This is a genomic window from Mucilaginibacter aurantiaciroseus, assembly GCF_024055595.1.
In the GTDB taxonomy this organism is placed as follows: Bacteria; Bacteroidota; Bacteroidia; order Sphingobacteriales; family Sphingobacteriaceae; genus Mucilaginibacter; species Mucilaginibacter aurantiaciroseus.
This window is the reverse complement of the sequence record NZ_JAMXOF010000001.1, coordinates 288,358-519,043: the sequence shown is the minus strand read 5'-3', so window position 1 is coordinate 519,043 and position 230,686 is coordinate 288,358. Positions and strand designations below refer to the sequence as shown.

General features: G+C 43.4%; 200 protein-coding genes, 2 tRNA genes, 1 pseudogene and 1 riboswitch (2 of these 204 running past the window's edge). Of the genes and pseudogenes, 92 read left to right on the top strand and 111 right to left on the bottom strand.

Going from position 1 to position 230,686, the window contains the following annotated elements; translation table 11 throughout:
• The 3 genes from NAF17_RS02335 to eat all read right to left on the bottom strand — a co-directional run.
• Nucleotides 1-407, bottom strand: partial view of an ethanolamine ammonia-lyase subunit EutB gene (locus NAF17_RS02335; RefSeq protein WP_252756370.1) — the start only. Its footprint begins 982 nt before the window's first position; the window shows 407 of its 1,389 coding nt (coding positions 1-407); the start codon lies at nucleotides 405-407; the stop codon falls past the left edge of the window.
• A gap of 183 nt (nucleotides 408-590) precedes the next feature.
• Nucleotides 591-971 carry a plastocyanin/azurin family copper-binding protein gene (locus tag NAF17_RS02330; RefSeq protein ID WP_252756369.1) on the bottom strand — a complete coding sequence of 127 codons (381 nt, stop codon included), beginning with the start codon at nucleotides 969-971 and terminating at the stop codon, nucleotides 591-593.
• 79 nt (nucleotides 972-1,050) lie between these two features.
• The gene (gene eat / locus NAF17_RS02325; RefSeq protein ID WP_252756368.1) at nucleotides 1,051-2,412 is read right to left on the bottom strand and encodes an ethanolamine permease; all 1,362 of its coding nucleotides are present in this window, start codon (nucleotides 2,410-2,412) and stop codon (nucleotides 1,051-1,053) included.
• A gap of 187 nt (nucleotides 2,413-2,599) precedes the next feature.
• On the opposite strand from eat, the gene NAF17_RS02320 reads away from it, so the two are divergent.
• A complete protein-coding gene (locus tag NAF17_RS02320; protein WP_252756367.1) occupies nucleotides 2,600-3,268 on the top strand; it encodes a phosphatase PAP2-related protein in 669 nt (222 codons plus the stop codon).
• An 86-nt stretch (nucleotides 3,269-3,354) separates the two neighbouring features.
• The gene (gene treA, locus NAF17_RS02315) at nucleotides 3,355-4,929 is read left to right on the top strand and encodes an alpha,alpha-trehalase TreA (RefSeq protein WP_252756366.1); all 1,575 of its coding nucleotides are present in this window, start codon (nucleotides 3,355-3,357) and stop codon (nucleotides 4,927-4,929) included.
• 155 nt (nucleotides 4,930-5,084) lie between these two features.
• On the opposite strand, the gene NAF17_RS02310 is transcribed toward treA, so the two are convergent.
• The 4 genes from NAF17_RS02310 to NAF17_RS02295 form a co-directional block, all read right to left on the bottom strand.
• Entirely contained in the window at nucleotides 5,085-6,428 is a 1,344-nt protein-coding gene (locus tag NAF17_RS02310) for a M28 family peptidase (RefSeq protein ID WP_252756365.1), read from the bottom strand.
• A gap of 56 nt (nucleotides 6,429-6,484) precedes the next feature.
• Nucleotides 6,485-6,778 (bottom strand): TIGR03643 family protein, encoded by a 294-nt coding sequence (locus NAF17_RS02305; RefSeq protein ID WP_252756364.1) that lies wholly within the window; start codon nucleotides 6,776-6,778, stop codon nucleotides 6,485-6,487.
• A gap of 93 nt (nucleotides 6,779-6,871) precedes the next feature.
• Nucleotides 6,872-8,911, bottom strand: coding sequence for a kojibiose hydrolase (locus NAF17_RS02300; RefSeq protein WP_252756363.1), 2,040 nt, complete (start codon nucleotides 8,909-8,911; stop codon nucleotides 6,872-6,874).
• An 11-nt stretch (nucleotides 8,912-8,922) separates the two neighbouring features.
• The gene (locus NAF17_RS02295) at nucleotides 8,923-10,251 is read right to left on the bottom strand and encodes a vanadium-dependent haloperoxidase (RefSeq protein WP_252756362.1); all 1,329 of its coding nucleotides are present in this window, start codon (nucleotides 10,249-10,251) and stop codon (nucleotides 8,923-8,925) included.
• A gap of 206 nt (nucleotides 10,252-10,457) precedes the next feature.
• On the opposite strand from NAF17_RS02295, the gene NAF17_RS02290 reads away from it, so the two are divergent.
• Nucleotides 10,458-11,396 (top strand): GyrI-like domain-containing protein, encoded by a 939-nt coding sequence (locus tag NAF17_RS02290; protein WP_252756361.1) that lies wholly within the window; start codon nucleotides 10,458-10,460, stop codon nucleotides 11,394-11,396.
• A 5-nt stretch (nucleotides 11,397-11,401) separates the two neighbouring features.
• On the opposite strand, the gene NAF17_RS02285 is transcribed toward NAF17_RS02290, so the two are convergent.
• From NAF17_RS02285 to NAF17_RS02250, 8 genes are all read right to left on the bottom strand, one after another.
• Nucleotides 11,402-14,752 (bottom strand): FG-GAP repeat domain-containing protein, encoded by a 3,351-nt coding sequence (locus tag NAF17_RS02285; RefSeq protein ID WP_252756360.1) that lies wholly within the window; start codon nucleotides 14,750-14,752, stop codon nucleotides 11,402-11,404.
• 4 nt (nucleotides 14,753-14,756) lie between these two features.
• On the bottom strand, nucleotides 14,757-18,053 hold the full coding sequence (locus NAF17_RS02280; RefSeq protein WP_252756359.1) for a VCBS repeat-containing protein: 3,297 nt from the start codon (nucleotides 18,051-18,053) through the stop codon (nucleotides 14,757-14,759).
• 88 nt (nucleotides 18,054-18,141) lie between these two features.
• The gene (locus NAF17_RS02275; protein WP_252756358.1) at nucleotides 18,142-19,686 is read right to left on the bottom strand and encodes a RagB/SusD family nutrient uptake outer membrane protein; all 1,545 of its coding nucleotides are present in this window, start codon (nucleotides 19,684-19,686) and stop codon (nucleotides 18,142-18,144) included.
• Between the two features lie 12 nt (nucleotides 19,687-19,698).
• A complete protein-coding gene (locus NAF17_RS02270; RefSeq protein WP_252756357.1) occupies nucleotides 19,699-22,662 on the bottom strand; it encodes a SusC/RagA family TonB-linked outer membrane protein in 2,964 nt (987 codons plus the stop codon).
• A gap of 522 nt (nucleotides 22,663-23,184) precedes the next feature.
• The gene (gene susR, locus NAF17_RS02265) at nucleotides 23,185-24,804 is read right to left on the bottom strand and encodes a SusR family glycan utilization regulator (protein ID WP_252756356.1); all 1,620 of its coding nucleotides are present in this window, start codon (nucleotides 24,802-24,804) and stop codon (nucleotides 23,185-23,187) included.
• A 271-nt stretch (nucleotides 24,805-25,075) separates the two neighbouring features.
• On the bottom strand, nucleotides 25,076-27,535 hold the full coding sequence (locus NAF17_RS02260) for a glycoside hydrolase family 31 protein (RefSeq protein ID WP_252756355.1): 2,460 nt from the start codon (nucleotides 27,533-27,535) through the stop codon (nucleotides 25,076-25,078).
• 249 nt (nucleotides 27,536-27,784) lie between these two features.
• Nucleotides 27,785-28,312 (bottom strand): adenine phosphoribosyltransferase, encoded by a 528-nt coding sequence (locus NAF17_RS02255; protein WP_252756354.1) that lies wholly within the window; start codon nucleotides 28,310-28,312, stop codon nucleotides 27,785-27,787.
• Complete coding sequence (locus tag NAF17_RS02250; RefSeq protein WP_252756353.1) at nucleotides 28,309-29,142, bottom strand: ComEA family DNA-binding protein; 834 nt, start codon at nucleotides 29,140-29,142, stop codon at nucleotides 28,309-28,311. Before NAF17_RS02250 ends, NAF17_RS02255 begins: the two co-directional genes overlap by 4 nt.
• Nucleotides 29,143-29,205: 63 nt before the next feature.
• Between NAF17_RS02250 and NAF17_RS02245 the strand changes: the two genes are divergently transcribed.
• Nucleotides 29,206-30,960 (top strand): bifunctional lysophospholipid acyltransferase family protein/GNAT family N-acetyltransferase, encoded by a 1,755-nt coding sequence (locus NAF17_RS02245; protein WP_252756352.1) that lies wholly within the window; start codon nucleotides 29,206-29,208, stop codon nucleotides 30,958-30,960.
• A gap of 322 nt (nucleotides 30,961-31,282) precedes the next feature.
• Here NAF17_RS02245 and NAF17_RS02240 read toward each other — a convergent pair whose 3' ends face one another.
• The 8 genes from NAF17_RS02240 to rpsT form a co-directional block, all read right to left on the bottom strand.
• Nucleotides 31,283-31,819 carry an Mpo1 family 2-hydroxy fatty acid dioxygenase gene (locus NAF17_RS02240; protein ID WP_252756351.1) on the bottom strand — a complete coding sequence of 179 codons (537 nt, stop codon included), beginning with the start codon at nucleotides 31,817-31,819 and terminating at the stop codon, nucleotides 31,283-31,285.
• 57 nt (nucleotides 31,820-31,876) lie between these two features.
• Nucleotides 31,877-33,442, bottom strand: coding sequence for a ribonuclease Y (gene rny, locus NAF17_RS02235; RefSeq protein WP_252756350.1), 1,566 nt, complete (start codon nucleotides 33,440-33,442; stop codon nucleotides 31,877-31,879).
• A gap of 224 nt (nucleotides 33,443-33,666) precedes the next feature.
• Nucleotides 33,667-33,960: a cell division protein ZapA gene (locus NAF17_RS02230; protein WP_121246295.1), complete on the bottom strand. Its 294-nt coding sequence runs from the start codon at nucleotides 33,958-33,960 to the stop codon at nucleotides 33,667-33,669.
• A gap of 21 nt (nucleotides 33,961-33,981) precedes the next feature.
• Nucleotides 33,982-34,272, bottom strand: a complete 291-nt coding sequence (locus NAF17_RS02225) for a hypothetical protein (RefSeq protein ID WP_252756349.1) — start codon at nucleotides 34,270-34,272, stop codon at nucleotides 33,982-33,984.
• A gap of 81 nt (nucleotides 34,273-34,353) precedes the next feature.
• Nucleotides 34,354-36,753 (bottom strand): phenylalanine--tRNA ligase subunit beta, encoded by a 2,400-nt coding sequence (gene pheT / locus NAF17_RS02220; RefSeq protein ID WP_252756348.1) that lies wholly within the window; start codon nucleotides 36,751-36,753, stop codon nucleotides 34,354-34,356.
• Between the two features lie 586 nt (nucleotides 36,754-37,339).
• Nucleotides 37,340-37,579: a hypothetical protein gene (locus NAF17_RS02215; RefSeq protein ID WP_252756347.1), complete on the bottom strand. Its 240-nt coding sequence runs from the start codon at nucleotides 37,577-37,579 to the stop codon at nucleotides 37,340-37,342.
• 109 nt (nucleotides 37,580-37,688) lie between these two features.
• On the bottom strand, nucleotides 37,689-38,387 hold the full coding sequence (radC, locus tag NAF17_RS02210) for a RadC family protein (RefSeq protein WP_252756346.1): 699 nt from the start codon (nucleotides 38,385-38,387) through the stop codon (nucleotides 37,689-37,691).
• Nucleotides 38,388-38,488: 101 nt separating this feature from the next.
• The gene (rpsT, locus tag NAF17_RS02205) at nucleotides 38,489-38,743 is read right to left on the bottom strand and encodes a 30S ribosomal protein S20 (RefSeq protein ID WP_252756345.1); all 255 of its coding nucleotides are present in this window, start codon (nucleotides 38,741-38,743) and stop codon (nucleotides 38,489-38,491) included.
• Between the two features lie 238 nt (nucleotides 38,744-38,981).
• Here rpsT and NAF17_RS02200 point away from each other — a divergent pair, with 238 nt between their 5' ends.
• The gene (locus tag NAF17_RS02200; protein WP_252756344.1) at nucleotides 38,982-39,749 is read left to right on the top strand and encodes a class I SAM-dependent methyltransferase; all 768 of its coding nucleotides are present in this window, start codon (nucleotides 38,982-38,984) and stop codon (nucleotides 39,747-39,749) included.
• Nucleotides 39,750-39,778: 29 nt separating this feature from the next.
• A complete protein-coding gene (locus NAF17_RS02195; protein WP_252756343.1) occupies nucleotides 39,779-40,738 on the top strand; it encodes a zinc dependent phospholipase C family protein in 960 nt (319 codons plus the stop codon).
• A 7-nt stretch (nucleotides 40,739-40,745) separates the two neighbouring features.
• On the opposite strand, the gene NAF17_RS02190 is transcribed toward NAF17_RS02195, so the two are convergent.
• The 8 genes from NAF17_RS02190 to NAF17_RS02155 all read right to left on the bottom strand — a co-directional run bounded on the left by NAF17_RS02190 (nucleotide 40,746) and on the right by NAF17_RS02155 (nucleotide 48,763).
• Nucleotides 40,746-41,399: a DedA family protein gene (locus NAF17_RS02190; protein WP_252756342.1), complete on the bottom strand. Its 654-nt coding sequence runs from the start codon at nucleotides 41,397-41,399 to the stop codon at nucleotides 40,746-40,748.
• A gap of 48 nt (nucleotides 41,400-41,447) precedes the next feature.
• Entirely contained in the window at nucleotides 41,448-42,197 is a 750-nt protein-coding gene (locus NAF17_RS02185; RefSeq protein ID WP_252756341.1) for a DUF4397 domain-containing protein, read from the bottom strand.
• Nucleotides 42,198-42,199: 2 nt separating this feature from the next.
• Nucleotides 42,200-42,883 carry a DUF4397 domain-containing protein gene (locus NAF17_RS02180; RefSeq protein ID WP_252756340.1) on the bottom strand — a complete coding sequence of 228 codons (684 nt, stop codon included), beginning with the start codon at nucleotides 42,881-42,883 and terminating at the stop codon, nucleotides 42,200-42,202.
• Nucleotides 42,884-43,054: 171 nt separating this feature from the next.
• A complete protein-coding gene (dnaN, locus tag NAF17_RS02175; RefSeq protein ID WP_252756339.1) occupies nucleotides 43,055-44,179 on the bottom strand; it encodes a DNA polymerase III subunit beta in 1,125 nt (374 codons plus the stop codon).
• A 37-nt stretch (nucleotides 44,180-44,216) separates the two neighbouring features.
• Nucleotides 44,217-46,628, bottom strand: coding sequence for a gliding motility-associated ABC transporter substrate-binding protein GldG (gene gldG, locus NAF17_RS02170; protein ID WP_252756338.1), 2,412 nt, complete (start codon nucleotides 46,626-46,628; stop codon nucleotides 44,217-44,219).
• A gap of 157 nt (nucleotides 46,629-46,785) precedes the next feature.
• A complete protein-coding gene (locus NAF17_RS02165) occupies nucleotides 46,786-47,271 on the bottom strand; it encodes a hypothetical protein (RefSeq protein ID WP_252756337.1) in 486 nt (161 codons plus the stop codon).
• Between the two features lie 180 nt (nucleotides 47,272-47,451).
• Nucleotides 47,452-47,946 carry a hypothetical protein gene (locus tag NAF17_RS02160; RefSeq protein WP_252756336.1) on the bottom strand — a complete coding sequence of 165 codons (495 nt, stop codon included), beginning with the start codon at nucleotides 47,944-47,946 and terminating at the stop codon, nucleotides 47,452-47,454.
• 109 nt (nucleotides 47,947-48,055) lie between these two features.
• Complete coding sequence (locus NAF17_RS02155; RefSeq protein ID WP_252756335.1) at nucleotides 48,056-48,763, bottom strand: ATP-binding cassette domain-containing protein; 708 nt, start codon at nucleotides 48,761-48,763, stop codon at nucleotides 48,056-48,058.
• Between the two features lie 127 nt (nucleotides 48,764-48,890).
• On the opposite strand from NAF17_RS02155, the gene NAF17_RS02150 reads away from it, so the two are divergent.
• Entirely contained in the window at nucleotides 48,891-50,369 is a 1,479-nt protein-coding gene (locus tag NAF17_RS02150) for a glycine--tRNA ligase (RefSeq protein ID WP_252756334.1), read from the top strand.
• 131 nt (nucleotides 50,370-50,500) lie between these two features.
• Nucleotides 50,501-51,610, top strand: coding sequence for an AI-2E family transporter (locus tag NAF17_RS02145; protein WP_252756333.1), 1,110 nt, complete (start codon nucleotides 50,501-50,503; stop codon nucleotides 51,608-51,610).
• 124 nt (nucleotides 51,611-51,734) lie between these two features.
• Here the strand turns inward: NAF17_RS02145 and NAF17_RS02140 are convergent, their stop codons facing one another.
• The 6 genes from NAF17_RS02140 to NAF17_RS02115 form a co-directional block, all read right to left on the bottom strand.
• On the bottom strand, nucleotides 51,735-53,072 hold the full coding sequence (locus tag NAF17_RS02140) for a M16 family metallopeptidase (protein WP_252756332.1): 1,338 nt from the start codon (nucleotides 53,070-53,072) through the stop codon (nucleotides 51,735-51,737).
• Between the two features lie 12 nt (nucleotides 53,073-53,084).
• Complete coding sequence (locus tag NAF17_RS02135; protein ID WP_252756331.1) at nucleotides 53,085-54,464, bottom strand: M16 family metallopeptidase; 1,380 nt, start codon at nucleotides 54,462-54,464, stop codon at nucleotides 53,085-53,087.
• Between the two features lie 75 nt (nucleotides 54,465-54,539).
• Nucleotides 54,540-55,130 carry a DUF4230 domain-containing protein gene (locus NAF17_RS02130; protein WP_252756330.1) on the bottom strand — a complete coding sequence of 197 codons (591 nt, stop codon included), beginning with the start codon at nucleotides 55,128-55,130 and terminating at the stop codon, nucleotides 54,540-54,542.
• 83 nt (nucleotides 55,131-55,213) lie between these two features.
• Nucleotides 55,214-55,633 (bottom strand): OsmC family protein, encoded by a 420-nt coding sequence (locus tag NAF17_RS02125; RefSeq protein ID WP_252756329.1) that lies wholly within the window; start codon nucleotides 55,631-55,633, stop codon nucleotides 55,214-55,216.
• A 202-nt stretch (nucleotides 55,634-55,835) separates the two neighbouring features.
• The gene (namA, locus tag NAF17_RS02120) at nucleotides 55,836-56,903 is read right to left on the bottom strand and encodes an NADPH dehydrogenase NamA (protein ID WP_252756328.1); all 1,068 of its coding nucleotides are present in this window, start codon (nucleotides 56,901-56,903) and stop codon (nucleotides 55,836-55,838) included.
• A gap of 125 nt (nucleotides 56,904-57,028) precedes the next feature.
• Nucleotides 57,029-57,415: a hypothetical protein gene (locus NAF17_RS02115; RefSeq protein WP_252756327.1), complete on the bottom strand. Its 387-nt coding sequence runs from the start codon at nucleotides 57,413-57,415 to the stop codon at nucleotides 57,029-57,031.
• Nucleotides 57,416-57,562: 147 nt separating this feature from the next.
• Between NAF17_RS02115 and NAF17_RS02110 the strand changes: the two genes are divergently transcribed.
• Entirely contained in the window at nucleotides 57,563-57,901 is a 339-nt protein-coding gene (locus NAF17_RS02110; RefSeq protein ID WP_252756326.1) for a single-stranded DNA-binding protein, read from the top strand.
• A 358-nt stretch (nucleotides 57,902-58,259) separates the two neighbouring features.
• On the opposite strand, the gene NAF17_RS02105 is transcribed toward NAF17_RS02110, so the two are convergent.
• The 3 genes from NAF17_RS02105 to NAF17_RS02095 form a co-directional block, all read right to left on the bottom strand.
• On the bottom strand, nucleotides 58,260-58,964 hold the full coding sequence (locus NAF17_RS02105; protein ID WP_252756325.1) for an SDR family NAD(P)-dependent oxidoreductase: 705 nt from the start codon (nucleotides 58,962-58,964) through the stop codon (nucleotides 58,260-58,262).
• Nucleotides 58,965-59,028: 64 nt separating this feature from the next.
• Nucleotides 59,029-60,807 carry an aromatic amino acid hydroxylase gene (locus NAF17_RS02100; RefSeq protein WP_252756324.1) on the bottom strand — a complete coding sequence of 593 codons (1,779 nt, stop codon included), beginning with the start codon at nucleotides 60,805-60,807 and terminating at the stop codon, nucleotides 59,029-59,031.
• A gap of 134 nt (nucleotides 60,808-60,941) precedes the next feature.
• Nucleotides 60,942-61,904, bottom strand: coding sequence for a lysylphosphatidylglycerol synthase transmembrane domain-containing protein (locus NAF17_RS02095; RefSeq protein WP_252756323.1), 963 nt, complete (start codon nucleotides 61,902-61,904; stop codon nucleotides 60,942-60,944).
• 203 nt (nucleotides 61,905-62,107) lie between these two features.
• Between NAF17_RS02095 and NAF17_RS02090 the strand changes: the two genes are divergently transcribed.
• The 6 genes from NAF17_RS02090 to NAF17_RS02065 all read left to right on the top strand — a co-directional run bounded on the left by NAF17_RS02090 (nucleotide 62,108) and on the right by NAF17_RS02065 (nucleotide 67,825).
• Nucleotides 62,108-62,977 (top strand): carbon-nitrogen hydrolase, encoded by an 870-nt coding sequence (locus NAF17_RS02090; protein WP_252756322.1) that lies wholly within the window; start codon nucleotides 62,108-62,110, stop codon nucleotides 62,975-62,977.
• Nucleotides 62,978-63,167: 190 nt separating this feature from the next.
• On the top strand, nucleotides 63,168-64,208 hold the full coding sequence (locus tag NAF17_RS02085; protein WP_370340392.1) for an agmatine deiminase family protein: 1,041 nt from the start codon (nucleotides 63,168-63,170) through the stop codon (nucleotides 64,206-64,208).
• Between the two features lie 121 nt (nucleotides 64,209-64,329).
• The gene (locus tag NAF17_RS02080; protein ID WP_252756320.1) at nucleotides 64,330-64,872 is read left to right on the top strand and encodes a transposase; all 543 of its coding nucleotides are present in this window, start codon (nucleotides 64,330-64,332) and stop codon (nucleotides 64,870-64,872) included.
• Between the two features lie 258 nt (nucleotides 64,873-65,130).
• A complete protein-coding gene (locus NAF17_RS02075; RefSeq protein WP_252756319.1) occupies nucleotides 65,131-65,970 on the top strand; it encodes a LiaF transmembrane domain-containing protein in 840 nt (279 codons plus the stop codon).
• A 77-nt stretch (nucleotides 65,971-66,047) separates the two neighbouring features.
• Entirely contained in the window at nucleotides 66,048-67,082 is a 1,035-nt protein-coding gene (locus NAF17_RS02070) for a sensor histidine kinase (RefSeq protein WP_252756318.1), read from the top strand.
• Complete coding sequence (locus NAF17_RS02065) at nucleotides 67,079-67,825, top strand: LytR/AlgR family response regulator transcription factor (protein WP_252756317.1); 747 nt, start codon at nucleotides 67,079-67,081, stop codon at nucleotides 67,823-67,825. The genes NAF17_RS02070 and NAF17_RS02065 overlap by 4 nt, the downstream gene beginning before the upstream one ends.
• A 7-nt stretch (nucleotides 67,826-67,832) precedes the next feature.
• Here NAF17_RS02065 and NAF17_RS02060 read toward each other — a convergent pair whose 3' ends face one another.
• The 4 genes from NAF17_RS02060 to NAF17_RS02045 form a co-directional block, all read right to left on the bottom strand.
• On the bottom strand, nucleotides 67,833-68,363 hold the full coding sequence (locus tag NAF17_RS02060; protein WP_252756316.1) for a peroxiredoxin: 531 nt from the start codon (nucleotides 68,361-68,363) through the stop codon (nucleotides 67,833-67,835).
• A 105-nt stretch (nucleotides 68,364-68,468) separates the two neighbouring features.
• Entirely contained in the window at nucleotides 68,469-69,488 is a 1,020-nt protein-coding gene (locus NAF17_RS02055) for a class I fructose-bisphosphate aldolase (RefSeq protein ID WP_252756315.1), read from the bottom strand.
• Nucleotides 69,489-69,595: 107 nt separating this feature from the next.
• Nucleotides 69,596-70,483, bottom strand: coding sequence for a flavin reductase family protein (locus NAF17_RS02050; RefSeq protein WP_252756314.1), 888 nt, complete (start codon nucleotides 70,481-70,483; stop codon nucleotides 69,596-69,598).
• Nucleotides 70,484-70,614: 131 nt separating this feature from the next.
• On the bottom strand, nucleotides 70,615-71,610 hold the full coding sequence (locus NAF17_RS02045; RefSeq protein ID WP_252756313.1) for a fumarylacetoacetate hydrolase family protein: 996 nt from the start codon (nucleotides 71,608-71,610) through the stop codon (nucleotides 70,615-70,617).
• 511 nt (nucleotides 71,611-72,121) lie between these two features.
• On the opposite strand from NAF17_RS02045, the gene NAF17_RS02040 reads away from it, so the two are divergent.
• From NAF17_RS02040 to NAF17_RS02025, 4 genes are all read left to right on the top strand, one after another.
• Nucleotides 72,122-73,279, top strand: a complete 1,158-nt coding sequence (locus NAF17_RS02040) for a homogentisate 1,2-dioxygenase (RefSeq protein WP_252756312.1) — start codon at nucleotides 72,122-72,124, stop codon at nucleotides 73,277-73,279.
• Between the two features lie 69 nt (nucleotides 73,280-73,348).
• Nucleotides 73,349-74,473: a 4-hydroxyphenylpyruvate dioxygenase gene (hppD, locus tag NAF17_RS02035; RefSeq protein WP_252756311.1), complete on the top strand. Its 1,125-nt coding sequence runs from the start codon at nucleotides 73,349-73,351 to the stop codon at nucleotides 74,471-74,473.
• Between the two features lie 155 nt (nucleotides 74,474-74,628).
• Nucleotides 74,629-75,126, top strand: a complete 498-nt coding sequence (locus tag NAF17_RS02030; protein WP_252756310.1) for a TspO/MBR family protein — start codon at nucleotides 74,629-74,631, stop codon at nucleotides 75,124-75,126.
• A 42-nt stretch (nucleotides 75,127-75,168) separates the two neighbouring features.
• On the top strand, nucleotides 75,169-75,702 hold the full coding sequence (locus NAF17_RS02025) for a hypothetical protein (RefSeq protein ID WP_252756309.1): 534 nt from the start codon (nucleotides 75,169-75,171) through the stop codon (nucleotides 75,700-75,702).
• A 92-nt stretch (nucleotides 75,703-75,794) separates the two neighbouring features.
• On the opposite strand, the gene tamL is transcribed toward NAF17_RS02025, so the two are convergent.
• Nucleotides 75,795-78,134, bottom strand: coding sequence for a translocation and assembly module lipoprotein TamL (gene tamL, locus NAF17_RS02020; RefSeq protein ID WP_252756308.1), 2,340 nt, complete (start codon nucleotides 78,132-78,134; stop codon nucleotides 75,795-75,797).
• Between the two features lie 44 nt (nucleotides 78,135-78,178).
• Here tamL and NAF17_RS02015 point away from each other — a divergent pair, with 44 nt between their 5' ends.
• From NAF17_RS02015 to NAF17_RS02005, 3 genes are all read left to right on the top strand, one after another.
• The gene (locus tag NAF17_RS02015; RefSeq protein ID WP_252756307.1) at nucleotides 78,179-78,928 is read left to right on the top strand and encodes a TrmH family RNA methyltransferase; all 750 of its coding nucleotides are present in this window, start codon (nucleotides 78,179-78,181) and stop codon (nucleotides 78,926-78,928) included.
• A gap of 47 nt (nucleotides 78,929-78,975) precedes the next feature.
• Nucleotides 78,976-79,046, top strand: a tRNA-Cys gene (locus tag NAF17_RS02010).
• 30 nt (nucleotides 79,047-79,076) lie between these two features.
• Nucleotides 79,077-79,253 (top strand): spore protein, encoded by a 177-nt coding sequence (locus NAF17_RS02005; protein ID WP_252756306.1) that lies wholly within the window; start codon nucleotides 79,077-79,079, stop codon nucleotides 79,251-79,253.
• A 73-nt stretch (nucleotides 79,254-79,326) separates the two neighbouring features.
• On the opposite strand, the gene NAF17_RS02000 is transcribed toward NAF17_RS02005, so the two are convergent.
• Nucleotides 79,327-79,677, bottom strand: coding sequence for a hypothetical protein (locus tag NAF17_RS02000; protein ID WP_252756305.1), 351 nt, complete (start codon nucleotides 79,675-79,677; stop codon nucleotides 79,327-79,329).
• Nucleotides 79,677-80,717 carry a quinone-dependent dihydroorotate dehydrogenase gene (locus tag NAF17_RS01995; protein WP_252756304.1) on the bottom strand — a complete coding sequence of 347 codons (1,041 nt, stop codon included), beginning with the start codon at nucleotides 80,715-80,717 and terminating at the stop codon, nucleotides 79,677-79,679. The genes NAF17_RS02000 and NAF17_RS01995 overlap by 1 nt, the downstream gene beginning before the upstream one ends.
• A gap of 105 nt (nucleotides 80,718-80,822) precedes the next feature.
• On the opposite strand from NAF17_RS01995, the gene NAF17_RS01990 reads away from it, so the two are divergent.
• From NAF17_RS01990 to NAF17_RS01975, 4 genes are all read left to right on the top strand, one after another.
• Nucleotides 80,823-81,590, top strand: coding sequence for an SGNH/GDSL hydrolase family protein (locus NAF17_RS01990; protein WP_252756303.1), 768 nt, complete (start codon nucleotides 80,823-80,825; stop codon nucleotides 81,588-81,590).
• A 122-nt stretch (nucleotides 81,591-81,712) separates the two neighbouring features.
• Nucleotides 81,713-83,635, top strand: a complete 1,923-nt coding sequence (gene abc-f / locus NAF17_RS01985; RefSeq protein WP_252756302.1) for a ribosomal protection-like ABC-F family protein — start codon at nucleotides 81,713-81,715, stop codon at nucleotides 83,633-83,635.
• 201 nt (nucleotides 83,636-83,836) lie between these two features.
• Nucleotides 83,837-85,099: a type IX secretion system plug protein gene (locus NAF17_RS01980; protein WP_252756301.1), complete on the top strand. Its 1,263-nt coding sequence runs from the start codon at nucleotides 83,837-83,839 to the stop codon at nucleotides 85,097-85,099.
• A gap of 255 nt (nucleotides 85,100-85,354) precedes the next feature.
• Complete coding sequence (locus NAF17_RS01975; protein WP_252756300.1) at nucleotides 85,355-85,876, top strand: acyl-CoA thioesterase; 522 nt, start codon at nucleotides 85,355-85,357, stop codon at nucleotides 85,874-85,876.
• Between the two features lie 118 nt (nucleotides 85,877-85,994).
• Here the strand turns inward: NAF17_RS01975 and NAF17_RS01970 are convergent, their stop codons facing one another.
• On the bottom strand, nucleotides 85,995-86,402 hold the full coding sequence (locus NAF17_RS01970; RefSeq protein ID WP_252756299.1) for an EVE domain-containing protein: 408 nt from the start codon (nucleotides 86,400-86,402) through the stop codon (nucleotides 85,995-85,997).
• 238 nt (nucleotides 86,403-86,640) lie between these two features.
• The gene (holA, locus tag NAF17_RS01965; RefSeq protein WP_252756298.1) at nucleotides 86,641-87,663 is read right to left on the bottom strand and encodes a DNA polymerase III subunit delta; all 1,023 of its coding nucleotides are present in this window, start codon (nucleotides 87,661-87,663) and stop codon (nucleotides 86,641-86,643) included.
• 116 nt (nucleotides 87,664-87,779) lie between these two features.
• Here holA and NAF17_RS01960 point away from each other — a divergent pair, with 116 nt between their 5' ends.
• Nucleotides 87,780-88,232, top strand: a complete 453-nt coding sequence (locus NAF17_RS01960) for a type I restriction enzyme HsdR N-terminal domain-containing protein (protein ID WP_252756297.1) — start codon at nucleotides 87,780-87,782, stop codon at nucleotides 88,230-88,232.
• Here NAF17_RS01960 and NAF17_RS01955 read toward each other — a convergent pair.
• The 3 genes from NAF17_RS01955 to NAF17_RS01945 all read right to left on the bottom strand — a co-directional run bounded on the left by NAF17_RS01955 (nucleotide 88,229) and on the right by NAF17_RS01945 (nucleotide 92,973).
• Nucleotides 88,229-89,995: a response regulator gene (locus NAF17_RS01955; protein WP_252756296.1), complete on the bottom strand. Its 1,767-nt coding sequence runs from the start codon at nucleotides 89,993-89,995 to the stop codon at nucleotides 88,229-88,231. The two genes, NAF17_RS01960 and NAF17_RS01955, sit on opposite strands and share 4 nt — an antisense overlap.
• 151 nt (nucleotides 89,996-90,146) lie before the next feature.
• Nucleotides 90,147-92,786 (bottom strand): valine--tRNA ligase, encoded by a 2,640-nt coding sequence (locus NAF17_RS01950; protein ID WP_252756295.1) that lies wholly within the window; start codon nucleotides 92,784-92,786, stop codon nucleotides 90,147-90,149.
• 25 nt (nucleotides 92,787-92,811) lie between these two features.
• Entirely contained in the window at nucleotides 92,812-92,973 is a 162-nt protein-coding gene (locus NAF17_RS01945; RefSeq protein ID WP_252756294.1) for a hypothetical protein, read from the bottom strand.
• 280 nt (nucleotides 92,974-93,253) lie between these two features.
• On the opposite strand from NAF17_RS01945, the gene NAF17_RS01940 reads away from it, so the two are divergent.
• The gene (locus NAF17_RS01940; protein WP_252756293.1) at nucleotides 93,254-95,323 is read left to right on the top strand and encodes a M13 family metallopeptidase; all 2,070 of its coding nucleotides are present in this window, start codon (nucleotides 93,254-93,256) and stop codon (nucleotides 95,321-95,323) included.
• A gap of 84 nt (nucleotides 95,324-95,407) precedes the next feature.
• Here NAF17_RS01940 and NAF17_RS01935 read toward each other — a convergent pair whose 3' ends face one another.
• Nucleotides 95,408-95,563, bottom strand: coding sequence for a hypothetical protein (locus NAF17_RS01935; protein ID WP_252756292.1), 156 nt, complete (start codon nucleotides 95,561-95,563; stop codon nucleotides 95,408-95,410).
• A 452-nt stretch (nucleotides 95,564-96,015) separates the two neighbouring features.
• Here NAF17_RS01935 and NAF17_RS01930 point away from each other — a divergent pair, with 452 nt between their 5' ends.
• Complete coding sequence (locus tag NAF17_RS01930; RefSeq protein WP_252756291.1) at nucleotides 96,016-97,350, top strand: rhodanese-like domain-containing protein; 1,335 nt, start codon at nucleotides 96,016-96,018, stop codon at nucleotides 97,348-97,350.
• Nucleotides 97,351-97,425: 75 nt separating this feature from the next.
• Here NAF17_RS01930 and NAF17_RS01925 read toward each other — a convergent pair whose 3' ends face one another.
• The 3 genes from NAF17_RS01925 to NAF17_RS01915 form a co-directional block, all read right to left on the bottom strand.
• Nucleotides 97,426-99,141 (bottom strand): GMC oxidoreductase, encoded by a 1,716-nt coding sequence (locus NAF17_RS01925; protein WP_252756290.1) that lies wholly within the window; start codon nucleotides 99,139-99,141, stop codon nucleotides 97,426-97,428.
• Nucleotides 99,142-99,225: 84 nt separating this feature from the next.
• Complete coding sequence (locus NAF17_RS01920) at nucleotides 99,226-99,783, bottom strand: arylesterase (RefSeq protein ID WP_252756289.1); 558 nt, start codon at nucleotides 99,781-99,783, stop codon at nucleotides 99,226-99,228.
• An 84-nt stretch (nucleotides 99,784-99,867) separates the two neighbouring features.
• Nucleotides 99,868-100,176 (bottom strand): hypothetical protein, encoded by a 309-nt coding sequence (locus NAF17_RS01915; protein ID WP_252756288.1) that lies wholly within the window; start codon nucleotides 100,174-100,176, stop codon nucleotides 99,868-99,870.
• A gap of 120 nt (nucleotides 100,177-100,296) precedes the next feature.
• Here NAF17_RS01915 and NAF17_RS01910 point away from each other — a divergent pair, with 120 nt between their 5' ends.
• Nucleotides 100,297-100,494 carry a hypothetical protein gene (locus tag NAF17_RS01910; protein ID WP_252756287.1) on the top strand — a complete coding sequence of 66 codons (198 nt, stop codon included), beginning with the start codon at nucleotides 100,297-100,299 and terminating at the stop codon, nucleotides 100,492-100,494.
• A gap of 154 nt (nucleotides 100,495-100,648) precedes the next feature.
• Here NAF17_RS01910 and NAF17_RS01905 read toward each other — a convergent pair whose 3' ends face one another.
• The 5 genes from NAF17_RS01905 to NAF17_RS01885 form a co-directional block, all read right to left on the bottom strand.
• Nucleotides 100,649-103,909, bottom strand: coding sequence for a TonB-dependent receptor (locus NAF17_RS01905; RefSeq protein ID WP_252756286.1), 3,261 nt, complete (start codon nucleotides 103,907-103,909; stop codon nucleotides 100,649-100,651).
• A 186-nt stretch (nucleotides 103,910-104,095) separates the two neighbouring features.
• On the bottom strand, nucleotides 104,096-105,547 hold the full coding sequence (locus NAF17_RS01900; protein ID WP_252756285.1) for a beta-helix domain-containing protein: 1,452 nt from the start codon (nucleotides 105,545-105,547) through the stop codon (nucleotides 104,096-104,098).
• A 113-nt stretch (nucleotides 105,548-105,660) separates the two neighbouring features.
• Nucleotides 105,661-108,459, bottom strand: coding sequence for a TonB-dependent receptor (locus NAF17_RS01895; protein WP_252756284.1), 2,799 nt, complete (start codon nucleotides 108,457-108,459; stop codon nucleotides 105,661-105,663).
• Nucleotides 108,460-108,576: 117 nt separating this feature from the next.
• Nucleotides 108,577-108,939 carry a helix-turn-helix domain-containing protein gene (locus NAF17_RS01890; RefSeq protein ID WP_252756283.1) on the bottom strand — a complete coding sequence of 121 codons (363 nt, stop codon included), beginning with the start codon at nucleotides 108,937-108,939 and terminating at the stop codon, nucleotides 108,577-108,579.
• 1,239 nt (nucleotides 108,940-110,178) lie between these two features.
• Nucleotides 110,179-110,424: a hypothetical protein gene (locus NAF17_RS01885; RefSeq protein WP_252756282.1), complete on the bottom strand. Its 246-nt coding sequence runs from the start codon at nucleotides 110,422-110,424 to the stop codon at nucleotides 110,179-110,181.
• Between the two features lie 67 nt (nucleotides 110,425-110,491).
• Between NAF17_RS01885 and pruA the strand changes: the two genes are divergently transcribed.
• Nucleotides 110,492-112,129, top strand: coding sequence for an L-glutamate gamma-semialdehyde dehydrogenase (pruA, locus tag NAF17_RS01880; protein WP_252756281.1), 1,638 nt, complete (start codon nucleotides 110,492-110,494; stop codon nucleotides 112,127-112,129).
• A gap of 214 nt (nucleotides 112,130-112,343) precedes the next feature.
• Here pruA and can (NAF17_RS01875) read toward each other — a convergent pair whose 3' ends face one another.
• The 5 genes from can (NAF17_RS01875) to NAF17_RS01855 all read right to left on the bottom strand — a co-directional run bounded on the left by can (NAF17_RS01875) (nucleotide 112,344) and on the right by NAF17_RS01855 (nucleotide 116,790).
• Nucleotides 112,344-113,009 carry a carbonate dehydratase gene (gene can / locus NAF17_RS01875; protein ID WP_252756280.1) on the bottom strand — a complete coding sequence of 222 codons (666 nt, stop codon included), beginning with the start codon at nucleotides 113,007-113,009 and terminating at the stop codon, nucleotides 112,344-112,346.
• 22 nt (nucleotides 113,010-113,031) lie between these two features.
• Complete coding sequence (locus tag NAF17_RS01870; protein ID WP_252756279.1) at nucleotides 113,032-113,784, bottom strand: YoaK family protein; 753 nt, start codon at nucleotides 113,782-113,784, stop codon at nucleotides 113,032-113,034.
• A 100-nt stretch (nucleotides 113,785-113,884) separates the two neighbouring features.
• Entirely contained in the window at nucleotides 113,885-114,607 is a 723-nt protein-coding gene (gene can / locus NAF17_RS01865) for a carbonate dehydratase (protein ID WP_252756278.1), read from the bottom strand.
• 76 nt (nucleotides 114,608-114,683) lie between these two features.
• On the bottom strand, nucleotides 114,684-116,306 hold the full coding sequence (locus tag NAF17_RS01860; RefSeq protein ID WP_252756277.1) for a SulP family inorganic anion transporter: 1,623 nt from the start codon (nucleotides 116,304-116,306) through the stop codon (nucleotides 114,684-114,686).
• Nucleotides 116,307-116,457: 151 nt separating this feature from the next.
• Entirely contained in the window at nucleotides 116,458-116,790 is a 333-nt protein-coding gene (locus tag NAF17_RS01855) for a hypothetical protein (protein ID WP_252756276.1), read from the bottom strand.
• Between the two features lie 241 nt (nucleotides 116,791-117,031).
• On the opposite strand from NAF17_RS01855, the gene NAF17_RS01850 reads away from it, so the two are divergent.
• Entirely contained in the window at nucleotides 117,032-118,573 is a 1,542-nt protein-coding gene (locus tag NAF17_RS01850) for an acyl-CoA carboxylase subunit beta (protein WP_252756275.1), read from the top strand.
• 20 nt (nucleotides 118,574-118,593) lie between these two features.
• Here the strand turns inward: NAF17_RS01850 and NAF17_RS01845 are convergent, their stop codons facing one another.
• On the bottom strand, nucleotides 118,594-119,172 hold the full coding sequence (locus NAF17_RS01845; RefSeq protein ID WP_252756274.1) for a Swt1 family HEPN domain-containing protein: 579 nt from the start codon (nucleotides 119,170-119,172) through the stop codon (nucleotides 118,594-118,596).
• A gap of 1 nt (nucleotide 119,173) precedes the next feature.
• On the bottom strand, nucleotides 119,174-119,788 hold the full coding sequence (locus tag NAF17_RS01840) for a DUF5343 domain-containing protein (protein WP_252756273.1): 615 nt from the start codon (nucleotides 119,786-119,788) through the stop codon (nucleotides 119,174-119,176).
• Nucleotides 119,789-119,854: 66 nt separating this feature from the next.
• Between NAF17_RS01840 and NAF17_RS01835 the strand changes: the two genes are divergently transcribed.
• From NAF17_RS01835 to NAF17_RS01765, 15 genes are all read left to right on the top strand, one after another.
• Nucleotides 119,855-120,265 (top strand): GNAT family N-acetyltransferase, encoded by a 411-nt coding sequence (locus NAF17_RS01835; RefSeq protein WP_252756272.1) that lies wholly within the window; start codon nucleotides 119,855-119,857, stop codon nucleotides 120,263-120,265.
• 220 nt (nucleotides 120,266-120,485) lie between these two features.
• The gene (locus NAF17_RS01830; RefSeq protein ID WP_252756271.1) at nucleotides 120,486-121,601 is read left to right on the top strand and encodes a M42 family metallopeptidase; all 1,116 of its coding nucleotides are present in this window, start codon (nucleotides 120,486-120,488) and stop codon (nucleotides 121,599-121,601) included.
• Between the two features lie 67 nt (nucleotides 121,602-121,668).
• Complete coding sequence (locus NAF17_RS01825; RefSeq protein ID WP_252756270.1) at nucleotides 121,669-122,571, top strand: nucleotidyltransferase family protein; 903 nt, start codon at nucleotides 121,669-121,671, stop codon at nucleotides 122,569-122,571.
• Nucleotides 122,572-122,783: 212 nt separating this feature from the next.
• Nucleotides 122,784-123,383 carry an insulinase family protein gene (locus NAF17_RS01820; RefSeq protein WP_252756269.1) on the top strand — a complete coding sequence of 200 codons (600 nt, stop codon included), beginning with the start codon at nucleotides 122,784-122,786 and terminating at the stop codon, nucleotides 123,381-123,383.
• Nucleotides 123,384-123,972: 589 nt separating this feature from the next.
• Complete coding sequence (locus NAF17_RS01815; RefSeq protein ID WP_252756268.1) at nucleotides 123,973-124,341, top strand: response regulator; 369 nt, start codon at nucleotides 123,973-123,975, stop codon at nucleotides 124,339-124,341.
• A 234-nt stretch (nucleotides 124,342-124,575) separates the two neighbouring features.
• On the top strand, nucleotides 124,576-127,740 hold the full coding sequence (locus tag NAF17_RS01810; protein WP_252756267.1) for a tetratricopeptide repeat protein: 3,165 nt from the start codon (nucleotides 124,576-124,578) through the stop codon (nucleotides 127,738-127,740).
• Nucleotides 127,741-127,753: 13 nt separating this feature from the next.
• Entirely contained in the window at nucleotides 127,754-129,598 is a 1,845-nt protein-coding gene (locus tag NAF17_RS01805) for a porin family protein (RefSeq protein WP_252756266.1), read from the top strand.
• A 38-nt stretch (nucleotides 129,599-129,636) separates the two neighbouring features.
• Nucleotides 129,637-130,740, top strand: coding sequence for an HU domain-containing protein (locus NAF17_RS01800; RefSeq protein ID WP_252756265.1), 1,104 nt, complete (start codon nucleotides 129,637-129,639; stop codon nucleotides 130,738-130,740).
• 50 nt (nucleotides 130,741-130,790) lie between these two features.
• Nucleotides 130,791-131,507: a MotA/TolQ/ExbB proton channel family protein gene (locus NAF17_RS01795; RefSeq protein WP_252756264.1), complete on the top strand. Its 717-nt coding sequence runs from the start codon at nucleotides 130,791-130,793 to the stop codon at nucleotides 131,505-131,507.
• Nucleotides 131,504-131,905, top strand: a complete 402-nt coding sequence (locus NAF17_RS01790; protein WP_252756263.1) for an ExbD/TolR family protein — start codon at nucleotides 131,504-131,506, stop codon at nucleotides 131,903-131,905. The genes NAF17_RS01795 and NAF17_RS01790 overlap by 4 nt, the downstream gene beginning before the upstream one ends.
• Before the next feature lie 82 nt (nucleotides 131,906-131,987).
• Nucleotides 131,988-132,797: an energy transducer TonB family protein gene (locus tag NAF17_RS01785; RefSeq protein ID WP_252756262.1), complete on the top strand. Its 810-nt coding sequence runs from the start codon at nucleotides 131,988-131,990 to the stop codon at nucleotides 132,795-132,797.
• Nucleotides 132,798-132,854: 57 nt separating this feature from the next.
• Nucleotides 132,855-134,198, top strand: a complete 1,344-nt coding sequence (locus NAF17_RS01780; protein WP_370340372.1) for a bifunctional folylpolyglutamate synthase/dihydrofolate synthase — start codon at nucleotides 132,855-132,857, stop codon at nucleotides 134,196-134,198.
• Nucleotides 134,199-134,321: 123 nt separating this feature from the next.
• Nucleotides 134,322-135,311: an L-glyceraldehyde 3-phosphate reductase gene (gene mgrA / locus NAF17_RS01775; RefSeq protein ID WP_252756261.1), complete on the top strand. Its 990-nt coding sequence runs from the start codon at nucleotides 134,322-134,324 to the stop codon at nucleotides 135,309-135,311.
• A gap of 123 nt (nucleotides 135,312-135,434) precedes the next feature.
• A complete protein-coding gene (locus NAF17_RS01770; RefSeq protein WP_252756260.1) occupies nucleotides 135,435-137,894 on the top strand; it encodes a DUF5686 and carboxypeptidase regulatory-like domain-containing protein in 2,460 nt (819 codons plus the stop codon).
• A 68-nt stretch (nucleotides 137,895-137,962) separates the two neighbouring features.
• Complete coding sequence (locus NAF17_RS01765; protein ID WP_252756259.1) at nucleotides 137,963-138,145, top strand: hypothetical protein; 183 nt, start codon at nucleotides 137,963-137,965, stop codon at nucleotides 138,143-138,145.
• Here NAF17_RS01765 and NAF17_RS01760 read toward each other — a convergent pair.
• Nucleotides 138,142-138,618, bottom strand: a complete 477-nt coding sequence (locus tag NAF17_RS01760) for a hypothetical protein (RefSeq protein ID WP_252756258.1) — start codon at nucleotides 138,616-138,618, stop codon at nucleotides 138,142-138,144. The genes NAF17_RS01765 and NAF17_RS01760 overlap by 4 nt on opposite strands.
• 87 nt (nucleotides 138,619-138,705) lie before the next feature.
• Between NAF17_RS01760 and guaA the strand changes: the two genes are divergently transcribed.
• The 4 genes from guaA (at nucleotide 138,706) to NAF17_RS01740 (ending at nucleotide 145,229) form a co-directional block, all read left to right on the top strand.
• Nucleotides 138,706-140,235 carry a glutamine-hydrolyzing GMP synthase gene (guaA, locus tag NAF17_RS01755; protein WP_252756257.1) on the top strand — a complete coding sequence of 510 codons (1,530 nt, stop codon included), beginning with the start codon at nucleotides 138,706-138,708 and terminating at the stop codon, nucleotides 140,233-140,235.
• 136 nt (nucleotides 140,236-140,371) lie between these two features.
• Nucleotides 140,372-141,454 carry an ABC transporter substrate-binding protein gene (locus tag NAF17_RS01750; RefSeq protein WP_252756256.1) on the top strand — a complete coding sequence of 361 codons (1,083 nt, stop codon included), beginning with the start codon at nucleotides 140,372-140,374 and terminating at the stop codon, nucleotides 141,452-141,454.
• On the top strand, nucleotides 141,451-142,653 hold the full coding sequence (locus NAF17_RS01745) for an RsmB/NOP family class I SAM-dependent RNA methyltransferase (RefSeq protein WP_252756255.1): 1,203 nt from the start codon (nucleotides 141,451-141,453) through the stop codon (nucleotides 142,651-142,653). The genes NAF17_RS01750 and NAF17_RS01745 overlap by 4 nt, the downstream gene beginning before the upstream one ends.
• A gap of 179 nt (nucleotides 142,654-142,832) precedes the next feature.
• A complete protein-coding gene (locus NAF17_RS01740; RefSeq protein WP_252756254.1) occupies nucleotides 142,833-145,229 on the top strand; it encodes an ABC transporter permease in 2,397 nt (798 codons plus the stop codon).
• Between the two features lie 219 nt (nucleotides 145,230-145,448).
• On the opposite strand, the gene NAF17_RS01735 is transcribed toward NAF17_RS01740, so the two are convergent.
• The 4 genes from NAF17_RS01735 to NAF17_RS01720 all read right to left on the bottom strand — a co-directional run bounded on the left by NAF17_RS01735 (nucleotide 145,449) and on the right by NAF17_RS01720 (nucleotide 149,451).
• Nucleotides 145,449-146,018, bottom strand: a complete 570-nt coding sequence (locus NAF17_RS01735; protein ID WP_252756253.1) for a MarC family protein — start codon at nucleotides 146,016-146,018, stop codon at nucleotides 145,449-145,451.
• 4 nt (nucleotides 146,019-146,022) lie between these two features.
• Nucleotides 146,023-147,195, bottom strand: coding sequence for an MFS transporter (locus tag NAF17_RS01730; protein WP_252756252.1), 1,173 nt, complete (start codon nucleotides 147,193-147,195; stop codon nucleotides 146,023-146,025).
• A 72-nt stretch (nucleotides 147,196-147,267) separates the two neighbouring features.
• Entirely contained in the window at nucleotides 147,268-148,788 is a 1,521-nt protein-coding gene (locus NAF17_RS01725; RefSeq protein WP_252756251.1) for an amino acid permease, read from the bottom strand.
• Nucleotides 148,789-149,181: 393 nt separating this feature from the next.
• Nucleotides 149,182-149,451: a hypothetical protein gene (locus NAF17_RS01720; protein WP_252756250.1), complete on the bottom strand. Its 270-nt coding sequence runs from the start codon at nucleotides 149,449-149,451 to the stop codon at nucleotides 149,182-149,184.
• A gap of 74 nt (nucleotides 149,452-149,525) precedes the next feature.
• Between NAF17_RS01720 and NAF17_RS01715 the strand changes: the two genes are divergently transcribed.
• Nucleotides 149,526-149,762: a putative signal transducing protein gene (locus NAF17_RS01715; RefSeq protein WP_252756249.1), complete on the top strand. Its 237-nt coding sequence runs from the start codon at nucleotides 149,526-149,528 to the stop codon at nucleotides 149,760-149,762.
• Nucleotides 149,763-149,952: 190 nt separating this feature from the next.
• Here the strand turns inward: NAF17_RS01715 and NAF17_RS01710 are convergent, their stop codons facing one another.
• Nucleotides 149,953-152,211 (bottom strand): sodium-translocating pyrophosphatase, encoded by a 2,259-nt coding sequence (locus NAF17_RS01710; RefSeq protein WP_252756248.1) that lies wholly within the window; start codon nucleotides 152,209-152,211, stop codon nucleotides 149,953-149,955.
• A 147-nt stretch (nucleotides 152,212-152,358) separates the two neighbouring features.
• Between NAF17_RS01710 and NAF17_RS01705 the strand changes: the two genes are divergently transcribed.
• From NAF17_RS01705 to NAF17_RS01680, 6 genes are all read left to right on the top strand, one after another.
• A complete protein-coding gene (locus NAF17_RS01705) occupies nucleotides 152,359-153,810 on the top strand; it encodes an APC family permease (protein ID WP_252756247.1) in 1,452 nt (483 codons plus the stop codon).
• The gene (gene dacB / locus NAF17_RS01700) at nucleotides 153,782-155,197 is read left to right on the top strand and encodes a D-alanyl-D-alanine carboxypeptidase/D-alanyl-D-alanine endopeptidase (protein WP_252756246.1); all 1,416 of its coding nucleotides are present in this window, start codon (nucleotides 153,782-153,784) and stop codon (nucleotides 155,195-155,197) included. Before NAF17_RS01705 ends, dacB begins: the two co-directional genes overlap by 29 nt.
• A gap of 169 nt (nucleotides 155,198-155,366) precedes the next feature.
• Entirely contained in the window at nucleotides 155,367-156,221 is an 855-nt protein-coding gene (locus NAF17_RS01695) for a bifunctional helix-turn-helix domain-containing protein/methylated-DNA--[protein]-cysteine S-methyltransferase (RefSeq protein WP_252756245.1), read from the top strand.
• Between the two features lie 2 nt (nucleotides 156,222-156,223).
• Nucleotides 156,224-156,931 carry a 2OG-Fe(II) oxygenase gene (locus tag NAF17_RS01690; RefSeq protein WP_252756244.1) on the top strand — a complete coding sequence of 236 codons (708 nt, stop codon included), beginning with the start codon at nucleotides 156,224-156,226 and terminating at the stop codon, nucleotides 156,929-156,931.
• Complete coding sequence (locus NAF17_RS01685; RefSeq protein WP_252756243.1) at nucleotides 156,928-157,188, top strand: Ada metal-binding domain-containing protein; 261 nt, start codon at nucleotides 156,928-156,930, stop codon at nucleotides 157,186-157,188. The genes NAF17_RS01690 and NAF17_RS01685 overlap by 4 nt, the downstream gene beginning before the upstream one ends.
• A gap of 128 nt (nucleotides 157,189-157,316) precedes the next feature.
• Nucleotides 157,317-157,910 (top strand): tetratricopeptide repeat protein, encoded by a 594-nt coding sequence (locus tag NAF17_RS01680; RefSeq protein ID WP_252756242.1) that lies wholly within the window; start codon nucleotides 157,317-157,319, stop codon nucleotides 157,908-157,910.
• Between the two features lie 3 nt (nucleotides 157,911-157,913).
• Here NAF17_RS01680 and NAF17_RS01675 read toward each other — a convergent pair whose 3' ends face one another.
• The gene (locus NAF17_RS01675; protein ID WP_252756241.1) at nucleotides 157,914-158,870 is read right to left on the bottom strand and encodes an MBL fold metallo-hydrolase; all 957 of its coding nucleotides are present in this window, start codon (nucleotides 158,868-158,870) and stop codon (nucleotides 157,914-157,916) included.
• A 28-nt stretch (nucleotides 158,871-158,898) separates the two neighbouring features.
• Between NAF17_RS01675 and NAF17_RS01670 the strand changes: the two genes are divergently transcribed.
• A complete protein-coding gene (locus tag NAF17_RS01670; protein WP_252756240.1) occupies nucleotides 158,899-159,204 on the top strand; it encodes a hypothetical protein in 306 nt (101 codons plus the stop codon).
• A gap of 1 nt (nucleotide 159,205) precedes the next feature.
• On the opposite strand, the gene NAF17_RS01665 is transcribed toward NAF17_RS01670, so the two are convergent.
• Nucleotides 159,206-160,300 carry an AI-2E family transporter gene (locus NAF17_RS01665; RefSeq protein WP_252756239.1) on the bottom strand — a complete coding sequence of 365 codons (1,095 nt, stop codon included), beginning with the start codon at nucleotides 160,298-160,300 and terminating at the stop codon, nucleotides 159,206-159,208.
• Between the two features lie 193 nt (nucleotides 160,301-160,493).
• Between NAF17_RS01665 and NAF17_RS01660 the strand changes: the two genes are divergently transcribed.
• The 8 genes from NAF17_RS01660 (at nucleotide 160,494) to NAF17_RS01625 (ending at nucleotide 168,615) form a co-directional block, all read left to right on the top strand.
• Nucleotides 160,494-161,228, top strand: a complete 735-nt coding sequence (locus tag NAF17_RS01660) for a hypothetical protein (protein ID WP_252756238.1) — start codon at nucleotides 160,494-160,496, stop codon at nucleotides 161,226-161,228.
• A gap of 82 nt (nucleotides 161,229-161,310) precedes the next feature.
• Nucleotides 161,311-162,054, top strand: coding sequence for a 3-oxoacyl-[acyl-carrier-protein] reductase (gene fabG, locus NAF17_RS01655; RefSeq protein ID WP_252756237.1), 744 nt, complete (start codon nucleotides 161,311-161,313; stop codon nucleotides 162,052-162,054).
• Nucleotides 162,055-162,292: 238 nt separating this feature from the next.
• Complete coding sequence (locus NAF17_RS01650) at nucleotides 162,293-162,499, top strand: DUF3253 domain-containing protein (RefSeq protein WP_252756236.1); 207 nt, start codon at nucleotides 162,293-162,295, stop codon at nucleotides 162,497-162,499.
• 85 nt (nucleotides 162,500-162,584) lie between these two features.
• On the top strand, nucleotides 162,585-164,657 hold the full coding sequence (locus tag NAF17_RS01645) for a vWA domain-containing protein (RefSeq protein ID WP_252756235.1): 2,073 nt from the start codon (nucleotides 162,585-162,587) through the stop codon (nucleotides 164,655-164,657).
• A 102-nt stretch (nucleotides 164,658-164,759) separates the two neighbouring features.
• Nucleotides 164,760-164,993, top strand: coding sequence for a hypothetical protein (locus NAF17_RS01640; RefSeq protein ID WP_252756234.1), 234 nt, complete (start codon nucleotides 164,760-164,762; stop codon nucleotides 164,991-164,993).
• Nucleotides 164,994-165,084: 91 nt separating this feature from the next.
• The gene (ligA, locus tag NAF17_RS01635; RefSeq protein ID WP_252756233.1) at nucleotides 165,085-167,091 is read left to right on the top strand and encodes an NAD-dependent DNA ligase LigA; all 2,007 of its coding nucleotides are present in this window, start codon (nucleotides 165,085-165,087) and stop codon (nucleotides 167,089-167,091) included.
• A 6-nt stretch (nucleotides 167,092-167,097) separates the two neighbouring features.
• Nucleotides 167,098-168,087 carry a Gfo/Idh/MocA family protein gene (locus tag NAF17_RS01630; protein WP_252756232.1) on the top strand — a complete coding sequence of 330 codons (990 nt, stop codon included), beginning with the start codon at nucleotides 167,098-167,100 and terminating at the stop codon, nucleotides 168,085-168,087.
• A gap of 15 nt (nucleotides 168,088-168,102) precedes the next feature.
• Nucleotides 168,103-168,615 carry a hypothetical protein gene (locus NAF17_RS01625; RefSeq protein ID WP_252756231.1) on the top strand — a complete coding sequence of 171 codons (513 nt, stop codon included), beginning with the start codon at nucleotides 168,103-168,105 and terminating at the stop codon, nucleotides 168,613-168,615.
• Nucleotides 168,616-168,650: 35 nt separating this feature from the next.
• On the opposite strand, the gene NAF17_RS01620 is transcribed toward NAF17_RS01625, so the two are convergent.
• The 5 genes from NAF17_RS01620 to NAF17_RS01600 all read right to left on the bottom strand — a co-directional run bounded on the left by NAF17_RS01620 (nucleotide 168,651) and on the right by NAF17_RS01600 (nucleotide 173,886).
• Nucleotides 168,651-168,827, bottom strand: a complete 177-nt coding sequence (locus tag NAF17_RS01620) for a DUF6496 domain-containing protein (protein ID WP_252756230.1) — start codon at nucleotides 168,825-168,827, stop codon at nucleotides 168,651-168,653.
• 110 nt (nucleotides 168,828-168,937) lie between these two features.
• On the bottom strand, nucleotides 168,938-169,144 hold the full coding sequence (locus NAF17_RS01615; protein ID WP_252756229.1) for a cysteine-rich CWC family protein: 207 nt from the start codon (nucleotides 169,142-169,144) through the stop codon (nucleotides 168,938-168,940).
• Between the two features lie 164 nt (nucleotides 169,145-169,308).
• A complete protein-coding gene (locus tag NAF17_RS01610) occupies nucleotides 169,309-171,687 on the bottom strand; it encodes a ribonucleoside-diphosphate reductase subunit alpha (protein WP_252756228.1) in 2,379 nt (792 codons plus the stop codon).
• Between the two features lie 160 nt (nucleotides 171,688-171,847).
• Complete coding sequence (locus tag NAF17_RS01605; RefSeq protein ID WP_252756227.1) at nucleotides 171,848-172,822, bottom strand: ribonucleoside-diphosphate reductase small subunit; 975 nt, start codon at nucleotides 172,820-172,822, stop codon at nucleotides 171,848-171,850.
• Nucleotides 172,823-173,511: 689 nt separating this feature from the next.
• Nucleotides 173,512-173,886, bottom strand: coding sequence for a methionine-R-sulfoxide reductase (locus tag NAF17_RS01600; protein WP_252756226.1), 375 nt, complete (start codon nucleotides 173,884-173,886; stop codon nucleotides 173,512-173,514).
• Between the two features lie 225 nt (nucleotides 173,887-174,111).
• Between NAF17_RS01600 and NAF17_RS01595 the strand changes: the two genes are divergently transcribed.
• Nucleotides 174,112-174,684 carry a hypothetical protein gene (locus NAF17_RS01595; protein ID WP_252756225.1) on the top strand — a complete coding sequence of 191 codons (573 nt, stop codon included), beginning with the start codon at nucleotides 174,112-174,114 and terminating at the stop codon, nucleotides 174,682-174,684.
• A gap of 31 nt (nucleotides 174,685-174,715) precedes the next feature.
• Here NAF17_RS01595 and NAF17_RS01590 read toward each other — a convergent pair whose 3' ends face one another.
• Together NAF17_RS01590 and sucD are read right to left on the bottom strand one after the other, a co-directional pair.
• Complete coding sequence (locus NAF17_RS01590; RefSeq protein ID WP_252756224.1) at nucleotides 174,716-176,236, bottom strand: serine hydrolase domain-containing protein; 1,521 nt, start codon at nucleotides 176,234-176,236, stop codon at nucleotides 174,716-174,718.
• A gap of 220 nt (nucleotides 176,237-176,456) precedes the next feature.
• Nucleotides 176,457-177,335: a succinate--CoA ligase subunit alpha gene (gene sucD / locus NAF17_RS01585; protein ID WP_252756223.1), complete on the bottom strand. Its 879-nt coding sequence runs from the start codon at nucleotides 177,333-177,335 to the stop codon at nucleotides 176,457-176,459.
• A gap of 406 nt (nucleotides 177,336-177,741) precedes the next feature.
• On the opposite strand from sucD, the gene NAF17_RS01580 reads away from it, so the two are divergent.
• The 3 genes from NAF17_RS01580 to NAF17_RS01570 all read left to right on the top strand — a co-directional run bounded on the left by NAF17_RS01580 (nucleotide 177,742) and on the right by NAF17_RS01570 (nucleotide 179,300).
• On the top strand, nucleotides 177,742-178,110 hold the full coding sequence (locus NAF17_RS01580; RefSeq protein WP_252756222.1) for a hypothetical protein: 369 nt from the start codon (nucleotides 177,742-177,744) through the stop codon (nucleotides 178,108-178,110).
• Nucleotides 178,111-178,246: 136 nt separating this feature from the next.
• Nucleotides 178,247-178,402, top strand: a complete 156-nt coding sequence (locus NAF17_RS01575) for a hypothetical protein (RefSeq protein ID WP_252756221.1) — start codon at nucleotides 178,247-178,249, stop codon at nucleotides 178,400-178,402.
• Nucleotides 178,403-178,529: 127 nt separating this feature from the next.
• A complete protein-coding gene (locus NAF17_RS01570) occupies nucleotides 178,530-179,300 on the top strand; it encodes a carboxypeptidase-like regulatory domain-containing protein (RefSeq protein ID WP_252756220.1) in 771 nt (256 codons plus the stop codon).
• A 199-nt stretch (nucleotides 179,301-179,499) separates the two neighbouring features.
• Here NAF17_RS01570 and dctA read toward each other — a convergent pair whose 3' ends face one another.
• The 4 genes from dctA to NAF17_RS01550 all read right to left on the bottom strand — a co-directional run bounded on the left by dctA (nucleotide 179,500) and on the right by NAF17_RS01550 (nucleotide 182,284).
• Nucleotides 179,500-180,735 carry a C4-dicarboxylate transporter DctA gene (dctA, locus tag NAF17_RS01565; RefSeq protein ID WP_252756219.1) on the bottom strand — a complete coding sequence of 412 codons (1,236 nt, stop codon included), beginning with the start codon at nucleotides 180,733-180,735 and terminating at the stop codon, nucleotides 179,500-179,502.
• 103 nt (nucleotides 180,736-180,838) lie between these two features.
• A complete protein-coding gene (locus tag NAF17_RS01560; protein ID WP_252756218.1) occupies nucleotides 180,839-181,678 on the bottom strand; it encodes a sulfite exporter TauE/SafE family protein in 840 nt (279 codons plus the stop codon).
• Nucleotides 181,679-181,790: 112 nt separating this feature from the next.
• Nucleotides 181,791-181,988, bottom strand: a complete 198-nt coding sequence (locus NAF17_RS01555) for a PhoPQ-activated protein PqaA family protein (RefSeq protein WP_252756217.1) — start codon at nucleotides 181,986-181,988, stop codon at nucleotides 181,791-181,793.
• A 98-nt stretch (nucleotides 181,989-182,086) separates the two neighbouring features.
• Nucleotides 182,087-182,284: a DoxX family protein gene (locus NAF17_RS01550; protein WP_252756216.1), complete on the bottom strand. Its 198-nt coding sequence runs from the start codon at nucleotides 182,282-182,284 to the stop codon at nucleotides 182,087-182,089.
• Between the two features lie 163 nt (nucleotides 182,285-182,447).
• Between NAF17_RS01550 and NAF17_RS01545 the strand changes: the two genes are divergently transcribed.
• A complete protein-coding gene (locus NAF17_RS01545; RefSeq protein WP_252756215.1) occupies nucleotides 182,448-184,286 on the top strand; it encodes a UbiD family decarboxylase in 1,839 nt (612 codons plus the stop codon).
• Nucleotides 184,287-184,923: 637 nt separating this feature from the next.
• On the opposite strand, the gene NAF17_RS01540 is transcribed toward NAF17_RS01545, so the two are convergent.
• On the bottom strand, nucleotides 184,924-185,220 hold the full coding sequence (locus NAF17_RS01540; RefSeq protein WP_370340862.1) for a transposase: 297 nt from the start codon (nucleotides 185,218-185,220) through the stop codon (nucleotides 184,924-184,926).
• Between the two features lie 272 nt (nucleotides 185,221-185,492).
• Here NAF17_RS01540 and NAF17_RS01535 point away from each other — a divergent pair, with 272 nt between their 5' ends.
• From NAF17_RS01535 to NAF17_RS01525, 3 genes are all read left to right on the top strand, one after another.
• Entirely contained in the window at nucleotides 185,493-186,680 is a 1,188-nt protein-coding gene (locus tag NAF17_RS01535; protein ID WP_252756213.1) for a PAS domain-containing sensor histidine kinase, read from the top strand.
• Nucleotides 186,677-187,726: a response regulator gene (locus NAF17_RS01530; RefSeq protein WP_252756212.1), complete on the top strand. Its 1,050-nt coding sequence runs from the start codon at nucleotides 186,677-186,679 to the stop codon at nucleotides 187,724-187,726. Before NAF17_RS01535 ends, NAF17_RS01530 begins: the two co-directional genes overlap by 4 nt.
• Nucleotides 187,727-187,806: 80 nt before the next feature.
• The gene (locus tag NAF17_RS01525; protein WP_252756211.1) at nucleotides 187,807-188,808 is read left to right on the top strand and encodes a 2-hydroxyacid dehydrogenase; all 1,002 of its coding nucleotides are present in this window, start codon (nucleotides 187,807-187,809) and stop codon (nucleotides 188,806-188,808) included.
• Between the two features lie 99 nt (nucleotides 188,809-188,907).
• Here the strand turns inward: NAF17_RS01525 and adhP are convergent, their stop codons facing one another.
• Both adhP and NAF17_RS01515 read right to left on the bottom strand, forming a co-directional pair.
• Complete coding sequence (gene adhP / locus NAF17_RS01520) at nucleotides 188,908-189,927, bottom strand: alcohol dehydrogenase AdhP (RefSeq protein WP_252756210.1); 1,020 nt, start codon at nucleotides 189,925-189,927, stop codon at nucleotides 188,908-188,910.
• A gap of 18 nt (nucleotides 189,928-189,945) precedes the next feature.
• Nucleotides 189,946-190,290 carry a hypothetical protein gene (locus NAF17_RS01515; protein ID WP_252756209.1) on the bottom strand — a complete coding sequence of 115 codons (345 nt, stop codon included), beginning with the start codon at nucleotides 190,288-190,290 and terminating at the stop codon, nucleotides 189,946-189,948.
• Nucleotides 190,291-190,505: 215 nt separating this feature from the next.
• Here NAF17_RS01515 and NAF17_RS01510 point away from each other — a divergent pair, with 215 nt between their 5' ends.
• Nucleotides 190,506-190,751 carry a hypothetical protein gene (locus tag NAF17_RS01510; protein ID WP_252756208.1) on the top strand — a complete coding sequence of 82 codons (246 nt, stop codon included), beginning with the start codon at nucleotides 190,506-190,508 and terminating at the stop codon, nucleotides 190,749-190,751.
• A gap of 149 nt (nucleotides 190,752-190,900) precedes the next feature.
• Nucleotides 190,901-191,989: an MBL fold metallo-hydrolase gene (locus tag NAF17_RS01505; protein ID WP_252756207.1), complete on the top strand. Its 1,089-nt coding sequence runs from the start codon at nucleotides 190,901-190,903 to the stop codon at nucleotides 191,987-191,989.
• Nucleotides 191,990-192,097: 108 nt separating this feature from the next.
• Here NAF17_RS01505 and NAF17_RS01500 read toward each other — a convergent pair whose 3' ends face one another.
• Together NAF17_RS01500 and NAF17_RS01495 are read right to left on the bottom strand one after the other, a co-directional pair.
• On the bottom strand, nucleotides 192,098-192,724 hold the full coding sequence (locus NAF17_RS01500) for a hypothetical protein (protein ID WP_252756206.1): 627 nt from the start codon (nucleotides 192,722-192,724) through the stop codon (nucleotides 192,098-192,100).
• A 358-nt stretch (nucleotides 192,725-193,082) separates the two neighbouring features.
• On the bottom strand, nucleotides 193,083-193,751 hold the full coding sequence (locus NAF17_RS01495; protein WP_252756205.1) for a hypothetical protein: 669 nt from the start codon (nucleotides 193,749-193,751) through the stop codon (nucleotides 193,083-193,085).
• Nucleotides 193,752-193,825: 74 nt separating this feature from the next.
• On the opposite strand from NAF17_RS01495, the pseudogene NAF17_RS01490 reads away from it, so the two are divergent.
• Nucleotides 193,826-194,110, top strand: a pseudogene (locus NAF17_RS01490) (DUF2238 domain-containing protein).
• Here NAF17_RS01490 and NAF17_RS01485 read toward each other — a convergent pair.
• The 3 genes from NAF17_RS01485 to NAF17_RS01475 form a co-directional block, all read right to left on the bottom strand.
• Nucleotides 194,107-194,376 carry a hypothetical protein gene (locus NAF17_RS01485; protein WP_252756204.1) on the bottom strand — a complete coding sequence of 90 codons (270 nt, stop codon included), beginning with the start codon at nucleotides 194,374-194,376 and terminating at the stop codon, nucleotides 194,107-194,109. The pseudogene NAF17_RS01490 and the gene NAF17_RS01485 overlap by 4 nt on opposite strands.
• A gap of 130 nt (nucleotides 194,377-194,506) precedes the next feature.
• Complete coding sequence (locus tag NAF17_RS01480; RefSeq protein WP_252756203.1) at nucleotides 194,507-195,682, bottom strand: hypothetical protein; 1,176 nt, start codon at nucleotides 195,680-195,682, stop codon at nucleotides 194,507-194,509.
• 40 nt (nucleotides 195,683-195,722) lie between these two features.
• Nucleotides 195,723-198,095, bottom strand: a complete 2,373-nt coding sequence (locus NAF17_RS01475) for a DUF2339 domain-containing protein (RefSeq protein WP_252756202.1) — start codon at nucleotides 198,093-198,095, stop codon at nucleotides 195,723-195,725.
• A gap of 253 nt (nucleotides 198,096-198,348) precedes the next feature.
• On the opposite strand from NAF17_RS01475, the gene NAF17_RS01470 reads away from it, so the two are divergent.
• The 3 genes from NAF17_RS01470 (at nucleotide 198,349) to NAF17_RS01460 (ending at nucleotide 201,146) form a co-directional block, all read left to right on the top strand.
• Nucleotides 198,349-198,873, top strand: a complete 525-nt coding sequence (locus NAF17_RS01470; protein ID WP_252756201.1) for an OmpA family protein — start codon at nucleotides 198,349-198,351, stop codon at nucleotides 198,871-198,873.
• A 112-nt stretch (nucleotides 198,874-198,985) separates the two neighbouring features.
• A complete protein-coding gene (locus tag NAF17_RS01465; protein ID WP_252756200.1) occupies nucleotides 198,986-199,978 on the top strand; it encodes a DUF2157 domain-containing protein in 993 nt (330 codons plus the stop codon).
• Nucleotides 199,965-201,146, top strand: coding sequence for a hypothetical protein (locus tag NAF17_RS01460; RefSeq protein WP_252756199.1), 1,182 nt, complete (start codon nucleotides 199,965-199,967; stop codon nucleotides 201,144-201,146). The genes NAF17_RS01465 and NAF17_RS01460 overlap by 14 nt, the downstream gene beginning before the upstream one ends.
• 6 nt (nucleotides 201,147-201,152) lie before the next feature.
• On the opposite strand, the gene NAF17_RS01455 is transcribed toward NAF17_RS01460, so the two are convergent.
• Nucleotides 201,153-202,463 carry a hypothetical protein gene (locus NAF17_RS01455; protein ID WP_252756198.1) on the bottom strand — a complete coding sequence of 437 codons (1,311 nt, stop codon included), beginning with the start codon at nucleotides 202,461-202,463 and terminating at the stop codon, nucleotides 201,153-201,155.
• Nucleotides 202,464-202,608: 145 nt separating this feature from the next.
• Between NAF17_RS01455 and NAF17_RS01450 the strand changes: the two genes are divergently transcribed.
• The 3 genes from NAF17_RS01450 (at nucleotide 202,609) to NAF17_RS01440 (ending at nucleotide 207,110) form a co-directional block, all read left to right on the top strand.
• Nucleotides 202,609-204,972 carry a TonB-dependent receptor gene (locus NAF17_RS01450; protein WP_252756197.1) on the top strand — a complete coding sequence of 788 codons (2,364 nt, stop codon included), beginning with the start codon at nucleotides 202,609-202,611 and terminating at the stop codon, nucleotides 204,970-204,972.
• A 177-nt stretch (nucleotides 204,973-205,149) separates the two neighbouring features.
• Entirely contained in the window at nucleotides 205,150-206,394 is a 1,245-nt protein-coding gene (locus tag NAF17_RS01445; protein ID WP_252756196.1) for a cystathionine gamma-synthase family protein, read from the top strand.
• A gap of 350 nt (nucleotides 206,395-206,744) precedes the next feature.
• The gene (locus NAF17_RS01440; RefSeq protein ID WP_252756195.1) at nucleotides 206,745-207,110 is read left to right on the top strand and encodes a cupin domain-containing protein; all 366 of its coding nucleotides are present in this window, start codon (nucleotides 206,745-206,747) and stop codon (nucleotides 207,108-207,110) included.
• A 226-nt stretch (nucleotides 207,111-207,336) separates the two neighbouring features.
• Here NAF17_RS01440 and NAF17_RS01435 read toward each other — a convergent pair whose 3' ends face one another.
• From NAF17_RS01435 to kduI, 10 genes are all read right to left on the bottom strand, one after another.
• Nucleotides 207,337-207,609: a chondroitinase-B domain-containing protein gene (locus NAF17_RS01435; protein ID WP_252756194.1), complete on the bottom strand. Its 273-nt coding sequence runs from the start codon at nucleotides 207,607-207,609 to the stop codon at nucleotides 207,337-207,339.
• A gap of 22 nt (nucleotides 207,610-207,631) precedes the next feature.
• Entirely contained in the window at nucleotides 207,632-209,503 is a 1,872-nt protein-coding gene (locus NAF17_RS01430; RefSeq protein ID WP_252756193.1) for a RagB/SusD family nutrient uptake outer membrane protein, read from the bottom strand.
• Between the two features lie 21 nt (nucleotides 209,504-209,524).
• On the bottom strand, nucleotides 209,525-212,761 hold the full coding sequence (locus NAF17_RS01425; protein WP_252756192.1) for a SusC/RagA family TonB-linked outer membrane protein: 3,237 nt from the start codon (nucleotides 212,759-212,761) through the stop codon (nucleotides 209,525-209,527).
• A gap of 200 nt (nucleotides 212,762-212,961) precedes the next feature.
• Nucleotides 212,962-213,753: a DUF4350 domain-containing protein gene (locus NAF17_RS01420; RefSeq protein ID WP_252756191.1), complete on the bottom strand. Its 792-nt coding sequence runs from the start codon at nucleotides 213,751-213,753 to the stop codon at nucleotides 212,962-212,964.
• Nucleotides 213,754-213,991: 238 nt separating this feature from the next.
• A complete protein-coding gene (locus NAF17_RS01415; RefSeq protein ID WP_252756190.1) occupies nucleotides 213,992-215,029 on the bottom strand; it encodes a LacI family DNA-binding transcriptional regulator in 1,038 nt (345 codons plus the stop codon).
• A 90-nt stretch (nucleotides 215,030-215,119) separates the two neighbouring features.
• Entirely contained in the window at nucleotides 215,120-216,412 is a 1,293-nt protein-coding gene (locus tag NAF17_RS01410) for an MFS transporter (protein WP_252756189.1), read from the bottom strand.
• A 14-nt stretch (nucleotides 216,413-216,426) separates the two neighbouring features.
• On the bottom strand, nucleotides 216,427-217,077 hold the full coding sequence (locus NAF17_RS01405; protein WP_252756188.1) for a bifunctional 4-hydroxy-2-oxoglutarate aldolase/2-dehydro-3-deoxy-phosphogluconate aldolase: 651 nt from the start codon (nucleotides 217,075-217,077) through the stop codon (nucleotides 216,427-216,429).
• Entirely contained in the window at nucleotides 217,067-218,104 is a 1,038-nt protein-coding gene (locus tag NAF17_RS01400) for a sugar kinase (RefSeq protein ID WP_252756187.1), read from the bottom strand. The genes NAF17_RS01405 and NAF17_RS01400 overlap by 11 nt, the downstream gene beginning before the upstream one ends.
• Nucleotides 218,104-218,919 carry an SDR family oxidoreductase gene (locus NAF17_RS01395; protein WP_252756186.1) on the bottom strand — a complete coding sequence of 272 codons (816 nt, stop codon included), beginning with the start codon at nucleotides 218,917-218,919 and terminating at the stop codon, nucleotides 218,104-218,106. The genes NAF17_RS01400 and NAF17_RS01395 overlap by 1 nt, the downstream gene beginning before the upstream one ends.
• Nucleotides 218,920-218,925: 6 nt before the next feature.
• Nucleotides 218,926-219,756, bottom strand: a complete 831-nt coding sequence (gene kduI, locus NAF17_RS01390) for a 5-dehydro-4-deoxy-D-glucuronate isomerase (protein ID WP_252756185.1) — start codon at nucleotides 219,754-219,756, stop codon at nucleotides 218,926-218,928.
• A 257-nt stretch (nucleotides 219,757-220,013) separates the two neighbouring features.
• Here kduI and NAF17_RS01385 point away from each other — a divergent pair, with 257 nt between their 5' ends.
• The 7 genes from NAF17_RS01385 (at nucleotide 220,014) to NAF17_RS01355 (ending at nucleotide 224,527) form a co-directional block, all read left to right on the top strand.
• Nucleotides 220,014-220,637 (top strand): NanQ anomerase/TabA/YiaL family protein, encoded by a 624-nt coding sequence (locus tag NAF17_RS01385; RefSeq protein WP_252756184.1) that lies wholly within the window; start codon nucleotides 220,014-220,016, stop codon nucleotides 220,635-220,637.
• Nucleotide 220,638: 1 nt separating this feature from the next.
• A complete protein-coding gene (locus tag NAF17_RS01380; protein ID WP_252756183.1) occupies nucleotides 220,639-221,862 on the top strand; it encodes a glycoside hydrolase family 88 protein in 1,224 nt (407 codons plus the stop codon).
• A 102-nt stretch (nucleotides 221,863-221,964) separates the two neighbouring features.
• Nucleotides 221,965-222,228, top strand: coding sequence for a cupin domain-containing protein (locus NAF17_RS01375; RefSeq protein ID WP_252756182.1), 264 nt, complete (start codon nucleotides 221,965-221,967; stop codon nucleotides 222,226-222,228).
• A 25-nt stretch (nucleotides 222,229-222,253) separates the two neighbouring features.
• Nucleotides 222,254-223,441 (top strand): mannonate dehydratase, encoded by a 1,188-nt coding sequence (gene uxuA / locus NAF17_RS01370; protein WP_252756181.1) that lies wholly within the window; start codon nucleotides 222,254-222,256, stop codon nucleotides 223,439-223,441.
• Nucleotides 223,442-223,448: 7 nt separating this feature from the next.
• Nucleotides 223,449-223,598 carry a hypothetical protein gene (locus NAF17_RS01365; protein WP_252756180.1) on the top strand — a complete coding sequence of 50 codons (150 nt, stop codon included), beginning with the start codon at nucleotides 223,449-223,451 and terminating at the stop codon, nucleotides 223,596-223,598.
• A 66-nt stretch (nucleotides 223,599-223,664) separates the two neighbouring features.
• The gene (locus tag NAF17_RS01360) at nucleotides 223,665-224,009 is read left to right on the top strand and encodes an alginate lyase family protein (RefSeq protein ID WP_252756179.1); all 345 of its coding nucleotides are present in this window, start codon (nucleotides 223,665-223,667) and stop codon (nucleotides 224,007-224,009) included.
• Nucleotides 223,922-224,527 carry an alginate lyase family protein gene (locus NAF17_RS01355; RefSeq protein ID WP_252756178.1) on the top strand — a complete coding sequence of 202 codons (606 nt, stop codon included), beginning with the start codon at nucleotides 223,922-223,924 and terminating at the stop codon, nucleotides 224,525-224,527. The genes NAF17_RS01360 and NAF17_RS01355 overlap by 88 nt, the downstream gene beginning before the upstream one ends.
• Before the next feature lie 361 nt (nucleotides 224,528-224,888).
• Here NAF17_RS01355 and NAF17_RS01350 read toward each other — a convergent pair whose 3' ends face one another.
• On the bottom strand, nucleotides 224,889-227,066 hold the full coding sequence (locus NAF17_RS01350; RefSeq protein WP_252756177.1) for a carbohydrate binding family 9 domain-containing protein: 2,178 nt from the start codon (nucleotides 227,064-227,066) through the stop codon (nucleotides 224,889-224,891).
• Nucleotides 227,067-227,350: 284 nt separating this feature from the next.
• On the opposite strand from NAF17_RS01350, the gene NAF17_RS01345 reads away from it, so the two are divergent.
• Entirely contained in the window at nucleotides 227,351-228,007 is a 657-nt protein-coding gene (locus NAF17_RS01345; RefSeq protein ID WP_252756176.1) for a class I SAM-dependent methyltransferase, read from the top strand.
• A gap of 188 nt (nucleotides 228,008-228,195) precedes the next feature.
• Here the strand turns inward: NAF17_RS01345 and NAF17_RS01340 are convergent, their stop codons facing one another.
• From NAF17_RS01340 to NAF17_RS01325, 4 genes are all read right to left on the bottom strand, one after another.
• The gene (locus tag NAF17_RS01340) at nucleotides 228,196-229,125 is read right to left on the bottom strand and encodes a DUF5996 family protein (RefSeq protein ID WP_252756175.1); all 930 of its coding nucleotides are present in this window, start codon (nucleotides 229,123-229,125) and stop codon (nucleotides 228,196-228,198) included.
• Between the two features lie 234 nt (nucleotides 229,126-229,359).
• Nucleotides 229,360-229,430: transfer RNA gene (locus NAF17_RS01335), tRNA-Cys, on the bottom strand.
• Nucleotides 229,431-229,446: 16 nt separating this feature from the next.
• Nucleotides 229,447-230,082, bottom strand: a complete 636-nt coding sequence (locus NAF17_RS01330; protein WP_252756174.1) for a peroxiredoxin — start codon at nucleotides 230,080-230,082, stop codon at nucleotides 229,447-229,449.
• Between the two features lie 146 nt (nucleotides 230,083-230,228).
• A riboswitch (SAM riboswitch) is annotated at nucleotides 230,229-230,345 on the bottom strand.
• Nucleotides 230,346-230,684: 339 nt separating this feature from the next.
• On the bottom strand, nucleotides 230,685-230,686 hold a 2-nt sliver of the coding sequence (locus NAF17_RS01325) for a SulP family inorganic anion transporter (RefSeq protein WP_252756173.1). It continues 1,537 nt past the right edge of the window; only 2 of the gene's 1,539 nt are visible here; the start codon falls outside the window, past its right edge; the stop codon is cut by the window's right edge — 2 of its three bases fall inside, at nucleotides 230,685-230,686.

Sequence of the window (230,686 nt, the reverse complement as noted above, 5' to 3'; positions counted from 1 at the left end):
GCGATAAGATCCTGGTTGCGCATTATTTTTGAAACCGCAGCGGCCATCTCGGGCGTTATGGCGTTTTCAATAGTCTTTAGAACAAGGGTATCCGTTTCATCCTTCAGCAACCAGTCGCGCAGTTCACCGATGGTTAAATGGCTTATTAGTACGAATGCATTTGCATCGTGGCTGTCTATTATTAGTCGTGTAACATCATCCTCTTCGTAAGGGATGACAGCTTCATTCAGGAAAGTTTTAATGGAAACATCAGCCAATGTTATCTGTGCGGCAACACGTTCTTCGTAGGTTTCGGCGCTTAATCCCGCAAGGGCATCCCCTGTACGGAACGGTGAGGCTTTTGCCAGTAATATCCGCAGGTTATCAAACCTGTAAACCTTACCCTGTACGGTATGCTGATACGGCATAATACTTTAGTTTTTACTAAGATAAATTCTTCGGCGTAAAAACCCGCAATAATGAGTTGTTTTAATAAAAGCTTAACATTGGCATGTCTTGGAGAAACTGCAAGAGAAGAAAAATAAAGTGAGCACCACCACTAATAATAAAATCCTCACCAACCTTAAACATGGCGAATGCTCACTTATTAATTATTGTACCACAACAGTAGCAGTAGCCATAGTTGAGTGGATAACGCATTTGTAAGTATAAGTACCGGCCGTTGCAAACGTATGCGAAAACGAACCGGATTGGTTTAACATGCCGCTGTCAAAGCTGCCGGCAACATCGGTCGCTGTGTGTGGTGCGGTATCGGCATTTGTCCATTTTACAGCCTCGCCTGCTTTAATAGTAACGCTTGCAGGAGAAAAGGCGAAACCCGAAATACTTACAGAAGCGCCGCCTGTGGTGGGGGCCGTGGGAGTAGTAGACTTGGTTGGTGCAGGATCGTTGCTGCCCGATTTTGAACAGGCTGCAATACCCATAACCACAACCGCTATCATAAATGATACCCCTAAGATGTACTTTTTCATATTAAATGATTTTAGTTTTTAATATGATTACGCCCACAATTTAAGGATGGTTGCTTTGCGCCGATAATGTTTTTTAAGATTATTTACTGATTGGTATAACCTGCTGTTCCAATGCTTTTTCCATTAACTCATCATCCATTATCCTTTGCTTATGCTTACCCATCAGCATAAAAATGGCAATGGCAAAAGCAAGCCCGGCAAAGAAGATCAGGCTCAGCATAAAATTATAATAGGTAATGGCGAACATGCAAATGGTAGAGATCACCAGCGCGATAGCCGGGAACAAAGGATAAAATACAGCAACGAAAGGCCGCTCCATACGGGGTTCTTTTTTGCGGAGGATGAACAGGCTGATCATACTCATCATGTACATCACCACCGCCCCCATTACCGATAGGATGATGATTTGCCCTGTGGTACCGGTAAACAAGGCGATAAAGCTAACTACCCCGCCCGCTATAATAGCCCGGTGCGGCGTTTTAAATTTTTGATTGACCGATGCTAGCCCGCGAGGTAAATAACCGCTCCTGGCCAAGGCAAACACCTGCCTTGATGATGCCAGGATCGTCCCGTGGATGGATGCGATCAACCCGAACAAGCCTATACTGGCGAATATTTTGGTAAATCCGTTTGCCTTGCCTAAAACGATGCCGATAGCCTCCGGCAGGGGGTAATCCAGGTTGCTTAGTTTGCGCCAGTCGGTAACACCGCCGGTTAATATCATTACACCTAAAGCTAAAAACACAAGCGTAATTAGTGCCGAGATATAACCCCGCGGAATATTACGCTTTGGGTCTTTCACTTCTTCGGCAACCATAGCTACGCCCTCTATCGCCAGATAAAACCATACCGCGAATGGCAGGGCCGCAAATACGCCGCTCCAGCCGAAAGGCATGGGGTTGGATAAATAGTTATCCATTTTAAAGGATGGCGCAACCACACCCATAAAAAGCAACAATTCGCCAACAGCTAAAATGGTTATAAATACCGAGAACGTCGCCGACTCTTTCACCCCAGAAATATTCAACAATATAAACACCACGTTAAAAATCAGTGCCGATGGTAAAACTTCTATCTGCGGATGCAAAAAATGTAGATACGCCCCCAAAGAAAAAGCTATGGCGGGGGTGGCAAACAAAAAGTCTATCAGCGTGGCATAACCGGCTATCAGCCCGCCAAAAGGCCCCATGGCACGGTAAGCATAAGCAAATGCACCGCCGGCATGCGGAATAGCGCTTGTTAACTCGGTATAGCTAAATATAAAAGTGACGTACATTAGCGTGACTACCAATGTGGCTATCAAAAAACCAATTGTGCCCGATACCGCCCAACCCAAATTCCAGCCAAAATATTCGCCGGATATTACAAGGCCTACCGCTATGGCCCAAAGGTGGATAGGCTTTAAAACACGTTTCAGTTGCTTGGCGTCGATGTTTTTCAAAGGTTTGTTATTTATGATTTTTACAAAGCCTTAAGATACTCATTAAAATTACCCAAACAAAAACAACCATACGCAACAATTTTAGTAACAATTGCTTACCATCTCAGTCTATTCTAACGAAAATGCAATATTCAACTAACCCTAAATTAATACTGGGGGTTTTTGTAAATTTGCACTTCCTTAATTAATGTATATAGTGTCGGAATTAGGTAAACCTTCTATAAAACAAGCCTGGACTGCTGCCCTGCAATCACCAAAAAAACGCGATAAATTATTAATAGGTTCTTTTATTGTTGCCATCCTGCTATCATCCTTACCCATATTTTTTAGCCATATACAAAAACGACAAGGCATTGTACTTGATGATTGGGTTTTGGCCCATGTGCCTGCATATGACGTTTCCATCATCATATTCACCATTATCTGGGGCATGGCTACGCTGATATTTGTGCGCTCATTGTATAACCCTGTTATCTATATTAACTACGTGTGTACGCTGATATTCATCAACCTTGCACGCATGATAACCATTTACCTCATAGCGTTGGATCCGCCTGTTGGCCTTATCCACCTGGCAGACCCTCTTACCGAGGTATTCTACGGCAATACAGTTATAACCCGCGACCTGTTCTTCTCCGGCCACACATCAACCATGGTGCTTATATTTTTATGTTTGGAGAAACGTAACGATAAGATCCTGGGTTTTATATGCATTGTTGCTGTTATGGTACTGTTGCTTGTTCAGCATATCCACTACACCATTGATGTGGTTGCAGCGCCCATCCTGGTATATCTGATATTCCTTGGCGTGCGCAAAATACTGAAGCTGGATACACTTAAAAACAACGAAAATTAAGTAAGCCCTTTCATAAACCGTTTGTGTTTACTGCATTAAAAGCTTAAATTTAAGGGCTTTATTATAAGCAATAATACCCCTTGTAAATGAAAAAGACCATTATTGTGGCAGCCTTATTGCTTTGCACTTTTGTAGTGAAAGCGCAGCAAAAAACACCCCGCCAGTTATTTCCAGGCCTGTTCGAATCGGTACAATCATCAACCATATTCCCGGATAATAAAACCTTTGTAGACTGTACGCCGAAATACGCGCCATCGCTTATCATGAAGGCCTATAACGAGCAACTGGGCAAAGCAGGATTCGACCTAAAGGAGTTTGTAACGGCTAACTTCACTGTACCATCGGGTGTTACCCATGCTTTTCAAACCAATATCGAGGACGGCATCCGCAAGCATATTGATACGCTATGGCAGGTGCTGCAACGCAAGCCCGATGCTACTTCAAAACTATCGTCATTAGCGGCGTTGCCTAACCCATATATTGTGCCGGGCGGTCGTTTCCGCGAGATCTACTACTGGGATAGCTATTTTACCATGCTTGGCCTGCAGGAAAGCAAACAAACCAAGGTGATCAGCAACATGATAGATAACTTTGCTTACCTGATAGATACTTATGGTTTTATCCCCAACGGGAACCGCGCTTACTATTTGACCCGTTCGCAGCCGCCATTTTTTTCGCTGATGATAAACCTGCTGGCAAAAAGCGAGGGTGATGCCGTTCTCAGCAAATATCAGCCACAACTTATTAAAGAATATAATTATTGGATGCTGGGCGGCGCAACGCTGGCAAATAACAAAGCTACCCACCGGGCAGTGCGCATGGCCGATGGCACCCTGCTTAACCGCTACTGGGATGAAAGCGATGAACCACGCGAGGAAAGTTATATTAAAGATGTAGACGCCGCTAAAACCACCAGGCAGCCTTTACCTGTATTTTACCACAACATACGCGCGGCTGCAGCAAGCGGCTGGGATTTTAGCAGCCGCTGGTTTAGCGATGCAGCTACGCTTGGCACTATCGAAACTACCAACCTTGTCCCGGTTGATTTGAACTGTTTACTTTACAACCTGGAACTAACCATCGCCCGTGCCTATCAAATAAAAGACAATATTAAACTTTACACTGCCTACACTGCCAAAGCAAATGCACGTAAAAAAGCCATCCTTAAATACTTTTGGGATGAAAAAACCGGCTGGTTTGGCGATTATAATTTCACCACGCAAAAGTTCTCGCCTATCCAAACCTTAGCGGCAGTTTTCCCACTTGAATTTAAGATAGCTACACCTGCGCAAGCGAATAAAATTGCCGAAGGTTTAAAAGCCAACTTCCTGAAACCGGGTGGATTGGTTACCACCCTAAATTTTAGCGGCCAGCAATGGGACGCCCCAAATGGCTGGGCGCCCCTACAATATATGGCTATTGATGGATTGGAGAACTACGGCCACAGCAAACTGGCTAAAGACATTGCCACCCGCTGGCTGCAACTAAACATCCGCGTGTTTAAAAAGACCGGAAAACTATTGGAGAAATATAACGTAGTTGATACCAGCCTAACCGCAGGCGGCGGCGAATACCCTTTACAAGATGGTTTCGGCTGGACAAACGGGGTATTGTTGAAACTGATGAACAGGTATCATTATGAAGAAAAGCAGGGGGAGTAATTTATTCCTTTGCTTTTCAAGCTTAAAGTTTGCTTTGTTTTGGGTCTAAGTTGAAAACTTAGACCATTCCCTTTTTATAATTACTGGCCTAAGTTTCCAACTTAGGCCCAAAATGTGTTAAGCTATCCGGTTAACTGCGCAGCTTATTTAAGCTCCTACCTTACAGGCTTAGGAAACACCGGCAAACTTTCATGTCCGTCCATATCCACGGCTTGTACAGCGAACAGGTAATTATCTTTTGAGTAACCAATATTTGCGGTGGTGCCGGTTACATAAAATTTCTTTTCCCAATACGGGTTGATGGTTTCGCGCATCAGCACGTAATAACCTGCGGGTGCTTTGCCTTTGGGCGCATCCCATTTCAGTTGTGTTTTATTGGTTAAGCCACTGGTGATGATACCTACGTTTTGTGGCGATGCCGGCGCAAGGGCAAGGTTTGCCAGCACAGACAAATTCATACGGGCTACCTTTTGGGTATAATCATAATCGGCAAAATCGGGCAGATCGCCGTAGTCTACGCCATTTTCCTTGCGGATGTCCTGGTGCTGGCGGTTAAAATCTTCATTCATTTCGGTGATGCGGATGGCGGTGTAGCCTTGTTGTGAAAACGGCGTGTGGTCGCCGCCACGCAGGTAGCGGTCGCGGCGGTAAATGAGCTTTACATCCAGTTGCTCCACATAGCGCTCGGCAACCTCTTTGGTATAACGGGCCAGTTCCCGTGCCGGGCTATCATTCTCTCCACCTACCGAATTACGGATAGCCGCTTGTTTCTCGGTTTCTGCAGCAGGTACGCCTTCACTAAATACACGCACGCTACGGTTATCTTTCAAGCCGGTTTCCATACCGTAGGTGTTTCCAACAATGTCATTGTTCAGCATAGCATCTATTTGCCATCCTTCAGCTTTGGCGCGTTTGGCAACATTTGTAGAGCCGTAAAGGCCCTGCTCCTCGCCCACCACGGCCATAAATATAATGGTTGCCGGGAACGACCGTTTAGCCATCACCCTTGCAAGTTCCATCGAAACCGCGGTGCCCGATGCATCATCGACCGCGCCAGGTGCGATTGATTTTATATTCATCACATCTGTCACCCTCGAATCGTAATGGCCGGATACAATGTAAATGCGCTTATCAGCAGTATCGGTACCCTTCAATATCGCCAGGACATTTTTCATGGGTGTTGGCTTATCAATACGGTTGCCTTGCGGCTGGATAAATTCGTCGAAAGATGCTTTCATCCGGCCATTTGAAGCGGCAGCATACTTTTCATATTCGGCCTTGATCCAGTTACGGGCGGCACCAACACCTTCGGTTTTGCTTACAGTATCACTTAATGTATGGCGGGTTTTAAAACTCACCAGTTTGCGCACTATCACCTCAATATTTTTGGAAGAAACCTCCTCTACCATTTGTTTGATGCCCGCATCCTGTTTCACAAAAGTTTGGGCCGATGCCGAAATAGTTATAAGAGAAGTGATAAGCAGGCCGATGTATTTCATGAAAGCAATTTAGGAAATTACAACTGCTGAGAGGAAATGAATTTGTATTATATGCGTTACCGTTTGCTCATCTTATTCAGCGTTATTTGGCGTTGCAGGGTGCATTTAAACCTGTCGGTACCATCAACCTGTAATTTGGCATGTTTAGTTTGGCGGCCCTGCACCCTTGCCCGCCACATTTTAAAACTACTCAGTTTCATTTGCCTGCGCATCAGGTCTATCACATTTTGCTCACTCAGCCCAAATTGCGCCTTAATGGCATCAAATGGTGTACGGTCTTCCCAGGCCATTTCGATTACCCGGTCAATATCAATAGTAGAAAGGTCTTTAATGATTGCAGCTGTGCTCATATCTGTTTAACCGTTAAAATTATAATTTGTTAGCTTGTAAAATTAAAAAGATACGCGAAGTATTGCGTATCTACATTATGCTTTGAGGTGATGTTATTTCACCGTATAGGTTGTCTTGTTAACACCCACTCCGGTAATTTTTAACGATTTCCAGTTAGCCGGCAGTTTGCTTTTTATCTGTATGATACCAGTCGGTGTAATGTCCAATCCACCGAAACCCATCAGCATGGCCTGGATAATGCCACCCGCGCCGGTTGCGAAGTATGGATTGGTACCACCCTTGGTTTCCGCAATTACACGGAACGGTGGGTTTAGGTTTGGCTCGTAAGCTTCCTTAAACCATTTGTAAGCTTTTTGCCCATCGCCCAAGCGGGCGTAAAGCAGGGCGAATACGCCTTGCGTCATGGCCGGGGTACCCTCGTTTGGAACACGAGTTTCATAATATTCCAGGTCTTTTCTGATTTGCGCCGGGTCGGTTATGGTTTTGAGCGGGTAGGCCAGCAGGTTTACGTCTGCCTGCTTAATACCCTCACCTTTATATTGTGCGTGTTCCTGCGTTACGCCGTTTGCCATTTTAAGGATAGGGATATTGTTAGCAACATTCACCCAATCGCTATCAGCTTGTATGCCCAGGATTTTCGCGGCGGCTGTGGCATTCATCAAATTGGCTTTTGCAGCGGCATTGGTGAACGCGTTATTATCGATATTCTCGGCCCACTCATCGGCAGCCACCACGTTCTTAATGTCGTAATGGCCGGCACCGTTACGCTCTACCCTGCTTGCCCAAAAATCGGCCGTAGCCTGTAGTAGCGGCCAGCCCCTGTCACGTAGCCATTGCTTATTCTGCGTTACGCAATAGTAGGCCCAGGCAGCATTAGCAACATCCGCGCTGATGTGGTGCTCAAACGGGCCGCTTAGTGCCCAAACGGGTGTTTCTTCTACCCCGCTGTCGGCGCTTTCCCATGGGAACATAGCGCCTTTAAAGCCGTGCGAAAACGCATTTTTACGAGCGTTCTCCAATCTTTCAAAACGATACTCCACCATTGATCTGGCAATCTCAGGGTGCATCACCAGCATAGCCGGGAACATCCACAGGTCGGTATCCCAAAACACGTGGCCGTTATATCCCAAACCCGAGAGCCCCATAGGCGAGGGCGACAAAGCTGTGCCTTCACGCGAGAATGAGTACAGGTGATACAACATGCTATGCACATCCTGCTGTGCCTGCGCGTCGCCTTCTATCTGGATATCGCTTTTCCAAAGTTCGTCCCAGGCCTTATTGTGGAACTGGATCAGCCTGTCGCGGCCTTCCAGCTTGGCAAAAATGGTCAGGCGCTCGGCCTCGTTCAATGGGTCGGCGTGGTGGGCCGAGGTAATGGACGAGCCTGTAACTCCATATTTATAGGTTTGCCCTGCAGTTATAGCACGACTAAACTTCATTAGGTGCATGTTATTGTCCCACATTTCGTGTATAACACGTGGCTCTTTGCCATGCTCCTCGTTAAACAAAAATGAGGTGGAAGCGCACAGCTGCAACTTACCGGTAGGCGATTTGGCTGTAGACGTTAACAGGCTAATGGTTACATGCGGCCTGTCAATCTCGTTATAATAATTCTGCACTTCCTTCAAGGCATCCGGTGCTTCCATTACGCTGGCGGCTGTAATGTTGATGGCCTTTTTAGCGGTAATAGCAACATCCATCAATACCGTAAACGGCAACTGGCGTAAGGAATAATATGTATATTTAATACTCGCTTTGTCACCATAATCAAAAGTGGTGGTCATGGCGGCGTGCTGCATATCCAGTTCCTGCTTCATGTTGCTTACCATTTTAGCATCGAGGCGTTTGCCATCAACCTCCAGATACATGTTAAGAAGGTTAAAGCTATTTAGAAAATTACTTACCCTGCCACGGCCATAAAGGTCATAAGCCCCGGCGAGTACTACATTTTTTACTCTGAATGGCTCGGGAGACGATACTACACCAATCATCCCATTAGCAACTGTAATACCATAATAGTTTTTAGGATCTATCTTGTAAGCCTTAATAACCCACGGACTAACGCTTTGCGCGTTTAAATTCGGGGCAGCAAACGCATTTAGAATTATAAAAAAGAAAACTGTTTTTTTCATAACAAGCATTGTTACCTAATTTTTAGATGTAACTTTTCTACCACCAGACGTCCAATTTTACGGCCCGACATATTACCTGCAACACATGCCATTTTATAGTGTATCCCACCATAAACGCGCGATAAACCTGCCTCTTGTGCTGCTGCCCTAAATGATGTAAAGGTTCGTGCAGGAATACCAAATTCAGATTCGGAAGCATCGGTATAAGCCTTATTATCGCCAAAAGCATGGGTAAGCACTTCGGCGGCCGCTGCTGATATTACGGCATGCCCGCTAATATATTCGGGAAATGGCGGAGTTTGAATGTACGGTCTCCAATCAGGTTCAATCATTTTGGTTATTACAGTTTCGGGGCGAACGCTATTAGATGTATATTTTACGTACCAACAGTTTATAAAAGCATCAAATAACGCTATTGATGCTTCAGTATAGGCTGCGGCGGTTGTGCCAAAATCGGCATTTTTCATTTTAGACCCAATGGCTGCAATATTCATCCAGTGGCCAGCAGGGCCAAATTTTTTGGTAGCGAATGATGCGTGGCCTATCACATTTAATTTGAAGGCGTTATCATCCCAAAAATCGGCCATGTTCTTTTGATCGGCGGTTAGGCTATCACCTAAAATTTTGACCTCCATTACATTCTTGTAAAACACACCGCTTTTATCAGTCATGTTATAAGCAGGAGGTTCGGGTGAGGATATCTGCGAGGCCGAGTCTAACACCATTGTACGAATTTCTCCCCAATGCGGTTCAAGGGCTTGGGCATACATTGGAGGCGTAGGAATCCAACGGCCATCTTTACGTGTTACAGTATACTTACTTGCAGATCGGGTTTGGGCGTAATTGTCTTTCTTACTCCATTGCATAATGTGTTTTGCGACACTATCTGAGTAGGCTACCGAATTTTCAAAAACATCTGACGGCATACCGGCGTCTTTAACCATTTGTTTTAACTCATCAACATATATTGACATACTACCTTCGGGAAAAGTAACCGCGTTACCCACAAAGCAAAATGATAAAAGCGATGCAAATTGAAAATCTATTACCTTTCCCTTTTCTGGTTGTGGTGCTTTAAGCAAGTGCTTAATCTGCCCGGCCAATGAGCGGTAATGTTGGGGGTCACCGGCGGCAATTACTTCATATGCGGCAATATTGGCATATACGTAATTACGAGATGCTATAACCGGCGGGAAATTATTTTCGAGCACGATATCATTTAGCTTTTTTACTGTAGCGCGATAAAGTTCGGGGTTGTGAGTAAGCTTTTGGTAGTAGGGCTTTTTGCAGGACGTAAACAAAAAGATCACACCTGCAAGTAAAAACAAGAAACGGTTCATATCATAATTTAGTTTAAGAAAAACGTAATGGCATGTACCATAAACTTACATTTGCTTTTCTTTGATTATAGGCTAATATAAGATTTTTTAAGTGATAGCCCAGTACATATATTGTTTGATATTAACCCGCTTAAATAATTACTTTTACAGTGCGAAAGGGCCTTGTTATAAGTTAAGTCCCCGCCATAAAATGTTTCCTGATTTCCATGAAAAAACCGGTTCTCATTCTCTTCGGCTTATTGCTTTTAGCTATTATCAGCATTTATTTTGTTATCCCTCAAAAAATAAAAACCACCAATGTTATTGACATTGATGCAACTGATATTAACGTTTCTAAATTTTTAGTTAATAAAAAAGCGTGGGTTAAATGGTGGCCGGGACAGCACAATGCTATTGATAGCAGTAATTACAACTTAAAGGGTGTAATATATATATTGAAAGAAAGCACTAACAGCGAAATGAAGGCAATTATTAAATTTGATGATATTAAACTAAATACACAATTAATTTATGCTACAACAGGCGAAGATATTTGCGAAGTAACCTGGTTCACCGAAATGCAAAGCAGCCTTAACCCTTATACGCGTGTGGCCGACTTTATAAAAATTAAACGCATTACCAAGGATATTGATGGTATATTAAAGAGCTTTAAAAAATTCATGCAAACTGATGTTAATGTTTACGGTATGCCTATTAAGATCTCACAGATTAAAAACCCAATTGTACTTGCATTAACCACAAATACACCAAACTACCCTACTCCCGAAGTAATCTACAACCTTGTAGGCGAGCTTAAAAAACAAATAAACGAACAAAATGCAAGGGGATTAGATTCGCCTATGCTAAACATACACGTTAACGAAACTAAAGGCTACCAGATAATGATTGCCATACCTATAAACAAAGTTATAATGCCAGGTAAAAATATGGCAATAAACAACCTGGTTAAAAATGGTAATCAATTAGAAACCAATGTTAAAGGTGGCAAAAATGTTATTTTAAATGCTTATGCTCAATTAAAAAATTACCAAACAGCACATCGATTAATATCCCCTGCTATGCCATATGAATCGCTTATAACTAACAGGTTTACAGAAAAAGATACGGCCAAATGGGTAACAAAAATATTTTGGCCCATTTTTTAAAATTCTTACTTAGTTAGCAACATAACTTTGCCATCGTAGGTAGTGATAATAAAACTATTTCCATTTACTGTTTTGTAATGATACAAATGAGTTAGTTCCTGCGAATTTATCATCCCGTTAATCCAATATTCAGGCGTCGAAAACTGTTTAGTGCGCTTATCATAATGGGCAGTTACTAATCCTAAGGCATCATATTTACCTTCGTACGGTACAATGCCCCAAAAATTACCATTAATCAATACATCACCTTGTTTATTATTTAATGGTGTTATAAAACGTATTGGCGCCTGCTGGTATAGGTACGGCAATTCGTTTACATTTTTGGCATTTAAAATATCGCTTATATAAATACTGCTAAATTGGTTTGCTTCTAAACGTCCGCTATCTGTAAGCTTATCTTTAAATATCTCGGCAGTAGTTTTATCAGCCATCTTTTGATAGCTTAAATACTCTTTTTTTAGATACGGCAATTCTTGTTCCAAGTCGTTCTTGGGGCGGAAAGGGTAATAGTTTTCTTTATAAAAGTAAGAAAGGATCAAATCGTTTTTACCATCATTATCTAAATCGTTGTTGTAAGCATAAAGTGGCTGCTTGCCATTTACATTATACTTGTTATTTGTGCCCCAATTACCGGCTATCAGGTCGGCTTTACCATCGCCATCAATATCAGTAATTATTGCCGACTGCCACCAACCCTTTTCATTAATAAGTACCGGTGATGAAAATTTAAGTAATTTCTTATTCTTGTTGAGAAATATCTGTACCGGTTGCCATTCGGCGCAAATAATCAAGTCATCAACTCCGTTATGGTCAATATCTGCGGTAGCAATATTGGTGATATAGCGAATACTTGTCAAATCTGCAAACCGATCTTTGGCTGCTATTGCAAAATTACCATTGGATTTATTTAGCAATACAACCGATGACGCAGGTAATGTATAATTTTGAAATGATACGCTGCTACTAAAAAACAAATCTTTAATGCCATCGCCATCAAAATCATAAGCTAATATTTTTGATACCAAATTATTGATCTTTGGCAGTGCTTTATATTCAAACTTATAATTCCCTTTATTAATGTACAAGCGAGGCTGTGTGTTTTTGCCTGATTCTACGAAAGGGTGGTTGGCACTTAACACAACCAAATCGGGCAGGCCATCGTTATTTACATCAACCCATTCGGCTTCAGTATCGCCTTGTTGCTTAAATGGGGCAAAGGCATCAACCATAACTTTGGTAAAGGCACCATTTTGGTTACCCGCTAAAATATATTTGTCTTCGCCGGCAATACCGCCGACGTAAATATCTTCTATACCATCACCATTTACGTCTGCAATTGCAATACCGGGTGTGTGTGGCAAATAAGTATGTGGTAGTAAGCCATAATAATTAAAATCGGGAGTTTCAAACGGCTGAACCGTGGCAATTAAATTTGCTTTGACATTGGCATAAGTAAACTGCCTTTTATCGCTTATGAACGCCGAGATTAAACCCGATACATCTAAAGCTGGCTGAGTTTTACTTTTGGCGTAAGTAATAACTGTTTTTTCACCAAGATTTAACTTTTTAATTATCTGGTAAGAATTATCCGGCCAAAGCACCAAAAGCTCCAGAGGTTTATCACCGGGTAAAAAAGTAAAAAGCAGGTTATTACCCTGGGTACTTTCATAAGCAGTGCTGGTTTGTATCTCTTGGTGGTCTACTTGTTTCGCCGAGCGCAGGTAAAACTTTGTGCCAATACCATCCGGGTTGGCTTTTGTATACTTTATGCTAAGTTTCAAAAACGCTGGCTTGTTCTTGTGGTTCTCCATTGTCATGTTTTGATAAATAGAGGCCGGAGCGTTCATATTATTCGTTACCAATTCAAGATCACCGTCGTTATCCAAATCAACCGCTACCGAGCCTGCAGATATTGAAGCATCCTGCATATCGTTACCGCCAGACACATCATTAAACTTTAGTTTATCGCCACCGTGGTAAAGGTAATTATGCACGTCGCCATCAGGCATCAGGTTTATTTTCTCCTTATCAAAAAAGCGACTAGTCTTAAAATCTTTTATCACGTTGGGGTCGCCCAAATATTTGAGATAATCCATATCGTTAAGGCGCTTTTTTATACCATTAGAAAAAAACATATCCTTACGACCATCCATATCAAAATCCTGTACTAACGGTGACCATGTCCAGTCCGTTGCAGACATGCCTGCGTATAGGCTTATATCTACAAACTTTTTACCATTGCCAACATTTAACTGCAGGCAATTTTTAGAATATTGGTAGTAATATCCGGCGTTTACCTCTTGGTTATATATATCCAGCGGTTCGTCGTTTATGGTTGATTTTAGCACCTTCATTTCTTCGGGAAGCATATCAGTACTAATAACATCAAGGTATCCATCCTTATTTACATCGCTTAATGTATTACCCATTGAAAACAGACTGGTATGCCCAAAAGCACTTTTCAATTCCTCTTTAAATGTTCCATTTTTTTGATTCACGTAATAATAGTCCTGCTCAAAAAAATCGTTACTTACATATATGTCGTCCCAGCCATCGTTGTTTAAGTCGCCAACGCTAACACCAAGTCCATAACCAATGGGTGCCGAGTAAATCCCCGAGCCGGCGGTTACATCAATAAACTTATTGTTATCATTCCTAAACAGGTGATCGCCGGCATCATGACTTATCTTATAACGCAGGGTAGAGTCGCCGTAAGTATCATTACTATGCACAGATGAGGTGAGCAGGAACATGTCCAAATCACCATCTTTATCATAATCAGTAAAAGACGCCTGTGTTGAAAAGCCCGAGAAATCTAATCCATATTTGGCGGCAGATTCGGTAAAGGTTAAGTCACCGTTGTTTATGTAGAGCTGGTTTTTGCCTTTAAACCCTTTATAATTTGATACTACGCAAACGTAAATATCCTTTAAGCCATCTCCGTTTATATCAACCACCGTTACCCCAGTTTTCCAACTACCGGTACCGGCAACACCCGCCTTGGCGGTAATATCCTCAAATTTAAGGTCGCCTTTGTTTAGGTATAATTTGTTAGGGCCCTGGTTTGATACAAAATAAAGATCTTCCAACCCATCATTATTAAAATCTGCAGAGGCCACACCTGCACCATTGTAAAAGTAAAGGTAGTCCAATATGTTAACAGAATCTGAAACAGTATTTTTATTTACAAAATTAACGTTGGTTTTACCCGGTGGTAACAATTTAAAAATACCATAACCAATCTTATTTGTTTTGCACGATGTATAAATTGCTACACCTGCTAATATAATGCAGCAAAAAAGTAACAGTTGTTTGTAGGGTATAGCTATTGGCTTTTTATTTTTAGCTTTTGGCATATTACTAACGTAGTTTATAAGCTTTAAGCTTATCGTCATTTACCCCGAACAAATAATATTTTTCTCCCCTGCTATTTTTTATCATTAATGAAGATCGTATTTGCCCGGTAAGTTTGATACCACTTTTTGCAGGTGAAAAGTATACAAATCCATTTTTGGTATATTTATATATTGGGCCGTAACTTGCATCTAAACGCCCAACCTCGGGCTTAAAACCATAAAAGTTACCGCCAAGTATAATAGCTGGTATGCCGCTATTATCAATATCATCGCACAAAATGGTACTTACATTTGATAATTGCGCATTGTAAGGAAGTGGTTTACATGTAAACTTGTTATTATTTCCATTTATAAATACTGCCGATGACAGGTAATTCATTTCGTGTTCCTCTGCACCCTTAAGCATCTCGCCGGTAAAAACTTCGTTAAAAGGCTTTCCGGCATAATCTGCATATTTCAAATATTTTTTTTTCAGGATAGGCATTTGCCCGGTCAAATCGGGCTTCATATGAAATACAAATGGTAACCCCTCCCGGTATATTGATGTAACGCATTCCTTTGTGCCGTTACCATCAAAATCTTTAATATAAATTTTCATTGGTTCGGTTGTGGTTGCCTTAAACTTTGAGTTAAGACCCAGGTTACCCGCAATAATATCTAATTTTCCGTCGCTGTTAATATCGGCAACTTCTAAGCTGCTCCACCATCCTTTGTAGCCGTTAAGCTGTTTATCCTGTGTAAATTTACCATTATTATTCATGTAAATTTTAATACCCATCCAATTACCTGCAATTACAAGATCGGGGCAACCGTTACCATCAATATCGGCCCATTTGGCGGCGGTTACCATTCCAGGCTTAACATCTCCTAAAACCTGTGCTGATACATCAGTAAAATTCCCCTTGCCATCATTGTGTAACACATATGACCTTGGCGACACCCCATAGGTACCAGGCACACTACGCCCACCAATAAAAAGGTCAGGGTGGCCATCTTTATCATAATCGCAAGCAACAACAACAGAAGCGTTTACCGATAGCTTGATAGCCTTTTGAGCATTGCGATGCAAATTACCCTTGCCATCATTCTCATAAAATCGTGGGTAATAAATATTGGTACCAGCTTCTTCGGCATTACCGCCTACACCAATAATCAGGTCCTGGTCGCCATCACCATCGAAATCGCCAAACGCCGCGCCTGCATTTTCAAGGTAACTTTGCTTCTCAAAATCCTGAGGAATGTATTGTTTAAATTTGCCGCCTTTTTGCTGCATATATATAGCAGCCGGACTATCTTTTGAACTACCGAAATAAAAATCGGTTAACCCATCTTTATTAATGTCACCTTTGGCCATGTAAGGGTTTTCGGTAGATAACATTTGTAGCATCAGCCGTTCGTTGTCAAAATCTATAAAGCCATCTTCGGTATGCTTTGGTATCGTATCAAACAAAGCTTTTCCAGCCTCAACAAAAATGGTTTTTACAGGTGGTTTAGTAAAATTGTATTGCAGATGAGCATCTGTAATTTTATAAGTATAAACTTTGTTGCTATGCACGTTTGTGGCAAGCTGGTACTTACCTCCCGGCCAAATAATTTGTACTGAATCGGCTTGTTTAACTTGCCCGATACCTATAGTAAGCAAATTTGGCGATGTGCTGCTTTCAAACCCACGTGTTGGTTGCTGATAATATGTTATTAGCGAACCTTTTGAATAAACATTAATGGTAGTGCCCACCCCAAAACGATTAAGTTTAGCACCTTGCAGCTTTATTTGAATAAAGTTATTATGTAGTTTCTCTGCGTTATTTTTATAAATAAACAAAGGCATGTTTACATTATTAACAACAAGGTCGTTATCGCCGTCGCCATCCAGATCGCCGTAGGCGGCACCATTGCTAAAGCTTGGTTCATCGAGGCCAAAATCGATAGTTTTATTAGTAAACGTTAAATTGTGGTTGTTTAAGTATGCGTAATTCACTAATGGCGTAGAAACCATCTTATTAGTAAAATCCTTATAGTCGAATTTCTTTTTTTCCGCAATCTTATCCATGTTTTCTCGGTTACCCAAAAACTCTACATAATCCTGATCAGTTAGATCTTTATAAATTCCGTTGGATACAAAAATATCCTTCCAGCCATCGTTGTTCATATCAAAAAAAAGCGCGCCCCAACTCCAGTCGGTCGCGCTTACACCGGCTTTAAACGCTACTTCAGAAAACGTGCCATCGCCATTATTTAGCTGAAGACAGTTTTGCATAAATTGGTTAAAATAGCCATCGTGCTGTTTTAGTTTTATCACGTCGTATGATTCAAACGACGTCATTTTTTTTAACCGCTTATCACCTTCAGGCAACATTTCGGTTGTAAAAATATCAAGATTGCCGTCGTTATTTATATCCGCGATATCTGACCCCATAGAGGCCAAGCTAAGGTGACCTGTTTCATTTTGAATATCCTCTTTAAACGTGCCATTTTTTTGATTGATATATAAGTAATCGCGTTCAAAAAAATCGTTAGAAACATATAAATCAGGGTACCCGTCATTGTTAATATCCGCTACAGATACGCCAAGGCCGAAGCCTATATCACTTGAAAAAATCCCGGCCTCTTTAGTTACGTTTGTAAAGTGGCCGTTATCATTACGATAAAATCTTGCTCCACCCAATTTATCAACAACTGCGCGCAGGTTTTGACTAAAATCAAAAGAGCCGATAGGCCTAAACGAATTATTCAGTACAAAACAGTCCAGATCACCGTCATTATCGTAATCTAAAAATATTGCCTGGGTTGATAAGCCATTGTCTACCAAACCATACTTTTCGGCTTCTTCTTTAAAAGTGCCATTTTTTTGATTGATAAAAAGCTCGTTACCCCTTCTGTCAATTATATTACCGCTATGGCAAACATAAATATCCAGCCAGCCATCACCATTAATATCAACCATGGTAACGCCTGTGCTCCAATACTTGGTTCCTTTTACGCCGGCATTTTCCGTAATATCATCAAATTTCCAGTTTCCTTTGTTTAAGTATAGCTTATTACCCCCCTGGTTTGATGTAAGGTAAATATCATTTAACCCGTCGTTATTAATATCACCAATGGCAACGCCGCCGCCGTTATAATAATTACGAAAGGTAAAAACATTCGTTTTGTCCTCCTCATCTAACTTATTTATAAAGTTAATGCCCAGCTTATTGTTATCCTGTATAGAAAACAAGGGATTTTCTATGCCTTTTTTATGACAAGATGTTAAACCAATAATAATAACTGTCAGGATAAAAAAGCTAATTCGTTTAATCATTTGTAAAGGGAACAAAAAATAAACGTAGCGAATTACTTCGCTACGTTTATAAAAATCAAATATAACTAATTGGAAATTGTTTTAGTTATTAATAACCCGCGTTTTGTTTTAGGTTAGGGTTAGTATCAACCGCACGTTGTGGAATTGGGTACAGGGTGCGAGTTTTAGGTGATGCTATTGAACGCTGATCAACCGGATCATTAAATTTCTCAAAACGAATAAGGTCGTTTCTTCTCCAGCCTTCCCAGTATAACTCACGGCCGCGTTCTGCAAGCATATCGGCAGGTGTAATGGTTGCTAAGGCAGTTGCACCGCGTGGTACACGTATATCATTAACAAGCCCTATCGCAGTTTGACCGTTAGGATCTATACCACCACGCATAATTGCTTCAGCTTTCATCAACAATAAATCGGCGTAACGTAAAATAACATAATCGTTTGATGAGTTATCGTCATTAACCGTATTATTTGCAGATGGTTGCGGAAAGTATTTAAACACCCTTATGCCTTGAGCTTCTGTTGAGAAGTTAAGATTTACTTCTGGAGTAAACACTAATGGTTTACCGCTTCTTTGTGTTAAAGCTTTGTTAGCAGGGCCATATTGTTGCCCAACTGCGAAACCGGCTCTCAAACCAACTTTATCAGTTAAGCCAGGATAAGCAACACCCCGGCGTTCGTCAGTGGCCTGAAATGAGTTGTAAAAATCAGCAAGAGTTGTAAAGCCGTTCCAGCCGTCTGGGGTTTGATTATAGTGTAAGCCCATTCTCCAGCGATTTCTAGCAGATGCTGGCGCACTGGTTGTTGTATTATAAAAACCAAATATATTGCCATGAGATTGCTCTGAATTGTCCCATGCAAAATCTTGGAAGTATTTACCGGTAGGCTCCAACGTGTAGCCGGCAGCCGAAACTTTATTAACGTATTCAACTACCTTATTCATATCTGCTGCGGCAAAAGTGAATGGGCCGCCAACTGTAGCCGATGCATACACTGCTTTGTTAAGATATACTTTAGCAAGCAAAGCTTCTGCAGCAGCTTTTGAAGCAACACCAATGTTTGCAGGACTAGCAGTAAGATTAACTTCAGCTTCTTCAAGATCTTTAATAATAAAGGCAGTTGCTTCAGAACGTGACATTACTTTTGGTACTGAAAGCACCGGTGCATCTGCTTCACGAAAAGGGGCTTGCCCGTACAGATCTACAATTTGGAACATAAAGTATGCCCGTAAAAACTGTGCCTGTGCTTTAATATTATTATCAGCAGCTTTTGAAATTACCTGTGTTGCACGAAACACACCAATGTTTAATTCATCCCATGTATCGCTAACTTGGTTGTGCGTTGACGTCCAGGTATGGGTATGCAATTTACGCCACGTACCAAAGTCACCCCAGTCGGTGCCACGAGTTGGGCCCATCATTTCATCGGTAGAATGCTCTTGCAACGCATAAGTATTGGCCTGATTTGTTTGTCCGTATAATTGCGAATAAACACCATTTAAATCGGCTGAACCCGATGCCGCATTCGGATCTTTTAACGACTTTGAGCCATATAGCTTTTCATCCAGTTTTGCACATCCTGCGGCGGTTACGACAATAAGCCCGCAGATTAATGCTTTTATAGTTATTTTTTTCATACTAATATTTATTTAAAAACTTGCGTTTAAACCTAATGTAAATATTCTTGCTTTAGGGTAAGATGTATAATCAATACCTCGTGAAGCAACATCATTTCTTTGCTTATCTGTGTTTACCTCAGGATCAAGACCGCTGTAGCTGGTAATCAAAAACAAGTTTTGACCTGTTAAGGATAACCTAAAAGATTTAAATACACTTTTTTGTAATGGGAATGTATAACCAACCGTAGCATTGCTTAGTCTCAAGAAATCACCTTTTTCAAGGAAACGTGTTGACACCTCTCCAGAGTTAAGAGCATTTTCATTCGTAGCAGCTACTGCTTTAGTTACGTTACGGCCGCTAACAAGGTTGCCTTTGTAAAAAAAAGCATTAGCTGTATTATTGTAAATTTGGAAACCAGTAGCAGCATTTAAGAAAAAGCTTAGGCTAAAGTTACCATAATTAAAATTGTTGGTTAAACCAGCGGTAAATTTAGGATTAGGGCTTCCTTGTATAGTCAATGCATCTATACCTTGAGGGTAAATACCAAAGCCGTTTGCATCTAAACCACTATAATTTGGCACGTTAAAACTAAATAAAGGATAACCATTTGCAATGATCTGTGCATATGCACCTGATAAACCTTGACCATCAACATTACCTGTTACTATGTTACGACCAACAAAGTTACTTACGCTGCTCTTTATAATAGTCATGTTATACGAAATATCCCAGGTAAATTTCGGACCCTGTATAGCGGCAAAATTTAAACCTAACTCAACCCCTTTGTTCTCAACTTTAGCAGGCAGGTTTAAGTAAACCCTGGAAGATAATGATGGTTGTGCAATATCCTGGTAAAAAAGCAAGTCGGTAATTGATTTATTAAAATAGTCAAACGATCCGTTTAAACGACCTTTTATTAATGAGAAATCTAAACCTGCACCGTAAGTGGTGTTGGCTTGCCATTTCAAATCGGGATTACCCTGGTAATCTGATGTAACTGCAGTTCCATCGAAGTTCAGTTGACGCACAACATCCAAAGATGCATAAGATGGTATTTCTTGGTTACCCGTTTTACCGTAATTCAGTCTTAAACTTAAATCTTCAAAAAAGCCACCTTTAGGCATAAAGCTTTCACTGCTTATGCGCCATTTAACTGCAACAGCCGGGAAGTTACCATATTTGTTGTTATTACCAAAGCGGGTAGAACCATCGCGGCGTATTGTACCGGTTACAATGTATCTATCTTTGTACGAGTAATTTACACGTGCAAAATACGACTGCAAACGATAGCTCGAGCTATCTCCTACAGGGTAAGGCAAGTGTTGCTGAAAATCATTATAATTTTTAACTAATACACCTGGCTGAGCTGTTTTAAACCCAAATTCATTACGATTAAAGTTTTTAAATGTCTGGTATGAATAACCTAATAAGGCAGTTAAACTGCTATTGTTGCTCCATTTTTTATCATAGTTTAAAGTATGCTCAGTAGTATAATTTGTTAATTCATTATACTGATTAATTGCAGTACCATTACCTGTTGGAGAAGGGAAATTAACTTGTCTGATACCAATTGCATCGGTGTAACCAACAACTTTGGGATCGTAGTACGTTTTTCTAACACCCCTTGATATATCAGCTCCAAAGTTTCCTTTGTAAGAGAGGCCTTCAAATAACCTAACAGTCATAGTAAGGTTATTTAAGTACCTATTAATATTATCCCTATCATCTATTTGGTTTAGTAATGAAACCGGATTTCTAAAGCCATTACCGTTAGGGAAGCCATCAGAGTTATAACCGTTTAAATTAAAATAACGGCCTTGGTCATCAAATACAGGTGCAGTTGGGTTAAGTTGAATAGCCGCACCAATTAAACTACCGTTGAAACCAGCATTGTTTGTAACTGGAGCAAATTGATTTTTTACGTTTGAATAAGCTGATTGTAGATCAAATTTCAACCGCTCACTAAAAAATGATTTGGAAGCGTTGATACGTGCATTTAAACGTTTAAGCCCAGAATTTTTAACAATGCCTTTCTGGTCATCATAACCGATTGATGCGCGATAGTTAGATGTATTGTTTGCACCACCAAAACCAACATTATAGTTTTGAGATATTGCTGTACGGAAAATTTCCTTTTGCCAATCCGTGTTGCCTCCGTAATCAACACCACCTGACGATGCAGGGCCTGCATTAGCACCCACTGCTGCTACTGCTTCAAGAAACTGACTACGGTTAAGTATATCATATCTTTTTGCTGTTGTGGCAAGACTCGTATTTGCAGAGAACTGGACGCCCTGCCCTTTACGGCCCTTGCGTGTGGTAATTAATATTACACCATTTGCACCACGAGAACCATATATAGCAGCAGATGATGCATCTTTTAATACAGATATATTTTCGATATCGGCCGGATTAAGAAATGCCAACGGATTACGTGCTGATGAGCTGCCTGCACCTACGCCGTAGCCGCCAGATGTACCACCATTATCTAACGGAATACCATCTACTACATATAACGGACCATCGCCAGAACGAATAGAACCGGCACCACGAATATTAATAGTAGCAGCCGCGCCTGGCTCACCACTTGATGGTGTAACCTGTACGCCCGAAATACGCCCTTGTAATAACTGGTCTGGAGTTGTAATAATACCCTTGTTAAAATCTTTAGGACTTAATGAAGCTACAGAGCCTGTTGCATCTTTAATACGCTGTGTACCGTAACCGATAACAACAACTTCATTTAACGCTGTATTTGTCGACTCAAGACTTACAGCCAAAAATGTTTTGCCCTCAAGGTTTACTACCTGGGCTTTATAACCTATATAGGTTATATTTAAAGAAGTTGTGCTTGCAGGTATAGAAAGCCTGAAGGTACCGTCTGCACTTGTTAAGGTGCCAACACCGCCTGTGGCACCAATAGATACGCCAATAAGCGTTGAACCGTCTTTTTTGTCAGTTACCTTACCTGTAATAACTTTGTTTTGAGCCAATACTGGCTGAACAAAGAAACAAGTTAAAGCAAAAAAACATAGTGTGAGTAAGTTTTTAATTTGCATAGTTTGGGGTTTAATTAATAATTGGTTATATAATTGTTAGTACATGGTTCATATGAATCTCCGGAAATGGCTTACGCTATTAAAACAGGCAAACAAATTTACAGACGCACACAATAGTTAGTTGTGTAATAAAAACTCGAAAAATTGAAACAGTATATATTGGTTTATAAATGCGCTCTTTAAAGCTACATATCTGGTTTTTAAAGTTGGTTAAGCTCAAAAAACTTTTTATCTGAATACAAAGATGTATGTCTCACGGCTCATTCCCTACTACTTTATTGGCGTTACAAAAAAATATAAACTTTAAAAAACATAAATACTTGTTTATCAATGTTTTAATTGTTAAAACACCCTAAAAAATATAAACTTAGTTAACGGTTTTTCTTTACAAAACCTACCAATTAGGTTACTTATATAGTTTTTAAAGTATCAGAAATATTACAATTTAAAATTTAATTATTCAACGGCTGCAACGGCCTTAATGTTCATGATACACTGTTCAAACCGGTCGGGGTTTTTGGCTTTGGCTTTGATACGCATTTTATATACGTAAATGGTATTTACAGAATATTCTAAAATTTTCGCGATAGTTTCGTTATCATTTATGCCCATGCGAATAAGCGCGAATATGCGCAGATCCGTATTTAACACCTCATGCTCGTGTGGCCATACCTGGTCTTTTTCTTCAAACTGAGAATTAAATACCGGTATAAAGTTTGGGAAAATTTTTAAAAAAATATGGTCGAAGCTGTAATATAACGCTTCCCGCTCCTTTTTTATATTGATGTTATTTACTATCAGCCGGATATCATCGTATTTCTTTATAGACAATTTAGTATCTACCGACATTTTTAATTTCTCCAGTTTTAAAATATAGCCTGATATGATCTTAAAAAACTGCCCTATATATTCTTCTTTAATGTGCGCATCTTCCCCTAACTTGTGATTTATATCTTTCAACTGGATATTCTGTTCTTCAATGATATGCTCTTTGTGTTTAAGTTTCCCTAACTGTTTGTATATCATAACCAAAAACAATATAACCAATGATGCCAGGGCGGTTATAGCCAAAAGGTACATTAATATGGTATGCTTCTCGTTCTCGGAATGGTTTAGTTCCTCGGCAGCTACCAACGGTAATATAGCCCCGATCTGTATTTTACGCTGCCTTGCACCATAAAAATCAGCATCAGATTTAGCCAGTTGAATAAAAGCGTAAGCATCTTTTATATTACCTGTTTTGTAAAGCTGCTCTGCAAGGGTAAATAACGCTACAGTTTCTTTTGTTGATGATTTAACATCTGCAATGGCCGATTGAATGAGTAAAGGTAACGCTTCTTCTTTCCTATTGGAGTTTAGATAAGTAATGGCAAGCGAACAATTAATCATAGCCCGCAGGTGCATAGAAATTGGCCTGCCCGACTTTAATATTTTGCTTAGTTCGTCATTGCCTGTTGGCTCATTGCCAATTTGCGCATCCTTTAACCCTGTATAATGCATCCACTCTGTCGATCCCTTTTTGGTTAGACCGATGGCCGAATCGATATAGGCATTACTGGTTTTAATATAGCCCGGAGATGAATATTTATCATTGTTGTATTTGGCAAGATCGCTGTTACAGCGGTACATAATAAAATAGTACTCCACCTTCATCGAATCGTTAAGCACTTTTGGATTAACCTTACTCATGCTGTCAAAAGTTTCCTTAAACATGCCCGACGAAAGGAGGATAAAACCCAATTTGATCTGGCTGTAATAGGACCTCGACATATCGTTCATTGATACGCTTAGTTCCTTTAGCTTATTTACATAAACATAGGCCGAATCATATTGGTATGATTTATATTCATCATACAATTTAATGCATAAGTCGTACTGTTTGGCATAATCAAGCCTTGACGTGGCGTGTTGTTGCTGCTTAAGACTAAGTATCCTGGTTTGCTTTTTGCCTTCATAAATATTTTTTTTACTAATCTCTGTTTTTAAGGCTGTAAGCAAACTATCAGTACCGTAACCTAAAGAAACGGCCGGGTACGCAAGCAGCATCGTAAATAAAACCTTTAGAAAAAATCTCATATTTAAATTATAACAGGGAATACAATTAACACTTTAATTAAGTCCTAAAATTATACTTGCAAAAAAGCATAAAGTTAAATATTCAACCCTTTTAACTGCGATAAATGTTCAGTTTTTATAGAATAACTACTAACTCTCCTAAACGTAATATTAGCAATAATCAACCAAAAATTTTAAACAGTGTGTACTTTTGCAAATACACTAATAAAAAAGCCCGCATCTTAAAAATAAGATGCGGGTTACTATATAAATTGCTAAAATCTATTAAAAACTAATAGCTGATGCTAAATTGGCCGCTTGTATTTTTAATTAGTAAGCTTTTTACCTTTTCGCCCTCAACAGGGTTTGATAAACCAGTAGGGTCGAACCTTGAAATGGGCGTCATTAAAGCTTCGAAGCTGTTTTCGACCTTACTTTGTTTGCCGTTAAGTTTTATAGCAGGATTATCGCCAAAGCCATGCAGTAATAATTTAATATTATTGAATTTCGATTTTCCAGAGCCTTCCACTTTTGCAAACGAGATGGCTTTTTTAGCCGCATCGTAAGTGATAACACGTTTGTAGAAATCACCTTTTTCATAATCGAAGCTTTCTCCATCATCCTCGTAATAAACAAACTTATTGTTTACGTCGCCTTTGTAAACGTGCACATAAAGCGTATCGGTAGGTTTTTCTGCCGTGGTTTGTATTTGCGATTGCATCGGGATAATGCTGCTCTCTTTTACATAAACCGGTAATTGAGAGATACCGAGGTCGAGCGCTACTTTTTGGTTCCCCTGTTGTACCTGCCCGTTGTACAGGTTATACCATTTACCTGCCGGGAAGTATAGCTTACCATAATTGGTTACCCCGTCAAACGGAAACACCAAAAATGCTTTACCAAACATATACTGGTTTTCGTACTGGCCGTTGTACACGTTCTCATCATGCGTATAATCAATAGTAAGCGAGCGCATAATAGGGTTGCCGGTTTGGGTAGCATCGTAAAAGCTCGAGTAAAGGTATGGCAGCAAGCGATAACGCAGGTTAATATAGTTACGGGTTATCTCTAACACTTCCTCGCCATAAGCCCATGGCTCTGATGCTTTGGAGTTGATGCCCGAGTGGTTACGCATGTATGGGTTAAACGCGCCGATCTGCATCCAGCGGGCGTATAACGATGGTGATGCACCGCCGGTAAAACCACCAATATCCATACCTGCAAATGGCACACCGCTTAAGCCAAGGCTGTTCATTAACCTTACCCCTAACAGCATGTGGTCATTCTCGGCACGGTTATCCCCTGTCCAGATAGCGGCATAGCGTTGTAAACCTGCATAGCCAGAACGGGTTAAAATGAACGGGCGTTTATTATCGCGCGCTGCCTTAAAGCCTTCATAACTCGCGCGGATCATTTCTAAACCGTACACGTTATGGATCTGCGGGTGCGATGCCATTTTACCTTCAAAATTAAACAGAATGTTATCCGGCGCTTTCTGGCCCCAGGTGCTAAACTCGTTCATATCGTTCCAGATGCCACTCACCCCTTCGGCAGCGTATTTCTTTAGTTCGAGGCCCCACCATGCACGGCCTTTAGGGTTTGTAAAATCGGGAAAGTTACACCAGCCCGGCCAAACCTGGCCTGTGTAGTTGGTACCATCGGGATATTTAGCAAAAATATCTTCTTTTAGCCCACGCTCGTAAACGCCGTAGCCTTTTTCTTCTTTAATACCCGGGTCAACGATCAGGGTTACCTTAAAGCCGGTATTATTCAGCTTTTTGATCATAGCGGTTGGGTCGGGGAAACGGTTGGCATCCCAGGTAAACACCTTGTATTTATCCATGTAGTGGATATCCAGGGTGATACCATCCGCAGGGATCTTTTTCTCGCGCAGGGTTTCGGCAATGCGCATCACCTCTGCCTCGGGATAGTAACTATAGCGGTTTTGCTGGTAGCCAAGGCTCCAAAGTGGTGGCAGTTTCATTAAACCGGTAAGCGAGGTGTAAGATCTGATGATATCGGCAATGTGGCTATTATATACAAAGTAATAATTCATTTCGCCACCCTTAGCGCCAAACGAGGAGAACCTGTTGTTGCTGGCGCCGAAGTTAAAATCAGACTGCCAGGTGTTATCAAAAAATATCCCGTACTGCACGTTGTGGTGCACACCTATATAAAACGGAATGGTTGAGTAGATAGGATCCTGCCCCGTTGTGTATGCGTAGGTATCGCTGTTCCAGTGTGTGTAAGCATTTCCTTTACGGTCCAGGGGGCCCGTTTTTTCACCCAGGCCAATAAAGTGCTCATTATCCTGCATGTGCTTATAGGTGGTAACGCTTTCATTTACCCATGAGGTAGTTAGGCCGGCTTCATCCTGGTTGATCACCTCGCCCGATAGGGTGCTAAAGGTTACCTGGTACGGATTTTTGCGGATGTTAACCTTCAACGAATCGGTGGTAAGGTTTATCTCATCATTGTTTTGGGTGATGTTTACCTTGGTTTTAACCGGCTCGCTAATAACGGCGTATGAGAAATCGGTCGCCAGCTTTTGCTTATCCATCCGGAACCTTATGATGTTGGGGCTATACACGGTAAGCTTTACAAAAGCATTCTCGGTAGTAATATCAATGTCCTGGTTGTTTACGGCAACAGCGGTTACCTTGCCCACCTGTTTTATTGGGCTTTGGGCAGATAAGAGTTGGGCACAAGCCGTAAAAACTACAGTAATGGCTATACAGCGATTTAATTTCATGTTATTATTGTACGGTTTAGCAATGGTTTATTAAACAGCCTTAGGCCTGTTTAACACCGGCAGCATATTGGTATTGGCTGCCAAATAATAGCTGAAATTAAAACACATTCGCCGTATGGCGCATCAATATCAATCGCCAAAAATATTTTATAACCTAAAAAACCCCTAATTTTAAAAATTAGAGGGTTTTTGATGATTTAAACAACCAAAAATATAAGGTTGAATATTAATCCGTATCTTTGTATAAGATCAATAATCGGCCAATATGATTATGTTTTTGCTGATGGGACTTATTTTTTCTACCCCCTTTAAAAAGCTTAAACCAACCACAAAACTAAAGCCTGCGATAATACCGCCCATGTCCTGGATCAGTTCGCTGGTGGCCGTTACGGTGCCGCCTGTAGCCAGCAGGTCGTCGTGGATCAGGATGCGGTCGCCCGGATCAAAGGCATCTGTATGGATCTCGATGGTGGCCGTACCATACTCCAGTTCGTAAACTTTTTGGTTAACCGTATGGGGCAGCTTACCTGCTTTACGCACCGGTATAAAAGGCACACCCAGTTTGGTTGCTAACGACAGGCCGAACAAGAACCCGCGGCTCTCTACGCCTGCAATGGCATCTATCTGCATGTCTTTTATCTTTTCTAAAAAGGCATCGTTTATTTTGCTACAAAGCCCGGGGTCTTTTAGTATTGGGGTAATATCTTTAAAGATGATGCCCGGCTTTGGAAAATCGTGAATATCGCGGATAGCGGTCTTGATCTGCTGCTCTATCATTTATAAATTAAATATGGGCCAATTTTACGCAAAATATCAGCATCAATAATGGCAATGTTCTCTAAATTGTGGATGGAAGCGTAATTGCCGTGCTGGTTGCGGTATTCGATGATAGCGTTCACCTGCTTGTAGTTGAGGTATGGCATCGGCCTTAGCTTGTCAAACGTAACGGTGTTGATGTTGATCTTACGGATGAGATCTGCATTAACCTTAACCTGTCCTTTTATCTCATCGTATTTCAGGTCGTCAATCCCGAACACCTCTTTCAGTTGTTCCTTAGATGTAAAGCCACCCAAGCGTTCGCGGTAGTAGAAGATGCGTTTGGCAAAGGCGCCTCCTATCCCATTTATGGTGGTAAGTTTTGCAGAGTCAGCCGAGTTCAATTCTACCACTACATTCGGTTTCGTTTTCTCCTCCGGGATGATGATGAATGGTGCCAGGCGGGCGTAATCAACTTTGGTCAATCCGTAAATTTTTTGCAGGTCCTCCGCCTTGCGGAACCTGCCGCCTTTGGTGGTGTAATTTTTGATGACGGCGGCCTGTTTTGCGGTGATGCCAAGCCATTGCCAGTCCTTTGTTGATGCAGTGTTAGGATCGAACTTAAACAGGTCGGTTTTTGGTGATTCAGGGCCGTTTAAAAGTCGTGGATTGGCGTGGTTTAGCGCTGCAAAATCGGCGTTAAACTCCGTTACATTTATTGTATTATCTTTGTGATAGAACTGATAAATATATGGGGCCGCAAGCACAGCGGCAATCAGTACCAGCAGCACAACTATACCGTTCCATTCTTTTTTGGTAAGGGATATGTAATTTTTGAACTGCGTTTTCATTATCAATGGCTATAGTGCCGTTAAATTAGTAATTTCTGAGACTTTTATCGCGTTAATCACAGCATGAAAATTATAACCACCGAAGAGTTTGCCAAAGCCACCAAGCTGGACACCCTTAAAATGCCCGGGTTAGCAGCCATGTTAATGGAGCTGATGAAAATTAACCAGGTGAACGACCTTTTCGCCCAAGCCCAACCCAAGCAAGGCCCTGATTTTGTGGACGCTATCTTAAAAGGTTGTGGTATTGAGATCGAATTTGACGAGCGTGAGTTGAGGCACATCCCCAAGGATGGCGCTTTCATCGCGTTAGCAAACCACCCTTATGGTGGCATAGAAGGGCTTATCCTGCTTAAAATACTAACCATGGTAAGGCCCGATGCCAAGCTGATGGCTAACTTCTTATTAAAGAAGATTCCTAACCTAAGCGATTACTTTATAGCTGTAAACCCGTTCGAGAACGTTGAACATTCGTCTAGCATCAGCGGGTTAAAGAACACCCTTGAGTTATTGAATAACGGTACACCTATAGGTATTTTCCCTGCCGGAGAGGTATCTACCTTTAAACTGGAAAAACGCGAGGTTACCGACCGCCTTTGGCATCCGGTTGTGGGCAAGATCATCGCCAAGGCTAAGGTACCCGTTGTGCCCATATATTTCCATGGTAATAATGGCCTGCTGTTTAACCTGCTGAGTATGATACACCCTGCCCTGCGCACGGCTAAGCTACCATCAGAGTTATTTAACAAGCAGGGACAAACCATTAAACTGCGGATCGGCAAGCCTATAAAGGTGGAGAATATTCCCGATAACCGGAATAGCGCCAGCATACTTAACTTCCTTCGTGCTAAAACCTATGCCCTTGGTGCAGGCTTGGATGAGGAGAAAAAGCTATTTAACCCACGCAACCTTTTTAAAATAAAAAGCCTCCCCGAAGCAATAGTTCCCGAAATCTCTGCCATTAAGTTGGAGAAAGAAATTGATGGACTGCGTGAGAACTACAAGGTTTGGACAGAGAAGAATTACGAGGTATACATTACCCCAACATCTCAGATCCCAACCGTGATCCGCGAGATTGGCCGCCTTCGCGAGATCACCTTCCGCGAGGTTGGCGAGGGCACTAATAAAGCCACCGACCTTGATGAATACGACATTTATTACCATCACCTTTTTATTTGGGATACCGAAGGAAGGATGATAGTAGGCGCCTACCGCCTTGGTTTGGGCGACGAGATCTTTTACGGCGTAGGTAAAAAAGGTTTCTACATTAACGAGCTGTTCAAGATAAAAGAGCAGTTTACCCCGGTGCTTAAGAAAAGCCTGGAGCTTGGCCGCTCATGGATCCGTAAGGAATATCAATTGAAGCCTTTGCCCCTGTTCCTGTTATGGAAAGGCATCCTGAAGTTTGTGATTGATAACCCGCGCTACCGTTACCTGATAGGCCCGGTAAGCATCAGCAACTCTTTCTCGCAGTTCAGCAAATCGCTTATTGTAGATTATATTAACCGCAACCATTTCGACCATGAGTTGGCGCAGTATGTAAAGCCGCGTAAGAAGTTTAAAGTAAACTTTGAGAATATAGATACCGACCTGCTGATGTCGGCAGGAGATACGTTTAAAGGCCTCGATAACCTGATATCTGAAGTGGAAGCGCATAATATGAAGGTGCCTGTGCTGCTTCGCCAGTACCTTACCCTTAACGCCCATATCATCAGCTTCAACATCGACCCTAAGTTTGCCGATTGCCTGGATGGCTTCCTGGTTTTAGACCTGGAACAAGTACCGCAGGATATGTTAGAGAAATTGGGGAAGAACCTGTAAACCATTTACTTTGTCATCCTGAGCGATAGCGAAGGATCTATTATTAAACTTTACTATTGAAGATGCATGTTGGCTATTAGATGCTTCGCTATCGCTAAGCATAACTGATTGATATTACCTTGTCCGTCCGTTTATAAGTGCGATACCTTTGGACAGGAAGCCGACAAGTAATCATTGCCGTCTGCTTTAGCAAACGGATAACCAGCAAATGCTATTGGCTTCAGCCGAAATTGCGAAGTTTTGGTTGAAGCCGAAATAACTTATTTCACATTCCGTCAGCTAAAGCAGTTGGCAATGAAATCTAATTTTGATTGAAAGCTAATTAATATCTCAACCCAAACCTCTGCGTAAGCTTATAAAACACCCAAAGCGGTGTTATATGCGCCAGTTTGGTATCATCGTTAAAAGATTTTTCGTTGCCCTCTATTTTACCGCCGATGTACTGGCCTGCAAGGGATACCATTAGGATGGCTACGCTGATAACGCTTAGCTCTATCCCGCCTGTTTTTTCGTAAAGTTCCAGTTGCATAATGCCATAGCTTAAGCCAAAGAACAAGAATAGCGCGAAGTAGGATAACAGCGGCGACATCTTTAAATAGTAGTAAATACCGAACGCAATGATAAACGACGCCCAGTTAAAGTAGCCGTTATACTTACCTATAAAACCAATATGCGGGAAGGGGATAGCCCAAGCCATGCCCAGTATGCCAAGCACCATCAGCGGTACAAAAAAGTAGTGCATCAGTTGGTTGGTTGGGTTTTGATGGCTGGCATCTAAACGCTTAAAGTACACGTCTATCTTGCGTTGATCGCCGGGTTTGGCCGGCTGAGGTTTAATGTTTGAATATTGCTTTCCCATAAAACAAAAAAGCCCTCTCCTATGTGTGAGGGAGGGCCTGTATAAGCTTCTTATTAATTACTTGGCAAACGCTACCGAACGGGTTTCCCTGATCACGGTAACCTTGATCTGACCAGGGTAGGTCATTTCTGTCTGGATGCGGTTGGAGATATCTGCCGCTAAGATCTCTGATTGTGCATCACTAATCTTTTCGCTTTCTACCACAACGCGTAATTCGCGGCCTGCCTGTATAGCAAATGTTTTTTCGACACCGGGGTACGATAATGCAAGCTCTTCAAGCTCTTTTAAGCGCTTGATGTAACCTTCTACAACTTCGCGCCTTGCACCCGGTCTTGCGCCTGAAATAGCGTCACAAACCTGTATTATTGGTGATAGCATCGATGTCATTTCCACCTCATCGTGGTGGGCGCCAATGGCATTACAAACTTCAGGGTGTTCTTTATATTTCTCGGCAAGCTGCATACCTAAAATTGCATGTGGCAATTCCGGGTTATCATCAGGCACTTTACCAATATCGTGCAGTAAACCTGCGCGTTTAGCCAATTTAACATTTAAGCCAAGTTCTGCTGCCATAGTAGCGCAGAAGTTTGCTACCTCGCGCGAGTGCTGTAACAGGTTTTGCCCGTATGATGAGCGGTAACGCATACGCCCTACCATCCTGATCAACTCGGGGTGAAGCCCGGTGATACCCAAATCGATAACGGTACGCTCGCCTATCTCAACAATTTCTTCTTCTATCTGCTTTTTGGTTTTAGCAACTACTTCCTCGATACGTGCCGGGTGGATACGTCCGTCTGTTACCAAACGGTGCATGGCCAAACGGGCGATCTCACGACGAACCGGGTCAAAGCCCGAAAGGATAATGGCCTCTGGTGTGTCATCCACAATGATCTCGATACCGGTTGCTGCTTCCAGCGCACGGATGTTACGACCTTCGCGACCGATGATACGGCCTTTAATCTCGTCATTTTCAATATTGAAGATAGATACCGTGTTCTCGATAGCACTTTCTGTAGCGGTACGCTGGATGGTTTGGATAACGATCTTTTTAGCCTCTTTGGTAGCGGTTAGCTTAGCTTCGTCAACAATATCCTTGATCTGCGCCATGGCCTTACTGCGTGCTTCTTCGCGCAGGTTGTCTACCAACTGATCGCGCGCCTCATCTGCTGATAAGCCGGCAATAGTCTCCAATTGCTGTACATGCTGGTTCTTCAGTATGTCAACCTCTTCCTGTTTTTTGATCAGGATATCGGTTTGGGCTTCCAGTTTTTTACGCGCGTTGTCTACTTCCGTTTCCTTGCGGGTCATGTTTTCCAGCTTCTGGTTAAAAGATTGCTCTTTTTGTTTGATGCCGTTCTCGCGTTGGTTTAATACGTTGTTTTTAGCGTTTACTTCCTGCTCATGCTCGGCTTTCATCTGCAAAAACTTCTCTTTTGCTTCAAGCTGGCGGTTCTTTTTAAGTATCTCAGCGTTGTTCTCAGCGTCTTTCAAGATCTTTTTTACCTTGTTCTGAGCATTTACTTCCTGGTCTTTAAAGAGTTTACGTAGCAGGAAACGCCCTATGACAATTCCTGTTGGGGTGCCCGCGAGCAGCCCAATAATGATGTATAATATGGTGTTCATTGGTTATTTAGGTTATAAAATAAAAAAACCGCAACTAAACTTCTAAGTGTCATGTATTGTTAAAACTTCTTGTCGGATGGAGTGGATCACGGGTTACCGTTAAATACACGATCAACGCATGCCTCTTTGTAATCCGAAGATATTGAAGCGTTAAGTTTTTAATAGTGAAACTTAAAATTTAACTGCGGTTAAATCTTAAAATGGCTCTGTTATATGTAAGAACGTTATTGTTTCGAAAAAAAATCGTTCAGTAAGTGATCCAATTGATAAACCTTTTCGGCTACCTCGGTATCATCCGTAGTAACTTTCTTATCCGCTTTTAATGACGATGTTGCATAATGCAGCACACACATCGAAAGCAAATCTTGTTTATCCCTAACCGCGTAATTCTCTTGATATTCTTTTATACGGTCGTTGATCAGCTTAGCTGCTCGTCTTATAATTTCCTCTTCTTCCATGTTTACCTTTAAGGGGTAAACTCTGTCAGCAATATTTATTTTTATTGAGATTTCTCCCATCTGAGCTTTTCACTTTCTGTATTACTTTTTCAGCAATACAATACACTTATCTATTTCCTGCACAAAGTCGTTAATTTTTTGCTTAATGTCAACACTTTTTTCATTTGTTTCTGAAAACGACTTTGCCAGCTTTAACACACGAAGCTTTTCTTCGAGGTCCTTGGTCTTGTTTGTACTGGCTTTTAGGGCCACATTTAATGCTTCACTTTCCAGTTTAAGCAGGTCATTCTCTTCCTGCAACGCAGCACAAAGCTCTATTAACCGCTCTGTTTTTTCTACAACTTTACTTAATTGTTCTGCTACTGAGGCCATTTATTTGGTTATTGGTTGATTGGGTTGATGGTGAATGGTTCTTGTTTACAACTACTTAACTACTCGCCAATCAACCACTCACTATTTACGGATCTCCGCTCCTGCTTCTTTGCCTAAATTATAAATTAATTTTTGCATCACGGCATCAACTGCTTTATCTGTTAGGGTTTTTTCGGTGTCTTGCAGCACAAAGCTTAACGCGTAAGATTTTTTGCCCGCAGGCAGTTTATCACCCTGGTAAACGTCAAATACATTTACTTCTTTCAGCAGTTTTTTGTCCGTCCGTCCGGCTATCTGCTTCAGTTGTCCGAAAGTAACGGACAGATCTACCAGCATACTCAGATCCCTGCGCACCGCCGGGAACTTTGATACTTCCTGGTAAACAATCACATTCTTGCGTACGGCATTCAGTACCACATCGAAGTTAAAATCGGCATAAAACACTTCTTTATCTACATCAACCTTTTTTAACGCGTTTGCACCTACCTGCCCAAATTTAACCAGTTGCTTGCCGTTAAGCATGTACTGTAAACCAAAGGCAAGTTTGCTGCAAGTGCTATCTTCAACCACCACATCGGTAATTTTAAGGCGCTTAAGAATACCATCTACAATAGCTTTAAGGTTGTAAAATGTTACCGGCTTTTGCTTTTGGTTCCATTGCTCGGCGATATCGGCGCCGGTGATGAAAATGCTGAAACGTTGTGTTTCGATATACTTATCTTCTTTGGTGTTATACACCTTGCCAAACTCGTAAAACTTCAAATTGGCATTGCGGCGGTTTTGGTTATAGGCGATAGCCTCTAAACCCGAGTATAACAGGGTTTGGCGCATAGCATCCAGGTCGCTGCTTAACGGGTTCACTATTTTTACGGCAGCTTCGAGGTTATCCGAATAAGCCAGTTTGGTAAGCGAATTGGCCAGCATCTCGTTAAAGCCGTTCGCGCTCAGCAGGTCGGAAATTACGTTTTGCACGGTATCTTTCTCGGGACGAACTGAATTATTCAGCGACGCCCTGATCTGGGTAGGGATCTCGATATTGTTGTAACCGTAAATGCGCAGTATCTCTTCCACCACATCCACATCGCGGGTTACATCCACACGGTACGGGGGTACTTCAAGCGATAAACCTTCGGTGGTTTCGTTAACGATCTTAATATCCAAAGCGGTAATAATGCTTTTGATGGTATCGTTACCAATGGCTTTACCGATCAGCCTGTCGATAGTGTTATAGGTGATCTCGACAGGGAACCCCGCTACCGGCTGCGGGTAATGGTCAAAAATTTCTGACGTAACCTTACCGCCTGCTACCTGCTGTATGAGCAGGGCCGCTCGTTTAAGGGCAAATACGGTCATATCCGGGTCGGTACCACGCTCAAAACGGAACGAGGCGTCTGTCTTTAACCCAAACCTTTTGGATGTTTTACGCACCGCTACAGCGTTGAAATAAGCACTTTCTAAAAAGATACCGGTAGTACTTTCGCTTACACCGCTTTTTGCACCGCCAAACACACCGGCAATACACATAGCCTCATCGGCATTGCATATCATCAGGTCATCGGCGCTTAGCTTACGGTCAACATCGTCTAAAGTTTTAAATACGGTGCCTTCGGTTACATTCTTTACAATAACCTTGTTGCCGGTTATGGCAGCAGCATCAAAAGCATGCAGGGGCTGCCCAAGTTCGTGCAGTATGTAATTGGTAACATCTACAACGTTGTTAATGCTTCGCACGCCTATTACGGCCAAACGCTCTTTTAACCACACGGGCGACTCGCCCACCTTAATATCAGAGATAGTTAAGCCACTATACCTTGGGGCGGCAGCTTCATTCTGTACCACCACCTGTATAGGGTTGGTATCGCTATCAACCTTAAAGGCGCTTACATCGGGCTTTTTGATGCCCAGCTTTAAAAAAGCGGCAATATCACGTGCCGTACCCAGGTGCGATGCCGCGTCGGCACGGTTTGGGGTCAGGCCAATCTCGTACAGGTAATCGTCGTTCAGCTTAAAGTAATCTTTAGCTAAAGTGCCTACAGCAACATCGGCATCAAGCACCATAATACCCGCATGGTCATGCCCTAAGCCTATCTCATCTTCGGCACAGATCATCCCTTCGGATACCTCGCCCCTGATCTTCGATTTTTTGATGCTGAACGGCTCGCCAACGGTTGGGTATATGGTTGTACCCACGGTTGCCACTACTACTTTTTGGCCTGCCGCAACGTTATGCGCCCCGCAAACAATTTGCAGGTCCTCGCCCGTGCCTACATCTACCTTGGTAACATGCAGATGGTCGGAGTTGGCGTGATCAACACATTCTTTAACGTAACCTATCACCAGGGCTTCTAAACCGCCGGGGATGGCCTGCACCTTCTCGAGGCTCTCCACCTCTAAGCCGGTACCTGTAAGTATGGTAGATAATTCCTGAGGGGTTTTATCGGTATCAATAAATTCTTTAAGCCAGTTATACGATATCTTCATTATAGGAGAATGATAATCGGTAAAGATAGGATTTGGAGACGAAAGGTTAAAGGTAAAAGGAGAAAGGTTTTTGAAACACTATTCTCTTCCAACGAGAGGGGTGTCCGTCCGTCCGCAGATGCCGTTGCCTGCGGACAGTTACGGACGCTTCACCGGCTGTCCGCTTTTTGTCCGCCAATGTCGGCTCCCCCGGACGGACGGACACCCTTGCATTAGCAATATTAATGAAGTTTATTTTTAATAACCATTTGTAAATCAAATATTTATGTGTAAATTTGTATACTCCAAAGTAAACTTACAGAAACCACGTTACACAGCCGTCTGATTTTATATGTCTATATATATTAGTAAGGGAGGGGTATTATATAAACCCGTGGTTTATATGTTTTTAGCAGTACCAATAAAGTACCGGTGTGGATTAAGGTTGGTTACCAATTACGCTAACGTTGGGGATGTTAACGTTTATTTTTTGGCAATAAATTGATAGCTGTAGGGTATTGGGCTTTACTAAACAGAACGCTGTGCTGTCCGTCCGTCCGCAAGTGCGCACACTTCCGGACGGACGGACAGACAAAACATCGTTTAACTATTCGTCATCGGCGGTGCTGGTGTCATCATCATCCAGGTTAAGGGTATATGATGGCTCTGCGGCATCGTAGGCGCGTTGTGCCTGGCTGCTTTCGTCGGTTTCGCCAATATCTTCGTTGGTATCGTCAAACCCGTTGCCATGCACATCCTGCTGGCTCATCTGGTCTTCGTTTTCGGTTTGGCTTAGCTGATCATCCTGTTGTAACTGATCGTCCTGCTCTTTTGGTGCGTTTATCATAGTTTGCGGTTTTTAAGTTCTGTAATGATAGAACGTTGCAGGAGGCTGGTTGTTTGAACCGGGATTAAACAGATTTTAGCGATTAAGGGTAATGACGGTTGGGAACAAATTACAGCAACCCTTCATCCCCAAAGCTAAAGTACCCGCTATCGGTTATAATGAGATGATCCAGTACGTTAATATCCAGCATGCGGCCTGCATCGGCTATTTTTTTGGTGAGCACCAGGTCTTCCCTGCTTGGTTTTAAGTTGCCCGACGGATGGTTATGCACCATAATAATAGCGCTTGCCTGGTGCTGCAATGCCATGTGGAAGATGATCTTCGGGTCGGCAACAGTACCGCTTAAGCCACCTTTGCTCACCAATTCTTTAGCCAGCACTTTACTTGACCGGCCTATCAGCATGATCCAAAACTCTTCGTGGTTCAAATCCATTAAATGGCGGCGCATAATGTTGTAACCATCGCCGCTGCTCTTTACCTCGTCCAATACTTTTATTTCTGTATCGCCTCTTCTACGGCCTATTTCAAGGGCAGCTATAATAGATATTGCCTTGGCTTCGCCGATGCCTTTAAACTTGCTTAATTCGCTGATAGATGCCTTGCCAAGCTTGTTTAGGTCGTTCTCATAATGGTGCAGGATGCGCTTGCTTAGTTCAACGGCGCTTTCGTTGCGGCTGCCGCTACCTATTAATATGGCAATCAGCTCGGCATCCGTAAGCGCACGGCGGCCTTGCCCGCTTAGTTTTTCGCGCGGACGGTCTTCTTCGGCCCAGCTTTTAATACTTATTTTATTGGGGTAATCTTCCACAGGAGGTTAGGTTTTGTTTGCCTAAAGTAGGAAATAAAAAACAACAAAAAAGGGATAATGCATAATGCACAATCCCTTTAAAATATTATTAAATTAAGCTGTTAGCTTAAAGCGTTTACAAATTTAGTAAGCTTTGATTTGTTGTTCGAAGCTTTGTTTTTGTGGATAACATTCTTTTTAGCTAAACGATCTAACATTGAAATCACTTTAGATAATAAAGGAGCAGCGTCAACCTTGGTTGTAGTACCTCTTAATTTCTTAATTGCATTTCTGGTGGTTTTTGCCTGATACCTGTTACGCAGACGTTTAGCAGCGTTTGACCTGATTCTTTTTATGGATGATTTATGATTTGCCATCGTATAGCTTTGTTATTCTTTTCTTTATTTTGAGGTTGCAAATATAGGGACACATTTTTAAATATGCAAGCCTATTTACGTTATTTTTCAATTGTGGATAAATAAGGGGTTGTTCATAAGTTCTCCCGATAGGTATCGGGAGGTCTACAGTGAGGGTTTTGTCCGCAAACCGTCCGCAAGCAACGGCACATCCGGACGGACGGACAAAACAACGCAGCTGTACCTGCGTTTAATTTGTATGACCACAAACAGCACCAACCGTTTTAGCGATCGTGTAAACGATTACGTGAAATACCGCCCCGGATACCCTACCCTCATCATTGATTTTTTACAGCAGCAATTTGGCCTTGGCAACAATAAATTGGTAGCTGATATTGGCGCAGGTACAGGCATATCTACCGAATTATTTTTAAATGCCGGCTATCGGGTAATTGCCGTTGAACCTAACGTACATATGCGCAATAAAGCCATTAAACTATTGGGTAACTGGCCCGGCTTTAAGGCCCAAAACGGCACCGCCGAAGATACAGGCCTTGCAACCGCCGGTATTGATGCTGTTATTGCAGGGCAGGCCTTCCATTGGTTTGATGCTGAAAAGACCAGGGCCGAATTTGCACGGATCCTTAAACCAAACGGCATTATAGCGTTGATATGGAACGAAAGAAAGACTGGTTCGGCTTTTGAAAAGGAGTACGACGAGCTCATCATTAAACATGGCAAGGATTATGTGCAGGTAGACCACCGCAATATTAATGCAGCGCATATCGCCAAATTCTTCGCACCACAACCCTACGTACTGCAAACTTTTTATAACGAGCAGATCTTTGATTTTGACGGCGTGGTTGGCAGGTTAGCATCCTCATCATACATGCCAACAAAACACGGTGAAGGGTATGAGAATATGCTCAGCGATCTAAAAACGCTGTTTGATAAGTATCAGCAAAAAGGCCTCATCACCATTCAGTACGACACCAATGTATATGCCGAGCGGATAAATCTTACTTAATTTACTGATTATTTAATCATATTTACCCTATGAAACGGTTGTTTGCCTTGGTTTTATCGGGTTTATTTGTTGTTACGCTCTGCTCGTCGTGGGGTTTCTTTGCGCATTACCGCATCAACAGGCTTGCCGTTTTTACGCTACCTAAGAGCATGGCGGGATTTTACAGGGCCAATATCAACTTTATTACCGAACACGCCGTAAGCGCCGATAAAAAGCGTTACGTAGACAGCACCGAGGCACCTCACCACTTTTTTAATGCCGACCATTACGGCAAGCAACCTTTTAAGAGTGTGCCGCAACGATGGATAGACGCTGCCGCAAAATACTCCAGCGATACGCTAAACAAGTACGGCACCGTTCCCTGGGCTATCCAATCCAACTATTACTGGCTGGTAAAGGCCTTTAAGGCAAGGGATACCATGGCTATCCTCATCTCGTCGGCTAACTTGGCACATTACATTTCTGACGCCCATACGCCCCTGCACCTCACCCAAAATTACGACGGGCAGCTAACCAATCAGCAGGGCATCCATTCCCTTTGGGAAAGCCGCCTGCCCGAGTTGTTTAGCAACATCTATAACTACAACGTGGGCAAGGCAAAGTACATTAACAACCCGCTTGCCGAGGCCTTTAAGATTTGCCGAGCTTCGTTTAAAAGTGTTGATACTGTATTACATGTTGAACGGGCGCTAAATAAACCCTTCCCTCCCGCGCAAAAGTACACCATGGAGCAACGCGGTAACCGCAAGGTAAAAGCATACTCGGTGGCTTACAGCAGGGCCTATCATAGGCTGTTAAGGGGTATGGTTCAAAGGCAAATGAGGGCAAGCATCCTCAGCGTAGGCAGCTACTGGTTTTCGGCATGGGTAGATGCCGGGCAGCCTGATCTGGATAAGCTGATATTGAAACCACTAACCAAAGAAGAAAAGCAAAAGATAGACAAGGAAGAAACTTTGTATAAGGCCGGTAAAGTTTATACAGGCCTGTAATTATCAATTAGGCCGCTTCCTTTTTGCTGAATTTGCTTTTTAGTATGGCTAGTATTGGTGGTATGATAGATACCAGGATAATGATGATAGCAACCAACGAGAAGTTTTTTTCGATAAAATGCACTTTACCAAACCAAAACCCGCAGAACAGGAAGATCAGGATCCACGATACACCACCCACCACATTGTATAGCGTGTAACGGGTAAACGGCATATGCCCTACCCCGGCTACAAACGGCGCAACGGTACGTATTATCGGTATAAAACGACTAAATATCACCGCCTTACCGCCGTGCTTGTCAAAAAAAGCTTTGGTTTGCAGGTAGTAACTTAACTTTAAAATTTTGTTCTCTTCTTTAAATACCCTCGCTCCTAAAAACTTGCCCAAAAGGTAATTTACTGTATTACCAATAATAGCAGCAATGATCAGGATCACGGTAAGCAGATAAATATCAAGGCCCGATTTACCGCCGGCTATAAGTGCCCCTGCAGCAAATAATAACGAATCGCCGGGGAGGAACGGGGTTACAACAAAACCGGTTTCGGCAAATATGATGATGAAGATGATAAGGTAGGTCCAGCTTTGGTATTCGCTGGTTATCTGCACTAAATGCTTATCAATGTGTAATATGAAGTCGATTATGCTGTGTATTAATTCCAAGGCTTTAAATTTTAGCAAAAATAGAAAGATAATACGTATAGCCAACCTTTAATATTTAGTCCCCACCGGTAATGTATTCAACAGGATGTTGGCGTTATACTTGGCGCTATCGGTATTGTTAGATAGCCCGTAGAAATAAACGGTGTACAATTTACCATCGAGTACCGTAAAATTAGGTACTGGCGCAAGTACTACTAATGGCGCGTTTGTTGCTGCTACCTTAAAATTAAAAGCACCTGCAGTTACTTCAACAAAATCGGTTACTTTTTTGTAAGCAATGTTCTTAAATGCCACGGTATCGTTAAGCGACAAATTCATATTAATAGCCGAGGGAGCTGCATTTACAAACCGTACTTTACCCCTTCCGTTAGCGGGGACACTACCGGTATCAACGGTTAAAATTGTGGCAAGCGCACTATCTTTTCTTATACCTGTAACAAACCAGGTGTACGGCACACCGGCTTTTAACGAGCCGGGCAGCGTTAATAAATTTATTTGATTTATACCATTTGTAGTAGTGGAAGTGCGGATCTGTAAAGGTGTATCAATGCTGTTCACCAAAAAATAACCCGACGCGTTGGGATAGGAATAAACGACTGTACCTTGCTTTATAAAAAACGCATATAAGTTAAACGGCTGTATATCCGGGCTTAAATTAACGATCTGCAGCCTGGCGTTTGTGCCGCTGCTGGCGTTTACCCCTGTTTTACTACACGATTGTATTAACGGCAAAATCAACGAACCCAGTATGACCAAAGAAAGACCTAATAGTATGCCGCTTTTATTTTTATTAGCCATTATTATTGATTAATAATTAAACCTGTAGCAGGTGTTGTACTTACTACATCAGTTAATCCTGCTTTGGTGAATAATGTGTACGCACGTCCAATTTGCAAAATGCGTTCTTCCTGGCTTAACAATATTGTAGTGCCGGCTTTATAAATTTGTATGTTTTCTACACCTTCTTTTAATGTCAAAAATACTGATGTTGTTTTAAAGCTTCTTTTATTGATCCTAATACTTTTTTTTGAGTCATCTGTAAATACAATATCCACAGGCCCTAATTTTGGTGAGGTATGTACAAACCTTATAGACGAAACTTTATTTGATAGGGTGGATAGTGTATCTAAAGTAACGAATGAATTTTCCACTGTGCGGTCAATTGCATAAAATGAGTACACACCGGCCGAATCTAATTTGATGGGCACTGTAAATAACACATCGCCATGGCCAAACCTTTTTACCTGGTAATTTTGTTCGCCCAAAGGCGACTGGATATAGCCTGACGAACCTAAAGGATAGGTTGAGGATACATTATTTAGCCTGCTCCCATTCACATAAACATTCAGCGTATCGGCAGAGGCATTTATAAAATTCAGATAAGTTGTTGGGATCTTAGGCGGTGCTTCATCAAACTTTTTACATGCAGCCGCAGCCAAAAGCCCTATCAGAACAATAAAAACCGGTATTTTAAATTTCATCATTTATCAGCAGATGCTATATAACTCAATTATAACGAGTTTTGTTATAAGACGAACAAAAAAAGTCCGGCTGAAGTGCCGGACTTTTTTGTGGTTAAATAGTGAATGATTTGTTGGCGAGTAATTATAAGCGAGCGGCAACCACTCTTTACTTAACTATTCACCACTCACTAATTATGCATAACTATTAAGCATAACCGGCATAACCAGCATCAGTACGTCTTCGTTCTCGTCGCCACCTTGTGGTAATAATATACCTGCACGGTTAGGTGTCGACATCTCTAGCGATACCTCTTCGCAGTTTAAATTTTTCAGCATTTCTATCAGAAAACGGGCGTTAAAACCAATCTCCATATCCTCGCCTTCGTACTGGCAGCTCAGACGCTCGTGTGCCTCGTTGGCAAAATCAATATCTTCTGATGATATATTTAGTTCGCTTCCGTTAATTTTTAACCTAACCTGGTGGGTAGTTTTATTGGCATAAATAGCAACGCGGCTAAGCGAACCTAAGAACGCCAAACGATCAATAGCCAGTTTGTTAGGGTTTTCTTTAGGGATAACCGCTTCGTAGTCGGGGTAGCGTTCGTCAATTAAACGACACACCAAATTAATGTTGCCAAATTTAAAGAAAGCGCTTGTGCTATTATATTCTACAGAAACGTTAACATCATCTGCCGGCAAGGCCGATTTTAATAACGTTAAAGCTTTTTTTGGTAATATGAATGATGTTGTACTATCTGCCTTGGCATCTTTACGGCGGTAACGTACCAGCTTGTGGGCATCGGTAGCTACAAAGGTAAGGTGCTGGCTGCTTAGCTGGCAAAATACACCCGTCATGGCAGGGCGCAACTCATCGTTACTAACCGCAAATATGGTTTTGTTGATAGCCTCACCTAATACAGATGCAGGCAGGTTTACCGATGATGCGTTCTCCACAACCGGGATCTTCGGAAAATCTTCGCCGTTTTCGCCGCTCAGTTTGTATTTACCGTCTCCGGCGCTTATCTCAATGGCAAAGGTGGTATCGTCTACAGAAAAGGCTACAGGTTGCTCAGGTAACGATTTTAGGGTATCCAGTAATATTCGCGATGGTATGGCAATGCGGCCGTTTTCTTTAGCTTCTACTGCTAACGAGGTAGTCATGCTGGTTTGAAGGTCGGTAGCAGAAATGGTTAAGTTCCCTTCTTTTATCTCGAACAAAAAGTTTTCCAGTATAGGCAATACGGTGCTGTTGCTTAAAGCGCCGCTTACAGACTGTAATTGCTTAAGTAGTGTTGATGTGGAAACAATAAATCTCATAATGTCTAATAACTTTTATCTACCAAAAGTATAAAATTTAATGAGCATACTTTCGCCTGCGGATATAATGTTGAAAAATAGCAAATATTAACACTATGCCAATGGGTACAACATTATTTACGACCTGCCAAAACAGCTTTTCCTCTCGGATGCGGGCACGGTTCAGCAGTCGGATCTGGATCTCTTTGCTACGCAGCGCAATAAGGCCCGAATCATCGGTCATGTAATCGGCAATATTTAGCAGCAGGTTTTTGTTGCCATAGGTTTGATGGCTGTAATGGTCGTATCCAAGCGGGTATGGTGAGCCATCGGCACCTACCTGGTTGCGCAGGATGTCACCATCACTCAACACAATCATTTTAGTTGGTGTGCTTTGGGGCTGTACGGCCACCTTTTCGTTTAATCCCTCTGGCAGCGGGCGGTTTTTAAAATCAGACGTAAAGCTGCCTTCTAACAATACACCTGTAATTTTTGGTACGCTCCGGAAATCTTTGGGCTTTGGCTCATCCTGTAGGGCCTGTAACGACAGCACTTTGGGTGTACTTATTTTTTTATTGTAGGGCGATGAGGTAAGCAGTATGGTCTTCTCGATATTTTTGGTGTCCAGCAGATCGATGGTGCTTGCAAACTGGCTGGTAATGCCATCGAGGTTTTTCACAATGGGGTGCTTAGATAACGGCAAAAAAACCGGGTAATATAACCACTGCAGCATTTGTATCTGCGCCTGCCCGCCTGCGTTACCTGTAGTAACCGGGATGGGTGCGCAGTTCATATCAGCAATCAGATCATAGTTGACCCTCACTCCGTAACGAAATAACTGATCGTCCAGGTTCAGTTGTTTGTTAAAGGCCAGTTGCCCGCCGCCATGGCCGCGCAGGCTATCCAGTTCGGCGCTTACCTGGTCAATAGCCCAAAGCACACGGCCACCATGCATAATATATTGGTCTACCTTAAATTTTTCCAGTTCGGTAAAAGCTTTGTCGGGCTTGGCTATCACCAGCATGCCCACTTTAGTGAGGCTATCTATAGGTATGCTGGCAAGGTTGATGCGGCCTACTAAATATCCATCACCCAGTGAACGCATAGCATCATTAAGTTGCAGATCGGTAAGTTCGTTATGGCCTTCGGTGAAGCCTATTCGTTGTTTACCACCGTATACCGCTTTTTTTATGGCCGATGTAAAGGCATATTCTAAATTCTGGATAGAATTATTCAGGATCTCATCGGGCGAAAGGTTCATGTTGCTTTGCGATTGCAGCAGTTTAACGGGGATGCTTTTATCGCCATAAGTAACTAAAGCGTAAGGAAAGATCACTTTTTGCGATACGCCGTCATCGGTTTTAATACTTAGGTTTTGCGCCTCTATACCTTTGGCGGCCAAATCTTCATAAGCCTGGTTTTGCTGCTCGTTAGACAGGCCTTTTATAGGGTCAACAAAATCATATTTCAATTCGCTCCGGCTGTAGGCCTGCAAGTCGGCCAGCATATCTTTTACGGAGGTTTGCAGCTTTTTCATCCCCCCCGGGAAGTCTTTTCCGTCTAAATAAACGGTTACGTTAACGGGTTGCTTAAGGCTGTGCATCACGTTTCGGCTCACTGGCGATATGGTGAAACGTTTCTCTTTAGTAAAATCAAACCGGGTAAATAGCTTATCGGATACAATAGTTACGGCGGTTAAAGAAAACATGATGCCCAGGATGCTTAAAAACACCGTATTGATAAACTTTTTTCCTGCCTGCCTTTGCAATACAAACAGCGTAAGCCACAGGAAGAATATCACCAATACAATAAAATACATCAGATCACGGGTGTCTAACACGCCCCGGCTTATAGATTGATAATGCTCGTTTATCCCTAAGCCCTGTAACCTTAGGTTTTGAAGCGATAATATCGAACTTAGCGCATCGAACCCACTATAGAAAAAGAAACAAAGAAACACAGCGATTGTAAACGATATCACCTGGTTTTTACTTACCGATGAAGCAAACAAACCGATAGCCGCAAATGACGCGCCTAACAGGAATAAACCGATATAAGAGCCAATAACCGCACCGGTATCTATATTACCCTGCGGTGTACCCAACGTATAAACGCTGAAGTAGTAAACCAGCGTAGGCACCAATGCAAAAAGCACAATAACTACGCCTGCAAAATATTTACCTAAAACTATCTGGATATCCGTTAGGGGGCGGGTTAGCAAAAGCTCAAATGTACCCTCCCTCCGTTCCTCGGCAAGCGAGCGCATGGTGATGGCGGGCACCAAAAACATAAACAGGTATGGCGCGGTGCTAAACAAACTATCGAGCCCGGCGTAACCGTAAGCAAGGATGCTGGTATCAGGGAATACCCATAAAAACAAACCCAAAACCAACAGGAAAACGCCAATGGTGATATACGCCACCAACGAGCTTAAATAGGTTGTTATTTCTTTTTTGAGGATGCTGAACACTTTGTTGGAATTGTTATGAGTAAACGCCCGAAAATACGATTAATAGTGTGAACCTGAATTTTCAGAATTAAAGAATTTTCAAACATAAAATTCAGACATAAAATAAAACGCCCCACGATATATCGTGGGGCGTTCATATAAAGTTTTGGTTCTGATTTTAGAAACCGTATGCAATGCGCACGCCAACCTGGCTAATGGTGCCGTTGTGCGACCATCCCTCGTAACGCACGCCTATGTCAAAACCGCCTTCGAGTGCGTAACCTATACCTGGCGCATATGTAAATGCAGTACCGCCGCCACTTTCGGTGCTAAATGTTGCACCTAACTGGCCTTCGCCGTAAAAGCCCTGGTCAAAAAAGTATTTGATACCTGCTTTCAATGGCACAAAACCATTAGCACCACCACCAAAATTATCTTTAATTTTAAATGACGTATAACCACCAGATATGGTGAACAAGGTACCTACAGCAATAGGCGTTTCGTATTTAAGTGAACCGCCCAAACCAATGTCATAAACATTTTTGGCATTGCCCACGGGGATGCCGCCTTCGAAGCCGATACTGAATCTTGCTTTGTCGGACTGGGCCGACGCGGCGAATGAAACACCACCTACAATCGCTAATAACAACAATAATTTTTTCATGATTTTTTAGTTATGAGGTTGATTAATAGCAACAAATTTAAAAGATATCACAAATAATCAAAGCCAATCCAATAAAAAAGTCGTAAACGAAAAAAGCCCACCAACTAATGTTGGGGGGCTTTTGGATAGCATGTTGATAAATGTTAAAGGCTAAACGAGCCCCAACAAATATACTTGTACTTATAAATTAATAGCTACGCGAAGCGCCAACTGGCCTAATGTACCGTTATCTGACCATGCCTCGTAACGTACACCGGCTTCTAAGCCACCATCAAAGGTATAACCAACCCCCGGTGAGTAAACAAATGAGGTACCTGCACCATTTGCGGTACCAAATGCAGCACCTAACTGGCCTTCAAGAAAAAAGCGGCGGTCTGCATAATACTTAAGTCCTGCTTTTAAAGGCACAGCACCGTATGAACTAAAAAAGTTTTTGTACCTGTCTTTAATAATGAATGAACTATAACCTACCGATACATTAAAATAAGTGCTTGGCGCAATTGGAAGATCATATTTTAACGAACCGCCTACAACCGCGGTGTAAGCGGTAGATGCGTTGCCTACAGGTACGCCAAGCTCAAGGCCTAAACTAAATTTTCCGTCTTTTTTTGATTGTGCAAATGATGTGATAGATAGCCCGCAAACTACGGTCAAAAGAAGTAATACTTTTTTCATGATGTTAATTTATTGTAAATATTTAATACTAAAAGCACTTTTATGCCTTCGGAGTTAAGACAAGTTTATCACGAAAAGGTTTTTACCAAATAGAATTTTTCTGTAACCCCTACACGTTAGTGAGTTCTATAAAAATATTTTCGAGGGTTTTATCAGCATTTTTAGCTCGAAGGGATTGTAACGAGTCGTTAGCTACAATAACTCCCTTGTTGATAATAATTACCTGACTGCACACGGCCTCAACCTCCTGCATAATATGGGTTGATAGGATAATGGTTTTGGTTTTGCCCAGGTCAGTAATTAACTGGCGGATGCCTACCAATTGGTTGGGGTCGAGACCGGAGGTTGGTTCATCCAGTATCAGTACCTGCGGGTTGTGTAATATGGCTTGTGCCAACCCTACTCTTTGGCGATAGCCTTTTGATAGCTGGCCTATCTTTTTGTGCTGCTCGGGGCCAAGGCCGGTTTCTTCGATAACTTCGGTAATGCGTTTATCGGCATCTTTCATCCCGTGGATGCCCGCCACAAATGCCATCGACTCCTTCACATACATATCTGTATACAACGGGTTACTTTCGGGCAGGTAGCCAATGTTGCGTTTAACGCTTAACGGGGCTTTGCTGATATTAAACCCGCAAACCGATGCCATTCCCGATGTTTGGGGGATAAAGCAGGTAAGCATTTTCATGGTGGTAGATTTGCCCGCCCCATTTGGCCCCAAAAAGCCCAATACGCCCACGCCTGCTTTAAAACTGATACCATCCACAGCCTTTTGCTGCCCGTAAACTTTTGTTAATGCATCTACCACTATGCTCATGCGGTAAAGTTAGAGATTAAGTCGGAAAGTCCGAAGACCGCAAGTCTTAAAGATGACGAATCAAAGTTTCTCTTTCTTTCTTTCTGACTTTCAGACTTTCCTACTAAAAACTATCTTTGCCCCTATTATGAGCAAATCAACCGACGAACTTTTTAAGAATGTTATATCGCACAGTAAGGAATACGGCTTTGTTTTTCAGTCGAGCGAAATCTATGATGGCCTTAGCGCTGTTTACGATTACGGCCAAAACGGCTCGGAGTTAAAAAACAACATCAAAACCTACTGGTGGAAATCGATGGTGCAGATGCACGATAACATTGTCGGGATAGATTCGGCCATATTTATGCATCCAACCATCTGGAAAGCAAGCGGCCACGTTGACGGCTTTAGCGACCCGATGATTGACAATAAAGACAGCAACAAGCGCTACCGCGCCGACCAGTTACTGGAAGACCGCATAGCAAAACTTGATGAAGAAGGCAAAACCAGCGAAGCTGAGGAACTGCAGATAGAGATGGACAACGCCCTAAAAGCCGAAGACCTGCCCCGCCTGCGCGAACTCATCATCGAACAAAATATAAAATGCCCGGTAAGCGGCACCGCTAACTGGACAGACGTACGCCAGTTTAACCTGATGTTTAGCACACAGGTAGGCGCTATTGCCGATGAATCAGAAACCATCTACCTTCGCCCGGAAACTGCTCAGGGGATCTTTGTAAACTACCTTAATGTACAAAAATCTGGCAGGATGAAGATCCCGTTTGGTATTGCGCAAATTGGTAAGGCTTTCCGTAACGAGGTTATTGCCCGCCAGTTCATTATCCGCATGCGCGAGTTCGAGCAAATGGAGATGCAATACTTTGTACGCCCCGGCACGCAAAAAGAATGGTTTGCCAAGTGGAAAGAAGCCCGCTTAAAATGGCACCTTGCCTTGGGTACCGATGCTGCCAAATACCGTTACCACGAGCACACCAAGCTGGCACACTACGCTGATGCCGCTTACGACATCGAGTTTGAATTTCCGTTTGGATTTAAAGAGGTGGAAGGCATACACAGCCGTACCGATTTCGATTTAAGCCAGCACGAGAAATTCTCGCGTAAAAAAATGCAGTACTTTGACCCTGAACTGGGCGAGGATGGCAAGCCATACGGTAACTACATCCCTTACGTTATCGAAACTTCGATAGGTTTAGACAGGATGTTCCTGTTAACCATGATTAACGCTTACGAGGAAGAAGACCTGAGCACCGAGGAGAAACAGGATAGCCGCACCGTGCTGCGCCTGCACCCTTGCCTTGCCCCGGTTAAAGCCGCTATTTTCCCGCTGACCAAAAAAGATGGTTTGCCGGAAAAAGCCCGCGAAATAATGGACAGGTTGAAACTTGATTTCAATATCCAGTACGAGGAGAAAGATGCCATTGGTAAACGTTACCGCCGCCAGGATGCTATTGGTACACCTGTTTGTGTAACGATAGATCATCAAACGCTTGAAGATAACACCGTAACCATCCGCCACCGCGATAGCATGGCACAAGAACGTGTACCTGCCGACCAATTAGAAAAAATAATTGGCGATATGGTTAGCTGGAAAAATCTTTTAGGATAATTTATTAGTCCGAAAGTAAACGACGAACGAAAGTCTGTAATAACAAAAAAGCGCCAGTAATGGGCGCTTTTTTGTTTCCCAAAACAATTTTCTTACGCACTCCTTTTGTGTGTATATGAAAACACAAGTACATGTCTATAAAAATTAAAGATCAGCCGTTTTATATTCAAAGCACCATGGTGCTTTTTGGGCTTATATTGCTGGTATATGTAATGGTACAACTGGCAGATATACTGGTGCCACTTGCTTTCGCGGCATTTTTGGCCATATTGCTAAATCCTCTTGTTAATCGTTTAATGCGGTTTAAAATCCCGAAGGTACTCTCCATTGCCATTGCCATGCTGATAGCGATAATTGCGGTGGCAACGGTATTTTATTTCCTGAGCATACAGATAGTACAATTTGGCGATTCGTTGCCGATGCTGCAAAAGAAGTTTGAATCGATAACTGTCGAACTAAAAAACTGGATCCAACAGACATTTGGCGTTGAAATAAGCAAGCAGGAAAAAATGCTGAAAGATGCGTTAAACAACAGCCAGGCCATAGTGGGCAAAACAGTAAACGGTTTGCTGGGCACACTGGCTATTATATTCCTGCTGCCGGTTTATATCTTTTTAATGCTGCTTTACAAAACGCTTATTCTTAATTTTTTATACGAGGTGTTTTCTGAAGAGAATACTAAAAAAGTAAGTGATGTACTTAGCGAAACCAAAACTGCTATACAAAGCTATATTGTTGGTTTACTAATAGAAATGATCATCGTAGCTACCCTGAACTCTACCGCGCTGGTTTTATTAGGCGTTAAGTACGGCATCCTGATAGGCTGTGTAGGTGCTATCCTTAACCTGATCCCTTACCTGGGCGGCATCATCGCGATAGCATTACCTGTGCTGATGGCTACCGTTACTAAAGATGGTTACTCTACACAGTTAGGGGTGATTATCGCTTACATCGTAATCCAATTTATTGATAATAACATATTGGTGCCACGCATCGTATCATCTAAAGTGCAGATAAACGCACTGATATCCATCATAGTTGTGCTGCTTGGCAACGCGCTCTGGGGCGTATCGGGCATGTTCTTGTCTATCCCTTTTGTGGCAGTTTTAAAAATTGTTTTCGACCGAATAGACGACCTTAAACCATGGGGTAAACTACTTGGTGATAACATCCCAACCCACCACATGGGCGAACGATGGGGAAACCGGAGTAGGAAGAAAGTGGTGTTATCAGAAAAGTAAATGGTTCATAGATAATGGTTGATAGTTCATGGTAGCTGCAACAAAAAAAAGTCCGCGATTCAGTCGCAGACTTTTTTGTTATAAATCAATCAATGGCTATGATCTATGAACCATCAACTAAATCTTAATGACTTACCGGATTGTCAGCTTTGTTAAGCGTACCATTTGTGAACAATAGCGGGTTTACTTTTTTAGGGTCGCCCTGGTACACCCATATCATATTACCAATGTATTTGCGGAAAGCATCGCTTACTTGCGTTGGGGTTAGTTTTTTAACATCATCGGCAAAGGTTAAAGATCGCCTCCAGTTGTTGTGCAATACCTCGTTAGATGCTATTGAACCTGCCTGTGCGGTATTGGTTTCGTTCTTGTAGTAAAAACCGGTTAGGTAGGTAACCTTCATATCAGCCACATCGGCAGCATTGAAACCGTCTTTTTTGATCCTGTCAACAAGCTTATCAAAAACGGCGATGTATTTATTAGGTTCGGTAGTTGATACAGAAACTTTTGATACCGAGGTCGCCCCCCCGCTAAACCATGCAGAAGGCGCATACGACAGGCCGTTGTTGGTACGGATATCTAAAAAGTGCTTATCGTAAAAAATGCGCATAGCTACAGAAAAGGCATCATAATCCGCCATGCCCGGTGACGGACCGCTGCTTACACCTTCCACATAATTTGTAGCCAGATCGCGCTTTTCAGCAGAGAAGGTGGTTTTATAAACCCTAAAGAATGATTTTTTCAGTTCGAATGGCGCGCCTTGTTTGATTGTGTTTAGCAGGCCTTTCACTTTCGCTTCAATATCGGCACGTTCAAGATCGGCAACTACCACTATCACCATACGCGATTTGGTTAGGATGGAGTGGTAGTAGTTTTTTGTCTCCAAGGCGGTAAGCGGCGTTATGGTTGCGGCAGTACCGTTAGGGTCCTTTGCATAATCGCGGCCGTTAAAGGCAACCTTATCCGCGTATTTATCAATAGCGTTATCCGGGTCAGAGTCTTCTGATTTAATCTGGCTTAACTGGTCCTGCTTAATGCGTTCAAACTCTTTTGCATCAAACCTGGGGATAGTTATGGCCTCCACATACAAGGGCCAGGCCGTTGCCAGATCGCTTTTTATACAGTTTACTTTTATTACCGAATAGTTTTTGAGCGCAACACCATAAACAGCAGCACTAATTTTATCCAGTTGGTTTTTAAAAGCGTTTTTATCGTGCTTAAGCGTTCCGCATTCGTTTAAGGCGTTCATGGCCATAGCCTCAATACCTGCCTTGTTTGCGGGGTGATTTTGTACACCACCTTTTATTACAGTTTGTATCTCTACAATATCGTTACCGCTTGGCTGTACAATAACCTTTACGCCATCAACCATCATTTCATAAGCTTTTTGCTGTGCCGAGGCGGGGTTAAAAACTGAGTTTGCTGCAGCAATAAGCATTACATATATATATTTCTTCATCATGATCTGTTTAAATTATTTAGCTACAAAAAATGAAGCCACATTGGCCACTTTATTTGCCTCGGGCGTTAATATAATACCAGACACTACCTGTTTACCTACAATGTAAGTGTTCATATATTTGGCAATATCCACACGGGTAACCTTTTGATAATTATCCGTTAGGTCGGTATAGTAATTAAACGAGGTACTGCACCAGTTAAAGCTTAACTGTGATGGCAGCGACGACGGCTTCTCCAACTCACGACTATGCTGGCGAAGCAAAATGGCCTTCGCATCGGTCAATTGTTCGTCGGTGTAATAATCAGCTTTGCCCCACTGGCTCATTTGCTTTTGCACCTCATCGTAGCACTCTTTAACTTTTGTTGGGTTAGGGCTCACAATAAGTGATATCATGCCGGGGTAACGGCCTGTACTATAACTTAAGTTTGCTGATGATGCCAGGCCTTTATCAACAAGTGCCTGCTGTAGTTTTGACGAGTTTAGGCCAAGCACAGTAGTGTAAACATCTGCCGCTATGGTAGATGCAGAATCTGTCATATACGCCGGGCCCTGCCATCCAAACCACATCAGCGGCGATTGCGCTATCGACATTTCTTTTACAAACGCCACACTTTTTTCCACCGGTTTAAAGGCCGGGATAGGGTATTTTACAAGCGGGTCGAAGCCACTATTGGCCCAATCCCCAAAAATATCTTCTACTTTTTTAAAGGCTGCTTCGTGCTTTACATCCCCACAAATTATAAGCAGGCTATTATTAGGGAAATAGTATTTGTTTTTGATGATGATCATCTTCCCGGGCGTGGCCGTATTGATCACTTCGTGGATCCCTATGGGCATTTTGCGGGTAATGAGGTCTCCCCAAAGATTTTTGCTGATATCGTAGTATAGCTGGAAACCCGGGCTGCTCTCATTACGCTGAAATTCACCATCAACAACCGGGCGTTCCTTTTTCATATCCTCTTCACGGTATATAGGGAAACGGATTGAAGCATTGATGAGCTTTAGGCCGCCGTCGAGGCTATCCTTACCAACAGTAAAGTAGTAGTTTACACGCTCGTTACCGGTAGTACCATTCCAGATAGCGCCAAGTTCTTGAGTGCGTTTCAGGAATTTTTCTTGTGTGGGGTAATCCTTATTGGCCTTAAAAAACATGTGCTCAAAAAGGTGCGATAAGCCGCTGTACTCGGGGCCCTCGGTGTAAGCACCATTTTTTACAGCAATTTCGATAGTGCTAAGCGGCACTTTGCTGTTCTCGATAATAACAACATCTAATCCGTTTGGCAGTTTTTTGTAAAAGTAGCCTTCGGGCAGCCGGGGTTGGGCAACCGCGTATAGGGCACATAGCATCCCCACGGCGGTCATCGTTAATATTTTAGTGATTTTTAGTGTCATATACTTGTTTTGATATGAGGTTAGATTATGATACCCCTAATATATTACAACTAATTTGAAAATAGCTAAAGGTTGTTACCGAAACTTGATCACCACCTTTTTGCCCGATACATTTTCCAGGAATGGTTTAAAGATCAGGTTGGCATTCTCGCGGGCTTTACCTAAAAGGTTCATGTCGGTGGCGGTAGTAAGCATTTTCTTTTCGGCCAGTTTGTACACATCCTCTACTATAGCGCGTGCCTTATCGGGGAACCAAACGCCCGATACATCATACACCTTCGACTTTTGGTGATCGAGTTTTACATAACAGATCTCGGGCTGGGGCAAAGTAATTTCAACAGTATCTTTACTTTGGCTGATGTCTCCCCGCTTAACTTTAGTAAGATCGATACAAGCAGTAACCTCTCCTACGGCAACAAACAGCACGCGCGAATCGGGCAACAGGCTGTACAATTCTTTCTTCTCCACTACATCTTTCATGGCATATTTAACCAGTTCCAGTTTCCCCATGCTTATTACACGCGATACCATTGCGTCTTCAGTAACCTCGGTACGGGTAGTGTTAAATTCATGTTTGATGTAAAAGAAAAGGAAGATCAAAAACCCGGTGATCACCAATGCGAATACAAGGGTAAGCGATATTTTAGAACGCTGGGTATTTAACATGCTACGGCTATTTACACATACCTACAAACAAAAATAGCGATGGTTTGCACCACCGCTATTAATAAGAATATTTGATACTTAATTTATGCGTATGTAACGTTTAATGTAATTGGCACACTAAGCGCTTTTGATATAATACAGCCGGTTTTAGCGCCTTCTGCAACTTCTTTAAATTTGGCTTCGTCTATACCGTCAATAACAGACGCTTTCATTTCCAGGTGGATTCCTTTAATTTCTAAAGCCTGCATATCCAGGTCCAGGATAGCGTCAGTAGTTAAATCACCCGGTGTGATGCCTTGCTGGGTTAAAGCAGCCCCAACAGCCATTGTAAAACAACCTGCATGCGCTGCAGCTATCAGTTCTTCGGGATTGGTGCCTAAGCCATCCGCAAAGCGGGTTTTGAATGAATATTGTGTTTTGTTAAGGATGGTACTTTGTGTGGTTATTTCGCCTTTACCTTCTTGTAAGGTGCCATTCCAATGTGCATTCGCTGTACGTTTCATAATGTTATGTTTTTCTAAGTTTTTGCTAATTTAATAATATGTTGGGTTGAACTGAAATTTTACATATTAAGTAATCGTAAATATCATGCGGTTATTTCTCTCACCCCGACTACGCTTCGCTGGTCGACCTCTCTGCTGCGCAAAGAAGGTGAAACTTTTTTATTTGCTCCCTTTTCTTCGTAGAGCTACTGGGGAGAGGATCCTACCATTTCGCGCGTTCATACTGCACCGGCCATTTAAAGTCGATGCCCAATTCATGCGCAGCACGCAACGGGAAGTGCGGATCGCGTAATAATTCGCGAGCCATCATTACCATATCTGCCTGGCCGGTTTCGATGATCTGGTTTGCTTGTTTTGCTTCGGTTATTAAGCCGACAGCACCAGTCAGGATATTGGTATGTTTCTTTATCGCTTCGGCAAATTCAACCTGGTAACCAGGTTTTAACGGGATTTGCGCGCCGGCAACGTTACCACCTGTTGAGCTATCGATCAGGTCGACACCCTTTTCGCTTAGTACTTTTGCTAACGCGATGGAATCTTCTATAGTCCATGCACCTTCTGTCCAGTCAGTTGTTGAAAGGCGAACGAACAGCGGCAGATCCGCAGACCAAACTTCGTTAACGGCATCAATAACCTCCAACAAGAACCGGCTGCGGTTTTCAAAGGATCCGCCATATTCATCGGTACGTTTATTACAATACGGAGAAAGGAACTCGTTAATTAAATAACCATGTGCTCCATGCAATTCAATCACCTTAAAACCAGCTTTTAAAGAACGATCTGCAGCGGCTTTAAAATCGGCTATAACTTTATTAATTCCGGCTTTATCAAGTTCCAAAGGCGCGGTTTCGCTGCGACTAAATGCCAATGCACTCGGCGCTACAGATAACCAGCCGTTCTCTTCGTCTGGCTGAATTTGTTTACCGCCGTTCCAGGGTTGCTGGTGACTTGCTTTACGGCCTGCATGTGCTAATTGTACACCTGCATAGGCGCCTTGTTCTTCAATAAAACTCGTTATTTCTTTCAGCTTTGCGATGTGTTCGTCCTTCCAGATCCCTAAATCAGCAAAGCTGATGCGGCCTTCGGGTGATACTGCTGTAGCTTCGGTTATTATCAACCCTGCACCACCAACAGCCCTTGCTCCTAAATGCACCAGGTGCCAGTTATCAGCAAAACCATCGGTGCTAGAGTATTCGCACATTGGCGACACTACGATGCGGTTCTTAAATTCGATACTTTTTATTTTGATTGGAGAAAACAGATTTGGCATGTTGTGATTATTTGATTTGCAAATATGAATAAGTAACACAAACCGTGATTCATGGTTTTGTCATTAACATAGCCGTAATGTTTAATTTACTCAAAAATGAAGAAAGCTAAAATAAGTACAAATAGCTACGCCGGGGCGTCAGCAAATTTGTCGGTTTCCTTTTTACTTTTTACCAACAGTACTTCGTCGGCATCAAGCAGCAGGTAGCCATATTCGTAACAGAAAAAGTAGCGCGCTCCGGCCTGGGTTTTAAAACTGCTTGTAAAGTAATCAAAATCAAAACCCTTCACCAGCATTTTTTCGCGGTTGGTTTTGATTTTACCTGTGGGGTTTAGTTCTTCAATTATCCTGCGGTTTCGCCTTAAAATATTGTTGATGTTGCGTACCAAATTATAACTATTGCTATTAAGCTGGTTGTTATAATTGTTACGGCATAAATCGTTACAAAACTTTTTATCGGCCCTGCCATGCAGGGTTGTACCGCAGTCCAGGCATTTTCTTTCAGCTATCATACCCTAAAGGTAGCAAATAAATTATCCGTTTGCAAGCGTTTGCAAACGGATACAATCGCTTATAACTATTTACTAACCGACTAACCCTCAAACCATACTGCATGTTTGTGACATCAATAAATATTTAAATATTAAACTTAATACAAAATGGCAACTATTAAAAACAGTGTAAGGTTAATTGGCAACATAGGCATGGACCCGGATGTAAGGACATTTGATAACAACCGTAAAATGGCCCGGTTATCAATAGCCACCAACGAGAGTTATAAGAATGATAAAGGCGAAAAAGTTACCGATACGCAATGGCACAACATAGTGCTTTGGGGCGCACAGGCCACCATGGCCGAAAGCTATCTTAAAAAAGGTGATGCGGTGATTGTTGAAGGCAAACTGGCATCGCGTGTTTATGCTGATAAGGATGGCGTAAAACGCTACGTTACCGAAGTTGTTGTGAACGAGTTTGTAAAAATGGGGAGTAAGGAATAAAGCACAATTATTATCAGAATCAATTGTTACTAAAATGAATATAAAAAAGATACTATCCTTAGCTCTATTAATTATACTCTCCGTAACAGGCTGTAAAAAAGAACAAAAATTTTGTTGGAAATGTACAATATATAAGTTGAACTCGAAAGGTAACTTATACTTTTAACCCATAATAAGCACCGAGTGCTATAAAACCGAAAAAAAACAAGGGCGGTAGAAAAAATAAACACCAAAACTATGCAAGTTTTTAACGGCAATAATTATCAAACTAATACGGTATAATCTGTGAGTTGTAAATTGGATCAATAATTAAACTATGCCCGCGATTACAATGTATTCGCGGGCATAGTTTACTTTATTATGGCGTAGATACAGCAACCGGCAAGATTTTTCCGTTAAAGAAACGGTGGCCCGAAACCGCGAAATCGGCGATATACTTACCCATTTCAAAGGCCATAACCGGCGATTCATAACCCGGGAAAGCTTGCTCCAACATCTCTGTTTGTGCCGAGCCCAAAGCCAGGCAGTTTACCTTGATGCCTTGCTCAACCAGTTCCTGCGCAAGGCATTCGGTAAGGGTATGCAAAGCAGCCTTGCTTGCGGAATAAGCCGATAGTCCGTTAAACTTCGCACTTCCCTGGAAACCGCCCATGCTACCTATGTTGAGGATATGCGAACCATCACCCATAAACTTTAATAAACTTTGAATAATGCGTACATGGCCTATATAGTTGCTTTGGAGCATTTCTACAAAGTCACTTTCCTGCAGTTGCAAAAAAGGTTTATTGATGAGCACGCCAGCGTTGTTAATAAGCACATCAACCTTGCCATCAAAATTAGCGGTTACAAACTGCTCTAAACCGGCGTAATCGTCATGTACAATATCAAACGCAATCGCAAAAACCTCACAATCAGGATTTAAGCTTTTGGCAATTTCTAACAAACGGGTAAGTTTATCCTGCGAACGCGCAAGAGCCATAACTTTGTGTTTACCCGATAAGATCAATTCCAATACAGCTTCAAATCCTACGCCGCTGCTGGCGCCTGTTATAATGATGTTCATAGATAGCCCCCTATCCCCCTGAAGGAGGAATAAAATAGTTGTTTGGCAAATTTAATGGAAGATCTCAAACTATCAACTTCTCCTCTACCGGATGTTTGATAAGATACAGGCCATCGCTTATTAGCTTCTTATATTCAGGTTCGTTAATTGCTTTATTTTCAAGGAATTGACGGATTTCATCGGCTATATTTGGCTCTGCATCTTCATGGTCTAAAAGCTCCATAATCTCTAATGCGCACAGCCAATCGCTATGATGGAACTTTTGCAGCATCATCCATACGTTACCTAAAAAGCCAAGGTCGCCGCCGGTGTGGCGGCGGTTGCGTACCTGCTGGTACAGCTTGTGTAACTCCTTGGTATTGTGGTCATAACCTGAACGGTGGGTGCCTGTGCTCGATTTATAAGCTATCTCCAGAAACGCGTCCTTATCGGCTGCGCCGCAATAAACGGAGGTAATTTTTTCGCCTACCGCCATGTCGTAAACGCCCCATGATGGGTCAAAAAGGACGCGCATTTTTTCACCCAAAACCGTACATTTTTCGACCTTGATTAGCACTATTTTGTTACTTTCTGCACTTATTTTTGACACTTTACCGGACAAGGTAACACCGCTCTCAAAAGTCAGGGAAATTTCGTTGCCGGTTTCAATTCCGGCGGCTTTCAGATCATCGGCAGTAAAATCTTCGAGTGGCTTATCGAAACCTTTTAACCTGCCAACCGGCGAGCTGAAACCATCCTGATGATACCTTTTGCCATGGCCTTTTAACTGTTTGTTGCCAACGGCCAGCGCGGCCTCTCCGGTAGTTTTGATAAAGGTGGGATTGCCTCTCTCATCAGCCTTAAATTCTGTAAACGTACCCGAAACCTGCAAACCCGAACTATAAACCGCCGTACAGGTATTTTTACTTTCGATAGCTTTTTGAAGCCCGTATGCCCCGCCACGGCGGAACGACATGGTGTCGGCAAACTGCTCCAGCACATCTATCAGGTTTTGGAAAGTTGGTGTTACAAAAAGCTGTGGTTGCGTTTTGGTGATGTCGTAACTGTAATTTACCGCATCTATGGTGTAAGGAAGCTTCTTCACCTCGTCCAGCATGCAACTGGCACTTTCGCCGATGGATGACAGCAGGCCGGCACCATAAATCTTTGGCGCTTTTAAAGTACCAATCAAGCCATACTCTACCGTCCACCAGTGCAGGCGGCTTAGCAGGGCCATTTCAGATGGTTCGCCCATGTTGTCCTGGTGCCAGGAAACAAGTTCGTCAGCCTTCTTAATTTCGGCCTCATCGGCATCGGGCATTTCTTTTAATATAGATAAGGCGCGGATAGCCTCATACAATTCAAAATCCTGCGCGCTAAACATAGCTTTGGCCCCTATGGACCCAAAGTAGCTTAGGTACTCGTGGTAATCCTTATCGGCAATAATTGGCGCGTGGCCCGCCGACTCGTGGATGATATCCGGCGCTGGGGTATATTCAATATGTTTTAACTGGCGGATGTCGGCAGCGATAACCAGCACGCGGTAAGCCTGGTACTCCATAAAGGCCGCGGGTGGTATAAAGCCATCAACCGTTACAGCGCCCCAGCCAATTTTGGCTAAAGCGTTATTCATGTCTTGTAGATCAGGGATCTTCTCTATGGTTAACCCCGCCTTTTGCAGGCCGGGGATATATGGGTAGTAAGCAACATCTTTAAGGTAGCTGTAGTTCTGGCGCATTACGTAACGCCACACGGCGTGGTCTACCGGGGTGTAATGCCCGTAGTGCTGGTCAACAATAAATTGCTTTAAATGGCGGGGCAACGCCGCAACCTGCGGGTTGTTAAAATCATTAAAATCGCTCATTTCAAAATCAGGTTTACTAAAATAGAAACACGAAATTAGGAAATAAGGTTTAGCTAAAAGCCGATTGTATCAGATAAATTGCAAAGATATTACCTTTTATTGGGATGCAAAAAACCAATTCAGTATTAAATGTTTTAAACCTGTTTATTTTCAGAATTATCTTCTGTTTTAGGCAAACCCTCTTCTAAACGGCTCGGGCGTAGTACATAATAAATACCCGATAATGCCACGATGATAGAGATGAGGTAAAAGGAGATGGGCAGGAAAACCGCCAGGTCAACATCCATCGGGAAAACCTTGGTCAGCTGCTGAAAAACGGTTTCACGGATACCGGCACCACCTACGCTGATAGGGATAATAGTAGCCAGGGCCGAGATCAAAAATGAAAGCAAATAAGGCGAGAACTTACCGGTAAAATCCTGCCCAAACAATATGAAAACGATAGCGGAAACCTGTAAACTTTGTACTACCAAAGCTTTTAAATGCGCCTGCCAAAAATAATGGGTGTACTCCCTAAAGAATTTATAAGCCACAAAGTAATAAATTAGCGAGGCCACCACAAAAATACTCAACGGAATCCCGATGTGGATATCTATCTGCGGGATCAAAAATATCAGCGCAACAGTAATTAAGCCAATCGCCCATAGGCCGCTCAGCCTATCGAACATTATCGCCCAAAACACCTTTTTGGCAGGTAGTTTATAAGTTTTATTTAAAAGGTAGATCTTGTATCCATCGCCCCCGATGCCACCCGGCAGCAGGAAATTATAGAATAAGCCCAGCAGGTACAAACGGAAGTTGAACCGTGGGTCGAGCTTTAGTTTGATAGACTTAAAGAAGCTTGATAAGCGCCACGACGACATGATCATCGAAAGAAAGAAACAAACCAACGCGGCAAGCATCCACCAGTAATTGGCGTGGACAAGCCTAAGCTTAACCTTTTGCAACGGCACTTTGCTAAACACATAATACAGCAGTGCAGCTGTCACCGCGAATTTAAGTACCAGTTTGGTGATACCCCACAGGCGTTGTTTTAACGTTTTGGGGGCAACCAATTCCTGCGCTTCGTCCTCTTCGGCTTGTGCTAAGTCTTTCATTACCTGCAAAGCTATGTTTTTTTTGGATTACACCGATTTCTTTAGATTGATTTTACAGCTTTTAACATTTAATTGCCATATCAAGTCGAAGTGAATCATTCTTAATCGGTGTAATTCTAAACCATCAAAACGGTGTAATCATTCATTAATATCGGTGAAACCACCAATCAAATCCTTATTTTTGCATCAAATTTCTATCAGATATGAGTAAGGTAAAAGTTGGGATAGTGCAGATGACCTGCACTGCAAATAAGCAGGAAAACCTGGATAAAGCTATTGTTAAAGTACGCGAAGCAGCCGCCAATGGCGCGCAGATCGTTTGCCTGCAGGAGCTTTTTACATCGCTGTATTTTTGCGATGTGGAAGATTACGATAACTTTAAGTTAGCTGAACCTATCCCCGGCCCATCAACCGATGCTTTGCAAAAAGTAGCCGGCGAACTGGGTGTGGTGATCATCGCCTCGTTATTTGAGAAACGCGCACAGGGCGTTTACCACAATACCACCGCCGTTTTAGATGCCGATGGCAGCTACCTGGGCAAATACCGTAAAATGCACATCCCGGATGATCCGGGCTTTTACGAGAAATTTTACTTTACCCCCGGCGACCTGGGTTACAAGGTTTTCAAAACCAAATTCGCTACCATAGGCGTACTCATCTGCTGGGACCAATGGTACCCCGAAGCTGCCCGTATTACCGCGCTAATGGGTGCCGAGATCTTGTTTTACCCTACCGCTATCGGCTGGGCAACCACGCAGGACGAAGTCACAAATACTAAACAATACAATGCCTGGCAAACCATCCAACGCAGCCATGCTGTTGCCAATGGCGTACACGTAGTAAGTGTAAACCGTGTTGGCGAAGAAGCCGGCGTAAAATTTTGGGGTGGCTCGTTCTTTGCCGACCCGTTTGGCGAACTTTTGCATCAAACTACCGTTGAACAGGAAGAAGTGATCGTTAAAGAACTTGACCTGGCTACCAGTGATTATTACCGCAGCCACTGGCCGTTTTTACGCGACAGAAGGATTGACAGCTATCAACCGATAACAAAACGCCTGTTAGATAACGATTAATTATAGTTAACCGACCATTAACCCCCGCGTTATTGCGAGGTACGAAGCAATCTCTTAGTCTCACCCTGCCCTCTCCAAAGGAGAGGGTAAAAAGAGATTAAAGCCCTCTCCTTTGGAGAGGATTTAGGTGAGGCTTCCTCGCAATGACGGTTTTAATAAACCCCATAACATGAACCATCGACCATCGACTATGGACAAAAATACTCTACCAATCGGCTTCCACTTCCCTGCTGAATGGGCAAAACATACTGCCACCTGGTTAAGCTGGCCTCACAAAGAGGCCTCTTGGCCTGGGAAACTGAAACTGATATACGGTAAGTATGCCGAGTTTATTAAAGTTGTCACCGAGGGTGAGCTGGTTCGCATAAACACTGTTGATGAGCAGATGACGGCTTTTGCAAAACAACAATTACAGCTTGTTGGCGCCGACCTGAGCAAGGTTGAGTTTTTTGAATTTGGTACTAATGATGCCTGGTGCCGCGACCATGGCCCGGCGTTTTTGGTGAATTACGAAACCAAAGAAAAGGTAATTGTTGATTGGGGTTACAACGCCTGGGGCGATAAATACCCTCCGTATGATCTGGATGATGTTATCCCTACCAAAATAGCCAACCAATTTGGCCTACCGGTATACCATCCCGGTATTGTGATGGAAGGTGGCTCGGTTGATTTTAACGGTGCCGGTACATTAATAACTACTACCGCTTGTTTGCTGAATAAAAACCGTAACCCGCATTTAAACCAGCAGCAAATTGAAGAATACCTGCAAAATCATTATGGGGTGGAACAAATTCTTTGGCTGGGGGATGGAATTGTTGGCGACGACACCGATGGGCATATAGATGATATAACCCGCTTTGTTAACAAAGATACGGTTATTACAGTTGTGGAACAAAACAAGAACGACGAAAACTACCACCTGCTGCAGGAAAATCTGCAAACATTAAAAACCATGCGCCTGCTAAACGGCAAACAGCTAAATATTGTAGAGCTACCCATGCCCGAGCCGGTAATTTATGACGACCAGCGCCTGCCTGCATCATACGCCAATTTTTACATAGCCAATGCCGCGGTGGTTGTACCAACCTTCCGCTCACATCACGACGATAAAGCCCTGGATATTATTCAAGGCTGCTTCCCGGATAGAAAAGTTGTGGGTATAGATTCAACCGATATTATCTGGGGATTAGGAAGTTTCCATTGTTTAAGTCAGCAGGAACCGGCGGTGTAAGGGGTTAACTGACAATCATAACAACCGTAGAGACGCGATACCTCGCGTCTCCCTTAGAACGGTAACGAAACGGTAATTAATTGCAAATTTGAGACGCGAAGTATCGCGCCGCTACGATAAAATGGAAGATAAATACAAGAATAAACATCGCGTATCTTCAGCCAGATTAGAGGGTTGGGATTATGGCTCTCATGGCTCGTATTTCGTAACCATCTGCACCAAAGATCGCGCCCAGTATTTTGGAAAAATCGAAACTACCCTGCAAGGTATATCATCTTTACAAAAAACACATATTGCAAATGTTGCTTATGATAATTGGCTAAAAATTCCAGAATATCACCCTTATGTTGAATTAGATGAATTTATAATTATGCCCGATCATATTCATGGGATATTATTTATAAATAAGCCCGATAAAATAACCTGGGAATTAAATAAGGCTGGTTCTCAATCAAAGAATTTAGCTTCAGTAATCAGGGGATACAAGTCAGCAGTAAAACAATATGCAATGCTTAATGATATTGATTTTACCTGGCAACCCCGCTATTATGATAGGGTCATTAGGGATCAAAAAGAATATCTAAACATACAAGAATACATATACGACAATCCCGATAAGTGGGAACGGGATGGTAAGAGTTTTGAAAATCTTTACAAACCGTAGAGACGTGATACCTCGCGTATCCTTTAGGGCGGTCGACGAAATATTATTTAATTGCAAATTAGAGACGCGAAGTATCGCGTCTCTACGGAAAAATCCACCATCCATATACCCTATCCGAAATTTGCAAACCGGTAACGCAATTTTTTCACCGACAATTCTGCCACATTTACCGACTTCTTCAATCATATTGCCAATATTGAGTTTGCAGATGTGTAATCTTAAGTTAGTTTTGGTTAATATTTAAAATAGAACAACACCATGTCCGATCATATAGACGAAACAAACCGTACCCCAAAAAACAAGGTTTTAGCCGGGGTGATACTATTGGCAGTAGGCGGTGTACTGCTTGTAAAACAATTTAACTTTTTCTTTTTCCCCAACTGGTTGTTAAGCTGGCCTTTAGGGCTCATTGTTTTAGGCTTGTATTTTGGGGCTAAACATAACTTCCGTAAACCGGTATGGTTTATACTAATTATCATAGGAGCGTTCAATTTACTTGATGATATTTTCCCGAGGGTAAACTGGGGCGATATCGGTTTCCCGGTGATCCTGATCTCTTTCGGATTATGGATCATTATGCGTAAACGCAACGAGCCGGTTATCGCTAACAGCGACTACTGGGACAAAAAATATAAAGCCAACCCGTTTGGCAATACGGCTACAGCTACCGAAAAACCTTTGGCAAACTTTGATACCGAGGGCGCTGCCGGGCCGGAAACTGCCGAGCAGCCCATTGGCAGCATGCCACCACCCACACCGGATGATTACCTTAACGCTACCGCGATATTTGGCGGTGTTAACAAAACCATCCTGTCGAAAAACTTCCAGGGGGGCGATATTACCAACGTATTTGGTGGTACCGAACTCGACTTTACCCAGGCAGACATCCACGGCCGCGTTACTATCGATATTACACAGATGTTTGGCGGCACCAAGATCATCGTTCCTGCCAACTGGCATGTGGTGCCAGACCTGGCCGCTGTATTTGCCGGTGTAGACGATAAACGCATAAAAACCAGCAAGCCAAACCCTATAGAAAAGGTGCTGGTGCTTAAAGGGGTATCCATATTTGCGGGGGTAGATATTCGCAGCTATTAACAAAAATTTATAAACGTTTTGTCCGGGCCCTTTCTTTCGGAGAGGGTTTGAGTGAGACTTCACCTAAACAAAAAGCTTTGGCTTCATCACACATATCGCAATCAAAATTAATCGGGGCCTTCGCGGTCTGCGGGTTGGTGTGGACTGCCTTACAAGCATACATTATACATGGCTTCGGTTTCCCGTGGATGACCGCCGTGAACGATTCGGGCGTAAGCGCCCTGCTATTGGCAAGCGCGTGCTGGCTCATTAACAACAACCTGCGGTACTACCAGCCCGATAAAGAAAGCTACGTTTACCTGCTCATTTGGTGTGCCGCACTTGCGGGTGCATGTATAGCGGGCGTCCGTTATAGTATGCCACTGTTTAATATGGGGCAGGTTTATTTCAACTTCCTGCAGCAATCGTTGGTTATACGTTTTTTTACCCTGTTTTTAGCTATTGGTTGGATGGCCATGATCAGCGCCCTTTGGTATTCGCAGCTCGACCATAAAAAAACCGTAGAGCGCAAAACTGAGGCCGAGAAACTTGCCCGCGATGCCGAGTTATATAACCTTCGCCAGCAATTACAACCTCACTTTTTGTTCAACAGCTTAAACTCTATCAACGCGCTTATCGGTTTTAAGCCAGATGAAGCCCGGAGGATGATCCACCAGTTATCCGACTTTTTACGCGGGACATTAAAAAAAGATGATCAATTGTTAGTCCCCCTTAGTGATGAGCTTACACATTTAAATTTGTACCTGGATATTGAAAAGGTGCGTTTTGGGCACCGCCTGCAAACCGAAATAAGCTGCGATGATAAATGCGGCGAAGCCCTGCTGCCATCGTTACTGTTACAACCACTTGTAGAGAACGCCATTAAATTTGGCTTATATGATACTATAGAGGATGTTACCATCAGCGTACGGGCCGAAACCGAGGACCAATACCTGGTGATCATGATCCAAAACCCTTACGACCCAAAAACCAGCAGGCGCAGTAAAGGCACCGGTTTTGGCCTAAGCGGGGTACAGCGCAGGCTTTATTTGATATTTGCCCGTAATGATTTAATGGAAACTCACGCAAATGATAATATATTTACAACCATAATAAAAATACCGCAGTTATGATCAGCGCTTTAATAATTGACGACGAGCCTTTGGCCCGGATGGTTGTACAAGAATACTTACTGGATTTCCCCCTGATAACCGTACTGCAGGAATGCGGCGATGGTTTCGAGGGCCTAAAAGCCATCCAACAGCACCAGCCCGACCTGATATTTCTGGATGTGCAGATGCCCAAAATAAACGGCTTCGAGATGCTGGAACTGGTAGATAACCCACCTGCGGTAATCTTCGCGACAGCGTTTGACGAGTACGCTATTAAAGCATTTGAAACGCACGCGGTTGATTATCTTTTAAAGCCTTTTAGTAAAGAGCGTTTTACCAAAGCGATAGAAAAATTATTGGCCCAAGCCCCTGCAGGCCCTACCCCGGTAACCAAAACTAATCCGCTATTGGAAGAAGCCGCGCAATCGCCGGGGCAAAACGAGCGTATTGTAGTAAAAACCGGCACCAAAGTAAAGATCATAGCCGTGCAGGATGTAGAATACCTGCAAGCAGACGACGACTACGTAAGCGTTATCACAGCCGAAGGTGCCTTCCTGAAAAACAAGACTATGGCCTTCTTTGAGAAGACTTTAGACCCACGTTATTTTGTACGTGTTCACCGGTCCTACATCATAGCCATACAGCAAATTACCCGCTTAGACCCGTACGAGAAAGACAGCCACCTGGCCATCCTAAAATCGGGCGCTAAGATCCCGGTGAGCAAAACGGGGTATGTGAAATTGAAACAGGTGCTGGGGATCTAAGATCCCCTTACCTTGTTTTTAACGATTTTACAACTGCCAATGCCTGGTTGGAGTGCTCGGCGCCACTTAGCATGGCTTCGTAAGAGAAAGCGATATTGCCTTTTATGTCTACCACAAAAGTCTGCCTGCCGCTCATAAATAACTTTTTACGTACGCCGAACATTTTGTAAACCTTGTTTTCCGGATCGCTCAATAATATAAAGGGCAGTTTGTAGTGCTGCTCAAACTGTTTGTGGCTTGCTACCGTACCACTATTTATGCCTATTACTTTGGCACCGGCCTTAGTATAATCGTTAAAACTATCCCTAAAAGCACAGGCCTCTTTAGTGCAAACCATACTCTCATCTTTCGGATAAAAATAGATGACCAGGATATGCTTACCTATCTCGCCCTTAATGTTAAACGTTTTATCGTTTTGGTTCTTCAGCGTAAAAATAGGTACCGCATCGCCAACAGCTAAGGGCTTAGACGGGGTTTGTGCCGATAGCGATAGGCAAAACACAACAGTACAGGCAAGGGTGGCGAAAATATTTTTCATGAGTTGTTTATATATAGCAAGTACGTAGTATCTCAACAAATCGATTTAATTTTTGCATCAAAACACTATCAATGCCTCGTTCACATTCCGTTAATCCGGCAACATTTATCCTTCCAACTCAGCCGAATACTCGCCACGGCGGGCTGCATTGTTTATGCTAAGGCGTTTGTAAAGCAATTGCTGGGCTACGGCTACGTTCTCGTCTTTACCTTTCCAATGATCCATCGCCGGTTGCTGCACCGCGCGGGCGAACGAGAAAGTAAGCGCCCAGGGTAATTCATTTTTATATTTTACATGCATAGCATTCAAGTGTGCGCTCGCGTCCTGCGCCGCCTGCCCGCCCGAAAGGAATGCCACACCGGGCACTGCCGCCGGTACGCAACGCAATAAACATTGCACGGTTAAATCGGCCACCTGATCAATATCCGCTTGCACAGAGGCATCTGTACCTGAAAGCACCATATTCGGTTTCAATATCATTCCTTCCAGGTAAACGCGTTGTTTGATGAGCACTTCAAAAACTATATGTAAAACCCTTTGGGTAACCTCAAAGCAACGCTCAATAGTGTGGTTGCCGTCCATCAGTACTTCCGGTTCTACGATAGGGACCAGGCCGGCTTCCTGGCATAATGCAGCGTAGTGTGCAAGGGCATAGGCGTTGGCGTAAATACTGCCATCGGTAGGTGTGCCGTCACCAATGGTGATCACCGCCCGCCATTTGGCAAATTTTAAACCCAGCGCAGCATAATCCATTAATCTCTCACGCAAGCCATCTAATCCTTCTGTTAACTTTTCGTTAGGGAAAGCAGGCATATCTTTAGCCCCTTCATCCAGTTTTATCCCGGGGATAATTCCAGCATGTTCCAATATCTCAATAAAAGGCGTGCCGTCGGCAGTAGCTTGTTTGGTGGTTTCGCTAAACAGGATGGCACCGCTGATGCATTCGCCTAATTTTGGTGTGGTCACGATCAGTTCGCGGTATTTGCGGCGGTATTCTTCTGTTTGGGGGATGCCTGCTTCTTCGAAACGCTTATTGGCGGTAGGGATGCTCTCGTCCATGGCTAAAAGGCCTTTGTCGCCCGCCATTAACCTTTGTGCTATTGTTCTTAAACCTTGCTTATCCATGCATTATAAACAGCGTAACAACGCGCATTGTTTACAACGAACGACGGGTGTTTGTCATTTTCTAATATCCGCGGGATGTTGTAAAAATAATTTTCTGTATAATGGTTTTACATCAGCAACACCATCCAGGCCTCTTCTACCCTGCCTTCATCCAGTAACTGTTTAGCTTTTAAATGCAGTTGCAGATCGCGGGTTTGGCTGTCCCCAATGGTGGCATCAAATATCTCTTTCAATTCGTCGCTTTGCGAATAGGCTTCAATCGCATCATCAGTTGGTAAAGCAACCACATTACCCAGTTGCCCCAGGTTATTGCCTGTAAGCACTTTGGAGTTGCGGATGGCATACGGAACAGCATCTACCCCAATACCTATAGCAGACACGGGCTTTGCTACCTTAAACAAACTATCGGCGGTAACGCGGCAATACCAGTCGCCGCCAAGCCGGGCCACCTGGTCGGTTTTATGCTGATCTATAGAACCGTCGGCATTTAAAATATCTTCATTAATGTGGATCACCTTTACCTCCGCAATCACCAAATTACCGGCTCCCGGCGTATCACCCAGGCTGATAACCTCTCTCACTACACACTCCAATTGGATCTTAGATTCGGCCACGCGAGGTGGTTTCACCATGGTGGATGGCAGTTCGGTTAAGCCGGCTTTAATAAATTCGTTCACGCCGGCCGGATATTCCACGCTGGAAAGTGACATCTGCTGCACCATATCGTAATTAACGATATTGATGACACACTCGGGCACCTCTTTAATATTCTCCAGCGTATGCTTGGTGGTATTGTCCCTTACCCTGCGGCTCGGCGAGAAAACGCAAATCGGCGGGTTAACGCTGAACACGTTAAAAAAACTAAACGGACTTAAGTTTACATTACCATCCTTATCCACCGTTGAGGCCAGGCAAATAGGCCTCGGAGCCACCGCGTGGTTTAGGTATGACTGGATTTGTACGGGGGTGAGGTCGGCAGTGTTTAGTGATAACATTGTATAATAAAAAACCATGTCATTGCGAACGATAGCGTGGCAATCTCAGAGGACATGCGGATATGCTGAGATTGCCACGTCGCTACGCTCCTCGTAATGACACGGTGGTTGTAGACGGTCTTTTTTATTTCTTATTTCTTCAACCCTAAAATTGAAAACTCATCATTACTCTTTTTAATGATATTACCCAATACGCCAAGGCCGGTTATCTCCATTTCAACCAAATCGTTTGGTTGCAGCCATTGGGTTTGGTAATTGGCGTCATTCAATAATCCCGTACCATTCAGTTCCAGGAAACAGCCAGTGCCTACCGTACCCGAGCCTATCACGTCTCCTGGCAACACATCACATCCATAGGCGCAACGTTCTATGATCTCGGCGAAGGTCCAATCCATATCGGCCATGTTGCCGCTGCTTACTTCTACACCGTTTACATGGCATTTCATCACTAAATTATAGGTAACGCCGGTGTGGCCTTCTTTAGGGCTGGTTTTGTATTGCTCCAACTCATCGGGCGTAACCAACCACGGGCCTATCACGGTCGAAAAATCTTTGCCTTTTGCCGGGCCAAGGTTTAGCAGCATTTCTTCCATTTGCAGGGTGCGGGCGCTCATGTCGTTCATTATCATATATCCGGCTATGTAGCTGTCGGCCTCTGCCGCGCGGATATTGCGGCCTTTTTTATTGAGCACAACGGCTACTTCCAGTTCAAAATCGAGCTTCCGGAAATGGTCGGGCATACACTCGATCTCGCCGGGGCCTTGTATGGCGTTATGGTTGGTAAAGTAAAATATCGGGTACTGGTCAAACTCGGCTATCATATCCACCTTGCGGTTGCGGCGGGCAGCGGCAACGTGCTGGCGAAAGGCGTATCCATCGCGGCAGGATGTTGGATGCGGCACAGGTGCCGTCAGTTCATAAAACAATTCTTCCTTAGCCTCTAACTTGCCGCTTTTGATGGCCCCGTTCACCCGTTTAGCGTGCTCCATTAACTCATCGCCACCCCATAAAAATTCGTTCATGTTATCGGGTATCAGTTTATCGCACGAGTTTAGGTTATAGATATGGCCATTGATATAAATGCCCAAATGCTCCCGGTCTTCGGTTTTGTAGGATACTAATTTCATAAGGTATAATTGGTTTATTGGAAATCAAAAGTAGTAAAATAGTTGATTGAAATTATTTGTAGAGACGCGAAGTATTGTGTCTCTTTTTAGGAATAGTAACAATTTGCACATTTAGAGACGCGAAGTATCGCGCCACTACGACGTATTTTAACTCATCACCAATTAACCAATCACCACTCATCAATATTATGCTTGCATATTAAATTCCTATACCGTAATTTTGGTAACAATGATGAGTATTAAAAAACAGTTTTACTTTTCCCTCGGGCTTACTTCTATGAGTAACTCGTCTTCTTTCAGGGATGCTGTGCTCTCCAAGATCGCTTTGGCGCAATTCTAATTTTCTTGTTGAAAAGTTTTAAGGTTTAAAAAATGGAATGCTATTCCGACGAGCCTCTTTAAAACTATCCTGCCTTGCAAACGTTTAATTATAAATGATTTTAATACCGTAAGTTTTTCTTTTTCAAAACTTTACAACCTTAAAACATTCCAACTTTTAAACCAAAAAATCATGCCTATTTACCACACGTTAGGGTCTATCCCTCATAAGCGGCATACGCAATTCCGTAAGCCCGATGGCACTTTATACGCCGAAGAACTGGTATCAACCGAAGGTTTTTCGAGCCTGTATTCGCTGGTTTACCATGCGTATCCACCAACTATTGTAAAAGAGCTGGGCGAGCCTTATTCTGTTGAGCCGAAAATTGCCCGCGAAAAGCACCTGAAACATACCAGCCTCATCGGTTTTAACATACAGCCCGAAGACGATTACCTGAAAAGCCGAAAACCGGTTTTGGTAAACGCCGACCTGCATATTTCGCTTGCTGCCCCGCGCAAAAGCATGACCGACTATTTTTACAAGAACAGCCAGGCCGACGAGGTGATCTTCATCCACGTTGGCTCGGGTACTTTAAAAACGGGTTTCGGTAAGATAAAATTTGAATACGGCGATTACCTGGTTATCCCACGTGGCACCATTTACCAACTGGAATTTAATGATGAGAATAACCGCCTGTTTATTGTAGAAAGCTTTAGTCCGATACGTTCGCCAAAGCGTTACCGAAACGAGTACGGCCAATTGATGGAGCATTCGCCTTACTGCGAACGCGATATTAAACGCCCTACCAACCTGGAAACCATCGACCAAAAAGGCGATTTTAAGATCCTGATCAAAAAGCAGGGGCTTATCTATCCATATACCTACGGCACCCACCCTTTCGATTTTATTGGCTGGGATGGCTTCCATTACCCCTGGGCATTTTCCATTCACGATTTTGAGCCGATAACCGGCCGCGTACATCAACCGCCACCCGTACACCAAACTTTCGAGGGCCACAACTTCGTGATCTGCTCATTTGTTCCGAGGAAGTTCGACTATCACCCGCTATCTATCCCTGCGCCTTACAACCACAGCAATGTGGACAGCGATGAGGTACTATACTATGTGGATGGCGATTTTATGAGCCGCAAAAGCGTGGTTAAAGGGCAAATAACCCTGCACCCCGGCGGCATCCCGCATGGCCCTGCGCCGGGTTCGGTCGAGAAATCAATCGGTAAGGAATTTACAGATGAACTGGCCGTGATGATAGACCCTTTCCGCCCGCTGATGCTAACCGAAGATGCCGTGAATATAGAGGACGAAAGCTATTATAAAAGCTGGGTTATTTAAGGTGAAAGGTAAAAGGCTTTAAAAAATCACTAATTCGCTATTTCACTAAATCAATAATTAAAATAAGAAATGGAAACGTTTACATTAGATACAAAACCAACCACAACAGATTTTTTGCCGCTTAACGGTACGGATTATGTTGAATTTTATGTGGGCAACGCCAAGCAGGCAGCCCATTATTACAAAACCGCTTTTGGGTTCCAGGATCTGGCATACTCGGGTCCTGAAACCGGCGTGCGCGACCGTGCGTCATACGTTTTACAACAAGGCAAAATCCGTTTGGTATTAACCACGCCGCTACATTCAGACCACCCGATTGCAGAGCATATTAAAAAACATGGCGACGGTGTAAAGGTATTAGCCCTTTGGGTTGATGATGCTTACGATGCTTTTGAGCAAACCACCAAACGCGGCGCCGAGCCTTATCAGCAGCCCCAAACCAGTACAGATGAGTTTGGTGAAGTGCGTACCAGCGGTATCAAATTGTATGGCGAAACCGTTCACCTGTTCATCGAACGTAAAAATTACAGCGGGCCATTTTTGCCGGGGTATAAAGCGCATCAAACTGCATATCAGCCACCTGTTGCAGGTTTGTTATATGTAGACCATTGCGTAGGTAACGTGGGCTGGCATAAAATGGATACATGGGTCAATTTTTATGAAGATATTATGGGCTTCCGTAACATTCTTACGTTTGATGATAAAATGATCTCTACAGAGTATTCGGCCCTGATGAGTAAGGTAATGAGCAACGGGAACGGTTATGTAAAGTTCCCGATAAACGAACCTGCCGAAGGTAAAAAGAAAAGCCAGATCGAAGAATACCTTGAGTTTTACGAAGGCGAAGGTGTACAGCATTTGGCTTTAGCCACTGCTGATATTGTTAAAACCGTTACCGACCTGCAAAGCCGCGGCGTGGAATTTTTAACCGTACCAACATCCTACTATCGCGAACTAACAGCGCGTGTGGGTCATATTGATGAGGACCTTGGGCCATTAGAAAAACTGGGCATCCTGGTAGACCGTGATGACGAGGGCTATCTGCTGCAGATCTTCACCAAACCGGTGGAAGACAGGCCTACCCTGTTTTTCGAGATCATACAGCGTAAGGGTGCAAAATCATTTGGCGCGGGTAACTTTAAAGCTTTATTTGAAGCTATTGAGCGTGAACAGGAATTGAGAGGAAACTTATAAAGCCCCCTCTAATCTCTCCCGGTAAAGGAGACTTTTTAATATTTGGGTGAGGCTAAGCCGGGTGAAATCACCCGGCTTTTTTATTTACATTTAATAAAAAACTATCTTACCTTAGTTTAAACGTTTTAGCAATAAACGAGTTTTATACGCTTTTCATGAAAACCAATATTTCCGATCCTAAGTTTAAACCTTTCGCTCTCATTATTAGCCTTTCAATAACCCTTGCTATCGGCGTAGTTGCGGCTATGTCTACACGCCCCGAAATTGCAAACTGGTACGTTACTTTAAAAAAGCCCGATTTTACGCCGCCTAACTGGCTTTTCCCGGTGGCATGGACAACGCTTTATATCCTCATTGGCATTGCTGCCTACCTGGTTTGGCAGCTACGCGATGGTTCGCGCACGTATAAAACCGCTTTAACTATCTATATTATTCAACTGATGCTAAATTTTTCATGGCCGATAGTGTTCTTTGGGATGCACGATATTTTAAGCGGATTGGTGATTATTATAGCATTGCTGGTAACCATTATTCTTAACATATCGTGGTTTGGCAGGTTTAGCAGGGCCGCCGCCTGGTTACTGGCACCCTATTTATTATGGGTTGGTTACGCCATGCTATTAAACCTGAGTATTTTTGTGATCAACAAATAATAAAAACGCTATTTTTATTGCACGTTTACCGTGTTCCTAAAAATGAAAAGATTATTGCTTACCTGCGTCCTTGCTATCACCACCGCCTTTTGTTTTGCGGATACCGTTTCCATTAATCACTTTGTTGTAAAAGAGAACCCGTTTGCTAAAGATGAGGTTGCTATTGTCGCGGTAGATACCGCGGGCACCATCCAGGAAAAGGTAAACGGACTATTCACCTTCAGCGTGAATGGCTTTAGCGAGCAGCTGACTTTTGATAAAGGCACCGCATTTTACAGGCATAAAATGGAAAAATCGATGTTTGTGTTTGCCCGCCACGAAAACGACAGCGGAACACATTCTATGCTGTATTACGTTTATAGGCACGATAGTAAGCTGAGCCCAGTTAAAATAAGCTGGATAGTATTGATAGCGATTCCTTTAGGATTGATTTTATTAGGCTATTTGTTTAAGCGCCTTATTATTATCGCCGCCATTATCTTTTGCATATTCCTGTACTTTAACCACAGCAACGGGCTAAGCATTCCAACCTTTTTCCAGAGTGTAATTGATGGGTTAAAGGGGGTATTTTCTTAGCAGAGATTAAAGGGAAATGCTTTATTAACTTATATTTTTTAAGTTTCAACCTAATCTTTAATCACCATTTTTTAATCACTAAAGCGAAGCGCTTAAAACGGCAACCCTATACCAAAGTTCAGCTGCATAAAGCTATAACCATCACCAACAATTTTGCCGTTTGTGTCAACACCTGTTTTGTTGTTCCTTAGATAGGATTCTTTAAAACTTCCGTTTCGAAAAACTTCGTTAAAGTGTTTGATAAATACCCATTGATCAGACCCGTTAAACTGAGGGTCTTTAAACTTAAAGGCCGCATCCAGGCGGAAGATGAAGAAGGCCAGATCGAACCTTAAACCCGTACCAATACCAATTGCAGTAGAGTTCCAAAGATTGTTGAACCTAAACTCCCCATTGGGGTTTTCTACCTGTTTATGCAGGCGCCAAACGTTACCGGCATCTACAAAAAATGCTCCTTTAAGCTTAGTTCCAAAAAAATTGTCGGCAAGTTTAAAGCGATACTCGGCGTTAGCCACAATCTTTATCTCTCCAAATTGATCAAGATATTTTAGGCGGGCACGCGCGGTATCGGCACCGCCGCTAACGCCATAGCTTTCACGGTTAAACTGGCCGGGGCCTAAAGTACGTGGCAACCAGGCACGGATATCGTTTGCACCACCGGTGTAAAAATTCTTCTCGAACACTAACTGCCTGCTATTTCCGTAAGGTATACCTATCCCGGGGTTAAAACGAAAGATGAATTGTTTTTCGCCACCCAAACTGCGGTACCAGCGGTAATCTATCTCGGTTTTTACATATTGCGTAAAGGCATAACCAAATACGGTACGCTGCCCAAGGGAATCTCTTGGTGTGTTTGCAGCATTACTTAACAGGCTAAGTATATTACCGCCGATCTCTACCCCCCCGCGGAAATAGATAAAGTTTTTATAAGAGTTTAATTCCTGCGCGTTGTACTGGAAGGTGTACTGGCTGCTTGTAGTAAACGTGGTGCGCCCTATCAGGTACACGTATGAAAACCGGTTCTGCTTCAGCAACTCGGCTTTGGCAATAGGGTCGATAGTACCGCTGGAGAACTCAATACTTAGCGGTGTTACTGAATGTTGCTTGCGGGCGGTCTCAAAAAAGTCGTAAGTGATGGAGTTGATAAAGCTTCGGCGCTCAACCAGTCCTTTTTGGTAAAACAGCTGAAAATTGGTAGAAAATGTAGTATGTGGAATGCCAAATTTCGCCAAATTTGGGAACCGGAACGGCAATAAAAGCCTCGGGTAGATCAAATTCACGCCTGCCCTAAAATCCTGGTTTTGGATGCCCTGGTTAACCGATGAGTTTCCATTATCAAATAAAATACTCCAGTTTAATTTTACCTGCAAAATAGCAGCCTGCTTAAATATGTTACGGTTGGTAAAGGTGTTGCCCAGGTTATATCCAAAACGCCCCTGGTTAAACAAAAACTCGGCCTCTAAACGGTCTGTCATTTGTTTTAAGGGTACAATATCGATCTTAGAATTTAAACGGTTGGTACTATCCGGCAGTTTCTCATACGTGGGGTTGGGCACATTACGGAACACATTTAACTCAGACAGGCGGGCGGTGGTCAGTGTTTGCTTATCAAGATTGTAGATCTCCCCTTTTTTTTGAAAGGTGTAATCAATAACCGTACGGGGTTTAAACCTGCCCGAGTAATCAACAAACCTAAACTGCGAATCTACCTGGATGGTATCGGCTTTACCCGTCATGCGGCCATTACTGCGGGCAATGGTAATTAAGGTGTTGTTGATAGTATAAATAGGGTGCTCCTTTTTATCTGCCGGGTTATCGATGATCATTACCAGGTCTACCACGCTTTTTTTGTAGCTCGAATCGGGCGTATAGCTGATGTACTGGCGATAAAAATCATAGTAACCGTTCCGCTTCATCACCTGGTAAAACTGGTCGCGGTCGTAAGCCAAACTATCGGTATCATACCGGCTGCCTGTGTTCACATGCGAATATTGTTTACGGGTATCGCGGTAAAGCTGCCTCACCTTAGCATCGTAAATACTATCTTTAGAATTGCGGATCTTAAACAGCGGGCCTTGTGTAGCGGTAAAGTACAGCTGGGCTTTACTCTTTTTTACCACAATGGAATCGGCCACTTTGGCCTTCAAATAGCCTTTGTTAACTAAATACTTTTGAATCTGGAGGCGCGAAAACTCAACAAGATTACTATCCAGCAAGGCGGGTGCCTCGCCTATTTTACGTTTGCCTTTGTTGCTAAACAGGTAATAAAACTGCAGGTTAAGCCAGTTATTGGGTTGCTGCTCTTTATCAACGTAGTTAATGGCAGCTTCAGAAAATTCTTTATCAATACCTTTAATAGTAACTTTACGCACAATGACCTGGTTATCTTTTAGCCCGCGTGTAACACTACAGCCGGCGCCTATAATAACCATCAAAATACTTAATATTGCAAGACGGAAATTTCCGGGTATATGATATGCTTTCAAAATCACAGATAAGTTTACTAACGTCCTTACAACATAAAAAGTTTCGCACGGAACATGGTTTATTTATGGTGGAGGGTTATAAATCGATAACCGAATTTATTGATTCTGATTACCAGGTCCACACCATATATCATACGCCTGATACGGCCCCAAAATTGCTTAAATTATCCCAAAAAATAAACTTTCAGGAGATTTCTTTAATCGACCTGCAAAAAATAAGCGCCCTAAAAAATCCTGCCGATGCAATTGCCACGGTTAATATACCGCAATGGGGCGGTTTAAACTACACAACGCTAAAAAATAAGTTTAGTTTGGTATTAGATGGCTTGCAAGATCCGGGTAACATGGGTACCATCATCCGCACGGCCGATTGGTTCGGCATCAGCAATATAATCTGTTCGGAAGATACGGTTGACGCCTACAACCCCAAGGTTGTGCAGGCTACCATGGGCTCATTGGCACGCGTAAACGTTAGTTATACTAATTTAGCGGGCCTCATTTCGGCCGCGAAGCTGCCTGTTTTTGGAACTTTATTAAATGGCGATAATATTTATTCCACAAATTTTGGCACCGAAGGTTTACTGGTGATGGGCAACGAAGGTAACGGAATTAGGCCTGATATACAGGCATTAGTGAATAAAGCCATCACTATTCCGCGTATTGGCAAGGCCGAATCGTTGAACGTGGCGATAGCTACAGCCATATGCTGTTCACAACTTGCTGCAAAATCGTTTAAATAAAAATTGATTGACAACAAATAATTACTATTTTTGCAATCCTTAAAATTGGTCGGGTGGCCGAGTGGCTAGGCAGAGGTCTGCAAAACCTCCTACAGCGGTTCGAATCCGCTCCCGACCTCAAGGTTAAAAACATTTAAAATAAAAAGTCATGGGCGTTACTCGTTTAAAAAGAAAAGATAGAAGGAACAAAACTACTTCACGTTTAGAAGTTCAGTTTTTGAAATTAGCTACTAACATTGAGTTAGGTGATCGTTCTGCACAAAAAAAAGGCAACCAAATTGATAAAAACAACGCGGTTTTGGCCAAAGCTGCTGCAAGCAACTAATTCTTTCTTTTTTAAGAAATTAAAAAGGCGTACCAACAACCGGTACGCCTTTTTTGTGCTTATGTAATTCGCTTTACAACAGCTTCCCAACCGGGAAATTCTCCTTATTATAGATCTCTTTCCAATAATCGCGCACAATTTTTAGCCCCGGTACGCTGTGCGACTCCTTAACCAGTTCCAAAAAATCGGCCTTGGCCTGTCCTTTAGCTAAACGGCCTAAAATGGCATCGTTGTAAGATGCAACAACCAATTCAAACACGTGGAATTTAGTTTCCTCGTCCAGGTCAACACTTTTGTAATACTTAATAAACTCGGCCACCCTCGTCGGGTCCGAATTTACAATTCCCCAATCCTGCATATCGCCCGGGTCAAATTCAATTTTCAAGGCTTTACAAACCTTCTTTAACGATTCTTCTGCGCTCATTACTTCTTATTCAATATTTCCTTATTTATTCTTCCAATTAAAGCCGGCCCTTCGTAAATAAAGCCGGTATATAGCTGCACTAATAATGCACCTGCGGCAATTTTATCCATTGCATCCTCAGCAGAGTGGATTCCCCCCACCCCAATGATGGGGAACGAACCACTTGATCTCTTATACAGATACCTGATAACTTCAGTTGAGCGCTTGGTTAAGGGCACGCCACTTAACCCGCCTGTTTCGCCTTTATGCCTGGATGTTAAACCCTCGCGGCTAATGGTGGTGTTAGTAGCTATAATGCCCGCTATGCCGGTTTGTTTTACAATATCTGCAATATCATCTAACTGCTCGTTACTGAGGTCTGGCGCTATCTTTAATAAAATAGGCCTGCTTATACCATTCTTACTATTGCGTTGCTGCAGCGTGTTTAAAATATGCATCAGCGGCCCCTTTTCCTGCAACTCGCGCAAGCCGGGGGTATTTGGCGAACTTACATTCACCACAAAATAATCTACCACATCAAAAAGCCTGTCGAAGCACTTGATGTAATCGCTTACGGCATCCTCGTTAGGTGTTACTTTATTTTTACCGATGTTACCTCCTACAATTAATGCTTGCTGCCCCGGTTTAAGGTTTTTGCGATAAGCAGCAATGCGTTCGGCAGCTACATCAACACCATGGTTATTAAACCCCATACGGTTTATCAGCGCCTCATCCTCGGGCAGGCGAAACATACGAGGCTTATCGTTACCGGCTTGCGGCAATGGCGTAACCGTGCCAACCTCCACAAAACCGAAACCCAAGTTGCCCATTTCGCTGATCAGCTCGGCATTTTTATCAAAACCTGCCGCAAGGCCTACGGGGTTTTTAAATTTTAGGCCAAAAACTTCACGTTCCAATCGCATATCATCACTACCCCAAAGGGCTTTGCTTAACGCTGCGCCACCCGGGAAACGGCTAAAACGCCTGAGGTTTCGCGTTACAAAATAATGCACATTCTCGGGATCGAACCAAAACAGCAGGGGCTTAAGCAATTGATACATGCCGCAAATTTACCGATTTTAACAAAAAGGTTTAACATAGTTTAAAATATTGTATTTTAACAGCACCAATTAACCGTTATTAAGACGGATATTTAAACATGTCAAATGAAAAACAACGATCAAAACTCCCGTCGGAGTTTTATAAAAAACACCGCTTTGGGCACTGCCGCTGCTATTAGCATCCCTCAAATTGTATCTGCTTCTGCAAAAAGCTTTGGCAGCAAAAGGGTGCGGCTAAACAATAACGATGTGATACTTTTCCAGGGCGACTCGATTACCGACTGGGGGCGCGACCATAATAAAACCATAGCGAACGACAATAGTTCGCTGGGTAACAGTTACGTTTTGCTTACCGCTGCCGAATTATTGGAAAAACACGCGGCCAAAAACTTACAGATCTACAATAAGGGCGTGAGCGGCAACAAAGTATTTCAACTTGCCGACAGGTGGGATGCCGATACCCTTGCCCTAAAACCAACCGTATTAAGCATCCACATTGGCGTGAACGATTTTTGGCATACGCTTGGCGGCGGCTATACCGGCACTATCGAAACTTACATTACCGATTACCGGAAACTCATCGACCGTACCAAAGCTGCACTCCCGGGTATCAAACTCATTATTGGCGAACCGTTTGCCATGATAGGTACCAAGTCTGTAGATGCCCGCTGGTACCCAACGTTTGACTTGTTTTGCAAGGCCGCGCGCGACATCGCATCGCAATACGACGCCCCTTTTATACCTTACCAAACCATATTTAACAACGCTTTAAAACAAGCCCCCGCCACCTACTGGACGCTTGATGGCGTGCACCCAAGCCTTGCCGGTGCAAAACTAATGGCACAGGGATGGATGGAAACGGTAAAGGGTTAGTGATTAGCTGGTTGGTGATCAGCGATTTGTAATTGGCATAATAACGTCACAAACGCTTATCTATCATTTATCTCTGATCTCGCTTTTGAGGCTTCGACTCAAAAGCGTATCTTTGCGCCGAAATGATAGCTATAAATGACCTTACGTTCGAGATTGGTGCGCGCGCCCTATATGATGAAGCCAACTGGCACATTAAACCGGGAGAGAAAATTGGCCTTATAGGTGCTAACGGCACGGGTAAAACCACGCTGTTAAAAATCATTGTGGGCGATTACAAGCCTACATCGGGTACCATTTCTATGGCGAAAGACCTCACCATGGGTTACCTTAACCAGGATTTGCTATCGTACTCATCCGACAAAAACATCGTACACGTTGCCATGGAAGCCTTTGAGCGCCAAAACCAACTGCACGACGAGATAGAGGTGCTGCTTAAAAAACTGGAAACAGATTACAGCGAGGACCTGTTACACAAGCTTAGCGATAAACAACACGAGTTTGAACTGCTTGACGGTTACAACATCGAGTATAAAGCACACGAAATTTTAGCGGGTTTGGGTTTCACTGAAGCTGAATGTGAGCGCAAGTTAAGCACTTTCTCAGGGGGCTGGCGGATGCGCGTAATGCTTGCCAAGATCCTTTTACAGGCGCCGGATATCCTCTTACTGGATGAGCCTACCAACCACCTTGACTTACCGTCGATACAATGGCTGGAAGATTACCTGAAAGCCTTTAACGGCGCTATCATCATCGTATCTCACGATAGGTGGTTTTTAGATAAGGTTATTAACCGCACGGTGGAATCGCGCAAGGGTAAACTGAACGTTTATGCCGGTAATTATACTTTTTACCTGGAAGAAAAGGCACAGCGTGCCGAAATTCAGCGTGGCGAGTTCAAGAACCAGCAATCAAAAATAAAACAGGAAGAGCGTTTGATAGAGCGTTTCCGTGCGAAGGCATCAAAGGCAAAAATGGCGCAATCGCGTATCAAAATGCTTGATAAACTGGAGCGAGTGGATGATGTGGATGATGATAACCCTGAGGTTAACTTCAGCTTCCGTTTCAGCAAGCAATCAGGCCGCCACGTATCTACGTTGGAGCATATTACCAAAAAATACCCTACAATTGATATTTTAGCTGATGCCGAAGCCATCATCGAAAAAGGTGATAAAATAGCGCTGATAGGTGCCAACGGTAAAGGCAAATCAACCCTGTTGCGTATTGTGGCCGGTGCCGATAAAGAGTATGCAGGTACTGCCGTTACAGGCCATAACGTTTCGCAAACCTTCTTTGCCCAGCATCAGTTGGAGAGCCTGCACTTAGAACATCAGATTTTACAGGAGCTGCAGTCGTTCGCCCCAAAGCATACCGATACGGAGCTGCGCTCGATATTAGGTTCGTTCCTGTTCACGGGTGATGATGTATTTAAAAAGATAAAAGTACTATCGGGTGGTGAAAAATCGCGTGTAGCGTTGGCGAAAGCCCTTACAGCGGATGCGAATTTTTTGGTACTGGATGAGCCTACCAACCACCTGGACATGGCGTCGGTAAATATATTGATCCAGGCGCTGCAACAGTACGAGGGTACGGTGATCGTGGTATCTCACGATAGGTACTTTCTGGATAATGTTGCCAACAAGATCTGGTTCATCGAAAACCAAAAGATAAAACAATACCCGGGCACTTATGCCGAGTATGATGTTTGGAACGCTAACCGCAAGCTTGACCCTAAGGTAGAAGTACCGGCCCCTCAGCCTAAAAAGGAAGAGAAAAAACCTGAGCCTGCCAAACAGCCGCAAAGCGAAAACAAAACGCAGCAGCTAAAAAAGCTTAACCAGGACCTGACCAAAATGGAAGAGCACATTGCAGGCCTTGAAAAAGAAGTAAAAGTATTAGAAACCCAACTGGCCGATAATAGCATCTACAACCAGGCCGAAAAACTAAAACAGATCAGTAATAGCCATCAGCTAAAAAAGCTTGAACTTAGAGAAAACCAGGCACGCTGGGAAGCGCTTGCCGAGCAAATAATGGAATTAGAAGGTTAATATAAAAGCTTTATTTATTAGAGGCAGTTGCTTAGCAGCTGCCTTTTTTGTTAGGCCCCTTCGCCATCCCATCCGCTGGCGACCGGATCGGGATTCCACAGGACATGTTACTAATTTCTACGCCATTTTTGGTGTTGTAACCAACAATGGCGTACCCTGAAATAAATTCGGCATAACGTGGGTTTTTCCTACCTTGTATCAATGAAAAATTGTTTCTGCGCCATTGTTTTTTGCCTGTTCGCAAGCCTATCTTGCTTCGCACAAAACCCGCCTTTTGATAATAACGTTTACAAGCACGAGATAAAAAGCGTTGAGTTTTATAATTCAAAAAAAGCGGCATCCTTCCCGGCTATTGACCTGGGTGGTAATGAAACGGTTACCCTTGGTTTTGATGACCTGAGCGGTTCCAGCCGTACTTTTAATTACACCATACAGCATTGCGAAGCTAACTGGAACCCATCCCGCCTATCTCCTGCCGAATACCTGGAAAGCTTTACCGATGACCGCATGAACGATTACACCTATTCTTCAGCAACGTTTCAAAAATATACCCACTACGAGGTTAAGATCCCCAACCGCAACATCATCCCCAAAGTATCGGGTAATTATATTTTAAAGGTTTACGAGGATGGCGACGTTAATAACCTGATCCTTACCCGAAGGCTTTATGTGGTTGGCAAACGTGTTTCGGTAAGTGCCACTATCATCAGCTCTAACAACGTAGCCACAAGGCGTACAAACCAAAAGGTAAATTTCACCATTGAATACGGCGGCCTACCGGTACAAAATCCCAATACCGATATCCGTGCATTTTTAATGCAGAACGCAAGGCCCGAAACAGGCATCATGAACAATGTACCGACTTACATCCGCGGTACGCAACTGGTTTATAACGATGTTAACATAAACGACTTTGCGGGCCGTAACGAGTTCAGGCATTTTGATACACGTACGCTTAAACTAAACTCGGAACGCATTTCGAAGATCTATAAAGATACCGCCAATACCGTTATGCTACTGGGCGACCCAAACCGCAACCTACCTAACTACACTTTGCTGTATGACATCGATGGCAAGTTTTTTATCCTGAACCAGGATGGTAGCGATGCCCGCCGAGATGCCGATTACGCGCACATGTATTTTAACCTGGCGGCCAATAAATCGCCGGAGGATGGCACGCCTTATATTACAGGCCAGTTTAATGATTATAAGCTGGATGACCGCAGCAAACTTACTTTTGATAGCAGAGGCCGCTGGTACACCAATCTGCTGCTTAAACAAGGCGTATACGATTACCAATACGTTTGGGTAAACAAAGCCACTAACAAGCCCGACGATATCGCATTAGAAGGCAATTATTTTGAAACCGAGAACGAATACCAGCTATTGGTTTACTACCGCCAAACCAGCTCGCGTTACGAGCAACTGGTGGGCTATACTTTACTGAATAGCGCAAAGCAATAATTATTAAAATGCTATAACAAGCGCTATATCCAATACTGTAAAATCACACGAGCAACAAAGCAAAAAAAGATTTCGGCGGGTGCAATTATGGTCATTACATTTCTAACCTACCAGCTTGGTAAGGATATCGTGAAGATAGGCATCAAAGACGGCAAGGCTACCCAAATGGCCATAACTAAGAAATAGGTGCACAAAACCTTTGGCTTACAGGCGTTTTAAGGACTTTACTCTCCTGTTAAATTTTATCTTTGCAGCATGAAAGGAAAATCGTCCAAAGAATCATTCACTATTATGAACGAGTTGGTATTACCCAATGATACCAACACTTTTAATAATTTAATGGGGGGCCGTTTGCTGCACTGGATGGATATTGCCGCTGCCATATCTGCACAAAAACATTGCAACCGGGTGGTAGTTACCGCATCTGTAGATAATGTTTCCTTTCAGCACCCTATAAAACTTGGTGATGTAATTACCATCGAAGCAAAAGTTTCCCGCGCGTTCACCACTTCTGTAGAAGTAAGAATGGATGTTTATGCCCAAAACATACCGTCCGGTACGAAAGTTAAAAGCAACGAGGCCTATTACACATTTGTAGCTTTAGACGAGAATGGCCACACCATGCCCGTACCCCCAATGCTGCCCGAAACCGAGGACGAAATTGAACTTTACGAAGGTGCTTTGCGCCGCCGCCAGTTACGTTTAATTTTGGGTGGCAAAATGAAACCATCCGACGCTACCGAATTAAAAGCGTTGTTCTTCGGCGCGGAGAAATAAGATCCTTAATTTGACTAACCACGAAGAACACTAAAATAAAGCACAAAGGTCACAAAGAATACTCTGTGACCTTTGCTGTAAAATATAAAATCTTTGTGTTCTTTGTGATTAACAAGAGTTACTCGCCCGCCAGTTCCAATATCCTGTCAAATTCCTCGCGTTTCATGCCCATTACCGATAAGCGGCCTTGTCTAACCAAGCCAATATCTTTTAAGCGTTCATCGGCTTTAATTTGTTCGAGGGTTACCGGTTTTTTAAGGGGTTCTACGGGTTCAAGGTCTACCACTACCCAATTCGGATCTTCTGTGGTCGGGTCCTGGTAAAATTCTTTTATAACTTTGGCAATGCCTACAATTTCTTTGCCTTCGTTACTGTGGTACCACATCACCAGGTCGCCCTCTTTCATTAACCTGAGGTTGTTACGCGCCTGGTAATTACGCACACCATCCCAAAAGGTATGGCCCTCTTTGTTAAATTTTTCCCAGCTATATTTAAACGGTTCACTTTTTACTAACCAATGGTTCATATGATGCATCCTTATACAGCGGCAAATTAGGAATTTTATAGCAAAAACAGTGTCATTTAATACAAGTTTAAACATCTACAATTATTACTGTTTTGTTTAATCTCTATTAATTTTTTAACAGCGTTTCTATTGTTGTGAAAAAAAATCAGGAAATTGAGATACTTATGCTGATGTGCATTTTATCATCAAAGACAGCAATAGGCGGTTGGAGGATACGATAGAGTAGGTTGGGTTGCGGTTAATGCAATATCTTAAACATCAGTTCTTTCATTAAGCCGCCATGATCCGTATTTGATTCTACGCCTTTGCTTTTCAGGTCGTACTCGCGCAGGTAGCTGATTATCTGGAAGGTTTTGCCAAGGTTATAGTTGCGTGCCGCCTGCTCATAATCCTTTAAAAAGTACGGATTAACACCTATTTCGCGGGCAGCGTTACCTTTATCTTTTACGTAGTGATACGCCAGCACCTTGCTAAAAAAGTTATTGAGGTTACCCAGTACCAAAACAATTGGGTTGGCTTTAGGATTAGCTTCAAAGTAATTTACAATTTGGTTTGCCTTATAAACATCCTTACGGGTAAGCGCACTCTGCAGTTCAAAAACGTTGTATTCTTTACTGATGCCGATATTATCCGCAATCAGTTGCAAGGTAATTTCCTGCCCGGCGCTGATGTTCAGCATCAGCTTGTCCAGTTCGTTGGCTATCTTGGATAAATCGTTACCCAAATATTCAGATAACATGGCAGATGCCTGCTGGCTGATCTTATATTTCTTATCAGACACATATCCTTCAATCCAACCCGGGATCTTATTATCATACAACGCGGTTGATTCAAATATCAGCCCGTTCTTTTCAATGGCCTTGTATGTTTTTTTGCGCTTATCAAACTTGCCGTATTTGTAGCAGAATACTAAAACTGTGCTTTCTAAAGGGTTCTCCAGATAGCTTAATACCGGGTTAATGCTTTTTTTATCGTCATCATCGCGGCCCCATTTCATATCCTGCGCCTCTTTAACCATTATCACCTGGTAATCGCTCATCATAGGATAGCGTTTTGCGGCGTTTATAACCGTCATCACATCGGTATCCTTACCGTATAAAACCGTTTGGTTAAAACCCTTCTCAGCGCTTGTCAGTAGGTTGTGTTCTATGTAATTACTCACCAAATCAATATAAAAAGGTTCCTCGCCATGCAGCAGGTACACGGGTTTAATTTTGCGGTTCTTAAGGTCTTTTATAATATCGGGAGCAGAAGCGGCCATCAAGTCAAAAGTAAAAAGTTAAAATTCAAAAACCTTATTTTACGAGATATAAAGTAATAAACATCATTATGGAAAGTGCATTTTTACTTTTGAATTTATACTTTTGAATTTATAAAATGCTCCAGCCGCTTAATCTTCCGCCCTATCCGTTTAAACTAACCGACGATAACGGGCAGCTTACACTTTTTGATGAGCTGCGGAAGAAGAACATTATACTTACCCCCGAAGAATGGGTACGCCAGCACTTTGTACAATATCTCATCGGGCAAAAGCAATACCCCAAATCGCTTATAAAGTTAGAAGGCGGGTTAAGGCTGCACGGCATGGCTAAACGTACCGATATCGTGGTGTTCAATTCATCGGGCGAAAAGATCTTATTGGTGGAATGTAAGGCGCCTTCGGTAGCCATAAGCCAGGCGACGTTTGACCAGGCCGCGCGTTATAACATGGTGCACAAAGTAAAACTACTGGCGGTTAGCAACGGCTTACAACATTATTATTGCAGCATCAGCCACGAAAACGAAACTTATAAATTTTTGGAGGAATTGCCCAGTTATAAAGAGCTTTAGTTTACGGCAGCAACAAGGTTTTGGATCTTTTCCATCAACTCATCGGGTTTAAACGGTTTGGCAACGTAATCATTCATGCCCGCATTGATTACCTGGTCGCGGATGTCAAATAACGCCGAAGCGGTTAACGCGATAATTGGCACTTTTGCTTTGGCAGGGTCGGTCATTTTACGGATCTCCATCGATGCATCAAACCCGTTCATTACCGGCATTTGCAAATCCATTAGCACCACATCAAAATTACCGTACTGCATAATTTCTACCGCGCGTTCGCCGTTTTCGGCTATGGTTGGCACTATCTTCCATTTAGAAAATAGCTTCTTCATCAGCATTACGTTAACCGGGTTATCCTCTGCTATCAGAATGCGCAGGTTGCTGCCTTGCTCTTCGGCCAGTGCCATGGTTTGCGCCAGTTGTTGTGGCTCAGCAGACCTTTCTTTTGTAGAAGCCAATTCCGTAGAAACAGGGAACTCCATATTAAACGAAAACTCCGACCCCTGGTTTACCTTACTACTTACATGCATTTGCAGGCTTTGCAGCTCCAGCAAACGTTTAACAATGGCTAAGCCTAAACCTGTACCACCATACTGACGCGTAGTGGTGATAGATTCCTGAGTGAATGGCTCAAATATGGTATCGAGGTTTTCCTTTTTGATGCCGATACCCGTGTCTTTTACCGAAAAGCCTACTGTGATATTATTATGGCGATCTTCCAAACAGGTTACCCTCACCAAAATATTACCCTCCGAGGTAAATTTAATGGCATTGCTCACCAAATTAAATATGATTTGCGTTAAGCGGGTAGGATCGCCAAATATTACTTTGCGGCGTAGTTCACTATCAATGTCGAGCTTAAACAAAAGGCTTTTTTCTTCGGCTTTAATCATCTGCCCGCCACAGATGTTCTGCATCAGGTCGACAAGATTGAACTTGATCTTCTCGAACACTACTTTACCCGACTCTATCTTGTTAAAGTCGAGCACATCATTCACAATAGCCAGCAGGTTATTGGCCGAAAATTTCAGGATCTCCAGGTTCTCGCCCTGGTCCTGCCTTGGGCTATTCATCAGCAGCAGGTTGCTCATACCAATAACGGCATTCAACGGTGTGCGGATCTCGTGCGACATGGTAGATAAGAAATCCGATTGTACCTGTGACGATTTTTCGGCCTTTTCTATAGCCCGCTCAAACTTAATATTTAATGCTGCCTGCTCTTCACCGGTTTCTTTAAGTTGTTTAATATTCTTTAAAAACGCGGTATAAAAATGGCTGTGGATAAATATGATGAGGATAAAGTTTGCAAATACCGCTATAATGGTAGTTGATCCGTCGGCTGTTTCAGGTTTAAAATCGATAATATAATTATGATCAAACTTCATCACCATAAATATAAGTACTGGTAGCAAGTTTAACAGCGAGAAAAACATGCCCCAGTTTTGCCCCAGCATATAAAAACTAAATACAATAATCAGTATGATAGTTTGTACAGTAATAATATTTACATCCTGTAGAATAACAAATGCTGTTAACAGGTTAACCAGCGTACCAATAATAAGCAGCATGTGCGAAATAGTACGCCAGTGCGGTTTAAACGTAAGGTATTTAAAAAGCGCAACAACCGATGCAAGTACACAACCTGCCACTATAGTCATTACGTGTATGTTTTGCACGTAAATACTTAAGAACAAAGCACCTATGACTACAATAGCTAACAACAAACCAAAATACAGCAAGCGGATACGGGCCTGGTCAAGAATTGACATTTCCTTCGTAAGTATCTTGTTTATAGAAAAATTAAAAAAGCTCACTTGCTTGGTTGCCGTATTAATGTAGGTTAAATAATGATAATAAATAGCTGTTTTAATATACGCAATTACTTATTGTTTAAATATGTAATGCAAATAAATAACGCAATTAGCCTGCCAATCCCCTTAAATTGTCTTCAACAATTTTTAACCTCGCTTCTGCATCGGCCTTCTTTTTTAATTCGTTGTCAATTATCTCTGGTTTGGCATTTGCCATAAAACGTTCATTATTTAACTTTGCGTTTACCGATTTTAAAAAGCCTTCCAGATATTCTTTTTCTTTTGTAAGTCGTTCTGTTTCAGCAGCAACATCAATTTCTATATCAAGTTTAATAAAAAACTCGTCTGTACCGGCTATAAAGCTGTTTGCACCTGCTACTGCATCAGTAACGGTACTTAGCTCGCTAATATTACCCAATTGTTTAATAACACCCTCGTACGCCAAATAATCAATACCCGATGTTGTTTTTACTGCCAAAGGCAAGGCCTCTTTCGGCGAGAGCTGGTTGCTGTTGCGGGTATTTCTAACCTGCGCAATAACCTGTTGTATAACTCCTATCTCGGCAGCCAAGCGGGTATTTATTTCCCCGATTATTGGTAATTGGGCAACAATACAGCAATCTAATTCGGCACGTGTGCCAAACAGTTCGTCGTGCCAAAGTTCCTCGGTCAGGAACGGCATGTATGGGTGTAATACTTTTAATATATTTTCAAAAAATGCTACGGTAGCTTTGTAGGTTTCGGCATCTATCTTTTGCTTTTCTACATCCTGCTGGTAGGCAGGTTTCACCATTTCCAGGTACCAGGCACAGAAATCGTCCCATACTAATTTATAGGTGGTCATCAGCGCTTCAGATAAACGGTATTGTTTAAAGTCGCTTTCAATATCAACCAAAGCCTGGTTAAAGCGGCTCTCGAACCACTCTATCGCGATTTGGTTTTTTGGGGCGATGCTCTCGTCAATCTCCCAACCTTTTACCAGTTTAAAAGCGTTCCAGATCTTGTTTGAGAAATTACGGCCCTGCTCACAATAGCTTTCGTCAAACATCAGGTCGTTACCTGCAGGCGAACATAGCAACATCCCTACACGTACACCGTCGGCACCGTATTTAGCGATAAGGTCAAGCGGATCGGGCGAGTTACCTAAGGATTTTGACATTTTACGGCCAAGCTTATCTCTAACAATACCGGTAAGGTAAACGTTAGTGAACGGTTTGGTCTCGCGCAGTTCATGCCCGGCCGTGATCATCCTTGCCACCCAAAAGAACAAGATCTCGGGAGCCGTAACCAAATCATTTGTTGGGTAGTAATAGTTTATCTCGGCATTATCCGGGTTACGCACGCCATCAAAAACAGAGATCGGCCAAAGGCCCGATGAGAACCAGGTATCCAAAACATCTTCGTCCTGGGTTAGGTTATCAATGGTAAATGATGCATCGATCTTTTGTGCTTCAACCAAAGCTTCTTCTTTGGTTTTAGCAACCACAAACTCGCCGTTTGGCAGGTAATAAGCAGGGATCTGCTGGCCCCACCACAACTGGCGGCTAATGTTCCAATCCCTAACATTCTCCATCCAATGGCGATAAGTATTGATAAATTTCTCAGGGATCAGTTTTACATCACCATTGGTTACATATTCCAGCGCAGGCTTAGCCAGTTCTTTCATTTTGCAGAACCATTGCATGCTTAGCTTTGGTTCGATAGCCGCGTTGGTACGTTCGCTGTAACCTATTTGTGAGGTATAATCTTCTGTCTTTTCTAAGGCGCCGGCCTCTTCTAAAAGCACGGATATTTTTTTACGGGCAATGAAACGGTCTTCACCAACTAAGATCTGCGCTTTCTCGTTTAAAGTAGCATCGTCATTCAATATATCGATGATCTGCAATTTATGTTTTTGCCCAAGCTCATAGTCATTCAAATCATGCGCCGGCGTAACCTTTAAACAGCCGGTACCAAAATCCATGGTAACGTACTCGTCCAGTATCACCGGGATCTCGCGGTTGATCAATGGGATAAATACCCCCTTGCCATGCAAGTGCGTGTAACGCTCGTCATTAGGATTGATACAAATAGCCGCATCAGCCATAATGGTTTCGGGACGGGTGGTGGCGATAGTTAAATGGCCATCCTCACCTGCTACCTTATAATTTATATAATATAACTTCTGATTTACTTCTTTACGGATTACCTCCTCGTCGCTTACTGCAGTTTTACCCTGCGGGTCCCAGTTTACCATGCGTACGCCACGGTAGATCCAGCCCTTTTTGTGCAGGTGTACAAAGTAGTCGATAACAGACTCGCTCATATCCTCGTCCATTGTGAACCTGGTACGTTCCCAATCGCACGAGGCGCCTAATTTTTTTAATTGATCGAGGATAATCCCGCCGTATTTCTCTTTCCACTCCCAGGCGTAGCTTAAAAACTCTTCGCGGCTCAGGTCTTTTTTGTTGATACCGCGTTCTTTCAGCATGGCAACAACCTTTGCTTCAGTAGCAATACTGGCATGGTCGGTTCCCGGCACCCAGCAGGCATTTTTGCCTTTCATACGGGCACGGCGGATCAGCACATCCTGTATGGTATTGTTTAACATATGGCCCATGTGCAGCACACCGGTAACATTTGGCGGAGGGATGACGATAGTATACGGCTCGCGCTCATCAGGCACCGACCTGAAGAAATTGTGTTGTAACCAGTAACTATACCATTTTTCTTCGGCTTCTGCGGGCGAATAGGTTTTTGCAATACTCATAGCCCGCAAAAATAACTATTTGGCGCTAATTGGGAACAGGTAAAATGATGATAGCCTCTCCCCTGCCCTCTGCTTTGAAGAGGGCGCCAATAATTACTAAGAAAATGATTTTAAAGCCCTCTCCTTTGGAGGATTTAAGTAAGGCTTCTTCACCACCCTCTTTGCGCAGCAGAGAAGGGTTGCGCATGTAGTGCCGCGGGGTGAGTTAAACCTACACGTTTTAGGTGGAATAATTATAAATTACGCCCTTCAATCCATCAGCAACAATATTTTTACATGTAGCCGTTTATAGTGTATAAACTTTGCGCCCGGTATGAAAACATTGCCTGTAAATCGTTTTTTAGCAGCTTTTATAAGAATGTCGCGTTTGGCATTTGTTATAAAATGGTTCAACAAGTAATTTCCGCTGCCCTATTATTTGCCATCCGGCAGATAAATAATTAACTTCACGTTTTACTGATTTTAACATGAAATTAAAGTTCACCAACTTAATGCTGATGAGTGCCCTGTGCCTGTCTGCCAGTGTTTTTGCCGCCAATGGCGATAAAACACCGAAAACAAAATCACCAAACGATCCACCCAAAAAATACATCGACCCGGCCAATATGAATCTGTCGGTAAAACCAGGCGACGATTTTTTTGATTACGCCAACGGCAACTGGATAAAACAGAACGCCATCCCCGCCAAAGAAACCCGCTGGGGCAGCTTCAATATCCTCCGCCAGGAAAACACCAACCGCCTGTTAGGCCTGCTTAACGAGGTTAGTAAAACGCCCGGCCACCCTAAAAGCACCCTTAAACAACGCGTGGGCGACCTTTACGCCAGCGGTATGGACAGCCTGACCATTGAAAAGAAAGGCTATACCCCTATCACTACCGACCTTACCCGCATCAACAAAATAAGCGGCCTGAAAGGCATTGTTAACGAATTGGTTTACGAACGCGTTAATGGCATAGGCAGCCCGCTATTTGGTTTTGGCGTTGGGCAGGATGACAAGCATGTAGATAAATACATCATCAGCCTTAGGCAAGGCGGCACCAGTCTGCCTGATAGGGACAACTACTTGAAAGATGATGCCCGCAACAAAAAGATCCAGGACGCGCTGAAGACATATATTACCACCCTATTTACCTTAACCGGAACAGATGCTGATGCGGCATCCAAAAACGCAGGCACCATATTTGAACTGGAAAAAACCCTTGCCAAATCACAGTTAAGCCGCGTAGCACAGCGCGACCCGAATGTTAATTACAACAAATTCTCGGTAGCTGATTTTAGTAAAACCACCCCGCATTTAAATTGGGTGCAGATATTGCCGATGTTAAAAGTAGCCGGGCAGGATACAATCATTGTTGGTCAGCCGGCTTTCTTTAAGGATGCGGATGCATTGCTTGCTTCCACCCCGGTTGAAGACTGGAAAACCTATCTGAAATGGAATATCCTGCGTGGATCGGCTTCATCATTAAGCTCACCGTTTGTGAACGCGAGTTTCGCTTACAGCGCAGCGCTTAGCGGCCAAAAAGCCCAAACACCGCACAACGAGCGCATGAGCGCCCTGGTTGATGGCAGCATAGGCGAATTGTTAGGCCAGCTTTACGTAGAAAAATATTTTACACCAGCGGCTAAGCAATACATGATAGACCTGGTGAACAACCTGAAAGTTACCCTTGGCGACCGCATCAAACGCCTGGACTGGATGAGCGAAGAAACCAAGGCACGTGCTCTTAAAAAACTGGCCGCATTTACTGTAAAAATCGGTTATCCAGATAAATGGGAAGTTTACGATGGTCTTGTCATTAACCGTGATGATTACGCCGGTAACTTAAAGCGCATTGCCGTTTGGCGTTACAATTTTAATGTGAGCCGTTTGGGCAAACCTGTAGACAAGACCCGCTTTGGGATGACCCCGCCAACTGTTAATGCATCGTACAATCCAACCAATAACGAGATCGCTTTCCCGGCCGGGATATTGCAGTTCCCATTCTTTGACTTTGGAGCCGATGACGCGGTGAATTATGGTGGTATAGGGGCGGTTATAGGTCACGAAATGACCCATGGTTTTGATGATGAAGGCCGCCAGTATGATGCCGATGGCACCCTGCGCGACTGGTGGACCAAAGCCGATGCCGACAAATTTAAAACCCGTGCCGACCAGGTAGTTGGCCAATACAATGCCTTTACCGTGCTGGATACTATCCACGTGAACGGCAAACTTACCCTTGGCGAAAACCTTGCCGACCTTGGTGGCTTAAATGTAGCTTACGAAGCCTACACGAAAACCAAACAAGGCCAGTCGACCACTAAAATTGATGGCTTTACGCCCGATCAAAGGTTCTTTTTATCCTGGGCGCAGGTTTGGCGCAGCGCGCAACGCCCCGAGGCGGCCGCGCAACGCATCCTAACCGACCCGCATTCGCCCGAGCAGTTCCGCACCAACGCCCCTGTTGTTAATATGGATGCCTGGTACATCGCCTTCGATGTAAAACCTGGTGATAAGATGTATAAAAAACCTGACGAGCGGATAAGGGTGTGGTAGGTTAGAGATTAGCGATTAGATAGCTATCGGGATGTGAATAAAGATTAGATAGAGGGAAGCCTGGTCCAGAATCCGGCTTCCCTTTTATACTGATTGCATCATTTTTAACGCCGCGATGGCAGCGCCGTTTTCAGGGTACTTTTCTAATACTTTAATATAAACATCTTTACCTTCAGCACCCCGCCCTAATTGAGTAAGGCTGAAAGCGATATTGCACAACCCCATTTCCCGATAAGTCATTCTTGATGCACTTAATAACGTTATATACTTGTATTTATCAACCCACGCGTATCGTTCAAAATAAAAAAACGCTTTGTTGGAAATGTAATATAGCCTGTTCAAAATTACTCTTTTTTAAAAGTGCTACCCCTTGCCTGTGTTGCCTTGCTATTAAATTTCTTAAAAAATATATAATAAACCAGTAAACTAAAACACCATAGATCATATCCATGCGGTCCTCAGTAAATAACGAGAAAAACCAAAACAGCGAAAAAAGCAATATAAATTGCGGGATGGTATACAACCAAACAACCTTACCCCGCAAGAATGGTGTATCTGCCATATTCTTTAATTAGTCTTGCTAAAATAGAATTTCCTATCTAATAATTTTTATATAATCTTTACCTCTCCCCCACAATCTCTACTTTCGACGTTTAATCTAAACCTATATCTTTGCGGCACTGACACATGATATGATAGTTCATCAATTTTACGATAAGGGATTGGCGCATGCTTCATACGCCATTATTCGCAGCAACAGGATGGTTGTTATTGATCCTGCCCGCAACCCGCAGCCTTACTATGATTTTGCCGCTTTGCACAATGCAGACATCACCGGCGTTATTGAAACCCACCCCCATGCCGATTTTGTAAGCTCTCACCTCGAAATCCACCAAACCATGGGTGCGGTTATTTATGTAAGCAAGCTTACCGGTGCCGAATACCCCCACGAAAGTTTTGATGACGGCGATGTGATCCGTTTAGATGACATAAAGCTAAAAGCTATTAATACCCCCGGTCATTCGCCCGATTCTATCTGTATTTTATTGGAGAACGAGAAAGGCCGCGATTGCGCCGTTTTCACCGGTGACACGCTGTTTGCAGGTGATGTTGGCCGCCCCGATCTGCGCGAAAGCGTTGGTAACATCACTGCAAAAAAAGAAGAACTGGCCCGCCAAATGTATCACAGCACTCGCGAAAAACTGATGGTTTTGCCTGCGGATGTTACTGTTTATCCCGCGCACGGCCCCGGCTCGCTTTGCGGTAAAAGCATGAGCCCCGATCTGCAAAGCAGCATTGGTAAGGAACTGCGCGATAATTACGCCCTGCAACTGATGGACGAACTGGCTTTTGTAAAAACCCTAATGGCCGACCAGCCCTTTATGCCAAAATACTTTAGCTACGATGTGGAACTAAACAAAACCGGCGCGCCAAATTTTGAAGAAAGCATTGGCATGGTTAACCGCCCGTCTAAAGATATTAAGCTGGAGAAAGGCGCTTTAATTATTGATAGCCGTACCAAAGAGGCTTACCGCAACGGCCACGTAAAAAATGCCATTAACCTGCAGGATGCCGAGAAATTCGAGAGCTGGTTAGGTTCTGTTATAGGCCCTGATGAGCAGTTTTATTTGATAGCCGCAACCGACGAAGAACTGGAAGTTGTTATCCGCAAAACGGCTAAGATAGGTTACGAGAAAAACATTATCGCGGCTATACTTGTCCCGGCAAATTCCAAAGAACAGTCTGCTAATATTGACTATGCTGATTTTAAAGCGTACCCGGATAACTATACTATTATCGACGTGCGTAACTGGACAGAGATTAAAGGCGGGAAAATCTTTAATAATTCACTAACTATCCCATTACCCGAACTGCGCGAGCGTGTTGGTGAGATCCCGACTGACAAGCCAATTGCTGTACATTGCGCGGCAGGTTACCGCTCTACAGCGGCAACGGGGATCATTGAGGCTGCGATCAGCAATGTACCGGTTTATGATTTGGGTGAGGCTATTAGAGATTGGCAGTAAAGGGTTTTATGCCGGTGTACTGGCTGCTTCGTTTCGGCAACCCTTTCGGGGCGTATTAATTATTTATTCGCGGTATCATAACTCTCCCCTTTTCAACGCATCGGCGGCATAGTTTGCCGCACGGGCGGTTAAGGCCATAAAGGTTAGCGATGGGTTTTGCGTACCTGTAGACGTCATGCAGGCGCCATCAGTTACAAACACATTGGGGCAATTATGTAACTGGTTCCATTTATTAAGCAGCGATGTTTTAGCATCGTGCCCCATGCGCACCCCGCCAACTTCATGAATATCTAGCCCCGGAGCTTGCTTGCTATCATTAGTGACTATATTTTTACAGCCAGCTTTATCCAGCATCTCGGCACCCTGCACCAGAAAGTCTTTTAAAGATCTTTCATCATTATCGTCATAATCAACAGAAATACGTAGTTGCGGTATCCCCCATTTATCTTTATGATCATTACTCAACTGCACAAAATTACTCTCTTTAGGGATGGTTTCGCCCTGCATCATCATGTAAACGTCCCAAGGCCCGGCCTCACTCATGGTATCTTTATAATTGGCACCAATTGGGTCGCCGTTGGTAAAGTGCCCCCAGCCGGGGCGGTTGGCGGTATAAAACACCATATAGCCGCGTAAAAAATCTGTTTCCTGCTTATGTACGTTCCTAAAATTTGGCATCATTACCGTTGTTGGCCTGCGCCCATAGTAGTAACTATCCATATGCCCATCCTTACCGGCAGTGATAGAGCCACGATAATTCTGAAACGCGATGTATTTGCCCAATAGGCCATTATCATTCCCCAAGCCGTTTGGGAAGCGGTTTGATGTTGAATTAAGCAGGATAAGGTTACTGTTTAATGCCGCCGCGTTCACAAAAATAATTTTAGCAAAGTATTCTATAGCCTTATTGGTAAGCGCGTCTATAACCTTTACACCAACGGCTTTTTGCTTCTTTTCATCGTAAATAATGGAGTGCACTACAGCATCTGGCCGTAGCGTTAAGTTGCCCGTTTTAGCTGCCCACGGCAAGGTTGACGAATTTGAACTGAAGTATCCACCAAACGGACAACCTCTTTCGCACAGGCTGCGCGCCTGGCATTGCCCACGCCCTTGCTGCAAATGAATTGCTTTTGGTTGGGTAAGGTGAGCGCAGCGCCCAATAATTACGTTACGATCTTTATAATTTGCCATAATGCGCTGCTGTATCTCCTTTTCTACCACATTCATCTCCCATGGGGGCAAAAAGTCGCCATCGGGCAGGGTTTCTAATCCGTCATGGTTGCCGCTTATGCCAGCAAATTGCTCTACATAAGCGTACCAGGGGGCCAGGTCGTCATAGCGTATTGGCCAGTCTACCGCAAAACCATCCCGGGCAGGGCCTTCAAAATCAAACTTGCTCCAACGCTGGGTTTGCCTTGCCCAAAGCAGTGATTTACCCCCAACCTGATACCCCCGGATCCAATCGAAAGGTTTATCCTGCACATAGGGATGCTCCTTGTCCTTCACAAAAAAATGCTCGGACGCCTCACTGAAAGCATAACACCTTTCTACTATGGGGTTTTGCTGTTTAACAGATAGGGGTATTTGGCCTCGATGTGGAAAATCCCAGGGGGTTTTGGTAGCTGTTGGGTAATCTTTTAAATGCACAACGTCTCTGCCACGCTCTAACACAAGCGTTTTAAGGCCTTTGCCGCAAAGCTCTTTGGCCGCCCAGCCGCCGCTTATACCCGACCCTATAACGATAGCATCAAAAGTATTAGCCGCAAATTCGTTTGAATTTACATATCCCATTATAATTAGTTTTATAAACTAAAATTAACGATTGTTAACGATAACATCAACAATAGCATCCTTTTCGTTTTTTTACCCTTATTTTTATAAAAATCCCTTTATCACCGGCCAAACGGTTTCTGCAACTACTTTGTAGCCTTCTGCAGATGGATGCAGCCTGTCCCACAGGTTAAGGTGCTTTACGCCCGCTACGCCGGCCAGCAGGAAGGGAACAAATGCTATTTGGTTATTATCCTTCGCAAGCTTTTTGTAGATGCCATTAAACGCTATCGCGATGCTACCCCCTAAAAATACCGGGATTTCCATTCCTAATAATACAATTTTTGCTTGCGAATATTTGCTTTTTACTTTATCGATAATAAGCTGCAGGTTTTGGGCGATGATGTGTGGCGGAACTCCCCTGCGGATGTCGTTTATACCCAATTCCAGCACAAAAACATCAACAGGTTTACTTAGCCAGTATTCTAACCGGGATAAGCCTCCTGCTGTAGTATCGCCGCTTACGCCGGCATTAATGATGTTATAATTTAATCCATCAGCGTTAATTTTTGTACCGATAAGTGCCGGAAACGATTCTGTAGCCGCGTTTGCCAGCCCGTAGCCTGCCGTTAGGCTATCGCCAAAAAATAAAATATTCTTCATAGGTCAAGGGACGATTGACGGTGAATTATATTGCAGAATTATGTGTGGCGTATCTTGTCTCTCGATTCATGACATACTGCCTCCCTAATCTATCCCTTCCACACTCCACAAACCGGGATGGTCGCGGTAATGGGTTATATTCTCGATGATCGCCTCAACTTCGTGCGAGGTAAGCCCATCATGGCCATCGGCAGTATAGGTAAACAGTTTTCCGGGGTATACAAAAGTAATATAACCAAGATAGTTGGGGTCTGTTTTTGTTTCAAGTAACAATTCGCTTTCCTGGCGATGCTCTTCTACTTCGTCCAATTCGCTATTTCTATAAATATTATAGGTATAGGTGAGTACCTGGTGGCCATTTACCTGCGCCTGCGTATTGGGTATTATCTTCACAGGTCTATTATTTCCAATGGTAAAAAAAATGGGTATCATGGCTTTTAGTTCTTGCCCTATACGACAAATGTTGAAACAAATAGTTTTGCCAATAATAGTCATTATTAACTTTAACGGTAGATGAAAATCCTAAAACTTAATAACGGCTTATTGTTGCTGATAAAAACTGCTGGTAAAAAGTTGCGACTGGTAGTAACTGATGACACAATGGAGTTGGCTTGCCGCAAGGAAATTCCCGGCAAACTATCCCGATTTTTAGCATCCGTAGAAGATGGAAGCCTGTTTAAAGGCAGGATACAGTTTCATAAATTACTGTGATGCTTAAGGGAAACAAGGCAGGTTCTATCAACCTATGCAACCCAAAAAAGATACTTAACGCTTATAATGTATAATCAGTATTAATTATTTACAAAACAAGAACGCCCCCGATTGCTCGGGGGCGTTTTGATTAAATATAAAGAACGAGTGAAAATTAAAATGCGTAACGCAAACCAAACTGCATTTGCCAGCGTGATGCAAAAAGATCAACAGAGTACGGTACACCCGGATCGGTAAAGGTGTATTTAGGGTACGTTGTTGATACTGCTGTAATTGCAGGGGTTGTTTTTGGTGTTAAACCAACGCTTGCCGTTGAGTTGAACGTATTAGCCGAGAAGTAATACTGGCCCCAGTGCTTGTTCAACAGATTGGTAAGGTTGATGATATCGTAAGTAAAAGTTAAAACTTGTTTGCGTTTGCCGCTGCCAAACTTAAAGTCTTGCGAGAAACGGAAATCAAGGTTGTTATTCCACGGAGTGTAAGCCGCGTTACGCTCGGTGAATTTACCACGACGAGAGCTTAAGTATTTGTTGGCATCAATGTAGTTATCAAAAGTTGCTGCCTGTTGTACTGCTGTTGCACCACCTGCTATATCGCTAAAGAAGTTGACGGTTTCGTCTGTTTTGGGGATGTAAGATAAGCTCACTTGCTGGCCTGTACCGTCGATAGCTTTAGGGTAAATACCGTAGGTGTACGGGTTACCTGTTTGCGCACTCAGGAAGAAGGTAAAGTTTGCTGTGTAGTTTTTGGCTTTATCCCAATTAAACACATAGTTTACGTTTGATACGATCCGGCTGCGGATATCAAAGTTTGAATTAGCCAAACCCGGGTTGTTTGGGTTAAGCGCCTGGTTCAACTGCCAGTTAGATTCCATTGAGTTACGGATGCCGTTTGTAACATCTTTAGAGTGGCCGTAAGTATACGCTACCGATGCATTCAAACCAAACGGGAATTGTTTAGCAACCTGCACGGTTAAGCTGTAACGATAACCCTGATTGGTATTTGATAACAAATAAGCATTAGTATACGAAGGGTTAACTTTTTTGTTAACAAATATTGGTTGCTCTTTATTTACATCGTAAGGGTAATAAGTAACACTATCTACAGTATTTACCTGCTGGAATTTAAGATCGTGGATTACTTTTGTGTAGATACCTTCTAAAGTAAACTTCCATTTATCGTCTGTTTGATAATCGTACGCTAAGTTTGTACGCCATACCTGCGGCATTTTAAAGTGGTTGTCTATCAAATCCACCTGTGTAGGGCCGGATGCACCCGTATTAGCTGCCGGATTATTCTGCTGGTTTACATAACCTAAACCACCGTTAGCGGGGGCCTGCACAGGGTTTGTACCCGGCGTAATTGGGGCGGCAGCTTTTGGACTGCGGTCATAAGCGCCATAAGTATTACCGTTGTTGTAAAACGCGTAACCAAACCATGCAAACGGCACACGACCAGTAAATAAACCGCTACCACCACGCAATATCGCGCTTTGGTCGCCATTAATATCATAGTTGAATGATACGCGTGGGTTTATTTCCAAATTATTTAAGTAGTTATTTTTGATATCTGCCGGTTTGGTGTAGGTAAAGGTGTTACCATAGTTAACATCAACCGGGGCACCTGTTGTTTTGCTGCTTAAAGGCTGTTTGTTTGGGATACCGGCATAGTCAAAACGTACGCCTGCAGTCAGCTTAAATTTATCGCTTAGTTGAATTTCATCCTGTCCGTAAAAACTCAATAGGTCAACTTTAAACTGTGCCGATGGATGGGCAAGGATATAGTCGCGGGTGTTATCTATATAGTTATAATTGGCGCGTGTACGCGATGGGTTGTTATCTAAAAATTTGGCAACGCTGCTGTAAGCTATACGGCCGTTCCATGCGTTTACAAAGTTGTAGGTAATGTCGTAAAACTCGTTGTGTGTACCAAAAGTAAAAGTATGTTTGCCTTTGGTATAGGTTAAGTTATCGGTAAACTCAGTTGTTTTTTGGCGCATATCAAATATGGCAGCCTCCCTGTCGGTACCTAAAAATATGGTTGTACCCGGGGTGTTACCGGTGATCTCAATTTGTGGTAAAGCCGGGTTTGAGTTTGGTGTGCGGTAATCATGCACGTTTGAGTAACCTACTACTAAACTGTTGTTCAGGTTGTTGTTAAACCTTGTTTTTAACTCGGCAACTGTAGAACTGCTGTTATTGTGCGACGTGTAATTGATATCGCTAAAGCGAAAATTCTGCTGATCGCGCTCCAAGTTGGTAGCGGTTGATGAGATGGTATTATTACGCAAGGTCAACTGGTTTTTATCGTTAATGTTCCAGTCTAAACGGTTAAAGTATTTGTTAGAGCGAGAAAAGATAAACGTATTCTCGTAACTACCGGCATCAAAACCATAAGACGCCATTTTGTCTTTAATGTTGATGGCATCCTGCAAGGTTAATACTTTAGCCGAACCGGCTGTACCTGCCGCCGCGATAACGGGGTCTTGCCTGCGGGCGATCTCCTCATTGGTAAAGAAGAATAATTTGTTCTTCACGATAGGGAAACCTAAACGGATACCCGTCTGGTAATCATGAAAGGTTGACGGCAGGCTTGAGCCATCGCCACCAGATGCTGCTTTTGAATTGTTGGGACCAACCATGAACGCACCACGGCCGTAGCCATAAACAGATCCTGAAAAATCGTTTGTACCGCTGCGGGTTACCGCGTTAATACTACCACCCAATACGTTACCAATTTTAATATCGTAAGGGGCTACAAGTACCTGAATATCCTGTATGGCATCTAACGATACCGGGCTGGTACGCGTGCTGCTACCCACCTGGCCAGACGCGTTATTTTGGCCCCCTAATGAAGGGCTAAAGCCGATTGCATCGTTATTGATGGCACCATCAAGTGTAACGTTGTTGTAACGGTAGTTGGCACCCTGGAAAGAGTTGTTATTGCTTTGCGGCGTAGCGCGGGTAAGATCCTGCAAACTGCGGTTTATCGACGGCATGTTCTTGATTTGGTTTTGGCTGATGCGGGTGCTTGCACCGTTTTTTGTGCCGCCGCTATTACCTACAATTTTCACCTCTTTGAGGGAAGTAGTTTCGTCTGCCAAAATAAAATTATATGTGGCACTACCCAAAGATAGGTTAACATCTGTACGTTCATCTTTTTTATAACCTACAAAAGAAGCGCTTAAAATATAAGGACCACCCGGATTTACATTGGGGATGGTATAACGGCCATCGGAATTGGTTTGTGAACCGTAGCGTGTGCCTGTGCTGGTGTTTAAAACAGATACGGTAACACCCGGCATGGTAACGCCTTTAGCATCAACAACCTTACCGCTTATAACGGCCGTTGTGATCTGTGCGTTAGCCGCTACTGTTACCAGCAGGGTTAAAATTATCAGGTAAATTTTTTTCATTATAGAAGGGGTTTTTATTTACCCCAAAAGTCTACCCGCTACATTACGCGTTTGTTACGCCGAAATTAGAATGGGATTAGAATAGTGCTGTTAGTGTTAAATTAATGTTAAGCAAAGTGGAAGATGTGTCAAAAAATAAGCGGCTACCGAATGGGTAGCCGCTTATAATCTAATTAAGCGTTATGACTATTTAACAGCACCAGGAGAGGTGTAAGCCATAACTTGTGGGTTAAAGTTAGCCCAACCAGTAGTCCAGTCTTCAGTACCGAAAGCACCTTTGTAAGCAACTTTAGTAAAGTAAGCATCAGTAACCTTTGCATCAGTAAATACTGCACCTGTTAAAGCAGGTGAAGCACCTATTTGAGTGAATACCGGTACACCAGCTCTTGCAGCAGGGGCAATATCAGCACCAAATTTATAGGCATCAGTGTAAATACCAGCTGCATAAAGATCGGGAGTGAAAGTATTGTTTAACATTAGTTTTGCAGATACAGCAGCTAAAGCAGAAGCTGCAGCTTTGATCTGGTTTTTTTTACCGTTGCTACCTGCTACTATGTTATTAGCAAATACAGAAGCATCGGAAGCTAGGTTAGCAGATGCATTAGCAGTACCACCTGCAGGTAAAGCGTCATCGTAAAACACACCTTCGGTATAACCAACTATAACAGAGTTTAAAATGCTGATAGCTGTATTACGACGGATCTGAGCACCATGCTGGAAATTAGCATTGATTGCAGTGAATGTAGCAGTTTCTTTTGGACCTAATATAGTCATGTTAGAAAATACCGCGCTTGTTTGTGGCGTACCGTTAGTACCTGTTGCGTTGTTATCAGATTCGAAACCGTTTGAACCAGATACATCAGCAGTTGCAGCTAAACGCTGAGCTAAACCAAACTGAATCTTACCAGAGAAACCGTTATCAGTATCAAAATCATCATCCCAGCTATCGATGGCTAATAAGTGTTTAGCATTTACGCTACCACCAAACCATTCGAAAGCATCGTCACCAGAGCGGTAAACTTCTACGTAATCGATAGTTGTACCAGAACCAACGCTACCAAAAGTTAGACCGTTGATCTCATTATCAGGGCTTAAAGCGATACCGGCGTACTCTATACGTACATATTTCATTGTACCAGAGTTATCGGCAATGTCGGTACCACCGTGCTTACCTTTATCGGTAGCATCAGATATACCTTCGATAGTTACAGAAGCACCCACGTTATTAGGGGCTTTACCTAAAAGGATAACGCCACCCCAGTCGCCTTGTGAACGGCCACCGGCAGTTTGGTTTGATGTGAATACAATTGGTTTATCTGCAGTACCGACAGCTTCAATTTTTGAACCGCGGGTGATGATCAAAGCAGCTTTTGATGCTTTATCACCTTTAATGATTGTACCCGGTTGGATAGTGAGGGTCGCATTATTGGTTACAAATACGTTGCCTTTTAAAAGGTAAATTTTATCTGCGGTCCATGTGGTTGCTGTAGTAATATCAGCCTTTACTATTACAACACCGTCTGATGGAACTGGTGGGGTAACAATACCGCCGCCATCACCGGCATCAACAGTGTTTTTTGAACAACTTGAGGCTAAGATTGTGAAGCCCAGTGCAGCTACTAATAGAATTTTTTTCATTGTTTGATTTTTTAATTTTCAATTCAAAGTAACACAAGCACCTTTTACTTAAAGTTAAGGATTGTTTATGTATATGTTAAATAACATGGCTTAGTGTTAAGCCCATATTAATATTAAAGTGTATATGTAAATGCCAATGAATACGTAGACCCTGGTTTATAGCTACTTTGGATACCGTCACCGGCGTCAACCTTTTTATTAAAATTATTATCATAATAAAAAGTGCTGGCGTTATTGAAAATATCTGCAGCGGTAACTTTTATCTCGCCTTTACCTTTAAATACTTTTAAGCCAAGTTGCGCGTCAAATACGTTACGTGGTGCTTCCCAAATATCTTCATATAACGCTCCTGCTGCAACGTTAAGCCTGCGGCCTACCCTGTTATACAATGCATTGAAGTTTAATTTATTATTAAGGAACGAATGCTGTACACCGCCGTTTATTACATATGGTGCCTGGCCTACTAACGAACGTTTGGTGTATTTAAAATTAATACCCGCGTTAGTTGGGTTATAGGCTGTAGATTTAATAACCGCTAAGTTTGCATACAAGGTTGTGTTTTTCATAAAATCGTTAGCATAAATAAAATCTAATGTTTTACGAATTTCTAACTCGGCACCAATTACGTTAGCCTTATCAGAGTTGAAGTATGTAATGGTACGGGTCGAGTTAACATCATTATTATAAGTTTCTATCGCGTTTTTGAACCTTTTGTAAAAACCCGATACCGATATGATCTGGCCGGCTTGAGGATAAAGCTCAAAGCGGACGTCAAAATTATCAATATTTGACTTTTTCAAATTTGGATCACCTTGTTGCAACGCTAATAGCTCGTAGTCATAATATTGCGAGATAGATAATTCTCTAAACTCTGGGCGTGCAAGTGTACGCGAATATGATGCCCTTAAGTTTATCTTTTCTGATAAACTGTAAGTTAAGTTAGCAGATGGTAAAACATCTACATAATTTTGGTTAACAATACCATCGGCTCTTTTACTAACCGGGGTAACATTTACATCAAATTGTTCTACACGAACACCCCATACCAATCTCAATTTATCGGTAAGCTTGTTATCTAACATCGCATAACCAGAGTTAGTTAATGAGTGGGCATCATATGAATCATCAGATCCGTCTATCTCATCTAATTTATAAACACCTGCATTGATAACATCGCTGCGGAACAAGGTATTTAAGGGACGTTGTTTTAACGGACGAAGGAAATCAGGATCGTTAATGTCGGGATTACTTCCGTCAACTACAGCCCCAAGGAAACGTACGTCGTAACTTCTCTTTCTGTATAAGCTTGTTAAACCTGTTTTGAAAGTTGCCGATTGTGAAAACATTTTAAATGGCATAGAGTAATTAACCGCACCAGAGTATGAGTTTTCGTTAAGTTTGGCATATAAAGTTGCATTATCTTTACCCAGGGTTGAAACGTTTGCCTCAAAAGGTTCGCCGCTACCAATATTGCGCGAGTAGCTTATTTTGCGTTGTTGCGGCTGATCATTAAGTACATTGCTGTAGCTTAAGTTCCAGTTTATTTTTGCTCCTTTTTCGCCAATTGGGTGGTTACCTTCTAAGGTCGATTTTAGTAAAGCTTTCTGTAGGAGGTCAAAAGCATAATATTTTACATCAACACCAGATGCCTGGTTGCTACCTGTACGTTGCAAAAACTGATCGTCATAGATCCTATTGTACACATTTTTGAACGTGATCTTGTTTTTGCCGAAAGTGTAACCTAAGTTTAATAACGCGCCAAGGTTGGTAGAGAATTTATAAATATCATCATTGTAATCATAACCGTAAGCGTTGCGCTTAACATCATTACTTATAGTTTGGGCGTTGCGGTAAGTTAAACCAAAAATAGCTCCAAAACGGTTGCCATTTTTTTCGTTATCCTTAACCCTGGCTAATGTAAACTGGTAATTTTGAGTTGGCAGTGCTGTATTTTTGTAGATGTTATAATCTTGTGAGATACTTTTTAATAAAGAATTATTTTGTTGCTGGGTTAAACCGTTAACAATTTTAGAGTATGGTAAAAAGCCATTTGGCAACTGTTTTTTACCGTTATCAAAACCAAAATAATCGCTGGCATTACGTTGCCCGCTTAAAAAAGTTTTACCTGTTGACGCCGTATTGTAACCGGCACCAATACCAAATGATATTGAATTTTGCTCGGGCAAATCTTTGGTGTTTATCGCGATCAAACCACCGGCAAAATCTCCGGGCTGATCCGGCGTAGCCGTTTTGGTGATGGTTAAACTTTCTACCAGGTTTGATGGTACAATGTCAAACGAAAATGCTTTTCTATTTGGCTCGGTACTTGGCAACGATGCGCCATCAAGCATAGCGTTATTATAACGATCGCTCAAACCACGGATAACTACGAATTTATTATCCTGCACGGTGGCACCGCTTACACGTTTTAAAACGTCGGCAGTATTCCTGTCCGGTGATTTTTTGATCACCTCGGCAGATGTACCATCAGAAATAGATATGCTATTTTTTTGCATGGCGTATAAGGCGCCGATTGATTGCTGCCGATAGGTTGATTTAATCACAACCTCTTTAAGGGCTTGCGACTCGGCTTGGCCCATCGTAATATCAAGAGCGGTGTTAGTACCCTGCTTTACTTCAATTTCGGATACTGTTTTGCTTTGGTAGCCTATATACCTTACAAGGATGGTGTATTTACCGGGCGCAATGCCGCTTAATACATAGTGGCCGTCAACATCGGTAGCGGCGGCCTTGGTGGTGCCCTCTATGTTAACGGTAGCCCCTATTAAGGTTTCGCTGGTTTTTTGGTCGATGACCTTACCTGAGATACGGCCCGTGGTTTGGGCAAGCAAATTGCCTGCCGTAAGCGTCATAATAACCATGACGGTGATTGCGGATAAAACTTTTTTCACGTGTATTAATTTAATACCGCAAAACTATTACCGCGATGTTAGTTGAATGTTATGGATGTATTACCAAAACCGCCACTTAATATTACCCCAGTGTTAAGGGGTGGCCTAAACGTGCTGTTAACCAGCTTTTTGCTTATCAGTTAAGTTGTACTGCTTTAATTCCTCCAGCTGAATTTCGTAGGCACGCATCCTGGCATGCAAGATATCCACTTCGGTACGCAGCATCTGGATCTCGGTGATCAGCTTGGCCGAGTCTGGTTTGTGGATCATCTTATCGCCGGTGCCCAGTATCAACCACTCGGGCGAGTACTTTAACTGGAAACAAAGCTTACGGATAAGATAGTAGCTGATGTCCTGCTTTTGGTTGATTACCTTGCTGATAAAGCCTTGGTCTACCCCTATAGCGTTGGCCAGTGCCAGCTGCCCGCCATGCTCCTTCACTATTACTTTTATCCGTTTTACAACTGCTTCATCAGACATGGTACAATTATAAACATTTTTGGCAAAGTGGTAGGTTTTTGTGAAAAAACCATCGGTGATTTTTCTTGCTGTCCCACTTATTTTATTAGAAAACACCAAAAAAATACAACAAATTGATTATGAATGAATTAAAAATTGACCTTTATAAATAATAAGTCAGCTACAAAACACAAGTAATTGATTAACAATTATTTAAATTTTAAAATGAGTGTCCCGCTTGTTTCTGAATGGGACACCATCTTTCCGCGCCCGTAAATGACTTTTTTTCGACTTGTTTTCGCCGGGTAATAATCCATTTAGTGAGCAAAACGGGACAGCAGGATACCCTCTTTCCTGAACCGCCCGAAAGCGAGGATAAAGTGAAAGAAATCCTGTATTTTTAATAATAGCTTTTAAGACATCATTATTAATTTTACGTCTTATCGCTACTGAAAGCGTCCGCTTGTGGATTTAGGATGGTATCGTATAAGCTAAACTTTGCAATAGCGCATTTAGCTTGCGGTAATTGAGGCAAAATAGCTATGGGCGGTTTATAATAATCAAAAATATTCTAATGCCTTCCTTCAAGTATTCCAATCAAATTTATTAATAAAACTGTAGAAGAAGAACAAATGTGAGCATCCTTTGTCGTCGCCGTTCTTTTATGAGTTAATTCATTGGCAAGTTTGTTGGACGAACGAGTATATTTCCTTAATGTTTCATTTGAACCACCTGCCAGCTCAATAACTATACAAGAATCAAGCATTCGTCTTGCATTAGTCTCGCTTGTTTAACGCCGTCAATTGTTGGATGTTTATCTTTAACGAAAACTGTTTAGGCCAATGAAATTATAGTTTCGCGGCATAGCAAACCAATTGTTTGAAATTGCTCCTCATTTATAGCTTGCTTTAACCTTATATTAATCTCGTTTAAAGATCTATCAATTCTATCCCATCCAATTAAGCTTACAGAGACATTTAATACATCGTTCTGTTCAGAGTTTTGTGTAAGATTTAATAAGTCATGAACATTTTAATTATAAAGCTTCTCCTAATTTTATATTAGGCCATATCTCCAGCGATCCACTTTCCGTACCATTGCCATAGATCATTAAATAGACTAGGGTTATCTATTTTAAGTTGATTTAAAGCCGTATTAACTTTACTACATCCTTTTAAATTCATCATTAATATCTTGAATTCTTGATCCTGCTGTAGAAACCGAGATTTAAGTATCTTTCAAATAATTGATTTCTATTAATCATTGATCCTTAGTGAATAAGCTTCTAATTCTATCCCCATCAATTCTTGATACTGACTTTGGAATAATATACACATGTGACAATCCAACTTCTTCTTTTTTGTTAAATACGAGTTCAATTTTTTCTTTTAATCTGGCCCCGACTTCAGTTTGTCTATTTTGTATTAAAATAAATTGTTCGACAGTTGTGGTGAGAAAAATTCCATAATAAGTTATTCCCTTATCAATCCAAGTCGCAAATTTCATTTGCACATCCGCATATTCGCACATCTGCACATTAACCCATATCTTTGCGGCACTAAATTAAACACCTATGTTAAAAGGATTTTTTAATGTTCCTGCCCCTGTAAACGAGCCTGTATTAAACTACGGCCCGCGCAGTTTGGAACGTGCAGCGCTTAAGGCGGCCTTGGTTGAAGCCCGCTCAAAACAAGTAGATATCCCCATGTATATTGGCGGTAAAGAAGTTAGGACAGGTAAGCTAATGGAGCTGCGACCGCCGCATGATCATAAACACCTTTTGGGTACTTTCCACTATGGCGATAAAAGCCATGTGACTGCTGCCATTGACGCGGCCCTTGCCGCTAAGGCCGATTGGGAGAACCTGCCATGGGAACAACGTGCCGCCATATTTTTAAAAGCCGCCGAACTTTTGGCCGGCCCTTACCGCGCTACCATTAACGCGGCAACCATGCTTGGCCAAAGCAAAAATGCTTACCAGGCCGAGATTGATGCCGCCTGCGAATTCATAGACTTTTTGCGCTTTAACGTGCAATACATGACCGAAATTTACCAGCAGCAACCGCCGGTATCCGGCAAAGGTGTTTGGAACCGTTTAGAGCAACGCCCGCTGGAAGGTTTTGTGTTCGCGCTTACGCCGTTCAACTTTACGGCTATTGCGGGTAACCTCCCAACCTCCGCCGCCATGATGGGTAACGTTGTAGTTTGGAAACCGGCAGATACACAGGTTTATGCCGCTGATGTAATTATGCAGGTATTGATAGAAGCCGGCCTGCCTGCAGGTGTTATCAATATGATCTACGCTGATGGCCCCGAGGTTGGCGATGTGGTATTTAACCACCCCGATTTTGCAGGTATCCACTTTACAGGGTCTACCAAGGTATTTCAGCACATTTGGCAAACTATTGGTACCAACATCCATAAATACAAAACCTACCCGCGCATTGTGGGCGAAACAGGTGGGAAAGATTTTGTGCTTGCCCACCCAAGCGCTAATGCCGATGCGGTTGCTGTTGCCCTTTTACGCGGCGCGTTTGAATACCAGGGACAAAAATGTTCGGCTGCTTCACGCGCATACATCCCGGCAAGCCTCTGGCCTGCGGTTAAGGAGCATGTGGTACGCGAAATTGCTACCTTTAAAATGGGCCCTACCGAAGATTTCGAGAACTTTATTAATGCCGTTATCAGCGAGGTGTCGTTTGATAAACTGGCTAAATATATTGATGCCGCTAAAGCGGACGATGGCGTTGAAGTAATTGCAGGTGGCACTTACGATAAAAGCCAGGGTTGGTTTATACAACCTACCGTACTGCAGGTGCAGGACCCGTACTATGTAACCATGTGCGAGGAATTGTTTGGCCCGGTATTAACCGTTTACGTTTATGAGGATAGCGAGTGGGATAACATCCTGAACATTGTAGACAAGACGTCTATTTACGCTTTAACAGGCGCCATACTGTCGCAAGACCGTTACGCCATTGCAGAGGCTACCACACGCCTGCGCAACGCTGCCGGTAACTTCTACATCAACGATAAACCAACAGGTGCGGTGGTAGGCCAGCAGCCATTTGGCGGCGCCCGCGGATCAGGTACTAACGACAAAGCCGGATCCATGATCAACCTGCTGCGCTGGGTATCGCCACGCACTATTAAGGAAACGTTTGATTCTCCAAAGGACTACAGATATTCGTTTTTAACCCCAGAGCACTAATTTAGGCGAAAGGTAAAATCTAAAAGGCGAAAGGTTTTAAGAACCCTTCGCCTTTTTTATGTTATTTGTCATTCCAAGCGATAGCGAAGAAGCTAATAACGAACTGTACAAACAAACATGCATGTAGTAGAACAGATCCTTTGCTATCGCTCACCGGATGAAAAAATTTAATCTTTTCTTAATTCCCGGCTCTAAAAATCTTGATTCTATCCGCCTATTTTGCAAACCTAAACACCTCAGCCATTTTTAAGTTGTTGCTGGTGCTAACCTGCATATCCGTGATAACGCCGGTTGCAAGGCTGTAAACCCAACCGTGTACATTTATTTCCTGGCCGTTTGCCCAGGCATTTTGCACAATAGATGTTTTGCAAAGGTTGCTTACGTTCTCTACCACGTTCAGTTCCACCAGGCGGTCGCCACGTTTGGTTTCATCGGCAATGGCATCCAGCTCTTTGGCATGTACGCGGTAAACATCTTTAATGTGGCGCAGCCAGTTATCAATCAGTCCAAATTGTTTGTTGGTCATACTTGCCAGCACGCCACCGCAGCCGTAATGGCCGGTTACTATCACGTGCTTTACCTGCAATACATTTACGGCATAATCCAGCACGCTCAGCATATTCATATCCGTATGGATCACCATGTTGGCAATGTTACGGTGCACGAATATCTCGCCCGGGTTGGTATTGGTGATCTGGTTGGCAGGTACGCGGCTATCGGCGCAACCGATCCATAAAACAGGTGGCTTTTGGCCGTTAGCCAGTTTTTCAAAATACTGAGGATCTTCTTTTAAAGAATCTTCAACAAACTGGCGGTTGCCATCCAGCAGACTTTCGTAAGTGATATGGCTGGTGTCGTGAATTAATTTTGTAGCACACATAGCATCTGTTTTTTATAAATTTTTAATTCTTTGTGATTTTTGTTTTGGTTGGATAAATTACCTGGTAAACCTTATGGAAAAACACAGGTAACATATCATAATACAATATGGTAAGTAATATAACAGGTACAAAGTAAAACACCTTAAACTCGTATATGTTAAAAAAGTAACCGCCTACCAGCCCTCCAAAAATAAAAAAAGTAAGCACAGTTAAACGCACGTAGATCTTATTCTTTACAATTTGGCTTTCTTTGGTTTTAGGGTGCAGCCAGTCGGCCAGTTCGCTACCCAGGTCAGTAAACAAACCGGTAAGGTGGGTAGATTTGATCAAGCCGCCCGATATGTTTGATACCAGCCCATTCTGTAAGCCCATAGCGAATAGTAGCGAACCGATTACAATTTTACGCTCAATTTCGGTTTCCTGGTAAAATTTATGCCCGTAAATTGCAACAAAAAGCAGCACAATAATTTCCAGGATAATAGGTACCGAATGCGCCCTGTAAGAGCTTTTGTGTTTTAAAGATTGTACAATAAAGTTTGATGTGAAGGATCCAATCATAAACATAAGCAGCCATAATACAAATATGATGATGTCGTTAAGATTCTGCTGTAGGATATTTTTAGCCAGATTTGCCACATGCCCTGTAACGTTTGAAGTAAACGCCAGAAAAGCCAGCAGCCCCACCACGTCGGTTATGCCTGCCACAAAAGCGGACGATGACGCCAGCATCAGGTTTTGATTTAATGTACGTTTTTCCTGTGGTTGTCTTAACATATCTTCTAAATATACATAATAATATCCTGTTCTACATATTAACAAAAACCCGGTTGTATTACACAACCGGGTGCAAATATATAAATAGATATAAGGCTTATTAATGCGCGGCTATCGCGTCTAAACTGCTGTCAAACTCGTATACGTAACCCAGGTTATGCGGGCTGCTGCTACTCACACCAAGGTCTTTAATTAAACCGGTGCTGATGTCAACCACCCAACCGTGTACTTCAAGATCGTTGCGTTCCATCCAGGCGTTTTGTATGATAGATGTTTTACAGATGTTGTACACCTGCTCGGTAACGTTAAGCTCAACCAGGCGGTTCACTTTGGCTTTATCATCGGTAATACGGTCAAGCTCGTTGGCGTGTAAACGGTAAACATCTTTAATGTGGCGTAACCAATTGTCTATAATACCAAACTGCTTGTTGGTTAAAGCCGCTGCAACACCACCGCAACCATAGTGGCCGGCAATAATTACATGTTTTACCTTAAGTACGTTCACGGCATAATCCAGTACGCTAAGCATGTTCATATCCGAGTGTACGCATACGTTGGCAATATTACGGTGCACAAACACCTCTCCCGGTTGTGTACCGGTAACTTCATTTGCAGGCACGCGGCTGTCCGAGCAGCCTATCCACAATACCTCGGGCTGCTGTCCTTCTGCCAGGCGTTTAAAGTATTCAGGATCTTCGGCAGTGCGTTTGGCTGCCCATTCGCTGTTATTGGTTTTCAATTTATTGTAACCGGCACTTTGCGCCAGTTTTATGCAATTGGTATCAATACCGTTTTTTTTGTTTTTATTTTCTGTACTGTTCATGGTAGTTTTTTAATTAAATGATTTTAAACAAATTAGCCCCTTTAAATACCCCCCAAAGGGGATAATTAAGCCCTATCTACATTGGAGGGTTAGGTGGTGTTGGATTATATATTAAATCTTTTAAAGGCGGCACTTCATACCTTTCCTTTATCTCTTTCAACTGCACAATTATACCTTTGGTGTAGGCATTGTGCTTGTAGTTATTAATAATTTCCAATACATCCGGATCGATATAGCGCGAGTTTGAGCCATCAATAACCACATCACTGCCTTTTGGCAGGCTGGTAAGAGTTATCTGGATGGCGGCTTTGTTCAGGAACGAAACCTCCTCGGCCAATTTTATTCGGATGGTGTTTTTTTCGCCGTTCGGCGATATGGTGTAGAAGTATGGATTACGCATGTTGGTGCGTAAAATGTAGAATATGCCTACCATCATACCAATACCTACGCCTATTAACAAATCGGTAAATACAACGGCTACTATCGTTATCACAAATGGGATAAACTGATCAAGCCCCTTATGCCACATGTGTTTAAACAGGCCAATCCTTGCCAGCTTATAACCAACCGTTAACAGGATGGCCGCCAAACAAGATAGCGGGATCTTATTCAGCAACGATGGTATGGCAAGCAAACAGGTAAGCAATAAAAACCCATGAAATATAGCGCTCATTTTTGTACGGGCACCCGCGCCAACATTTGCTGATGAACGTACGATAACGGCCGTCATAGGTAAACCACCCAGCAGCCCGCTCACTAAGTTGCCCGCCCCCTGGGCAACCAATTCGCGGTTTGTTGGCGATATCCTTTTGATAGGGTCAATTTTATCAACCGCTTCCAGGCTTAACAGGGTTTCTAAACTGGCTACAATAGCTATGGTAACCGCTGTTATCCAAACCGCTTTATTGCCTATCCCGCTAAAATTTGGTAATTTAAACAGGCCGAAAAACTCGCCCGTGCTGTTTACTAAAGGGATCTGTACAAATTGCTTATCCAAAAGCGCAAGGCCTGTGCCTGCAAACAGTGCAGATAATGCCACGCCCACAATTACAACCACTAACGGTGCGGGTATCATGATAAGCTTTTTAACTTTAGGCCAGTAAATCATAAGCAATAACGATACAACACTTATAATAACCGCGCCGTAGTTTATCTTATGCAAAGCGCTAAAGATACCCGAAAAAGTATTGTTCTGATCGGTTTGGCTAAAGCCCTCGTCACCCTCAAAATCCCTGTCGAAGCCTACGGCATGCGGAAACTGTTTCATGATGAGGATGATCCCTATCGCGGCAAGCATCCCCTCTATAACCGATGATGGGAAGTAGTTAGCTACAGTACCCGCTTTCACCAATCCGAAAATGATCTGCATAGCACCGGCAAGCACCAACGCAAGCAAAAATACCTCGAACGAACCCAGGGAAGCTATAGAATTTAAAACAATAACCGTTAAACCTGCAGCAGGCCCGGCCACGCTTAACTGCGAGCCGCTAAGCGTACCAACAACAATACCGCCAATGATACCCGCCAACAGGCCCGAGAATAACGGCGCGCCGGACGCCAGCGCGATACCCAAACATAAGGGTAGGGCTACCAGGAATACAACTAAGCCCGCGGGCAGGTCCTTTTTTAAATTTTTAGCTAAGAAATACTTTTTCAGGTTAAGGCCGCCGGCGGGAACGCCGCCTTGCTTGATTTGCATAAACAATAATTTTATAATGAGATTTCAGTAAACAACATGTTTAACAACGCAAAAGCAGGATTGTAAACAATGCATAGTTTTTTTCCGGCTGTTATAAAAAACAGCGGTATGCGATTGATCACCGGATACCAAAATATCCGGCAAATTTTAATTAAACGTTGGGAGGAGGTGTTGGTACAATAGGATGATATACCTGCTTGTAAAGGGAGCGCTCCTGGTTGTGCAGGATGTTGGTCTCGACAACAATTGGCCTGTAAACTATAAGGTGATTTACATTTTCATCAAAAAACTTTTTGTCTTTAAAGGCATCCTTATCAGGGTCTTCCTTTTCATTTTTTGATTCATGCTCCAGTTGCATAATCACCGCGCGAACGGCTTTGTTATCCATACATAAAAAAACAGGCGCAACAGATATAGCCATCTTCATAATAAAGATGCCCATAAACAATACTGCAATTGAATTTTTGAAAATTCTGTTTTTCATGCGTAGCAAATATAACGTTTTTTGGAAATGGAAAGTATCATTGTGCCGTTTAAAGCTAATCTTACAATATAATTACTAATAGCCTCACCTAAACGGCGAAGCCCTCATGTAATATTTCTCTTCAAAGGAGAGGACTTAAACTTTGCCCTTTTTTAAACCATTTCTCCAGGGGGTGGCGGGGTGAGGCTAAATTATTAGCAATATAATTACTAATTTTATCGCTTTACCAATAAACCACATCGTGAACAAAAAGCTGGAGATTTTACAAAAAAAGCGCGACCAAGCGCTTGAAGGTGGAGGCGCTGCACGTATTGAAAGTCAGCACAAAAAAGGGAAATTAACGGCACGCGAAAGGTTGCATTTTCTGCTGGATGAGGGTTCGTTTCAAGAGATAGGGATGCTGGTGTTGCACCGCAGCACCGATTTTGGGATGGAGAAAGAAAAGTATCCCGGCGATGGTGTGGTTACCGGTTATGGTACTGTAAATGGCCGTTTGATCTATGTTTTCTCGCAGGATTTTACCGTTTTTGGTGGCTCGCTGTCAGAAACCCATGCCGAAAAGATCATTAAAATAATGGACCTTGCCATGAAGAATGGAGCTCCCATAGTTGGCCTTAATGATTCCGGCGGTGCACGTATCCAGGAAGGTGTAGTTTCACTTGGTGGCTACGCCGATATATTTTACAAAAACACCATGGCCAGCGGCGTTGTTCCGCAAATCTCGGCCATTATGGGCCCCTGTGCGGGTGGCGCGGTTTATTCACCTGCCATTACCGATTTTATTTTAATGGTAGAGCATACCAGCTACATGTTTGTGACCGGCCCCAACGTAGTAAAAACGGTAACCCACGAGGTAGTAACATCCGAGGAATTGGGCGGCGCCAATACGCATGCAACCAAAAGCGGGGTTACGCATTTTGCCTGTGCTAACGAGATAGACGCTATCAATCACGTAAAAAAACTTCTGAGCTACATGCCGCAAAACTGCGAGGACCGTGCACCTGCCCTGCCTTACGAGGTGAAGAACGAGGAACGCCCCGCATTAACAGATATATTACCTGAGAATATCTCGCAGCCCTACGATATCCGCGAGGTTATTGAACAGGTGATAGATGGCGGCTCGTTCCTGGAGGTTCATAAAGATTTTGCCGAGAACCTTGTAGTAGGCTTTGCCCGGTTAGCAGGCCGCAGTATTGGGATAGTTGCCAATCAGCCCGCGTTTTTGGCTGGGGTACTGGATATTAATTCATCAACTAAAGGCGCGCGTTTTGTGCGCTTTTGCGATAGTTTTAACATACCACTGTTGGTATTTGAAGATGTACCGGGCTTTTTACCGGGCACCGACCAGGAGTGGAATGCCATTATTACTAACGGTGCAAAACTACTTTATGCTTTCTGCGAGGCTACCGTACCGCGTATTACGGTTATTACGCGTAAGGCTTACGGTGGCGCGTACGATGTAATGAACTCCAAACACATTGGTGCCGATATGAACTACGCATGGCCAAGTGCCGAGATAGCCGTAATGGGTGCAAAAGGTGCCGCCGAGATCATCTTTAAACGCGAAATAACATCCGCAGAAGACCCTGAAGCCAAATGGCGCGAAAAGGAAGAGCAGTACGCAACCATCTTCGCCAACCCCTACCGTGCGGCAGAGCGTGGCTTTATAGACGAGGTTATAGCCCCGGCAGAAACCCGCGTTAAATTAATTCACGCCTTTAAAATGCTGGAGAATAAAGTGGTGAACAACCCTAAAAAAAAGCATGGGAATATTCCGTTGTAGGATAAAAGCGATAATCGCTTTTATCCTACTTGTCTTAACCAATCTCTTGTTATACTTTCAATTCTTTCAATCTCGATTTCGGGCAGTAGACCCGTATGCATTATAATATTTCTTGATTTTTCTAAATCTTCAAATCTTGAAACTAACCATTGTTGATTGGGTATCAAATCTGAGAACTCTTCCCAATTGGCAGTTATAATTTGACCTAAATTGCCAAACATTGTGTAGCCGATGTTAGAAGTTGAACGCTGTGCATGATACCGGTATTTCTCTTCTTCTTTAAGTAAATTTTCAACATTTTTTTTGATACGATCAGGCACACTGTTCCACCAATCAATGCCTTTTCTTTCTGATAAGCGAGCAGAGATCAATTCTCTCACAGCATTTTCTAAACAGAAAAAAACTATGTATATAGAGGCCATTCTGCCTGCATTATGAATAATGCGAGGACTAAAATCCGATTCTTCGATTCTCGCTATAGGTTGTATATCACTTCCTTTACGGATGGCTATGCCTTCTTTTTCGAGTGAAATCAAACTATCTTCTGTAAGGATTCCATTGAAAACAAATTGCTTCAATTTTTTAATACTTTCACTCATTTCAAATTATAAGATTGTCTTTGAGGCTCTTAAAAATCGCATTATAAACAGAAATGTCAGTAGTTGCTGGAAGATGAATTTGAATGTTATAATGAAAGTCTGTCTTAGGCTTTACTTGACTGTCCACTCCAGGGTTAAATGCGCTTTGTTCAATTGGCTGTTCCTGTTTTTCTTTTTCTTTTTTGACAACAGGTGCACCGTCAAATTTTGCTAATGATGCAAGTGCTTTGAATGTGGCAAAATAATAATTTACAAGTTTTGCGTCTTTTCCTGTTATTCTTGATATGGCGCCCTTTATTTCTTCGTCAGAAGCAGAATGAATGTTTTCATTGACAGTATACAGATCCGAATACAAGTCTTTCATTCTTTCTGCTATCACATGTTTATTTTGAGTACTGTCTTTTAATTTATCATAGGATGCTGTAGGTGTTCCGTCATCCGTTATAAAGCCAAGACGTCTAAGTAGGGGAATAATAGCTCGATCATTTGAGCTCGTAAATCCAATGGTTTTTAAAAACTCATTTGTAAATTTGAGTGGTCGCCCTGCTGTTTTAATTTTTTCAAAGATTGGCCCCATTTTATTATTGGAAACCATGTAAGGGTAGGTGTCTGTCATTGATTGAGATTTGGTTGGTTTCAATAAATATCGTCTTATTTTTCCATATTTAATATAAAATTTCTCATGCTTTCCATCGAACAAATAACCCCTCACCTAACCTGGCGCCTGCGCAGGGATGTGCTGAACCCCGGCGAGTATATGCACAACATGGAAATGGAAGAGGATAACCACGGTTACCATTTTGGGGCGTTTGAGGATAATAAATTGATGGGCGTGGTGTCTCTATTTAAGCATGCCGATGACTGGCAGTTCCGTAAACTGGCAGTGATTGCTGATGGACAGGGAAAAGGCATTGGCACACAAATTATAGCTTACATAACGGCTTTTGTAGAGCGCGAGCATGGTACAAAACTTTGGTGCAACGCAAGGTTATCGGCCACGGGGTTTTATGAGAAGTTAGGATATAAAAAGATTGGCGATGAGTTTCATAAGAACGGCGTGGACTATATCCGCATGGATAAAAGCCTTGTATAAAATAAGAAAAGTCAGCTCGCCTTGCGCAAACTGACCTCTTGTGACTTTAACTAATTAACTGATCTTTTATTACGCTGCAAAGGTGCGGTTATAGTATAAAGTGAATGTTAAATAATAAACAAGCTTTATAACTGTTTAAAAGACATTTCTTTGTTATCACAATTGCTTTATTATATTTGCCTTGTGCTATTTATTAAATAGCTTATAAACACTCCTATACATGGCAAAAAAGAAACCTGAAGCCGAGCAAAAACCGGCTATAGTAACTGAAACATCTTTAGCGTTTTTCGAAAAATATATCAATAACCCTTCGCCTACCGGCTTTGAATACAAAGGCCAGGAACTTTGGCTGGAGTATCTGAAACCCTATATCGACGACCATTTTGTAGATAATTATGGTACTGCGGTTGGTGTTATTAACCCACAGGCAGAATACAAGGTAGTTATTGAGGCACATGCCGATGAGATCTCGTGGTTTGTAAATTATATTACTAACGATGGTTTGATCTACGTTATCCGCAACGGCGGCAGCGATCACCAAATAGCGCCATCAAAACGTGTAGACATCCACACCGATAATGGTATTGTTAAGGCCGTGTTCGGTTGGCCTGCTATCCACACCCGCCTAGGCGGCGAAAAGGAAGAAGCACCAACACTAAAAAACATTTTCCTTGACTGCGGCTGCGTTACCAAAGACGAAGTTGAAGCCCTTGGCATCCACGTAGGCTGTGTAATTACTTACGAGGATGAGTTTATGGTGCTTAACAACCGTTACTACGTTGGCCGCGCTTTAGACAACCGTGCAGGCGGTTTTATGATTGCCGAGGTTGCCCGTTTATTGAAAGAGAACAACGTTACCCTTCCATTCGGTTTATATATTGTAAACGCCGTACAGGAAGAAATTGGCCTGCGTGGTGCCGAAATGATAGCCCACCGCATTAAACCAAATGTTGCCATTGTTACCGATGTTACACATGATACCGGCACCCCAATGATCAATAAAATTACCCAGGGCGATCTGGCTTGTGGTAAAGGCCCGGTTATTTCATACGCCCCTGCGGTACAAAACAACCTGAATAAATTGCTAATAGAATCGGCACAAAAAGCAGGCATCCCGTTCCAGCGCCAGGCGTCGAGTAGGTCGACAGGTACCGATACCGACGCCTTTGCGTACTCTAACGATGGTGTACCATCAGCACTGATCTCGTTACCGCTGCGTTACATGCACACCACGGTAGAGATGATCCACAAAGAGGACGTTGATAACGTGATCCGTTTGATCTATGAATCGTTATTGAACATCCAGAACGGGCAAGATTTTAGGTACATCAAATAATTTAAAACATTTGTACACGATTAGCATTGTGTATTACACGTACACTTATACCCTACTTTAAGAAAGAATGAAACCAACACTATTGATTTTGGCCGCAGGTATGGCCAGTCGCTACGGCAGCATGAAACAAGTTGACGGCTTTGGCCCTAACGGCGAAACCATCATCGACTATTCTATTTACGATGCTATTAAAGCAGGTTTTGGAAAAGTTAGCTTCATTATCCGCGAGGAATTTGCAGAACCGTTTAAAGCTATATTTGAGCCTAAATTAGCAGGACGTATTGAAACCGATTACGTTTTTCAGAGCTTTGACCTGGAGCCATTCGGCATCAGCGAAAAAATTGAGCGAGCTAAACCATGGGGTACTGCCCACGCAGTTTTAGCTGCCCGCAACCAGATCAATGAGCCGTTTTGTGTGATCAACGCTGATGATTACTACGGTTACGATGCTTTTGAAAAAATGGCGAAATTTCTTACTACCGAAGTAGCTGATGACAAATACGCTATTATTGGTTACCAGATAGATAAAACCTTATCAGACCATGGTACCGTGTCTCGTGGTGTTTGTGCGGTTGACGATAACGGTAACATGACCGAAGTAACCGAGCGTACCGAAGTGTATTTTAAAGAAGACGGCACAGTAGCATACAAAGATGCTACAGGCGAAAATAGTTTATCTAATGATACACGTGTATCTATGAACTTCTGGGGCTTTACCCCTGCTGTGTTTGGACAGAGCGAGGAACTATTCAGAAAATTTGTTGCCGCTAATAAAGAGAACCCTAAATCAGAGTTCTTTATCCCATTGGTGGCCGATGAACTGATCAAAAGCGGTACAGCATCATTCAAGGTTATTCCAACTGCTACCAAATGGTTTGGCGTTACTTATAAAGAAGATAAACCTATTGTTCAAAACTCGATCTCCCAATTGGTTAACAATGGTACTTACCCAAGCAACCTTTGGAGCTAAGTACTCGCTAATAATTTTGAATGCCCCCGTTTATTCAACGGGGGCATTTTTGTTTCAGGCAGACTTACCAATCTGTAATTTTCTTATTGCAAAGCACCGATTGATCTATTTTAAATCTTCCACCTAAGCAAATAGTTAAGGCGCTTGTTTATATTTATATCCCTTACTATTAACGTGAAACCAAAAATACCGTACTGTTTGGCAACTTTGACATGGTACAGGCCGAAATACAATGGGTACGCAACCAGGATGCTTACAATGTAGATAAAGCCCCAACCATTGAATTGTTTAACAATTACTTTAAATCAGGTATCAGCTCTATCCTATTCCAGAACATTCGCGAATTAAAGGCGCTTGCCTACTCTACTTACGGGTTTTATGTAGAATCGCAGAAGAAGGATGATGAAAACACTTTTGCCGGCTACGTTGGCACACAGAGCGACAAGATGAACGATGCGATCGCAGCCATGAATGAGTTGCTAACCAAAATGCCTGAATCTGCAGAAGGGTTTAAATCGGCTAAGGAGAACATCCGTAAATCAATTGATACCGAATGCATTACCCAAAATGGTATCATTTTTATTTACCTGGCGGCACAACGCAAAGGTTTAAATTACGATGCGCGCAAAGCAACTTTTAAAAAGGGGAACAACATCAGCTTTGCTGACATGAGTACTTTCCATGATACCGAATTAAAAGGCAAACCATATACCTACTGTATCGTAACATCAGACAAACGCGTTACTGATGACGACCATAAAAACTACGGCGAACAAACCAAGCCTGATATGAAACAGATCTACGGATATTAATTATCAATGCATAAATATGGGTTGAAATCGTCTTTTCAACCCGTATTTTTAACTACAAAGAACGTTTTATGGTTTTTTTCTAAATCTCATTTATTTTACATTAACTTAATGTCGAATTAAGATCATTTATGTAACAATTTATACGGTATATCAATAATGAAAAAACTGGATAACGTTAAAAAAGGCTTTTTTTTTAACTTTGCAAACTTGAAAAGGTTAAATAACTATTGACCAATTACAATGGCTAATGAGTACCCGGCATATTAACATTTAACACTAAGCAAACCAAACCCTAACATTCAACGTAGTTAAAAAACTACAATAGTAGTAGAAACAATTTGAGCCATAAACCTAAACCACCCAGCACACATTGCCCAAAATGCGGCAATCTATTTCATCACCAGTTGCACAGAAGCTGGTTAGTGAAGAATATTTTATTCTTTCTCCCGGTCAAAAAATACTTTTGCGCCAATTGTAAAAAAGCCAGATACATCATTAAAAAGTAGACTAATTTCACATTATTTTTATTTTGGTATAAGTATTGCTTCGTAATTAATTACAAAACCTTAGATACTAAGAATATAATAAAATGAGAAGAATTTTAGCTGTGGATGATGATCAGGATATACTGGAAGTACTAAAATTTATACTTGAAGATTCGGGCTATAAAGTAGACACACTGTCTGATGGACATAAATTACTGGATACTATTCAGGAAAAACACCCCGACTTGATCTTGCTCGATATTATGCTTGGCAACATGGATGGACGCGAATTATGCAAACTTGTTAAGCAGCAAACTAAAACTAAAAGAATCCCGGTTATCATGATATCTGCCAGCCATGATGTGGATGCCACCCTAAACCAGGAGGATGGGCCTAACGATTTTGTAGCAAAACCATTTGATATTAATGTACTCCTAAACTCTATCAAGAAGCTATTGTCGGCAGCGGCATAAAACGTTCTTCTCAAAACATTTTTTTTGCAGCCAAATGATATAAACATTTGGCTTTTTCTTTTGACAAAACTTTTTAAAAGCACCATCAAACCCCACTATTTAAAGTTTTCCACAGCTATACCACAGATAATAGTGCATCGTTTTAAAAAAAAGCGCTTATCCACATTTGTTAATTACTAATGTGGATTACATTTTTGCGTTTAGCTAATTTAGCATCCATCATTATTGCGCTTTATGATCAAACTTAGATACATCACCTTTATTGCACCGGTGCTATTGGCCCTACCAACACTGGCGCAACAAAACCCATCATTCCACACTAACCGCATTTATCAGAATGCGAACAACCTGTTGGCTATGGGTAAATATGCTGCCGCTGCAGAGCAATATCGCTTGGTTGAACAAACCCGCTTAAAAACCGGCCAGCAATCAAAATTCGAGTCGGAACTATCTTTGCTTAAAGAGAATTCGCAATATTACGAAGCCCTTTGCGCGCTTGAATTGGGTAATGATGATGCCGAAAGTATGTTTGCCCGCTTTATAAAGGAGCACCCGGAAAACCCGCTCACCAAGCAGGCGTACTTCCAGGTTGGTAAATCGTACTTTAAACAAGGTAAGTATAACGATGCTTTGGTTTGGTTTAACAAAGTGGATGCAGGTGATTTAACCGGTTCGCAAAATACCGAATACAAATTCCGTAAGGGTTATGCCTTTTTTTTAACTAACGATTATAAGAACGCGCAATTATTATTCGCCGATGTAAAAAACAAACGCTCGCCATTTACCGATGACGCTACCTATTACTTCGCCTACATCGCGTACTTGAATAAAGATTACCACTTAGCACTGCTCAACTTCGAAAAACTTAAAAACTCTAAAAAATACGAGAACAGCTACCCTTATTACATCACCGCCGTTTACTTTTTAGATAAGCGTTACGATGATGTTATCAACTACGCTATCCCGATCATCAACAGCACCAAGCAACAAAATGAAACTGAAATGCTGCGTATTATTGGTGCATCGTATTTTGCAAAGGGTAATTACGACAAGTCGGTAGAATACTATAGCCGTTTTGAGGACCAGGACCAGGGCCGTACCCAAAACACGCAAGACAGCTACCAGATAGGTTACGCATACTATAAAGTAGGCAACTACGGCAAAGCTGCTACCGTGTTAGAAAAACTGGTAGCCCAAAATGATAATTACAGCCAAAGTGGTAGTTATACACTGGGCGATGTGTTTCTGAAAATGAACAACAAGCAAAGTGCCCGTAACGCATTCCGTACCGCGTCAAGACTAACTTACGACAAACAGTTACAGGAAGACGCTTTGTACCAATACGCCAAACTTTCTTACGAGCTCGATTTTAATAACGAAGCGCTGACAGCCACCCGTGCATATTTGAAGAATTACCCGCGATCTACCCGTAACGATGAGGTAAAGATCTTGTTGGGCGAGGCTTTGCTTAACTCAAAAAACTACAAGGAAGCTGTTGAGATACTGGAGCCCATTCCCAATAAATCTGAAAGCGCGCAGATAGCTTACCAGAAAGTAACCTACTACCGTGGTTTAGAGTTTTACAACGAACGCGCATTTGAAAACGCTATAGGCATTTTCCTGCGCTCTTTACGCAACCCGGTTGATACTAAGGTGCAAGCGTTAACCCTTTACTGGATGGCCGAATCGATGTATGAGGTGAGGAAATATACCGAGTCGGTTGAAAACTTTGAGGAGTTTTTGGCGATGCCGGAATCTAAACAGACCGACGTAGGCAACTTTGCCAATTATGCCCTTGCATACGCCGCGTTTTACGATGAGCAATACAAAAAAGCAGCTACTTACTTTGAGAAGTTTTTGCGTGGAGATGTAAAAGACCAGGCTACCGAAAACGATGCCATCAGCCGTTTGGGTGATAGCTACTTTGCGCTAAAAAGCTATGGCAACGCCTTAGAAAATTACGACCGTATTATTGGCCGCCACAGCCAGGGACAGGAATATGCCTTATTCCAGCGTGGTATTATCCAGGGTTTACAGAACACCCCGGATGCTAAGATCAGCACGATGAACAGCCTGCTAAGCCGGTTTCCAAATTCGGATTACGCGGATGATGCATCTTTCGAGACCGCTTACGCTTACTTCCTGAAAAACGATGGCGACCGTGCCAAGGCCGACCTGAACGCCATGATAGCCAAATATCCACGTAGCAGTTATATACCGCGTGCTTACACCACCATCGGTTTAATTGATTACAATGCCGGCAGGGACGACGAAGCAACCAACTCGTTCAAAAAGGTGGTATCAGATTACTCATCATCTGACGAGGCTAAGCAGGCCTTAAAACAAGTTGAAAAGATATATACCGATAAAGGTGACGCGTCGTCGTTCTTAAACTACGCCAACTCTACCGCAATAGGTAACTACACCACTGCCGAGCAGGAAAGCATTTTATACACCGCTGCAAACAACCTTTACTTAAAAGGCGACTGGCAGGGAACGGTTAATGCCGTTGGCGCCTACTTTGATAAATTCCCTACCAAACAGATCTACGAGAAACAATCGAGGTTCATCCGTGCGCAAAGCTTGGTTAACCTGAATAAAGGAGATGATGCTGTTGTAGACTACAACGCGATCCTGAACGACTGGACAAGTGCTTACAGCGAGAAATCATTGATTAGCATGGCTAAGTTGTACATGGCGCAAAAGAAATACAACGATGCCATAGTATTTCTGAAAAGGCTGGAAACCAATTCAGAATATAAAGCTGATTATAGCTTCGCGGTAAACAACCTGTTGTTGAGCTACTCGCAAATAAACATGCCGGATGATGTATTGAAATACGCCAAACTGGTACGCGATAACGAAAAATCATCACAAGAAGATAAATTCAAAACAGGCCTTTACGCCGGTAAAGCTTACCTGCAAAGAGGCGATACCACAGCGGCTATTAAAGAGTTGAACTACACCGTTACCAACACCAAAACCATCGCGGCAGCAGAAGCCAAATACAATATTGCTAATGTAGAATACCTGCAAGGCAAGTACAAGGCATCACAAAAAACCTGTTTCGACCTGGTGAAGGATTTGCCAAACTACGATTATTGGGTAGCAAAAACATACATATTGTTATCAGACAATTACGCCGGTTTGAAAGACGCCTTCCAGGCTAAAGCTACGCTGCAAAGTGTTATTGATAACTATAAAGGCGACGATGATATTTTAACCATAGCCCGCCAGAAACTGGGCGTGCTTGAACCATCTAAAGCTAAACAGGAAGCACCGGTAGAAACCAAACCGGCAGGAACAGCACCTGTGGAAGCAAAACCAACAGAGACAGCACCTGCAACAACCACACCTGCCACGACAGAACCAACCAAACAGGAAAACAAAGAACAATAGAACAAGACAAGCAATGAACCAAAGACACACCATAGCACTGCTTACCTTATTAATGGTATTCTTCTTTTTCACTGCCTCGGCACAAACAAAGAAACCCGCGGTGAAGAAACAACCGGCTAAGACTACCGCTAAGCCTGTATCTAAAGCTAAAACACCTGCTAAAAGCACCACCGTGCAAAAAGCGGGTGCCAAAAACCTTGGCGATGCGGCATCAAAAGTAGCAGCGGCGGATACAACAAAAAAAGGCGGACAGAATAATCCGAATAATAATAACAGCAGCCTTGCCGAAGAGATTGTAGTAACCACATCATACAAACCTGTATTAGCCGAGGCGGTAAAGATCCGCCGTAACCCCGACCTGGAAGATAAAACTCCCTACAAAGCGCCATTGAACTATGTGCCGTTAGACAAAAAACTATCACAAGATAACAACATCCGCCAGCTGGACGCCATGAAAAGGCCACAGGAACAAGATTCGATACAAACTAATAATTACGCAAAAGTGGGTATCGGTAGCATGAAAACTACCTTTGGCGAAGCTTACTTTGGCAACGGTAAAGACCAGGCACTACAGGTTGGGGGTTACCTGAAACACTTCGCGCAATCGGGCTCATCGCTTGATAAGCAGAACGACAGTCGCCAGGAGGTTGGCGTATTTGGCAAAAGCATTGGCGCGGAAAACACGCTGACCGGCCGCATCACTTACAAACGCCATCAAACCTATTTTTACGGGATAGACCAGGATAACCCACCGGTAGCTTTTGAACCCGCTAAACAGGTATTCAACACCATTGGTGCCGAAGGAGAAATAGCTAAAAACTTCAAAGACGAAGAAAACGCGTTTACTTATGCAGCCAAATTTAAAGGGTATGTATTTAACAATGCGTTCAGTGCCAAAGAAAGCAACGTGGTTATTAGTGGCTTTTTAAACAAAACCGTTAAACAATTTTACGCGGGCTTAAGTGCTTCGTTAGACCTTGGCTCACAAAAAGATGTACTTTACTCTCAAAACAACAGCATTGTAAGGGCTAACCCATACATTAAGTTCCAGGGCGAAAATTATAAGATAGACGTGGGTGTAAACATTGCCAAAGAGTTTGGTTTTTCAGACCGTTTCTTCATCTTCCCTGCCGCAAAACTGGAGTTCCAGGTAGTGCCAAAATACATACGACTTTTTGCCGAAGCTAAAGGGGACGTCAACCGCGCATCTATTAAAGACCTAACCGATGTTAACCCTTTCCTGGGTGAAAATATCAATCTGGTTAATTCGGTAGATAAATTGGACATCACCGTGGGCTTAAAAGGAACACTCGCACCGGGCCTTGGGTTTAAAGCAGCCATCTACCGCAACAGCATTAAAAACCTACCTTTGTTCGTAAACAACTTTGCAACAACGTTCAATAAATACCAGGTAATTTATGACAATGGCGACGCGCGCGTAAGCGGCTTTAATGGCGAACTTGATTTTAAAGCAAGCGAAGATGTTAACGTTTATGGCCGCGTAGAGCTTAAAGACTACAAAATGGCAAGCGAAGCGCAACCATGGAACCTACCTAAGTTTATTCTTACCGCGGGTACCAGCATCCACATTAATGATAAGGTTGACATCAATGGATCTTTGATGTTCCGCGGTAGCACGCAGGACCCATTATTGGTAACGGGCAGCACACCGGCAGCACCGCAATACACGCAAATAAATTCGTTTGCCGATGTAAGCGGCGGCGCTACCTATAAAATAAACAAACAGCTATCGGTATTTGTCCAGGCCAATAATATCTTGAATGCCGGCAGCAAAACATGGGTTTATTATCCAAATTACGGATTTAATATATTTGGTGGTATAGGCTATGCATTTTAAGCTTTTTGATGTTTTATAATTATCCTTACTTTTAGCGAATGGACGTAGGCAATTTTATAAGCGACCTGCTGGCGCAACATGGTGATGTGAGTGTGCCGGGTTTGGGCTATTTTGCACATACCCGCATTAATGGCCATTATAATGAAAGGGAGGGTAAAATATACCCGCCAACTTACAGCGTGCAGTTTGACCCGCAATTTATAGAGGATGAAACGCTGGCACAATATATTGCCGATAGAAAGAACATTTCGCTGGCCTCATCAAAATACTTTACCGAAAAATTCATCAATAACATAAAACTACAGGCGCAGAATGAAGAAGTTGCCCTGGCCGACCTTGGCTGGTTTTATACCGAAGGCGATCAGCTTTATTTCCGCCCAAGCACAGGTAACAGTTATGATCCGGAGTTTTTTGGTTACGAACCGTTAAGTCTTTATAAATTAGGGAACGCACCGGAACAAAGTGCGGCATTATATCCAACAAACCAGCCTGCCGAACAAACAACTACTGTTGCCCCGGTTACTGTGCCCGGTGAAGAAGAGCCGGTAGTTGAAGGTTACCGTTACGAAACTGATGAAGAGCACGAAGCTTACCTGGTTAAACTGACCAGTAAAAAAGGCCGTAACTCCACCATATTATTTGTTACCCTAACTATAGTATTTACAGGGGCAGCCGTTTATTTAGTTAACCGGTACGATTCAACCATATTTAACCGGGAAGTGCCAAAACCAAAATCTACCAAAACGGCGGAAGTAATACACGCCAAAGTTGATACGCTTGTACAGGTTGACACTACTAAAAAGACTGTAAAGGCTGATAGCATAGTTTTAAATATTAAACCACCTGTAACAGATACGATCACCAAAAGCGCGCCGATTGTAGACAATAAAATTACAGGGCCACGTTATGAGATTATAGTTGGCGCATTTAGCACGATAGCTAAAGCCGATATAGAAATAGCCAAATACGAAAAAATGGGCTTTACAGCACACATTGCCGAAGGCGTGCCGGGTAAAAAGCAAAATATATCGCTTGGCACTTACAGGTTAAAAGGCGATGCGGCATCCGCATTAGATAAAATATTAAATACCGGTATAATTAAGCCTTCCCAGGTTTATATATTACCGATAAACGTTAGATAATTATCCTCGTTACAGGGGCTACATTTTACATTAAGAATTAAACAAAAACTATGATGTTATTATTGCAGGTTGCAGCAGATACCACCGCAAAACTGATTGATACCGCGCATACGGCAGCAACCCAACAACTGGCAAAGATCCCTGAAGAAGATTTACGCTTTGGCGACCTGCTGATAAGAGGTGGCTGGGTAATGGTACCTATCGGGATACTGGCTATACTGGGCCTTGTTATATTCTTCGAGCGTTTCTTCACCATCCGCAAGGCATCAAAAGACGAGTCGCATTTAATGAGCCAGGTACGCAGCAGCATCCACTCCGGCGATCTGCAATCGGCTATTGCTATTTGCCGTAATAGTAATTCACCACTGGGGCGTATGCTGCAAAAAGGTTTGCTACGTATCGGCCGCCCCATAAAAGATATCGAGGGCGCTATAGAAAACATCGGTAAGCTGGAAGTTTCCAAACTGGAGAAGAACATCGGCATCATCGGCATAGTAGCCGGTATCGCGCCCATGTTTGGTTTCCTGGGTACTATCGCGGGTGTTATCAAGATCTTTTATGATATTTCTAAAACCGATAACATCAGCATGGGGGTTATTTCGGGAGGTTTATACGTGAAAATGGTTACATCTGCAGCAGGTTTGTTTGTGGGTATCATCGCCTACATCTGTTACCACATTTTAAATATGATGGTTGATAAGGTGATCCTAAAACTGGAAACCGACGCCATCGAATTTATTGACCTGTTAGAAGAGCCAAGCAAATGAATTTAAGAAAAAGACATAAAGGTGCATCGGCAGAGGTACATACTTCGGCCATGAACGATATCATGTTCTTCCTGCTTTTGTTCTTCCTCATCGCGTCTACGGTAACCAACCCCAACGTGGTAAAGCTGATGCTGCCAAAATCATCAAGCGGCCAATCGGTATCCAAAAAAACCATTAACGTATCTATCGATAAAAATTTGATTTACACCATCGATAAAAAGCAGGTACCGGTAGATCAGATACAGCCTACCCTGCAAAGCTACAAAAGCCTTGCAACCGAGTTGACCATAGTACTTTATGTAGACCGCACCGTGGCTATACAGGATGTGGTGCAGGTGATGGACATAGCACAAAAACTAAACATAAAAATGGTACTGGCAACAGAACCGAAGGGATAAAAAGAGATACAAGTATTGAGTATATAGTATCAAGAAATTGGTATGGTCGTGATACTTAATACTAACTACTTGATACTAATAAATGGACTACAGGGAAGAAAATAATTATCCAAAGGCATTTTTAGCTACAGGCATCATACTTGGTTTGGTGATGGCGCTATGCTATTTTCTTGTTTTCCATAATCCGCCGCCAAATGAGGAGGGAACCGGTGGGATCCTGGTGAATTATGGTACGGTTGATGAAGGTATGGGCAGCAACTATATGAGTACTGAAGAACCCTCAGTAGCCGAAAAAGCCAACAACACCAAACCCGATAAGGTAACCCCTGCCCCGCCAACCGAAGAAAAACAACAGGTGGAGAACAGCGATAAAAACGTGGTTACCCAAAGCACCGACGATGCGCCCGAAGTAGCCGCGAATACAACAAAACCAAGCACCAGCGTAGCTACACAACCAACAACCAAAACCGTTACTAAACCGGCAGTAAACCAAAACGCCCTGTACAAAGGCAAAACCAATAATGGCACCGGCGAAGGCGACGGTACAGGCAGCAGTCCGGGTAATCAGGGCAAACCAACCGGCACAACGCTTACCAATAACTATAACGGTACAGGTGATGGTAATGGCGGTACTGCATTGACCGCTCGTAACTTTACACGACCACCTTCAAAACCTGTTGTTACTAACTTTGAAGGTAAAATCGTGATTACATTCAAAATAGACACCGATGGAAACATTATCTCTGCAAGCGTTGCCCGAGGCTCTACATCCATCGAAGGTGACATAGTTGATAAGTGTATACAAGCTGTTAAAAATGCAAAAGTAAACCCTTCAGCAAATGTAAGTGAGGACCGGACTTACACACAAACGTTTGTATTTAAGCGGCAATAATACCATTTAATAGTTCAATGTTAAATTTCTTTTGCTGATAGCTCTTATCCGTTTTCGATGCTACATTTGTATGTAAGTAGTTCGGCCATGAACTATGAACCATCAACCATGAACTACAAAACCACCCTTAACTACCTCTACACCCAGCTACCCGTTTTTACCCGTGTAGGCGCGTCTGCTTATAAGGAAGACCTGACCAACACCATTGCGCTACTGAAGATCCTGAATAATCCCGAGCACGAGTTTAAAAGCGTGCATGTGGGTGGTACAAATGGCAAAGGCTCAACATCGCATATGCTGGCGGCAATTTTGCAGGTTGCGGGCTATAAAACCGGGCTGTATACATCACCGCATCTAAAAGATTTCCGCGAGCGCATCCGTGTCAATGGGGAAATAATCAGCAAGCAAACCGTTATCGATTTTGTAGCTAAACACAAATCAGATTTTGAAGAGATCCAGCCCTCATTTTTTGAGATGACGGTCGCGCTCGCTTTTGATGTATTTGCAAAAGAGCAGGTTGACATTGCCATTGTAGAAGTGGGTTTAGGTGGCAGATTGGATTCTACTAATGTGATTGATCCACTCCTATCCATCATCACCAATATCGGTTGGGACCATATGAATTTACTGGGTGATACCCTTCAAAAAATAGCAGCCGAAAAGGCGGGGATTATCAAACCGAATACCCCCGTAATTATTGGGGAATACCAACAGGAGGTTGCGGATGTGTTTATCAATAAAGCAAAGTCTGTAAATGCTGATTTTGTGTTTGCATCAGATGTAAAGTCAAAAGTTAAAAGTCAAAAGTCAGAAGAGAACCTGGAGTATCTGGAAATAGACGCTCCCCAATCCCCACTCCCCGCTCTTCATATCCAACTCGATTTGCCCGGAAGCTACCAATTAAACAACCTACGCACAGTTTTAACCGCTGTTGATGAATTGCGCAATCAAGGTTTCAACATTACTAATCAACACATCACAGCGGCCTTAAAACAGGTTAAAACCCTAACCGGCTTGCATGGCCGATGGGAGGTATTATGCCATAAGCCCCTTACCATTTGCGATACAGGCCACAATCCGGAAGGCATTGCCGAGGTAATCAAAAACATCGCGTCGGTAAAGTATGAGCACCTGCATTTCGTGATAGGGATGGTGAACGATAAAGACATTAGCAAAGTGCTCTCTATGCTACCAACCGACGCTACCTACTATTTTTGTCGCCCGGATATCCCGCGCGGTCTCGAAGCCGAAAGCATCAAACAACAAGCCGCAAGCTTTGGTTTGCAGGGCGAAGCATACGGGTCTGTTAAAGAAGCATTCCGTGCGGCACAAGCAAACGCTACAGATAAAGACCTGGTATTTGCAGGTGGAAGTACTTTTGTGGTAGCAGAGGTTGTCTGAAGTCGAATTGATAGAATTTTTGACTTAACCGAATGCAAAGATTAATATTCTGTTAATTCTTTAATTCCGAAAATTTGGGTTCAGACAAAAAACCCTACTTTAGCTACAAACAAACCAAAACTCATGACCTACCTACCCTCCCCCGCACGATACGATAAAATGCAATACCGCCGTTGCGGTAAAAGCGGTATAAAACTGCCGGCTGTTTCATTAGGCCTGTGGCATAACTTCGGCCATGTGGATGTGATGGAAAACTTCCGCAGCATCCTGCATTTAGCTTTCGATAGCGGCATCACCCATTTTGATCTTGCTAATAACTACGGTCCTCCTCCGGGCAGTGCCGAAACCAATTTTGGTAAGATCCTGAAAGAAGATTTTGCGGGTTACCGCGATGAGTTGATCATCAGCAGCAAGGCCGGTTACACCATGTGGGATGGACCTTACGGCGACTGGGGTTCAAAAAAATATTTAGTATCCAGCCTTGACCAAAGCCTTAAACGCATGGGCTTGGATTACGTGGACATTTTTTACCACCACCGCCCGGATCCCGATACCCCGCTTGAGGAAACCATGGGCGCGTTAGACCTCATCGTTCGCCAGGGAAAGGCTTTGTATGTAGGGATCTCCAACTACAACGCGCAGGAAGCTGAAAAGGCTATCGCTATATTGAAGCAATTAGGTACTCCTTGCCTCATCCATCAGCCCAAATATTCGATGTTCGTGCGCGATGCCGAGGCTGGTTTGCTGGATGTACTGGGGAAAGATGGTGTGGGTTGTATCTCATTCTCTCCACTTGCACAGGGGTTACTAACCAACAAATATCTGCATGGTATACCCGAAGATTCGCGCGCGGCAAAATCAACCGGCTTTTTACAGGAAAGCCAGGTTACTGATGAAATTATCGGCAAGATCAAAAAACTAAACAGCCTTGCAGAACAACGCGGCCAAACCTTAGCACAAATGGCGCTTGCCTGGTTGCTTAAAGATGAGCGCGTAACATCGGTATTAATTGGCGCCAGCAAACCTGCACAGTTAGCAGATTCGTTGAAGGCATTGGATAACATCGTTTTTTCATCAGATGAATTAGAGAAAATAGAGACGATCTTGAAATAGGTTTTAAAACAACTTAAAACCTCAAAAAGGCGTATTTAGAAATAAATACGCCTTTTTGTTTAACAAACATTAACATTCTTCATCTAAAATCTTTACCCATATTTACGCTAATAAATCTTCTTCATGAAATCATTTTTCCTCGTCGCCATATTTTTGCTGTTGACATCCTGTTTATTCGCTCAGGAGTTTACCCTGAGCGGTAAAATTATTGATGGCGCAGGTAATGCGGTCCCTTTCGCTACAGTTTATATCCGCAATACAACGAAGGGGACATCAGCCAATAATGATGGTAATTATATGATGAACCTAAAGGCCGGCCAGTACGATGTGCGTTACCAGGCGATAGGTTTTAAGCAAGAAAGCCGTAAAATAGAATTGAAGGCTAATGAAACCTTCAACATCGTTTTAAAGGCCGAAGATTACCAGCTGAAAGAGGTTTCAATAAACGCGGGTGCCGAAGACCCGGCTTACGCCATCATCCGCAAAGCGATAAAAAAGCGCAAGACTTATTTGAACGAAGTGAATGCATACACCTGCGAGATCTACATCAAAGGCCTGCAAAAACTGCTGGCCGCCCCAAAGAAATTCCTGGGTGTTGATGTGCAAAAGATAGCCCGCGAGAACGGGCTGGATTCCAACCGACGTGGAATTATTTACCTGTCGGAATCGCAATCAAAGCTCAGCTTTATCAAGCCGGATAAGGTGCATGAGGAGATAATCTCCTCCAAATTTTCGGGTAGTAACCGGGCATTTACCTTTAACCGGGCGTCAGATATGCAGGTGAATTTTTACGATAACCTGCAAACCTGGGAAGGTTTAAGCAACCGCCCGCTGATCTCGCCGATTGCTGATAACGCCCTATCCTACTACAAATACAAATACGTTGGTTTTATTACCGAAAATGGCGAAACCATCAACAAGATATTAGTTACACCGCGCAATGCTTACGACCCTTGCTTTAGCGGCTATATTTATATTATGGACGATAGCTGGCGCATCCAAAGCCTAGGTTTGTACATCACCAAAAAATCGAATATCAACTTTGTAGATACTTTAAAAGTTAACGAGCAGTTTTTCCCGGTGGGCGATAAAGTATGGATGCCAGCTTCGTTAAAGTTTGAATTTACAGGCGGTTTCTTCGGTTTTAAATTTGGCGGTTATTTTATCTCGGTTTATAAGAATTATGAGATAGACCCTAAGCTGGATAAAAAACAATTTGCCGAGGTGCTGCGCATTAACAAAGGTGTAAACAAAAAAGATTCGGCCTATTGGGAACAGGAACGCCCTATTCCACTTACAGATGAAGAGAAAATCGACTATCAAAAAAAAGCCATACTCGCCGCCAAACGCGAAACGAAACCATACCTCGATTCGCTCGACAAGGTGAACAACAAATTCAGTGTGGGTAAATTCATGTTGGGTGGCTACCGCCACCGCAACCGGTACGATCATGAGTACTATAACTTCAACTCGCTATTGAGTTCGGTAACTTATAATACGGTTGAGGGCCTGGCGTTGGGTTATGGCGGATCGTTCACCAAACAGATAGACAGCGTGAATAACCGTTACCTTAATATTTACGGCAAAGTGCGTTACGGTTTCTCTAACAAACTACTTAATGCCACAGGTGGGGTAACCATGCCCGTAGGTTCGTTCACACTGAACTTAGCAGGTGGTAGCGACGTAATAGACATGAACAACCGCGAACCCATCAGTTCGTTCATGAACACGGCTAACACCCTTTTAAACAGGCAGAACTTTGAAAAGCTATACCAAAAGCAATATGCAACGGCCACTATATCTAAACGTATTTACGGTGGATGGCAGGCAAGCGCCGGCGCCGAGTGGGCAAACCGTAAATACCTTTCAAACACAACCGATTACAGTTTCTTCTATCCAAAAGGGCATGAGTTTACATCAAATAACCCCTTATCGCCTGCGATAGATGCGCCTTTGTTCCCCGAGAACCAGTCGTTCAACGTAAGCGTGCGCACTACCTATGATTTTAGCAACCGTTACGAAACTTACCCTACCGGTAAGCGCTACATCCCGTCCAAATACCCAACCATTGGTTTAAACTTTACCAAGGCGGTTAAAAACGTGTTTGGCTCTGATGCGGATTATAATTTGGTATCGGCAGATATCTCTAAGTCGGATATCCCAATGGGTTTTTATGGTAAAACCTCGTTTTACGTGGCAGCAGGCAAGTTCTTCAATACCAAAAATATCTATTATACCGACTACAGGCACTTTAGCGGTAACCAGGTGTTGTTTTACCAGGGTGGCATTAATAAATTTTTGCTGTTAGATTATTACCAGTTCAGCACCGGGGATAAATTTCTGGAAGGCCATTTAGAGCATAACTTTACAGGTTTAATTACCAATATGATCCCGCTTATCCGTAAGCTAAAACTACAGGAGATCATCAATGTAAATTACCTGTCTACCCCTAAAATAAAAAACTATACCGAATTGGGCGTTGGCTTCCAAACCAATATCGGCTTAAGGGTAATGTATGGCACATCGTTCAACAACAAAGTTGCAGGTGCAAACCAGGCAGTAAGGATTGGGGCGAGTTTTTAGTGCGTGCGAACAAGTCGTAACAAAACATAAAAACTTTTCGTTAAAATTGTTTAACAGCAAACACAGCCATGGTATTAGTATTAAAAAAAGGCGCCACTAAAAAAGATATAGAAGAGATAGACAAAATACTTTACAAAGAAAAAAGTAAAGGTGGCTTCGATGCGAAAAAAAATAATGGTATAATACCTGATTTGGAAGACGGTATGGTTATTCAAAAACGAATGATAGATGAATGGAAAAGAGATATTTAGTCATTAAATAATGGTTGTAATACGCCTATAGCGAAATGCTCAAAATTTGTCAATTGTATTTTTTCAGTTGTATAAAACTTAAATTTTAATTTTTTAATTTCTGTGTTAACAAATTGCTGTGCTTCTTTAAATTTTACGTCTAATATTACATCTCCTTTTGATTCAGTTGTTGATTTAATATTCGATTTATTCACTGTATAGCCTAAGCTATCTAAATGCTTTACAAGCATTTTTTTATTAAACGTGTGACTTCTAAAATCCGTTGTAAGTTCTCTTATTCTTTTTTTTCCAGCCCGTGTTGTTTTACCTACATACAATATATCATCATCACTAATTATAACATATAGCCCAATCTCATTTATTTTCATTAATTCCACAAATGATAAAAATGGAGAATCTAAAACTTTGATTAATTCGTCTTTTAATAATTGAAGTTGGGTGTTAATATCTCGAAGTTCAAAATCTTGACTCATACAAAGCAAATATTTATTAATCAATAATAGCAAAAAGGTTTTGACTTTTTACTTTTGAATTTTGCCTTTGCAATCCTATCTTTGCCCATGCAAGAAAAAATCCTTATTCTTGACTTCGGTTCGCAATTCACCCAGCTTATCGCGCGCCGTGTCAGGGAACTCAATATTTACTGTGAGATCCATCCCTTTAACAAAGTGCCTGAAGTAGACGAAAGCGTTAAAGGTATCATCCTTTCCGGCAGCCCGTATTCTGTACGCCAGGATGATGCACCGCATTTCGAGTTCATTAAACACCACAAAACACTGCCTATTTTAGGCGTTTGTTATGGCGCCCAGTACATGGCGCATTTCCATGGTGGCGAGGTATTGGCGTCAAGCACACGCGAGTATGGCCGTGCCAATTTGGATTACATTAAACCGGATAACATCCTTTTTAAAGATGTTTCTGCAGGTTCACAGGTGTGGATGTCGCACGGGGATACTATTGCCAGGATCGCAGATGATTTTGAAATTATTGCAAGTACCGATAGCGTAAAAGTTGCCGCTTACCAAATTACCGGCACGCAAACCTACGGCATCCAGTTCCACCCGGAGGTTACCCACAGTATTGATGGCAAGCAATTGCTGCAAAATTTTTTGGTTGATATTTGCCATTGCAGCCAGGACTGGACACCGGATTCGTTTATTGAAACAACCATTGCCGAACTGAAGGCGAAATTGGGTGATGATAAGGTGGTTTTAGGTTTATCGGGCGGTGTAGATTCGTCGGTAGCGGCGGTATTGCTACACCAGGCCATCGGCAAAAACCTGCACTGTATATTTGTTGATAATGGCTTATTGCGTAAAGATGAGTACCAATCGGTATTGGATTCTTACCAGCACATGGGCCTTAATATAAAAGGGATTGACGCCAAGCAACGTTTTTACGATGCGCTGGCCGGCATTAGCGACCCCGAGAAAAAACGTAAAGCCATTGGCCGCGTATTCATAGAGGTATTTGACGATGCCGCGCACGAGGTACAAGGTGTAAACTGGCTTGGCCAGGGTACTATTTACCCTGACGTTATCGAATCTGTTTCGGTAAAAGGGCCGTCGGCAACTATTAAGTCGCACCATAACGTTGGGGGATTGCCCGACTTTATGAAACTGAAGGTTGTAGAGCCGTTAAACACCCTTTTTAAGGACGAAGTACGCCGTGTTGGGGCCGCTTTAGGTATAGACCCAAACATACTTGGCCGCCACCCTTTCCCGGGACCAGGCCTTGCTATCAGGATCCTTGGCGACGTTACGCCGGAGAAAGTTGACATATTACAACAAGCCGATGCGATTTATATCAACAATTTACGCAGTGGCGGTGTTTATGATAAAGTTTGGCAGGCAGGCGCCATATATTTACCGGTACAATCGGTAGGGGTTATGGGCGATGAGCGTACTTACGAGAACGTAATTTGCCTGCGAGCGGTAGAATCATTAGACGGGATGACGGCAGATTGGTGCCATTTACCTTACGATCTGCTTGCAAAAATATCAAACGAGATAATCAACAACGTAAAAGGAATTAACCGGGTAGTATATGACATCAGTTCGAAACCACCGGCCACAATTGAGTGGGAATAAGTGGTTTATATTTGTCTTAACGGCGCTAATAATTGGTGCATGTTCGCCTAAGATCCGGACTGTACCCTCATCTACCGTAAAAATAACAGCTGAAAATCCAGTAATAAAAAAAAACAAATCTGCCGAAAAGCCTTCGGTGAAAACACCTGAGGCTAAGGCATCGGTTATATCGCTTATCCTTCCACTGGGTCTTGATCATGCCGTTGCGGGGCAAAGCTACACTGCTGCCAAACTTAAAACCGCGAACATGTCGGTTGAGTATTACCAGGGCTTTAAGCTGGCGCTGGATTCACTCACCTCCACAGGTAGCAATTACAAATTACAAATTTTTGATAGTAAGGACGATGCGGCGCAGTCGCACAGCCTTAGCCTAAATCCGCAGGTAAAAAACAGCGAGATCATTATCGGCCCTGTATTCCCTGACGATGTAAAGGCTTTTACAGCAATGCTTGCTTCAGCTCGCAAACCCATAATTTCGCCGTTGTCGCCTGCCGCACCCGCTATTTTTAGAAATCAGAATTTGGTTACTATGACGCCCCCTCTTGAATATCATGCTATGGGCGCGGCAACCTACATCGCCAAAAGCATTAAGCCCAAAAAAGTATTCATTTTAAACTCAGGCTTTAGCGATGAAAAGCTATATACCTCGCCGTTTAAACGCACTTTAGATAGCCTGAGCAAACGTAAGATTCAGGTGGTAAACATTACGGTTACACGCGGTAATTTAACCCCTTTGGTTGTACAGCTATCCGCAAAAGATCAAAACATTTTCTTGGTGTCATCAACAAAACAAGCCTTTTTGATGGTTACGTTGCGGTCGCTGGATACTTTATCTAAAAAGTTCCCTGTAACGCTGTTCGGTCACCCAAGCTGGGAAAAGTTCGCTTTCTTGAAAGCCGCGCTTTTACAACGGTTGAACACGCACATCACCTCCACCGATAAGGTTGATTACAAAAGCGCTGAAACAAACACCTTTTTACGCAGCTATCGCCGTACTTATCATACCGAACCTACCGATTTCGCCATTAAAGGCTTTGACCACGGCCTGTACTTTGGTAAATTATTGGCCGATGGTGAGGATATGAGCAAGGCCGAATTTGAAGATTATACCGGTTTGCACAACAGTTTCCATTTCATCAAAAAACCGGGGCTGGGCTGGATAAATACCCACGTGGATATTCTTAAATATCAAAATTTCGACCTAAAGAAAGTAGAATGAAAGCCATAAACCAGTTAAAGACGTTTCAGCGAATATTGGGCGAATACCCTGCAGATACGCCTTTAGGTAAGTTTTTACCCGGCTTTTATCGTCAAAATAAACAGATGGGATCTACCGACAGGCGCGTTGCCAGTAGGTTGATCTATAACTATTTCCGACTGGGGCGAGCCTTGCCTGCTGCACCTGTTGAAGACCGTTTGATGGTGGCCGAGTTTCTGTGCAACACGCAATCAAACTCGTTTTTGCAGCACTTTAAACCCGACTGGGCCGCCTGTGTAGGTTTTGGCATAGATGAAAAGATAAACCTTATCAAAACTACCTATCCCGATTTTAAACAGGAGGATGTATTCCCGTGGACAGCGCAGCTTTCGGCAGGAATTGACAAGGATGCCTTCCTGAAATCATTATTCATTCAGCCCGATCTGTTCATCCGCGTAGCTAGAGGTTACGAGGCTCAGGTAAAAGCCGAGCTGACTAAAGCAGGAGTTATCTTTAAAGATGAGGGCAACAACTGCCTCTCGCTGCCAAACGGAACGCGGCTGGAAACCATTTTCCCCAAACAGCACTGGTTTGAGGTGCAGGACCTATCGTCGCAACAAACTGCTAATTACTTTAAGCCCCAGAAATGGGATAGCTGGTGGGATGCCTGCGCGGCTTCCGGTGGTAAATCTTTACTATTGCATAGCCTCCAGCCTGATATTAAGCTGGTTGTATCTGATATCCGCGAGTCTATACTGTCTAACCTGGATGAACGTTTCCAAAATGCCGGTCTGCGCAAATACCAGAAAAAGGTAATGGATTTGACCGAGAATAACGAACAGCTTTTATATCAATACGAGTTTGATGGTATTATATTGGATGCCCCCTGCAGTGGCTCGGGCACCTGGGGCCGCACCCCCGAAATGATCAGCCAGTTCGAGATCCATAAAACCGACTTCTTTAAACGCCTGCAACAGGCCATAGTTACCAACGTTGCCAAGCATCTTAAGCCGGGCAAGCCGCTTATCTACATCACCTGCTCAGCCTTTAAAGCTGAGAATGAGGATGCTGTAACTTACATCACCAAACAACTTGGCTTACAGCTGGAAGAAATGAAAGTGCTAACCGGGTATGAAAATAAGGCTGATACCATGTTTGTGGCGAGGATGATAGCGAAGGAAGTAAAGCAAGGAAATAAGAAGCAAGAGGCAGAAGAATAAATCAACATGTTATTGCGAGCGATAGCGTGGCAATCTCAGCATATCCGCTTGTCCTCTACAATTGCCGCGTCGTTACGCTCCTCGCAATTGTAAGGTAATATTATCAAGGCGTTAAAAAGTGTTAATCTTTTCATTACTTGCGTATTAGCAGCTAAATTAGTTTAACAAACCCGTTACCTATGCTGCACAACTACTTTACTATTGCCTGGAGAAACATCTGGAAACACAAGCTTTTCTCGCTCATTAATATCTTCGGCCTATCTGTTGGGATAGCGTTTACTTTGTTGATAGCGGCCTATGTGTGGCACGAGGTTAACGTAAATACCGATCTTAAAAACGCTGATAACCAATACATTATTCAAAGCAAGTGGAAAGACCCTAACATGGGCTACGTGCTAACCGCGCTTGCTTCCATGCCCAAAGCTCTTAAAGAGGAATACCCCAACCTGGTGGCCAATTACTACCACTGGGATGGTGTAAGCTCAAACGTGTCTAAAGGTGATAAATATTTCCGCGAAAGCCTGCAGGTTGGGGACAGCACATTCCTGAATATGTACGGATTTAAGCTATTAAATGGCGACCAAAAAACGGCCTTGAATGACCCTTTTTCGACCGTGATAACGCAGGAAATGGCTATTAAATACTTCGGCAAAACGGATGTCGTAGGGCAGTCGCTAACCATCGAAAGTTTCACCGGTACGAAGCACGATTTTATGATCACCGGTGTTTTGGATAAACTAAAAAAGAACTCTGTCACCAATGTGATCGACGCCAGTAACAGTACCTTCTTCCTACCGTCGGCGGCGGCAAAATTCCTGGGCCGCAGTTTGGATGGCTGGAACAATACAGCAATAGTAGGCCTGATAGAATTAAAAGAAGGCATTAAACCCGAAGCATTAACCGGGCCGATGAAAAGCCTTATCAAACGGAATGCTCCACCGCAAATAGCGGAGAACCTAACGCCCTATATTGTCCCGCTTAAAACCTATTATTTAGAATCAGGCATCAAGAAAATGCTCTATACGCTATCGTCCATAGCGTTATTTATTCTGCTGATGGCGGTAATCAATTTTGTGAATATCTGCATCAGCCGCTCATCGCAACGAATGAAAGAAATGGGCATCCGCAAAGTATTGGGAGGGTTAAGGAAACAGCTTATCTGGCAGTTCCTCATCGAATCAGTATTAATGGTGCTCATAGCAACCCTAATATCATTAATGCTCTACGCACTTGCAAGGCCATTCTTTGCAGATCTGTTGGCTACCGACATCAGCGGCCTGTTCTCCTTCCCGCTTTACTTTTACGTATTGCCGGTGATACTGGCTTTGATGATCGGTCTATTAGCCGGGTTGTACCCCGCCTTGGTGTTATCAGCATTAAAATCTATCGACTCATTGAAAGGCAAACTGGACCGAGTAAAAGATAACGTGCTGTTCCGCAAATCGCTTATCGCGTTCCAATTTGGGACGGCTGCGGTGGTGTTGATCTGTGCTATTGTTATCTCCAAACAGATCAACCTGTTTTTTGGTAAAAGCCTGGGGTATGATAAAGATTATGTGGTATATGCCCAACTTCCGCGCGACTGGAGCAAACCCGGCGTACAGAAAATGGAGGACAAAAGGTACCGGCTGTCTCAATTGCCACAGGTAAGCTCAGTCGCATTATCATGGGCAATCCCCGATGGTAATAATGGTGGTAGCATGCAAACTTACAAAATGGCTGATAACCCAAGCCAAGCGTTCGCATCGCAGCTATTAACTGTAGATAACCAATACGCGGCAACTTACGGCATACCGCTAAAAGCCGGTGAATTTTTCAAACCACAGTATGCGCCCGGCGATTCGGCCGAGGTTGTGATCAACGAAAAGCAATTAAAAGCATTGGGCTTTAAAAAGGCCGAAGACGCTATAGGGCAACAGTTCCATGCGCAGGGGATGCCGCAGTTAACCATACGTGGGGTCGTGGCCGATTTTCAGTTCGGATCGATGCAAAGCCCGATAACGCCGGTAACATTTATCAATGTAAACTGGTCGCCGTTTTACAGGTACTTTTCTATCAAACTAAAACCGGGTAATATCGAAAGCAGCCTTGCTGCCCTGCAAAAGAAATGGGCCGAGGTGTTACCCGGTGCACCATTCGAATACGGTTTTATGGATGAGGCCATTGCCAAAATGTACAAAACCGAACTACAGCTAAAGAAAGCATCGTACCTGGCAACGGGTTTAGCGATCATTATAGTACTGCTTGGCGTGTTGGGATTGATCTCGCTCAGCATCCAGAAACGCACCAAAGAGATAGGCATCCGCAAGGTGCTGGGTTCATCTGTTAAGGATGTAATGCTGCTTTTCCTGAAAGATTTTTTGGGGACGGTAGTAATTGCCGGCCTTATCGCCTGCCCCATCGCCTACTGGATGATGAATAAATGGCTTAATAATTATGCCTGTAAGATCAGTTTAACCGTAGTGCCATTCGTGATTGCGGTATTTGCTTTGCTTGCGGTTACGGCAGTGCTCATTAGCTTGCAAACAATAAAAGCGGCATCTGCAAACCCGGTGAAGAGTTTGAGGACGGAATAGGAATTGAAGCAAGAAATTAAGAATCAGGAAACAAGACAAAAACAAACGTAAAAACCCGTCATTGCTGTAAGCATAGCATGACTATCCTCGACAGACCGATCTGCGGCGCTGTAAGTAGGGGATTGCTCCGTACCTTGCAATAACGCGCGGATAAAAATAACACCTTAGAAAATTCACTTTTTCTTGATTATTGGCTCTTAACTTCTTGATTATGATGGCCTACAACCCGCTATTACTCCTGAACAACTTTATCGCGATAGCTAACAAGATAACCCCGAATGCTTTACGCAGAATATGCAGGCCTGTTTTGCCGAACAGTTTCTCCAGCCACTTTACATTTTTGAGCACCAGGTAAACAAACAGGGTATTTAGGATGATACCTACGATGATATTTTGGGTTTGATATTGAGATTTTAAGGAAAGCAGAGTGGTCATGGTACCGGCGCCTGCTATGAGCGGGAAGGCCAGCGGAACGATGGATACCGCCTCAGGCATTTCTTCTTTAAAAAAGTTTACGCCTAATATCATTTCCAGCGCAATGATGAAGATCACGATGGAACCTGCTATCGCGAAGGAAGAGATATCCAGCCCGATCACCGCGAGCAGTTCATCTCCCGCAAATAAAAAACCTATCATCAATACCAGCACCGCTATACTTGCCTTTTCCGATTCGATATGCCCTGCCTTTTGGCGCAACTGAATAATTACCGGGATGGCGCCAAGGATATCGATAATGGCGAAAAGGATCATCGTTACGGATAATACCTCTTTAAATATAAGTGGATGCATAAGCTTAGGGTTGTTTTTCTTTTGTGATCAAACGAATACTAAACAAAAGTGCAATTAAAATATAGAAAGATGCTAAAAAGAATATACTGTGTATTGATATAACTGTGATAAACCCCGCCGTTATAGGCCCTAAGGTTTGCCCTATTGAAGCGTACGACTGATTGACACCCATTACCTTACCCCTCTCGTTGCCATTGTTACGGTCGGCTATAATAGCGTTTAGCATAGGGTTACGCAGGCCGTTGAACAAGCCGTAGATACCAATTGATACTGCGAAGAGTATGATGCCTGTTGCAAACCCTGCCAGGATCATCATCCCCAAACAAAACAGGGTGGAGATAAGCAAGATAATAGCCTGCGATGAGATCACTTTTTTTACCGCAGGCACCAGCATCTGCATCAATATCCCGCTGATGCCAAAGCCACCGTAGAACAAGCCTATCTGGGTAGGGTTCAGTTTCAGTTCGTCCACGCTAAAGGTTTGGAAACCTATCAGCATGGTAAACTGCGCCATCGTCAGTAAAAAACCGGTAAATATGGCTGTACCAACAACCGGCATTTTCAACACTGTATAAAGAGATACAAAACTAAACCTGTTCTTTTTAACAGGTGATTTGCCGGTCTTATTCTTGTTGGTTTCTTTCAGGAAAAACAGGGTAAGCAGCACGCCAAGGATAGCTATGCCCGCCGCGAAGTAAAATGGCACCTTCATCCCAAACTTACTCAGCAAGCCGCCTATAGCCGGCCCTATCACAAAACCAAACCCAAATGCCGAGCCGAGGATCCCGAAGTTTTTAGCACGTTCTTTTGGAGACGAAATATCTGATACCATGGCCTGAGCAACCGAGATATTACCGCCCGTTAACCCGTCCAATATCCGCGCAGCAAAAAGCATAATAATACTATTGGCCAACCCGAATATAACGAAGGACGCACATGTGCCTATTAAGCTAAAAACAAGCAAAGGCTTGCGGCCAAACCTATCAGACAATGACCCTAACACCGGCGTGGCGAAGAACTGGGCTATTGAGTAAGCCGCGGTTAGCAGGCCGATGGTATGTTCGGTAACACCAAACTTTTTACCGTATGGGTATAGCAGGGGTATAATAATACCAAACCCCATGGAGTTGATGATGGCAATAAACACAAGCACCCACAGTATCCGTTTGGTATTCATTGCTTACAAAAGGGTTTAAACCAAAAAAGGTTCTGCAATTGCAGAACCTTTTTAATATGGCAATAATTTAAATTACCTTTTTTCGAAATCTGATGCTGTAGGAAGCACGTCTGCTATGTTACCCAGTTTGCTGCGTTTGCGGCTGTAACCAAAGTAAATAACCAAACCGGCAAGCATCCAAACAAGCGCACTTACCTGTGTCTCGCCAGGTAAGCTTACGATCATACCGGCACAAACTATCACACCCAAAATAGGCACCAATGGCACTAAAGGTGTTTTAAACGGCCTTGGCAGATCGGGGTTGGTTTTACGTAATAACATTACGCCAACACATACCAATATAAAGGCAAACAGCGTACCGATAGATGTTAGATCGCCGGCAACACTACCCGGAATAAACGCCGCGAACAAGCCCACAAAAACAAACAGGATGATGTTACTTTTGTATGGAGTGCGAAATTTGGGGTGAAGATCTGAAAATACTTTTGGCAGCAAACCATCCATCGACATGGTGTAAAACACCCTCGACTGGCCCATTAGCATCACCAAAATAACGGATGAGAAACCTGCAAGGATAGCAACAGTTACCAAAGTAGATAACCATGCATAACCGTGCATGTAAGTGGTTATGGCGTAAGCTACAGAAGCCTCTTTACCAGATTTCATAAAATCCTGGTAAGGTGCAACACCAGTTAACACCCAAGAGAATAAGATATAAAGGATAGTACAAACCACTAACGAACCCAAGATACCAATAGGCATATCGCGTTTAGGGTTTTTTGCTTCCTGCGCTGCGGTAGATACGGCATCAAAACCAATAAAGGCAAAGAAAACCACACCGGCACCACTAATGATACCACCCCAGCCGTGATTAAAGAACGGCGCGTATGAGTACGTTTTGCCACTCGCCAATAAAACATCCGGCGCGTTAGCAGGGATCATGTATGGTGTATGATTAACCGGGTTAACATATTGCCAGCCTATAACGATGAATACCAATACGATAGCCACCTTAATGAAAACGATGATACCGTTTACGGTAGCAGATTCTTGCGTACCTTTTATTAATAGTAACGATAAAACCAACAGGATCAATAATGCGGGAAGGTTAGCGATACCATGTACCGATGCCCCGTTTACCATTACAGATTCTAACGGAGAGTGGCACCACTCGTAGGGTATGGCCCCGCCGAGGAGCTTATTGACGTACTCGCTCCAACTGATGGATACTGTAGCCGCGCCAAGCGCGTATTCTAATATTAATGCCCAACCAATAACCCAGGCAACAATTTCGCCCATGGTAGCATAAGCGTAAGTGTACGCGCTACCTGCAATAGGGATAATAGAAGCAAATTCTGCGTAGCAAAGGCCCGCGAAAGCACAACCAATAGCCGCAACTATAAATGATAACGTTACCGCCGGGCCCGCGTGCTCGCCTGCTGCAGCAGCCGTTCTTACGAACAAACCTGCACCAATAATAGCACCAATACCCAACGCAATAAGGTTGCCCGCCCCAAGCGTTCGCTTCAGGCTTCCTTCTGCATCTACAGAAGAGGTTAGCTGTTCAATAGATTTTTTTACAAATACCTTCATGTTTTAATTAAATAGATCAGTTATAATAGTCTTGAAATCAGTTTTCCCAAACGTACTTAAATTTATTGAAAAGTTAAAGGGCAGAATGTAACAAGGCTATAGCTGTTTTCCACAAAATTAAAGGTTGTGATAGCGAGTGGGTTGCTGTAAAATTTTGTTTAGATAATTTTCGGTGTTGAAAAAACTAAGAGGTTAGAAAACGAGCAAATTCATTCCGCTGTTGCAAGGAACGATACCAAAGTGAACAACCGACCGTAGGGAGCTCATTAATTCCATAAATAAAAATTAAAACATTAATAATCTCTTCAGGCAAGTCGAATATGCAAAGTGTCCAATTGTTCTAAAGCGATTGCTTCGTACCGCGCAACGACGCGTTGGGGTTTATCCCGGCTATCACCGCAAAATAAACCAGGGTGTCAATACCACGTTCATCAATATCATAGTTACGCCTAAAACCTTATTAAACTTCCCGCCTATTCTTATCAACACAACCCCAATCACTATCCCTCCTATCAGTAACATCGCCGCATCAAAATACATCAGGTAATCTGTAGTAGGTGGCTGGATGTCGAGCTTAAACAGGTCGAAGAGATCTGGCAGGTAAAGGTAAAGATGGTACAGGCAGAGGGTGTAGAGGATATAACGGACAATAGGTTTCTTCATTACCCCCAATATAAACCTTTTCTATTAACCAAATATTTTTTAGTTATATTGAATTACAACTAAAACCACAAATTATGGCTACCAATAATGATACGATGATGCAAGTTTACGCCGGGAGTTTTAACGACGCGTCACAAGTTCAATTTCTGCTCGAAAACGAGGGGATCGAATCTTTCATCGAAAATGGATTGATGGGAACTATTGCGCCCTGGCAAGTATCTGCAGGCGGGGTTGCCCCGGTAAAAGTAATGATATCTGATAAAGACATGGAAAAAGCTATTGTAATTTTAAAAAAATTTCAGAATCAATAGCACGACATCCGCCTGTTCAAGCGTCCACGCTTGAACAATTAAAAATGTAAGCGTCCACGCTTACGTCACAGCAACGCAAGCGTGGACGTTTACCACATATATACATTCAAACTTATACGCTTGAATGGGCGTACTACAAAAAAACCCTCCGATAACTCGAAGGGTTTTCCTATTATTTATCAAATCCAGATTAGATCTTTTTATCTACGTGGATCTGGTGTACATTCATCGATTGTACTTTCTCTTGTTTCTGCATCATTTTATTGGTGTTATCGGCAGTGTTTAAGTGCGGCGCAATAACCAACGAAACGATAGACATCAACTTGATGAGGATATTCATTGATGGGCCTGAGGTATCTTTGAACGGGTCACCAACGGTATCACCTGTTACTGATGCCTTATGCGGTTCAGATTTTTTGTAATAGATCTCGCCGTTTATCTCCACACCTTTTTCAAATGATTTTTTAGCGTTATCCCATGCACCACCTGCGTTGCTTTGGAAAATCCCCATTAATACCCCGGATACGGTAACTCCCGCTAATAAACCACCCAATACTTCGGGGCCGAAGGCGAAACCAATCACTATTGGTGTAATTAAAGCGATCAATCCCGGTGCAACCATCTCGCGGATAGATGCCTTGGTAGAGATTTCCACACATTTTTCGTACTCGGGGCGAGCCTTGTATTCCATAATGCCCGGAATTTCGCGGAACTGGCGGCGAACTTCTTCTACCATAGCCATTGCCGCGCGGCCTACCGCCGAGATACACAATGCCGAGAAGATGAACGGGATCATCCCGCCCACAAATAAACCTGCCAATACGTTGGCTTTATAAATATCGATATGCTCGATACCCGCAACACCCACAAACGCCGCGAATAAGGCCAGTGAGGTTAACGCCGCCGAAGCAATTGCAAAACCCTTACCGGTTGCGGCTGTAGTGTTACCTACGGCATCTAAATTATCTGTACGGCCACGCACCTCTTCAGGTAAGCGGCTCATCTCGGCAATACCACCCGCGTTATCCGCAATTGGGCCAAATGCGTCGATAGCTAATTGCATAGCTGTTGTCGCCATCATACCGGCAGCGGCGATAGCCACCCCGTATAAACCGGCGAAGAAGTATGAACCATAGATACCTGCGGCTAACACCAAAATAGGCAACACGGTAGATTCCATACCCACGGCTAAACCCGCGATAATATTAGTAGCATGCCCTGTTGATGATTGCCTGATGATGCTCATCACCGGGCGTTTGCCCATAGCGGTATAATATTCAGTAATGATAGACATCAGCGTACCTACCACTAAACCTACCAGGATAGAACCAAATACACCGTTTTTAGTGAATGGAATAATCCCTGGTTTAGTAACACCAGCTGAAACTTCGTCACGCACCATATGGAATGTACCTTCTGGCAGCATCCATTGCACCACAAAATAAGTAGCGACAGCGGTAAGTAAAATCGAAGCCCAGTTACCAATATTTAAAGCGGTTTGTACACTATCAGTTTCTTTTTTGATCTTTACTAAAGATGCGCCTACGATAGAAAAGATAAGCCCTAATCCGGCAATTACCATTGGAAGTAAAATTGGCCCAATACCACCGAAATGGTCATTCACTGCACCCCCATTTACGCCCACCATCTCGCGGCCCAATACCATGGTAGCCAACATTGTAGCCACGTATGAACCGAACAAGTCGGCGCCCATACCGGCAACATCACCTACGTTATCGCCCACATTATCTGCAATGGTTGCAGGGTTACGCACGTCATCCTCAGGGATGCCCGCTTCAACTTTACCTACAAGATCTGCACCTACGTCGGCAGCTTTGGTATAAATACCACCGCCAACACGCGCGAAAAGCGCGATAGACTCGGCACCTAACGAAAAGCCTGCCAATACATCAAGCGCTTTGGCCATAGCCTCACCATTAACGCTTTCGCCTTTACTGGTAACATACATGGTATAAAACACGATGAATAACGAGCCTAAGCCAATAATAGCCAAACCCGCCACGCCCAAGCCCATAACGGTACCGCCTGTAAACGAAACTTTTAATGCTTGCGCCAGGCTTGTTTTAGCCGCCTGTGTAGTGCGCACGTTTGATTTTGTAGCGATGCGCATCCCCAAATAACCTGCAAAAGCAGACAGGAAAGCGCCGATAATAAATGATACCGCGATAACCGGGCTTGATTTGTCACCCACTGTTGTACCGCTCCAGGCAAGTAGTAAACCCGCAACAACAACAAAATAGCCTAATACTTTCCATTCCGCGCGTAAAAAGGCCATTGCCCCATCAGCAATATAGCCAGCAAGCTGGTTCATAGAGGCATCGCCTGTTTCCTGTTTGGTTACCCATGCAGATTTTATCGCCATCACGATGATACCTACGAGGCCGAAAACAGGAATCAAATAAATTAAGTAAGTGTTCAAAAGATCCATATTGTATAATTAGTTTATAAGTGTGCTATATACTTTGCGCAACGCGCTGTTTATAATTTGGTTGCCGCAAAATAGTAAATTAATTTCTTTACAATAGCCTGTCAATTTAAAGTTTTTGAATAGTTTAGTACTTTAAACTAAACCCTAATGTCAAACGAGACTACCCAGCCCAAGTTAAAACATGAATTAGGCCTGCTTGACGGCACCATGCTGGTAGCGGGTTCCATGATAGGTTCTGGTATATTTATTGTAAGTGCAGATATTACCCGCAACGTAGGCTCGGCCGGCTGGCTGATAGCCGTTTGGTTGATCACCGGTTTCATGACGCTTACCGCAGCTCTAAGCTACGGCGAACTAAGCGCCATGTTCCCCAAAGCAGGTGGCCAGTACATTTACCTTAAAGAATCATACAATAAACTCATAGCTTTTTTATACGGCTGGAGTTTTTTCGCGGTGATCCAAACCGGGACGATAGCTGCTGTGGGTGTGGCATTTTCTAAATTCACCGCTTACATAATGCCAGCCTCTTTAAAATATCTGGTAAGTGAGGATTACATTGTGCTAAACGGCGGCTTTTTTAAAATAAGTTCAGCTCAATTAGTATCGATCGTTTTAATCGTATTCCTCACTTATATCAATACAAAAGGTGTTAAGGGCGGTAAGATTATCCAAACTACTTTTACCCTTACCAAACTCTTAAGCTTATTCGGGTTGATCATTTTTGGTTTTATCGCCTTTAAAAGCGAGATCTGGACAGCCAACTGGACCAACGCCTGGGATATGCACAAACTGGCTAAAGATGGCACAACTACCGACTATACCATGAGTGCCGCTTTGGGTGCTATCGCCATAGCCATGGTAGGTTCTATCTTCAGCAGCGATGCCTGGAATAACGTAACCTTTATAGCCGGCGAAATGAAGAACCCTAAACGCGATGTAGCGCTGAGCCTGTTCTTCGGCACCATGATCGTGACTATCATTTACGTATCTGCTAACGTAGTTTACACCGGCGTACTTTCCCTGCATGATATTGTTAATGCCGATAAAGACCGTGTAGCAGTTGCAGCTTCTTACGTGATTTTCGGCAGTAAAGGCGCACTGGTTATTGCGGTGATGATCATGATCTCTACCTTTGGTTGTAATAATGGTTTGATCCTTGCGGGGTCACGTGTATATTATTCCATGGCTAAAGACGGCTTGTTCTTTAAAAGGACGGGCACACTTAATAAAAATGACGTACCCGAGTTTGGTTTATGGATCCAGGCGGTAGTGGCTTCGATACTTTGCCTTAGCGGTAAATACGGCGACTTGTTGGATATGATCTCTTTCGTGGTAGTGCTATTCTATGTGCTTACTATTTTCGGGATCTTCATCCTCCGCAAAAAAATGCCTGATGCCGAAAGACCTTACAAAGCTTTCGGTTACCCCGTGCTACCTGCCATTTACATTATAATGGGACTGGCATTTTGTACGTTATTAATTATTTACAAGCCAGAGTTTACCTGGCCGGGATTGATCATCGTACTGATAGGCATCCCTATTTATTATATATCACAACGCAACGTTACTAATGAGGATAAAACGGACGTGGTTAGTTAGTTTTTTATTTATAGCCAATATTGCAGGTGCGCAAACCCTGCAGCAAAATATACAAAAAGCGTTTACCCGTTTACAACAGGATAGCCAGTGCCGTTATGCATCGGTATCGTTAACGGTGCTTGATGCCAAAACCGGCGAAGTGGTGTTTGCCGCCAATCCGGATATGGGCTTGGCGCCCGGCTCTACCTTAAAAACGGTTACCAGTATCACCGCGTTTAATGTTTTGGGGAAGGATTTTCAATACCAAACCCAATTAGGCTATACAGGCACTATCAGTGCCGATGGTACTCTTACCGGCGATATAATCATCAAAGGCGGCGGCGACCCTACCCTGGGTAGCTGGCGCTGGGCTACTACCCGCGAGGGTGTGGTTTTAAATACCATGGTTACCGCGCTTAAAAAAGCAGGTATCAAAAAAATTAACGGAAGAGTTATTGGTGATAACGGCGCGTTCAAAAGCCAGTCGATACCGGATGGATGGATCTGGCAGGATTTGGGCACCTATTACGGCGGGGGCATAGCCGGGCTTTGCTGGCGCGAAAATCAGTTTGATATTTTACTGCGCACGGGCGCTTTGGGCAATACCATAGGCATAGCCGGCACCAACCCCGAAACCAATTACCTGCAATATAAAAGCGAACTAACTAACGGCGCCGCCAAAACCGGCGACCTGGCCTACCCCTACCTGCCCGCATACGGCAGCAAAGTGATGTATGTCCGTGGTACTTATGCCATAGACCAAACCAAGAAACGCATTGGAGCCGCCATCCCCGACCCTGCTTATGATGCAGCCCTGCGACTGAGTGATACACTTAAACGTATCGGCATCGCTATTAGCGCTGAGCCAACCTCATCGGTAATGCTGGCAGATAAAGGCCAAACCGTTGCAACCGCTACAAAAAGTATTACCACCATTCTATCGCCCGAATTAAGTAAGATAGTTTACTGGCTTAACCAAAAAAGCGTAAACCTGTATGCCGAGCAATTACTGGCAACTATCGCCTCCAAAGTGGGCAAAGGGGTATCTACCAATGATGGTGTAGATGCCATGAAAGATTTTTGGCAGCAAAAAGGCATTGATAAACGCTCCATGAACATCTTTGATGGCAGCGGCCTTTCTCCCGAGGATAGGATAACGACTTCTACCGTGGCGCACATCCTGCAATCGGCACGGGCAGCCGCCTGGTTTAACGACTTTTACGAAAGCCTGCCCGTGTATAACGATATGAAGATGAAAAGCGGCAGCATCAACAGCGTACAAGCATACGCCGGTTTTCAAACGCATGAGGGCCGCCAGCTTTGTTTTTCTATAATGGTTAACAACTACTACGGCCCGGGCAGCGGGATACGGGAGAAGATGTTTAGGGTTTTGAATGAGTTGAAGTGAGGGAATAGATTCAAGATATAATAATCAAGAGACAAGACAAGCTCATGAAAAATCATCATTGCGAAGTACTAAGCAATGACGGGTTTGTTTGTTACCCGCATAACTCCGCAAGTTTCGGGTTTTAATGCCTATGCCACCACGGTACTTTTGTGTTATAAATAATTCGATCATGGAAACACAAAACAACATTAATTACGAGCGTATTGCCGAGGCGATAGATTACATAAAGCTAAACTTTAAAGCCCAGCCCAACCTTGACGAAGTTGCCGAAAAGGTAAACCTTAGCCCTTTCCACTTCCAGCGGATGTTTACGGATTGGGCGGGCATCAGCCCCAAGAAATTCCTGCAATATCTGAGTTTAGATTACGCCAAAGGGATTCTCAAAGAACAACAAGCCACCCTGTTTGATGCCGCGTTCGAAACCGGCCTATCCGGCACAGGCCGCCTGCACGACCTGTTCGTTAACATCGAGGGGATGACGCCTGCCGAGTATAAAAACGGTGGCAAGGCTCTATCAATCAACTTCAGCTATGCCGAAACGCCATTTGGTAATATCCTGGTGGCATCAACCCCAAAAGGATTATGTTATATGGCTTTTGCAGATGATAAGGAAGAAGCCTTTAACGAATTGTACGCGCAATTCCCAAACGCAAGTTACTACCAGGTGGTAGACATCGCGCAGCAAAACGCTTTGTTCATATTTAAAAAAGACTGGTCGCAGCTACCAAACATCAAACTTCACTTAAAGGGTACAGACTTTCAGTTAAAAGTTTGGGAAGCATTACTGAAGATCCCGATGGGCGGATTGAACACTTATTCAACTGTGGCGAATACGGTGAAGATGCCTACGGCAAGCAGGGCTGTTGGGACTGCTATTGGGGCTAATCCGGTCGCGTTTTTGATCCCTTGCCATAGGGTTATAAAATCTACAGGTGAGTTTGGACATTACCACTGGGGCAGTACCCGTAAAACAGCCATGATAGGTTGGGAAGCGGCACAACACGACTTAAAAACGGCCATATAAATATGGAATTACAGGAAAGAATTTCGCAAGTAAATTGGGTGGAGGTAGCCGAAAGCATGCACGCCAAAGGTTATGCTCCCTTCCCCAATATTTTATCGGCAGATGATTGTGATGAGTTGGTAGACCACTATGCAGACGAAACCGGTTACCGCAAAACCATCGTAATGGAGCATCATGGCTACGGCTTGGGGCAATACAAATATTACAGCTACCCGTTGCCGGGCATGGTGCAACAATTGCGGGATGCCGTATACCCAAACATTGCACCCATAGCCAATAAATGGATGGATGTGCTGGGCATTGACAAGCAGTTCCCTGCCACATTGAACGAGTTGACAGACCTCTGTCACAAACACGGCCAACTGCGCCCTACCCCACTAATATTAAAGTACAACAAGGGCGGCTACAACGCTATGCACCAAGACCTTTACGGCGAAGTGTACTTCCCAATGCAACTGGTGGTGTGCCTGAGCGAACCGGGTGAGGATTTTGAGGGTGGCGAATTTGTACTGGTAGAACAACGGCCAAGGATGCAATCGAAGGCCATAGTACTAAACCCAAAGAAAGGCGACGTGCTGCTTTTTACCACTAACTTTAGGCCGGTAATGGGCACCAGGGGTTACTACCGCGTAAATATGAAACACGGTGTAAGCGAAGTAACCCTGGGCGGCAGGCACACGCTGGGGATCATCTTCCATGATGCTACATGATAAGGCACGTTGAACTGGGCGATAGTGCTTTCACCAGGGCCAAAGCGCTGAAGCGGTTGATAGATAAGGGTAAAATATTGATTGGGGGCAATCGCAGATTAAAAATTTACGGTAAATTGAGTTGTGGTTCGGGCAAAAGAATGAAACCAGATAACCGGGTTTTCTTTACGGATGAACAAGAAGCTAAAGCAAACGATTTCCGCCCCTGCGGACATTGCTTGAGGGAGGCGTATCAAAAATGGAAGGCACTAAACTAATGTGGTTTAAACTGGTCATAAGAATAATAATATCGAACATTGAATGTTGAATGATGAAGTGTAAATTATTTACCTTTAGTTTATTATTCTTAATTCATAATTCGATATTAGCTATTACAGAACCGCTTATGTTTAAGAAACTCATTATCCTGTTGTTCATATTATTTGCCGCTGCTACCACCCATGCGCAAACCGCTGATGAGATATATAATAAATACCTCGATTTTAATCTGAAACGACTTCAGGGCGAAGGTGATGCGCTAACACTTGGACAAGATATTATCCCCAATGCCGATAAGCTTAAGGAAAGCATGCGCAACAGTTTTTATTATTCGATAGCCAATTTGTTTGAAAACGACGGCCAATCGGTAAAGGCAATTGAGTATTACGAAAAAGTAGCTGTAGCAGTGCCTAACTATTACGTAGCCCATAGGGCGCTTGGGTATCTTTATCTTAAAGACGTTACCGCTATAAGCGAAAAACTGAACGCCGCAAAAAGCGACATCAACGAGAATAAACGTCTTACCGCTTTATACATCGCGGCAACAAAAAAAGCCCTGCCCCAATTGGAAAAAGCCCAGTCCTGCGACCCAAGCGACGAGACCCTTGCAACTATAAAAATGCTTTATAAAAACATGAAAGATACACAAGGCGCGGCAACGCTTGATGCCCGCTTAAAAGCTATGTCTAAAAACTGTATCGATCTGTTAGATGATAAGTAACCCCTAAAATTCCAGCGCCTTGCCCTGCTGAGGGTAAATTAAATTCAACTGCATTTTGTTGCCGGCTTTAAGCTCCGCTTTTATTTGGGTGATGTTTTTATAAGGCGGCTTTAGGTGAGTAACCACAACGTTAAACCCTTTTAAGGATGTATTGCTAAGCTTACTAAGCTCGCCCATTTCGTTCATTAGCAAACGCGGGGTAAGGTGGCCAAACAGGCTTTTTTCGGGTTGTTCACCAGGGAATGACACCTCTATCATAATGGCCTTTAGCTTTTTAGCTTTTACCAGGGGCGCTATGGCAACCCACAGGTTGTGCAAGTTTTGGCTTTTCTCAATTTCATCGGCACCCGTATCACCCAGGTATAACACATAGCTATCATTACTCCTTACTAAAAACGCGGTACTGGTTAAGTTGGAATGTGCCAGCGGGAACACCTGCACCTGCAGGTTTGTATTTTCAATAGCCGTTTCAATGCCCGGTTCTAAGGGTTTGTAATGATATTTTTTGAGTAGCGGCGCGCCGCCATCATCGGCAAAGTTAGCCCAGCTTTTCCAGGTAAAATAATGGGTTTTAATGGTTTCCAGCGTACTTTTTAATCCGTAGATGTTTTTTGTACTATCATCCGGCGCGTTCATAACCATCCCCGCCAAATGATCTAAATGCGCATGGGAAATGAAATAACCTTTAATATATTTCCGTAATACATCCGCGGCAGGCACAGTAAAAGTTTTGTACGCTTGTGCTTTGGCAATACCCGCAAGAATTGTCCCGGCATCTAAACAGATGTAATTATTAGTGCCTTTGGCCGCCAGCATATATGCCGATAGGTTACTTTCATCGGCACCGCCTAAAACACCCAAAGGCACAATGCGGAACGAAGTGGCCGGCTTAACCTGCGCAAAAGCAAACACAGGCAATAGTAAAAATATAAGGAAGGATAGTTTACGATGATATTTCATTACGCCAAATTTACTAATTTGGCCGCGAATGAAAACAAGCCAGATAGCCGCTAAAGTTGTAACCCGATTATTTTTCTTTTTATTGCTGATAGCGATAGTGCCATTCTTGCAGGGCGATACTGCTAAGCTACAGCACATTTACTTGTCGCCAAAAAATCCGTGGACTTTAGTATTTCCTATTCTGCTGATATTGGGGTTCATAGCCTTGCTTGTCATCTGCTCCATCAAAAAATTCAGCAAAAACGACTTGAACTGGCTATTGGTATTGAACACTATTATGCTGATGGCTTATGGTATCACCATCTACATCAGCATTTATAAACTCATCGGCTAAGCTACTCTGTTTTCATTTCCTTCTCTGCCGACTCCTTGTACTCATAGTTTCCGCCCAGCAGGTAACCCCATGGTTTAAGGCTTGCTACCCTATCGAATACTATCTTAAAAATGGCTATGACCGGGATTGACAGGAACATGCCCGATAATCCCCACATCATTTCGCCAATAATAATACCAACAAATGATATCAACGCGTTAAGCCTAACCTTTGAGCCCACAACCGCAGGCAGTAAAAAGTTAGCATCAACAAGGTGGATACCCACTACACTACCTGCAACAAAGAGTGTTTGACTAATGGTGCCGGTGGCAAATGTTACAATGGTGCTTAGTAATAATGCACTAAATATTCCTATGTACGGGATAATGTTAAACACCCCTACAATAATGCCCAGTAAGGCCGCGTATTTTATGCCGAGGATATAAAACACGGTAATAGCCATGCCAGATACGATCACCATTTCTATCAGCAAGCCAAAAATGTACTGGCGCAATATTTTTTGAACGTTCTCTACAATATCAACCACCACCTCTTTATGGTCGTCGCTAAATACCCAGGTAATAAAGCGGAACAGCAAGCGCCTGTAAAAAAGGATGAAGAAAGTAAAGATCAATATAAATACATAGAACAATAACAGCGATGATACCGCACCGAATGTGGTACCCAATACCGCCGTGCCCGATGCCATAATTTTATCGGCAGTGCTATTTACGTATGTTATTTGTTTATGCGCGTTAATATGGAAGGTATCCTGCACCCAAACCTGCAGGTTAGCTATTGATTCTTTTACCTGCGTTTGCAGCATAGGCCAGTCGTTGGCTATGTTTGATATTTGCGACCCTATCAGGTATAAGATACTTCCAACAAAGGTAATTAATAACAGTATGGATATAAAAGATGACGCGCTGCGTGGCAAACGCAGTTTCTTTTCCAGCAGGTTTGATACCGGCAGCAGCAGCACCGCAAACAGGAAGCCAAACATCATAGGGTCCAGTATCTCTTTACCGGCAACAACAATATATCCTAAAATGCAAACGCCGATGAGAACAAAGGCAAGGCGTTCGTAAAAGGGGGCAATTAATTTTTTTGTGGGCATGAAGGGATATTTTACTTGTAGTGGTGAACGTACTAAGGATTTATATGTTTGATATGATTATATAAATGTGCAATTAATTTAGTTCTTATTTGCCTGGGATAGAGGTTTAACGAATGAAAAAATCGAAACTTTTTTCCGTTCAGGTAAAATATTTCTGTTATTTTAGAGGCCTTAACCAGCCTTATCTAACACAATGTACATCCCCATATCAAAAACATCCGCCCGCCGGATAGCAGTTGCCTTTTCTTTTTTATTCATCACCTTTTGTTTTACAGCTAACGCGCAACGCCGCACACAGGGCATCAATGGCGATGGCGATATGCTTGGCGGCAGCAGCTACAATAGCGGCGGCTATGTAATGCAGGATGGCTGGATGATGGCCATTAGTGGCGGTTACGAGTCGCCGCAGGGCGACTTGAAGGAGATTTATAAGGGTGCCAAAGTATTTGGAGCGTCTGTAAGGCGGAGAATGGGCAGTGTGGTATATTCGGCCACGCTTGATTACCGCTCTTTCAAACCCAAACAAAGCAGCTTTACCTATACCGAGGACGGCGTAAGCACTTACACTGCTACCTACAGCAATTACAGCGGACTGGGTGTTTATTTGGGAACAGCCTACGAACTGCCCATCAGCGGTTTGGTAAGTATATATGGCGGCGCAAACGCGGGATTTGTATTTACCAAATTTGAAATGACAGCCGGCAACGGCACAACGACCTCCCTCTCCGCATCGGCCAGCCAAAAAGAAACTTATATCGCCCCTAAAGCGGGGTTCAACATCTCATTAAGTGAAAATATAAGCTTGGGTATCGAAGCAAAATATAGCTTGGGTACTGTAGGTGCTAACTATAACTCACGGGATGGTGGTTCCGTTACGCCAGGCTTCCACACCTTTGCTACAAATGCTTTTTTGATCATTCAGTTTTAGTTAATGCAATTGAAAAAAACACCGCTTTTGCGCTTATTCAAAATTTATTACCTTCACCCACTCGAAAAACTCATACTTAATTATGAAACTACTTGAAGGAAAAACGGCACTTATTACAGGTGCATCAAAAGGTATAGGCCGCAAAATAGCAGAGAAATTTGCCGAGCACGGCGCTAATGTTGCCTTTACATATTTATCATCGGTTGAAAAAGGCCAGGCGCTTGAGCAGGAATTGCAGGGCGCAGGCACACAGGTAAAAGGTTACCGCAGTGATGCCTCTAAATTTGACGAAGCCGAAAAACTGATCAACGATATTGTGGCCGATTTTGGCGCTTTAGATATTGTGGTGAACAACGCCGGCATCACCAAAGATGGCCTGCTGATGCGCATGACCGAAGAACAATGGGACGATGTGCTGAATGTTAACCTGAAATCGATTTTCAACGTTACCAAGGCGGCATCAAAAATTATGATGAAAGCCCGTAAGGGCGTTTTTATTAACATGAGCTCGGTTGTGGGCATCCAGGGGAACGCGGGGCAGTCGAATTATGCCGCTTCAAAGGCGGGTATTATCGGTTTTTCCAAATCGGTTGCTAAAGAATTAGGTTCGCGTAACATCCGTACAAACGTGGTTGCCCCGGGCTTTATCCGCACCGAGATGACGGACGTTTTAGACCCTAAAGTGGTCGAAGGATGGGCGGCAGCTATCCCTTTAAAACGTGCCGGCGAACCGGAAGATGTGGCTAATACCTGCGTTTTCCTGGCATCAGACCTGGCAGCATACATCACCGGGCAGGTAATTTCTGTCGATGGTGGGATGTCGTAGTAAGTAAAAAGTAAAAAGTAAAAAACTGATACCTTGTGGTGGTAGTGTTTTGTCAGTAGATTAAAATGCAAGATATTGATTATTAGATTATTGTAAAAAACCACCTGTGTTCACAATCGTGAACGTGAACATTTGACCAACTAAAAGCATCATAAATTAACAAAAGCGGCAAGCATAAACTTGTCGCTTTTGTTATAAAAGAATGGCCAATAACTCCATCACCTAAACCATCCTAACCATGGCCACCGAACGCGGGCCGGATAAAACCGTTTGCCCGAGTGAGGTAGCGCGGGCATTATTCCCAACCAACTGGCGCAAGCACGTGCAGGAAGTTAGGGATGCGGCAATTGAATTGCAAAAAGACGGCAAGGTTACTATCACACAAAAAGGCAAGCCGGTAGATGTCAGACATATTAAAGGGCCTGTCCGCATAAAAATTAATTAAACCGTTCCACAATAATTTCGCATTTTGCGGGTATGGATGTTATGCGCTTTAACACAAGTTTCACAACTCATCGGGCTATAAACTAATGTCGTTAACCTGGGGAACGGTTTCGGTATGGTGGGTACCTGCCTGCATTGTTTTGGGTTTCCTTTATGCCTGGTTCATGTACCGCAAACCTGTGCAGTTGGTAAAGGGCATGCGCTATACTTTGTTCGCATTTAGGGCATTGGTGGTGAGTTTTTTAGCACTATTGCTGGTTTCTCCATTGGTGCGTTCTACCAGTTACCTGCCGCAAAAACCGGTGGTACTGATCGCGCAGGATAATTCAGAATCGATAAAGTTTTTTTCAAAATCGAAGGACCTGGGGTTGTCGGTTAATGGATTAGCCAGACTTAAAGCTGAACTTGGAAACGATTATGAAGTACATGATTTCGCCTTTGACAAGGATTTACATGACGGTTTAACACGTACCTTCCAAGGTAAACAAACCGATATCTCCGCTGCCCTACAGCAACTGAACGAACGTTTTGTGAACCGCAACATCGGCGCATTGGTGCTGGCTACCGATGGCTTGTACAACCTTGGCACCGACCCAACCTACGAAGCCAGAAACATTAAAACCAGCATTTACACCATTGCCCTTGGCGATACCATTCCCCGCCGGGATCTGCTTATCAGCAATGTAAACTATAATAAAACCGCTTTCCTGGGGAATGATTTTGAGGTGGAGATCCTGGCGGAAGCCTACCAAAGCGCCGGCGAACATATGAGGCTAAGCATCACGCAGGATGGCCGGCAGGTATATGCTCAAAATATTGCTATTACATCGGCGGCGTTTAAAAAGATTATCCCCGTGAAGTTGAATGCTGATAAAAAAGGCATCCGCAAGTTTACCATCAACCTTGCCCCGGTAAAAAATGAATTATCGGTACAAAACAATACCGAAACCATTTATATTGATGTGCTGGATGCCCGCCAAAAGATCCTGCTCCTGTACGATGGGCCACACCCCGACCTGGCCGTTATTAAACAAGGCATCGAAAGTAATAAAAACTTCGAAGTAAAAACGAGTTTACTAAGCGATATAGCTTCCGTTAAACCGGGCGATTATAGCATGGCTATCCTGTACCAACTATCGGCCGGTAGTTATAGCAAACTGCAATACTTATTACAAAGCAAAACACCGCTTTGGCACATCGCGGGTACGCAAACCAACTTGTCGGCAGTTAACGCGGCGCAAAAGGCGGTTAAAGTAACCTCTAATAGCCAGGAAGTGCAGGAAACCTTCGCGCAGCCGGTCAGTTCGTTTTCGGCGTTTACATTGACAGATTCAACCCTAAATAAACTGAGTAAGCTACCGCCATTGTTGGCTGCTTTTGGCAATTATGAGGTATTGGGAACGGCGTCGGTATTGCTAAAACAAAAAATTGGAAGTGTAGAAACGCCATACCCCCTATTAGCTTTTAATGACGAGGGCGGCCGCAAATCTGCCGTGCTTACCGGCGAAGGCATCTGGCGTTGGCAACTTGCCGAATACCGCGAGTTTGGTAACCACCATGCAGTAGAAGAACTGCTAAGCCAAACCGTACAGTACCTAACCGCCAACACAAACCGCCAGCGTTTTAGGGTTTACGCATCCAAAAATGTTTTTGACGAGGGCGAGAATGTGTTGCTAAACGCCGAGTTATATAACGACGCGCTGGAACTCATTAACACGCCGGATGTGAAGATCAATTTAAAAAGCCAGTCGGGTAAAAACTACAGCTTTTTGTTCACACGCAGCGGGCAAAGTTACCAGCTAAATGCAGGCACCCTACCGATTGGCGAATACACTTACACCGCCACTACAAGCAACGGCAAGAAGGCATTTACCGCTAACGGGCAGATCACCGTAAAGCAACTAAATTTAGAGACCCGCCAAAGCACGGCTAACCATCAATTGCTGCGTAATATGGCGGCACAATCGGGCGGACAAATGCTGTTGCCATCGCAGATCAGTAAACTTGCCGACCTGATCCGCAAAAACGAAAACATCAAAACTGTTGTTTATGAAGACAAGCGCTATAGCGATCTGATAGATGTAGAATGGTTTTTTGTACTAATACTATTGCTGCTTAGCGCCGAATGGTTTTTGAGGAAGAGAGAGGGAGAGATTTAGAACCCCGATAGGTATCAGGAGGAGATTTGTTAATTAAAATTTAGTTCTTTCTGTTCATTACTGTTGGCTAAAGCCAACGGATAATCAATAACACTAATTCTATTGTTGCTTACAGCAGCATCTACCTTAACCAAAGCACAACGGTTTAACATCGGAAACTATAACCTACGTTACTCCAACAAAAGCGATTGTACCGCCGGCGATAAACGCATCGACCATATTTTTGTAAACAAACAATTTAAGGTTAAACGCTACGCTATTTTAACAAAAACCAATCATGGCCGCACGCCGTCAGACCATTATTCGGTGGTGGCTGTTATGGAGTATAGTAACTAATAACGAATATTGAAGTTAATTTCGGCGTTCGATATTAAAATTCATTATTCGATATTATCTTAGCTAAGCAACAATTCCTATCTTCGCTATCATGTCGCCCAAAGACCAAATTAAGGCCCTTACTGCCGAGCTGAGACAGCACACTTACAACTATTACGTGCTGGCTATGCCTACTATTTCTGATTACGATTTCGACCAAAAGCTGGAACAGCTGAGCAAGCTGGAAAAACAGTTCCCCGAGTTTTTAGACCCCGAATCGCCTACGCAGGTGGTTGGTGGTGATATCACCAAAGAATTTGTAACGGTTAAACACCGCTGGCCGATGCTCTCGTTAGGAAACACCTATAACGAGCAGGAGCTAATAGATTTTGATCAGCGCATCCGCAAGTCAATAGGCGATAATTTTGAATATGTATGCGAGCTGAAGTTCGACGGCCTTTCTATGAGCCTTACTTACGAGAATGGCAAACTTGCCCGTGCCGTTACCCGTGGCGATGGCGCGCAGGGCGATGAAGTAACCACTAACGTTCGTACCATTCATAGCATACCCAAGAAATTAGATAACGGCAACTACCCGGATCTGTTCGAGATTCGTGGTGAGGTGTTTATGCACCTGAAAGCTTTTGAACGCCTGAACAAAGAGCGTGTAGATAACAGTGAAGTGCCATATGCTAATCCCCGTAACTTTGCATCTGGCACTATGAAACTACAGGACTCGGCAGAGGTTGCCCGCCGTCCGCTGGATTGTTTTTTATATGGCCTTTACACCGAAAAAACTTTATTCAAAACCCACTGGGAAAGCCTCGAAGCTGTTAAAAACTGGGGCTTCCATGTAAATAACCATAGCCGTTTGGTAAGTGACATTAACGGCGTATTGGAGTTTATTAACCATTGGGATATAGCCCGCCATGACCTGAGTTATGACATTGATGGTATTGTTATTAAAATAAATAACTACTCGCAACAGCAGGAACTTGGCTTCACCGCCAAATCGCCACGCTGGGCTATCTCCTACAAATTTAAGGCAGAACGTGTGGAGACCGAATTACTGGCTGTTACCTACCAGGTTGGCCGCACAGGCGCGGTTACCCCGGTGGCCAATTTAAAGCCGGTACTACTGGCTGGCACCACTGTAAAACGCGCCACATTGCATAACGCTGATGAGATAACTGAACGCCTTAAACTGCACGAACACGATACCGTTTTTGTAGAAAAAGGCGGCGAGATCATCCCTAAGATCATTAGCGTGAATCTGGACAAACGCAAACCCGGCACGAAGGCTATTGAATACATTAACCATTGCCCTGCTTGCAACACCAAACTGCTTCGTGCCGATGGCGAGGCTGCATGGTATTGCCCCAATGATGAAGGCTGCCCGCCGCAAATTATGGGCAAAATGCAGCATTACATTGGCCGCAAAGCCATGAACATCGACGGGCTTGGCGATGAAACTATTGAAACCCTTTACCGCCAGGATTTTATTAAGCACATCAGCGATATTTATCATTTATTTGAACGTGCCGATGACCTTAAGAAGCTTGGCCGCTTTGGCGAAAAATCTATCAATAATATGTTGGATGGTATTGAGAGGTCTAAACAGCAACCGTTTGAAAAAGTGATGTTTGGAATGGGGATCCGCTACGTGGGTGAAACAGTTGCCAAAAAACTGGTAGCGCATTTTAAAACCATTGATAACCTGATGGCTGCTACCGCCGAAGAACTAATTGCTGCCGAAGAAATTGGCGGCCGCATAGCAGAGAGCGTCACCGAATATTTTGCAGACGAAAGCCATCGCCAGGAAATTGAAAGACTACGGGCAAGCGGCCTGCAATTTGTGGCCGAAGAAAAAGAAGTGAACCTTGCCAGCGAAAAATTCAGCGGGCAAAGCTTTATTATCTCCGGCGTGTTTGAGAAATACTCGCGAGATGAGTTGAAAGATATTATCGAGCAAAACGGCGGGAAGATCTTGAGCAGTATCTCTGCTAAGCTGAATTACCTTGTGGCGGGTGAGAATATGGGCCCTGCCAAATTAGAAAAAGCGAATAAATTGAATATACCGATCATCAGCGATGAAGAATTGCTGGCAATGTTAAGCTAAACATACATGACTACAATTAACTGGGGCATTATAGGCTGCGGCAACGTAACCGAAAAAAAGAGCGGACAGGCTTATAATAAAATTACCGATAGCAAACTGGTTGCCGTAATGCGCCGCGATGCCGCCAAAGCCGCCGACTATGCCCAACGCCACAATGTTGGCAAATGGTACAGCGATGCCGAAGACCTGATGAACGACCCGGAGGTTAACGCGGTATCGATTGCTACGCCACCGGCTTCACATTTGGAGTATGCCTTGCGCGCTATTGAAAAAGGGTTGAACATTTATGTAGAAAAACCCGTTACCCGCAACGCGCAGGAAGCGCAGGATATGGCCGATGCCGTGCGAGAAAGCGGCGCAAAACTTACTGTAGCGCATTACCGCCGGGCTTTGCCTATGTTTTTGCATGTGAAGAGTTTGATAGACAGCAACGCCATTGGCGACATCCGCACGGTGCAGATCCGCATGTGGAAATACCAAAACCCAAACCCGCAAGCCGATGTAGACAACTGGCGCCTGCAGCCCGAATTTTCGGGCGGTGGCTATTTTCATGACCTGGCTCCTCACCAGCTCGATCTGATGTTATATTACTTTGGCAAACCGGCATCTTCAACCGGGTACAGCCTTAACCAAGGCGGGTTTAGCCCTGCCAACGATCATGTTTGCGGGCAGATCGTATTCAAGAACAAAGTGGTGGTGAACGGTTCCTGGTGTTTTAATGTAGCGCCAAGCGAGGCTACAGATATCTGTGAGATCATCGGCACAAAAGGGAAAATAACCTTCCCGTTCTTTGGCACATTTGTTACGCTGAAAAATGAAAAAGGCGAGGAAACGGTAAATTTTACCCATCCAGAACATATCCAGCAGCCGATGATCACCAAGATAGTAGCCTACTTTAAAGATGAAGGCCCTAACCCTTGTACTATTGACGAAGCTGTTGTTTTGATGAAAATAATGGATACGTTTACCATCTCTCAAAAATTAGAATTATCTTAGCATCAGCTTAATAGAATGAAAAATATTTTAAGGTCTGTTTTATTGATAACGTTGTTCATCAGCACAAAGGCATTTGCCCAAAGCTATGAAGTGCCTAAAGATTATCATTTTACCAAACCGGAAGATTATACCAAATACGAGGCCGACGTTGTCAAAACAGCCGACTGGCTGATGCATACCCACTGGGGTACCGAGCCTGTAAAATCAGAGGCAGCCACACAGTTCATCTTAAAATGGACAGAAGGGACACCTGATGTGGTGATTGAGTTGAAACAGGCTATTATGGACCTGTCGGATACGAACCCGCAGTTAGGGTTCATCTATATGTCGCAGTTTTCTAAATATGCTATACAACACAAGCAAGATTTTAATAAAACGCAGGCTAATTTAGCCGCGCTAAAGGCTGTTATTGCCAAGTACACCGCAGAGCCTACCCATAAGCACGATAACGATGTAGAGCAGCTGATAAAGCTTGACAAAGAAAACAAACTGGAAGCCTGGTTAGCCAACGAGTTTTCATTTCAATAAAAAAGCACCCATGTACCGGGCGATTCATAACATATTTAATCTTTCTTCTTAGGCACTTTAGCGCCTTCTTTACGTGCCTCAGATAGCCCTATCGCTATAGCCTGTTTTTTGCTGGTAACCTTTTTACCGTTGCCGCCTTTCAGCTCGCCTTCTTTCATTTCGTGCATGGTTTTCTCAACCTTTTCGACCGCTTTTTCAGAATATTTTGCCATGGTAGTGTGTGTTGAATTTGTACATAGTTGTAGCAAAGGTTTTGCCAAATTTTGTTTAAACACTGAAGGGCAAGGAGGAAACCACAAAGTACACAGAGATGAAAATTCTTCTACAAACTCACCTGGTACTCCTTTTGTAACTCCAGCAAGCAGTTGGCGCAAAGGCAGCCATCGTATAGTTCGCTTACATATTGCACCTCGTTGATACTTAGCTGCACGGTACTGCACTGGCACTTAGTGAATGAATTTGCTTTACATTCAAAGGGCGCGCTGCAACGGTCGCAGTGGAGTATTTCGTGTTTGGGTGAGGTGAGCATTGTTTTAAGTCCGGAAGTCGGTAAAGACCGAAAGTCCGTGAAGTGATTTTTTGTTTAATTAAAAAGTCCGAAAGCAAAGATGAGAAAACATCTTTTAACTTTCGGACTTATTCGGACTTTCTGACTTTCCGACTACTTATAATTTATATGAAATATTAGGCAAATTATGCAGAGCAGGTAACACAACCCTCTTCCATTGAGCAAGATGGGCCGGCCGGCATTTCTTCCTGGTTACTGTCAGAAACAACTTCAGGTATAACGGCTTCCATGTTTTTACCACCACCCTGGTTCTCAACGGTAAATTTAACCGCTTGCGATGCTGCTTGTGTACGCAGGTAGTACATACCTGTTTTTAAGCCTTTCTTCCATGCGTAGAAGTGCATTGAAGTTAGTTTTGACGCATTTGGTGCGTTGATGAACAGGTTTAATGATTGCGACTGGCAGATATAAGCTCCCCTATCGGCAGCCATATCTATAATGTTACGCATCTTAATTTCCCAAACGGTTTTGTAGATCTCTTTGAGATCCTGAGGGATTTCGGCGATATCCTGGATAGAACCATTCGCAGTGATGATCCTGTCTTTCATTGAGGTATTCCAGATACCAAGGTTCACTAAGTCGCGCAATAAGTGTTTGTTCACAATGATGAACTCGCCGCTTAGCACACGGCGGGTGTAAATGTTTGAAGTATATGGCTCAAAACATTCGTTGTTACCCAGGATCTGTGAGGTAGATGCGGTTGGCATCGGCGCTACTAACAATGAGTTACGCACACCGTGGTTCATTACATCTAAACGCAGATTTTCCCAATCCCAACGGCCGCTCTCGGGTTTTACATCCCAAAGATCGAACTGGAACTTACCTTTTGATAAAGGCGAGCCTTTAAAGGTTTCGTAAGCGCCATCTTTTATAGCCAGGTCTTTAGAAGCCGTCATGGCAGCAAAGTAAATGGTTTCAAATATGTCTTTATTCAATTGCTTTGCTTCTTCGCTTTCGAACGGTAAACGTAACAGGATAAAGGCATCAGCCAAGCCCTGTACACCTAAACCAATTGGGCGGTGGCGCAGGTTAGAGTACTCTGCCTCAACAACAGGGTAATAGTTATTATCGATGATCTTGTTAAGGTTCAATGTAGCCTGGTAGGTTACTTCGTACAACTTAGCGTGGTCAAACTCGCCATTGATTACGTAACGTGGCAACGCTAATGAGGCAAGGTTACATACCGCAACTTCTTTATCAGAAGTAAACTCCATTATCTCGGTACAAAGGTTTGAGCTTTTGATGGTGCCCAGGTTTTGCTGGTTAGATTTTGCGTTGGCAGCATCTTTATACAACAAGTATGGGGTACCAGTCTCAACCTGGGCATCAAGCACTGCAAACCAAAGTTCTTGCGCTTTAATGGTTTTACGGCCTCGGCCTTCTCTCTCATAACGTTCGTAAAGTTCTTCAAATTCTTTACCGTGGCAATCTGCCATGCCCGGTGCTTCGTGCGGGCAAAACAGTGTCCACTCCTCGTTAGCTTCTACACGGCGCATAAATAAGTCAGATACCCAAAGGGCGTAGAACAAATCACGTGCGCGCATTTCTTCTTTACCGTGGTTCTTACGCAGGTCCAAAAACTCAAATATATCTGCATGCCATGGCTCCAGGTAGATAGCGAAAGCGCCTTTACGCTTGCCACCACCCTGATCTACATAACGTGCGGTATCGTTAAATACTTTTAGCATTGGGATGATACCGTTGCTGGTACCGTTTGTACCGCTGATGTATGAGCCTGTAGCCCTTACATTGTGGATGCTTAAACCAATACCACCCGCGCTTTGCGAGATCTTGGCAGTTTGTTTAAGCGTGTCGTAGATGCCCTCGATGCTGTCATCCTTCATAGTTAACAGGAAACATGATGACATTTGAGGTTTTGGTGTACCGGCATTGAAAAGGGTTGGTGTAGCGTGGGTAAACCAGCGTTCGCTCATCAGGTGGTATGTTTTGATGGCACTTTCGATATCTTCTTTGTGGATACCTACCGATACACGCATAAACAGGTGCTGCGGGCGTTCAGCTATTTTACCGTCTACCTTTAACAGGTACGATTTTTCTAAGGTTTTAAAACCGAAGTAATCGAAACCAAAATCGCGGTCGTAAATAATGCTGCTATCCAGGATATCGGCATTCTCGCGGATGATCTCGTATACATCATCGGCAAGTAAAGCGGCGTTTTTACCGGTTTTTTTGTCAACGTACTCATACATACGTTTCATAGTTTCAGAGAACGACTTGGTGGTGTTTTTGTGCAGGTTGGATACCGCTATACGCGAGGCAAGTAAAGCGTAATCAGGGTGTTTGGTGGTTAACGATGCTGCCGTCTCGGCTGCAAGGTTATCCAGTTCGGAGGTGGTAACACCATCAAACAAACCTTCAATTACTTTTTTTGCCACATCAATTGGGTCAACCAGGTTAAACCCATAGCACAGTTTTTCGATACGTGCTGTGATCTTGTCGAATTTTACCGACTCTTTTCTTCCGTCTCTTTTTGATACGAACATTTTGCCACCTCCTTATTCCCTGCCAACCCGACAGGGCTTATTGTTAATTATTTTATTATTTGCGATTTCACCGATTTGAGGATGATTTCACCGTTTTTTTGCTGTTGCGATTTCACCGATTTAAAAACTAATCTCTAATCTCCAGCCTCTAATCTCTACCCTAAAAATCCTCGTCTAACGAGAACGCCTTGCTTTCTGCGGTGCTGTTCATTACGCCGCTTTTTTGGTAATCGCCAACGCGTTTCTCAAAAAAGTTGGTTTTGCCTTGCAGGCTTATCATCTCCATAAAATCAAACGGACACGATACGTTGTATACTTTAGGGTAACCTAATTCGTCTAACCAACGGTCGGCCACAAATTCGATGTATTGGCTCATCAGTTTGGCATTCATACCAATAAGACTTACCGGTAGCGCGTCGCTCACAAATTCTTTTTCAATCTCAACCGCATCTGTGATGATCTTGGTCGCATCTGCTGTTGATAATTTAACATCCAACATTTTGTAAAGCATACAAGCAAACTCACAATGCGAACCCTCATCACGGGAGATCAGTTCATTGCTAAAAGTTAAACCCGGCATTAAGCCACGTTTTTTTAACCAGAAGATAGAGCAGAAACTACCGCTAAAGAAGATCCCCTCTACCGCCGCGAATGCTATTAAACGCTCGGCAAAGCTTCCGTTGTTTATCCAGCGAAGCGCCCATTCGGCCTTTTTACCTACACATGGCACAGTATCAATAGCGTGGAACAAACGGTCTTTTTCGACAGGGTCTTTTATATAAGTGTCAATTAATAACGCGTAAGTTTCTGAGTGGATGTTCTCCATCATGATCTGGAAACCGTAGAAACAACGTGCCTCGGGCAATTGCACCTCGCTCATGAAATTGATGGCCAGGTTCTCATTAACAATACCATCGCTTGCTGCAAAGAAAGCCAGGATGTGCGAAATAAAATGCCGTTCGCCATCGTTCAAAACTTCCCAGTGTTTCATATCGTCAGACAGGTCTATCTCTTCTGCTGTCCAAAAGCTGGCTTCGGCCTTTTTATACATTTCCCAAATAGCGGGGTATTTTATTGGGAGGATCACAAAGCGGTCTTTGTTTTCTTTTAGTAGTAATTCTGTTTGCTCTGCCATACGAACGGTTCCTTATATTTTATGTATTATGTATTAAATTCATCTTCCTGTTAACCCTCTATCCTACTGTTTTTGTAACGAGCTGACAGCAGACAGTTATACCTTGCGAGTTTTTACTTAAACGGCGAAAAAAATTGCTTTTCGCATTTATATTACTCACTTTATATACCCCCACTAATCGTTTCTAAACTATTTTTAGTTGCACATTAGCCCATGTTTTACCATGGTCTTTTCTTTTCTGTTTCGATAGAACTATCGACAACACAGATAGCGTTAAAAAGAACTTCTAATTCAAAGATAGGGTAAGACACCGTTTCATGTTAATCTAAGTTTTTAACATCACCTATAAGTTGTCAACAATATCCAGCAATACTTCAAAAGTATTTTAGAATGACATTAAAAACAAGAACTTAACAAACAGCTTGTTACCAAGTTTTAAACTAATAAATTGAATATTTAAAAATAAAAAACCATTAATCCTTGCAGGATATAAACACGTTGTCAACCGCCCTAAAAATCAAAGGAATACCTAAGGTAAAAGGCTTCAAAAACGTCATTTTTACGCGCCGAAAATTTAACATTGAGTGACTGATTATTTAACAAAGCAACATGTGGAAAAAGAAAAAAATCTTGCCAAAAAAACCGCGGGTATTTAAACTTTCGGGGCTCATTAAACCTGTCGTATTGACTTATTTTTTCAGCTCGTCAACCGATACAAATTTCATAGAAACCGAGTTAACACAATGCCTGGTATTTTTAGGTGTAAGATACTCACCCTGGAAAACGTGGCCTAGATGAGCACCGCAATTCGCGCAAAGTATTTCTGTCCTTCTACCGTCCGCGTCGGTTTCCCATTTAACTGCACCGGCTATCTCATCGTCAAAACTTGGCCAGCCACAGTGCGATTCAAACTTTGATTCGGAAGTGTACAACGGTGTATCGCAACGCTTACAAACGTATACGCCTTCGGCCTTGTTATCCAGCAACGCGCCGGTAAACGGGCGCTCGGTACCTTTGTGTAATATGATGTATTCTTCTTCGGGTGTTAATTGATTATATGCCATTATATTGATTATATGATTTTAGAAGCGATTTCACCGCCTATAGCTCTTCGTTTTTATATAAATATACGACAATTTTGGGGCAGATTTAGTTTGTGGAATGGATGTTTACATGGGGTTGACAAGATGCAAATGCACAGACAAAAGAGAGGTGGATGCCATTTCTAACCTTTCGAAGTGCGCGCGAAAAAGCCTACTATAATAGAAAATTTTCGTAATCTTATAGGCATGAACCTACTAATTATTGCAACCTACACATTTGTACATTTTACGCAGCCTACAACAACACAGACAATATCGTTCAAAGATGATACAGCTTATATCGATATTAAAAAATACGCGTTAATTCCATTAGACGAGAATAGGGACAAAGATAGGTTCGAAACGGGTTCAAAGCCGACAGCGCTATATGCTACGGAAATCAAAAAAATAGAAAAGCTAATTCGAAACCGCGTTTCAGAACTAAATGACCTGCGGGCCGAAATGAAAAAATATAAAGAAATGAGTAAAGAGCTTCACAAAAGCAACTACGATAAAAATAAAATTGACGCCATACAAAATTACCTATTAATACAGGATAACCTTATTAGTAATCCCGGAAAGTATTACAAACAGTTTATAGTCGTTATAAACTCTAAAGGAGAAAAAGAGGTTTGGGTAAATTGTTTCTGTAAAACTGATAATTTTGACTGGAAAACACATGTAGTTTTTGTATTAGACGGTGGTAGCTGCTTCTTTAATGTTAAGATAAACCTAACCACCGGCCTTATTACCGAATTTGGAATAAATGGGGTAGCGTAATAAATATTCCATTCGCGGGCGCGGGTGGGTTTTAAAGTTTCACCACCCCAATGTGATACTCCTGTATCAACGCCGGGTTCTCGGGCGTTAAGGTAAACGACACGCGCACGTCAGCCTTCTCGCCCTTCATAATAAAATAACCGCGCAGGTTGTTATCGGGTATAATCTCTCCCACGCTTACTATTTTACCAGCTTTGGCGTAAACATCAGTAGCCTCAGTTTTTAATTTGTCAGGGAAGTAATCCATAAAAAAGTTATCGGCGAAAATCCCGGTTGCTATTGGGTTGTCCCAGTCGGGTAACAGTTTTACTAATTCATCGCGGCGTTGAGTTAATATTTGCGAGGCCGCAACAGCCTTGGGTTTAACACCCGACAATGCCAGCAAGGTATCTAACGCGATGGCATTAGCCCTGCCGCCGTTAGCATACGTTAAATTAGCGAAGCAAACTACCCCAACGCCATACTCCGGCAGGATATTCCATTGGCTGCCAAAGCCGGGTAAACCACCGCTGTGGCCAACATAAACCCGGTTATCGCAATCTTTAGCCCAGCGCAGACCGTAGCCATAGGCGGACACCGTTGGGCAGGGCCTGCCAGTAGTGGTTTTAGCATTTGGGGTTAAATAATTGACATCCCAGGGATATTGCATCTCCCGGACAGAACTGCGTTTAACCGGGCCCAATTCCGCATCATTCCTGGCCGGCCAGGCATTTTGGTGCACTGCTATATACTTGCTAAAATCTTCAATAGTGGTTATCAACCCGCCCATGGCGCCGTATGCACCATCGTGCAGTAAGGGTTGCTCTATCCATTTTTCATTCATCCAGCGGTAACCGTGGGCCAACTTATCTTTGGGTGCTTTTGTGTATTCCCAATAAGTATGCGTCATGCCGAGGGGTTTCAAGATATTGTCGCTGATGTAATCCTCATAAGTTTTGCCCGATGCTTTTTTTATGATATACCCAAGAGTTGCAAAACCCAGGTTGCTATACTCATAACCATTTCCGGGATTATTAGAGAACGATACCCCTTTTTTGTAAATGGCTACCAGTTCATCATCGCTAACCGCCAGCTGGCGGTCGCCCCATGGGTTATCTTCCGGGAAACCTGCGGCATGAGTAAGCAAATGGCGAATGGTTATCGGTGTAGCATCTTTTGTGAGATACTTATTGTTCTTCATTTCGGGTATGTAAAGCGAAGCGGGATCATCCAACTTTAATTTACCTTCGTCGCGCAGTTTCAAAATAGCCATAGCTGTAAGGCTCTTGGTCATGGATGCTATGCGAAAATCGGATTGTGAGCTTACCTGTATTTTGGCGTCGATATCGGTATAACCCATATTGCCCGTATGCACCAACTTACCATCCATCACAATACCATAAGCCATACCCGGCCAGTGGTTTTGCTCGGCATATTCTTTATAAAGCTTATCGATAACCGGGAAAGTCGCCTCAATTTTCTTCAGCCTGTCGGGGTCTGTAAAGGTTGCAGGCTTGTATTGGGCGAAAGTAGTGGTGGAGACTAAAAGAAAAAGAACAAGGTATTTTTTCATAGCGGGATGATTTTGTCTGAATCGGAATTAACGAATTTAAGGATTTTTAGAATAAATATGTTATGTAATTGCGAGAAGCATAGCAACATGGCAATCTCAGCATATCCGCTTGTCCTATAAGATTGCTGCGCTATCGCTCGCAATGACACAGTAGGTATTAAACAAGAAAATCCCGGTTAAAATTGACCGGGATTTTCTTATATCTTAATTCTTGATTCTATTATTTCAGTTTCGCCAATTCCTCTGCCATGGCAGCGCCAATTTCGGCAGGAGATTCTACTACACGGATCCCACACTCGCGCATGATCTTCATTTTTGCAGCAGCTGTATCATCGGTACCGCCAACAATTGCACCAGCGTGGCCCATACGACGGCCCGGAGGCGCTGTTTGGCCGGCAATAAAGCCAACAACCGGTTTCGTACCAAATTCTTTGATCCAAAGAGCGGCTTCTGCTTCCATACCACCACCAATTTCACCAATCATGATGATTCCGTGTGTGTCAGGGTCGTTCATTAATAATTCAACAGCTTCCTTTGTTGGGGTACCTATGATTGGGTCGCCACCAATACCAATAGCGGTAGTGATACCTAAACCGGCCTTAACAACCTGATCAACCGCCTCGTAAGTAAGCGTACCCGATTTTGAAACCACACCTACGTGGCCTTTTTTGAAGATAAAGCCCGGCATAATACCAATTTTACTTTCATCGGCAGTAATAACACCCGGGCAGTTAGGGCCAATAAGGCGGCTATCTTTATCGGTTAAATATTCTTTTACCGCAATCATGTCCTTTGTGGGGATACCTTCGGTGATACATACAATAACTTTGATACCGGCTTCGGCAGCTTCCATAATGGCATCTGCACCAAAAGCTGGCGGAACAAAAATGATAGATACATCGGCACCTGTTTGGTCAACCGCGTCTTTAACTGTGTTAAAAACAGGCCTGTCTAAATGGCTTTGGCCACCTTTACCCGGTGTAACACCACCAACTAACTGTGTACCATAAGCAATCATTTGCTCAGCATGGTAGCTACCTTCTTTACCGGTAAAACCCTGTACTATAACTTTAGAATCTTTGTTTACGAGAACGCTCATCGGCTTTTTAGTTTTTGTATGGCAAATCTAAAGTTATTGCCCTTAAAGTCAAATTATATTTTACCTGCATAGGTGTACAAAATTGAAATCCATCAAAAAATCACTTTTAAGTTATGTATTTGCTAAAACCCGATTTCAATAATCAACAGTAATAAATTTAAGCATAACATTGCTTTAATATCATTTTAGTTAAAAAAAATTCACAAACACACCTATATACCACATAAAAAACACAACTTACTCATCTTTAGCATCTTTACAAGCTTACTTTTCACAATAGCGGCCCAGGCGCAGTTTAATCAATTTGGCAAAAAACCGCTTGATAAGGGTACGGAGATGGTATCCGGCGGCGGGTTTAAACTTTGCGCCGGCTTTTACGAAATGACCAACCAAAGCTATCGCCTGCATGCCGGTACGCGCGGGTAAGGACGATGGTTATATGCTTGCACCGGTACTGGGGCCTAAAAGCAACGTGGTGATCCTGATCCTTAAAAATACTCAAAAACACCTCAACGTTAAACAGCACGATATACAGGTATTGCTATGGGCCATTATTGCACGGACCCGTTTTGTAAATATGGGGACTGATATTAAGCTAACAGCAAACACGCTGCTGCCCCCACAGGAACTATTAGTACTAGAAGACGGCGCTTTAAGTGTATTACCAGCAAGCCTGATGGATAAAGCCAAAGGCCAGCTACCAACTGCGGTACAAAGCGTTTTCGGGGCCGAAAATAACATCCGCAGGCCGGCAATTCATCTTACGAAGAAATGAAGAAATATGCGGTAATAGCAGGTATTGCTTCACAACCAGATCCTGACGTACCGTCTGTCACCTGGTCCTTACACCCCAATGGTTATTACATCAGGTATTTCCCGAGTGAATATTCTATTACGAGAGGCAGATATTTGTGCCACAGGAACTGATAAGCACTAAACCCGGGCTGGTTTATGATGCGCCAAATGGTATTGCCTGTCCGGCCAACGTAGGTTCGCAACGCCTTGTACAAATTAACGAACCGCTAAACCTGGAATACACCAGAAAACTGAAGATCATTTGTAATTAGGCATCTCCAATAATAACATACGGCAGACATTTGGTTGCCGTACTTGTTTGATCCCATTGTTAAAATGAGTTAAACGTTATCTATTTTTTAAATAAAGCATGTAACTTTATAATACAACATCGAACCTATGAAAAACCTGTTACCGGTATTGCTTTTGCTGTTTTGCATTAACGCGGCTGCGCAAACGGTTACAGGTTTCGTAATAGATAAAAAAACCCGCAAGCCTATCGAATATATTATTGTTTCGGCAACCGCAACCAACACCATGACCAACGAGCAGGGTGCTTTTACGCTTCGTATATCTAAAGTAACGGATACCTTGCGTATTAAACCCATGGGATATAAACCTTACACCAAAGTAATAAGTCCCTGGAGCGGCAACTTGAAGCTGATAGAACTGGAAACGGCATCCATCAGGCTTAACGAGGTAGCTATTATGGCGAAACGAAACTTCATCCGCGACAGCGTAAATAACCGCAAGCAGTTTGCCAAAGAGTTTGCTTTTAAAGGCCCGAGTTTTGTTGAGGTAATGCATCCATCTGCAGTTAACGTTCCATTTGCCTGGGCAACGGTCGACTTGCTATCATTATTTAAAGCAGTAAACAAAAAGCATACTACCGCCTACCGTTTACAGCAAAATATGCTGCGTTACGAACGCGAAGACCACACCGCGCAACGCTTTAACAAACGGCTGGTTGCCCGTGTTACCAACCTACGGGGAGACACTTTAAATGATTTTATTACCATGTACCGCCCCAGCCCGGCGCAGATAGATGTAATGACGGATTATAATATGATGCTTTATATTAAGGATAATCTGCAACGGTTTAAGGCGAAGGCTACAAGTGCGAAAATAACAAAGCCGAATTTTAAGGTGGATACAACTGGCTTAGAATAATTATTTATTAAAAGCAATTGCAAATTCTACTATTGTTAAGATTATTACAAACATAAATATGAACAAAAACCGCATTCCAATTTTTTTTAATTTTTCGCGGTCATTATTTTTGATTGCAGGTACTATATTCCGTACAACGAAAACAAAAAGCCAAAAAAAAGCTATAACTTTTATTAAGGTCAAAACAAAATATAACGTGCTATTCATTTGAAATAGGCTTTATAAATTCTCCCTCACTCTTAGCCACCACAATTGTAGCCACCCCATTGCCGATTACATTGGTAATAGCGCGTGCTTCGCTCATAAAACGGTCTACACCTAAAAGAATGGCAACACCCTCTACCGGGATAATTTTAATGGCCGCCAGTGTGGAGGTGAGCACAATAAAACCACTGCCTGTTACACCTGCTGCACCTTTTGAGGTAATCATGAGGATACCAATAATGCTCAATTGTTGTTCGATAGAAAGATCTATCTTAAATACCTGTGCCAAAAATATTACCGACATAGATAGGTAAATAGTAGTCCCATCCAGGTTAAAGGAATACCCCGCGGGAATCACCAAGCCCACTACCGATTTGGAACAGCCAAACTTCTCCAGCTTTTCCATCATCCCCGGCAAAGCCGATTCGGATGACGATGTGCCCAGCACGATCAGGATCTCCTCTTTAATATATTTAAGGTATTGCCACAAACTAAATTTAAACAGGTAGGCGATGATATTCAGCACCACAAATATAAACAGGAACATGGTGAGGTAAACAGAACCCATCAGCAAGGCAAGTGGTTTAAGCGTTGCCAGCCCGTAAGTACTAATGGTGTATGCCATCCCGCCAAAGGCGCCTATTGGTGCAACCTTCATCACAATCTTCATGATGTTAAAAAACACCTTGGATAGCTTATCAAACGTAATGATGATGGATTGCCCCGCCTCCCCCAAACGGCTTAAGCCAAAACCGAACAGGATAGCAAAAAACAGGATTTGTATAATATCGCCTTTGGCAAAAGCTTCGAAGGCGTTTGTAGGTACTATGTGCGCTATAAAATCGCCCCATTTCATTTCGGCAGCGGCTTTTTCGTAGGATGCAAGTTTGGCGGTATCCACCTTAACGTGGTTATTAAAAAAGTTGGCTCCGGGTTTGATGATATTGGCAACGGTAACCCCTATCACCAGCGCTAGGGTAGTAACAATTTCAAAATATAGCAGGGCTTTACCACCAACACGGCCCACCTTTTTGATGTCGCTCATGCCGGCAATACCCAGCACAATGGTGAAAAAGATAATAGGCGCTATCAGCATCGTTATCAGGCTGATGAATACCTTACTGATCATCTGCGCGGTGGGCGCAAAACCTTTAAACTCAAGGCCAACTATTACGCCCAATATAATGGCAATAATAACCTGGAAAGTAAGGTTGCTGAAAAGGCGTTTCATGCGTTTGTGACTGGTGAATGGTTTATTGGCGAGTGGTTGCAAGATTTAAGGTAAATATAAAAATTAAAAACTACTCACCATTCTCTACTCACCAGTCACTAAATTATATCTTCCCCGTAATACCGTTGTAGATCATCTGGCTGGCTAAAAAGGTTACTACTACGGCAAATACCCATCGTAACCAGCGCGATGATTTCGTGTGGACAAGGATCTTGGAACCCGTAATGGCGCCGAAGAGTACGCCTATTACCACCGGCATAGCAATACCGGGGTCTATGTACCCGCGTTGCAGGTATACAACCGCACTTGCTGCAGCCGTTACCCCTATCATAAAATTGCTGGTAGTGGTGCTTACTTTAAACGGGATGCGCATAATGGTATCCATTGCCAACACCTTTAATGCGCCCGAACCAATACCTAATAAACCGGAGATAGTCCCTGCGAAGAGCATCATAAAGAAACCGCCGCTTACACGGGTAACGCCATAATTAATCTGCTCGCCATTACCATCGGGGTAGCTTCCGTAGAGTTTTAGTTTGGCTGCCAGGTAAGTTGGCTCTATCAGGATCTTTTCCGCTTTTTTACGTAACGACATGATTGCGGAAAAGATTAGTATCACGCCAAATAGCACCGCAATGTATTGTACCGGAATATAAACGGCTATTAATGCGCCTATGAGCGCACCTATGGTTGTAGCTATTTCCAAAAACATACCAAGCCGTATGTTTGTAATACCCTCCTTTACATATGCCGCTGCAGAACCTGATGAAGTAGCGATAACTGATACCAGCGAAGCGCCGATAGCATAATGAATATCAACGCCTAATACAAGGGTAAGTAAGGGAATTATAACCACCCCGCCGCCAAGACCGGTCAATGAACCCAACAAGCCCGCGAAATACGCGCCAACAAGTATGATGATCGTAAAAATAAGTACCGACATAGAGGCTGGAATTGTTGTCAGGCCAAAAGTAATATATCTTTTTTAATGATAAAAAGGAAGTAAATCTATCGTATTACTTTTTTTCGTTATTGAGCTGTTTTATGGCTTTCAACTACGCATTTAAAACCGCCTGGTTAAAACCATGTGCGGCATTTGGCACTAATATCATCTGCTTTTTTGGTTCCTGTATTTTATGGAAATAAACTTTGGTTGTTTCCATAGGGGTTAAAATATCCTGTTCGCCTTGTATCAGGTAAACCGGAATCTTAAATTGATAATAATCTTTACCAATGTTAATAGTGGCCATCATAGGTTTCACCCCCAACTTAGCATTCCCTACATAGTTCACAAAAGAGTAGTCGTCGCCATCTTCGCGGTTTTAATTATCTTTTGGATTTTCATTAACATCTAAATATGCTTAATAACAAACCAGCCAACAGGCACAAGCAAGGTTTTAACCAGCATACCTATAACTACCAGGATCTCAATATAGCCGGTAATATAAACTAAGGCCTCTTTATAAGTTATATAATTCGGCACCATCAGTACCATACCATTGGAAAATTTAAAATTTGCCGTAGCCGCGAAGATGAGTATTATACCCATAGCTAGCCTTATGCAGAAGTAATAATCGGGCGGGGTGGCCTGCAGTAAATGTTGCCTGCGAACTTACGCCAAACACGGCCAGTAATACAATAAGCTGTTTCATGACCTAAATATCGCTAAAACATTAAAATGTATAATATCTTTGGGCTTTAATTAGCTTAAAATGGGTTACAATAGTTTACAGGCTTGCATTACCGACCTTGAAAAGAACGGCCACCTCATCCGCATTAAGGAAGAGGTTGACCCTTACCTGCAAATGGCAGCCATACACCTGCGTGTTTTTGAGCACCAGGGCCCTGCCATTTTATTTGAAAACGTAAAGGGCAGCAAGTTTCCGGCGGTGTCAAATTTATTTGGTACGCTGGATAGGTCGCGCTTTATTTTTAGGGATACACTGGAGAAAATAAAGACCTTAATTGATATTAAAAACGACCCGATAAAGGCCATCAAACACCCTTTTAAGTACGCAAATACAGCAATGACCGCACTATCGGCCTTGCCGATGAAAGTACGCAAGGATGCACCGATAAGTTTTGATAAAGCATTAATTAGCGACATACCGCAAATAGTAAACTGGCCTAAAGATGGAGGCCCTTTTGTAACCATGCCGCAGGTTTATACGGAGGATGCCGATATGCCGGGCGTTATGAATGCTAACCTTGGCATGTATCGCATCCAGCTTGGCGGTAACGATTACGTGCAAGATAAAGAGATAGGCCTGCACTACCAGCTACACCGAGGTATTGGTGTGCACCAAACTAAGGCCAACGCTAAAGGCCAACCATTAAAAGTGAGCATTTTTGTAGGCGGCCCGCCGGCACATCCCGTTGCTGCCGTAATGCCCCTGCCCGAAGGCTTATCTGAAATGACCTTTGGCGGCGCTTTAGGCAATCGTAGGTTCCGTTATTTTTATGACGATGAAGGCTTCTGTATTTCTGCCGATGCCGACTTCGTAATAACCGGTACAGTGATGCCGATGGAAAATAAACCCGAAGGCCCGTTTGGCGATCACTTGGGCTACTATAGTCTTGTGCACCCGTTCCCACTAATGAAAGTGCACAACGTTTATCATAAAAAGGATGCGATATGGTCGTTCACCGTAGTTGGTCGCCCGCCGCAGGAGGATACCAGCTTTGGCGCTTTGATCCACGAAATTACCGGCAGTGCCATCCCGAAGGAGATCCCAGGTTTGCATGCTGTAAACGCGGTGGATGCTGCCGGTGTGCATCCGCTTTTGTTTGCCATTGGCAGTGAGCGTTATACGCCTTATGTGAAAGAGCGCTACCCGCAGGAGATCATCACCATTGCCAACCACATATTAGGCAAAGGGCAATTGAGCCTTGCAAAATACCTGTTCATCGCCGCGAAAGAGGATAACCCAAGTCTGGATGTGAACGATGTAGGCGGTTTCCTAAAACATATCCTGCAACGTATAGACCTTACCCGAGACCTTCATTTTCATACCCGTACTACTATTGATACCCTCGATTACAGCGGCGATGGCCTCAACAGCGGCAGTAAAGTTGCCATTACAGTAGCCGGTGATATCAAACGCGAGCTTTGGAACGAGTTGCCATCAACTTTTACCCTGCCCCGCCCCTTTGTAAATTATAAAATGGTGATGCCGGGCGTATTAGCTATAGAGGTGCCTAAAAACATCCGCACCAGCGATATGCCTTTAATGATGGAAATACTACAGGAACATTTAGCCGAAGCTGAATTAAGCGGGTTGCCGCTGATGGTGTTGTGTGATGATGCCGCCTTTACCGCGCAAAGCATCAATAATTTTGTATGGGTAACCTTTACCCGCAGCAACCCAAGTCATGACATTTACGGCATCAACAGCTTTACCGAGCACAAACACTGGGGTTGCAACGGCCCGCTGATGATAGATGCCCGCATTAAACCACACCATGCCCCGGTTTTGGAACGCGACCCGGAAGTGGAGAAGTTGGTTGATAAAATGGGTGAAATTGGTGGGGTGCTGCACGGGATCATCTAAACGATATCATGGTGAGCTTGTTGAACCATTTGTCGCGCGTATAAGTCTACTTCATTGCGAGCGATAGCGTATCAATCTTCGATAGAAAAGTCGTCGATTGGCGCCTCGTCAGCTTCGGAAGGGAGTTATTACAAGCCTGTGGATGTTCATTTTCTTTGCCTTAGCCGCAAGGAAAAGTAACCAAAAGAAAAGGCTAAGTCAAAGCGAAGCTTCCGCCCGCTCTGCCGATTCTGAACGCTTTCTCGCCGCATACGCGGACTTCGAAGCTAAACCGACATTCCCGCCAGACCCCCGCCCCGCCCGCTTTGACGTTTGGCCAACGCTCTTTAGAGAAAACTTTTTGAAAATTCTTTAATTCTATAAATTAAGGTTCAGACAAAATCTGGTAAAAGACGCGAAGTATCGCGTCTCATTACATAAAGGATTTGCGTTAGATTCTATGTTAATATGTAAGTATTAAAAGTATTTTTATATTTGAGTCTTAAGGCGGCTTTCTACCAGCCTGTTTAGGGCGGTTCTTTTAAGTGGCTGCTCTAACTATTTAATACCAATTTATTTTCTTTTTGAGTTTGCAGGTAATTAGCCTGATAGGGTGTTTTAGTTTTATAAATGGTGTAAGCCATTTCCAGTAGTTTCTTTATACTGCTACACATACTTTCATTTTTAAGCCATTCTTTGATACTATTCTCATAAAGATTTCTTTATACTTTTCCGAATGCCTGATAGCTGGCATATACATTGCTTTTCGCAAATACCGGTTGCCTCTTTTGGATATGCGGGGCTTGCCTTTTACAGACGTTCCGGATTCTTTCTCTTTGACATCAAGGCCTGCATAACTGGTTAGCTGCATTTTGCTTTTGATGAGTTCAAATCCGTTAGTTTCAGCCATGATTACTGTTGCTGTTATGGGCCCAATGCCATGTATTGAAGTAATTAACTCAATTTGTTAGTTAGGTACTATTTTATTTAGTGTAAAAGCGAAGATAAACAGGGTGATTTTTAATAGCCAGCTTTTAAAAGTAACCGCAATGCCGCTTCGACAACACATGATCTGCATAATATTTAAAAGTGGGGTATATCAAAGGTATAACCGCCTATCTTTCAAAAGTGATACAGGTCACTTTTTGAAATGAATGATATTACATTTTCAAATCATCATGGTCATGATATTTGCGGGATTTTAGTTGTAAAGAGATAACTTAGCCTATGGAAAACGCGGCATTGCTTAAAGCGATCATTCAAAATGCCATTGATGGTATCATTACAATAGACGAAAGGGGATTAATAGAAACTATTAACCCCGCCGCTTGCACGCTGTTTAGCTACGCCCCTGAAGAGGTTGTAGGCAAAAATATCTCGTTCCTGATGCCCCCTCCGGATCGTACCCAGCATGACGAATACCTTAGGCGTTACCAGCATACCGGCGTGCCACATATAATTGGCATAGGGCGTGAGGTAACCGGTTTGCGTAAAGATGGCACTACGTTCCCGTTTAGATTAGGGGTGAGTGAGGTTGCCTATTCGGGCCGAAAAATATATACCGGCTTTATACATGATCTAAGCAAGCAAAAGGAAGCAGAAGAGCAATTAAAGGATTACGCCGCACATTTAGAAGAATTGATACAAGAGCGCACCCAATCATTAAAAGAAACGGTACTGGCCTTGCAAAGTGCCAAAGAGGAAGTAAGCTTGTCGTTAGAGAAAGAAAAAGAGTTGGGCCAGTTAAAAAGCAGGTTTGTATCTATGGCATCGCACGAGTTTCGTACACCTTTAAGCGCCATACAACTATCGGCTTCGCTGGTTGATAAATATGCACAGGCTTTTAGCAGCGATAACATCACCAAACATGTGGGTAAGATAAAAAACGCGGTAGGTAACCTCACCACTATTTTAAACGATTTTCTTTCGCTCGAAAAACTTGAAGCCGGCAAAGTAGAACCCACTTTTACGGAATTTGACCTTGTTAAATTAGCTGAAGAGATAACCGAAGAAATGCAAATGATAGCTAAGCAAAACCAGCATATTATTTATCAGCATACCGGTAAAGAGAGTATGGTAAAATTGGATCAAAACCTGCTAAAAAACTGTGTATTTAATTTAATAGCCAACGCCATCAAATATTCGGGCGAAAATACTTTTATAGAGTTTAATACCGAGATAAGCGAAACAGGTTGCACCGTCATTATAAAAGACAACGGCATTGGCATCCCCGAAAAAGACCAAAAACATCTTTTTGAGCCATTCTTTAGAGCTCACAACACTGGCAACATACCGGGTACAGGCCTGGGGTTAAACATTGTTGAACGTTATACTCAACTAATGCAGGGAACCGTAGCATTTAAAAGTGACGTTAACCAGGGCACATCGTTTACAATTTCTTTTGATAAAATATGAGTAAGCAAGTATTGATTATTGAAGATAATACCGATATCAGGGAAAATATTGTTGAGATATTAGAACTGGCAGATTTTAACGTATTACAGGCAAGTAACGGAAAAGCTGGGGTAGACCTGGCAATTAAAAACAAACCCGATATTATCCTTTGCGATATTATGATGCCCGATCTGGATGGCTACGGCGTATTGTATATGCTAAACAAAAAACCCGAAACCGCCACCATACCTTTTATATTTTTAACGGCCAAAGCCGAGCGTGTTGATCTGCGAAAAGGTATGGAAATGGGTGCCGACGATTATTTGACCAAACCCTTTGACGATATTGAGCTGCTTAACGCCATAGAAACCCGGCTAAAAAAGAAAGTGGTACAGGAAAGTTTTTACAGTAACCCGCTCGAAAAGTTAAACAGCCTGCTATCAAAAAACAATGGGCTGGCCGAACTTAAGCGTATTGTAACCGAACGCAAGAGCCGACAGTTTAAAAAGAACCAGATTATTTATTACGATGGCGATAAAGGTAACGGGCTCTACATCATATTAAGCGGTAAGATCAAAACCATAAAACTTGCCGAAGACGGACGCGAACTGATGACAGGGATACATGCTGTTGATGACTACCTGGGTGTAAACGCCATGTTAGCCAACGAACCATATGCCGACACAGCTACCGCCATGGAAGATTCCCAACTTTGCCTGATACCAAAAGAACAGCTGGACGAAATGATCAACCAATACCCAGATGTTGCACGCACATTTATTAATATATTGGCTAACGATGTTAGGGATAAAGAGGAACAATTATTACACCTGGCCTATAATTCGGTACGTAAACGCATGGCCGAGGCCTTATTACGCTTACATAAGCAAAATGATACTTCGGAAGGGTTTAAAATAAGCCGTGAAGACCTGGCCGCGATGACAGGCATGGCCACCGAAACCGTAAGCCGAACGCTAACAGATTTTAAGGACGAGGGCCTTATAGAAAAAAAGGGCAGCCTGGTTACCGTACTTGATGAAATACGGATCGCTAAAATGAAAAACTGACGAGAATCACTTTTGTGGCTGACCGCGCTCAATTAAAGTAACAGCTATTGGCTATAATTTTAAAAAATAAATTATTAAGGATGAAAGTAGTAGCATATAGTATAAAACCGTTTGAGAAAGAGTTTCTTTCAAAAGCAAATCAAAAAAAACACGAAATAACCCTGATATCAAACCCACTGAGTATAGAAACAACCAGCTATGCAGAAGGCAAGGACGGGATCATTGTTTTTACAAACGATGATGTTTCTGCGGGGGTTATCGAAAAATTGGCCGGCCTTGGTATAAAATATATTGCCACTCGCTCTGCAGGTACCGATCATATAGACAGGGAAGCCGCCAGCCGGCACGGCATAAAAGTTGCCAACGTGCCTTATTATTCGCCGGAGGCTATCGCAGAACATGCAGTTGCACTTGCCTTCGCGCTAAACCGCAACCTGATCAAAGCTAACGAGCATAGCCACCATTTTAATTTTAGCAACAATGGTTTAATGGGGTTTAACTTTTCAGGCAAAACGGTTGGCATAATAGGCCTTGGCAACACAGGCCTGGCAACGGCAGCAATTTTTAAAGGGTTGGGCTGTATCGTAATTGGTTACGACCTTAATTTCCCCGAAGGCAGCAATGTTATTGAACAGGTAACCCTCCCTTATTTATACGCCAATGCAGATATTATATCGTTACACGTACCGCTTAATGATGGGACGAAGCATATCATCAACAAAAAGTCGTTACACCAAATGAAAGACGGGGTAATGCTCATTAACACTTCGCGCGGGCCTTTGGTTAAAACTACTGATATTATCCAGGCTATTTATACTGGCAAGGTTGGTTACCTGGGCCTTGATGTTTATGAATTTGAAAAAGGCCTGTTTTTTGAAGATCATGAAAAAGATAGTTTTAAAGATGAATTACTTGAAGAACTATTGCAGTTTGATAATGTATTGATAACCCCGCACCAAGCTTATTTAACCCGCGAAGCACTGCAAGGTATAGCCAACCAAACCATTAAAAACCTCGATCTATGGCAACAAAATAAATGTGTTGGCAAAGCATGTGTATGCGCTAAAACTGCCGGGCTATAGAAGGATGAACCACATCCCCAACTATTAAGCATCTACGGGCAATAACAAAGAAAGGCTACCCAATTGGGTAGCCTTTCTTTGTTATTGCATTATATAAATTTATTCGCTTGCTATCTGCAGCACCACCCTACCGGTAATTATTCCCTTACGCATATCATCAAAAATATTGTTGATATCCTCCAGTTTAGCGGTATGTACGTCTGCCTTTACCTTTCCCTCAACCGCGAAAGCGATGGCTTCCTGCATATCCTTCCGGGTGCCTACTATAGACCCGCGCACGGTAAAGCGGTTTAATACCGTTTCAAATATGGGCAAATCGAAACTACCTTTTGGCAAACCGTTTAAAGCGATAGTACCTTTGCGGCGCAGCATGCCTATCCCCTGTTCAAAAGCAATTGGCGATACGGCTGTAACTAATACACCATGCATACCACCCGTAGCTTTCTTTAATACTTCGCCCGGGTTTTCATTAAGGGCGTTAACAGTAAGCTGTGCACCAAGCTGTTTGGCCAGTGCTAATTTATCGTCGGCAATATCAACGGCGGCAACATGCATGCCCATAGCTTTTGCATATTGTACCGCCAGGTGCCCTAAGCCGCCAACGCCGGATATAGCCACCCATTCGCCGGGCTTTACTTCAGTTTCTTTCAATCCCTTGTAAACAGTTACGCCCGCGCAAATTATAGGTGCCATTTCTGCAAAATTTATCCCTTTTGGGAAATGGGCTATATAGCGCGAATCGGCAACAACATATTCGGCGAAACCGCCATTAACGCTATAACCACCGTTCTTTTGCTCTTCGCAAAGGGTTTCCCAGCCGGTTATACAAAACTCGCAGCACCCGCATGCGCTGTATAGCCACGGGGCGCCAACTATATCGCCTATGCTTACATTTTTTACGTTTGACCCTAAGGCTACCACGTAGCCCATGGCCTCGTGCCCGGGTATAAGCGGTAACTGCGGCTGTACGGGCCAGTCGCCATTTGCGGCGTGCAGGTCGGTGTGGCAAACGCCACAGGTTATTACCTTAACCAATACCTGGTTATCGCCCGGGGTTGGCACCGGCACATTTTCTATTACCAGCGGTTGCCCAAATTGATGGATAACGGCTGCTTTCATTGTTTTTGGGATCATAATTTATATCGTAAATACCAGTATCATTAATAAATGCGCAAGGATGCTAACAGCAAAAAAGCCAAGCATAACACGGATACCCGCACCGCCCATACCTGAGATAATGTTAGAAAAGAAAAGCCCTAATGTTACCGCCAGCACAGCAATCGGCGCATTAAAATAATAAAGCAAAACAGCAGGAATAGGTAAAAACAGTACGCCTTGGGCTATTAACGATACCATAAACCATAGCGTGCGGTTGGGAGCCTGGCCATCTGCCCAAGCTGTTATTTTTGTTAATAACTTACTGTTGCTGTTAGCTAAAGAAACTTGGCTCCATTGAGCGGCGGTGTTTGTTAAGGTTGCCATATTGTTGATTTTTATATAACAAAAGTGGCCTATTTAGTACATCAAATGAATGACGCAGAGACCGTAAATATATGACAGAGGTCACATTTTTTAAAATCTTAACGGCACACACTAATACCTATTAATTTTGCAATCGGGCCTAAAAAACCAATGGTGACCGTAGTCATTTTTATATTGATAGCCAGCAATTAAATTAGCACTTAAATTCAACCATTATGAAAACGATAACATTTAATTTTAACCACCCGGTGAAGGGGAACGTCATTTTATCGCCGCTTAATTGCATTGGGGGTTTATGTCTGCGGATGAAAGTGGAGAGTTCTAAAGATAATTTGCTGAAAATACCCGTGAACGATTGTAACGAAGGTAAATGGAAACTGTTACTTGACTGGGAGTACGATGGGCGTATATTTTCCCACCAGGAAGATTTTGAGATAACTAAAAAGCCAAGTGTAGTGTAATATTATTAGGTGATTAAAAACGTGTATAAAAGCGGGTTTACACTGAATTTATTGCCCTAAACCTTTGTTTATCCACCGGCAGATGTTGTTTGCGTTGCACAACTCATAAAATAATTAGCCATACCAAACGTTATTTTCATTAATAAAGTATGAAATACAGGTTTTGGGGGATTTGGATAGTTGCTTTTTTGCTATTGGCCATTGCAGGCTGCGGTGTAGTACAATCGGTAGGTAAAAATCCTGTGGGCGAAGAACTTGCGCGGTTACAGGCCTTGCCTAATTATAAAAATGGAAGTTTTGAAAACCTGGCAGAACGGTCTGACTCCACAATTAAAAAGCGCTTACTTTTTCTTCGTAACCATCCCGGGAGCGTAAGACCTTTCCGCGTGTTGCCCTGGGTTAAAACAGATTTGAATACATTAACGGCCGCGGCACCTACCATAGTCTGGTTTGGCCACTCTTCTTTGCTCATCAAATCCGCGCAGGGGAACATTCTTATAGACCCCATTTTTAGCAACCATGCAGGGCCGGTTCCCGGCTTGATGAAAGCATTTGCGGGTACTACACATTACCACGCCAAAGATATGCCGCCAATAGATGTGCTGATCATCTCCCATGACCATTACGATCACCTGGATTATCGCACGCTTAAAAAGCTGAAAAACCGTATCAAAATGGCAGTTGTGCCCATGGGTGTAGGTTCAAACCTGGTGTATTGGGGGTTCGATCCAAAGAAGATCACTGAGCTGAACTGGGGGCAATCTACCACGCTGCCCGGTGGCCTACAAATAACCGCTACCCAGGCGCAGCATAAAAGCAACCGCACGTATTCAAAAGAAAACAAAACGCTTTGGGCATCCTATGTGATACAGGCCGGCGAATACCGCATTTTTTACGGCGGAGACGGCGGCTATGGCCCATTTTTAAAACAAATTGGCCAACAATATGGCCCTTTTGACCTGGCACTGTTAGAGTGCGGGCAGTATAGCCCAAACTTCCCCTGGGCACACCTATGGTTTGGGCAAGCTGCCCAAGCCGCGGTTGACCTGCGGGCCGATCTGCTACAACCCATCCACTGGGCTAAGTTTGTAGAAGCCGATCACCCCTGGAATGAAGCCATAAAAAAGCTCCTGCCCGTTGCTAAAAAACTGGATATCCCGCTAAATATGCCCCGTATTGGCGAACCCTATACCTTGGGTGATACACCAAAACAAAACGCTTGGTGGGGTTTTGAATAATTACAGTATTGATCAATAACACCGGCGTCCATATAGTACAAGCCTTTAAAAGTCATATACTCCTATCTAAATTGTGTAAACTACCCAAGCCAAATCATATCCCCCAAACTACCGCCAGTACAAAAGATTAACCGGCATAAGTAGCACACCAATCAAAATAGGGTTACCGGCCGGGCTGGATGTATTGGCTGTAAGGGTATATAAAATTTTTTTGTTAACCACCTTACTGGTGATGGCTCTATCGGGGTTTACGGGCAAATAGTGTGCAATCTGCAATAATATGGTCTTTGAAACCGATTGCAGCTTTAAGCTTACATTAGCTCCCGCAAAAATTTTAGTAGCATACAATACCGGGTTAATAAATGCTTTTGTTAAAGCAGATACGCATCCGGCCTGGCTTGGTGCGTTTATCATTACCCAGGTATTAAATACATCAGATACAGTAGAGGCATTAAACGGACTTGGAACGTTTGTTTTAAAATAAGTAAGCCATTGCCCATAAAAATCGCCCATACAGTTTTGGAAATCCGAATCGCTGCCAGTTACCAGCGAGCTAAGGATCAGGCCGTAGTCAGAAGCAAAGCTGTTGGCCTGGCTTGGGTCGTAAAAATTGTTTACCGACAACGGTGGTACGGCATTAAAAATAGACCATAGGTCCTGGGATGTTTTAGGCGTTGTGCCCGTGCCCTGGAAAAGTTGAAATTGTTGGTTGCTGAGTTGCAGGCCTGTTACCATCGCATTGTACTATTGTGCGGAAAGGGTTTGCATAGTGTCGCTTGACGCTGACATAATGATTTAAGTTTTAGGTGGAAAAATTGTGTGAATTTGTTATTGATGCCTTAGCGAACATGCACTAAGCACACCGCCGACATCGTTAGTAAAGGGACGCAAAAGGAAAAGGCTTGCACAGGGTTGAACAAACCTTTATATGAGATGTATACAGCTATAAAAAAACAGGTATTTATCGCCTTTTAGCAATAATTTAATTATTTTCTATCTCAAAATAAATAAGCAAAGCAATAAAGGCCAGCTTAAAAACAACAAATATTAGTGGGGTAGTAAAAGATCGGCATGTAGTTCTTACAATTTAGGGTTAGTCGAGCTTAATATAGATCACTGCTTCGCCATCAGTTAATTGCATAGCGGGGCCGCTTTTAGGCCGTAGCGTACACTGTAACTTAAGCTTTATTTTTATCCGCTCGGGCGCACCGGGTTGGGCGGGTACAATAGTTGTTGATATTACGTTTAAAAAGCTGTTTGTTTGGAAGCCCCCGGTAGTATATTCTATTTTATTCTTATCAATATACTGCACAAACATATTTTTAGTGCCGATGTTCAGGTCGCCGTTTGGCGCGTAAACCTGCGCCCCGGGTTTAACAAAATTCTCAAAGGCCAGTACCCGGTCATTAAACCCAACAATATGAAACGTTTTAAAATAAAAAGTGATGCGCGGCTCGTTAACCATAAACACCTCCGCATTGGTTATCGAACCGCCGTATGATCCTGTAATAACATCCTGGTTTATCTCGGTAGCGTTGCTCGTACCTTCGGCCCAGTGGGCGCGTTGTTCATCAACCGGCCAGTTAAGTTGTATGCTGTTTATTTTAGCTTTAAAATAGTACTCTGCCGTGCCTACATCACCGTTCCCGCTGCCGGGTTCGGTACCGTTGTTATTAGCCGAGGGCAGGTTTGGCGTGTAACCGTCATAATTAATGCCATCTTTTTTACAGCCTGAGAACAGCCCCGTAAGCAGCAACACCAATAACGATAATTTTAAGGCTTTTATTTAATATCTAAGTTAACCATTATTAATAAATTATCCTTACCAGTAACACTATGATCACGCGCGAGTTATTCATCCGCCTTGGCGTGATCCAAAAAAGAAACTGGATGGCGTTTTTAATCGTTTGCGTTTGCACAACAATTAGCGTGCTATACGAGTTTTTAGAGTGGTTTGTATATACTGCGTCAGGTTAGTCCGGCGATTCATTCCTGGGGACGCAGGGTTATGTTTGGGATACCCAATCGGACATGCTGTACGCCATGATAGGTGCGATATGCATGGTGATATTGATGGCTAAAACGCAGGACAAGGCGATAGCCAAACTGCGGTCAGCTTAATTTTTGATAATAAAATCGAACCACACAAACAATTGGTCGAATAGGGAGCCCGAATTAAACCCGATGCCTTTTGAGGTAACCATCCGGATGTAGCCGTCTTCGTTATCGGCAATAACATATTCAAATTCGGGGCTGCTTAAATTCTTGTCGAAGGTAAATTTAACTTTTACCACATTGCCGGTTTGTTCTATATAGCTATGCGTAGGCACTAAAAAGCTGCCCTTGGTGTTTTTTATAATGATATGCCTGGTGTTACGTAAGTTCATGAGGTAAATAACTTTTGATATCGGATTTAAAGCAACGTAAAAGCCGAAATTTAAAACAGGGTGAAATCACCCTTTTTAAAAGCTTTTTTTAGCCATCTCCACAACCTGTGCAAATAAATTATAAAGGTTACTATCCTTCGCTGTTTTTACGGGCGCTAACTTCTTTGGTCATTTTTAGGGTGAGGAATATCAGCAAGGCCAACACCGCAACTATAGCTACCCATATTAGCCATGCCGGCAAATGCGATTTTACAATTGCTGCTTTATGTTGATATAAGGGGTTATCAACAACATCGCCAACCGACACCTGGGGTATATTGTGCTGAATACTATCGGCGAAAAATTGCAGGTCGTAAACGGGTGCGCTCGCAACAGTATCGCCAAACAATAAACGATAATTGTTCCCTTTGTTAAGGTAAGCCACAAGCGATTGCTCTAACTGATAGACGACAACATCGCTGATCTTTAACGGCGGGTTATCCTCGTTAAAAATATCTAATTGTATGGCTTTGGTTTTGGCGGTAATATTTAAACCATTGGCATCCGCAGATGCAATATTGGTATCGGCCAGCAGTTTACGTTTTTTACCGGCAATGCTGTAAATGCTTATGGCGCGCTTGTAATATTTAGCACCCACTACACTTAGCTTTATTTGGTTAACCGGGTATGGCTCATCAAAAGTGATAAATACACGGCTTAGCTTACCAGTATCCTGCTGGATAAATTTCACATTGGGTAATTTAACATAAACCGGTTTTACCGTTTCTGTTTGATAAACGCCTGCCATCAGTATAGCCACAGGATCCTTACGGTTATTGTTTACCTGGATCTTAAAATAGCGATACGTACTGTTTGGGAAATTAAGTACCTGGCTATATGTACTGTGGGTATAGCTCCCCTCACCTGCCTTGCTCAGCACTATGTTTTCTTTTATGGCATACCAATTCGTAAGATCGTCACTACCGGCAAGGTTTACCCTCCGGTCTACCGTGTTATTGCGGATGATCAAATTAAGCTGGTTGATGGTTAACCTTTCCTTGTTTTCGGCTGTAAAGGTGGTCATAGTATCTTGCTTACCGGGCAAATCCACTTGCGGGAACGCTGTAAAATATTGCTGTGCTTTTACAGGCAAACGGCTGCCAAACATGTAAGGCACAAATTTGCCGTTTTGGTTCAGCAGGCGAATATCGGCCAGATCGGCCGGGCATTTTGCCAACACTTTTGGCGATAAGCTAATACGATAAAAGGCGGCTGTATCTACTCTGCCAATATCCGCCCTGTATTTAAACGAATGCTGTGCAAACAAGCTAATACAGTTTGCAAATAATAATATCGTTAATAAACCCTTACTCGGTTTTGTTCTTATCCTCATCCTCTACCAGAATTTTTTTAACTTTTTGATACATAAACGACACGATGAGCAGCAGCACCCCCAAACAGAAGAATGCAGCTATTTTCCCTGCGGGAGGTATGCCTTGTATATCAAATATAAACAGCTTAAGCAAAGTTATTGAAAACAGGGTTAATGATGCTATACGTAGGGTACGCACCTTATTACGCATCCCCAAAAACATCAGTGCGAAGGATGACAGTCCCCATAAAATTGGAAGACCAACTTTGTTATAAACGGTTTCAACACGATCGATAGTTGTTGCCGGAGAAAAGAACACCATATTACTAAACAGGCTAAGCTCCACACTCAAAAATAAAACGATAGCGCCCGACAATACCCAGGTAGCAATTTGCTTCGTGGCCTCGTCAAGGTTCTCTTTTACAATTTGTATCAGTTGGTAAAATAACAGGCCTATAAAAATAGTTGCTATCCAGTTAGCCCAAAAATGAACCGGAGATGCCTTATGCTGTAATAGTATCACATACTGCATATTAAAAAGGTTTACTAGGCAAATGATGTAAGCCACAATGGTAGCAGCTATAATTGTACCACTTATTTTCCAATCCAGCCGGATACCTTCAATCCGTTTTGATAGCATATAAAACACGTATTCAAACACCGGTACGTAAAGCATCAGGTACAAAATATTAACTTCTGTATCCGCATATCGGTTTAAAAACTGGTGGTTTATCTCCAAAAATCCGCTCAGAAGAAGCAGTACCAAGGCGGCAATTTTAAACAGATCTGCCGGTATTGCAAACCCGTACACCTGTTCTTCATCATCCATTTTAACCAAACGATATAACAGGGCTGATCCTATTGCGGCAACTAGGCTGGTGATAAACCCTTTGTTAGCAATAATAATCATTGTATTAGTTGGTATGTACACATGGCTCCAATCCATCATCAAACTCACTATCATAGCACCCCAAACAATAAGGGAGGTCAGTTTCATAAGTTGGATCTTCGATTTCTTGTATAGCCAATAAAGCAGTACCGCCTCCGCAGCCCAAAATAACGTTATATAATGGCCGTTGAGTTGTAGTGGTGCAGTAAGCGATATAAACGTAAGCGTAATTCCAATTAATAGGTAAAGGATGTTGGTATCAACCTTGCGGTTACGGAACATCAGGAATGATAGCAGTAAATTAACTGCCGCTAAACCTGCTGAGAACAGTCCCAGCATGTTTTCATGATTCATTACGGTAAGCAGGTAAATCCCTACCGAAAAATAAAGCGCGGTATTGATAAGCAAGATGGTGAAATCGGAGGCTACAAATTTTTTATTCTCTTTAACATTATTGGCTACGTTGATACCAAAAAACATCAGGTATAAAATACTGGCGTGTAAAAAGCCGGTATGGTAGGTTGGCGCGCTTAGGGATGTAAGCACCGCCATAAACACAATTACAGTTAGGCCAAACGCCGTAGCATTTAATATGCGCCACGATTTATAGTAGGCTATTACCAACAAGCCCGCGTTTAAAATTACGAGGTAAATAAACAGGGCATTATAATTTGTCTGCCCGCTGCTCACCATAAACGGACTTGCGAGGCCGCCTACCAAGGCGATAACGGCGAGTTCCTGCCTATCGTAAAGCAAAGCGAGCACTACCGCGAAAATGGTTATTACAATCAAAATGATAAAAGATACCGTTTGATTAAACAGATGAAACTGGTGATAGGCAAGCGTAATGGTAAAATATAATACAGCCAACCCCCCGCCTACTAATACCGAGCTAAATGCCTGGTATGAATTGCGCATGCGGTGCGCTATACCTATTAATATCCCGCCACACAGTACGCCAATACCTACACGACCAACGGGGCCAACCCAGTCATTATCAATAGCGTATTTCACAAAAAAGCCAATGGCCAAAACCAAAATAGCGATGCCGATTTTGTTGATAAGGTTCTCGCCGATAAATTTTTCCAAGTCGGGGTGGCGCTCAAAAAACGATGGTTGAGGCTCGGGCTGGTGGTAAACAGGCCTTGGTGGCGCGATGGCGCTAATTGGCGTAGCTGGTCGTTTTATGTTTTCTACATGATCGGTGAATACTTCTTTTTGCCGTTCAACTGTAACAGGCACCGATGGCACGGGTTTGGCCGGAACAGGCTCGAGAAATTTATAATCAACTACAGGCGGGGAAACTTGCTGGCTTTGTTTGGCCTCTTCAGGAGGCTTGTCCAGGCTGTTTTTTTTTACAAAACTTTGCAGTTCCGTAATACGCATTTCCAGCGCGTTGATTTTGCTGCTGTAAAAATTTTTATTGGTTACTAAGAGGTAAATGATAACCAGTAAAAGTATTACGTATATAATTTCCATATAGGATGATTAGGGTTTAGCTATTCTAAAGTACAATTAAAAATTGTTGTGGGCGAATTATAAAACCTATTGTAGCTTAGCACATTTAAAAGGCCGCCATTTACCTGGCACGATGTGCCATTTTCGTTGTACACCAAATAAATAAGCTGCAAGATTTTTATGTTAAAATTTAGCACCCAATGTGCCTGTAATTGATATATTTACAATATCGGCCTGCCGAAAACGTTTTTTATACTTACCAAACCAACAAAACATGAAGTTTTTAAGGACATTCTACCTACCCATCGTAATTGTAACCGCCATAGCTGTATTGCCGGCATGTAAGGCAAAAAAGCCCATTGTTAAAGCACCGGAACCTGTTGTAGAAACCAGGCCGGCACCTGCGCCAACCCCTGCACCGCCACCGCCGGCACCAACACCGCCACCAGCCCCGGTTGAAAAACCCGACTATAATTTCAAAAACATCCAGTTCGAATTTAACTCGGGCATCTTAAAAACAGCTGCTTACCCCGCGTTGGATAAAGCAGCTGCCGAAATGAAGAAAGACCCAACCGTTAAGTTTATACTGAACGGCAATTCATCTGCCGAGGGCAGCGACGAGCATAACATGTTTCTTTCTGTAGAGCGTGCTAACGCGGTAAAAACTTACCTGGTTAACACTGGTGTAATTGCAGACAACATAGCTACAAAAGGCTATGGCGAAAGCAAACCAATAGAATCAAATGCTACCGAAGCGGGCCGTGTAATAAACCGCCGTGTAGAAATAAAATTACAATAACCTTTGTTTAGTTAAGTGTGAGGGGCCGGACATTTAAAAAATGCCCGGCCCCTTTTTATTGGCTGCGATGTTTACTTTGCTATCTTTATAAAGCAATAAACCTCGCACCATATTGGAAAACAACATCTACAACAAGCTACACGCCGATGGCTTCATCAGCGATGAGTCGTTTGAAAAAATAAAGGAAAAACACGCCACCCGGCTATTCTCTGTTCATTGGGAATTAAAAATATTGCTTTACCTCGGCGTAATGCTGCTATCGGGTGGTTTAGGTACGCTTGTTTACAAAAACATCGATACTATAGGGCACCAGGTTATTTTGGCGTTTATTGCCTTGATCTGTATTGGTTGCTTTGCATACTGCTTCAAAAACAAACTACCGTTTAGCCCGGGTAAGGTAAAAGCGCCCAATACCGGCTTTGATTATATTTTGCTGCTGGGCAGCATTAGTATGGTAACATTCGTGGGCTACCTGCAGTTTAAATACAATGTATTTGGCACTAACTACAGTATGGCAACCTTCATCCCCATGCTGGCCTTGTTCTTCATCGCATGTTACTTCGATCACTTGGGCATCCTGAGTATGGCTATAGCCAGTTTAGCCTTGTGGATGGGCGTATCTGTCACGCCAAAAACGCTGCTGGCCTACGGTACCTTCAACAATAAGGATATTATTTTCACCTACGTACTTTTCGGGATAATATTACTTGCGGCGGCTTACCTTACCGGGCGGTTAAATATCAAGCGGCACTTCAAATTCAGCTACCATCATTATGGGGTGCATGTAACTTTTATTGCTATACTGGCAGGTTTTTTTGAGTATTACGATAGCATTTTTTGTTATTTATGGCTATTTGCAGCATTTGCTTTAGCGTTATACATTTACCTTGATGGCTTTAAAGAGCATTCGTTTTACTTTGCACTGCTAAGCATATTGTACGGTTACTTTGCCACCTGTTGCCTGCTTGTAAAACTAATAGCTACCAGCAGGGCCAGTGAAGGGACTTTTGAATTACTGTTATTGCTTTTTATACTGTCGGCCGTGGGGTTGATATATCTTATTATACACGTTAACCATAAAATTAAGGCCGATGATCATCTATAATAAAGAATGGGTGCATAATATGCGCATTGTTGATGGGCTAAAAGATAAACTTAGGGAAGGCAGCATAACGCCCGAAGAATTTATAGCTGTTAAAACAGCTTACCCTTTTTATTTTTATTTGCCACGCCTGGTAATACGCGTGGGGTTATTTATCCTAACGTTTGTAATTGCTTCGTTCGCTACAGGGCTTTTTAGCTTACTTGGTTTAAGCACACACATGATTGATTCGCCGGGTTGGCCCATCTTTTTGGGCGCTGTATGTTATGGGGCATTAGAGTTTTTTGTTAAAGAAAACCGCTATTTCCATTCCGGGGTTGATAACGCCTTGCTTTATTATTCGGCATGTTTATTTGGGGGCGGGTTTATCTGGATGATCTCTAAAATGTATTTAACCGATGGTGATAACCTGCCATGCGCGATCATCATCTGCCTGCTCTGCATTTACCTAACCCTGCGTTTTGCAGATGTGCTTACTACCTTAGTAGCTTGCATTGCATTTTTCGCGGTAGTGTATTTTACCTGGGCAAAGGCAGGGTCTTTCGGTTTAGCTACAATGCCTTTTATGATGATGATAGCCGCAGGTGCGGTATTTTATTTAATAAATAAATTGGGCAAAGATATAAGGAATATTAACTATGAAAGCTGCATTGATTACGCTAAGATCATCAGCCTGCTAACCCTTTACGCGGCAGGTAACTATTTTGTGGTAAACCGCCTGAACAATATGCTTAACAACCTGAACGATTCGCACACTAGCATCCCATTTGGTTTTATCTTCTGGATCTGGACCATGCTGGTCCCTGTAGCGTATATCTTACTGGGCATCCGTAAAAAAAGTGCTATGTTCTTGCGATTGGGGATGGTTTTAGCGGCGGCATCTATAGCTAGTTTCCGCAACTATTACCATTTGCTGCCCATAGAAGCTATGCTTACCCTTGCGGGGATAATATTACTGGCGGCATCTTACACCATTATCAAATATTTGAAAACTCCACGTAACGGCATCACTTACGCAGAACCGGAAGAATGCAACGATTTTGATAAAATAAATATTGAAGCGCTAATAGTAGGCCAGGCAACATCGCACTTGCCCACCCCTGCACAACACCCTACCGACCGCTTTGGCGGTGGCACAGGCGGCGGTGGCGGCTCAAGTGGTGAATTTTAAGGGTGCTTATTTCTTAACCAAATCCGCCGTATTAACCGGGTTGCTTAGCAAGTGCCCAAACAACTCCCAGCGTTTGGTTGTGTCTTTTATAGTGCCGCCGTTGCGTTCTATGTAATCCTTAACCAAATCCTGCCCATAGTTATAGTTGATAACGTAGCTGCGGTATTTTTTGATAAAGCTGATAGATTTATTGGCCGTTTCATCATTCATCAGGCAGTACTTTCTTAAATAATTTCGCGCTTTGCTTTCGCTCATGGTTTCGTTTATTAAACCACGGGCAGCCTCGTTACGGGCATAGTTTAGGCGGCCTTTAATGGCAAGCGCTTTAAAATACATATCGATGCCTGCTGTATCTAAACCGGCAAGTGGCAGCAGGGTGCTTTTAGCAAATTTTACCTTGTCATCGCCCGGGAAGGCAACTTCTATCCCATAATTGGCGCTCCCCTCGGCAATAAGCGATTGCGGACTAAATAGCGGATACAATGAGATCTCTACCCAGCCCCTATCGTGATACAGGTTTTTCTCCAGCAGCATGTTGTACACGTGGTGGCCGGGATAACTCTCGTGGCTGCCTACATCGATGGCGCGGTCTATAAATATCTTCAGGTCGGTATTTATTTGTACAACACTTTGATATTTGCCTTTGTACCAGTTGTAGCCATTCCATGGTTTGTTGGTCACAAACTCCAGCGTAAAGTTTTCGCCGGCAGGTAGTTTATAATGGACAAGAGTGCGTTTGCGAGCCTCGGCAATAGCAGCTTTTACCACCGCATCCAGTTTATCTTTAGGGATGATGAATTTATTGGCCAGTTTCTGAAACCTGTCGTTCACATTTCCATTGCCGGGCAGCATGCTGTCCAGCTTATCTATATCCGCCTTAAAAAACTCCTCGGCATATGATGGTGCGGCAACGCCAAACAACTCGCGCGATTCTTCATCGAACGAACGATATTCACCGCCGTAAATTCTAACCCTCCTGCCAAAAGCTATCAGTTGGTTATACATCCAGTTAGCACGAATTTTATTTGAATCCACGGTCGATCGGTCGGCAATTACCTTAATATCATTCATCAGGCTGTTAATGTTAGCCAGGATGCTATCCCTCGGGAAGGTTTTACCGGTAATTTCTTTTGGTTTAAGCGAATCGGGGCCGTAGTAGGCATCCACAAAATCGCCGTCGTACTGCCCTATGGTAAGGCCAAGGGTTACATAATCCTGCGCAAGCTTATTTAGTTTTTTACCTTCAACCGTATCGGCCGGGTTTTGCTTACAGGCAAGCACAAATAATACAGGTATAAGCAGCAGTAACTTTTTCATGGGGCAGGTGTAGTAATGTACCGCGAAGTTAAGAAATCTTTTAAAAGCCTGTAAAATTACCATTAAGCCCTTATGTTCATTATAAATATTATTGATTAGCTGTAGTTAAACTTAGCGCTAAAAATCTCATCTTTGGCTTATCCGAATGAGAAATATACTATTACTCTTGCTATTTATAACGCCTTGTATCGCGCTTGGCCAAACGGGAACCATTCGCGGTAAAATAACAGCTACATTAAGTAACACACCCCTTATCGCAGTAAGTGTTACCGTAATTGCTACAGATAAAGGTACCGTAACAGATACCACAGGGGCGTACCAGTTAAACAATCTAAAACCAGGCTATTACAGCTTACAAATATCGTTGGTTGGCTACCGCTCAAAAACATTGTATGATATACAAGTAACCAATGCCAAAATAGCCGTAGCAGATGTTTCTTTAGATGATGACGCCCAAACCCTGAGCGAGGTAAAAATATCTGCAGCAAGATTTTATAAAACATTGGAAAGCCCGGTATCGTTACGCACAATTGGCTCTACAGAAATTAAGCGTAACCCAGGTGGCAACCGCGATATTAGTAAGGTTATCCAATCGCTACCCGGGGTATCGTCGCCTGTAAGCTTCCGTAATGATATCATTATCCGCGGCGGCGCCCCAAACGAGAACCGGTTTTATATCGACGGTGTCGAGATCCCCAATATCAATCACTTTGCCACACAAGGCTCATCGGGCGGGCCTGTTGGCTTAATAAATGTTGATTTTATAAACGAGGTTGACTTTTACTCGGGTGCATTCCCCGCTAACCGGGGCAATGCGCTAAGTTCCGTTTTTGAGTTTAAACAAAAAGATGGCCCTACCGACCGTACCAATGCTACATTAACACTTGGCTCCAGCGACTTTGCAGCCACTCTGGCAGGCCCGCTTGGTAAAAAAACTACCTTTATATCATCATACCGGTATTCGTATTTACAAGGCTTGTTTAAGCTTATCGGGTTACCGTTTCTGCCGTCATACCAGGATTTTCAATTTAAGTTAAAAACCAAGTTCAATCAAAAAAACGAGTTAACCATTTTAGGTTTGGGCGCCATAGACCGCTTTAAACTTAACTTTGATGCAAAAAAAACCGAACTAAACCAATATACGCTGGCAAACATTCCGGTTAACTCACAAAATAACTATACCGTGGGTGCCACCTACAAAAACTTTCGTAATAACGGGTACAGCCTATTTGTTTTAAGCCGCGACTTTTTAGACAACAAGGCTATTAAATACCAGGATAATAACGAAGCAGGCACTAAAACGCTTGATTATACATCTCAGGAAATTGAGAATAAGTTTAGGTTTGAGAACGTAAGCAGCACACATAATTACCGTATAAACTTTGGTGCCGGAGCCGAATCTGCACAGTACCAAACAAATACTTATAATTTACTCCCGTTTGGGAGCAACATATATACATCCCGTATCAGCTTTTTTAAATATAGCCTGTTTGGGCAGTTGAGCCGTGCCTACCTTGAAGATAAACTAAATCTCTCTTTAGGAATCCGTGCTGATGCCAATACATTTTCAGCCAGAATGAACGACCTGTCAAAGACGCTTTCGCCGCGTTTTTCGGCCTCTTATAATTTTACCAATAAGCTTAGCCTTAACTTCAACACCGGAATTTATTACCAGCTGCCGGCTTATACCGTTTTAGGCTACCGCGATGATGTTGGTGCAGAGGCCAATAAAAATGTCGACTACATTTCTAACAAACAACTGGTACTTGGCATAGAGTATAATACCCTAAAAAACACACGTTTCACTATTGAAGGTTTTTATAAATTTTATAAGGATTACCCGCTTGTGCGTGTTTTGGGAGATAGTATCCCCCTGGCTAACCTTGGTGCCGACTTTGGGGTTATAGGTAACCAACAAGTTGTTGGTGCAACAAAAGGCCGTAGCTATGGGGTTGAATTTTTTGCACAGCAACGCCTTAACAAAGGTTTTTATGGCATTTTATCGCTCACCTTGTTCCGTAGCGAATTTCAGGACAAGGCAGGTGAATATGTGCAATCGTCATGGAATAACCGTTACATATTAAGTATCACAGGCGGAAAGGTGTTTAAACGTAACTGGGAGGTTGGTGCAAAATTAAGGTACACTGGTGGTAGCCCTTATACCCCTTATGATGTTGTTTCATCAACCCTTAAAAGTAATTATGCAATTTTTCCGCAAGGCATCCCAAACTGGCAACAGTTAAATACCCAACGACTTAAAGATTTTTACCAGTTGGATGTACGGGTTGATAAGAAATACCCTTTCCGAAAATTTACGCTTAACATTTACCTCGACATCCAAAACTTAAGCTATAATCAATACCAGCTACAATCGTACCTGGTGCCAGACCGCGATGCAAACGGCAATATACAAGATGCCACCGGCGATCCATCGCGTTTTAAATCAAAACTTTTAGATAATAAGGGTGGCAATGTTTTACCTACGCTCGGGGTGATATTTGAATTTTAGGCTTAAACATTAGTAACCGCCAGGAAAATCAATAGTGTGGTATCTTAATAATTGATAAAATACTTAACTGCACAATATTGTAATTCGAACCTAAACTTTTGACCCGATATACCTTTAGCTTTGGTTTTTATAACGCAGATGGCTATAATTGCGAAATATTACTTTTTTAGATCCATCATGACAAAACAAAAAGGATTCACAACCACCCTGCTGCATGCCGACCGCCTTCGCAAACCAGAGTTTGGCGCATTGCACCAGCCCATACATACCACGGTTACCTGGGGTTTTGATGATGTGCAGGGCCTTGTGGACGTGTTTCAAAATAAGGCTAAAGGTTACGCTTACTCCAGGCAGGGCAACCCTACTACCGCCGCTTTAGAGAGCAAGGTAACCATGATGGAAGGCGGCCTGGCATCGGTAAGCTTTGCTACCGGGATGGCGGCTATTATGGCTACCGTTTTCGCGCTGGTAAAACAAGGCAGCCATATTGTGGCAAGCAGCTACCTGTTTGGCAATACCCGCAGTGTGCTGCAAACGTTTACCGAAATTGGTTTAGATATATCTTTTGTTGATGCCACATCTGTTGATGAAGTAAAAGCGGCCTGCAAGGATAATACTTGCATGATAATGGTAGAAACCATTGCCAACCCCGCCACCCAAATTGCCGACCTGGTCAACATTGGCGAATTATGTGCCGAAAAAGGTTATATCTACGTAGTGGATAATACCATGACATCGCCATACATTTTTCAACCAATTACGGTTAAGGCATCGTTGGTAATCAACTCGTTAACCAAATATATTGGCGGCCATGGCAACGCGCTTGGCGGCAGCGTTACCGATACCGGCTTGTACGACTGGGCTAACTATCCAGGCATTGCCCCTATTATTCGCGAGCAGATAAAACCCGACATGCAGGGCATTACCCAGATCCGTAAACGCGGCCTGCGCGATGGTGGCGGCACGCTTGCCCCTGAAGCGGCACATAGTTTATCGATAGGTGCCGAAACTTTAGCTTTAAGGCTTGAACGCGTGTGTGGAAACGCAGGCGAACTGGCCGAATATCTTGAAAGCCACCCGTTGGTTGACAAGGTTTACTATCCCGGCTTAAAAGGCCATCCGCAGCACGAGCTTTCTAAAAAATTATTCCGTTTCCATGGCGGGTTAATGAGTTTTGCATTGAAGGATGGTGTGGATACTTTCGCGTTTTTGAACCGCCTGCAGGTGGTTATTAAAAGCAGTAACCTTGGTGATACCCGCACTCTGGCTATCCCGGTGGCGCAAACCATATTTTTTGAGCTTGGTGCCGACAAACGTGCCGAAATGGGGATCCCCGAAGGGATGATCCGCCTATCAGTTGGTATCGAGGACCGAGAAGATCTGCTGGAAGATTTTAAGCAGGCATTGGATGCTGCTTTGTAAGCACCAAAACAGATAATACAAAAGGCAAATGAATTATCATTTGCCTTTTGTATTATCTGTTTATTTGAAAATGAGCCTTAGCAGGCATAGCTGCCGCACGCGCAGGCTCATTAGTGCACTTGCCCGGCAGCACATATATCACAATAAAATAACAATAGTTTACAGGCAACCACCGCCTAATTTTTTAGCGCCCCAGGCAGCTATTATCCCTCAAAAAAAAATATTCATGTATGCCTAACACACATTACAGCATATATTTTTGGCAAATAGTATCACAGCTATCTAATAACACAAATCAAAACCGGCAATTTAAACGCAAATATTTAGCTTAGCGGCCATCTGCATAACACATGATAAAAGCTTATAAACTATACACCGGCGACGACGGCCACTCGCATATCCAAACCGGCACTTTAGCCGAGGGTGCTTTTAACCAGGCCTCAGCCATCAGGTTCCAGGAATCGCCACCACATTCGTTTTACGACTGGCATAACGCCCCTGCCGATCAGTATGTGATCACCCTCTCGGGCACGCTGGAATTTGAAACTATGCCCGGCGAAACGTTCGTCCTTAAACCTGGTGAAATTTTAATAGCCATGGATACCACCGGCACCGCCCATAAGTGGAAGTTAATTGATGAGTCCCCGTGGATCCGCGTTTATGTCCCGTTTGACAGGTCGCAGCCAATACCATTTATAGCTGATGAGATAGCTTAGGCTTCCTTATTGCACAATTGGGTTTTTAGTATTGGTGATGTTGTTATTCAACAACTCGTTATTGTAAGGTGCAATGTCCTGCACGGTGGGCTATAGATAGCGCTTAGTGTCGAACTTACCGGTCCAGTCGGGGTTTTTGGCACCACCTGTGAGGATGCCGTATCGCAATATTTAATTTGGTTATTTTTAATAATGCAATCGCCGGCTGCAATGTAGAAGCCGGTATCTATTTTACCCTTCGCCAAGTATACATTAGCCTGATGGCGATGGGCAGTTTCTCAAATTGATTATTGCTGATGGTATGCCCGGTACCGTTTACGCGGATGCCGCCTGTGCCACCTTTAAAACGGTTGCTATCTACCAAACATTCGTGGCCGCCGCGCATCACCAGTTCGCCATGGCAATCTTCAACATAGTTATTGATATATTTATTGCCCGACGCCTTCTTATAAAGGCGGTGGTAAAAATTAAACCAGGCCCACACATGGGCCTGGTTCACTCAACTTAATACATTAACTCACTTATTCAACTATTTTATCTAAAGGGGGAATATTATTTTCGGAACCGGCATACCCTTTGTTTTGATTGATATGCCCGTTAATGTTCAGGTCAATCTCTGACTGGGGTACAGGCCACAACACGTGGTAAGGCGAAATGGTATAGTGGTTACCCGAGTTGGTTAAAACGTTAGGGTTTTTGTAGAAATCGTTCTTCTCCATTATCCTGTCGTAAAAAAAGTTGTTGGTTGCAAACGAACCAACCTGGTAAGTTTTACCATTATATGCCGCTTTGCCGGTTTGGGCAAATATGAAGGCGATACGGGTAAGCTCTGTTTTACGCGGCTCTTCCCAGTAAAGTTCGCGTTGGCGTTCATCTAATATGGTACCTATGTTTACCTTGCTGTCGTCTGTCAATAACTCTGCTTTTGCACGGGCCCTTACTTTGTTAATATCAGCCATGGCCAATGAGGTTTGGCCTTTCCACCAGTATGCCTCGGCTCGTAACAGGTAGGTCTCTGCCAGGCGGAAGATATACCAATCGGTATTGGTGCCGCGTGGCGGGCTCCACCATTTGTCTGCAGCTGTTTTACCCGAGCCGATAAACACCTTATAGTGCGGCCAGCCAAACCACGCGCGGATGGTATCTTTAGCACCATTCAAAAAGCGTTGATTTACGTTGGCAGCGGTGTATTGCTGCAGGTTTTTGCCGTACCATGTTGGGTCACTTGTTTTTAGCCCCGGCTGGTTATAAACCAGGTCGGTCATATCTGCCCACATGCCTTTGGCGTGGCGCAGATCTGTGTTATCCGTCCAGATGTATTTGGTAGCGTAAGGCGTACCACGCATCCGGCCAATACCACGGCCATATAATAAGGTAAGCGGGAACTCTACAATAACCTTATCAGATATGCCGGGGTTTAACGCGCCAGGTGTTAGGATGGTACCATTATGCCACATGGGCACACAGTTACGCATCACCTGCGATCCATTTGTGGTAGCACCTTCTAAAGCCTCGCGATCCATCACCACGTAAAGCGCTTCGGTGTTTGAGGCGATAGATTTATTCTCGGGGCGGTGCAGGTCCCAAACAACGTTTTTGCTAACATCGCTTGCAACAATACCAAAGCGGTTATCCATCAATGCATAGGGGCCGTTTATGGCGATGTTTGCCGATGCGATGGCATCATCAAACAAACCTAAAGCCAGGTTAATTTTGGTTAGCAAGTGGGCTGCCGCGCCTTTTGATGGCTCGCCTTTGTTGCCGTTATCTACCATTTTAGTAACCGCAAACTCCAAGTCGGTTTTCATCTTTTTAAGGATAACGATGCGTTGAGTGCTTTGGAACGCGGTGCTCACGATAGTTTCTTCTTTCAAGATCAATGGCACATCACCAAACTCGTGTACCAGGCGGTAATATCTGTAAGCCCGGTGGAAATAAGCACCTGCAAGCACCCTGTTCTTGTCATCGTCAGATGGCCAGGTAACGTCGTTTATCCTGCTGATAATCACATTTGCATCGTGCACACCCTGCCACCAAACCTGCCAGTAGCGGCCTATTTTGTTAAAGTCGTCGCTGTTTAGGTTAGCAGTTGGCGTTATGCGGATGTTCAGATCCTGCGCCGGGGTGGTTTTATCAGTAGTACCCTCCACAGCAGCATCGGTAAATATCGATTCCGTTAGCATGGGTGCCGAATCACCAAAAAATTCGAACCTTACACTCAGGTTTAAGTTTAGCAATGCCGCGCGGAATGCACCCGGGTTAGTTAGGGTATTGCCCGGCGTAAATTTCGACGGTGCCTCTGGGAACAGATCGCTCCGCTTGGTACATCCACCGGCTGCAAGCATGGCAGCAACGGCAAACACGGTTATTATACTTTTACTTATATTTTTCATAATCTGATTTTCCTTTATACTTTAAAAAGTGACGTTAACACCTGCGGCCAAAAATCTTGGGGTTGGGCCGCTGTTTTGTGGGTCCCACAATGGCCAGTCGGATATTACAGCGGCGTTAGTAGCATTTACAAAGATCTTTGCGCTGCTCATGCCTACGCGTTTGATCAAAGCCGGGGCGAATGTGTAACCCAGCGATACCGTTTGCAGCCTCACAAATGATGCTTTGCGCCACACGTTGATGGCTGTACCTGATGAGCCTGAGTTTAAGCGGGCGTAGTCATTAATGGGGTTATCCGGCGTCCAATACGGCAGCGCATACGAGCTCTGACGGCCATAACCTACACCGCCCGCGTTGTTGATAGCCTGGTTAAACTGTTTTAACTGACCGATGCTTGATACCAGCATGAACGAAAAATCAAAATGCTTAAAGAAGTTAAAATCGTTACGTAACGACCAGTTGAATTTCGGTGCTGTCGAACCCAGGAAAACCTTATCATCATTGGTGAATTTAAAGTCGCCGTTCATGTCCTGCAACTTAAAATCGCCCGGTACGGCACCGTATTTTTTGGCTTCGTCTACCTCCGGGGTTTGCCATACACCCTGGATCTTGTAATCCCAAACGGCATCAATATCATGGCCTACAAACCAGCCGTTACCACGGTCGTCATTTTCTTTGGTGATGGTGTTGCCGGCAGCGTCTTTGGTTTGGTATTCGCCGTAAAGGTGATTGATCTTGTTACGGTTAAGGTAAAAGGTACCCGTAGCGCTCCAGTTAAAATTCCTGCTTTGGATGATCTTACCCTCTATCAATACCTCTATACCTTTATTGTTAACCTCGCCAATGTTGGTGTACAGGTTTGAGGTGGCAAAGCCCTGTAATTGCAGCAACTCGCGTTTTACGATCAGCCCGGTTGTTTTACGGTTGTAAACATCTATCGATCCATTGATGCGATTGTTCAAAAAGGCGAAATCTAACCCTAAGTTAGGGCCGGTTGTGCGCTCCCAGGTAAGGTCGTTGTTTTGTAATGAGGTGATAAAAACGCTGTTGTTGTTCACCAGGCTCCCATCAGGGCCAACCGTTGGGTATTTGGCGGTGCTGATAGCAGCTAGGGCAAGGCTTGGATCTGCAGTGCCGCTGGCTAAACGGTTACCATTAGTACCATACCCAAAACGCAGTTTACCATAGTTTAACCATTTAAAGAAATCGGTTTTAAAGAATTTCTCCTCGCTAAATGTCCAGGCCACAGCTGCATCCTGGTAGTTTTGACGCGGCCTTTTTAAGCCGAACGGCGAGAAACCATCCCGGCGGGCAGTAAACGTAAAGTTATACTTGCCTAACAGGTTGTAATTGATCCGCCCCATTATCGCGTCGGCATTATACACACGGTCGTCGCTACTTTCTATAGGTAATGTACCAACGCCAATGTTGTGGTAGCCTAAAACATCGTTCGGGCTAAACTGCGAGTTGTAGGCACGGGTGTACCAGGTTTGGTATTTCTCTTTATTCAACAGGAATGTAGCATCAAAGGTATGGATGCCGAATGTTTTGTTCCAGGTTAAGATGTTATCCAGATTGTAACGGTAGCGCTGCTCCATCGAGCGGTAGGCGGTACCCGTAAGCCCGTTTACCGGGATCTCGTTGGGGTTTGCGCCCGGCCTGAAGAAGAAGTTTTTGTACGACTCGAATTGCGGGGAGAAGTTTAGCGTGTATTTAAATCCGAAAGGAAGATCGACCTTGGTGAACAGGTTGGTGAACAATACGTTTTGGGTGTACAAATTGTTATTGTAACGGCTACCCAGGAATGGGTTACGCTGGGTTAAGCCGCTATCGTCCGTAGCTATCCGGGTTAAATTGCCATCAGGTTTGTAAACGTCCCCGTAAGGAGATGATTGGATGATCTGACCCCAATCGGCCTCGTTAAGGTCGTAACCGGCAACGTTGAACGGGTTGCTCGAGTGGCTTTCATCGCGCACCGCGTATTGGGCATTAACACCCACGGTTAAAAAGCTGGCGGCCTTACCCTCCAGGTTCACACGGAAACGGGTATTGTTGTAATCGCCGCCCTGGATCAGGTTTTGGTTTTTGGTGAAGTTGCCCGAAAAGTAGTAGCTAACCTTATCGCTTTTGCCGGATAAACTCGCGGTATAATCCTGGCGGATGCCATCCCTAAAGATCAGTTTTGACCAATCGGTAACCTTACCTGCTTTGTAGTTGGTTATCTCGCTAGGGACCAGGCCAAGGCGCTGAAGATAAACATTAACCGGGTCGCCGGTAGCGCCTGAGAGATATTGGTCGAGCGTTACGCCCGACGGAAGGTTTCTGGGGTCGCTGTAAAAATAGGATGGTTTGGTTGAGTTAGCGCTACGCTGCACATCAGAACGCCAGTGTAGGAAGTCCTCTCCCTGGTAAAATTTCTGGTTTTGCAGCAACTGGGCAACACCTGTATTGGCGTTTAGGCTAACCACCGGGGCACCTGTTTTACCTTTTTTAGTGGTGATGGCAACTACGCCACCGGCAGACTGCGCGCCGTAAACGGCCAAAGCACTTGGGTCGCGCAGCACATCTACCCTGTCAATATCATTTGGGTTAATATCGGCAAGGTCACCGAAAAAGATCACCCCATCCAACACGATCAATGGCGATACGTTACCGGACAGACTGGCTTTACCCCTTATTTGCAGATCGCCCGCGCCACCACCTTTGGCAGAGGTGTTTAGCCCTACCGAAATGCCCGGCACCGCGCCACGCAATACATCGGTAACGCTGGCTGGGTTGTCATTCTCAAATTTATCGGCCTTTACGCTGGTGATAGCGCCGGTTATATCTTTTACAGCACGTGTGCCGTAACCAATAACCACCACCTCGTTTAAATCTCGCGAGTTTGGCAGTAGCTGCACGTTATATTCGGTAGCGGCACCAACGGTTACTTCTTTAAGGTGGTATCCAATAAATGTGTATACCAATATAGCACCTTCATTTGCTTCAATTGTAAATTTTCCGTTCACATCGGTAGTGATGCCAATGATGGTACCTTTTATGCGTACGCTTACACCGGGTAAGGGCAGGTTCTTTTCATCGGTAACGATACCGGTAATTTTAGCCTGGGTTGCTTCCCGGTTGTATTTTATAACTGCTTTAACAGCCTGCTCCTTCTGGTAGGGGCTGTACGCGTAAGTGTTCCCAACCAACGCAAATAACGTTATGGTGGTGAAAACGGCGCACTTTTTTAGTGTTTTTTGTAGGGGTCTACTCTTCATATTTATATGCTAAGAATTAAGTTTTCAAAAAAATTGGCAAAAGGATTTAACTGCGGGTATTGCACCGCAAATTTTTGCTTTCGATAAGATGTTACCTTATTTTTTTAGAGGTTGTCTGGGTATGGCATCAGCGGTGATCTATATCATTGGCTTTCGGGTTTTTTATTGTCATTGGTTTCTGGGGTTTAGTTAACACTGGTTTATTGGTTTAATTTTTTGTGAGATAAAAGGAATGTGGTAAGCTCTATAGCAGCCTTATCGTTGTCGAAGCCCGCAGGCAGGCGTCCGTTTACATATTCGTTATACAGCCAAGGGTCACCAACGGCAAAAATTGTTCCCTTGCCGTACCGTACAATGGCGGCTATTGTTGAGCCGTTCGCTGATTTTAAGATCGATTTTGCGCTGCCGGTTAATGCTATGCTGCAAACGTCTTTCATGAAAACTTTCCTGGCCGTTTTAAAGACGAAATTGTGGCGGATCAAAGTTGCGCCGTCCTCAAAATGAGCGTCGTCAACAACATGGTTTTGCATGTCGTTATTAAAATGCAAGCCAAATTTTCCTGCCAGGATATTGAAATTCGGCAGCTCCACATTGGCGCTGTCGTTGGCCATCAGCACCAGCTTGCCGCCTGCTTTTACCCACTGGGCAATGTTTTCGGCATCGGCTTTGGTGATATAATTAGGTAATGGATTTTCCTTTTTGCTATCCGGGTCAACAATGATGTAAACAACTATTCCTTTAAGGTTTACAGCAGTTGGCGCAACCTCTAAAGTGCTTAAAATTGCACCCTGCAATTTAAAGATCTCGCCCCATTTAGAGAAGCCGGTATTGGCAGTATCTTCCCATAAATAATGAAATCGCTCGGGCTGCCCTGCTTTATTGGTACACGTTTCCCGGTTAAAGTGATGATCGAGCGTAACCGTTTGCCCCATTACCTTAATGGTAACAATTGAATACACGAAGAGTGTTACAACAAACAGCTTGCGTTTCATTTCCGTAAAAAAAAATTTTAATGTGTATACAGCGTTTATAATTGGTATATGTATAACTGCACTAACCAAAAATACCTTTGTTAGCTTAACGTTGGTATTGTTTAGGCATATTTATTTACTACATCGTTTTCGCTACGTGGCAGTTACGTAATTTTTGACGCTTATAAACCTGGTTTAGGCTGGCGCTGTCTCAAAAACAATTAAAAACACTAAGGTGGAGATTTTATTAAGCAAGGGATTAAGCTTTTTTAGGAGCGGTAGAGTCGCGTGTTACCAGTTGGGTTGGCAACACAATAGTTTCAAATTCGTACACGGGGCGTTTGGCCAAAATAAGTTCTAAAAGCTTTTGGGTAGCCTTTTGGCCCATCTCGAAGCCGGGCTGGTAAACCGAGCTAAGTGAAGGGTTAAGCACATCGGCAAGGGTGGTATTGGTGTAGCCTATCAGGGCAATTTCCTGCGGAATTTTGATCTTCAGTTTGTTCATCAAAAACAGTGTTGTGGTGGTTATTCTGTCAGATGTGGTGAAGATGGCATCGGGTTTATTGTCAACTGCAAGCAGTTCGGCTAAAGCATTTTCTATCTCTCCAATATCGCGGCCGCCATGCGGGCAGTATTTGATGATGCTTTCATCTACAGCAATACCGGCTTCTTCCAACGCTTTTTTGTATCCCGCGAAGCGTTCTTTGGTGATGGAAATATTTGGCGGACTGGTAATATGCGCTATCCTTTTATACCCCGAATCCAGCAGGTGGCGGGTGGCATCGTAACCGCCTTTAAAGTTATCGGTAATTATTTTATGGGTATCGATCTCATCTGTTATCCGGTCAAAAAACACAATGGGCAACCCCTGGCGGTGCAGGGTTTTCAGGTGTTCAAAATCACTGGTTTCAGTTGATAACGAGATCAGCAAACCATCTATAGAATGGTGCGTAAGGTGCCCAACGTTTTTCACCTCAATATCAAACGACTCGTGCGTTTGGGTGATTATGACGTTGAAACCGGCCTCGTAAGCAACCGACTCGATCCCATTGATCACCTGCGAAAAAAACTGGTTCTCGATGGTAGAAACTACAATACCTATTGATTTGCTGTGCCCCTGCTTTAAGCTTTGAGCCATTGGGTTGGGGCGGTAGTTATGCTCCTTAGCATACTCCGTTACAATTTTTTTGGTATTCTCGCTTATCTCGTAACTATCCCGCAAAGCCTTTGAAACCGTAGAAACCGAAAGATTTAGCGCCGCAGCAATATCCTTAATTGTAATTGAACTGAAATTCATATTAGGTTGCACGTTAAGCAAACATCACTGCACCAGCTTAACATTGTACTAATATAGAAAATCTTTACCTGTTTATCTAAATTTAGGCCACTACAATTTTACAATTCTGGGTTTAGGCGATAACAAATGCATAATAAGCCACGCCAGCAAATAGGCGCAGGCGCAAATAATAAACAAGATGTTGTACCCGCCTGTAATATTCCCCGCGGCTTTGGCCGAATCCAAGATCCAGCCGATGAAGAACGGGAAGGCTATACCCCCAATTGAACCCGCCATCCCCCCAATACCTACTACCGAACTTACGGCCCGTTTCGGAAACATATCTGACGCGGTTGTAAAAATATTGGCGCTCCAGGCTTGGTGAGCCGCGGCTGCCAGACTAATTAAACCTACCGCCTGCCAGATGTTGGTTGCGTACCGCGCCGCGAATATCGGCACCACGCAAAGCGCGAAAATAAACATGGCGGTTTTGCGCGCCTTAAATATGGGCATGCCCCTTTTTATAAACCACGATGATAAATAGCCGCCGCCTATACTGCCAATAGTGGTAGCGGTATAGATCAAAATTAGCGGCAATGATGGCTTTTTAAGATCAAGGTTGAACGTGCTTGAAAAATAAGACGGCAACCAGAAAAGGAAGAAATACCACATCGGGTCGGTTAGGAACTTGCCTACTACAAATACCCAGGTTTGCCTGATGCCAAATAGCCTGCCCCATTTTATTTTTTCTTCGGGGACATTCTCCGTTACCGGCTCTTCTATATCACTATGGATATGCTCAAACTCGGCCGCGTTTATTTTTTTATGCCTTGACGGGATCTCGTAAAGTATCACCCAAAAAAACAGCCATACAAATCCTATTGCACCCGTTATAACAAAAGCCATCTGCCAGCCATAAATGCCCAGGATCCATGGCACCATAGCCGGCGCCAATACCGCGCCAATGTTAGCACCCGAATTAAAGATGCCCGTAGCCAAAGCACGCTCTTTTTTGGGGAACCATTCTGCCACAACTTTTATAGCCGCCGGGAAATTCCCCGCTTCGCCCAAACCTAAAGCCGCCCTTACCGCGCCAAAACCCAGGGTAGATTTTACGATGGCATGCAGCATAGCCGCCAAACTCCACACTACCAGTGATATAGTATAGCCCAGTTTAGTGCCTATTTTATCGATAATACCCCCAAAAGCGAGCAAACCAAGGGCGTACGCGGCCGAAAACGCCATAACAATATGGCTGTAATCGGTCTCTGTCCAGCTAAATTCTTTTTCGAGCGTTGGTTTCAGGAAGCCGATCACCTGCCTGTCGAGGTAGTTAATGGTGGTGGCAAAAAAAAGCAGTGCAATTACCACCCATCGGTAGTTGGTTCTTTTGGTATCGCTCATAATTGGTTTATATTTTACCTTGCCGATGCTACCATTTGCAGCGCCCGCAGGGTTTCGGTATATAATTGGTCGTATGCTTTATTGTCGATAACATCTTTCGTGATCAGCTTGCTGCCCATCCCAACAGCTGATACACCGGCCTTAAACCAGCCACTAATGTTCTCCTGGTTCATTTCTACCCCACCCGTTGGCATCATTAATAGCCCCTGGAACAGGTCTTTTACTGCCGATACAAAGCCCGGCCCCAACACATTGGCGGGGAATAGTTTTACAAACGTAGCCCCAAGTTCCTGCGCTTCGTACATTTCGCTCGGTGTCATACAACCAGGAATCCAAAGCAGGTTATGCTGTTTAGCTACGGCGGCCACTTTGTAATTTACCAAAGGCGAGATCAGGAAATCGGCCCCGGCCTCAACAAAAGCTTCAGCCTCTTGTGGAGATTTTATGGTGCCGATACCAAGCAGCAAACCCTGCAGGTCCAGTTTCTTCAGCGCCTTAAAATTCGCGATAGCTGCATCACCACGGTTGGTATATTCAATAACCCTGATGCCTGCCTCATATAGTTTTTGGGTGATAGCGATGCTTACCTCCGCGCTGTCGTTATAAAACAGCGGCAGCATGCCCTGCTTAATAATGCTATCCTGTATGTGCGCCTTATCTGTCATGTTTAATAGCTTTGGTTATTTGCGCCACGGTGCTTTTTGTAGCATCACCAGGGATGGATAGTTTTTCGAAAGCCGCGGCGGTGGCAAAATCAAGCGTATCTTGCGGCTGCATTTGTTCGCAATAACCATAAATTAGCCCGGCCATAAAGCAATCGCCGCTGCCTACTTTGTCGGTTACCTGCTCGGCAACATATTCGGCGCTGTTATGAAACTCGCCGTCCTGGTAAAGGGTGGTGTAATATTTTATCCCCTGCTGATGATCGAACCTAAAGGTATTGGCAACTGCCCTGCATTTTGGATATTGTGCCATAATCTTTTCGGAAACATTCGCTGCTTCTTTCAAATAGTTTTCTTTTTTGCCGATGCTGTGGATATTCGCATCAACCGCTATCCCTAACAAGCTTTCGGCTGCCCAAACATTGCCCATTATTAGGTTACAATACTTAGCAAGCTTCGGCATAATTTCTTGCGGATGCTTGCCGTATTGCCAAAGCCTGGCGCGGTAATTCAGGTCGATAGATATTGTAATATTGCGTTGCGATGCAGCTTTTAAAACCTCCTCGCAAAGATCGGCGGTTTGCTGGCTAAGCGCCGGGCAAATAGCGCTAAAGTGAAACCAGGTTACGCCCTGCAACACTTTATTACAGTCGATGATACCGGGACTTAACTCCGCAAAGGCCGAGCCTGCACGGTCGTAAATTACGGCATCATGTTTCATATCTGCACCTTTGGTCAGGTAAAACAGGCCAAGGCGGTTGCCACCTTTAAAAATGGCCGAGGTATTAATACCCAGGTTAGCCATATAATTAATCAACGTACTTACAAGCCCGTTATCCGGCAAAGCCGTAAAGTATTTTGTTTCGATGCCCCATAAAGCAAGCGCTGTGGCTACATTTAATTCGGCACCGCCGACATGAACGGGCAACTGGTTTGATTTTAGCCAATCGCCATCCGCATCGGGACAGATCCTGAGCAGTAGTTCGCCAAAGGTTAAAACAGCGCCGGTATTTGATGTAGCTATATCCATTATACGCCGCCAAATATCGAGAACCCCCCATCAACACATATCATAGATCCGGTTACAAATGCCGAGGCATCGCTCAGCAGCCAAACCAGCGCGCCTATCAATTCATCCGGGTTGCCGAAACGTTTAAACGGTGTTTGTTTGATAACCTTTTCACCTCTTTCAGTAAAGCCGCCATCAGGTGTGGTCAACAGGTTTCGGTTTTGTTCGGTTAAAAAGAAACCCGGCGCTAAGGCATTCATGCGGATAGCATCACCATAACGGTTTGCCAACTCCACCGCGAACCATTGGTTATAGCAATCAACCGCGGCCTTGCCCATATTGTATCCAAGCACTTTTGTTATAGCCCGTTTAGAGTTCATGGACGAGATATTAACGATACTGCCCTTACCCGTTTTGGCAATGGCCTCGCCAAAAACCTGTGTAGGTAAAAGCGTTCCCCAAAGGTTTAGGTCAAGCGTGCGTTTCATTCCATCAATATTCATTTTAAAGATATCCTCATCGGGTTGTAAAACGCCTTCGGGCATGTTGCCGCCAGCACCGTTCACCAGGCCGTCCAATCGCTCAAATTTATTAAGCAAAGTTTGTTTGGCGGCTTGCAGGTCCTGCTGGTTCAAAACATCGGCGACTAAGGCAATGGCTTGTCCGCCGTTTTTGTTAATTGCATTGGCACGTTCTTCGGCAACCTCTTTATTGCGGCCCAAAATGCCTACCGCGCCGCCCGCCTCAACAATACCGTTGATGAACGAGTTGCCCAGTATGCCGGTACCGCCGGTTACTACTATTACCTTACCTTTTAAAGAGAACTTATTTTCCATGGTCTGTTACCTGATGTCTTCAATTTTTATCGCGTCCATATCGGTATAGTCCAGGTTTTCGCCGCCCATACCCCATATAAAACTATAGTTGCTGATACCCACGCCGGAGTGCATACTCCATGGCGGCGATATCAGTACGCTATAGTTATCTACTAAGATATGTCTTGTTTGCGTTTCTTCACCCATTAAATGAAAAACCCTTTGCCCCGCGGGGATGTCAAAGTAAAAGTAGGCCTCCATCCGGCGGTCGTGCACGTGGGGTGGCATGGTGTTCCATACACTGCCCTGGTGCAAAACTGTTAAGCCCATTACCAGCTGGCAACTTTGGATGCCCGCGGTGTGGATGTATTTGTTGATGGTACGTTTATTAGCGGTTTCATCAGCCCCGGCATGAACTTTTTCGGCCTGTTCTAACGTCATTAATGCGGTAGGATAATTTGTGTGTGCAGGTGCCGATAAAAGGTAAAAAACAGGCGGATTTTGGTGATTTTCGGGCGCAAAAATTACCTCTTTTGCACCCTTGCCAATGTACAAACAATCCATTTTTTGGAGATTGAAAACCTGCCCATCAACAGTAACCGTACCGTTCCCCGCCACGTTGATGATGCCTATTTCGCGCCGTTCTAAAAAATATCCGGCTTTCAGGTTATCATAGGTTCCCAGCTTTAGGGGTTGGTTTACAGGGTGCGCTACGCCGGCAATAATGCGGTCGTAATGGGTGTAAACGCAGTTTACCTGGTTGGGCTGTACAAGGTTATCTATTAAAAAGCGGTCGCGTATCTGCTCAGTCCTATAACTTTTAAAGTCGTCAGGATGAACGCTGTGTATTACTCTCAAAACAAAAGAATGTTAGGTTTAACTATAATTGCAGGCAAGTGTACAATTATGCGGCAGCAATCAAAAGTAATTGGCCCGTTATTTCTACGATAACGTTATCGAAGAAATTTTCCTGACCTTGTAACGATAACGTTTGCGTAGAAATAGTAACCCGACGTCATCTTTTTAAGCGGATTTCCTTGTAATATTGACGTGTGATAGCCCACGTTTCGCCCCGGAACTGCCCACTATCCGCACAAAACCAATTAGTACACCAAATGAAAAACAAACCATTATTGCGGCTGCTGATAGTTGCTATTAGTTTTATCACAATGGAAAACACCTCGATCGCACAAACCAAAACCGACGGCAGCCTAAGCCAAAAAACAGCCAAAAACTGGCTTAAAAGCAGTAAATGGAAAGATGGGCTAAAGCTGGAAGTAGCCCCATCGGTAAACGCAACCGAGTTTTACAAACAATACTATAATAATAAAGCTGTTTGGGATAAGGTGTTCCTATTTCTGAAACAGACCAATTTAGATACCCTAAGCACCGGCAAACACCCTATTGACGGCGATAATGCCTATGCCATTGTTACCGAAGCGCCTTCAAAAGAACTGGATAAGGCGGGCTGGGAATCGCACAAGAAATACATCGACTTGCAATATGTGATCAAAGGTAAGGAGCGGATTGACATTATAGATATTAGCAAAGCAATTGTAACCAATCCTTACAACGAGGCTGATGATGCGGCTAACTATACCGCTGAGGGTACCTCGTACACTGCTGAACCAGGCACTTTCTACCTGTTCTTCCCCCAGGATGTGCATCGCCCCAATATTAAAGTGGACGGGTATGATGTGGTTAAAAAATTAGTGATCAAAATTAAAGTAATCAATTAAGATGAATATAAAACGCCTGTTCCCCATTATAGCCCTAAGCGCAGCAACGATCAGCGCATCCGCACAAAACAATACGGCTAAGGCTATGTTATTTGCAGAGCATCAAACCAAATTATTGCTAAAACAAACCGCGGAAACTAAGACAACTGCCGCTAAGCTAAACTTGCTATCGCCACGCACGGTAGAGAACGGCAAGTTAACCATTTTATCATCAAAAGATTGGTGTAGCGGTTTCTTCGCGGGTAATCTTTGGTTTTTATATGAGTACACGGGCGATAAATTTTGGAAGGAACAATCCGAACCTTTTACTACCGTGATGGAACAGGAAAAAAGCAACATCGGCACCCATGATCTAGGCTTTATGATATATAATAGCGTGGGTAATGCCTACCGCTTAACAAACGAGAAGAAATACAAGGATGATATTATACAGGCGGCCAAATCACTCATTACCCGCTTTAACCCAACCATCGGCTGCATCAAATCATGGGACCATCAAAAGCAATGGCAGTTCCCGGTGATCATAGATAATATGATGAATTTGGAATTACTGTTCGAGGCTACCAAACTAAGCGGCGACTCCAGCTTTTATAAAGTGGCTGTAATACATGCCAACACTACGTTGAAAAATCATTTCCGTGCGGATAACAGCTCTTACCACGTTATTAATTACGATCCTGCAACAGGGAAGGTTTTGAACAAGCAAACGGCGCAAGGCTTTGCAGATAGTTCGGCATGGGCACGCGGGCAGGCCTGGGGGCTTTACGGCTACACCATGTGCTACCGCGAAACCAAAAACAAAGTTTACCTGCAACAGGCAGAGAAAATCGCTAAATACATTTTTAGCAACCCTCAAATGCCTGCCGACCTAGTACCTTACTGGGATTTCGATGCCGCCAAACTGAGTAACCAACCCCGCGATGCATCTGCCGCGGCTATTGCTGCATCGGCATTGTATGAGTTAAGTACGTTCAGCAAAAACGCCAGAGTTTATAAAAGCACTGCCGATAAAATTTTAAACAGTTTGGCCACCAAATACCAGGCACAAACGGATAGCGCGCGCGGCTTTTTACTACTGCACAGCACCGGCCACAAACCAGCCAACAGCGAGATAGATGTGCCGATAATCTATGCAGATTATTACTATTTGGAAGCCTTGCTTCGCCAGAAACGGTTGGCGGAAAAAAAGCCTGTTCTCAATATATATGGCCGATTAAAGAATTAGGATATGATACAAGGCACTTTGTTCCAGTTTGAGGAAACTACCGAATGGCAAACCGTTGCCGAGGGCGTGCAGCGGCAGGTTTTGGGTTAGGATGATAAGCTAATGTTGGTAAAAGCAAAATTCGCCAGGGGTGCATGCGGCACCCTGCATACCCACGCCAACTCGCAGCTAAATTATGTAGAAAGCGGCGCTTTTGAGATGACAATTGGCGAAACGGTAAAGATCATGCGCAAGGGCGACGGTTATTATGTGCCGCCCTTTACCGTGCACGGCTGTGTTTGTTTGGAAGACGGCATGCTGGTGGACGGCTTTAGTCCCGCCCGCCGGGATTTTTTAGGTAACGACAGCGAACAATATACTTTGTAAATTAGGCCAACGAAAATCCACCAAAATGAGTTTAGAACAAACATGGCGCTGGTACGGCCCAAATGACCCGGTTAGTTTAGCTGATGCCAAACAGGCGGGCGCCACAGGCATTGTTACCGCCCTGCACCATATCCCCAACGGAGAAGTTTGGCCGGTGGATGAGATCCTGAAAAGAAAGCAGATTATTGAAGATGCGGGCCTTAGATGGTCGGTGATCGAGAGTGTGCCTGTGCACGAGGATATTAAAAAACGCAACGGTAATTATGAGCAGTATATGGCTAAATATTGCCAAAGCCTGCTTAATATCGGCCAATGTGGATTAAACATCGTTTGTTATAACTTTATGCCGATTCTGGACTGGACACGCACCGACCTGGATTACCCAATGCCGGATGGCTCTACCGCGCTGAGGTTTGATACCGCCGCCTTTGCAGCGTTCGACCTGTATATTTTGAACCGCCCCGGTGCTGAAAAAAATTATCCTGAAACCATCAAAACCAAAGCAAAAAAATATTATGACAGCCTGAGCGAACTTGCCCAAAAGCATTTGGTAAAAAATATTATTGCCGGTTTGCCCGGATCTGAAGAGGGTTATACACCCGCACAGTTCCTGCAAATGCTGGCCAGTTATAGTGATATAGATTCCGCGACACTAAAGGCGAACCTTGTCCATTTCCTGCAACAGGTTATCCCCACCGCAGAAACAGCAGGTGTGCTGATGTGCATCCACCCCGATGACCCACCTTATCCTATCCTTGGTTTACCACGCGTGGTGAGTAATGAGCAAGATATACTGGACATTTATAATGCTGTGGATAGCCGCAATAATGGCCTTACTTTTTGTACAGGTTCTTTCGGTGTTATTGAAAGTAACAACCTGCCCGGCATGGTGCAGCGTCTTGGCGACCGTATCCATTTTATCCATCTGCGCAGCACCAAACGCGATGCAGATGGCAACTTTTACGAAGCCGACCACCTCAACGGTGATGTAGATATGTATGCGGTAATGAAGGCGTTGTTAGAAGAGCAGCAAAAGAGGATAGCTAAAGGTCGCAAAGATATTGATATGCCTTTCCGCCCCGATCATGGGCATAAGATGCTGGATGACCTGGATAAGAAAACCAACCCCGGCTACTCTGCCATTGGCCGCCTGCGTGGCTTAGCAGAACTGCGCGGATTGGAACTTGGGATCAAACGTTCGTTAAATCTGTAACATCCACATGAAAAAGTTCATTTGTTCTTTGATCCTGACTGTTGTAGTACTTTCTTTAAAGGGCCAAATTGTAAGCCTTGATAAGAAAGAAATAGCGCTGATGCGCAAAGCAATCAACGCTAAAAAACAATATAAAAAAGCATTTGAACCTATTTAAAAGACAGCGGATAAGGCGCTAAATGAAACGCCTAACCCGATAGAAACTATTCTGTCGCAAGGCCTTTTGGCGGGCGATACGAGGAAGACTGCAAGTCTTAAATCATTGGAAGATGCCAATAAAACCTACGCGCTGGCGCTGGTTTACAAATACTCCTACAATAAAGAGTATCTGATTAAAGCCGCTGAGTTCTTAACCGCCTGGGCCAAAACCAACAAAGCAACCGAAGACCCTATCAACGAAACCAAGCTGGAAGATATGATTACCGCTTACGACCTCATCAGGAATGATATAGAGCCTGCTGACCGAACATTAATCGACGTGTGGATGAATCCGATACCCAACTGCACAGCGGCACGGCTAAAGGCAATAAGGGCACAGCCATCAACAACTGGAATTCGCACCGGATAAAGATGTTCACGCTGATCGCTTATACGCTGCATGATAGCAGCTACCAAAGCGCCATAACCCGGGCATTAGAGCAGCAACTAAACATTAACCTAAACCCCGACGGTACCACGCATGATTTGATGGAGCGCAACGCTTTTCATTACCAAACCTACGATATTGAGCCGCTGCTATCGGCCTGCATAGCCATTTACCGGGCAACGGGCAAAAATTATTTCACCTGGCAAACCGTCAACCAATCGACCTTAAAAAAATGCGTGGATTACATAACGCCCTACATGACCGGCGAAAAAACGCATCCAGAATTTGTAAACAGCAAAGTACCTTTCGATAAAAAACGTGCGGAGAATGGTGAAAAGGGATATGCGCCGGGTACCCTATTTGAACCTAAAAATGGCCTCTATGTGTTTTCGCTTGCTACTTTTTTTGATGATGATTATCTAAAGGTTATCCATGAAGCGGCTAAGGATGAGAATTACTTTAACTGGCGGTTGGCTTTGAATAAATATACCACCAAATAAACACCTGATTACACCAAAAACACCAGTCCATAACAGAATGGTATAAAGAGATATATAAATGTCAGTGTTCTCTCACAAGGATTCGAACCTCAATTGTCTGAATCAGAAGTGCTACCGTTACACCATAAGAGAAGGTATCAGGCGTATCTGACGTTGTAAAAGTGATACAATTGCCAATGCAACACCATGCGTTTATTTAAAATTAACATTAGGGTGTTAAAGTCCTGCTTTTAAAATGCGTCATTGCAGGTACGAAGCAATCTATTTAGGACATTGTTCACCTTGCATAACAGACTTGCCTATGTGCGATTGCTTTGTACCTCGCAATGACGCGCTGAAAGGGAGCACCGACACATTTCCCTTATATATTCCACCAATACGTCCACTTGATAGTTAACTGGCGGTTTTTGACAGTGAACGGCGAGGGGATAGAGTTATCGCCATAAACAATGAACAAGTCTGAAGCAGGTTTATAGCGCCATTGGAAGCGGCTGTTAATGTTCATGTTCTTAGCCTGCTCATTATACTGCACAAAGGTGGTAAAGTACAAGGTGTTGGTAAAAGTAACATCAGCACGCGGACCAATGAGCCAGAATTGATTATGGCCGTATGGCGCGGGCAAATGCAAATCGTTATACGAGGTATTCAACACCAAATTTACATAAGGCTGGAAGCGGTAGCCCACCTGGCCTATCAGCGTGGTTTTTGTTCCGTTATTGTAATACCCGCCGCGGGCAGCTTCAAACAGGTAGGTAAACACGTTTTGTGGTTTGGAGGCGTATTGCACATCTATAGTGTTCCAGTGGTTGGTAAAACCAGTTGCCAGCATTGGTTTGCCGGTGTTTGTAGGGTCGAAAGGGCGCAGTAATTTTACATAATCATCCAGTCCTGATACCGTCAGTGTGCTGCGGTTACGGAAAGTGATAAGATAACTCAGTACCGTTTCGTTATCTGTCGATTTAAAACCTTCGTCAAAAAAGTAAATTCCGCTGGCTTGCACGCCGTGCGAGAGTATGGCTCCGCTTTTTGGGAAAAAGTTATGTTGGATTAATGGGTTTAGTTTATTGTAACCCACACGTGGCACATAGCCCACTTCGGCATTGTAGTTTTTGCCTACGTACTGTTGCTGCATGGCAAACGTCCAATATTTACTTAGGTATTGCAGGTTGGCAGCGGCCACAAAATCGCGGCTGTTAACGCCGGGTGTAAATGATTTTAGGCCAAGCAACTTACCTGTTAACAGGTTGTTTGATGATGCCAGGTTAAACTCGGCACCCACGTTTCTGTTATAGGCATTGGCTGTGGCTGTGCTGCCAGCCATGGGTGCGCTGCCCGTACCATCCTTGTTCACAAACATAAACCCGATGTTGGAGCGCGCGAAAACCCGCCTTTGCAGTGTTACAATCCCAAAGTTTTGCCCCGGCAAATTAGCGGAGCCCGATTGTCCCGTTTGGATATCCATTACGCCGATGCGCCAGTCCTTATCTATTTTACCAGTAAGCCTTGCCCCTGCCCTGATGGGTGCATTCAGCCCTACCCTGCGCGAAAAGAACGGGCGGATATCGGCATAACCAAAATTGGCAAACAGGTCGCCGTTCTCTAAAAAGAACTGGCGTTTCTCGGGGAAGAATAACTCGTAACGGTTCAGGTTGATCACCTGCTGGTCCACTTCCACTTGGGAAAAATCGGGGTTAACGGTCAGGTCGAGGTTTAAGGACGAGGTAAGGCCTATCTTAACATCGCCACCTATCTCTTTGTGGTAAACAGCATCTTTTTTATTTTCAAAATCTTTAGTGATACCACCCAATGCGTATGGGATAATGGAAATATTGCGGGTGGCTACTGGCGGTGCTTCGTCCCAAATAATAGTGCCCGTATAGGCCAGTGATGCCGTTGGGAACTGCCTCGGCACAGGCGCCCAGCTTGATTTTTCGGTGGTCTTTAAGTCGTTACGACTAAAATTGATACCCCACTCTTTAATACCTTTTTTATAGCGGATGCTTTTGAAGGGGATTGCCGCCTCAAACACCCATTTGTTATCGTAGTTTTTAACTGCCGAGTACCATTTGTTATCCCAGCTCAAGTCTACCTTGCCGCCTTCGTACATGGTGCCATCCCATTGGGCACCGGCCGCGTTTGCACCAAAACTAAAGCCATCGGTACGGGCATCAAACGGATCCATAAAAAAGATAAAGTTGTCGTTCTTCTGGAAGTTAAAATCGCGCTTCAGCGACTCTACCATGTACCCCGGTGTGGGCATATAACACTCTGCCGAAATGTAAAAGTTATCGTTATCGTAAGCCATGCGTACTACGGTACGTAATTTGGCAAAGCTGGTATCCATAGGTAAAACCATAAAAAATTTGCCAGTGGTGTCGGCGCTGAGCCAATCGGCCTCGTCAAGCAAACCATCAATTTTTATGGGTGACGCCACCCGGCGGATGTGGTATTGATAACCGGCGTTCTTTTTTTGGGCAGATACGTAACCGCCAAGCATGCAGCAGCACAGCAGTAGCAGTGTAGTTTTAATTTTAGACAATTTAGTATGGTACTTAGGTTGTGAGATAATACCATCGCAAGTGTGTTAGCGATACACAATAATATAAATATTATGTGATAATGTGCGCGTCAAAAGAATTGATTGTTAAAGGGCTTGCAATATTGTTACTTTAGCCTCTCCCCGGGCTCGAAGAGACTCACCTAAATCCTCTCCAAAGCAGAGGATTTTAAAAGGTATTTCACCCTCTTTCCGCGCAGCATAGAGAGGGTAAACCAGCGAAGCGATTTGGGGGTGAGTAGACTGAGACTTAGAAAATTAACATCATGGCAAATACCCTTCAGCAACAACTCGGCAATATTGATATTTACCTGTTCGATCAGCTTTTAAAAGGCCGGTTTGATGATTGTAAAAAAGTACTTGATGCGGGTTGTGGCGGCGGCCGTAACCTAATTTATTTCCTGCAAAACGGCTTCGAAGTTCACGGCATCGATCCAAACCCCGACGCAGTTGCACATGTAAAGGACCTGGCTAAAGAACTTGCACCAAAACTATCAGCTAAAAACTTCAAAGTTACGCCTGCCGAAAAGCTGCCATTTAAGGATAATGAGTTTGACCTGGTGATCAGCAGCGCGGTATTGCATTTTGCAACAGATAGCAACCATTTCGATGCCATGCTGCGCTCGATGTGGCGGGTGCTAAAACCTGGTGGTTATTTGTTTGCAAGGCTGGCGTCTGATATCGGGATAGAGGATAAGGTGGTTGGTTTAGGCAATAGTTGCTTTGCCCTGCCTGATGGCTCCGAACTTTTTTTGGTTAACGAACAGATATTATTAGAATATACCTCTGAGTTAGGCGGCGAACTTTTTGAGCCGATAAAGACCACCAATGTGCAGGATTTGAGGTGTATGACAACTTGGTGTGTAAGGAAGACCTCACCCCGGATTTCTCCAAAGGTCAGTGAGAATAGTTTTTCGTTTTGATTAGCGCCGGGTGTTCACGTTCACGGTGCAAACACTGCAACACTTTCGCAAATCACTCATTATCAGACCATCCAATTTTTAAATATTTGAGCTTTCCGTGAACACACCACAAAAAAACGACCTTCAGCCGCCTTTTTTAAATATCTTTTTACCTCTTTCTCCGAAGAAGAGAGCCGGGGAAAGGCTTTCTACTCCTTCAACCCCTGTAAATTACATTCTAAACGCTTATCCCAATCGCCGGTGATTGCCGCTGCATCATAAGTACTTTGTAAAAATTGGCGCAACGTTTCTTCGGGTTGTTCTGATTGTTGTATTACTTCATAGGTCAGTAAAAACTCGCCCATTTCGCCGCTGTAAAATGCTTCGGGCGGGCTAACCTGCTGCTTACTAAAAGCCTCGGGCGTTGGATAGCAGTAACTATAAAACGCAGGGTGCGGGAACTGTTCGCCACCCAGCCAGAAACCGCATGAGCTAACTTCGTGCGAGTAGGCTTCCTGCATCACATCATCGGGCATGTTTGGTGCGCCGCCGGGATGTTTGGGTGCAGGCCTGCCGCTAAAACGGGTAACCGCCAGATCGAACGCGCCCCAAAAGAAATGTACCGGGCTGCACTTGCCCAAAAAGCCCGACCGGAAATTGGTAAATACATTATGGATTTTGATAAGCGCCTGCCAAATGGTGTTCATCGTTTCGGGATGGTAGGTGCATGGCGCGGTGTTTTCTGCAAACGGGATAGCTACTTCAAGTTCATTTGGTACGGCGTAAATATCCACCTCTACTCCTGCAGCTTTAAGGTTGTTCATCAGTTGGTGATAAAACGCAGCAATAGTTTTGGCACCTAAGGCTGATGAGATCTTTTGCCCCTTGCTGGTAGTTATATGCAATTGATGGTTTATAAAATCAAGATCTATCTGGAAAACACCGCCACTATACGGGATGCTGCCGGTTGTTAAACCAGTAGCGCCAACATAAAGTGTTACCTGCCAGGAGTGATTGATCCAGGGCATTTTTTTGAGACGCACCTTACCAATCATCTGCGCCCACATATGTACGGTGTTAATGGTATCTTTCAGGTAATGGAAATCGAGTTTGGGCCAGGCGTGGGTTGGGTTACTCATATTTAAATATACAAGTGAAGGGTGGGATTGTTATTCTCTTCGTGCCATTTCGAACGGGGTATAAGTGAGAAATCTTGTTCGCTAAGCAAAGTCCGCAATTCCTATCTAACCAGATTTCTCCTCGTTATCGTTCGTTCGAAATGACATTTTTTTTTAGAAAGAAATTATAAACGCATAAAAAAGGCAATGGGCTCCTCAGCCCATTGCCCCGTCGTTATTAGTCAGTCAGTTTAGACGTCGCGGGTAGATTCGAACTACCGTTAAAGGTTTTGCAGACCCAAACCTATCCTCTCGGCCACGCGACTTTATATCATTTAAACCCTATTTGTTGGGCTGTGGTGTCATCCTTAAATAAGGCTTCACCTCGGTAAACCCTTTAGGGAATTTTGCCGGTATATCTTCTGTTTTGATAGATGGCAACACCACAACATCTTCGCCGTCCTTCCAGTCGGCAGGGGTTGCTACACTATGGTAAGCTGTCAATTGCAGGCTATCTATCACCCTCAAAATCTCCTGAAAATTCCTTCCTGTTGATGCCGGGTAGCTGATGATCAATTTGATCTTTTTATCCGGCCCTATAATAAACAACGAACGGATGGTAGCCACCAATGAAGCATTTGGGTGGATCATATCATAAGCCTGAGAGATCTCGCGGCTCTCATCGCCAATGATCGGGAAGGTTACTTCCACGTTTTGCGTTTCGTTAATATCGCTGATCCATCCTTTGTGCGATTCGGCACTATCAGTACTTAGGGCAATTACCTTTACATTGCGTTTCTCAAACTCATCTTTAAGGGATGCGGTTTTGCCAAGTTCGGTGGTACAAACCGGGGTATAATCTGCCGGGTGCGAAAATAGCACGCCCCAGCTATCGCCCAGGTATTCGTAAAAATCAATCTCGCCTTGTGATGTTTGTGCTTTAAAGTTTGGGGCGTCGTCGCCAAGTCTTAAACTCATGTTTTTAATTTTTAAATATTGTTGAAAAGCAAAAAGCTATACTAAAAAAAACAGTTTCAATAATTATCCGTTGGGAAAGCGTTTTAAAAGAGCCTTATAAAAAGGCCATAAGAGAATGCCATGTGGCATTCAATTTCCATTAAATCAGCTTATCTGTCCTCGCTAAGCCGCGAAGCAGGAATTAGCACCTTACACAGGCCGCAAAAGCCGTACAGGTTGCTAAGACATCATAGGGCCTTTCCCTCTGTCTTTCTGGATAAGTATATTTAAAGAACGATTACATCACAAAAGTAAATATTAATTCTATAATTCCTATAGGCTTTATATTTTATTTGCTTTCGATGATTTAATTAGCTGGATTTCGGGGAGAAAAAATGACCGGTTACCATCGTGCAGAGCGTGTTAATGGATAGTGGTTTAATAGCGAAAAAACTATTCACCAGTAACTTAATCAACCATTCACGAACTATGGCGTTACCTGCGGCCCGGGCTATCTGCTGCAAGTACTCGCCTACCATCCTTAAGGCCAACCTACGCTGTGGGCTTTCCGCTTTTATCCCTAACGCGAAAGCCAATTTGCACCGGCATTTAAAGTTTAATTGCT

Excerpts from the sequence above, each read along its gene's own strand:
- NAF17_RS02185 (WP_252756341.1), bottom strand. The coding sequence starts at position 42,197 with ATGGCTAATAAAAATAAAAGCGGCATACTATTAGGTCTTTCTTTGGTC.
- NAF17_RS02105 (WP_252756325.1), bottom strand. The coding sequence starts at position 58,964 with ATGAACATCATTATAACAGGCGCCAGCAGCGGCGTAGGATTTGAAGCT.
- NAF17_RS01785 (WP_252756262.1), top strand. The coding sequence starts at position 131,988 with ATGGACTACAGGGAAGAAAATAATTATCCAAAGGCATTTTTAGCTACA.
- NAF17_RS01935 (WP_252756292.1), bottom strand. The coding sequence starts at position 95,563 with ATGACTTATCGGGAAATGGGGTTGTGCAATATCGCTTTCAGCCTTACT.
- NAF17_RS01950 (WP_252756295.1), bottom strand. The coding sequence starts at position 92,786 with ATGAGTATTGCAAAAACCTATTCGCCCGCAGAAGCCGAAGAAAAATGG.
- NAF17_RS01620 (WP_252756230.1), bottom strand. The coding sequence starts at position 168,827 with ATGGCAAAATATTCTGAAAAAGCGGTCGAAAAGGTTGAGAAAACCATG.
- NAF17_RS02030 (WP_252756310.1), top strand. The coding sequence starts at position 74,629 with ATGAAAACCAATATTTCCGATCCTAAGTTTAAACCTTTCGCTCTCATT.
- NAF17_RS01980 (WP_252756301.1), top strand. The coding sequence starts at position 83,837 with ATGAAAAATTGTTTCTGCGCCATTGTTTTTTGCCTGTTCGCAAGCCTA.
- susR (WP_252756356.1), bottom strand. The coding sequence starts at position 24,804 with ATGAGATTTTTTCTAAAGGTTTTATTTACGATGCTGCTTGCGTACCCG.
- NAF17_RS01515 (WP_252756209.1), bottom strand. The coding sequence starts at position 190,290 with ATGGCAACCTTAACAAACACCGCCGCTCAATGGAGCCAAGTTTCTTTA.
- tamL (WP_252756308.1), bottom strand. The coding sequence starts at position 78,134 with ATGGTTATTATAGGCGCCGGCTGTAGTGTTACACGCGGGCTAAAAGAT.
- NAF17_RS01800 (WP_252756265.1), top strand. The coding sequence starts at position 129,637 with ATGGACGTAGGCAATTTTATAAGCGACCTGCTGGCGCAACATGGTGAT.
- NAF17_RS01760 (WP_252756258.1), bottom strand. The coding sequence starts at position 138,618 with ATGAGTCAAGATTTTGAACTTCGAGATATTAACACCCAACTTCAATTA.
- NAF17_RS01440 (WP_252756195.1), top strand. The coding sequence starts at position 206,745 with ATGATAAAAGCTTATAAACTATACACCGGCGACGACGGCCACTCGCAT.
- NAF17_RS02305 (WP_252756364.1), bottom strand. The coding sequence starts at position 6,778 with ATGAGCACAGCTGCAATCATTAAAGACCTTTCTACTATTGATATTGAC.
- NAF17_RS02200 (WP_252756344.1), top strand. The coding sequence starts at position 38,982 with ATGACCACAAACAGCACCAACCGTTTTAGCGATCGTGTAAACGATTAC.
- NAF17_RS01820 (WP_252756269.1), top strand. The coding sequence starts at position 122,784 with ATGGTACAGGCCGAAATACAATGGGTACGCAACCAGGATGCTTACAAT.
- NAF17_RS01900 (WP_252756285.1), bottom strand. The coding sequence starts at position 105,547 with ATGAAAAAAATTCTATTAGTAGCTGCACTGGGCTTCACAATCTTAGCC.
- NAF17_RS02215 (WP_252756347.1), bottom strand. The coding sequence starts at position 37,579 with ATGATAAACGCACCAAAAGAGCAGGACGATCAGTTACAACAGGATGAT.
- NAF17_RS02095 (WP_252756323.1), bottom strand. The coding sequence starts at position 61,904 with ATGAAAGACTTAGCACAAGCCGAAGAGGACGAAGCGCAGGAATTGGTT.
- NAF17_RS01680 (WP_252756242.1), top strand. The coding sequence starts at position 157,317 with ATGTTTAAGAAACTCATTATCCTGTTGTTCATATTATTTGCCGCTGCT.
- NAF17_RS01685 (WP_252756243.1), top strand. The coding sequence starts at position 156,928 with ATGATAAGGCACGTTGAACTGGGCGATAGTGCTTTCACCAGGGCCAAA.
- NAF17_RS01395 (WP_252756186.1), bottom strand. The coding sequence starts at position 218,919 with ATGGAAAATAAGTTCTCTTTAAAAGGTAAGGTAATAGTAGTAACCGGC.
- pheT (WP_252756348.1), bottom strand. The coding sequence starts at position 36,753 with ATGAAGATATCGTATAACTGGCTTAAAGAATTTATTGATACCGATAAA.
- NAF17_RS02050 (WP_252756314.1), bottom strand. The coding sequence starts at position 70,483 with ATGTTATCACTAAACACTGCCGACCTCACCCCCGTACAAATCCAGTCA.
- hppD (WP_252756311.1), top strand. The coding sequence starts at position 73,349 with ATGGAAACGTTTACATTAGATACAAAACCAACCACAACAGATTTTTTG.
- NAF17_RS01365 (WP_252756180.1), top strand. The coding sequence starts at position 223,449 with ATGAAAAAGTTCATTTGTTCTTTGATCCTGACTGTTGTAGTACTTTCT.
- uxuA (WP_252756181.1), top strand. The coding sequence starts at position 222,254 with ATGAGTTTAGAACAAACATGGCGCTGGTACGGCCCAAATGACCCGGTT.
- NAF17_RS01860 (WP_252756277.1), bottom strand. The coding sequence starts at position 116,306 with ATGCAAATCAAGCAAGGCGGCGTTCCCGCCGGCGGCCTTAACCTGAAA.
- NAF17_RS01650 (WP_252756236.1), top strand. The coding sequence starts at position 162,293 with ATGGCCACCGAACGCGGGCCGGATAAAACCGTTTGCCCGAGTGAGGTA.
- NAF17_RS01770 (WP_252756260.1), top strand. The coding sequence starts at position 135,435 with ATGAAATCATTTTTCCTCGTCGCCATATTTTTGCTGTTGACATCCTGT.
- NAF17_RS02225 (WP_252756349.1), bottom strand. The coding sequence starts at position 34,272 with ATGGCCTCAGTAGCAGAACAATTAAGTAAAGTTGTAGAAAAAACAGAG.
- NAF17_RS02065 (WP_252756317.1), top strand. The coding sequence starts at position 67,079 with ATGATCAGCGCTTTAATAATTGACGACGAGCCTTTGGCCCGGATGGTT.
- NAF17_RS02090 (WP_252756322.1), top strand. The coding sequence starts at position 62,108 with ATGAGTAAGGTAAAAGTTGGGATAGTGCAGATGACCTGCACTGCAAAT.
- dctA (WP_252756219.1), bottom strand. The coding sequence starts at position 180,735 with ATGAAACGCCTTTTCAGCAACCTTACTTTCCAGGTTATTATTGCCATT.
- NAF17_RS01470 (WP_252756201.1), top strand. The coding sequence starts at position 198,349 with ATGAAGTTTTTAAGGACATTCTACCTACCCATCGTAATTGTAACCGCC.
- guaA (WP_252756257.1), top strand. The coding sequence starts at position 138,706 with ATGCAAGAAAAAATCCTTATTCTTGACTTCGGTTCGCAATTCACCCAG.
- NAF17_RS02005 (WP_252756306.1), top strand. The coding sequence starts at position 79,077 with ATGGGCGTTACTCGTTTAAAAAGAAAAGATAGAAGGAACAAAACTACT.
- NAF17_RS01955 (WP_252756296.1), bottom strand. The coding sequence starts at position 89,995 with ATGTCAATTCTTGACCAGGCCCGTATCCGCTTGCTGTATTTTGGTTTG.
- NAF17_RS01990 (WP_252756303.1), top strand. The coding sequence starts at position 80,823 with ATGAAAAACAACGATCAAAACTCCCGTCGGAGTTTTATAAAAAACACC.
- mgrA (WP_252756261.1), top strand. The coding sequence starts at position 134,322 with ATGACCTACCTACCCTCCCCCGCACGATACGATAAAATGCAATACCGC.
- NAF17_RS01705 (WP_252756247.1), top strand. The coding sequence starts at position 152,359 with ATGTCAAACGAGACTACCCAGCCCAAGTTAAAACATGAATTAGGCCTG.
- NAF17_RS01460 (WP_252756199.1), top strand. The coding sequence starts at position 199,965 with ATGATCATCTATAATAAAGAATGGGTGCATAATATGCGCATTGTTGAT.
- NAF17_RS01550 (WP_252756216.1), bottom strand. The coding sequence starts at position 182,284 with ATGGGTATAATACTCATCTTCGCGGCTACGGCAAATTTTAAATTTTCC.
- NAF17_RS02015 (WP_252756307.1), top strand. The coding sequence starts at position 78,179 with ATGCTTTCAAAATCACAGATAAGTTTACTAACGTCCTTACAACATAAA.
- NAF17_RS02255 (WP_252756354.1), bottom strand. The coding sequence starts at position 28,312 with ATGATAGAGCAGCAGATCAAGACCGCTATCCGCGATATTCACGATTTT.
- adhP (WP_252756210.1), bottom strand. The coding sequence starts at position 189,927 with ATGAAAGCAGCCGTTATCCATCAATTTGGGCAACCGCTGGTAATAGAA.
- NAF17_RS01600 (WP_252756226.1), bottom strand. The coding sequence starts at position 173,886 with ATGGCATATAATCAATTAACACCCGAAGAAGAATACATCATATTACAC.
- NAF17_RS02310 (WP_252756365.1), bottom strand. The coding sequence starts at position 6,428 with ATGAAATACATCGGCCTGCTTATCACTTCTCTTATAACTATTTCGGCA.
- NAF17_RS01840 (WP_252756273.1), bottom strand. The coding sequence starts at position 119,788 with ATGACAGACACCTACCCTTACATGGTTTCCAATAATAAAATGGGGCCA.
- NAF17_RS02290 (WP_252756361.1), top strand. The coding sequence starts at position 10,458 with ATGAAAAAACCGGTTCTCATTCTCTTCGGCTTATTGCTTTTAGCTATT.
- NAF17_RS01780 (WP_370340372.1), top strand. The coding sequence starts at position 132,855 with ATGCTACATTTGTATGTAAGTAGTTCGGCCATGAACTATGAACCATCA.
- NAF17_RS01425 (WP_252756192.1), bottom strand. The coding sequence starts at position 212,761 with ATGAAGAGTAGACCCCTACAAAAAACACTAAAAAAGTGCGCCGTTTTC.
- NAF17_RS02165 (WP_252756337.1), bottom strand. The coding sequence starts at position 47,271 with ATGAAAAAATTATTGTTGTTATTAGCGATTGTAGGTGGTGTTTCATTC.
- NAF17_RS01380 (WP_252756183.1), top strand. The coding sequence starts at position 220,639 with ATGAATATAAAACGCCTGTTCCCCATTATAGCCCTAAGCGCAGCAACG.
- NAF17_RS02150 (WP_252756334.1), top strand. The coding sequence starts at position 48,891 with ATGAGCAAATCAACCGACGAACTTTTTAAGAATGTTATATCGCACAGT.
- NAF17_RS01500 (WP_252756206.1), bottom strand. The coding sequence starts at position 192,724 with ATGGTAACAGGCCTGCAACTCAGCAACCAACAATTTCAACTTTTCCAG.
- NAF17_RS02110 (WP_252756326.1), top strand. The coding sequence starts at position 57,563 with ATGGCAACTATTAAAAACAGTGTAAGGTTAATTGGCAACATAGGCATG.
- NAF17_RS02115 (WP_252756327.1), bottom strand. The coding sequence starts at position 57,415 with ATGATAGCTGAAAGAAAATGCCTGGACTGCGGTACAACCCTGCATGGC.
- NAF17_RS01530 (WP_252756212.1), top strand. The coding sequence starts at position 186,677 with ATGAGTAAGCAAGTATTGATTATTGAAGATAATACCGATATCAGGGAA.
- NAF17_RS02180 (WP_252756340.1), bottom strand. The coding sequence starts at position 42,883 with ATGATGAAATTTAAAATACCGGTTTTTATTGTTCTGATAGGGCTTTTG.
- NAF17_RS01825 (WP_252756270.1), top strand. The coding sequence starts at position 121,669 with ATGAAACCAACACTATTGATTTTGGCCGCAGGTATGGCCAGTCGCTAC.
- NAF17_RS01690 (WP_252756244.1), top strand. The coding sequence starts at position 156,224 with ATGGAATTACAGGAAAGAATTTCGCAAGTAAATTGGGTGGAGGTAGCC.
- NAF17_RS01545 (WP_252756215.1), top strand. The coding sequence starts at position 182,448 with ATGGGTTACAATAGTTTACAGGCTTGCATTACCGACCTTGAAAAGAAC.
- dnaN (WP_252756339.1), bottom strand. The coding sequence starts at position 44,179 with ATGAGATTTATTGTTTCCACATCAACACTACTTAAGCAATTACAGTCT.
- NAF17_RS01995 (WP_252756304.1), bottom strand. The coding sequence starts at position 80,717 with ATGTATCAATTGCTTAAGCCCCTGCTGTTTTGGTTCGATCCCGAGAAT.
- NAF17_RS02140 (WP_252756332.1), bottom strand. The coding sequence starts at position 53,072 with ATGATGAAGAAATATATATATGTAATGCTTATTGCTGCAGCAAACTCA.
- can (WP_252756278.1), bottom strand. The coding sequence starts at position 114,607 with ATGAACAGTACAGAAAATAAAAACAAAAAAAACGGTATTGATACCAAT.
- NAF17_RS01870 (WP_252756279.1), bottom strand. The coding sequence starts at position 113,784 with ATGTTAAGACAACCACAGGAAAAACGTACATTAAATCAAAACCTGATG.
- NAF17_RS01725 (WP_252756251.1), bottom strand. The coding sequence starts at position 148,788 with ATGAAGGTATTTGTAAAAAAATCTATTGAACAGCTAACCTCTTCTGTA.
- NAF17_RS02085 (WP_370340392.1), top strand. The coding sequence starts at position 63,168 with ATGGACAAAAATACTCTACCAATCGGCTTCCACTTCCCTGCTGAATGG.
- NAF17_RS02055 (WP_252756315.1), bottom strand. The coding sequence starts at position 69,488 with ATGGATAAGCAAGGTTTAAGAACAATAGCACAAAGGTTAATGGCGGGC.
- NAF17_RS01595 (WP_252756225.1), top strand. The coding sequence starts at position 174,112 with ATGAACCTACTAATTATTGCAACCTACACATTTGTACATTTTACGCAG.
- NAF17_RS01970 (WP_252756299.1), bottom strand. The coding sequence starts at position 86,402 with ATGAACCATTGGTTAGTAAAAAGTGAACCGTTTAAATATAGCTGGGAA.
- NAF17_RS01675 (WP_252756241.1), bottom strand. The coding sequence starts at position 158,870 with ATGAAATATCATCGTAAACTATCCTTCCTTATATTTTTACTATTGCCT.
- NAF17_RS01485 (WP_252756204.1), bottom strand. The coding sequence starts at position 194,376 with ATGAACTTACGTAACACCAGGCATATCATTATAAAAAACACCAAGGGC.
- NAF17_RS01420 (WP_252756191.1), bottom strand. The coding sequence starts at position 213,753 with ATGAAACGCAAGCTGTTTGTTGTAACACTCTTCGTGTATTCAATTGTT.
- NAF17_RS01745 (WP_252756255.1), top strand. The coding sequence starts at position 141,451 with ATGAAAGCCATAAACCAGTTAAAGACGTTTCAGCGAATATTGGGCGAA.
- NAF17_RS02240 (WP_252756351.1), bottom strand. The coding sequence starts at position 31,819 with ATGGGAAAGCAATATTCAAACATTAAACCTCAGCCGGCCAAACCCGGC.
- NAF17_RS01475 (WP_252756202.1), bottom strand. The coding sequence starts at position 198,095 with ATGGAAATTATATACGTAATACTTTTACTGGTTATCATTTACCTCTTA.
- NAF17_RS01505 (WP_252756207.1), top strand. The coding sequence starts at position 190,901 with ATGAAATACAGGTTTTGGGGGATTTGGATAGTTGCTTTTTTGCTATTG.
- NAF17_RS01975 (WP_252756300.1), top strand. The coding sequence starts at position 85,355 with ATGAAAGGAAAATCGTCCAAAGAATCATTCACTATTATGAACGAGTTG.
- rpsT (WP_252756345.1), bottom strand. The coding sequence starts at position 38,743 with ATGGCAAATCATAAATCATCCATAAAAAGAATCAGGTCAAACGCTGCT.
- NAF17_RS01580 (WP_252756222.1), top strand. The coding sequence starts at position 177,742 with ATGCCGGTACGCGCGGGTAAGGACGATGGTTATATGCTTGCACCGGTA.
- NAF17_RS02100 (WP_252756324.1), bottom strand. The coding sequence starts at position 60,807 with ATGAGCGATTTTAATGATTTTAACAACCCGCAGGTTGCGGCGTTGCCC.
- NAF17_RS01765 (WP_252756259.1), top strand. The coding sequence starts at position 137,963 with ATGGTATTAGTATTAAAAAAAGGCGCCACTAAAAAAGATATAGAAGAG.
- NAF17_RS02300 (WP_252756363.1), bottom strand. The coding sequence starts at position 8,911 with ATGAAAAAAACAGTTTTCTTTTTTATAATTCTAAATGCGTTTGCTGCC.
- NAF17_RS01555 (WP_252756217.1), bottom strand. The coding sequence starts at position 181,988 with ATGATGGCCACTATTAACATTGGTAAAGATTATTATCAATTTAAGATT.
- NAF17_RS01790 (WP_252756263.1), top strand. The coding sequence starts at position 131,504 with ATGAATTTAAGAAAAAGACATAAAGGTGCATCGGCAGAGGTACATACT.
- NAF17_RS01670 (WP_252756240.1), top strand. The coding sequence starts at position 158,899 with ATGAAAACAAGCCAGATAGCCGCTAAAGTTGTAACCCGATTATTTTTC.
- NAF17_RS02080 (WP_252756320.1), top strand. The coding sequence starts at position 64,330 with ATGGAAGATAAATACAAGAATAAACATCGCGTATCTTCAGCCAGATTA.
- fabG (WP_252756237.1), top strand. The coding sequence starts at position 161,311 with ATGAAACTACTTGAAGGAAAAACGGCACTTATTACAGGTGCATCAAAA.
- NAF17_RS02160 (WP_252756336.1), bottom strand. The coding sequence starts at position 47,946 with ATGAAAAAAGTATTACTTCTTTTGACCGTAGTTTGCGGGCTATCTATC.
- NAF17_RS02320 (WP_252756367.1), top strand. The coding sequence starts at position 2,600 with ATGTATATAGTGTCGGAATTAGGTAAACCTTCTATAAAACAAGCCTGG.
- can (WP_252756280.1), bottom strand. The coding sequence starts at position 113,009 with ATGTGTGCTACAAAATTAATTCACGACACCAGCCATATCACTTACGAA.
- NAF17_RS02025 (WP_252756309.1), top strand. The coding sequence starts at position 75,169 with ATGAAAAGATTATTGCTTACCTGCGTCCTTGCTATCACCACCGCCTTT.
- NAF17_RS01815 (WP_252756268.1), top strand. The coding sequence starts at position 123,973 with ATGAGAAGAATTTTAGCTGTGGATGATGATCAGGATATACTGGAAGTA.
- NAF17_RS01410 (WP_252756189.1), bottom strand. The coding sequence starts at position 216,412 with ATGAGCGATACCAAAAGAACCAACTACCGATGGGTGGTAATTGCACTG.
- NAF17_RS02045 (WP_252756313.1), bottom strand. The coding sequence starts at position 71,610 with ATGAAATTAGTATCCTACAAAACCGAAGACCGGGAGCATTTGGGCATT.
- NAF17_RS01885 (WP_252756282.1), bottom strand. The coding sequence starts at position 110,424 with ATGAAATTTGCGACTTGGATTGATAAGGGAATAACTTATTATGGAATT.
- abc-f (WP_252756302.1), top strand. The coding sequence starts at position 81,713 with ATGATAGCTATAAATGACCTTACGTTCGAGATTGGTGCGCGCGCCCTA.
- NAF17_RS01960 (WP_252756297.1), top strand. The coding sequence starts at position 87,780 with ATGCTCCAGCCGCTTAATCTTCCGCCCTATCCGTTTAAACTAACCGAC.
- sucD (WP_252756223.1), bottom strand. The coding sequence starts at position 177,335 with ATGAGCGTTCTCGTAAACAAAGATTCTAAAGTTATAGTACAGGGTTTT.
- NAF17_RS01940 (WP_252756293.1), top strand. The coding sequence starts at position 93,254 with ATGAAATTAAAGTTCACCAACTTAATGCTGATGAGTGCCCTGTGCCTG.
- NAF17_RS02260 (WP_252756355.1), bottom strand. The coding sequence starts at position 27,535 with ATGAAATTAAATCGCTGTATAGCCATTACTGTAGTTTTTACGGCTTGT.
- NAF17_RS02060 (WP_252756316.1), bottom strand. The coding sequence starts at position 68,363 with ATGAAAAATATTTTCGCCACCCTTGCCTGTACTGTTGTGTTTTGCCTA.
- NAF17_RS01730 (WP_252756252.1), bottom strand. The coding sequence starts at position 147,195 with ATGAATACCAAACGGATACTGTGGGTGCTTGTGTTTATTGCCATCATC.
- NAF17_RS01405 (WP_252756188.1), bottom strand. The coding sequence starts at position 217,077 with ATGACAGATAAGGCGCACATACAGGATAGCATTATTAAGCAGGGCATG.
- NAF17_RS01615 (WP_252756229.1), bottom strand. The coding sequence starts at position 169,144 with ATGCTCACCTCACCCAAACACGAAATACTCCACTGCGACCGTTGCAGC.
- NAF17_RS01845 (WP_252756274.1), bottom strand. The coding sequence starts at position 119,172 with ATGAGTGAAAGTATTAAAAAATTGAAGCAATTTGTTTTCAATGGAATC.
- NAF17_RS01890 (WP_252756283.1), bottom strand. The coding sequence starts at position 108,939 with ATGTCTGATGAAGCAGTTGTAAAACGGATAAAAGTAATAGTGAAGGAG.
- NAF17_RS02000 (WP_252756305.1), bottom strand. The coding sequence starts at position 79,677 with ATGAGCGCAGAAGAATCGTTAAAGAAGGTTTGTAAAGCCTTGAAAATT.
- NAF17_RS02250 (WP_252756353.1), bottom strand. The coding sequence starts at position 29,142 with ATGAAAACGCAGTTCAAAAATTACATATCCCTTACCAAAAAAGAATGG.
- NAF17_RS01345 (WP_252756176.1), top strand. The coding sequence starts at position 227,351 with ATGGCAAATACCCTTCAGCAACAACTCGGCAATATTGATATTTACCTG.
- NAF17_RS01340 (WP_252756175.1), bottom strand. The coding sequence starts at position 229,125 with ATGAGTAACCCAACCCACGCCTGGCCCAAACTCGATTTCCATTACCTG.
- NAF17_RS01805 (WP_252756266.1), top strand. The coding sequence starts at position 127,754 with ATGAACCAAAGACACACCATAGCACTGCTTACCTTATTAATGGTATTC.
- NAF17_RS02195 (WP_252756343.1), top strand. The coding sequence starts at position 39,779 with ATGAAACGGTTGTTTGCCTTGGTTTTATCGGGTTTATTTGTTGTTACG.
- NAF17_RS01720 (WP_252756250.1), bottom strand. The coding sequence starts at position 149,451 with ATGAAGAAACCTATTGTCCGTTATATCCTCTACACCCTCTGCCTGTAC.
- NAF17_RS02040 (WP_252756312.1), top strand. The coding sequence starts at position 72,122 with ATGCCTATTTACCACACGTTAGGGTCTATCCCTCATAAGCGGCATACG.
- NAF17_RS01910 (WP_252756287.1), top strand. The coding sequence starts at position 100,297 with ATGAAAATCCTAAAACTTAATAACGGCTTATTGTTGCTGATAAAAACT.
- NAF17_RS01375 (WP_252756182.1), top strand. The coding sequence starts at position 221,965 with ATGTTGGTAAAAGCAAAATTCGCCAGGGGTGCATGCGGCACCCTGCAT.
- NAF17_RS02285 (WP_252756360.1), bottom strand. The coding sequence starts at position 14,752 with ATGCCAAAAGCTAAAAATAAAAAGCCAATAGCTATACCCTACAAACAA.
- NAF17_RS01330 (WP_252756174.1), bottom strand. The coding sequence starts at position 230,082 with ATGAGTTTAAGACTTGGCGACGACGCCCCAAACTTTAAAGCACAAACA.
- NAF17_RS02125 (WP_252756329.1), bottom strand. The coding sequence starts at position 55,633 with ATGAAACGTACAGCGAATGCACATTGGAATGGCACCTTACAAGAAGGT.
- NAF17_RS01415 (WP_252756190.1), bottom strand. The coding sequence starts at position 215,029 with ATGAATTTCAGTTCAATTACAATTAAGGATATTGCTGCGGCGCTAAAT.
- NAF17_RS01525 (WP_252756211.1), top strand. The coding sequence starts at position 187,807 with ATGAAAGTAGTAGCATATAGTATAAAACCGTTTGAGAAAGAGTTTCTT.
- treA (WP_252756366.1), top strand. The coding sequence starts at position 3,355 with ATGAAAAAGACCATTATTGTGGCAGCCTTATTGCTTTGCACTTTTGTA.
- NAF17_RS01590 (WP_252756224.1), bottom strand. The coding sequence starts at position 176,236 with ATGAAAAAATACCTTGTTCTTTTTCTTTTAGTCTCCACCACTACTTTC.
- NAF17_RS02280 (WP_252756359.1), bottom strand. The coding sequence starts at position 18,053 with ATGATTAAACGAATTAGCTTTTTTATCCTGACAGTTATTATTATTGGT.
- NAF17_RS01735 (WP_252756253.1), bottom strand. The coding sequence starts at position 146,018 with ATGCATCCACTTATATTTAAAGAGGTATTATCCGTAACGATGATCCTT.
- NAF17_RS01430 (WP_252756193.1), bottom strand. The coding sequence starts at position 209,503 with ATGAAAAATATAAGTAAAAGTATAATAACCGTGTTTGCCGTTGCTGCC.
- NAF17_RS02135 (WP_252756331.1), bottom strand. The coding sequence starts at position 54,464 with ATGACACTAAAAATCACTAAAATATTAACGATGACCGCCGTGGGGATG.
- NAF17_RS01905 (WP_252756286.1), bottom strand. The coding sequence starts at position 103,909 with ATGAAAAAAATTTACCTGATAATTTTAACCCTGCTGGTAACAGTAGCG.
- NAF17_RS01445 (WP_252756196.1), top strand. The coding sequence starts at position 205,150 with ATGACAAAACAAAAAGGATTCACAACCACCCTGCTGCATGCCGACCGC.
- NAF17_RS01610 (WP_252756228.1), bottom strand. The coding sequence starts at position 171,687 with ATGTTCGTATCAAAAAGAGACGGAAGAAAAGAGTCGGTAAAATTCGAC.
- holA (WP_252756298.1), bottom strand. The coding sequence starts at position 87,663 with ATGGCCGCTTCTGCTCCCGATATTATAAAAGACCTTAAGAACCGCAAA.
- NAF17_RS01400 (WP_252756187.1), bottom strand. The coding sequence starts at position 218,104 with ATGGATATAGCTACATCAAATACCGGCGCTGTTTTAACCTTTGGCGAA.
- NAF17_RS01570 (WP_252756220.1), top strand. The coding sequence starts at position 178,530 with ATGAAAAACCTGTTACCGGTATTGCTTTTGCTGTTTTGCATTAACGCG.
- NAF17_RS02245 (WP_252756352.1), top strand. The coding sequence starts at position 29,206 with ATGAAAATTATAACCACCGAAGAGTTTGCCAAAGCCACCAAGCTGGAC.
- NAF17_RS01630 (WP_252756232.1), top strand. The coding sequence starts at position 167,098 with ATGACTACAATTAACTGGGGCATTATAGGCTGCGGCAACGTAACCGAA.
- NAF17_RS01510 (WP_252756208.1), top strand. The coding sequence starts at position 190,506 with ATGAAAACGATAACATTTAATTTTAACCACCCGGTGAAGGGGAACGTC.
- NAF17_RS02275 (WP_252756358.1), bottom strand. The coding sequence starts at position 19,686 with ATGAAAAAAATAACTATAAAAGCATTAATCTGCGGGCTTATTGTCGTA.
- NAF17_RS01795 (WP_252756264.1), top strand. The coding sequence starts at position 130,791 with ATGATGTTATTATTGCAGGTTGCAGCAGATACCACCGCAAAACTGATT.
- NAF17_RS01835 (WP_252756272.1), top strand. The coding sequence starts at position 119,855 with ATGCTTTCCATCGAACAAATAACCCCTCACCTAACCTGGCGCCTGCGC.
- NAF17_RS02145 (WP_252756333.1), top strand. The coding sequence starts at position 50,501 with ATGTCTATAAAAATTAAAGATCAGCCGTTTTATATTCAAAGCACCATG.
- NAF17_RS01740 (WP_252756254.1), top strand. The coding sequence starts at position 142,833 with ATGCTGCACAACTACTTTACTATTGCCTGGAGAAACATCTGGAAACAC.
- NAF17_RS02330 (WP_252756369.1), bottom strand. The coding sequence starts at position 971 with ATGAAAAAGTACATCTTAGGGGTATCATTTATGATAGCGGTTGTGGTT.
- NAF17_RS01695 (WP_252756245.1), top strand. The coding sequence starts at position 155,367 with ATGGAAACACAAAACAACATTAATTACGAGCGTATTGCCGAGGCGATA.
- NAF17_RS01945 (WP_252756294.1), bottom strand. The coding sequence starts at position 92,973 with ATGCGCAACCCTTCTCTGCTGCGCAAAGAGGGTGGTGAAGAAGCCTTA.
- NAF17_RS01660 (WP_252756238.1), top strand. The coding sequence starts at position 160,494 with ATGTACATCCCCATATCAAAAACATCCGCCCGCCGGATAGCAGTTGCC.
- rny (WP_252756350.1), bottom strand. The coding sequence starts at position 33,442 with ATGAACACCATATTATACATCATTATTGGGCTGCTCGCGGGCACCCCA.
- NAF17_RS01920 (WP_252756289.1), bottom strand. The coding sequence starts at position 99,783 with ATGAAGAATATTTTATTTTTTGGCGATAGCCTAACGGCAGGCTACGGG.
- pruA (WP_252756281.1), top strand. The coding sequence starts at position 110,492 with ATGTTAAAAGGATTTTTTAATGTTCCTGCCCCTGTAAACGAGCCTGTA.
- NAF17_RS02230 (WP_121246295.1), bottom strand. The coding sequence starts at position 33,960 with ATGGGAGAAATCTCAATAAAAATAAATATTGCTGACAGAGTTTACCCC.
- NAF17_RS01560 (WP_252756218.1), bottom strand. The coding sequence starts at position 181,678 with ATGTCGGTACTTATTTTTACGATCATCATACTTGTTGGCGCGTATTTC.
- NAF17_RS02075 (WP_252756319.1), top strand. The coding sequence starts at position 65,131 with ATGTCCGATCATATAGACGAAACAAACCGTACCCCAAAAAACAAGGTT.
- NAF17_RS01455 (WP_252756198.1), bottom strand. The coding sequence starts at position 202,463 with ATGAAAAAGTTACTGCTGCTTATACCTGTATTATTTGTGCTTGCCTGT.
- NAF17_RS02155 (WP_252756335.1), bottom strand. The coding sequence starts at position 48,763 with ATGAGCATAGTGGTAGATGCATTAACAAAAGTTTACGGGCAGCAAAAG.
- namA (WP_252756328.1), bottom strand. The coding sequence starts at position 56,903 with ATGCCAAATCTGTTTTCTCCAATCAAAATAAAAAGTATCGAATTTAAG.
- NAF17_RS01830 (WP_252756271.1), top strand. The coding sequence starts at position 120,486 with ATGGCAAAAAAGAAACCTGAAGCCGAGCAAAAACCGGCTATAGTAACT.
- NAF17_RS01625 (WP_252756231.1), top strand. The coding sequence starts at position 168,103 with ATGAAAAATATTTTAAGGTCTGTTTTATTGATAACGTTGTTCATCAGC.
- dacB (WP_252756246.1), top strand. The coding sequence starts at position 153,782 with ATGAGGATAAAACGGACGTGGTTAGTTAGTTTTTTATTTATAGCCAAT.
- NAF17_RS01925 (WP_252756290.1), bottom strand. The coding sequence starts at position 99,141 with ATGGGATATGTAAATTCAAACGAATTTGCGGCTAATACTTTTGATGCT.
- NAF17_RS01855 (WP_252756276.1), bottom strand. The coding sequence starts at position 116,790 with ATGAAAAACAGAATTTTCAAAAATTCAATTGCAGTATTGTTTATGGGC.
- NAF17_RS01710 (WP_252756248.1), bottom strand. The coding sequence starts at position 152,211 with ATGGATCTTTTGAACACTTACTTAATTTATTTGATTCCTGTTTTCGGC.
- NAF17_RS01605 (WP_252756227.1), bottom strand. The coding sequence starts at position 172,822 with ATGGCAGAGCAAACAGAATTACTACTAAAAGAAAACAAAGACCGCTTT.
- NAF17_RS01450 (WP_252756197.1), top strand. The coding sequence starts at position 202,609 with ATGAGAAATATACTATTACTCTTGCTATTTATAACGCCTTGTATCGCG.
- NAF17_RS01645 (WP_252756235.1), top strand. The coding sequence starts at position 162,585 with ATGTCGTTAACCTGGGGAACGGTTTCGGTATGGTGGGTACCTGCCTGC.
- NAF17_RS01535 (WP_252756213.1), top strand. The coding sequence starts at position 185,493 with ATGGAAAACGCGGCATTGCTTAAAGCGATCATTCAAAATGCCATTGAT.
- NAF17_RS01930 (WP_252756291.1), top strand. The coding sequence starts at position 96,016 with ATGATAGTTCATCAATTTTACGATAAGGGATTGGCGCATGCTTCATAC.
- NAF17_RS01715 (WP_252756249.1), top strand. The coding sequence starts at position 149,526 with ATGGCTACCAATAATGATACGATGATGCAAGTTTACGCCGGGAGTTTT.
- NAF17_RS02130 (WP_252756330.1), bottom strand. The coding sequence starts at position 55,130 with ATGTTAAATACCCAGCGTTCTAAAATATCGCTTACCCTTGTATTCGCA.
- ligA (WP_252756233.1), top strand. The coding sequence starts at position 165,085 with ATGTCGCCCAAAGACCAAATTAAGGCCCTTACTGCCGAGCTGAGACAG.
- NAF17_RS01665 (WP_252756239.1), bottom strand. The coding sequence starts at position 160,300 with ATGCCCACAAAAAAATTAATTGCCCCCTTTTACGAACGCCTTGCCTTT.
- NAF17_RS02295 (WP_252756362.1), bottom strand. The coding sequence starts at position 10,251 with ATGAACCGTTTCTTGTTTTTACTTGCAGGTGTGATCTTTTTGTTTACG.
- NAF17_RS01810 (WP_252756267.1), top strand. The coding sequence starts at position 124,576 with ATGATCAAACTTAGATACATCACCTTTATTGCACCGGTGCTATTGGCC.
- NAF17_RS01385 (WP_252756184.1), top strand. The coding sequence starts at position 220,014 with ATGAAAAACAAACCATTATTGCGGCTGCTGATAGTTGCTATTAGTTTT.